This is a genomic window from Myxococcaceae bacterium JPH2 (genome assembly GCA_016458225.1).
In the GTDB taxonomy this organism is placed as follows: Bacteria; Myxococcota; Myxococcia; order Myxococcales; family Myxococcaceae; genus Citreicoccus.
Genome location: JAEMGR010000009.1, coordinates 172,276 through 402,961, shown reverse-complemented (window position 1 = coordinate 402,961; position 230,686 = coordinate 172,276). Strand labels below are relative to the sequence as shown.

190 protein-coding genes and 2 pseudogenes (1 of these 192 cut by a window edge) are annotated in these 230,686 nt (G+C 69.5%); 114 read left to right on the top strand and 78 right to left on the bottom strand.

Annotation, left to right across the window (positions count from 1 at the left end; genetic code table 11):
* Nucleotides 1–12: 12 nt before the first annotated feature.
* From JGU66_16955 to nadD, 4 genes are read left to right on the top strand one after another with little or no spacing between them, the layout of a single operon-like run.
* Nucleotides 13–1,317 carry an adenylate/guanylate cyclase domain-containing protein gene (locus tag JGU66_16955; GenBank protein MBJ6762462.1) on the top strand — a complete coding sequence of 435 codons (1,305 nt, stop codon included), beginning with the start codon at nt 13–15 and terminating at the stop codon, nt 1,315–1,317.
* 40 nt (nt 1,318–1,357) lie between these two features.
* Nucleotides 1,358–2,539 (top strand): DUF1343 domain-containing protein, encoded by a 1,182-nt coding sequence (locus JGU66_16950; GenBank protein ID MBJ6762461.1) that lies wholly within the window; start codon nt 1,358–1,360, stop codon nt 2,537–2,539.
* A gap of 16 nt (nt 2,540–2,555) precedes the next feature.
* Nucleotides 2,556–3,230, top strand: a complete 675-nt coding sequence (locus JGU66_16945; GenBank protein MBJ6762460.1) for a hypothetical protein — start codon at nt 2,556–2,558, stop codon at nt 3,228–3,230.
* Nucleotides 3,231–3,237: 7 nt separating this feature from the next.
* Nucleotides 3,238–3,801 carry a nicotinate (nicotinamide) nucleotide adenylyltransferase gene (gene nadD, locus JGU66_16940; protein MBJ6762459.1) on the top strand — a complete coding sequence of 188 codons (564 nt, stop codon included), beginning with the start codon at nt 3,238–3,240 and terminating at the stop codon, nt 3,799–3,801.
* A 9-nt stretch (nt 3,802–3,810) separates the two neighbouring features.
* On the opposite strand, the gene JGU66_16935 is transcribed toward nadD, so the two are convergent.
* Nucleotides 3,811–7,014 (bottom strand): hypothetical protein, encoded by a 3,204-nt coding sequence (locus tag JGU66_16935; protein MBJ6762458.1) that lies wholly within the window; start codon nt 7,012–7,014, stop codon nt 3,811–3,813.
* Between the two features lie 69 nt (nt 7,015–7,083).
* Here JGU66_16935 and JGU66_16930 point away from each other — a divergent pair, with 69 nt between their 5' ends.
* Entirely contained in the window at nt 7,084–8,388 is a 1,305-nt protein-coding gene (locus tag JGU66_16930; GenBank protein MBJ6762457.1) for a hypothetical protein, read from the top strand.
* Here the strand turns inward: JGU66_16930 and JGU66_16925 are convergent, their stop codons facing one another.
* On the bottom strand, nt 8,389–9,264 hold the full coding sequence (locus JGU66_16925; protein MBJ6762456.1) for a DUF2520 domain-containing protein: 876 nt from the start codon (nt 9,262–9,264) through the stop codon (nt 8,389–8,391). It lies immediately after the preceding gene.
* Nucleotides 9,265–9,486: 222 nt separating this feature from the next.
* Between JGU66_16925 and JGU66_16920 the strand changes: the two genes are divergently transcribed.
* Nucleotides 9,487–10,275, top strand: a complete 789-nt coding sequence (locus JGU66_16920; GenBank protein ID MBJ6762455.1) for a hypothetical protein — start codon at nt 9,487–9,489, stop codon at nt 10,273–10,275.
* Between the two features lie 75 nt (nt 10,276–10,350).
* Here JGU66_16920 and JGU66_16915 read toward each other — a convergent pair whose 3' ends face one another.
* Nucleotides 10,351–12,894: an ATP-dependent Clp protease ATP-binding subunit gene (locus JGU66_16915; GenBank protein MBJ6762454.1), complete on the bottom strand. Its 2,544-nt coding sequence runs from the start codon at nt 12,892–12,894 to the stop codon at nt 10,351–10,353.
* Nucleotides 12,895–13,108: 214 nt separating this feature from the next.
* Between JGU66_16915 and JGU66_16910 the strand changes: the two genes are divergently transcribed.
* The 7 genes from JGU66_16910 to JGU66_16880 all read left to right on the top strand — a co-directional run bounded on the left by JGU66_16910 (nt 13,109) and on the right by JGU66_16880 (nt 20,336).
* On the top strand, nt 13,109–13,813 hold the full coding sequence (locus tag JGU66_16910; GenBank protein ID MBJ6762453.1) for a YIP1 family protein: 705 nt from the start codon (nt 13,109–13,111) through the stop codon (nt 13,811–13,813).
* The gene (locus JGU66_16905) at nt 13,810–15,144 is read left to right on the top strand and encodes a TolC family protein (protein MBJ6762452.1); all 1,335 of its coding nucleotides are present in this window, start codon (nt 13,810–13,812) and stop codon (nt 15,142–15,144) included. Before JGU66_16910 ends, JGU66_16905 begins: the two co-directional genes overlap by 4 nt.
* Nucleotides 15,141–16,409, top strand: coding sequence for an efflux RND transporter periplasmic adaptor subunit (locus JGU66_16900; GenBank protein MBJ6762451.1), 1,269 nt, complete (start codon nt 15,141–15,143; stop codon nt 16,407–16,409). The genes JGU66_16905 and JGU66_16900 overlap by 4 nt, the downstream gene beginning before the upstream one ends.
* Nucleotides 16,406–17,167 (top strand): ABC transporter ATP-binding protein, encoded by a 762-nt coding sequence (locus JGU66_16895; protein MBJ6762450.1) that lies wholly within the window; start codon nt 16,406–16,408, stop codon nt 17,165–17,167. Before JGU66_16900 ends, JGU66_16895 begins: the two co-directional genes overlap by 4 nt.
* Nucleotides 17,164–18,402 carry an ABC transporter permease gene (locus JGU66_16890; GenBank protein MBJ6762449.1) on the top strand — a complete coding sequence of 413 codons (1,239 nt, stop codon included), beginning with the start codon at nt 17,164–17,166 and terminating at the stop codon, nt 18,400–18,402. The genes JGU66_16895 and JGU66_16890 overlap by 4 nt, the downstream gene beginning before the upstream one ends.
* A 5-nt stretch (nt 18,403–18,407) precedes the next feature.
* The gene (locus tag JGU66_16885; protein MBJ6762448.1) at nt 18,408–19,637 is read left to right on the top strand and encodes an ABC transporter permease; all 1,230 of its coding nucleotides are present in this window, start codon (nt 18,408–18,410) and stop codon (nt 19,635–19,637) included.
* Between the two features lie 120 nt (nt 19,638–19,757).
* Nucleotides 19,758–20,336 carry a GNAT family N-acetyltransferase gene (locus tag JGU66_16880; protein MBJ6762447.1) on the top strand — a complete coding sequence of 193 codons (579 nt, stop codon included), beginning with the start codon at nt 19,758–19,760 and terminating at the stop codon, nt 20,334–20,336.
* Nucleotides 20,337–20,401: 65 nt separating this feature from the next.
* Here JGU66_16880 and JGU66_16875 read toward each other — a convergent pair whose 3' ends face one another.
* The gene (locus JGU66_16875) at nt 20,402–20,815 is read right to left on the bottom strand and encodes a hypothetical protein (protein MBJ6762446.1); all 414 of its coding nucleotides are present in this window, start codon (nt 20,813–20,815) and stop codon (nt 20,402–20,404) included.
* Between the two features lie 314 nt (nt 20,816–21,129).
* On the opposite strand from JGU66_16875, the gene JGU66_16870 reads away from it, so the two are divergent.
* Both JGU66_16870 and JGU66_16865 read left to right on the top strand, forming a co-directional pair.
* Nucleotides 21,130–23,049, top strand: coding sequence for a thiamine pyrophosphate-binding protein (locus tag JGU66_16870; GenBank protein MBJ6762445.1), 1,920 nt, complete (start codon nt 21,130–21,132; stop codon nt 23,047–23,049).
* 13 nt (nt 23,050–23,062) lie between these two features.
* Nucleotides 23,063–24,025: a 3-oxoacyl-ACP synthase gene (locus tag JGU66_16865; GenBank protein MBJ6762444.1), complete on the top strand. Its 963-nt coding sequence runs from the start codon at nt 23,063–23,065 to the stop codon at nt 24,023–24,025.
* Between the two features lie 13 nt (nt 24,026–24,038).
* Here JGU66_16865 and JGU66_16860 read toward each other — a convergent pair whose 3' ends face one another.
* The 4 genes from JGU66_16860 to JGU66_16845 form a co-directional block, all read right to left on the bottom strand.
* A complete protein-coding gene (locus JGU66_16860; protein MBJ6762443.1) occupies nt 24,039–24,860 on the bottom strand; it encodes a hypothetical protein in 822 nt (273 codons plus the stop codon).
* A 14-nt stretch (nt 24,861–24,874) separates the two neighbouring features.
* Nucleotides 24,875–25,690, bottom strand: a complete 816-nt coding sequence (locus tag JGU66_16855) for a hypothetical protein (GenBank protein MBJ6762442.1) — start codon at nt 25,688–25,690, stop codon at nt 24,875–24,877.
* A 70-nt stretch (nt 25,691–25,760) separates the two neighbouring features.
* Complete coding sequence (locus JGU66_16850) at nt 25,761–27,614, bottom strand: protein kinase (protein MBJ6762441.1); 1,854 nt, start codon at nt 27,612–27,614, stop codon at nt 25,761–25,763.
* Between the two features lie 405 nt (nt 27,615–28,019).
* On the bottom strand, nt 28,020–29,483 hold the full coding sequence (locus tag JGU66_16845) for a DEAD/DEAH box helicase (protein ID MBJ6762440.1): 1,464 nt from the start codon (nt 29,481–29,483) through the stop codon (nt 28,020–28,022).
* A gap of 579 nt (nt 29,484–30,062) precedes the next feature.
* Here JGU66_16845 and JGU66_16840 point away from each other — a divergent pair.
* From JGU66_16840 to JGU66_16815, 6 genes are all read left to right on the top strand, one after another.
* On the top strand, nt 30,063–31,601 hold the full coding sequence (locus JGU66_16840; protein MBJ6762439.1) for a glucan biosynthesis protein: 1,539 nt from the start codon (nt 30,063–30,065) through the stop codon (nt 31,599–31,601).
* Nucleotides 31,589–32,095, top strand: coding sequence for a hypothetical protein (locus JGU66_16835; protein MBJ6762438.1), 507 nt, complete (start codon nt 31,589–31,591; stop codon nt 32,093–32,095). The genes JGU66_16840 and JGU66_16835 overlap by 13 nt, the downstream gene beginning before the upstream one ends.
* 16 nt (nt 32,096–32,111) lie before the next feature.
* A complete protein-coding gene (mdoH, locus tag JGU66_16830; GenBank protein ID MBJ6762437.1) occupies nt 32,112–34,139 on the top strand; it encodes a glucans biosynthesis glucosyltransferase MdoH in 2,028 nt (675 codons plus the stop codon).
* An 80-nt stretch (nt 34,140–34,219) separates the two neighbouring features.
* Complete coding sequence (locus tag JGU66_16825; protein ID MBJ6762436.1) at nt 34,220–35,845, top strand: M20/M25/M40 family metallo-hydrolase; 1,626 nt, start codon at nt 34,220–34,222, stop codon at nt 35,843–35,845.
* 146 nt (nt 35,846–35,991) lie between these two features.
* The gene (locus JGU66_16820; GenBank protein MBJ6762435.1) at nt 35,992–36,813 is read left to right on the top strand and encodes a hypothetical protein; all 822 of its coding nucleotides are present in this window, start codon (nt 35,992–35,994) and stop codon (nt 36,811–36,813) included.
* A gap of 15 nt (nt 36,814–36,828) precedes the next feature.
* Complete coding sequence (locus JGU66_16815) at nt 36,829–37,641, top strand: TIGR02452 family protein (protein ID MBJ6762434.1); 813 nt, start codon at nt 36,829–36,831, stop codon at nt 37,639–37,641.
* Nucleotides 37,642–37,647: 6 nt separating this feature from the next.
* On the opposite strand, the gene JGU66_16810 is transcribed toward JGU66_16815, so the two are convergent.
* The 6 genes from JGU66_16810 to JGU66_16785 form a co-directional block, all read right to left on the bottom strand.
* Entirely contained in the window at nt 37,648–37,890 is a 243-nt protein-coding gene (locus tag JGU66_16810; protein MBJ6762433.1) for a hypothetical protein, read from the bottom strand.
* A gap of 140 nt (nt 37,891–38,030) precedes the next feature.
* Entirely contained in the window at nt 38,031–39,497 is a 1,467-nt protein-coding gene (locus JGU66_16805; GenBank protein MBJ6762432.1) for a PAS domain S-box protein, read from the bottom strand.
* A gap of 283 nt (nt 39,498–39,780) precedes the next feature.
* Entirely contained in the window at nt 39,781–41,004 is a 1,224-nt protein-coding gene (locus JGU66_16800) for a hypothetical protein (GenBank protein ID MBJ6762431.1), read from the bottom strand.
* A gap of 193 nt (nt 41,005–41,197) precedes the next feature.
* Nucleotides 41,198–43,546, bottom strand: a complete 2,349-nt coding sequence (locus tag JGU66_16795) for a YfhO family protein (protein ID MBJ6762430.1) — start codon at nt 43,544–43,546, stop codon at nt 41,198–41,200.
* A 115-nt stretch (nt 43,547–43,661) separates the two neighbouring features.
* Entirely contained in the window at nt 43,662–44,465 is an 804-nt protein-coding gene (locus JGU66_16790; protein MBJ6762429.1) for a GNAT family N-acetyltransferase, read from the bottom strand.
* Between the two features lie 72 nt (nt 44,466–44,537).
* Nucleotides 44,538–46,037, bottom strand: a complete 1,500-nt coding sequence (locus JGU66_16785; protein MBJ6762428.1) for a von Willebrand factor type A domain-containing protein — start codon at nt 46,035–46,037, stop codon at nt 44,538–44,540.
* A gap of 464 nt (nt 46,038–46,501) precedes the next feature.
* Between JGU66_16785 and JGU66_16780 the strand changes: the two genes are divergently transcribed.
* A complete protein-coding gene (locus tag JGU66_16780) occupies nt 46,502–48,151 on the top strand; it encodes a DUF692 family protein (protein MBJ6762427.1) in 1,650 nt (549 codons plus the stop codon).
* A 63-nt stretch (nt 48,152–48,214) separates the two neighbouring features.
* Nucleotides 48,215–48,853, top strand: coding sequence for a uridine kinase (gene udk / locus JGU66_16775; protein ID MBJ6762426.1), 639 nt, complete (start codon nt 48,215–48,217; stop codon nt 48,851–48,853).
* A 1-nt stretch (nt 48,854) separates the two neighbouring features.
* Here udk and JGU66_16770 read toward each other — a convergent pair whose 3' ends face one another.
* A complete protein-coding gene (locus JGU66_16770) occupies nt 48,855–49,886 on the bottom strand; it encodes an alpha/beta fold hydrolase (GenBank protein ID MBJ6762425.1) in 1,032 nt (343 codons plus the stop codon).
* Nucleotides 49,887–49,937: 51 nt separating this feature from the next.
* On the opposite strand from JGU66_16770, the gene JGU66_16765 reads away from it, so the two are divergent.
* Nucleotides 49,938–50,864: a hypothetical protein gene (locus JGU66_16765; GenBank protein ID MBJ6762424.1), complete on the top strand. Its 927-nt coding sequence runs from the start codon at nt 49,938–49,940 to the stop codon at nt 50,862–50,864.
* A 7-nt stretch (nt 50,865–50,871) separates the two neighbouring features.
* Here the strand turns inward: JGU66_16765 and JGU66_16760 are convergent, their stop codons facing one another.
* Nucleotides 50,872–53,064 carry a PQQ-binding-like beta-propeller repeat protein gene (locus tag JGU66_16760; GenBank protein ID MBJ6762423.1) on the bottom strand — a complete coding sequence of 731 codons (2,193 nt, stop codon included), beginning with the start codon at nt 53,062–53,064 and terminating at the stop codon, nt 50,872–50,874.
* A 98-nt stretch (nt 53,065–53,162) separates the two neighbouring features.
* Between JGU66_16760 and JGU66_16755 the strand changes: the two genes are divergently transcribed.
* From JGU66_16755 to JGU66_16730, 6 genes are all read left to right on the top strand, one after another.
* A complete protein-coding gene (locus JGU66_16755; GenBank protein MBJ6762422.1) occupies nt 53,163–55,268 on the top strand; it encodes a restriction endonuclease in 2,106 nt (701 codons plus the stop codon).
* Between the two features lie 563 nt (nt 55,269–55,831).
* Complete coding sequence (locus JGU66_16750; GenBank protein ID MBJ6762421.1) at nt 55,832–56,749, top strand: HEAT repeat domain-containing protein; 918 nt, start codon at nt 55,832–55,834, stop codon at nt 56,747–56,749.
* Entirely contained in the window at nt 56,724–57,374 is a 651-nt protein-coding gene (locus tag JGU66_16745) for a hypothetical protein (protein ID MBJ6762420.1), read from the top strand. The genes JGU66_16750 and JGU66_16745 overlap by 26 nt, the downstream gene beginning before the upstream one ends.
* Before the next feature lie 90 nt (nt 57,375–57,464).
* Complete coding sequence (locus tag JGU66_16740; GenBank protein MBJ6762419.1) at nt 57,465–58,484, top strand: biotin--[acetyl-CoA-carboxylase] ligase; 1,020 nt, start codon at nt 57,465–57,467, stop codon at nt 58,482–58,484.
* 56 nt (nt 58,485–58,540) lie between these two features.
* Nucleotides 58,541–59,311: a type III pantothenate kinase gene (locus JGU66_16735; protein ID MBJ6762418.1), complete on the top strand. Its 771-nt coding sequence runs from the start codon at nt 58,541–58,543 to the stop codon at nt 59,309–59,311.
* Nucleotides 59,308–60,450: a hypothetical protein gene (locus JGU66_16730; GenBank protein ID MBJ6762417.1), complete on the top strand. Its 1,143-nt coding sequence runs from the start codon at nt 59,308–59,310 to the stop codon at nt 60,448–60,450. The genes JGU66_16735 and JGU66_16730 overlap by 4 nt, the downstream gene beginning before the upstream one ends.
* 49 nt (nt 60,451–60,499) lie before the next feature.
* Here JGU66_16730 and JGU66_16725 read toward each other — a convergent pair whose 3' ends face one another.
* The 4 genes from JGU66_16725 to ald all read right to left on the bottom strand — a co-directional run bounded on the left by JGU66_16725 (nt 60,500) and on the right by ald (nt 65,372).
* On the bottom strand, nt 60,500–62,299 hold the full coding sequence (locus JGU66_16725; GenBank protein ID MBJ6762416.1) for a response regulator: 1,800 nt from the start codon (nt 62,297–62,299) through the stop codon (nt 60,500–60,502).
* 202 nt (nt 62,300–62,501) lie between these two features.
* The gene (locus JGU66_16720) at nt 62,502–63,344 is read right to left on the bottom strand and encodes a zf-HC2 domain-containing protein (GenBank protein MBJ6762415.1); all 843 of its coding nucleotides are present in this window, start codon (nt 63,342–63,344) and stop codon (nt 62,502–62,504) included.
* Between the two features lie 23 nt (nt 63,345–63,367).
* Entirely contained in the window at nt 63,368–64,009 is a 642-nt protein-coding gene (locus JGU66_16715; GenBank protein ID MBJ6762414.1) for a sigma-70 family RNA polymerase sigma factor, read from the bottom strand.
* A gap of 235 nt (nt 64,010–64,244) precedes the next feature.
* Complete coding sequence (gene ald, locus JGU66_16710) at nt 64,245–65,372, bottom strand: alanine dehydrogenase (GenBank protein MBJ6762413.1); 1,128 nt, start codon at nt 65,370–65,372, stop codon at nt 64,245–64,247.
* A gap of 207 nt (nt 65,373–65,579) precedes the next feature.
* Between ald and JGU66_16705 the strand changes: the two genes are divergently transcribed.
* Nucleotides 65,580–66,905, top strand: coding sequence for a radical SAM protein (locus JGU66_16705; protein ID MBJ6762412.1), 1,326 nt, complete (start codon nt 65,580–65,582; stop codon nt 66,903–66,905).
* A 10-nt stretch (nt 66,906–66,915) separates the two neighbouring features.
* On the top strand, nt 66,916–67,587 hold the full coding sequence (locus tag JGU66_16700; GenBank protein ID MBJ6762411.1) for a hypothetical protein: 672 nt from the start codon (nt 66,916–66,918) through the stop codon (nt 67,585–67,587).
* Nucleotides 67,588–67,617: 30 nt separating this feature from the next.
* Here the strand turns inward: JGU66_16700 and JGU66_16695 are convergent, their stop codons facing one another.
* A complete protein-coding gene (locus tag JGU66_16695) occupies nt 67,618–68,475 on the bottom strand; it encodes a response regulator (protein MBJ6762410.1) in 858 nt (285 codons plus the stop codon).
* Nucleotides 68,476–68,645: 170 nt separating this feature from the next.
* On the opposite strand from JGU66_16695, the gene JGU66_16690 reads away from it, so the two are divergent.
* The 6 genes from JGU66_16690 (at nt 68,646) to JGU66_16665 (ending at nt 75,896) form a co-directional block, all read left to right on the top strand.
* Complete coding sequence (locus JGU66_16690) at nt 68,646–69,128, top strand: chemotaxis protein CheW (GenBank protein MBJ6762409.1); 483 nt, start codon at nt 68,646–68,648, stop codon at nt 69,126–69,128.
* Nucleotides 69,125–69,508: a Frizzy aggregation protein FrzB gene (locus JGU66_16685; protein ID MBJ6762408.1), complete on the top strand. Its 384-nt coding sequence runs from the start codon at nt 69,125–69,127 to the stop codon at nt 69,506–69,508. Before JGU66_16690 ends, JGU66_16685 begins: the two co-directional genes overlap by 4 nt.
* Nucleotides 69,509–69,513: 5 nt before the next feature.
* Complete coding sequence (locus tag JGU66_16680) at nt 69,514–70,767, top strand: methyl-accepting chemotaxis protein (protein ID MBJ6762407.1); 1,254 nt, start codon at nt 69,514–69,516, stop codon at nt 70,765–70,767.
* Between the two features lie 62 nt (nt 70,768–70,829).
* Nucleotides 70,830–73,118: a response regulator gene (locus tag JGU66_16675; GenBank protein ID MBJ6762406.1), complete on the top strand. Its 2,289-nt coding sequence runs from the start codon at nt 70,830–70,832 to the stop codon at nt 73,116–73,118.
* Between the two features lie 37 nt (nt 73,119–73,155).
* Nucleotides 73,156–74,160 carry a chemotaxis protein CheB gene (locus JGU66_16670; GenBank protein MBJ6762405.1) on the top strand — a complete coding sequence of 335 codons (1,005 nt, stop codon included), beginning with the start codon at nt 73,156–73,158 and terminating at the stop codon, nt 74,158–74,160.
* Nucleotides 74,154–75,896 carry a tetratricopeptide repeat protein gene (locus JGU66_16665; protein ID MBJ6762404.1) on the top strand — a complete coding sequence of 581 codons (1,743 nt, stop codon included), beginning with the start codon at nt 74,154–74,156 and terminating at the stop codon, nt 75,894–75,896. The genes JGU66_16670 and JGU66_16665 overlap by 7 nt, the downstream gene beginning before the upstream one ends.
* A gap of 4 nt (nt 75,897–75,900) precedes the next feature.
* Here the strand turns inward: JGU66_16665 and JGU66_16660 are convergent, their stop codons facing one another.
* Both JGU66_16660 and JGU66_16655 read right to left on the bottom strand, forming a co-directional pair.
* Nucleotides 75,901–76,221, bottom strand: coding sequence for a polyhydroxyalkanoic acid system family protein (locus JGU66_16660; GenBank protein MBJ6762403.1), 321 nt, complete (start codon nt 76,219–76,221; stop codon nt 75,901–75,903).
* A 106-nt stretch (nt 76,222–76,327) separates the two neighbouring features.
* Complete coding sequence (locus JGU66_16655; GenBank protein MBJ6762402.1) at nt 76,328–77,788, bottom strand: deoxyribodipyrimidine photo-lyase; 1,461 nt, start codon at nt 77,786–77,788, stop codon at nt 76,328–76,330.
* A 225-nt stretch (nt 77,789–78,013) separates the two neighbouring features.
* Between JGU66_16655 and JGU66_16650 the strand changes: the two genes are divergently transcribed.
* From JGU66_16650 to JGU66_16640, 3 genes are all read left to right on the top strand, one after another.
* On the top strand, nt 78,014–79,297 hold the full coding sequence (locus JGU66_16650; protein MBJ6762401.1) for a hypothetical protein: 1,284 nt from the start codon (nt 78,014–78,016) through the stop codon (nt 79,295–79,297).
* A gap of 69 nt (nt 79,298–79,366) precedes the next feature.
* Complete coding sequence (locus tag JGU66_16645; protein MBJ6762400.1) at nt 79,367–80,527, top strand: DUF1015 family protein; 1,161 nt, start codon at nt 79,367–79,369, stop codon at nt 80,525–80,527.
* A 207-nt stretch (nt 80,528–80,734) separates the two neighbouring features.
* Nucleotides 80,735–81,751: a nitronate monooxygenase gene (locus JGU66_16640; GenBank protein MBJ6762399.1), complete on the top strand. Its 1,017-nt coding sequence runs from the start codon at nt 80,735–80,737 to the stop codon at nt 81,749–81,751.
* Nucleotides 81,752–81,754: 3 nt separating this feature from the next.
* Here the strand turns inward: JGU66_16640 and JGU66_16635 are convergent, their stop codons facing one another.
* The 4 genes from JGU66_16635 to JGU66_16620 all read right to left on the bottom strand — a co-directional run bounded on the left by JGU66_16635 (nt 81,755) and on the right by JGU66_16620 (nt 87,970).
* Nucleotides 81,755–84,931 carry a fused MFS/spermidine synthase gene (locus JGU66_16635; GenBank protein ID MBJ6762398.1) on the bottom strand — a complete coding sequence of 1,059 codons (3,177 nt, stop codon included), beginning with the start codon at nt 84,929–84,931 and terminating at the stop codon, nt 81,755–81,757.
* A 138-nt stretch (nt 84,932–85,069) separates the two neighbouring features.
* Nucleotides 85,070–86,182 (bottom strand): hypothetical protein, encoded by a 1,113-nt coding sequence (locus tag JGU66_16630; protein ID MBJ6762397.1) that lies wholly within the window; start codon nt 86,180–86,182, stop codon nt 85,070–85,072.
* A gap of 1 nt (nt 86,183) precedes the next feature.
* Complete coding sequence (locus JGU66_16625; protein ID MBJ6762396.1) at nt 86,184–87,020, bottom strand: hypothetical protein; 837 nt, start codon at nt 87,018–87,020, stop codon at nt 86,184–86,186.
* A complete protein-coding gene (locus tag JGU66_16620; GenBank protein ID MBJ6762395.1) occupies nt 87,017–87,970 on the bottom strand; it encodes an ABC transporter ATP-binding protein in 954 nt (317 codons plus the stop codon). Before JGU66_16620 ends, JGU66_16625 begins: the two co-directional genes overlap by 4 nt.
* A 203-nt stretch (nt 87,971–88,173) precedes the next feature.
* Here JGU66_16620 and JGU66_16615 point away from each other — a divergent pair, with 203 nt between their 5' ends.
* From JGU66_16615 to JGU66_16595, 5 genes and pseudogenes are all read left to right on the top strand, one after another.
* Nucleotides 88,174–88,383 carry a hypothetical protein gene (locus JGU66_16615; GenBank protein MBJ6762394.1) on the top strand — a complete coding sequence of 70 codons (210 nt, stop codon included), beginning with the start codon at nt 88,174–88,176 and terminating at the stop codon, nt 88,381–88,383.
* Between the two features lie 63 nt (nt 88,384–88,446).
* On the top strand, nt 88,447–89,415 hold the full coding sequence (gene hemB / locus JGU66_16610) for a porphobilinogen synthase (GenBank protein ID MBJ6762393.1): 969 nt from the start codon (nt 88,447–88,449) through the stop codon (nt 89,413–89,415).
* A 75-nt stretch (nt 89,416–89,490) separates the two neighbouring features.
* A complete protein-coding gene (locus JGU66_16605) occupies nt 89,491–90,024 on the top strand; it encodes a hypothetical protein (GenBank protein ID MBJ6762392.1) in 534 nt (177 codons plus the stop codon).
* Between the two features lie 23 nt (nt 90,025–90,047).
* Nucleotides 90,048–90,662 carry an RDD family protein gene (locus JGU66_16600; protein ID MBJ6762391.1) on the top strand — a complete coding sequence of 205 codons (615 nt, stop codon included), beginning with the start codon at nt 90,048–90,050 and terminating at the stop codon, nt 90,660–90,662.
* Nucleotides 90,647–92,701, top strand: a pseudogene (locus JGU66_16595) (ATP-grasp domain-containing protein). Before JGU66_16600 ends, JGU66_16595 begins: the two are co-directional and overlap by 16 nt.
* Nucleotides 92,702–92,858: 157 nt before the next feature.
* Here the strand turns inward: JGU66_16595 and JGU66_16590 are convergent.
* Nucleotides 92,859–94,286, bottom strand: coding sequence for a carotenoid oxygenase family protein (locus JGU66_16590; GenBank protein MBJ6762390.1), 1,428 nt, complete (start codon nt 94,284–94,286; stop codon nt 92,859–92,861).
* A 173-nt stretch (nt 94,287–94,459) separates the two neighbouring features.
* On the opposite strand from JGU66_16590, the gene JGU66_16585 reads away from it, so the two are divergent.
* Genes JGU66_16585 through JGU66_16575 form a run of 3 tightly spaced genes read left to right on the top strand, consistent with a single transcriptional unit; the run spans nt 94,460 to nt 96,701 of the window.
* A complete protein-coding gene (locus JGU66_16585; GenBank protein MBJ6762389.1) occupies nt 94,460–95,122 on the top strand; it encodes a TetR/AcrR family transcriptional regulator in 663 nt (220 codons plus the stop codon).
* A gap of 30 nt (nt 95,123–95,152) precedes the next feature.
* Nucleotides 95,153–96,541: a P1 family peptidase gene (locus JGU66_16580; protein MBJ6762388.1), complete on the top strand. Its 1,389-nt coding sequence runs from the start codon at nt 95,153–95,155 to the stop codon at nt 96,539–96,541.
* Nucleotides 96,542–96,581: 40 nt separating this feature from the next.
* Complete coding sequence (locus tag JGU66_16575; protein MBJ6762387.1) at nt 96,582–96,701, top strand: aminopeptidase; 120 nt, start codon at nt 96,582–96,584, stop codon at nt 96,699–96,701.
* Between the two features lie 32 nt (nt 96,702–96,733).
* On the opposite strand, the gene JGU66_16570 is transcribed toward JGU66_16575, so the two are convergent.
* Nucleotides 96,734–97,222, bottom strand: coding sequence for a hypothetical protein (locus JGU66_16570; GenBank protein ID MBJ6762386.1), 489 nt, complete (start codon nt 97,220–97,222; stop codon nt 96,734–96,736).
* 108 nt (nt 97,223–97,330) lie between these two features.
* Between JGU66_16570 and JGU66_16565 the strand changes: the two genes are divergently transcribed.
* The 3 genes from JGU66_16565 to JGU66_16555 all read left to right on the top strand — a co-directional run bounded on the left by JGU66_16565 (nt 97,331) and on the right by JGU66_16555 (nt 101,393).
* A complete protein-coding gene (locus JGU66_16565) occupies nt 97,331–98,440 on the top strand; it encodes an AI-2E family transporter (protein MBJ6762385.1) in 1,110 nt (369 codons plus the stop codon).
* Nucleotides 98,441–98,488: 48 nt separating this feature from the next.
* Complete coding sequence (locus JGU66_16560; protein MBJ6762384.1) at nt 98,489–99,547, top strand: hypothetical protein; 1,059 nt, start codon at nt 98,489–98,491, stop codon at nt 99,545–99,547.
* A 115-nt stretch (nt 99,548–99,662) separates the two neighbouring features.
* Nucleotides 99,663–101,393 carry a CotH kinase family protein gene (locus JGU66_16555; GenBank protein MBJ6762383.1) on the top strand — a complete coding sequence of 577 codons (1,731 nt, stop codon included), beginning with the start codon at nt 99,663–99,665 and terminating at the stop codon, nt 101,391–101,393.
* A gap of 21 nt (nt 101,394–101,414) precedes the next feature.
* Here the strand turns inward: JGU66_16555 and JGU66_16550 are convergent, their stop codons facing one another.
* Nucleotides 101,415–101,639, bottom strand: coding sequence for a hypothetical protein (locus tag JGU66_16550; protein ID MBJ6762382.1), 225 nt, complete (start codon nt 101,637–101,639; stop codon nt 101,415–101,417).
* Nucleotides 101,640–101,784: 145 nt separating this feature from the next.
* Nucleotides 101,785–102,429 (bottom strand): EF-hand domain-containing protein, encoded by a 645-nt coding sequence (locus JGU66_16545; GenBank protein ID MBJ6762381.1) that lies wholly within the window; start codon nt 102,427–102,429, stop codon nt 101,785–101,787.
* A 491-nt stretch (nt 102,430–102,920) separates the two neighbouring features.
* Between JGU66_16545 and fusA the strand changes: the two genes are divergently transcribed.
* Nucleotides 102,921–105,026, top strand: coding sequence for an elongation factor G (gene fusA / locus JGU66_16540; GenBank protein ID MBJ6762380.1), 2,106 nt, complete (start codon nt 102,921–102,923; stop codon nt 105,024–105,026).
* Nucleotides 105,027–105,221: 195 nt separating this feature from the next.
* Nucleotides 105,222–105,542: a hypothetical protein gene (locus tag JGU66_16535; GenBank protein MBJ6762379.1), complete on the top strand. Its 321-nt coding sequence runs from the start codon at nt 105,222–105,224 to the stop codon at nt 105,540–105,542.
* Between the two features lie 14 nt (nt 105,543–105,556).
* On the opposite strand, the gene JGU66_16530 is transcribed toward JGU66_16535, so the two are convergent.
* The 5 genes from JGU66_16530 to JGU66_16510 all read right to left on the bottom strand — a co-directional run bounded on the left by JGU66_16530 (nt 105,557) and on the right by JGU66_16510 (nt 110,753).
* On the bottom strand, nt 105,557–105,892 hold the full coding sequence (locus JGU66_16530; protein ID MBJ6762378.1) for a Carotenogenesis protein CarS: 336 nt from the start codon (nt 105,890–105,892) through the stop codon (nt 105,557–105,559).
* A complete protein-coding gene (locus JGU66_16525; protein ID MBJ6762377.1) occupies nt 105,889–106,551 on the bottom strand; it encodes a DUF1109 domain-containing protein in 663 nt (220 codons plus the stop codon). The genes JGU66_16530 and JGU66_16525 overlap by 4 nt, the downstream gene beginning before the upstream one ends.
* A complete protein-coding gene (locus JGU66_16520; protein ID MBJ6762376.1) occupies nt 106,551–107,090 on the bottom strand; it encodes a sigma-70 family RNA polymerase sigma factor in 540 nt (179 codons plus the stop codon). Before JGU66_16520 ends, JGU66_16525 begins: the two co-directional genes overlap by 1 nt.
* A 67-nt stretch (nt 107,091–107,157) precedes the next feature.
* Nucleotides 107,158–108,642 (bottom strand): M48 family metalloprotease, encoded by a 1,485-nt coding sequence (locus JGU66_16515; protein MBJ6762375.1) that lies wholly within the window; start codon nt 108,640–108,642, stop codon nt 107,158–107,160.
* On the bottom strand, nt 108,630–110,753 hold the full coding sequence (locus tag JGU66_16510; protein ID MBJ6762374.1) for a hypothetical protein: 2,124 nt from the start codon (nt 110,751–110,753) through the stop codon (nt 108,630–108,632). The genes JGU66_16515 and JGU66_16510 overlap by 13 nt, the downstream gene beginning before the upstream one ends.
* Nucleotides 110,754–110,885: 132 nt before the next feature.
* Between JGU66_16510 and JGU66_16505 the strand changes: the two genes are divergently transcribed.
* On the top strand, nt 110,886–111,416 hold the full coding sequence (locus tag JGU66_16505) for a DUF2378 family protein (GenBank protein ID MBJ6762373.1): 531 nt from the start codon (nt 110,886–110,888) through the stop codon (nt 111,414–111,416).
* 67 nt (nt 111,417–111,483) lie between these two features.
* Nucleotides 111,484–111,972 (top strand): peptidylprolyl isomerase, encoded by a 489-nt coding sequence (locus JGU66_16500; protein ID MBJ6762372.1) that lies wholly within the window; start codon nt 111,484–111,486, stop codon nt 111,970–111,972.
* Nucleotides 111,973–111,984: 12 nt separating this feature from the next.
* On the opposite strand, the gene JGU66_16495 is transcribed toward JGU66_16500, so the two are convergent.
* The 4 genes from JGU66_16495 to JGU66_16480 form a co-directional block, all read right to left on the bottom strand.
* Complete coding sequence (locus tag JGU66_16495; GenBank protein MBJ6762371.1) at nt 111,985–113,259, bottom strand: DEAD/DEAH box helicase; 1,275 nt, start codon at nt 113,257–113,259, stop codon at nt 111,985–111,987.
* A 94-nt stretch (nt 113,260–113,353) separates the two neighbouring features.
* The gene (locus tag JGU66_16490) at nt 113,354–114,121 is read right to left on the bottom strand and encodes a response regulator transcription factor (GenBank protein ID MBJ6762370.1); all 768 of its coding nucleotides are present in this window, start codon (nt 114,119–114,121) and stop codon (nt 113,354–113,356) included.
* 14 nt (nt 114,122–114,135) lie between these two features.
* On the bottom strand, nt 114,136–115,419 hold the full coding sequence (locus JGU66_16485) for a sensor histidine kinase (GenBank protein MBJ6762369.1): 1,284 nt from the start codon (nt 115,417–115,419) through the stop codon (nt 114,136–114,138).
* 77 nt (nt 115,420–115,496) lie between these two features.
* Entirely contained in the window at nt 115,497–115,874 is a 378-nt protein-coding gene (locus JGU66_16480) for a hypothetical protein (protein MBJ6762368.1), read from the bottom strand.
* Nucleotides 115,875–115,993: 119 nt separating this feature from the next.
* Here JGU66_16480 and JGU66_16475 point away from each other — a divergent pair, with 119 nt between their 5' ends.
* The 9 genes from JGU66_16475 to JGU66_16435 all read left to right on the top strand — a co-directional run bounded on the left by JGU66_16475 (nt 115,994) and on the right by JGU66_16435 (nt 121,030).
* On the top strand, nt 115,994–116,767 hold the full coding sequence (locus JGU66_16475; protein ID MBJ6762367.1) for a HesA/MoeB/ThiF family protein: 774 nt from the start codon (nt 115,994–115,996) through the stop codon (nt 116,765–116,767).
* A complete protein-coding gene (locus tag JGU66_16470; protein MBJ6762366.1) occupies nt 116,755–116,994 on the top strand; it encodes a sulfurtransferase TusA family protein in 240 nt (79 codons plus the stop codon). Before JGU66_16475 ends, JGU66_16470 begins: the two co-directional genes overlap by 13 nt.
* 3 nt (nt 116,995–116,997) lie before the next feature.
* Nucleotides 116,998–117,270: a MoaD/ThiS family protein gene (locus JGU66_16465; protein MBJ6762365.1), complete on the top strand. Its 273-nt coding sequence runs from the start codon at nt 116,998–117,000 to the stop codon at nt 117,268–117,270.
* 7 nt (nt 117,271–117,277) lie between these two features.
* Nucleotides 117,278–117,916: a ThiF family adenylyltransferase gene (locus JGU66_16460; GenBank protein ID MBJ6762364.1), complete on the top strand. Its 639-nt coding sequence runs from the start codon at nt 117,278–117,280 to the stop codon at nt 117,914–117,916.
* Nucleotides 117,917–117,934: 18 nt separating this feature from the next.
* Nucleotides 117,935–118,405 carry a Mov34/MPN/PAD-1 family protein gene (locus tag JGU66_16455; protein ID MBJ6762363.1) on the top strand — a complete coding sequence of 157 codons (471 nt, stop codon included), beginning with the start codon at nt 117,935–117,937 and terminating at the stop codon, nt 118,403–118,405.
* Between the two features lie 157 nt (nt 118,406–118,562).
* The gene (gene cysC / locus JGU66_16450) at nt 118,563–119,318 is read left to right on the top strand and encodes an adenylyl-sulfate kinase (protein MBJ6762362.1); all 756 of its coding nucleotides are present in this window, start codon (nt 118,563–118,565) and stop codon (nt 119,316–119,318) included.
* Between the two features lie 94 nt (nt 119,319–119,412).
* Nucleotides 119,413–120,309, top strand: a complete 897-nt coding sequence (larE, locus tag JGU66_16445; GenBank protein MBJ6762361.1) for an ATP-dependent sacrificial sulfur transferase LarE — start codon at nt 119,413–119,415, stop codon at nt 120,307–120,309.
* Nucleotides 120,310–120,419: 110 nt separating this feature from the next.
* On the top strand, nt 120,420–120,806 hold the full coding sequence (locus tag JGU66_16440) for a hypothetical protein (GenBank protein ID MBJ6762360.1): 387 nt from the start codon (nt 120,420–120,422) through the stop codon (nt 120,804–120,806).
* Between the two features lie 59 nt (nt 120,807–120,865).
* Complete coding sequence (locus tag JGU66_16435) at nt 120,866–121,030, top strand: ribbon-helix-helix domain-containing protein (GenBank protein MBJ6762359.1); 165 nt, start codon at nt 120,866–120,868, stop codon at nt 121,028–121,030.
* Nucleotides 121,031–121,040: 10 nt separating this feature from the next.
* Here the strand turns inward: JGU66_16435 and JGU66_16430 are convergent, their stop codons facing one another.
* Nucleotides 121,041–122,042: a tRNA pseudouridine(38-40) synthase TruA gene (locus JGU66_16430; protein ID MBJ6762358.1), complete on the bottom strand. Its 1,002-nt coding sequence runs from the start codon at nt 122,040–122,042 to the stop codon at nt 121,041–121,043.
* On the opposite strand from JGU66_16430, the gene JGU66_16425 reads away from it, so the two are divergent.
* The 3 genes from JGU66_16425 to clpX all read left to right on the top strand — a co-directional run bounded on the left by JGU66_16425 (nt 121,942) and on the right by clpX (nt 125,050).
* Nucleotides 121,942–122,865, top strand: a complete 924-nt coding sequence (locus JGU66_16425; protein ID MBJ6762357.1) for an AgmX/PglI C-terminal domain-containing protein — start codon at nt 121,942–121,944, stop codon at nt 122,863–122,865. The two genes, JGU66_16430 and JGU66_16425, sit on opposite strands and share 101 nt — an antisense overlap.
* A 45-nt stretch (nt 122,866–122,910) precedes the next feature.
* A complete protein-coding gene (locus JGU66_16420; GenBank protein MBJ6762356.1) occupies nt 122,911–123,549 on the top strand; it encodes a hypothetical protein in 639 nt (212 codons plus the stop codon).
* A gap of 223 nt (nt 123,550–123,772) precedes the next feature.
* Nucleotides 123,773–125,050 carry an ATP-dependent Clp protease ATP-binding subunit ClpX gene (gene clpX, locus JGU66_16415; GenBank protein ID MBJ6762355.1) on the top strand — a complete coding sequence of 426 codons (1,278 nt, stop codon included), beginning with the start codon at nt 123,773–123,775 and terminating at the stop codon, nt 125,048–125,050.
* A gap of 93 nt (nt 125,051–125,143) precedes the next feature.
* On the opposite strand, the gene JGU66_16410 is transcribed toward clpX, so the two are convergent.
* Complete coding sequence (locus JGU66_16410) at nt 125,144–126,664, bottom strand: Hsp70 family protein (GenBank protein ID MBJ6762354.1); 1,521 nt, start codon at nt 126,662–126,664, stop codon at nt 125,144–125,146.
* Between the two features lie 378 nt (nt 126,665–127,042).
* On the opposite strand from JGU66_16410, the gene JGU66_16405 reads away from it, so the two are divergent.
* The 6 genes from JGU66_16405 to JGU66_16380 all read left to right on the top strand — a co-directional run bounded on the left by JGU66_16405 (nt 127,043) and on the right by JGU66_16380 (nt 135,455).
* A complete protein-coding gene (locus JGU66_16405; protein ID MBJ6762353.1) occupies nt 127,043–129,289 on the top strand; it encodes a serine protein kinase PrkA in 2,247 nt (748 codons plus the stop codon).
* A 131-nt stretch (nt 129,290–129,420) separates the two neighbouring features.
* Nucleotides 129,421–130,269 (top strand): trypsin-like peptidase domain-containing protein, encoded by an 849-nt coding sequence (locus JGU66_16400; protein ID MBJ6762352.1) that lies wholly within the window; start codon nt 129,421–129,423, stop codon nt 130,267–130,269.
* Between the two features lie 66 nt (nt 130,270–130,335).
* Nucleotides 130,336–130,800 carry a cytidine/deoxycytidylate deaminase family protein gene (locus JGU66_16395; GenBank protein MBJ6762351.1) on the top strand — a complete coding sequence of 155 codons (465 nt, stop codon included), beginning with the start codon at nt 130,336–130,338 and terminating at the stop codon, nt 130,798–130,800.
* A 221-nt stretch (nt 130,801–131,021) separates the two neighbouring features.
* Complete coding sequence (locus JGU66_16390; GenBank protein MBJ6762350.1) at nt 131,022–131,696, top strand: HAMP domain-containing histidine kinase; 675 nt, start codon at nt 131,022–131,024, stop codon at nt 131,694–131,696.
* Nucleotides 131,697–131,757: 61 nt separating this feature from the next.
* The gene (locus JGU66_16385) at nt 131,758–133,200 is read left to right on the top strand and encodes a sigma-54-dependent Fis family transcriptional regulator (GenBank protein ID MBJ6762349.1); all 1,443 of its coding nucleotides are present in this window, start codon (nt 131,758–131,760) and stop codon (nt 133,198–133,200) included.
* Between the two features lie 287 nt (nt 133,201–133,487).
* Nucleotides 133,488–135,455 carry an ArsA family ATPase gene (locus JGU66_16380; GenBank protein MBJ6762348.1) on the top strand — a complete coding sequence of 656 codons (1,968 nt, stop codon included), beginning with the start codon at nt 133,488–133,490 and terminating at the stop codon, nt 135,453–135,455.
* Between the two features lie 21 nt (nt 135,456–135,476).
* Here JGU66_16380 and JGU66_16375 read toward each other — a convergent pair whose 3' ends face one another.
* A complete protein-coding gene (locus tag JGU66_16375; protein ID MBJ6762347.1) occupies nt 135,477–135,944 on the bottom strand; it encodes a hypothetical protein in 468 nt (155 codons plus the stop codon).
* A 226-nt stretch (nt 135,945–136,170) separates the two neighbouring features.
* On the opposite strand from JGU66_16375, the gene JGU66_16370 reads away from it, so the two are divergent.
* From JGU66_16370 to JGU66_16360, 3 genes are read left to right on the top strand one after another with little or no spacing between them, the layout of a single operon-like run.
* Nucleotides 136,171–137,139: an acetyl-CoA carboxylase carboxyltransferase subunit alpha gene (locus JGU66_16370; protein MBJ6762346.1), complete on the top strand. Its 969-nt coding sequence runs from the start codon at nt 136,171–136,173 to the stop codon at nt 137,137–137,139.
* A gap of 10 nt (nt 137,140–137,149) precedes the next feature.
* On the top strand, nt 137,150–138,241 hold the full coding sequence (locus tag JGU66_16365) for a histidinol-phosphate transaminase (protein ID MBJ6762345.1): 1,092 nt from the start codon (nt 137,150–137,152) through the stop codon (nt 138,239–138,241).
* Nucleotides 138,238–138,939 carry a (d)CMP kinase gene (locus JGU66_16360; GenBank protein MBJ6762344.1) on the top strand — a complete coding sequence of 234 codons (702 nt, stop codon included), beginning with the start codon at nt 138,238–138,240 and terminating at the stop codon, nt 138,937–138,939. The genes JGU66_16365 and JGU66_16360 overlap by 4 nt, the downstream gene beginning before the upstream one ends.
* A gap of 4 nt (nt 138,940–138,943) precedes the next feature.
* Here JGU66_16360 and JGU66_16355 read toward each other — a convergent pair whose 3' ends face one another.
* The gene (locus JGU66_16355; protein MBJ6762343.1) at nt 138,944–141,082 is read right to left on the bottom strand and encodes a transglycosylase SLT domain-containing protein; all 2,139 of its coding nucleotides are present in this window, start codon (nt 141,080–141,082) and stop codon (nt 138,944–138,946) included.
* Between the two features lie 353 nt (nt 141,083–141,435).
* Here JGU66_16355 and JGU66_16350 point away from each other — a divergent pair, with 353 nt between their 5' ends.
* A complete protein-coding gene (locus JGU66_16350) occupies nt 141,436–141,669 on the top strand; it encodes a hypothetical protein (protein ID MBJ6762342.1) in 234 nt (77 codons plus the stop codon).
* A 92-nt stretch (nt 141,670–141,761) separates the two neighbouring features.
* On the opposite strand, the gene JGU66_16345 is transcribed toward JGU66_16350, so the two are convergent.
* Both JGU66_16345 and JGU66_16340 read right to left on the bottom strand, forming a co-directional pair.
* On the bottom strand, nt 141,762–143,279 hold the full coding sequence (locus JGU66_16345; protein MBJ6762341.1) for a CAP domain-containing protein: 1,518 nt from the start codon (nt 143,277–143,279) through the stop codon (nt 141,762–141,764).
* On the bottom strand, nt 143,276–143,575 hold the full coding sequence (locus JGU66_16340) for a DUF721 domain-containing protein (protein ID MBJ6762340.1): 300 nt from the start codon (nt 143,573–143,575) through the stop codon (nt 143,276–143,278). Before JGU66_16340 ends, JGU66_16345 begins: the two co-directional genes overlap by 4 nt.
* Nucleotides 143,576–143,712: 137 nt before the next feature.
* On the opposite strand from JGU66_16340, the gene JGU66_16335 reads away from it, so the two are divergent.
* Nucleotides 143,713–146,076 carry a carboxypeptidase regulatory-like domain-containing protein gene (locus JGU66_16335; protein MBJ6762339.1) on the top strand — a complete coding sequence of 788 codons (2,364 nt, stop codon included), beginning with the start codon at nt 143,713–143,715 and terminating at the stop codon, nt 146,074–146,076.
* 101 nt (nt 146,077–146,177) lie between these two features.
* Nucleotides 146,178–147,053, top strand: coding sequence for a GGDEF domain-containing protein (locus JGU66_16330; GenBank protein MBJ6762338.1), 876 nt, complete (start codon nt 146,178–146,180; stop codon nt 147,051–147,053).
* 5 nt (nt 147,054–147,058) lie between these two features.
* On the opposite strand, the gene JGU66_16325 is transcribed toward JGU66_16330, so the two are convergent.
* The gene (locus JGU66_16325; GenBank protein ID MBJ6762337.1) at nt 147,059–148,939 is read right to left on the bottom strand and encodes an acyltransferase family protein; all 1,881 of its coding nucleotides are present in this window, start codon (nt 148,937–148,939) and stop codon (nt 147,059–147,061) included.
* 3 nt (nt 148,940–148,942) lie between these two features.
* Nucleotides 148,943–149,905: an SDR family oxidoreductase gene (locus tag JGU66_16320; protein MBJ6762336.1), complete on the bottom strand. Its 963-nt coding sequence runs from the start codon at nt 149,903–149,905 to the stop codon at nt 148,943–148,945.
* A 102-nt stretch (nt 149,906–150,007) separates the two neighbouring features.
* Here JGU66_16320 and mutL point away from each other — a divergent pair, with 102 nt between their 5' ends.
* The 5 genes from mutL to JGU66_16295 all read left to right on the top strand — a co-directional run bounded on the left by mutL (nt 150,008) and on the right by JGU66_16295 (nt 154,657).
* Nucleotides 150,008–151,843, top strand: coding sequence for a DNA mismatch repair endonuclease MutL (gene mutL / locus JGU66_16315; GenBank protein MBJ6762335.1), 1,836 nt, complete (start codon nt 150,008–150,010; stop codon nt 151,841–151,843).
* Between the two features lie 146 nt (nt 151,844–151,989).
* On the top strand, nt 151,990–152,148 hold the full coding sequence (locus tag JGU66_16310; protein ID MBJ6762334.1) for a hypothetical protein: 159 nt from the start codon (nt 151,990–151,992) through the stop codon (nt 152,146–152,148).
* Nucleotides 152,149–152,168: 20 nt separating this feature from the next.
* On the top strand, nt 152,169–152,906 hold the full coding sequence (locus JGU66_16305; GenBank protein ID MBJ6762333.1) for a hypothetical protein: 738 nt from the start codon (nt 152,169–152,171) through the stop codon (nt 152,904–152,906).
* A 110-nt stretch (nt 152,907–153,016) separates the two neighbouring features.
* Nucleotides 153,017–154,054 carry a tetratricopeptide repeat protein gene (locus JGU66_16300; protein ID MBJ6762332.1) on the top strand — a complete coding sequence of 346 codons (1,038 nt, stop codon included), beginning with the start codon at nt 153,017–153,019 and terminating at the stop codon, nt 154,052–154,054.
* 84 nt (nt 154,055–154,138) lie between these two features.
* Nucleotides 154,139–154,657: a hypothetical protein gene (locus JGU66_16295; protein MBJ6762331.1), complete on the top strand. Its 519-nt coding sequence runs from the start codon at nt 154,139–154,141 to the stop codon at nt 154,655–154,657.
* 4 nt (nt 154,658–154,661) lie between these two features.
* On the opposite strand, the gene JGU66_16290 is transcribed toward JGU66_16295, so the two are convergent.
* The 7 genes from JGU66_16290 to JGU66_16260 form a co-directional block, all read right to left on the bottom strand.
* The gene (locus JGU66_16290) at nt 154,662–156,299 is read right to left on the bottom strand and encodes a carboxypeptidase regulatory-like domain-containing protein (GenBank protein MBJ6762330.1); all 1,638 of its coding nucleotides are present in this window, start codon (nt 156,297–156,299) and stop codon (nt 154,662–154,664) included.
* The gene (locus tag JGU66_16285) at nt 156,296–156,826 is read right to left on the bottom strand and encodes a hypothetical protein (GenBank protein MBJ6762329.1); all 531 of its coding nucleotides are present in this window, start codon (nt 156,824–156,826) and stop codon (nt 156,296–156,298) included. The genes JGU66_16290 and JGU66_16285 overlap by 4 nt, the downstream gene beginning before the upstream one ends.
* A 77-nt stretch (nt 156,827–156,903) precedes the next feature.
* Nucleotides 156,904–158,796, bottom strand: coding sequence for a sigma 54-interacting transcriptional regulator (locus JGU66_16280; protein MBJ6762328.1), 1,893 nt, complete (start codon nt 158,794–158,796; stop codon nt 156,904–156,906).
* A gap of 21 nt (nt 158,797–158,817) precedes the next feature.
* A complete protein-coding gene (locus JGU66_16275) occupies nt 158,818–159,807 on the bottom strand; it encodes a hypothetical protein (protein MBJ6762327.1) in 990 nt (329 codons plus the stop codon).
* A complete protein-coding gene (locus JGU66_16270) occupies nt 159,804–161,630 on the bottom strand; it encodes a serine/threonine protein kinase (GenBank protein MBJ6762326.1) in 1,827 nt (608 codons plus the stop codon). The genes JGU66_16275 and JGU66_16270 overlap by 4 nt, the downstream gene beginning before the upstream one ends.
* Nucleotides 161,631–161,657: 27 nt before the next feature.
* Nucleotides 161,658–162,755, bottom strand: coding sequence for a 6-phosphofructokinase (locus JGU66_16265; GenBank protein MBJ6762325.1), 1,098 nt, complete (start codon nt 162,753–162,755; stop codon nt 161,658–161,660).
* A gap of 151 nt (nt 162,756–162,906) precedes the next feature.
* On the bottom strand, nt 162,907–163,389 hold the full coding sequence (locus JGU66_16260) for a hypothetical protein (GenBank protein MBJ6762324.1): 483 nt from the start codon (nt 163,387–163,389) through the stop codon (nt 162,907–162,909).
* 131 nt (nt 163,390–163,520) lie between these two features.
* Here JGU66_16260 and JGU66_16255 point away from each other — a divergent pair, with 131 nt between their 5' ends.
* The 4 genes from JGU66_16255 to JGU66_16240 all read left to right on the top strand — a co-directional run bounded on the left by JGU66_16255 (nt 163,521) and on the right by JGU66_16240 (nt 167,853).
* Nucleotides 163,521–164,171: a hypothetical protein gene (locus tag JGU66_16255; protein ID MBJ6762323.1), complete on the top strand. Its 651-nt coding sequence runs from the start codon at nt 163,521–163,523 to the stop codon at nt 164,169–164,171.
* Nucleotides 164,172–164,255: 84 nt separating this feature from the next.
* Complete coding sequence (locus tag JGU66_16250) at nt 164,256–165,575, top strand: trypsin-like peptidase domain-containing protein (GenBank protein ID MBJ6762322.1); 1,320 nt, start codon at nt 164,256–164,258, stop codon at nt 165,573–165,575.
* A complete protein-coding gene (locus tag JGU66_16245; GenBank protein MBJ6762321.1) occupies nt 165,563–166,531 on the top strand; it encodes an FHA domain-containing protein in 969 nt (322 codons plus the stop codon). Before JGU66_16250 ends, JGU66_16245 begins: the two co-directional genes overlap by 13 nt.
* A 47-nt stretch (nt 166,532–166,578) precedes the next feature.
* Complete coding sequence (locus tag JGU66_16240; GenBank protein ID MBJ6762320.1) at nt 166,579–167,853, top strand: DUF4130 domain-containing protein; 1,275 nt, start codon at nt 166,579–166,581, stop codon at nt 167,851–167,853.
* Here JGU66_16240 and JGU66_16235 read toward each other — a convergent pair.
* Together JGU66_16235 and lon are read right to left on the bottom strand one after the other, a co-directional pair.
* Complete coding sequence (locus JGU66_16235) at nt 167,823–168,803, bottom strand: aldo/keto reductase (protein ID MBJ6762319.1); 981 nt, start codon at nt 168,801–168,803, stop codon at nt 167,823–167,825. The two genes, JGU66_16240 and JGU66_16235, sit on opposite strands and share 31 nt — an antisense overlap.
* A 163-nt stretch (nt 168,804–168,966) precedes the next feature.
* On the bottom strand, nt 168,967–171,459 hold the full coding sequence (gene lon / locus JGU66_16230) for an endopeptidase La (GenBank protein ID MBJ6762318.1): 2,493 nt from the start codon (nt 171,457–171,459) through the stop codon (nt 168,967–168,969).
* Between the two features lie 255 nt (nt 171,460–171,714).
* Between lon and JGU66_16225 the strand changes: the two genes are divergently transcribed.
* The 8 genes from JGU66_16225 to JGU66_16190 all read left to right on the top strand — a co-directional run bounded on the left by JGU66_16225 (nt 171,715) and on the right by JGU66_16190 (nt 180,813).
* On the top strand, nt 171,715–172,932 hold the full coding sequence (locus JGU66_16225; GenBank protein MBJ6762317.1) for a VWA domain-containing protein: 1,218 nt from the start codon (nt 171,715–171,717) through the stop codon (nt 172,930–172,932).
* 142 nt (nt 172,933–173,074) lie between these two features.
* Nucleotides 173,075–173,968 carry a recombinase RecA gene (locus JGU66_16220; GenBank protein ID MBJ6762316.1) on the top strand — a complete coding sequence of 298 codons (894 nt, stop codon included), beginning with the start codon at nt 173,075–173,077 and terminating at the stop codon, nt 173,966–173,968.
* 3 nt (nt 173,969–173,971) lie between these two features.
* On the top strand, nt 173,972–175,492 hold the full coding sequence (locus JGU66_16215; GenBank protein ID MBJ6762315.1) for a DNA polymerase Y family protein: 1,521 nt from the start codon (nt 173,972–173,974) through the stop codon (nt 175,490–175,492).
* A gap of 85 nt (nt 175,493–175,577) precedes the next feature.
* Nucleotides 175,578–176,114, top strand: coding sequence for a hypothetical protein (locus JGU66_16210; protein ID MBJ6762314.1), 537 nt, complete (start codon nt 175,578–175,580; stop codon nt 176,112–176,114).
* A 4-nt stretch (nt 176,115–176,118) separates the two neighbouring features.
* On the top strand, nt 176,119–177,081 hold the full coding sequence (locus tag JGU66_16205; protein MBJ6762313.1) for an NAD-dependent epimerase/dehydratase family protein: 963 nt from the start codon (nt 176,119–176,121) through the stop codon (nt 177,079–177,081).
* A 179-nt stretch (nt 177,082–177,260) separates the two neighbouring features.
* Nucleotides 177,261–178,460, top strand: coding sequence for a tetratricopeptide repeat protein (locus JGU66_16200; GenBank protein MBJ6762312.1), 1,200 nt, complete (start codon nt 177,261–177,263; stop codon nt 178,458–178,460).
* A gap of 17 nt (nt 178,461–178,477) precedes the next feature.
* Nucleotides 178,478–179,617: a polysaccharide deacetylase family protein gene (locus JGU66_16195; GenBank protein MBJ6762311.1), complete on the top strand. Its 1,140-nt coding sequence runs from the start codon at nt 178,478–178,480 to the stop codon at nt 179,615–179,617.
* A 32-nt stretch (nt 179,618–179,649) separates the two neighbouring features.
* Entirely contained in the window at nt 179,650–180,813 is a 1,164-nt protein-coding gene (locus JGU66_16190; GenBank protein MBJ6762310.1) for an AlkZ family DNA glycosylase, read from the top strand.
* On the opposite strand, the gene JGU66_16185 is transcribed toward JGU66_16190, so the two are convergent.
* The 7 genes from JGU66_16185 to JGU66_16155 form a co-directional block, all read right to left on the bottom strand.
* Nucleotides 180,761–182,008, bottom strand: coding sequence for a beta-1,3-galactosyltransferase (locus tag JGU66_16185; protein MBJ6762309.1), 1,248 nt, complete (start codon nt 182,006–182,008; stop codon nt 180,761–180,763). The genes JGU66_16190 and JGU66_16185 overlap by 53 nt on opposite strands.
* A gap of 127 nt (nt 182,009–182,135) precedes the next feature.
* Nucleotides 182,136–185,480: a hypothetical protein gene (locus JGU66_16180; protein ID MBJ6762308.1), complete on the bottom strand. Its 3,345-nt coding sequence runs from the start codon at nt 185,478–185,480 to the stop codon at nt 182,136–182,138.
* Nucleotides 185,481–185,632: 152 nt separating this feature from the next.
* Nucleotides 185,633–187,147, bottom strand: coding sequence for an ABC-F family ATP-binding cassette domain-containing protein (locus JGU66_16175; GenBank protein ID MBJ6762307.1), 1,515 nt, complete (start codon nt 187,145–187,147; stop codon nt 185,633–185,635).
* A 235-nt stretch (nt 187,148–187,382) separates the two neighbouring features.
* Nucleotides 187,383–188,318, bottom strand: coding sequence for an aldo/keto reductase (locus JGU66_16170; protein MBJ6762306.1), 936 nt, complete (start codon nt 188,316–188,318; stop codon nt 187,383–187,385).
* A 98-nt stretch (nt 188,319–188,416) separates the two neighbouring features.
* Nucleotides 188,417–189,514 (bottom strand): SPFH/Band 7/PHB domain protein, encoded by a 1,098-nt coding sequence (locus tag JGU66_16165; protein ID MBJ6762305.1) that lies wholly within the window; start codon nt 189,512–189,514, stop codon nt 188,417–188,419.
* Nucleotides 189,502–189,993 (bottom strand): NfeD family protein, encoded by a 492-nt coding sequence (locus JGU66_16160; protein MBJ6762304.1) that lies wholly within the window; start codon nt 189,991–189,993, stop codon nt 189,502–189,504. Before JGU66_16160 ends, JGU66_16165 begins: the two co-directional genes overlap by 13 nt.
* Before the next feature lie 124 nt (nt 189,994–190,117).
* The gene (locus JGU66_16155) at nt 190,118–190,426 is read right to left on the bottom strand and encodes a hypothetical protein (protein ID MBJ6762303.1); all 309 of its coding nucleotides are present in this window, start codon (nt 190,424–190,426) and stop codon (nt 190,118–190,120) included.
* Between the two features lie 235 nt (nt 190,427–190,661).
* On the opposite strand from JGU66_16155, the gene JGU66_16150 reads away from it, so the two are divergent.
* The 6 genes from JGU66_16150 (at nt 190,662) to JGU66_16125 (ending at nt 198,797) form a co-directional block, all read left to right on the top strand.
* A complete protein-coding gene (locus JGU66_16150; GenBank protein MBJ6762302.1) occupies nt 190,662–193,679 on the top strand; it encodes an error-prone DNA polymerase in 3,018 nt (1,005 codons plus the stop codon).
* 91 nt (nt 193,680–193,770) lie between these two features.
* Nucleotides 193,771–194,457 (top strand): hypothetical protein, encoded by a 687-nt coding sequence (locus JGU66_16145; protein MBJ6762301.1) that lies wholly within the window; start codon nt 193,771–193,773, stop codon nt 194,455–194,457.
* A 1,135-nt stretch (nt 194,458–195,592) separates the two neighbouring features.
* Complete coding sequence (locus JGU66_16140; protein ID MBJ6762300.1) at nt 195,593–195,865, top strand: hypothetical protein; 273 nt, start codon at nt 195,593–195,595, stop codon at nt 195,863–195,865.
* 435 nt (nt 195,866–196,300) lie between these two features.
* Nucleotides 196,301–197,299 carry an ATP-binding cassette domain-containing protein gene (locus JGU66_16135; GenBank protein ID MBJ6762299.1) on the top strand — a complete coding sequence of 333 codons (999 nt, stop codon included), beginning with the start codon at nt 196,301–196,303 and terminating at the stop codon, nt 197,297–197,299.
* Nucleotides 197,292–197,951 carry an ABC transporter permease gene (locus JGU66_16130; GenBank protein ID MBJ6762298.1) on the top strand — a complete coding sequence of 220 codons (660 nt, stop codon included), beginning with the start codon at nt 197,292–197,294 and terminating at the stop codon, nt 197,949–197,951. The genes JGU66_16135 and JGU66_16130 overlap by 8 nt, the downstream gene beginning before the upstream one ends.
* Before the next feature lie 21 nt (nt 197,952–197,972).
* Nucleotides 197,973–198,797 (top strand): MetQ/NlpA family ABC transporter substrate-binding protein, encoded by an 825-nt coding sequence (locus JGU66_16125; GenBank protein ID MBJ6762297.1) that lies wholly within the window; start codon nt 197,973–197,975, stop codon nt 198,795–198,797.
* Nucleotides 198,798–198,935: 138 nt separating this feature from the next.
* Here JGU66_16125 and JGU66_16120 read toward each other — a convergent pair whose 3' ends face one another.
* The 4 genes from JGU66_16120 to JGU66_16105 form a co-directional block, all read right to left on the bottom strand.
* On the bottom strand, nt 198,936–201,431 hold the full coding sequence (locus JGU66_16120; GenBank protein ID MBJ6762296.1) for a TonB-dependent receptor: 2,496 nt from the start codon (nt 201,429–201,431) through the stop codon (nt 198,936–198,938).
* Nucleotides 201,432–201,810: 379 nt separating this feature from the next.
* Entirely contained in the window at nt 201,811–204,219 is a 2,409-nt protein-coding gene (locus JGU66_16115; protein MBJ6762295.1) for a TonB-dependent receptor, read from the bottom strand.
* 200 nt (nt 204,220–204,419) lie between these two features.
* Nucleotides 204,420–205,166 (bottom strand): phytanoyl-CoA dioxygenase family protein, encoded by a 747-nt coding sequence (locus tag JGU66_16110; GenBank protein MBJ6762294.1) that lies wholly within the window; start codon nt 205,164–205,166, stop codon nt 204,420–204,422.
* Between the two features lie 106 nt (nt 205,167–205,272).
* Nucleotides 205,273–206,934 carry an acyl-CoA dehydrogenase family protein gene (locus tag JGU66_16105; protein MBJ6762293.1) on the bottom strand — a complete coding sequence of 554 codons (1,662 nt, stop codon included), beginning with the start codon at nt 206,932–206,934 and terminating at the stop codon, nt 205,273–205,275.
* Between the two features lie 128 nt (nt 206,935–207,062).
* On the opposite strand from JGU66_16105, the gene JGU66_16100 reads away from it, so the two are divergent.
* Nucleotides 207,063–208,832, top strand: coding sequence for an ATPase (locus JGU66_16100; protein ID MBJ6762292.1), 1,770 nt, complete (start codon nt 207,063–207,065; stop codon nt 208,830–208,832).
* On the opposite strand, the gene JGU66_16095 is transcribed toward JGU66_16100, so the two are convergent.
* Entirely contained in the window at nt 208,821–209,612 is a 792-nt protein-coding gene (locus tag JGU66_16095; protein ID MBJ6762291.1) for a WbqC family protein, read from the bottom strand. The genes JGU66_16100 and JGU66_16095 overlap by 12 nt on opposite strands.
* 95 nt (nt 209,613–209,707) lie before the next feature.
* On the opposite strand from JGU66_16095, the gene JGU66_16090 reads away from it, so the two are divergent.
* Nucleotides 209,708–211,810 (top strand): PAS domain S-box protein, encoded by a 2,103-nt coding sequence (locus JGU66_16090; protein MBJ6762290.1) that lies wholly within the window; start codon nt 209,708–209,710, stop codon nt 211,808–211,810.
* A 7-nt stretch (nt 211,811–211,817) separates the two neighbouring features.
* Here JGU66_16090 and JGU66_16085 read toward each other — a convergent pair whose 3' ends face one another.
* The gene (locus JGU66_16085) at nt 211,818–212,600 is read right to left on the bottom strand and encodes a phytanoyl-CoA dioxygenase family protein (GenBank protein ID MBJ6762289.1); all 783 of its coding nucleotides are present in this window, start codon (nt 212,598–212,600) and stop codon (nt 211,818–211,820) included.
* A 144-nt stretch (nt 212,601–212,744) separates the two neighbouring features.
* Between JGU66_16085 and JGU66_16080 the strand changes: the two genes are divergently transcribed.
* Entirely contained in the window at nt 212,745–213,692 is a 948-nt protein-coding gene (locus JGU66_16080; protein MBJ6762288.1) for an alpha/beta hydrolase, read from the top strand.
* 462 nt (nt 213,693–214,154) lie between these two features.
* Nucleotides 214,155–214,562, top strand: a complete 408-nt coding sequence (locus JGU66_16075; protein ID MBJ6762287.1) for a DUF1877 family protein — start codon at nt 214,155–214,157, stop codon at nt 214,560–214,562.
* 912 nt (nt 214,563–215,474) lie between these two features.
* On the opposite strand, the gene JGU66_16070 is transcribed toward JGU66_16075, so the two are convergent.
* The 4 genes from JGU66_16070 to JGU66_16055 form a co-directional block, all read right to left on the bottom strand.
* Nucleotides 215,475–216,668 carry a gamma-glutamyl-gamma-aminobutyrate hydrolase family protein gene (locus JGU66_16070; GenBank protein MBJ6762286.1) on the bottom strand — a complete coding sequence of 398 codons (1,194 nt, stop codon included), beginning with the start codon at nt 216,666–216,668 and terminating at the stop codon, nt 215,475–215,477.
* Nucleotides 216,669–216,823: 155 nt separating this feature from the next.
* Nucleotides 216,824–218,707 carry a hypothetical protein gene (locus tag JGU66_16065; protein MBJ6762285.1) on the bottom strand — a complete coding sequence of 628 codons (1,884 nt, stop codon included), beginning with the start codon at nt 218,705–218,707 and terminating at the stop codon, nt 216,824–216,826.
* A gap of 570 nt (nt 218,708–219,277) precedes the next feature.
* Nucleotides 219,278–220,258 (bottom strand): hypothetical protein, encoded by a 981-nt coding sequence (locus JGU66_16060; GenBank protein MBJ6762284.1) that lies wholly within the window; start codon nt 220,256–220,258, stop codon nt 219,278–219,280.
* Between the two features lie 277 nt (nt 220,259–220,535).
* Complete coding sequence (locus JGU66_16055; GenBank protein MBJ6762283.1) at nt 220,536–221,552, bottom strand: AraC family transcriptional regulator; 1,017 nt, start codon at nt 221,550–221,552, stop codon at nt 220,536–220,538.
* Between the two features lie 132 nt (nt 221,553–221,684).
* Here JGU66_16055 and JGU66_16050 point away from each other — a divergent pair, with 132 nt between their 5' ends.
* The 3 genes from JGU66_16050 (at nt 221,685) to JGU66_16040 (ending at nt 225,278) form a co-directional block, all read left to right on the top strand.
* Nucleotides 221,685–222,569, top strand: a complete 885-nt coding sequence (locus JGU66_16050) for an alpha/beta hydrolase (protein MBJ6762282.1) — start codon at nt 221,685–221,687, stop codon at nt 222,567–222,569.
* A 188-nt stretch (nt 222,570–222,757) separates the two neighbouring features.
* Entirely contained in the window at nt 222,758–224,707 is a 1,950-nt protein-coding gene (locus JGU66_16045; protein ID MBJ6762281.1) for a nodulation protein V, read from the top strand.
* On the top strand, nt 224,664–225,278 hold the full coding sequence (locus tag JGU66_16040; GenBank protein ID MBJ6762280.1) for a response regulator transcription factor: 615 nt from the start codon (nt 224,664–224,666) through the stop codon (nt 225,276–225,278). Before JGU66_16045 ends, JGU66_16040 begins: the two co-directional genes overlap by 44 nt.
* 72 nt (nt 225,279–225,350) lie before the next feature.
* Here the strand turns inward: JGU66_16040 and JGU66_16035 are convergent, their stop codons facing one another.
* Nucleotides 225,351–226,253, bottom strand: a complete 903-nt coding sequence (locus JGU66_16035; protein MBJ6762279.1) for an SDR family oxidoreductase — start codon at nt 226,251–226,253, stop codon at nt 225,351–225,353.
* A 255-nt stretch (nt 226,254–226,508) separates the two neighbouring features.
* Between JGU66_16035 and JGU66_16030 the strand changes: the two genes are divergently transcribed.
* From JGU66_16030 to JGU66_16020, 3 genes and pseudogenes are all read left to right on the top strand, one after another.
* On the top strand, nt 226,509–227,312 hold the full coding sequence (locus JGU66_16030; GenBank protein MBJ6762278.1) for a helix-turn-helix domain-containing protein: 804 nt from the start codon (nt 226,509–226,511) through the stop codon (nt 227,310–227,312).
* 97 nt (nt 227,313–227,409) lie between these two features.
* Nucleotides 227,410–227,699 (top strand): annotated as a pseudogene (locus JGU66_16025) (nuclear transport factor 2 family protein).
* 159 nt (nt 227,700–227,858) lie between these two features.
* Nucleotides 227,859–228,290 (top strand): YciI family protein, encoded by a 432-nt coding sequence (locus JGU66_16020; protein MBJ6762277.1) that lies wholly within the window; start codon nt 227,859–227,861, stop codon nt 228,288–228,290.
* An 82-nt stretch (nt 228,291–228,372) separates the two neighbouring features.
* On the opposite strand, the gene JGU66_16015 is transcribed toward JGU66_16020, so the two are convergent.
* From JGU66_16015 to JGU66_16005, 3 genes are all read right to left on the bottom strand, one after another.
* On the bottom strand, nt 228,373–228,765 hold the full coding sequence (locus tag JGU66_16015) for a hypothetical protein (GenBank protein MBJ6762276.1): 393 nt from the start codon (nt 228,763–228,765) through the stop codon (nt 228,373–228,375).
* Nucleotides 228,766–228,859: 94 nt separating this feature from the next.
* Nucleotides 228,860–229,261 carry a hypothetical protein gene (locus JGU66_16010; GenBank protein MBJ6762275.1) on the bottom strand — a complete coding sequence of 134 codons (402 nt, stop codon included), beginning with the start codon at nt 229,259–229,261 and terminating at the stop codon, nt 228,860–228,862.
* Nucleotides 229,262–229,269: 8 nt separating this feature from the next.
* Nucleotides 229,270–230,211: a LysR family transcriptional regulator gene (locus JGU66_16005; protein ID MBJ6762274.1), complete on the bottom strand. Its 942-nt coding sequence runs from the start codon at nt 230,209–230,211 to the stop codon at nt 229,270–229,272.
* A gap of 122 nt (nt 230,212–230,333) precedes the next feature.
* Here JGU66_16005 and JGU66_16000 point away from each other — a divergent pair, with 122 nt between their 5' ends.
* A protein-coding gene (locus JGU66_16000; protein ID MBJ6762273.1) for an MFS transporter crosses the window boundary here: on the top strand, nt 230,334–230,686 show its 5' portion. 832 nt of this gene lie beyond the right edge of the window; the window shows 353 of its 1,185 coding nt (coding positions 1–353); it begins with the start codon at nt 230,334–230,336; its stop codon lies beyond the right edge, outside the window.

Here is a 230,686-nt window from a genome sequence, read left to right as displayed (position 1 = left end):
ACTGCGCGCGCCTTGAAGACCGCCAACCTCGCCATCGTGTTCACCGACATCAAGGGGTTCACCGAGCGCACCAGCCGGCAGACCCTGGAGGAGAATCAGCGCCTCCTGCAGGTGCACCAGGCGCTCCTGGCGCCGCTGTTCAAGGCCTTCGGTGGGCGCATCGTCAAGTCCATCGGCGATGCCTTCCTCGTCACCTTCGAGTCGCCCACGCAGGCGGTGCTCAGCGGCATCGCCATCCAGGATCGCCTCTGGCAGCACAACCGGGGACTCAGCGACTCCGAGCAGCTCCACGTGCGCGTGGCCGTCAACGTGGGCGAGGTCCGCCTGGAGGCGAACGACGTCTTCGGCGAGCCCGTCAACATCGCCGCCCGCGTGGAGGGCATCACCGAGGCGGGCGAGGTCTTCTTCACCGAGGCTGTGTACCTCGCGATGAACAAGGCCGAGGTGCCCTCGCAGGAAGTGGGCGCCTTCGAGCTGAAGGGCATCCCCGGAAAGATTCGCGTCTTCCGCGTGCCGCGCGCGCCCTATCGGGTCGAGGCGCCGTCCCCGGGCGCGGTGGTGCCAGCGGATGCCGAGGCCTCGATGCCGCCCTATGGAAACCTCGCCCTGTCGCGCGTGTCGGAGAGCGCGCTGAGCGGCGCGGTGGACCTGGGGGCGCTGGGCCAGCGCGCGGCCGTGTTGGGGCAGCGCGCAGCTGATGGCGCGGTCGTGCTGGGGCGACAGGCTCGGACGGCCAGCGGCGTGTTGATGTCCCGTCTGTCGCAGGTGCTGCCTCCGACGCTCGTCGCGCGACTCCAGTTGCAGGGGAACGGCCGCAAGGTGGCGCTGGGCGCGGGTGGCGTGGCGTTGGCGTTGGGGCTGGCGGTGGTGGCCTGGGGCGGAGGCGCCACGATGCGGGCCATCCACTCCGTGGAGGGCACGTCGGGCGCGGAGAAGGAGACCCGCGTTCGCGAGGCCCGGCGGCTCATCGGTGACGAGCGCGACGTGGGCCGGCGGCACTACTTGTTCGGCCAGCTGGAGGAGGCCCAGGGCAACGTGAAGAGTTCCCTGGACAGCTACGAGCGGGCGGCGCGAGCGGGAGACCGGACGTCCGAGTCCCGCATCATCGCCTTGCTGGACCATGCGCAGTGCGGCGTGCGCGCGGCAGCGGCCAGCGCCGTGGCGGATCTGAAGCTCAAGCGAGCGCGTGGCGCGCTCGAGGACCTGGCCGACGACGGCGGCTCTGACGACGGTCAGACGGGCGGCCTGTTTGGACTGGGCACGTGCGACTCGAAGAAGGCGGCGCAGAACGCGCTGCGGCGCATGGGCGAGGATTGATCGCCGGCGGCGTCGCCAACCGAGGCGCGAAGGGGTGACCGTGACGAAGGTGAAGACGGGGCTGGATGTGTGGGTGGAGCAGGGCTTCGCGGCGCTGAAGGGGCGTCGCGTGGGCGCCATCGTCAACCCCACCAGCGTGGACTCGCGCTTCCGCCACCTGGCGGACCTGCTGGCCGAGACGCCCGGGGTCACGCTCGCGGCCCTCTTCGGTCCCGAGCACGGCATCCGTGGCGAGGCCCAGTACATGGTGGCCGTGGACGACGCGCGCGACCGCCGCACCGGTGCGCCCGTGCACAGCCTCTACGGCTCCACGTTCGAGTCGCTGTCGCCGCGCCAGGAGTGGCTCCAGGGCCTGGACGCGCTCGTGTTCGACATCCAGGACGTGGGCTCGCGCTACTACACCTACGTCTACACCATGGCCCTGGCGATGAAGGCCGCGGCCCAGGCGCGCGTTCCGTTCTTCGTGTTGGATCGCCCCAACCCGCTGGGGGGCGTCCACCTGGAGGGGAACCTGGTGGGGCAGGGGTTCCGCTCGTTCGTGGGCCTCTACGCGCTACCCAACCGCCACGGCATGACGGCGGGCGAGTTGGCCCGGCTCTTCAACGCCCAGGAAGGCTTCGGCTGCGACCTGACGGTCATCCCCTGCGAGGGGCTGCGCCGGGAGATGTCCTGGAGCGACACGGGGCTGCCGTTCATCTCGCCCTCGCCCAACATGCCCACCGCGGACACCGCGCTCGTGTATCCGGGCATGTGCCTGGGAGAGGGGACCACCGTGTCGGAAGGACGCGGCACGTGTCGCCCGTTCGAGCAGTTCGGCGCCCCGTGGGTGGACACGGACGCGTTGCTGGCGCGGCTGGCCCGCGAGCAACTGCCGGGCGTGGCCTTCCGGCCCGTGGGCTTCACGCCCACCTTCGACAAGTACCGAGGCCAGTCGTGCAGCGGCGCGTTCATCCACGTCACGGACCGCCAGACGTTCCAACCCCTGCGGACGGGCATCGCCATCTTCCAGGCGCTGCATGACATTGGGCCCGGGCACTTCGGCTGGCGCGCGGATGCCTATGAGTTCGTCGAGGACGTGCCCGCGTTTGACCTGCTGTGCGGCACGGACCAGGTGCGCCGCGGCATCGAGGGGGGCTGGCCCCTGGACCGGCTGATGGAGGGCTTCTCCGCCCAGGCCGAGGCGTTCCGCCGGCAAAGGGAGCCCTTCCTGCTGTACGCTTGAGCGTGGGGACTTCCACGTGATCGGCGTCTTTTCCGACAGCCATGGCGATCTCGCGGCCTTTGATGCCGCGTACGAACTGTTGCGTGCGCGCGGGGCGCGACGCTTCATCTTCACAGGTGCGCGCTTCACGGACCTGGACGAGTGGGTGCTGTGGCGCCGCCAGAAGAGCCGAGGCGGGCGCGAGTACTCGGACGCGGACTTCCTGGCGGACGTCACGAACTGGCTGACGAACACGCAGGAGGCTCGGCCTCGGACGCCTGCGTTCGGCGCGGCGCCCGCGGACGTTGCCTCGGAGGACGATCGGCGTCTGGTGATGGAGCGCTTCGTGCGCGTGCCCGAGCGCGAGTCGCTGCACTACCGGGATCCGTCCACGCCCAACAAGATGCTCGAGTTGATGGGGGACACGCTCTGCTGTGTCGTCCATGACAAGAACGACCTGAGCCGGGATGATCTCCTCAACGCGATGGTCTTCATCCACGGCAAGGAGCCGGAGCCTCGCGTGGTGCAGATTGGCCCGCGCTACTTCGTCACCCCCGGTCGTCTCGTCGGCGTGGCCGAGCAGACCTGTGGCTTGCTGGAGAAGGTGGACCGCAACCTCCAGTTCTCGGCCTTCCGGTTGGATGGGCACCCGGTGCTGGAGCCGCAGGTGCTGCAGCTGGACAAGCGCGGCACGAAGCTGACCGTCAAGTGAGGCATCCGTGAAGGTCGCGTTGCTCGGAGGCTCGTTCAATCCGCCGCACGTGGGGCACCTGATGGCCGCGCACTATGTGCACGCCACGCAGGGCGTGGACGAGGTGTGGTTCATGCCCGCCTTCCATCACCCGTTCGGCAAGCAGCTGGAGAGCTACGAGCACCGCGTGCGCATGTGCGAGGCGCTCTGTGAGGACGCCTCGGGCTGGCTGAAGACGAGCCTCGTGGAGCGCGAGGTGGGCGGCAGCGGACGGACGGTGGACACGCTGTCGTTCCTCGTCGAGCGGTACCCGCACATTCGCTGGTCGCTCATCATCGGCAGCGACATCCTGCGCGACCTGCCGAACTGGAAGGACTTCCACCGCATCCAGCAGATGTCTCGCGTGGTGGTGCTGTATCGCGCGGGGTACCCGGCTCCGGAGACAGTGGGGCCGCCGCTCGCGGAGGTCTCCTCCACGCAGATTCGCGACATGCTCTCGCGCGGCGTCGAGCCCGACGAGCTGGTGCCCTCGCGCGTGCTGACCTATGCGCGACACGAGGGGCTGTATGGACTGGCCGCCCGACGCGCCTGAGCGCCGGGGCTAGAAGGTCAGGCCGATGAGGTGCGCGTTGCCCAGCTTGTCCTGGAAGCGGTACGCGTATTGGTAATAGATGGCGAAGGGCACGAACTGGCCGATGGTGAAGCGCAGCGTCGCCGCGCCGCCCACCGCGCTCAGGTTCCGGCGATTGTCCAAGCGCGCCGCGGTGCCGAAGCCCTCCAGCTCGAACTGGCGGAGGAAGAACGAGGGCAAGACGAAGAGCGTGGACGCCCAGCCATGGTCGAGGATGAAGCGGTAGCGGTACACCGCCGAGCCGATGGCCACGTTGCGGGCGCGGAACGTGCGGTCCTCGAAGCCGCGCAGGTATTCGCCAAACTCGATGCCGGGCTGCAGGTCGAGCGGCAGCGGGCTTTCATCCGTGGAGCGGCGGTTCTTGTAGAAGACCTGTCCCGGGAGGATGCCGCCCACTTCGAGCAGGCCCTCGGGTGCGCCGGGCAGGGCTCGGCCCACGGCGGAGAGCTGGAGGTTGTCCTTGCCCGTGAAGGGCAGTCCGCCGAGGAAGCCATCCAGGCCGACGCGCACGTCGCCCATCGTCTGGGTGTGGAAGAACGCGTTCGGGTAGAGGCCACCGGACAGTGACATGCCCAGGCCTCGCTGCGTGCCGCCGTAGGCCGTGCCCGAGCCCGCGAAGTAGGCGACGGCGACCTCGGGGCCGATGAGCTTGGTGTCGAGGGCGGGCTCGCTGTCCGTCGCGTCGAACTGCCGACGCAGGGCGAGCAGGCCGAACGTCACGGGGGTCGTCCAGAACGTGCGCGTGGCGAAGGCCGTGGCCTGCGTATCGATGTGTGCGTTGGTGCGGATCCGCGAGGCCGACAGCTGGATGTAGAGCGGAGCCAGCTGCGCGTTGCCATACGCGAGCGAGATGCCCGGCTCGTTCTGCTCCGTGTCGAACGTGAGCTGGAGGGCATAGGCATGGAACCCCAGGCGGTCCTGCCCCGCGAGCGCCAGCCCTCCCAACAGACGGGATTGGTCTGTCTTTCCCTCGCTCGGCTGCGTGTAGAGGTACGGCAGCCGATAGTCGGGGATGAAGAAGTCCTCCAGGAGCGAGTACGGCTGATCGGAGACGACCTCCAGGATGTGGCCGGCCTCGGGCGGTGGCTGCACGGGTTCGTCGAGCACGGACACCGAGACCGCCGATGTGGCCGGAGCGAGCGGCTCAGGCGCGGGAGTCTGTTGAGGTGCGTCTGTTGGGAGCGCGGGCGGCGCGGTGTTTTCCGTCGGGCCACTGGCGACGCCATCCGTCGTGGCAGGTGCATCTCCCCGCGGTGCCGTGGACTCACCGGGAAGCGGTGGCGGCGTCAGCACCGTCACCGCAGGTGGCTCGGTGCGCTCAGGAAGGATGGGTGTCGCGGACTGGGGCGGAGTCGCGCTGGGGCTCGGAGGTGTCGCCGCGAGTGGCTCCGCGATGGCCGTCACCGGCGCGTGGTCCACGGTGAAGTGGGTGCCGTCGCGGTTGAGGAAGACCACGGTGTCCTGTCCCATCGGCGCGACGTCCATCACCAGGAACGGCGCATCGGTGATGCGCGAGACCGCCCGCGTGGCCACCGTCATGACGTGCGCCTGGAGGCGCTGCTCGTGCTCGCGCAGGAAGACCACGCGCTCCGCGTCCAACCACTTCGGCGAATAGTTGAACTGACCATCCCGCGTGAGCCAGTGCAGCGCGCCATCCGCCTCCCTCAACACCAGGTCCCATCCGGCCTCGCCGCCCATCGGGAAGACCATCCGCTGGCCATCGGGGGAGAGGGCCGGTGGGCCCATGGCCACGTGTGACGTGAAGTCCGTGAGCGCGTCCTGCCGCCCCGTCTCCAGGTCCAGCCGCACGAGGTTCGCGATGTCGCCGTGCACTCGGACGAACACATAGCCGAGGCCATCCGGAGTGACGGCGCCACCCATTCCCTCCAGCCCACCCCACAGGCGAACGACGTCACCCGTGCGGGCATCCACCTTCCAGAGCTTCGAGACGGAGCTGCCCTCGTTGTCCAGGTCCGAGCCGACCATGAACAGCCAGGCTCCGTCCGCGCTGAACGACATGCCGCTCACCAAGGTGGCGCTGGCCTGCACCCAGCGGCGCCCCGGGAGGAGCTGCACCAACGCACGCTCGAAGCGCACCCGTCCGTCGCGCTCATAGACAGACAGATGGGGGATGGACTCGCGACCCTCGCTCACCACGGCCGTGGCTCCGTCACCCGCGTGGGTGGCGAGCCGCGCGAAGTAGCCCACGCCCGGCACGAGGACCTGCTGCGAGTCGGGGCGCTCGCGGACATGGAGGGACTCACGCAGGCTCCGCGCGTAGTCCGAGAACAGTGAGCCGATGTCCTTGCCGAAGACCTTCTTGAACCGCAGCGTCACCGCCAGCGGCGGCACCACCGAGCTGCCTTGCTCGTCGACCAGCTCCCACAGCTTGCGCTCGCCGTAGGTGCGGGCCAGGTACTCCACGAAGTGCATGCCCGTGAGGTAGTTGCCGCCGAACGGCTCCATCGCCCGATGCTCGACGGACAGGTAGCCGGGGTTGAGATGGCCCCCTGTCTCCTGGACCATGGACTCGAACCAGCCGCGCCAGATGGGGCTGGAGGGGCGGCCCGTGTCCTTGCCCAGCCGACCCTCGAAGTAGGTCGCGAGCCCCTCCAGGAACCAGGACTCGGTGAAGATGTTGGGCTGGAGCACGCCGCCCGTCACGCGGTTGATGAAGCCCCACACGCCGTCCACCTGCTGCATCTGGACGTAGTGGACGGCCTCGTGACACGCGACGTCGCCGATGTCCGTCTCACCCAGCCCGAACAGGTTGAACAGCTCCAGCGACATGTGCTGGGGCAGCACCATCTGCTGGGGAATGCTGGGCAGGTTCGGGACGACGTAGGCGTTATTGAAGTCGGCGCTGGTCAGGTAGATGAGCGCGCGCTGCCGAGGCGTCTGGCTCCAGGCGTCTCCCCGCAGCCGCTCGACACAGCCTTCCAGGCGCGCGGCCACTCGCAGCGCGGAGGCCCGCAGCGGCTCTGGGTAATAGAGCTCGAGCGAGCGCGTGGTGAGCTTCCGCATCTCCTCGCGCGCGAACGAGGCCTGGATGTTTTGCGGGAAACGGGGTGTGACGTACGCACACCCGGTGGCGAACATCAGGAGGCAAGCGAGGAGAACAGACCCGCGAAACCGCCGGCAAGAAGCTGGCATGCGGATCATCCTAGCGGGCACAAATCGTGGCCACGACCGCGTTTTTCACGGTAAGGGTGGCCGCCGCTTCTCTTCTCTCAGGAACCGCCCATGTCCGAACCCGCCGCCCAGGCGCACCCCGTTCCCCAGCACGTCCACAACGCACAACTCCAGGTCTCCGCCGCCCTCGAGAAGTCCGAGGGCAAGCCCGTGGATCTGCTCAAGGCGCCCTGGGCCGAGGTGGAGACGGCTGTCACGAAGCTGGTGGGTCCGTTCCAGCCGAACAGCCCGGATCACCAGGGTCTGGCGCTGGGGCTGGCGGGCGCGTTCGCCATGCGGCTCATCACCGAGCACCAGGGCTTCTGGTTCCCCAACCGCGACTCTCCCGAGGGCGCCACGCTGGGCTTCCCCGACGCCATCATCATGCTGTCCCCGTTCGGGGCGGTGATGGACTCGCTGGTGCAGGGCAAGTTGTCGCGGCTGGATGACCTGTCGCAGGACATCCGCCGCTCGCTCGGGCAGGTGCGGCTGAGCGTCAATCCCTCACAGGCCCCGCGCCTGGGGCCGGCGGACTACCAGCGCCTGTTCGACCCGGGCTTCCTCCAGTTCATCGTGGTGGATCCGGCCAAGGCGAAGACCGCCGTGGAGACCCGCCCGGATGCGCTGGCGCGCGATGTTCGTGACGCGCTCGGTCGGACCCAGCCGCCGCTTCCTCCCGAGGCGCGGCAGCAGTTCGAGGGGCAGATCGTCCAGTCCCTGCAGCGCCTGGATGCGACCAAGACGCTGGCGGACCAGGCGGATCGCGCGCCTCGGCTCGCGGAGCTGATGACGCACCTGTTCGCCACCGTGGGCGGGACGGGCTCGGCGCCCGAGGAGTTCTGGCACGACATCGTCCTCCCGCTGCTCTTCATCGGCGCGCCGGCGAGCTTCCCGCCGCTGGATGAGGACGAGCTGGAGGCCTTCCGCCAGGGCGCGGATCCGCTGGCGCTCTTCGTGGACGTGGTGCCGCACGCGCACCCGGCGCCGGACGAGGGCCTGCTGGGCGCGTTCGACATGTCGGAGATCGGCCTCATCCACCCGGCGTTCCAGAAGGTGGGTGCGCTTCGCCTCATCCGCATCAACGCCGCGCGCATCAAGCCGCTGCTGGAGAAGTTCGACGCGAACGCGACGGTGGACGTGCTCAACCGCTTCACGGCGCACGTCTCGCAGGCGGCCGGCAAGCCTGCCACCCAGTCGCCACAGAGCCAGGAGATGCTCCAGGCCGCGATGACCCTGCTCATGGACCTGAAGCGCTCCGTGACGCAGGCGCAGGGCGAGCTGTGCCTGCGCCGGCTCACCGAGGCCGAGGCCGCCTCCGAGCAGGCCCTGGCCATCGTGCGCAAGGCCCTGCAGGGCCCGCGCATCATCCTGACCTAGTCAGTCGTCGCCGAGCAGTCGTGCCAGCGCGGCGCGCGACTCGGGGCTGAGTCTCTCGGAGGCCAGCCCCAGCGCGCGCCGCGACAGCAGTCGATGCAGCTGCGCCACGTCCGGTGGCAGTGCCGCGAGGTGCGCGGCCACCACGGCCGTGTCGCCTCGGACGACGGGGCCCGTGAGTCCGCCCGAGAGCCCACGCGCCTCCACGCCACGCAGCGCCGAGCGCATCAGGGGAAGCAGCGCCGCGAGCGCCTCCTCGTGTTCGATTCCCGCCGCGCCCAGGGCCGCGACCGCCGCATCCGCCAGCGCCACGAGTCCGCCCGCGCTCAGCACCGCGCCCGCGTGATAGGCGGCGCGCCGCGACTCGGGCACGTCGAGCGCGTGAAGCTCCACGTCCTCGGCCATCCGCCGCAGCACGGAGCGCAGCGCGGGAGAGCGCGTGCTGAGGGCCACCGCGTGGCCCGCGAGCGAATCTCGAGGCGAGGACACCGCGCACAGCGGATGGAACGAGCCGACCGCGCGGCCTCGTGACGCATCGACAGCGGTGAGGGGCAGGGCGCCCGCGGTGTGCACCAACGCCACGCTGCGTGGCAGGCGCGTCGCCAGCTCGCGCGATACCGAGGGCACCGCCGCGTCGGGGACGCACAGCAGACACACGCGCGCTTTCTTCACGTCATCTTCCGTCGCGGAGACGAGTCCCAGCGCGCGCGTGCGGCGCTGTCCTTCCGCGTCACGCGAGGCCACGCGCACGGGCCAGCCACGGGCCTGGAGCGCGAGGCCCAGGGCACCGCCGAGTCGGCCGGAACCCACGATGACGACGGGAGGACGCGGCGGATCCGAAGGGGCGCGGCGCCGCGCGCGAGGTGAACGGGAACGCATGTCCGCACGGTAGCAGCGCGTCATGCGCGCGGCTGTGGCATCCGACGCCACACGCGAGGCTCCTGTTGTGGCCCGACATGTCACGCGTGCGGGCGCGCGAACTCTCTCCGGCACTCGAAGGCGCACGGATGGCATTGCGACTGCACTGGTGACAGCTACCCGCACTCCCCGATGGACGCACCCCCGCGTCCCTCTCGCGTGGCGTGGGAAGGACACAGTGTCATGAAGAGCTTGGGCATGAAGCTGTCCGGTCTGGCATTCCTCCTGGCCGCACAGGGCGCGGCTGCGTACGACTACAACGTAGACCTCCGCAACACCGGAACGACCACGGCGTATGACGTGGCGGTGGTTCTGGATGGCAATGAGGGCGTCACCAGCACGTTCGATGGCTACGGCTCCGGAGCTTGGGACGGCTACTTCTACGAAGTGAGCAATCAGCCGACGGCGGACGGCAACACCGTCATCCACTGGCAGAACATGTGGGGCAACAACTCGCCCATCCCGCCGGGAGATCAGATCCACGTCGGCTGGAGCACGTCGGATTGCCACAGCACCATCAAGGACATGTACTGGACGAACAAGTCCGGTGGGCGCATCCGCGGCAGCGTCATCCTGAACGTGTCCACGGGTGTTTCGTATCCGTCGCCCACGAAGCCCGTGATCCGCTTCGATCACCTCTTCTCCACCGAGGTCGCGGTGCGCATGGAGCTGACCAACGTGCGCTTCGCGGTGGTGAACCAGGGCCTGTCGCTGGAGGGCCTGACGAGCGCCAACCAGGAGCTGATGGCGCAGCTGCGCCCACTGGGCCAGGGCCGCTTCACGCTGGATCCGGGCAAGTCCATCTCCGTGGATGTGCCGGCGACCGTGAATGAGGGCCAGGCCCTCGTGGTCGTCTACGACACGGGCGCGCCGGCCGGCAAGGCGAGCCTCGCGGCCGCGGCCGCGGTGTCCAGCGGGCTCGCGACCCACTTCACGCAGGTCGTCAACCGCCCGAACAACCCCTGCCCCTGATTCGCTGAGCAGTTGAGTCCATAGGACTCTCGAGGCCGGATGCCGCGTGAACCCGCGGCGTCCGGCCTTCGTGTTTCAGGCGCGTAGGAACTGGAGCTGACCGGAGCGCACCTGCACGTGCACGCGGTCGCCCGCGCCGAACTCACCCGCGAGGATGCGCTCGGCGAGGGGGCCCTCCACCAACCGCTGCACCATCTGCCGCATGGGCCGCGCGCCGAGCTGCGGATCGAACCCGCCCGACTTCAAGAGGTGGCCCACCACGTCGTCGCCCGCGACGTACTCGATGCCGCGCTCGGTGGACAGGCGCTTGCTGCTCTCTGCCAGCAGCAGCGTGGCGATGCGCGCCACTTCCACCTCCGCGAGGGGACGGAACGGCAGCCGCTCATCGATGCGATTCCACAGCTCCGGGGGCAGGGCCTTGCGCGCCGCCGAGGCCGCCGCCTCCAGCGCATCCGTCGAGCCCTGCGCCGCGTCCGCGCCGAAGCCCACGGGCCGGCTGGTGCGCGAGAACGCCTCGGCGCCCAGGTTCGTCGTCATCACGATGACGGTGTTCGAGAAGTCGATGTGGCGGCCCTTGCCGTCCGTGAGGCGACCTTCCTCCAGGACCTGGAGGAGGAGCAGCTGCACCTCGCGGTGCGCCTTCTCAATCTCATCCAGCACCACCACGGACGAGGGACGGCGACGCACGGGCTCGGTGAGCTGGCCACCCTCGCCAAAGCCCACGTAGCCCGCGGGCGCGCCGATGAGGCGAGAGACGCCGTGCGCCTCGGCCAGCTCGCTCATGTCCACGCGGACGAGCGAGTCACGGCTGCCGAAGAGCACCTCGGCCAGCGCGCGGGCCATCTCCGTCTTGCCCACACCCGTGGGGCCCAGGAACAGGAAGCTGCCCATGGGGCGGCGCGAGGCGAAGCCCGCGTAGTTGCGCCGGATGACCCGGGAGATGCGCCCGATGGCGTCCTCGTGCCCGATGACGCGCTCGGCGAGATCATGCTCCAGGAGGAGCAGCCGCGCCGAGTCGTTCATCAGGAGCCGCTCCTCGGGAACCCCCGCGAGCTTCGCCACCACGCGCGCCACGTCGGATGGCTCCACGCGCGTCTTGCCCTCGCGGTGCGCCCGGCTGCCGGCCAGGTCCACCACGCTGATGGCCTTGTCCGGCATGAAGCGGTCCGTCACGTACCGGCTCGCCAGGGACGCGGCTGCCTCCAGCGACTCGGGCAGGTAGCGCAGCGCGTGGTGCTCCTCGTAGCGGCTGATGATGCCCTGGAGGATCTGCACCGTCTCCGGGACGGAGGGCTCGTTCACCACCACGGCGGTGAAGCGGCGCTCCAGGGCCGGGTCGGCGGAGATGAACTTGCGGTACTCGTCGTGGGTGGTGGCCCCGATGCACGGGAACTCACCGCGCGCCATGGCGGTCTTGAGCTCGTTGGCCGCGTCCTGGGGGCCATCGCCCGTGGAGCCGGCGCCCACCAGGGTGTGGATCTCGTCGATGAAGACGACCACGCGGCCCTCGGCCTTGCGGACCTCGTCCTTCAGCGCGTTGAGCTTCTCGGAGAACGAGCCGCGCAGCTGCGTGCCCGCCACCAGCGTGGCCATGTCCAGCTCCACGAGGATCTTCTCCGCGAGCGTGCCGCGCAGCTCCAAGAGCCGCTGCGCCACGCCCTCCACCACCGCCGTCTTGCCCACGCCGGGCTCGCCCAGCAGGCACGGGTTGTTGGTGCGCCGCTTGCCGAGGACGTCGATGACCTCCTCGACCTCCCGTGCGCGGCCCACCACGGGGTCGAGCTTTCCCTCGCGGGCGGCCTGGCTCAGGTTGCGCCCCAGCGACGTGAGCATGGGGAACGTCTTGGGGTCGAGCGCCAGTCCGGAGGCCAACCCGCGCGCCGGCGTGGGGGCCAGCGCGGGAGCCGGCGGCGGCGTGGGACGCGCGGCCGGAGCCGGGGGCGCGACGGGCTGGACCCGGGCGACGGGCGCGGCGGGTTTGACCGGCTCGGGGGCGGGAGGATGGACGTCCTCGTCCGTGTCGATGAGGTCACGCGGCGACAGGGCCGGCGTGGAGCGCGAAGGCGTGGCGACCGGGGCCGGCGGCGGAGCGACCGGCATGGCGCGGGGCAGGCTCACCGCGACGGCGGAGGCGGGGAGGGGAGACGGAGGCGCTCCGAGGGGGCGCGCGGGAGGGGCGCGCGTGGCCACTGTCTGGACCCGGCCGGGCTGGAGCCGCCGGGGCATGCGCCCGCTGACGAAGTAGGAGAGGGCCGTGTTGCCCAGGTTCCGCAGGTCGATGCCCGCTCGCACGAGCAGGTCATTGGCCACGCAGCGCACGCGGGTGACGGCGATGAGCAGGTGCAGGCAGTCCGCCTCGGACGAGCGCGAGCTGGTGGCCAGCTCCCGCGCCTTGGCGCACAGCTCGCGCACCAGGCCGTCCGACTCGCTCGGGGCCTCCGTGAGCAGTTGGAGGAGGGAGTCTTCGTCCACCCCCCAGTCCTTCAGCAGCAACTGCGCCCGGTTCTCCACCGTGTAGAGCGCGAGCATGACGTGCGCCGACGTGAGCCGCTGGGCCACGCTCTGGGCGATGTCATTCGCTTCGTGGAGTACTTGGGCGAGATCCGTGCTGTCGACCATTCGAGCTCCGGCAAGCGTGCAGCCGAGCGGAATACACCCTTCGGATCGCCGCGGCAAAATTTCCGCTACAGGTCGCTACAGGCCGGCTGAAACGACCTGGAACGTCTCCAAATGCGCGGAATTCGGTTGGCTGGCTGCCTGTTTCGCGCGTCAACTCGGCTGGCTAGGCAATTGCCTAAGGGCGGACGTCGTATATCGCTCCGAGACCCCTACCATGACCTCTCTTGCACAACCGGCGCGCGTTTTTGTCGACCCCTTCGAGGGAACGCGCGTCGCCGTCGAGGCCCGCCGCTGGGTGTGGCCCCTCCTGATCCTCGCCCTTTGCGTGTCCGTCTCCGGGACGGCGTTTTCCCTGCGGTGGGACGCCACCCCCTCCGTGCTGGCGGAGGCCGCTTCGTCGGGGGACCTCTCGGGTCTGTCCGAGTCGGAGCTGGCGGACAAGGTCCAGACGGCTTCCCGCAAGGCGCTGGTGGGTGGCATCGCCAAGGGCGTCTTCGTGATGCCGCTGTCGGTGGTGCTGCTGGCCGCGGTGCTGTGGCTGTGCACCTGGCTCTTCGAGAAGCCGGCCCCGTTCGAGCAACTCGTGTCCGCGGCGGCGCTCGCGCTGCTGCCCATCGCCCTCTACCACCTCATCTTCGCCGTCTGCGCCTTCTTCCAGTTCGGATTGACCGAGGCGCGCGCCGAGCGGCTCGTGCCCTCGAGCCTCGCGTTCCTCCAGGGCCTCTCGCCCCGCGTGCAGGGCCTCCTCAAGGGCGCTGACTTCTTCAACCTCTGGAGCGCCGCCTTGTTGGGACTGGGCTTCTCCGCGGCCACGGGCATGACCAAGAGCCGCGCGGTGCTGCTCTCCGGCGTGCTCTACGCGATGTACGTGGGCGTCTTCTTCGTCGGCCTCCCGGCGATGGGCGGAGGTGCCAAGTGAGCGCGCTCCTCGTCGCGGCCCTCCTCGCCGCCACCCCGATTACCCTCGAGGAAGCCCGCACCCAGGGCCGGCAGAACACGCAGGCGCTCCAGACGCTCCTGGATCTCACCTCCGCCGAGCAGGACGTGCGCTTCTCGCGCTCGGCGCTGCTCCCCCAGGTGGGGCTCAACGCGTCGGCGTCGTTGGACTACGTCGGCCGCCGCAAGGTGGTGCAGACCGCGCCGACCATCGGGCCGGACGGCTCGCTGACCTTCTCGGTCCGGGAGATCGAGACGCCGTCCAACACCAGCGACAGCTACAGCCTGGGGTTTGGCCTCACGCAGCTCATCTATGACCGGGCCCGCTGGAAGCAGGTGGAGCAGTCGGGCGCCAACCGCGAGGCCGCGCGGGGCCAGGCGGAGGAGCAGGCGGACACCTCGGAGATGGAGGCCATCCGGCGCTTCTTCACCCTGTACCTGTCCCAGGCCACCCTCGACGTGCTCCAGGCGAACGTGCAGCGCAGCGAGGAGCAGCTCGAGCGCGCCCGCGCCCTGTTCCAGGCGGGCCGCGTGGGCAAGAGCGAGGAGATCGCCGCGCGGGTGAACCTGGGCAACGACCGCATCAGCGTCGTCCAGCGCCAGACGCAGCTCGTGTCGGACCAGGCGCAGCTCTCCGTGTGGCTGGCCCAGCCGGGCACCACGGACTTGCAGGCGGTGGCCCCGGGCGTGCTCACGCAGGAGCCCACCCCCGCGCCCCCGCTCGAGTCCTCGATCGAGGCGGCGCGTCAGCACCGCGCGCTCCTTCGGGTGCTCCAGCAGCAGGTCCGCTCGGCGGAGCTCCAGCGCTCCATCGCGAGTTCGGGGTATCTGCCCCGGCTGTCCCTGGACGGGCGGTTCAATCACGGCAACCCGGATCCGGGTCCGTTCGTGAGCGACCCGGGCCTGGGCAACACATTCACGGGCAGCGTCATCCTCTCGTGGGACCTGTTCAACGGCTTCGCCACGGATGCCCAGTCCAAGCGGGCTGACGCGCAGCTGCGCCGGGTGGAGCTGGGGCAGGCGCAGACCATCCGCGAGCTGGAGGCCGAGGTCCGCCGCGCCCATCAGGCGCTCGATGGGCAGATCGCCTCGTCGAAGCTGGCCGCGGAGAACCGTGAGGCCGCTTCCCAGGGCCTGTCCCTGGCGAACGAGCGGTTCCGCGCGGGCGCGGGTTCGACCTTGGATGTTCGGGACGCTCAGCTCAAGCTCACGCAGGCCGAGCTGTCCATGTTGCAGAGTCGCATCGATGTGGAAATCGCTCGCTATGCCCTGCTTCGGGCGACGGGCCTGTTGAACTCGGGAGACGCACGATGAAGTGGTGGAAGGCAGTAATCGCCGGCGGGCTCGCGCTCGGGGCGGCGGCCATCACGGCGGGGGGCTTGCGTGAGCGGCCTCCTCCGACCCAGGAGGTCCAGTTGTCGCGAGTCCGCAAGGGCTCCATCACCCGGACCATCACAGGCGCGGGCAAGGTGCAGGCGGCCACGACGGTGAAGATCTCCTCCAACCTGTCCGGCGACCTGGTCGAGCTGGCGGTGAAGGCAGGGGACATCGTCAAGAAGGGCCAGGTGCTGGGCCGCATCGACAAGCGTCGCTACGAGGCCTCGGTGAAGCAGGCCCAGGCGTCGGTGAACGCCTCGAAGGCGGAGGTCCAGGTGTCCGAGGTGGACGCGGCTCGCACGCGCGCCGAACTCGGGCGCGTGCAGGGCCTGACCGACAAGGGCCTGGCGTCCGGGGCGGAGCTGGAGACGGCGCGCGCCACGCTGGACACGGCCGAGGCGAAGGTGGCCGCGGCCAAGCAGCGGCTCGCGCAGAACGCGGCGTTCCTGGAGCAGTCCGCCACGGACCTCGCCAAGACGACGCTGGAGTCCCCCATCGACGGCACGGTCATCGAGATGTCGCGCGAGGTGGGTGAGCGCGTGCGTGGCTCGGACTTCTCCGAGGACGTGGTGATGACCATCGCCGCGCTCAACGTGATGGAGGTCAAGTTCGAGGTGGGCGAGCACGAGGTGGTGCACCTCAAGACGGGCCAGCCCGCCGAGGTGACCATGGACGCGCTGGAGGGGCAGACCTTCCAGGGCTCGGTGGTGGAGATTGCCCAGAAGGCGCTCATCAAGAACGCGGGCACGGAGGCGGAGGTGACGAGCTTCCCCGTCACGGTGGCGCTGGACTCGCGGCCGCCGAGCGTGCTCCCGGGCATGAGCGCCGAGGCGCGCATCAGCGCCGAGACGCATGCGGACACCCTCCTGGTGCCCATCCAGGCCGTCACGGTGCGCGCCGAGCGCAGCCTGCCGGACTACAAGCCGCCCGTGGAGGGAGACACCCTCACGGCCAAGCGCCGCACGGAGGCGCTCGCCAAGGTCGTCTTCGTGGTGGACGGGGACAACAAGGCGCAGGTGCGGCGCGTGCGCACGGGCATCGCGTCCGACACGGAGCTGGAGGTCGTGGAGGGACTTCACGACGGCGACCGCGTGGTGGAGGGCCCCTACCGCACGCTGTCCAAGGAGCTGAACCCGGGGGACTCGGTGCGCGAGCCTGAGCTGGGCGCCGGTGGCGGCATGAAGGGCGGTAGCAAGTCGTGAGCGAAGCCAGCGGCACCCGTCAGTCCGCGCTCATCCAGGTGGAGCAGCTCACCCGCGTCTTCTTCGTGGGTGGCGAGGAGGTCCGCGCCCTGCGCGGCATCTCGTTCGGCGTGGCGCGAGGGGAGTGGGTGGCCATCATCGGCCAGTCAGGTTCTGGCAAGAGCACGCTCATGAACGTGCTGGGCTGCCTGGACACTCCCACCAGTGGCCGCTACCTGCTCAACGGCAAGGACGTGTCGCGCATGGATGACGACGACCTCGCCGTCATCCGCAACGTCGAGATCGGCTTCATCTTCCAGACGTTCCAGCTGCTGCCCCGCGAGACGGCGCTCGCCAACGTGGAGCTGCCGCTGGTGTACCGGGGCGTGCCGGCCCGGGAGCGGCGCGAGCGAGCCAAGGCGGCGCTGGACAAGGTGCAGCTCACGCACCGCATGCACCACAGGCCCAACGAGCTGTCCGGCGGTCAGCGCCAGCGCGTGGCCATCGCCCGCGCGCTGGTGTCCGAGCCGTCCATGCTCCTGGCGGACGAGCCCACGGGCAACCTGGACTCGGCCACGGGCGAGGAGATCGTTCGTCTCTTCGAGCAGCTCCACAAGGCGGGCCACACGCTGGTGCTCGTCACGCACGAGCCCAAGCTGGCGGCGCGGTGTCCACGCGCCATTCGCCTGAGTGACGGCGAGGTGGTCGCGGACGGTCCGGGCCGCGAGGTGGCGCTGGGCACGGGGGCGGCGGTGGCGGCGGTGACGGGAGGCGCATGAGCTTTCGCCAAGGCTTCCGGGTGGACGTGCTGGAAGGCGGGCGCATCGCGCTGTTCTCGCTGCGCGCGAACCGCATGCGCACGGTGCTGACCACCCTGGGCATTGGCATCGGGGTGGCCACGCTGTTGGCCATCGTCGGGATCATCCAGGGGCTCAACACGTCGTTCCACAACCAGCTGGCCACGCTGGGGGCCAACACCCTCTACGTGTCCAAGTTCCCCTGGGTCTTCCGAGGGGACTGGTGGCTCTTCCGCAACCGGAAGAACTTCACGCTGGAGCAGGTGGCGCGAATTCGCGCGCAGGCACCGTTCATCAGCGCCATCTCGCCCGCGGTGCAGCGGGTGTCGGACGTCGCGCGCGGCGATGCGCAGGTGTCCAGCGTGCGCATCACTGGCGTGATGGAGGAGTACCTCTCGGTGTCGGGCTACGAGGTGGCCACGGGCCGCTTCCTCACGAGTTCGGACGACGAGGTGACGCGGCCGGTGGCGGTGCTGGGCGCGGAGGTCGCCAGTTCGCTCTTCCCGGGCATCAGCCCCCTGGGGCAGACCGTGCGCGTGGACGGCCGGCCGTTCCAGGTGGTGGGGACGCTGGCCAAGAAGGGGAAGGTGGTGGAGGAGAACCTGGACCTGGTCGTCCTGGTGCCCTTCCGGACCTTCTACGCGAGCTTCGGCAAGGGCCGGCCCATGCAGATCGCCATCGCGGTGGAGGACGCGGGCAAGGTGAAGCAGTACGAGGATCAGCTGGTGGGGATCGTGCGTCGCGTGCGGGGCACGCCCGCGGATCAGCCCGACGACTTCTCCATCAACAAGCCGGACACGCTCGCGCAGACGTATGAGCAGCTCACGCGCGCGCTCTACGGCGTGGCGGTGGGCGTGGGCCTCATCACGCTCTTGGTGGGCGGCATCGGCATCATGAACATCATGCTGGTGTCCGTGCGGGAGCGGACCCGCGAGATAGGCGTGCGGCGCGCGCTGGGGGCTCGGCGGCGCACCATCGTGCTCCAGTTCCTCATGGAGGCCGCGAGCGTGTCCGCGGTGGGCGGACTGCTCGGGACGGTGGTGGGGCTGGGCACGGCGAAGATCATCTCGCTCATCACCCCCCTGGCGGCGGACGTGCGCCCGGAGACGGTCTTCAGCGGGGTGGCGTTCGCGGCGGTGGTGGGGCTCTTGTTCGGCATCTGGCCGGCGGCCCGCGCGGCGAACCTGGACCCGGTGGAAGCGCTCCGCTACGAGTAGGCCTCATGCGCGCGTTCTGGGACAACCTTCGGCTGGCGCTCGGCACGTTCCTGGGGAACCCGCTGCGCTCCCTGCTGACGCTGGTGGGCATCGTCATCGGGGTGGCCACGGTCATCACGATGATGGCCCTCATCGAGGGGCTCAGCGTCAAGGTGAACCGGGACCTCGGCGGGCTGGGGGCCCACACCTTCGAGGTGACGAAGTGGCCCTCCGGGTTCGGGCGCTTCAACTGGGCCAAGTACGCCAAGCGCAAGGACCTGCGGATGGAGGAGGTGCGCGCCATCCAGGAGGGCTGCCCGTCCGTGCTCGCGGCCACGCCCATGGATGATCAGGGCGGGCAGAAGGTCGCCACCTCGGCGCGCGAGACGCGGCCGTCCGTGCGCGTGGTGGGGACGGAGCCCTCGTATCCGCTGACGAGCGGGGTGTCCGTCGCGGAGGGTCGCTTCTTCAACGAGACGGAGTCGTTGGACGGGCGCCCGGTCGTGGTGCTGGGGCTCGATGTCGCGGACGCGCTGTTCCCGGGGGTGGACCCGGTGGGCTACGAGGTGCGCATCCAGGGGCGGCCCTTCCTCGTCATTGGCATCCTGCAGAAGCGCGGCAGCTTCATGGGGATGATGAGCCTGGACAACCAGGTGACGGTCCCGATGAAGGTCTTCCAGCAGCTCTACGGGAAGAACCGCTCGCTCGACATCGACATCCAGGCTCGGGATGGCCAGGTGTTCCAGAAGGCGCAGGACGAGGTGACGCACCTGCTGCGCCGTCGCCGCGACCTGACGCCGCGCGACGCGAACGACTTCGAGATTCACACCAACGAGTCGATGACCGCGTCCTTCAACCAGCTCTCGAAGGTCATCGCGCTGGCGGGCGTGGGCGTGTGCCTGTTGTCGCTGGTGGTGGGCGGCATCGGCATCCTCAACATCATGCTGGTGTCGGTGACCGAGCGGACGCGGGAGATTGGCATCCGCAAGGCCCTGGGCGCCAAGCGCCGCCGCATCCTCGGGCAGTTCGCCACCGAGGCCATCCTGCTGTCCCTGATTGGCGGCACGCTGGGGGTGGCGCTCGGCTTCGGGCTGACGTTCCTGGGGCAGTGGGTGCTGCTGTTCCCCATGCAGGTGCCGGTCTGGGCCGTGGTCCTCTCGCTGGTCATGAGCTGCGGCGTGGGGCTGGTGTTCGGCATCTATCCGGCGGCCCGGGCCGCGAAGCTCGATCCCGTCGAGGCGATGCGCTCGGAGTGAGGTGTCCTGGGGTCGACGTGCCCGGGCGTTGAGCACTGGGCGCCCGGTTTCCAGGGACACCTTCCTGCGCGTGCGCGGGGGCTACATTGGCGGGTCGTCTTCCGTGCCGCCGAGGCCCCCATGCCGCCGCGTCCCCTGGAGCCCATTCCCGAGCTTCGAACCGAGCGCCTGCGCCTGCGCGCGCCAGAGCTGGCGGACGCCGAGGCCCTCGCGGCCATCTACGGCGACCCCGAGGTGGGGCGCTACCTGGGCTTTCGCCTCATCCACCGGATTGAGCAGATGCGCGAGAAGCTCGCGCGCGACCTGGAAGCGGTGCGCAGAGGGGAGGGGATGCGCTGGGTCTTGTGCGAGCACGCCGATGCGGCTCCAGCCGGCTATGTCGGCATCTTCTCGTGGAGCCAGCGAGACCGGCGCGCCGAGGTGGGCTACGTCGTGGCCCGGCAACTGTGGGGGCAGGGCGTGATGAAGGAGCTGTTCCCCGCGCTGCTGCACTTTGGATTTGGACGGATGGGGCTGCACCGCCTGGAGGCGCGCGTCGACTCACGCAATGGCGCCTCGCTGAGGGTGCTGCTGCGAGCTGGCTTTCAGGTGGAGGGAGTTCTCAGGGAGCATCACGTGGCGGAACCCGAAGGGTTCGGGGACACCACCTTGCTCGCGCTACTCGAGGGGGAGTGGCGACGGGGCCACTCCCTCACGTGATGCTCGGCCCTCCACCTCGCGTCCGCTGCCCCGCGCGTGAGCGGGGCAGTGTTGGAGGAGTGCGCCTACGCCGCGGCGTCCTCTTCCTTGCTGGGCTCGTGGCCGTGGACGATCCAATCAATCGCCTTGGCCTCCCACTCCGTGTCCTTGGACGCGTCGAGGTAGCGCTCCCACTGGTAGACGCCGGTTTGCTTCGCCATCCGCACCATCATCAGGCGAGCCACGGCGCTGTCGAGCACGACCGTCGAGCGGACCATGCCGTTCTGCCGCAGCCAACCCATGGCCTGCTTGATGATCTCCTGGGTCTCCGGCGGATTCGCCTTCTGCCCGCGGATATCCACCATCAGCCCGAACGGACGCCCCTTCTTGATCGCCACCTTGGCGCGAAGATCATCGAACCAGGCGTTCGCTTCGGCCGGGGTGATGTAGCCCGACGCGTTTGCTCGAAACCCGTACTCCGTTCGCAGATTTTCAGCCATCTCCAACCCCCACGTGATGTGACCCTCGACGCCTCATGTCTCGTACTCGAGGGCGTACGAGTGTCTCGAATGCTAACCCAGCAGGATGGGATGGGATCAACGCCGGTACAGCCCTGCTCTGCGGCTCCAATCGGATTTCCAAGTTTTTTACTTCCCAATCCGGGGCTGTTCGGCTACTAAGCGACTGAAACTTTCCAGTATCCACGCAACGCCGATTCAAACAACCGGGTTTTCCCGACCCGGGTGACGCACTCCCGACCCCAGAATCCACAGGGAGTGAATCGCCCAAGCTGGATGAACGGAGACGCAGGCCGATGTCCACTCGCTCGCTCGTTGAATTCCACGCCCCGACCTCCGCATCGAGCCTCACTCACGATGGAGCGATGGAGGTCCTGCGAGGCGAGGTGGGGGTTCCGGTGGTGAGCGAAGCGCGTCCTGTGCAGCCGCCCGAGCCGCTGCCGATGTACGGCGAGCAGCACGCGCGCGGCTATCAGACGGTGGAGGACCTCACCGTCGCGGACTGCGTGCTGGCCCACCTCGAGAGCGAGGAAGTGGACGCGGTGTTCGGCATTCCGGGCGGCAACATCGCGCCGTTCCAGCAGGGGATGCGCAAGCACCCGTCCATCCGTTTCATCATCGCGTCGCACGAGGGTGGCGCGGCGTTCATGGCGGATGGCTACGCGCGCGCCACGGGCAAGCTGGGCGTGTGCATGGTGACGGCGGGGCCGGGGGCGACCAACGCGCTGACCGGCGTGGCGTCCGCGAACCTGGATCAGGTTCCCCTGCTGGCCATCTCCGGTCAGGTGGCGACGGATCGCTTCGGCATGTCCGCCATCCAGGAGAGCAACGGCACGCACGGCGTGAACACGGTGGAGGTGTTCCGCAACTCGTGCGCCGCGTCCACGGGCATCGTGGATGCGCAGAGCTTCCCTCGGCTGCTGGCGCGCGCGCTGCGCACCGCGCAGGGACTTCCGGGCGGCGCCGCGCACCTGAGCATCCCGTCGAACATCGCGCGTCAGCGCATCGAGCGCGTGACGCTGCCCACCACCCGAGGCACCTTCCGCGCTCGGCCGCCCGCGGCGCCCTTCGAGGACCTGCGCGCCGCCTTCTCCATGCTGCGCACCGCGCGCCGCCCCCTCATCTTCCTGGGCTCGGGCGCGCGTGAGGCCATGGCCACCCAGGGCGAGGCCTTCTGCGCCTTCGTCACCCAGCACGGCATCCCGGTGGCCACGAGCCTGCGCGGCAAGGGCCTGTTCTCCGAGCGGGATCCGCTGTCGTTGGGCGTGCTGGGGCTGTGCGGCAGCAAGCGCGCCGAGGCCTACCTGCGCGAGGGCGTGGATGTGCTGGTGGTGCTGGGCAGCCGCTTGGGCGAGTGGGCCACGCGCAGCTTCCACAAGCACTTCCAGGCCGTGCGCAACGTCATCCAGGTGGACGTGAACGCGGCGAACATCGGCCAGTTCCTCCCGGTGCGCCTGCCCATCGTCGCGGACGTGGGCTCGGTGATGGCGGGCCTCAGCGAGCTGGGGCAGATGATCGGTCCGTCCAGCGGCGCGCGGGTTCGCGAGCGGTGGGCGCAGGTGATGTCGCTGATGGATCAGCCCTTGGTGCCGCGCGCGCCCCAGTCCGAGGGCATGGTGAAGCCGCAGCACCTCATGGCCGAGCTGGACGCGCAGCTGCGCCCGGACATGGACCTGTACATCGACATGGGCAACTGCACGGGCTGGGCGGCGCACTGCCTGCACGTGTCCGCGCCCACGCGCATCTTCTTCCCGTGTGGCCTGTCGTCCATGGGCTGGTCCTGCGGCGCCGTCATCGGCGGCAAGGTGGGGCGGCCGGAGCGCGCGGCGGTGGCGTTCACCGGCGACGGCGCGTTCCTGATGAACGGCACCGAGCTGTTGACCGCGGCCCGCCACCGGGTGGGCACCGTGACGCTGGTGCTCAACGACAACTTCCTCGGCATGGTGAACCATGGCGAGCGCGCCCAGGACAGCAGCTACCCGCTGGAGGATGAGTTCTACGGTCTGGGCAATCCGGACCTGGAGGCCTTCTCCATGTCGCTCGGCGCCCGTGCGCACACGGTGAAGGGCCCCGGCCAGCTCAGCGCGCTGATGCCCGAGGTCCTGCGTCGCGCGGACGCGGACCGCCAGCCGCAGGTCATCATCGCCCACGTCGACTACCGCGAGGTTCCTCCGTTCGGAGAGCGCTTCGCCGCCGTCGCCGCCGACGGACGCTAGGCAAGGCGCGCCCATGGACGCGCCCTCCATCGCGCTGATCGGAACGGGCGCCGCGCTGCCGGCGCACGTTCGCCTCAACGACGACCCTGTCTTCGAGCCCCTTCGCAAGGCCGCGGGCGCGGGCGAGCAGGCCCTCTTCTACGGCAACCGTGAGCGGCGGGTGCTCGCGCCCGGCGAGTCGCTGAGCGCGCTCACCGCGGAGGCGGGGCGCGCGGCGCTCCAGGACGCGGGGCTGGGCACGCAGGACGTGGAGCGGCTGTATGGCTACGTGTCCGTCTCCGACTTCATCACGCCCAACGCGCTGTACGAGGTGCATCGCGACCTGGGGCTCGGCCAGGACGTGATGGTCGTCCCGGTGCAGGCGGACTTCGGCAACTTCCTCATGGGCGTGGTGCTGGCCTGGGAAGGCATTCGCGCGGGGGCGCTGCAGCGCGCGCTGGTGGTGGCCGGGGCAGGGTGGACGCGCAACGTGGACTACAGCCAGGGCCACGCCATCGGCATCGGGGATGCGGCGGGCGCGGCCGTGGTCGGTCCAGGCGAGCGACTCGTGCTGGTGGACTACGCCGCGGACACCTTCAGCAACGAGTACGGCGCCATGACGATGCGCCGCCGCGCCGAAAATGGGCTGGAGCAGCCCACCTACGGCATCGACCCGGTGGCGGGCATCCAGGCCTTCTTGAAGTCGGGCATGGACGGTCCTCCGCGGCTGGTGGCGCGACTGCTGGCCAAACACGGCCTGCGGGGCGAGGACGTGACGCTCATCGCGCACCAGGCCACGCGCAAGCTGATGGACCACTGGGCCCAGGAGCTCCGCCCGCGCGAGTACCTGGATACCTACGAGGACTACGGCAACATGGTGATTGCCTCCATCCCCGTGACGCTGGCGCGCTTCCAGAAGGCGCTGCGCACGCGCTGGCTGGTGATGGTGGGGCTGGGCATCGGCGCGCACCAGCTCGCGTTGCTGGTGCGCGTCTGAGCGAAGGCCGGCACTACTGGTCGTCGCAGGGCGTGCCCAAGCGCGCCCCCGTGTAGACACCCAGCTCGTTGTAGACGAGCGGGAGGTTCTCCTCGACGGGGACCACGCGCAGCTCGAGCGTCTTCTTCGAGCTGGCGATCCACACGGGCGACTTCTGCTTGTCCAGCACGAGCCGCAGCTCGCCCTTCTTCGTGGAGAAGATCTCTCCCTCGGAGTCGGACACCACGTTGGTCATCTTCTGCTGCTTGAGGTCGCCTCGGGGGCCGATGAAGACGCGGAAGCTCTTGGCCTCGGAGGGCAGGAAGCCGCGGTCCACGAAGTAGTAGTTGCCCTGCGTGTCGCGCAGCAGCGCGTAGGGCACGTACTTCTGCGGGTTCGGCGCGAAGGCCGCCTTGCGCAGCAGCTCACGCGCCTGCTCTCCGGCCACCCACTTCAGGGGCACCTCGTGGTCGCCGCAGCGCAGGGAGCACTTCTGCTCCTTCGCCTTCAGCTCCACGGACGAGTACACGCGCATGTCCATGCCGCGGAAGTTCGGGTTGGCGCCCTTGTTGAAGAAGCGCGGCTCCAGGAAGCTCGTGGCGGAGGTGTAGCCCTCGGGCGGGGCCACCTCGACGAACTGCTTGCCGTCGCCGTAGTACATCTGGAAGTCGTACTTGCCCTCCTCGGGCATGGGCGCGATGGCGACGTAGTGGCCCTTGCCATCGGTGCAGACGGACGTGGCCTCGAGGGCCATGCGCTGCCCCAGGTTCTCTTCCTTGCCCCAAGGGGGCTCCACGGCCTGGGAGGTGCCGGTGACGACGAGGGCCGCCGCGGTGAGGAATCGCTTGAAGGTCATGGGGTGGCTCCGGCTCACAGGTTCTGCTTGAAGTAGCGGGTGGCGAACTCTTCCTGGTTCGAGGCGTCCTTGGCCGTCGTCCAGATGAGGCGATCCGCCTCAAGCTTCGGATCCACGCTGGCGCCGAACCGGCAGTCGACCTGCTTCACCTTCGCCTTCACCGTGCGCCGCGCCTCCTCGGAGATGTCGCAGAGGGCGCGCAGCGAGGCCAGCGGCGCCTCGCAGAAGCCGGAGATGCTGTACTCCTTGATGAGGTCGTCGGACACCGAGCTCCAGTCGAGCGTGCCCGCCACCTGCGTGCCGCACGACGCGTTCATCGCCTTGAGCTTCTCGGCGTACTCGCCATCGTGGCGCGTCATCTCCGCCTTGCGATCGAACGCCATCAGCTTGGCGAGCGTGCCGGCCTTCTCCAGCTTCTGGAACTGCGAGTAGACGTCGTCGGACTTGAGCGACTCGGTGCGCTTGGCGTCGTACCGGACGCCGATGCCGTTGCTGCGGCGGCCCGGCACGTACAGCTCGGTGCTGGAGCCGGACACGACGACGACCGCGTAGTCACGGCCGTGGTACTGCGTGACGTAGTTCATCCGCACCGAGGAACTGCTGCTCCAGTCGTTGACGGTGGCGGGCAGCACCAGCCCATCGAACTCCGAGCCCGTGCCCTCCACGCGCACGAGGTACTTCTTGCCCTCGCGCGGGGTGAGCGGAACCACCGTGACGGCGGCGCCCTCCGAACCGACATACACCTTGCCCGCTTCAACAGGCGCACCCGCGAGCGCGGGCACCGCACCCAGCGTGGCCAGGGTGACAATGATTGCCAGGATGTTTCTCAAGCGCGTCTCCTTCCCATGGGTCGTTGTCTCGCGCGGAGAGTCTCTCCTCTCGGACTGACGACCCGGCATGTCAGAACTCAATCCCATGCTGCTTGCAGTAGCGATCTACTCGGTCCGCCTCGGCCGGCGCGACCTTCTTTCGATTGGGCTTGGCTCCCGCGAGATCCATTCCCTTGCAGTATGCACGCGTGAGCAACGAATACGATGCGGCGGTGATTTTCGTGCGCTGGCTCAATTGCGCCTGTCGTATGGCTTCGCGCGCGTCTCCCTTTTCCAGCGCCTGCTCACCTTCTTGGAGAATGGTTCGGACCTCGTCTGGAATCTTCTCGGCGACGACGGGGCGGGTGATGACAGGCTTTACCTGCGACGGTGGGGGCTTCACGTCGCTCGGGATGACCTCCGGAGGCGGGGCGGGCGTCGGGTTCGCGGTCGGCGCGGGCTCGACATGCGAGGGCGGAGGCTCGACGTGGGGGGGCGCCTGCGCGGCGGATGGGCGCTCCGCCACGGTGGGCGGCTGCTCGGGCGGCGCGACCTGGGACGGCGGGGGGGGGCGAAGCCACCAGCCGATCCCCGCTGCGCCCACGAGGAGGGCGGCCGCGGCGGCCACGACCGGGAGCTTCGACTTCGCCGGAGGCGGCGCGCTCACTCCGGGCACAGCCAGCGCGGGCTGCGCGTGCACGGAGGCCGGGCCTGTCGCGAGTGGGACGGGGCTGGCCGCGAGTGAGGCGGGGTGGGCGGCCGGCGCGACGGGGACCGGCACCGGGGCCTGCGCGGAGGCCATGGTGGCCCCCAGCCCGAAGGTGTCATTCGGGGAGGGCGCGGCCTGGGCGGCTGGCGCCGCGCCAAAGCCCATCGTTCCGGAGCTGACGGGCGCGGAGGGCTGAGGGCCGAACCGCGCCGTATTGGGCGGCGGGCGAGCGGAGGGCTGGCTCCCGGGGGCGATCGTCCCCGACAGGGAGGGCGGATCATCCGAAGGGAGGGCGATGCCCGAGGGGCTGGCGCGCGCCGCGCTCATCGCCTCCAGGGCCGCGGCGGACGGCGGCAGGGACTGGAGCGCGGTGCCGGTGAGGGCGGACACGAACGCGCCGATGTCCTGGAATCGCTCGTCCGGATTCTTGGCCAGCGCGCGCTCCACCGCGGCGACGACGCTGGGCGGCGTGCCAGGGACGAGCGTGGCCAGCGAGAGCGGCGGCTCATGGACGATGCGGTAGATGATCTCCGCGAGCGAGCCACCGCCGAAGGGCGTCATGCCCGCGAGCATCTCGAAGACGATGCCGCCGAGCGCGAACAGGTCGGTGCGCGCGTCGATCTGCCGATTGCGCCCCTGGGCCTGCTCCGGAGACATGTACTGCGGTGTCCCGATGAGCACCGCCTCCTGGGTCTGGAGGGTGTCCGAGGACATGACCTTCGAGATGCCGAAGTCGAGCAGCTTCACGCGCTCGCCCACCACGCCACCGGAGTCCGTGGGGACGAGGAACACGTTGGCGGGCTTGAGGTCGCGGTGGACGACGCCCGCGCGATGCGCGGTCTGCAGCGCCGAGCCCATCTGCCGGACGAAGGAGAAGGTCTCGTCGAGCGACAAGCGGCCTCGGCGCAGTCGATCCGCGAGGCTCTCGCCGCGCAGGAACTCGAGCACCAGGAACGGGCTGCCGTCCTCGAGGGCGTCGAAGTCGAGCACCTCGACGATGTTGGGGTGCCCGAGTCGCGAGGCGATCTCCGCTTCGCGGCGGAAGCGGGCGTGGATCTCCGGGCTCAAGTTCTCGTGGGTCCGCAGGACCTTGACGGCCACCTGTTTGCCAGGGAGCCGCAGGTGCTGCGCCAGGAACACCGAGCCCATGCCCCCGCGCCCCAGCACGGAGATGACTTTGTAGGTGTTCCGGAGGACCGAGTCGATCTGGAGGTCGCCGTCAGTCGTGCGCGTCATGGGCCGAGGGCAATCCTGGAGCGTGGAAAGTGAGCATCCGTGGCGGACCGTAGTCGGGGTCGGGCGGACCTCACAAGGTCGGCCAGGCGCTTCGCGAGGCGCGTGCGGTCGAGCAGGCGAGCGTCCCGTGCGATGCGCCGCGCCTCCTCACGGACAGCCCTTCACGCGCGCACTGCTGGATGCGCGGAGCCCCAGGGTTCGGGCTCGCGTCGATTCGCTCGGCTCTCGGTGAGAGGCCGTGCGTCCCGTGGGTACGGGCCTCGCCACGCAATAGAGGCAAGGCCCGACTCGGGACATCACGGATGGCGATGCTCGCGCGCGTCTCGTTCGTGGGCGCGCGCGCTGAAACTCAGTCCCGAAGCGGGCGTCAGCTGGCTTCGGGACCGAGTCTGGATGCCGTGTGGCTCAGCCCCACTTGGGGGCGGTGCGCCGCGCGGGCGGAGGCGGTGCACTCGGGTTCGCGGCGGGCGCGGAGCCCGCGGAGGCGGGCCGTGCCTGTGCGGCCGGCCGACCGGAGTCGCTCCGAGGCGCCATCGCGTTGCCACCACCGGGTCCACCCGACGGACGGCCCTGGCCGCGACCGCCACCCCCACCACGACCTCCGCCACCCCCCCGACGCCGACGCGAGGCGTTGTCGCCACGCCCGCCGCCGTTGTTCTGGGGACGGCCCGAAGACTGCGGACGACCCGAGCTGTGGCGCACCGGCTCATCGACCTCGGCCGTCGCCGGAACGCTGGAGCGGAAGGAAGGATCCGCCACCGCCACGGGAACGCTGCGGCGAATGGTGCGCTCGATGTCGCGCAGGTACTCGCGCTCCTCGCGATCGCAGAACGAGACCGCCATGCCACTGGCGCCCGCGCGGCCGGTGCGGCCGATGCGGTGCACGTACTGCTCGGGCACGTTGGGCAGATCGAAGTTGATGACGTGGCTGAGCCCGTCGATGTCGATGCCGCGCGCCGCGATGTCGGTCGCGACGAGGACCCGGAGCGCACCCGAGCGGAACTCATCCAGCGCACGCTCACGCGCGTTCTGGCTCTTGTTTCCGTGGATGGCATCCGCGCGCACGCCTGAGGACGTGAGCTGCTTGGCCACGCGGTTGGCGCCGTGCTTCGTGCGCGTGAAGACGAGCGCGCGCGGAATGGCGCCGTCCTTGAGCAGGTGCGTGAGCAGCGCGCGCTTCTGCTCGCGCTCCACGAAGTAGACCTGCTGGCTCACGGTCTCCGCCGTGCTGGACGCGGGCGTCACTTCCACGCGCACCGGGTCGCGCAGGATGTTGCGCGCCAGGTCCATGATGTCCGGGGGCAGCGTGGCGCTGAAGAACAGCGTCTGGCGCACCGGCGGCAGGGCCTTGATGACCTTGCGCACGTCGTGGATGAACCCCATGTCGAGCATGCGGTCCGCCTCGTCGAGCACGAACACCTCGAGCGAGCGCAGCGACACGAAGCCCTGATCCATCAGGTCCAGAAGACGGCCCGGCGTGGCGACCAGGATGTCCATGCCCTGACGCAGCGCCTGCACCTGCGGCGTCTGTCCCACGCCACCGAACACGACGGTGTGGCGCAAGGGAAGGTTCTTGCCGTACGTGGCGAAGCTGTCACCCACCTGGCTGGCCAGCTCGCGCGTGGGCGTGAGCACCAGGCACCGGATGGGGCGCGTGCCGCCCGGAGGCGCCTTCGCTCCCAGGCGCTGGAGGATGGGCAGCGCGAACGCCGCCGTCTTGCCCGTGCCCGTCTGCGCCACACCCAGCACGTCCTTGCCCGCGAGCGCGTGGGGGATCGCCTTGGTCTGGATGGGGGTAGGGGTGGTGTAGCCCTCGGCCTTGACCGCACGGAGCAAGGCGTCGTGGAGCTGGAGATCGTCGAAAGTCATGAGGTCCTGAAGCGAGTGAGGGTGGCGCGGTCCCTCCCGGGTGGAGGGCCGCCCGCGCAGCGCGCTCGCTCGGAAATCGAGGGCGCCTGGGCGGTGCGCGGTCGGACCCGATGGCCCGAAGCGCCTGAGAACTGGTGGAACAAGCAGCCCGCCCCGGAGCATTCCGGGGCGCTGACGGCGGCGCACACTGCCCGCTTCGCGCTGCCTTGTCGCGGGAAATCCTTTCGGCCGGGCGCCCTGCGGCTCGCTCCCTCGCTCCCCGCGTCAGGGGGGCTGACACGCGTGGAATGGCGTGCCGCCTAATGGGATGCAGCAGCTACGCCCTGTCCTGCTGTGGAGGAATCGGACAGCAAGCCTGGAGGTGTTGCCCCTCTCCTCCACAGCTCGTTCACTTCGCGAGCTGGCGTTGTTCGCTTTGAGTGCGTGTCTGGGGCGAAAGCGCTTGGGGGCGCAAGGAGGTGGCGAGGTCTTCCCCCGGGACTCGCCGGGGCATGGGGCGGTCCTGACGCATGGCACGTGTGTTGCGAGGGGCCTGCCGCATTGCGCCGCGTTCCCGCGGCCGCCTGGAGGAGTGCCTTCTTGAAGCAGTGGCAGCCATCGTCGCGTCGCTCGTGGGTGCTCGGGGGATGCCTCGTGGTGCTGCTTGCCTGCTTTGGCGGGGAGGCCGCGACTCCGGGGGCGCGAGCGAGCGGGACGGTGGCGTTCTCCGCCGAGGTGGTCCGTGAGCGTGCCCGGGCCCTGGCCGCGCGGCCCTACCGCGAGCCGCCCGTGGGGGTTCCCCCCGAGTACGCGAACCTGTCCTACGACGCCTATCGCGACATCCGCTATCGCGCGGACCAGGCGCTGTGGCGCTCCGCGGGGCTGCCCTTCCAGGCACAGTTCTTCCACCCGGGTCTCTTCTTTCCGCGCCCGGTGGCGATGAACGTGGTGGACGGCGGCCGCTCGCGGCCCGTTCCCTTCTCGCCTTCGCTCTTCACCTACGGGCCGCTCGTGAAGGTGCCGCCGCTCGCGAAGTCCGAGGGGTTCGCGGGCTTCCGGCTGGCGTATCCGCTCAACCGGCCCGACGTCATGGACGAGCTGGTGGCGTTCCTGGGGGCCAGCTACTTCCGCGGGCTGGGGCAGGGCAACCGCTACGGGCTGTCCGCGCGTGGCCTTTCCATCGACACCGGGCTGCCGGGCGGTGAGGAGTTCCCGTCGTTCCGTGAGTTCTGGCTGGAGACGCCGGTGCCGGGCGAGTCGCGCGTGGTCGTCCATGCGCTCCTGGACAGTCCGAGCGTGGCCGGCGCGTACCGCTTCGTCATCCATCCGGGCGAGCGGACGGTCATGGAGGTGGAGGTGTCGCTCTTCGCGCGCAAGGGCGTGCGGCAGCTCGGCATGGCGCCTCTCACCAGCATGTACCAGTTCGGCGAGAACGACCGGGGCACGTTCGATGACTTCCGCCCCGAGGTGCACGACTCGGACGGGCTCGCCATCTGGATGAAGGAGGGCGAGAAGCTGTGGCGCCCCCTGGAGAACCCCGCTCACCTGAGCGTCGCCAGCTTCCGGGCGGACAACCCGCGCGGCTTCGGGCTCTTGCAGCGGGACCAGTCCTTCGCGAGCTACGAGGACCTGGAGGCGCGCTACGAGCTGCGCCCGAGCGCTTGGGTGGAGCCGGTGGGGGATTGGGGGCCTGGCTCGGTGCGGCTGGTGGAGATCCCGACCGCGAGCGAGATGGACGACAACATCGTCGCGTTCTGGGTTCCGGACGCGCCCGTCGTCCCGGGCACCGCGCTGCGCTTCGCCTACCGCCTGTCCTGGGGCGCGTCGCCGCAGGGTGTCCCGACTCCGGGCGGCGTGTCCGCCACGCGCGTCGCGGCGGGCAGCGTGAAGGGCGCCCGGCGCTTCGTCATCGACTTCACCCGCGCGGCTTCGAGCGCGGAGGGTCCCGTGGAGGCTGTCGTCACCGCCTCGCGGGGCCAGGTGTTGCATCCCATCGCGCAGCCCCACGCCGTGACGGGCGGCTGGCGCGCCACTTTTGAGCTGGTGCCTGACGGGGACGCCCCCGTCGAGCTCCGCTGCTTCCTGAAACGCGGTTCCGAGACTCTCACCGAGACCTGGAGCGACCTGTGGATTCCGTGACGCTGCTGCCCTCCCGCCTGTCCGCGCCCATCCTGTTCGCGGATCGCCAGGACACTCGCAACGCGCTCGACGCCTTCTTCCGCGACTTCGGCTTCACCGCTCGCGCTGACCTGGAGCGGCTGGCGGGTTGGGTGCTGTCGGCGCGCGGCGCGGGTGTCTCGCCGGACATGGCCCTGGCGCTGGCCCGCGAGCGCGTGGAGGCGTGGCTGGGCGAGCTGCTCGGACCAGCGCACGCGAGCGGCAAGCTGCTCTCCCGTGGCCGCGCGGCCTTCGTTCTCGTCGATGGCGCTCGCCTGGGCGCAGACGTCCTCGTGCGTGAGCCGCGCCATCTGCCTGAGGCCTGGCGCCGGACGTTCCGCGCCGCGGTGCCCGTGCCCGTGCCGCTCTCCGCGCCCTCCGTGATGCCCGAGCAGGTGTTGGTGCTCAACCCGCTGGCGGAGATGCTGCGGCGGTGGCTGCGGCTCGGCCAGCCGGGCGTCTCCACCTCGCCCTGATATCGACAAGGTCCCCATGCAGGCCCATTCGTTCTCGCCCGGCTCGACCGGGCTCCGCCGCGCGTGGGTGCTCGGCCTCGCGGGAGCCTCCACGCTGGGCGCGGCGGTGGAGATGTCCCGATTGTTGAGCGCGGGAGGGACCACCGCGCCCGAGTGGGTCGTCCTGGCGCTGTTCACCCCGTGCTTCGCGTGGATCGCGCTGTCCTTCTGGGCGGCGGTCGCGGGCTTCGTGCAGTTGGCCTCGGGGCGGCGCGTGCCGGGCTTGCGTTGGCCAGACGCCGAGCGGGAGGCGGCTCCGCTGCAGAGCCGCACCGCGGTGGTGATGCCCATCCACAACGAGGACCCGGCGGCCGTCTTCGCGCACGTGCAGGCCACGTACGAGTCCATCGCGGCGACGGGCCATATCGACGCCTTCGACTTCTATGTGCTGAGCGACTCGACGCGGGCCGAAGCCTGGGTGGCCGAGGAGCTGGCCTGGTCCGAGCTGTGCCGGCGCGTGGGCGGGCAGGGGCGCATCTTCTATCGCCGCCGGACGGACAACACCGGCAAGAAGGCCGGCAACCTGACCGAGTTCTGCGAGCGCTGGGGGCGCCGCCACGACTTCCTGTTCGTCCTCGACGCGGACAGCTTGATGGACGGCGCCACCGTGGTGCGCATGGCGCGGCTGATGGAGCTGAACCCGGGCGCGGGCATCCTGCAGGCGCCGCCCCTGTGCGTGGGGCGCTCCACGTTGTTCGCGCGGCTCCAGCAGTTCGCGGGTCGCGTGTATGGCCCCGTGGTGGCCGCGGGCGCGGCGGCGTGGCAGCTCGGCGAGTCCAACTACTGGGGCCACAACGCCATCCTGCGCATGGCGGCGTTCATCGAGCACTGCGGCCTGCCGGTGCTGCCCGGGCAGCAGCCCTTCGGTGGCCACATCCTGAGCCATGACTTCGTCGAGGCCGCGCTGATGCGCCGCGCGGGCTACACCGTCTGGTTGCTCGCGGACATGGGCGGCAGCTACGAGCAGCCCCCACCCAACCTGCTGACGTACGCGCAGCGAGATCGGCGCTGGTGCCAGGGCAACCTCCAGCACTTGAGCCTGGTGCTCGCGGGCGGACTGCACCCGATGAGTCGGGCGCACTTCCTGATGGGCGTGATGTCCTATGTGGCCTCGCCCTTGTGGCTGCTCTTCCTCGTGGCGGGGCTCGTGTCCGCGGCGCACGCGTGGCTCACGCAGCCCTCGCGGTTCGGGAGCGTGGACGCGGTCCTGGCCAGCGGCGCGACCTTCGACTCACCGGCCGCGCTGCGCTTGATGGCCGTGTCGCTGGCGATGTTGTGGCTGCCTCGGCTGCTCGGGGTCGCGCTGGTGTTCGCGCGCTCGGACGTGGCGGCGAACATGGGCGGGCGGGCACGACTGCTGCTCAGCGTGCTCATCGAAGGCGTGCTGTCCACGCTGCTTGCGCCCGTGATGATGCTGTTCCAGTCGCACTTCGTGTTCGGCACCATCCTGGGCTACCGCGTGTCGTGGTCGAGCCAGCAGCGGGATGACGCGGACCTGCCCTGGGCCGAGGCTGCCCGGCGCCACGCGGTGCACACCGCCGTGGGCGTGGGGCTCGGGGTGCTGCTCTGGGTGTTCTCTCCGGGCTTGCTGGCGTGGGCCGCGCCGGTGGTGGCGGGGCTCCTGCTGTCCATCCCGCTGTCTGTCTTCACCGCGCGCGCGTCGCTGGGGCTGTGGGCCGAGCAGCACGGGCTCTTCCTCATCCCCGAGGAAGTGGCGCCTCCGGCCGTGCTGGCGCGCGCGCAGGTGCTGACCGAGGACGGCGCCGCGACGGTGGAGGATGCCGTGGACCACGTCCTGTCGGACGCTCGGGCCCATACGCTCCACCTGGCCCTCTTGGACGAGCAGCCCGCGTTGTCGGGAGTGGCCGGCGCGCTCGCCTCCGGTCGACGCAAGCTGCTGGCCCCGGTGCCCGAGCCCCTCTCCGCGCAGGAGAAGGTGGCCGTGCTGCTCGATGCGCGTACGCTCGCCGAGGCCCGAGGGCGTAGGCTGGGCCAGCCCTCCTGAAGGCCCGCGGAGGGGACTTGGAATGTCCCCCCACTGTGAGGGTTGTCAGCCCCGGTTCCCTCCACGAAAGCGAGCCCTCCATGCGCCGTGCCGCCGTCCTCGCCGTTCTCGGGCTGTTGGTGGCGTCTGGGGCGGGGGCTGAATCCCCACCGCCGTCCGACGCGGCGCGCTGGTGGTCGCACGTGGAGTTCCTCGCGAGCGATGCGCTGGAGGGCCGCGCCACTGGCAGCGAGGGCCACCGGAAGGCCGCGGCCTATGTGGCGGACACGCTGGCGTCGCTCGGCGTGAAGCCCGCGTTCCCGAGTGGCTACTACCAGGAGGTCGCGCTGCGCTCGCGGCGGCTCGTGGAGGAGAAGTCGCGGCTGTCGCTCGCGCGGGATGGGCGGGAGAAGGCGTTGACGCTGGGCCTGGATGCCATCCTGGTGTCGCGCACGGGGGCGACGGGCTCGGTGGATGCGCCGCTCGTCTTCGTGGGGCAGGGGCTGTCCATGCCCGAGGCGGGGCATGACGACTTCGCCGGCCTGGACCTCCGGGGCAAGGTGGCGGTCATCCTCGTGGGTGGGGGACCGCGGGACGTGTCGGGCGTGCAGCGCGCGCACCATGGCTCGTGGACGGAGCGCGCGGCGGTGCTCGAGCGGCTGGGGGCCGTGGGCGTGGTGATGCTCCAGAACCCGAAGTACATCGAGGTCCCCTGGGAGCGCACCGCGGCGGCCCGAAAGAATCCCGCGATGACCTTCGCCGAGCCCGCGCTGCAGGAGGGGACTCGCCTGAAGGTGCAGGTCAGCGTGAATGCCACGCGGGCCGGCGTGTGGTTCGAGGGGGCGCCACACTCCTACAACGAGTTGGTGGCGCTCGCGAATGATGGCAAGCCGCTGCCGAAGTTCGAGCTGCCCTGGCGCCTGCGAGCCACGCTCGACATTGCGACCGAGCCCGTGACGTCCGTCAACGTGGTGGGCGTGCTGCCCGGCACGGATCCGGTGCTGTCGCGCGAGTACGTCATCGTCTCCGCGCATCTGGATCACCTGGGCGTGGGCGAGCCCGTGCGAGGGGACCGCATCTATAACGGCGCCATGGACAACGCCTCGGGCGTGGCCGCGGTGCTGGAGGTGGCGCGTGCCCTGGCTCAGGCGCCCGTGAGGCCCCGGCGCTCCGTGCTGTTCGCCCTGGTGACGGGTGAGGAGAAGGGGCTCCTTGGGTCGCGCTACCTCGCGCAGCATCCTCCGGCGCCTGGGACGTCGTGCGTAGCGGACTTGAACCTGGACATGTTCCTGCCGCTGGTGCCCTTCACGCATGTGGTGGCGCTGGGCATGAACGAGTCCTCCCTCATCGAGCCGCTGCGTCGGGTGGCCGCGGAGCGGGGCGTGAAGGTGCTCGCGGATCCCGAGCCGGATCGCCTCTTGTTCGTCCGCAGCGATCAGTACTCGTTTGTTCGCGAGGGCATCCCCGCGCTCGCGTTCAAGTTCGGCTACGAGCCGGGCTCGACCGCCGAACGATTGATGAAGCAGTGGTTCCCCGAGCGCTATCACGCGCCCTCGGATGACGTGCGACAGCCGGTGGACCAGGAGGGTGCGGCGCGATTCGTTCAGTTCCTCTCGGTGCTGACGCGCGCCGTAGCGGATGGGGCCGAGCGTCCGCGCTGGAACGACGACAGCTTCTTCCGCCGCTTCGCCACGTCCGTGTCACCGGCGGATGCCGGAGTGCGGTGACGCCTCCTGACCCTCGAGGGCAGGGTCGTGGTGACCCCGTTCGTCGCTCCAAGGGCCCGTGTTAGACAGACCGGATGCGGGTGGCCCGCCTTCGACATTTCGCGAGGGCTTGCGTGCGTCCAGGCCGCCCGGCTCTGGAAGAGTGAATGCGCTCCACATCGGTAGTGGCGGTGATTGTCGCCGGACTCGCCATGGGCGGGATGCTGGCCTGCGGTGACTCGAAGCCTCAGGGCGAGACGCCTGACAGTGGCACTCCGGGGTCGGAGGTGGACTCGGGCACGCCGCAGCAGTCCGCTGGGTGTCCCGCGAACGCCATCCTCTGCGAGGACTTCGAGAAGGGGCAGAACGGCTGGAAGGAGCCCGACGAGAAGCAGCACGCCACCGTCGCGGTGGACGGCACGCGGGCGCACGGCGGCAAGGGCGCGTTGCACGTGACGACGGAGGACAACCTGCACGAGGACGCGCCGGATCATCCCCAGGCCATCGCGCACTACCGCAAGGACATGCCCGCGTTCGGCACCACGCTGTACACGCGCGCGTGGGTGTACCTGGCGCGCGTGCCGCAAGAGGGCGTGATGGGGACGTTCTTCATCCTCTTCTCGCCCAAGGACAATGACTGGGGCGGAATCGAGCTCCAGGCGATGAAGAACGGCGGCTTCGCGCTGGATGACTGGAGCGGCATCCTGGGCACGGGATGGAACCTGGAGGACCCCGCGGTGGTGGTGATGCAGGCGGGCCGCTGGACGTGCATCGAGTGGGGCGTGAGCCGCGCCAAGCCCACGGACACCACGGGCCACGCGCAGGTCTGGGTGGATGGCACGCAGGCCTTTGACTTCCCCAAGGTGGGCATGCGCCCCTTCACCAACTTCGCGGTGGGCTGGGGCTTCGTGCATCCGCACGGCGACTCGGACTCCGAGACGTGGATCGACGATCTCGCGGTCGCGCCCACGCGCATCGGCTGCAACTGAGAGACACGCGGGCGCATGGGACTCGAGGACATCGGCGAAGAGACGGTGCGCATCGCCAAGCGGGGCTCCTACGTGGCGCTGTCCGGCCAGGAGGTGTCCATCCGCGACGCCGTGTCGCACGCCGTCGAGGGGACGCGGCTGTACCGGCCCGGTGACTTCGAGTCCCTCGCGCTGCCCGATGCGCCCGGCGGAGGAATGCGCATCGAGGTGACGCCCGAGAAGACGGGCGAGGCGGCGCGGCGCTTGGTGGAGATGGAGGGCGCGCGAGTGCTCGCGCTCAACTTCGCGTCCGCGCGCAACCCGGGAGGGGGCTTCCTCGGCGGGGCGAAGGCGCAGGAGGAGGACCTGGCGCGCTGCTCGGCCCTCTACGCGTGCCTCGTCACGCAGCCCGAGTACTACGACGCGAACCGCGAGGCGCGCACGCTGCTGTACACGGACCACGTCATCTACTCACCCGACGTGCCGTTCTTCCGCAACGAGTCGCTGGAGCTGTTGGAGCGGCCCTTCTCCGTCTCGCTCATGACCGCGCCCGCGCCCAATGCGGGGCAGGCGCTGCGCGCGGACGCAGGCGTGGGCCCGAGGCTGCGCGAGGTGCTGTTCGCGCGCGCGCTCAAGGTGCTCCAGGTCGCGGCGCATCAAGGGCACCGCACGCTCGTGCTGGGGGCGTGGGGCTGTGGCGTGTTCCGCAACAACCCGCGCGACGTGGCCGAGGCCTTCGCCCAGGGCCTGCGCGCGCTGCCGGGCCGCTTCGAGCGCGTCGTCTTCGCCGTTTATGAGCGGGGCTCGGGAGGGCCCAATCAGCGGGCCTTCCGCGAGCGGTTCGGCTGAGGTGCTTCAGCCGTGCAGGTCCAGCGGCATGCCGGTGCCCACCGTGAACTGCCCGGCCTTGCGCAGACGCTCCTGCGCCTGAGGCGTGCAGTGCATCGTCACGAGCGGCAACTGTCCGGGTTCACTCATCCAGCGAACACCGTCGAGCAGCTCGTGCTTCGTGAGGTAGTCCAGCAGTGAGTCGCGCAGTTGGCGGCCCTCGTCCCGGACAGGTTTCGCTCGCGCGGGACCGGACTTTGGCGCGGACATGACAATGGTCTCGAGCCACGGCATCGGATACCCCCCACTTGAATCACAGGACACGGACGAAGCGGGGCGGCGGCCCCCTCATCACGCGTGGAGAGAGAATGCACGCAACGCGCGCCGCGTGTTTCCATCCGCGCGCCAAATCATTCTCGGGCGGCGCCAGGCGGCAGCTCCACCATGAACGCCGCGCCCCCACCGGGTGCGTCTTCGACCCAGACGCGCCCACCGTGCGCTTCGACGATCTGCCGCACGATGTAGAGCCCCAGGCCCAAGCCGCCAGCGCGCTGCGAGTCTCGGCCTTGTGCGAAGCGCTGGAAGACGCGCTCGCGCTCTGAAGGAGGAACGCCCGGACCATGGTCGCGCACCATCAATCGCAACGTGCTGTCGCAGGAGGTGAGTGACACGTGCACGGGGCTCCCCTTGCCGTGCCGGAAGGCGTTGGTCATCAGGTTGTTGACCACCTGCTCCAGTCGTAGGCGATCAAAATGTCCTGGGGCAGGGGACTCGATGTTCGCCTCCAGCACCACGCCGGCCTGTCGCGACTCGTCCGCGAACCGCGCCGCCAGGTCGGACACCACGGCGGCCAGGTCTCCATCCGCGAAGTGGAAGTCGAGCTTGCCCGTGCGCATGCGGCTGACATCCAGCAGGTTGTCCACCAGCGCACCGAGCCTTCGCAGTTGTCGCTCGGCCGCCTCCAGCTTCGCCACCACCTTGGGAGACGCGAGCGGCTCGCCGGGGCTGCCCGTGGACTGTCGCCGCAGCATGTCCACCTGCAGGCGCAGCGAGGTGAGCGGCGTGCGCAGTTCATGACTCGCCAGGGAGAGGAAGTCGTCGCGCGTGCGCACGGCGTCCTGGAGCGCGGCCTCCGTTTCCTTGAGCGCGGTGATGTCCAGCACCGCGCCTCGCACCACCATCACCCGGCCCGTCGCGTCGCGAATCACCTTGGCGCGACTGTTGAGCCAGTGCCACGAGCCGTCCGGCCAGTGGGTGCGAAAGGTGGACGAGTAGGAGTCCACGTCGCTGTCGAAGATGCCCGTCACCTGGGCCTCCACCTCGGAGCGGTCATCCGGGTGCAGCGACGCCAGGAATTTCTCGTGCGTCCATTCCTCGAGCGGCTGGGGGAAGCCGTAGAGGCGATCATGCCCCTCGGAACGAAACACCTGTCCGGTGGCGAGGTTCGTCTCCCAGACCGCCATCTCGGCGGACTCGAGCGCGACCTGGAAGCGATCGCCCAGCTGCCGCAGCCGCTCGTCGTTGTGTGTGGCCTCGGACTCGGCTTGCTGGCGGCGGGTGATGTCGCTGGCGAGCACCCACGTTTCCCCGCCCACGGGACGAACACTGACCTCCAGCCACGTTCCGGGCGGTAGCTCGCACAAGAAGCGAGTGGGCTCCCGCGTGGCGAGCACACTCATCAATCGCTCGTGAAGCAGGGTGCCCGCGAGGGCGGGCTGAGCGACCCAGGGCTCTTGTCCCACGCTGGCATCGGGATGCAGCCCCAGCAGCGTGGCGGCGCGGTGGTTCAGCTCTCCCAGGCGGCCGTGGGCGTCGAGCACCGCGAAGGCCTCGCCCATCATCTCGCGCAGGAGCTGAAGCCGCGTATCGGCCGACATGCTGGCCTCATCGGCCGGGACTGGCATCGCGGCGTCCAGGGGCCGCCAGGCGGCGGGATTCGTCGCGGAGGAAGCATCACCCGAGGCGCGGGAGCCGGGCTTCGTCGTGCGACCCGAGGCGGGACTCATGACAGAACGCTCTCCCACGTCCCCCATGTCGTCAAGCAGACCGCCGTGGATCTGCCGCGACGGCCCGGGAGGACGGATGGCTGGTGGCGCGGAGAAGGCTCCTCGCGCCATGCGCACGCACCGTCGCCGTCCCTCCCGCCCGGGCGCGGGTCGCTCAGGTCCCGTTGAACGGGGTCAGCGGATCCTCCAGGGGCGTGGGCATGACCCACGCGTCACGCGGTCGGGAATACGTCAGGTCGAACGCGTACAGGATGCCGTGCCACCGGTCGAGGAACACGGCCCAGTTGTACTCCGTGGGCTTCGACGTGAAGGGATTGCCGTCGCGATCCGGCTGGGTGTTGGCGTAGTCGGCGTACGTCCAGTGCACCTTGCCGAAGTCCGTCTGCAACAGCGGCGTCAGCGCCTGAAGGAGCGCGGGGCGGGAGACTTCGTCCGGAGCGCCCGAGGGGTTGAACACCGGCTGAGCCATGTCGTGCTGCTCGCGCCACGCCACGTAGTTGTTGCCCATGGCGATGAGCGCATCGCGGCGTGCCGGCGATGAAGCCAGTCGCGACTCCTCGTACACGGCGAACGCGGCGACGAGCAGGCTCTTCCAGTGCATGCCCGGGAACAGCGCGTCGAACTGGTTGGGGCGCGGCGTGTCGTTGGCGTGCGCGAGCGCGAAGTCGTAGGCCACGCGAGCCTCGGCGGGCACCGCCTCGGGAAGGACGAACTCCGTCAGCACGCGTCCGGGCGTCACGACCCCCGCGCCCGCCCGCCAGTCCAGGTAGGCGCGCCCCGCGCCACCAATGTCCGAGTAGATGGCGAGGTTGCCCTCGTGCAGCGCGCGCTCCAGCGTGCGGACCACGGCCTCGGCCTTGTCGAGCGGCAGGATGCCGGGGGCGGTCCAGTACAGCGACACGAAGCGCCCGGTCGTCGTCGCGAGCGTGCGCGGATCCAGCAGGGCCTTGGCGTTGAGGGAGGACGTCAGCACGGCGAAGATGGTGGACACATCCAAGGGGAGGCCGGCGGTGAGGAACTCCGCGGCGCGCTGCTCGGCGCTGGCCTTCAGGACGTCATCGAGGTCCACACGGCCGAGCGCCTCGAGCACCGTGAGGATGGGCCTGCCGCGCAGCGCGTTGATCAGCTTGGTGGCGACCGCCGTGCTGTACATGCCCATGCCGCCAGTCTGTGACGCATGGGGCGCGAACGTGTACCAGTTGGGCCGCACCGCGCTGCTGCCACCGGGTTGCAGCGTGGGGTCCAACACCGCGCCGACCTCGTACGCGAGCTCGATGTAGCCCCGGGTGATGCGGCGGTTGTCCTCCAGCGGCGTGGGCGCGGCGCGTGCGGCGCTGGCACCGAGCAGGAGGCACAGTCCCAGGGCGAGTGAAGACAGTCGTGCGAGCGCGTCGCGTGTCCTGGTGTGACGAACGGAAGAGGTGCGCATGGTGTGGCTCCCGAGGTCTATCCGGCGGAACGGAGGCTCCGCGGAAGTCAAGCTAGGCATCAGGTGACCAACACCTCACGTGGCCTGGAGTGCGTGAGCCGTGATCCCGTTGACGAGTGGACGTTTCCGCCATCGCGTTCGCTCAGGCGCGCACGCGATGTCGCATGTGAGGGCGCACCCGAAGCCAACCCGTCCACACCAGCAAGGACATCAGCGTCATGAGCGACACCGCGAGGCCCTCGCGCAGGCCGGGTGCGCGATAGCGCAGGACGACGTGGTGGGCTCCCGCTGAGACCGGAATCGCGCGCACGGCGACATTCGCCGGCAGGATGGGAACGGGCACTCCGTCCTGTCGCGCCTCCCAGCCGCGCTGCCACGCGTCGTTGACGAGCACCACCGCGTCGGTGGTGGCCGAGACGTCGAGCGCGATGTGCTCGGGCTCGAAGCGCTCGATGCGGACGGTTCCCTCTGCGCCTTCTGGGTGGGCCAGCGGAGCGTCGCCGCACTCGACCGCCGCCTCGCGGGTGATGGGGAAGCGCGGATCCATGAGCAGGTGCAAGGCCGCGTCGGCATCGAGCACGCAGCGAGGACGCACGAGCGCGACGCGGGGGAGCGCGTTGGGATGCGCGACCAACCAGAGCCCAAAGGCTTCATCCCGGGCGACGACGGGACCGGGCTTCGTCGCGAGGCGCTGGTACTGCTCGGGCGCGTAGACGCTGTAGCCCACGCCGTACACCGGCAGGAGCGCGGTGAAGCTCGCGGGGAGGTCCTCCTCCAGATGTTGAAGGCGTGCGCTCGCCGCGGGCAGATAGCTCTCCGCGCTCTCGATTTCCCACAGCGCCGGCGTGTTGGGGGTGAACGACGCGCGGGACATCAGCGCGACGCTGTCTTGGAACTCGAAGGCGTCGAAGCGGGGCAGGTTGAGGCGATCCACGCGCGAGGCCACGCGGTGATGGGGCGCGCCGTCCTTCGCGGGAATCGCGCGCAGCACGTCCGCGAAGGCGGGAGGTGTCTCCAACAGCGAGGGCGGACCGACGATGTAGAGCGGCTCGTTCGCGACGAAGACCGAGGCGCCTTGCACCAGCGCGAGCGCCAGCCGATGGACCCTCGACTCCGCGAGGCCGCGCACGAGCAGCGCGGTGACCCCGGCGATTGCACAGGCCACCCACGCTGCGTTCGTGAACGCGCTCGAGACGTGGGTGAGTTGCTCGGGCGCGACGGTGGGCCAGCGCGCGCGGACGCAGAGCGTGGTCCATGCTCCCGCCCACTGTTCCGCGCCGGCCATGAGCGCGCCGAGGAGCGCCATCGCTCCGCTTGCCCATGCAGCCCAACGTGCGCGCGCGGGATTCTCCAGCACGGCCTTCCAGCCGAGTCCCGCCAAGAGGGCCGCACCGAGGGAGACGTGGACCATCAGCTTCTCGGGGTAGCGGAACGGACGCCACAGCGGGAGCACGCCGTAGAGCAGCCGATAGAGCGGCAGCGCCGAACCCATCGCGAGGAGGAGCAGCACGATGCCCGCCGCGACGAAGAGCCAGGCACGCCGAGGCAGCGACCGCAGTCCCGTGAGCGCGAGCACGAGCGCGGGCACGCCGAGGAACACCGAGTCCACCCAGAGGCTGGAGAACCCTCCCGTGCGCAGCAGCCCCTTCACCAACTCCTCGGGCACGCCGCGCTCTTGAGCGGGATTGGCGAGGAAGGGACCCAACCCCAGCTCGAGGAGTCGCCATGGATCGAGCGACCAGCGCTGAGCGTCTTCGAGCGAACTGGCCCCAGGTGCCCCCGCCGCGAGGACCGCGCTCCCCGCGAGGAGCTGCGGCGCGGCGATCAGCGCGCCCACGAGGACGAGCATCATGCTTCGGCGCGCCCGCACGGAGACCGCGATGGAGTCATCTCCCAGGCTCGCGAGCAGCAGCACGAACGCATTCGCGAGCGCGTACGTCCAGGTGTCGCCCGCCAGCAGCACGCTGGCGAGCAATGCCCCCGCGAGCACCGCGCGGCCCGGGCCTCCTGCTCGGATGAATCGCAGCGCGGCCCACAGCGCGAGGGGCAGGGTGGCCCCCGCCAGCAGATACCCCAGGTTGTTGGTGATGCAGACGAGGTAGCCGCTGAACGCGAACACTCCCGCGCCCATCCCGGCGCCTGCTCGCGGAACCTGGGCTTCGCGCAGCAACAGGTACGTCCCAAGGAGCGCGAGCGGGAAGCAGCCCAGGACGGTGAGCTTCATGGCGTCGCCCGTGGAGAACACCAACCCGAGGAGCTGCGATGGGTGGAGCACTCCGGACAGCACCATGCCCGGGAAGGACTGCCCGAGCCCGTCGAACGGATACCACTCAGGGAACTCGCCCCGCGACACGCGCTCGGCCCAGTAGCGGCGCACGGGGGCGTAGACGAGCAGCATGTCCCGCGCGGTGAAGACGTCTCGCGTGAACACCGCGCGATAGAAGAAGAGGCACGTCAACCCGAGAGCGCCCCCCACCACCGCGAGCCCCATCGCCCAACGCGACGAGGGGGCACTGGAAGGGTCCGTCCTGCGAGGGGGCTGCATGGGGCCGCGGATTGTTTCCGGAGGACGCCCCGGCGTCCAGCCCGTGCAAGGCCCGGGCGGTCTACCCGCTGGGCGGGGGGCTGAAGAACAACTGGAACGGGGTGACGTCGTGGAAGCCCATGCGCTGGTAGACGGGGCGTCCGGCGGGTGTCGCATGCAGCACCGCGCGCTCGATGCCCCAGTCCTGTCTCGCGGCCATCAGCGCCTGCCGCATGACGGACTCCGCGGCGCCCGTGCGACGGTGCTCGGGGAGCGTGGCCACGAGCGCGACATAGGCGATGTCATTGACCTTCAACACCGACGTGGTCGTGACGGGCTTGTCCTCCAGGCATCCGACGAAGGCTCGGCAGGCAGGGCCGTAGAGGTCGGGAGACGCGAGGGCCTCGCGCCCCACCTCGCGCGGCACGTCGTAGCAAGTGGCGTTGATGTCGGCGACGGCGTTGTAGCCCCACGTGTCTTTCACCCGCAGCAGGTCCAGCGGCGGGGGGGGCCGCACGGGGGTCTGCAGTCGCTCCGCGGCCATCCCCATGATGCTCATGCCCGGCGACAGGCCATGCTCCTGAAGGAGCGAGGTGGCCCGAGGGCGCAACGTGGGTGACAGCCAGTCCTCGCTGAAGGCGAAGGACCATCCATTCCGACCCTGCGCGAAGTAGCGCGCGGCGGACTCGATGGCCCATGCCAGGTCCTGCTCGCGCTCCACCGGCGCGGTCAGGAACGCGGCGTTCATCAGGGCCCACGTCACATGGCTCGCGGCGATGAACACCTCACGCCGCTCCACCACCTCTCCTTGGGGACTGCTCAACGCGAACAATCTCCAGGCACCGCGGAACTGCGCGTGGGACTCGTCAATCTCAGAGGCGGACATGAGCGGACGCTCCAGCAGGAGGGAACAGTCATTGTCCGCAAGGTGTCGAGACGGAGTCCACACCGCGACCCGTCAACGCGCGGCCACTCCGTGCAGCAGCGGACGGGTGCGCTCCATCCAGGTGATGAACTCCTCGCGCTCGACATCTCCCGGGGGGGTCGCCGCACGCGCGATGGACAGCACACCCTCCAAGCTCCAGCGCTCCGCATGGGGACTGCGCCGCAGCACTTCCGCCGCGCCCATGACGGCTGTGGCGAAGCGGAAGTCCTGGCTCGCGTTGGCGAAGCGAGGGGCCAGGGCCGTGGCCTCGAAGGCATAGGCGTGCTCCGTCGCCGTCTCTCCGCGCGGTCGCTTCGCGCGCACGCGCACCGTGGCGAGCCCCGCTCCCGCGCCCGGCCGCAGGACCAGCTCGTACAGCGCGGTGACGGTGTGGCCCGCGCCCAGCTCTCCCGCGTCCACGCGGTCGTTGCGGAAGTCACGGTCCGCGATGTCTCGGTTCTCGTAGCCCACGAGCCGGTAGCGCTCGACCTGCTTGGGATCGAACTCGACCTGCAGCTTCACGTCCTGGGCGATGACCTCCAGCGTGGAGCCAAGCTGCTCTTGGAAGATGCGACGCGCGGCCATGAGCGAGTCCACGTAGTAGTGGTTCCCATTCCCTCGGTCCGCGAGCTGCTCCATGGTCGTGTCCCGGTAGTTGCCCAGGCCAAAGCCCACGGTCGTCAGCGTGATGCCTTCCTTGACGTGGCCCCGGATGAGCGCCAGCAGCGCGTCGTGATGCGTGGGGCCCACGTTGGCGTCGCCGTCAGACAGGATGATGACACGCGAGATCGATTGCCCGTCGAGCGTGCGCATCGCCTGCTGATAGGCGAGCTCGATGCCCGAGGCCATCGCGGTGGAGCCCCCCGCGGTCAGGTCCTCGATGGCGGCGTGGATGGTGGCCTTGTGCTCCATGCCCGTCGGTGGAAGCACGAGCCGCACGGCGCCCGCATAGGTGACGAGCGCCACGGTGTCGCCGTCGCGCAGCTGATCCACCAACAGGCGCAGCGCGCGCTTCGCCAGCGGCAGGCGATCCGGTGAGGACATGGAGCCCGACACGTCCACGAGGAACGTGAGGTGCGCGGGCTTCCGCTCGGTCACGCTCAAGCGGCGGCCCTGAACGCCCACGCGCAACAGGTGACGGCCCGGCGTGAAGGGCGAGGGCGCTGCGTCCATCTGGACCGTCAGCGCATCGTCGGTGGGTGCGGGGTAGCGATAGTGGAAGTAGTTGAGGAACTCCTCCACGCGGACTGTTTCCGGAGCGGGCAGGGCGCCTTCGTTCACCTGTCGGCGGGCGAGTGTGTAGGACGCGGTGTCGACGTCCACCGCGAAGGTGGACAGGGCATCGCTCGTCGTCTCGACGTAGCCGTGGATTCTTGAAGGCGCGGTGTCGGGTGGATCCGTTGTCACGACGCGTGGTCTCGGGGCGTCCGGGTTCGGCTTGCCCCCGAGAACCCCATTGATGTCGCCGCCTCGGAACGAACCGGAGCTGAGGCCCGCGCCTCCCGCGCCTTTGCCTATCATCCCGAGTCCCATGCCTCGGCCCTCCACGCCCACGCCATGTCCCGCGCTGAAGGCACGCCGGACCATTGCTTCCGTGACCACGGGCGCGGCGGGCGTCGCGGAAGGCTCGGCGACGGGATTCATGTCCACACGCCCAGGCGCCTGTTTCGATGCGAGCAGTGCCTCCAGCTTCGAGGGCTCATGGGGTGCGGCTGTCGCGGGGGGCGGCGTGGGCTCCGGCGGACTGCGCTGAGCGCAGGCGAGGACCATCAGCGTGCTCGCCGCGACGAGTGCGCACACGACTCCACCGCTGCCAGCCATTGCGGCTCGCTTCATCGACGCTCGCTCCTGTCCTGGGTTCGCGGAGTCCTTCGACAATGCGGCGCGAGAAAGGTTCCCGTCGGGGCGCCGGGGGCCCGTTCGGCTCGCTGGTCATCGTTCCGAAGAGAACATCCAGATGCTGCGGGCCGGAGCGGCTGGGTCTATAGGGAGCGGACATGACACCCGCCGCCGACACCTGGTCGCTGCCCTGGCTTGGGCTGGGGCTGAGCAGCAACCTGAGCGCCTCGGACGTGCCGCAGCCCTATCGGCTGTGGGATGCGTCGCCCGGCCTGTTCGACTTCGTGGAGTACAGCGCGCCGCTCTCCCTGGAGGAGGCCCGCGCGCAGGCCACGCTCTTCCCCGAGATGTGGCGGCGGCTGTCGGACGTGCCCGTCCTCTTCCATCCGGTCCACCTCAACCTGTGGGGGCCGAGCCTCGAGCCTACCTCGGCGCTGACCGCGCTGGCCGAGCATGCCCGCGCCGTGAAGAGTCCCTGGGTGGGCAACGACGTGGGCTGGTGGCACGAGGAAGGCGAGCCCTTCCCGGGCTACCTCTACTTCACTCCGCCGTTCACCGAGGAAGGGCTGCGTGATTGCGCGGCCCATGCGCTCCACGTGCAGTCGCATCTCGACGTGCCCCTCGTGCTGGAGAATCCAGCGGTGCTCGCGCGGCGCGGGAGCTGGCACGTGCTGGACTTCATGGCGAAGCTCCATGCGCGCACGGGGCTGCCGCTGCTGCTCGACCTGGGGCACCTGCTGAGCCACCAGCTCTCCGCGGGGCTGCCGCTGGACGCTGGGCTGGATGGGTTCCCGTTGGACAAGGTCGTGGAGATCCACATCGCGGGCGGCGTGGTGACGCGTCGCGGTTCGCGCCGGTTCTACGTGGATGATCACACCCAGCCCGTGCGCGAGGAGCTGTTCCAACTCCTGGAGACCCTCCTGCCGCGCTGCTCGCGTCTGCGCGCGGTGACCTTCGAGGGCGATGGCCATCCTCCCGAAGTGGCGCTCTTGGAGCTTCGCCGGCTGAGGCGCATGGTCCCCGCGGGTGCCCGTGAGCCGCTCTCCTGGCCCGCGGTGCGCGCGCCGGTGCCCGTGCTCACGGGCGAGAGCAAGCCGTGGGAGCTGTTCGACGCGGGCCACGGCGTCACTCCCGTGGAGGCATCCGAGGACGCCGAGGGCGTTCGCGCGGACCGCGACTTCCGCCTGGCGGTGGTGGCCGAGCAGCTCGACCAGACGTGGCCCCTCACGCGGCTTCTGCTCGCGCCGACGCCCGAGGCGCTCCGAGGCTTCACGTCCTCGCGCGAGTACCGCTCGATGTTCGATGGCCTGGGGCGCTCACTGGGGCAGGTGTTCGCGTCGTGGGCGCGGCGCCATTTGCTCCAGGCCCCCGGTGAGGCGCTTGCCTCCGTGGTCGCCCTGGAGACGCTCCTGCCCAATGCCTTCCTGTGGCCCGCTTCGACGCCAGGGCCCGGACAGGTGGGACTCGCCGAGGAGGTGCGGTTGGGGGCCTTCCCGGTAGACCTGACGGAGTGCGTCTTTGCCGCGCGGGCCTTGCGACGCCACCTCACCGGGCGTGCGTGGGCCGGCGGAGAGGTGGAACTCTCAGGCTTGGAGGGACTCCAGCAGGTGGCGGCTCGGCCCGGTCCGGGGCCCTGGCACTTCGCCATCCACCGTCATGGGCGACGTCACGAAATCGTGCCGGTCTCCTCGGAGCTGGTGGCCCTTCTGCGCGCGTTGGCCGAGTCCCCCAAGGCGCCAGCGGAGCTGTCCCCGGCGGTGCTCGCGGAGGCCCGGGCGCGTGGCCTCGTCCGGTGGGGACCGGGATAGGAACCTGTCCGATTTTCGACGGAGTCTTGCGCCAGCCCGTCGGGTGGGATAGGTGCGGCCGCCATGTCGTCACCTCTCGTCGTTGGCATCGCGGGTGGTACCGCGTCAGGCAAGACGACGGTCGCCCGCAAGGTCCGCGAGGCACTCGCGGACTGCCGGGTCGCCTTCATCGACCAGGACTCGTACTACCGGGACCTCAAGGACATCTCCCTGGCGGATCGGCGGGAGGTGAACTTCGATCACCCCGACGCCTTCGACACGGACCTGCTCGTCAGTCATCTGCGTGAGCTGAAGGCGGGCCGCGCGGTGCAGAAGCCCGTCTACGACTTCGTCACGTCCTCGCGTCAGCCGCACACCCAGCGGTTGGATCCGGGCGACATCATCCTCATCGAGGGCATCCTCGTCCTGCACATGAAGGAAGTGCGCGACGAGATGGACGTGAAGATCTACGTGGACGCGGACGACGACCTGCGGATCCTCCGGCGCCTCACGCGCGACATCAAGGACCGCGGCCGCGACTTCGACCACGTGGTGGCCCAGTACCTGCGCCACGTGCGCCCCATGCACATGGGCTTCGTCGAGCCGTCCAAGCACCACGCGGACATCATCATCCCGCACGGCGGCAACAACGACATCGCCATCGGGATGCTGGTGGGCGCGCTCCGAGCCCGGCTCGCGGCGCAGGCGCAGGAGCGCGACTAGCTCACCGGCGCCGGAGGAAGTCGTGGAGGGGCCCTCGCAGTGGCCGAGGGTCCGCCAGCAGCGTGCCGTGATCCGCTACATCCTGCAGTTCGTGGAAGCGCGCGGGTGCGCCCGCGGCGCTCAGCAGGTGGTACGTGTCTCGGACTCGGGCGGCGGGTGCCAGCGCATCCGTGGCGGCCGCCAGCAGCAGCACGCGTGAGCGGATGCGCGGCAGGCAGTCCGCGAGATCGCACCCCGCATAGGCCGAGCACAGCAGCGCCCAGGCCAGCGGATCGAACGTCTCCGCGAAGGACTCCGCCTCCGCCTCCAAGGCCGCTTGGGCCGAGTCTCGCTCCGGATGGCGCTGGCGCAGGGAATCACGTCCATGGACGAGCTTGAGGAAGTCCAGGCGCAGCTTGCGCATCGTCTTGCGCGGCCCATTCCCCGGCTCGTACCAGCCGCCATGGAAGTCGGGATCCATCCGCAACACTTGCGCCGTGAGGCCCAGCTTCTCGCGCAGGCCCTCGGGCAGGGAGCGGCCCGCGCCAATGGCGACGACGGCGCCCGCAAGCTCAGGGAACAGGGCCGCGAGCCGCAGCGCCACCATCCCGCCCAACCCCACGCCCACGAGCGCGCGAACGTGCTGGAGCCCGTGCGCACGCAGCCCCGCTGACACCGCTCGCGCCATGTCCAGCACCGTGAGCCCCGGCATCGCGGGCCCCAGTCGCTCGCCCGTCGCGCCATCCACCGTCACGGGCGACGTCGAGCCGAAGGGGCTCCCGAGCAGGTTGAGCACGAGCAGCGGCGTCTCGGCCGGATCCAGCACCTTGCCCGGTCCAATGAACTCCCGCGCCCAGCCCGAGGCCTGGTACGCGCCGGCCTCCACGGGGCCTAGCGCCTGGTGCGAATGCGAGAGGTCGTGCAGCAACACCACCGCTTTGCCGTCCGACGGTTCTCCATGGGCTTCCCACGCCACTTGGGGATTGCCGAGCAGCTCTCCCTCTTCCAAGGGGAGCGGCACGGACAACAGGTGTGTTCCCCCGACCTGGATCACAGTGATGGAATCTCATATCACTGCCCGCCCGAACGCATAGGAGACTGCCGCTTGAAGCGCTACTTCGGAGTTCTCGTTCTCGTCGCAGGAGTGCTGCTCGCGGCCGTGATGTCGTACCGGAGCGCGAGCGCCAAGGCGAAGGAGGCGCAGCGGGATGCGGACTTCCAGCGCATCCAGACGGAGTACCTGGAGCGGGTGGGCTGGATGCGCGCCAACCCGGATGAAGCCAAGTACCGCGAGGAGGTGAAGCCCTTCTTCAAGGCCTACTTCGAGCAGGTGGACGAGCACCTCACGCGCTACGGCGGCAACAAGCAGTTCGACGCGTACCTGGCGGAGCTGGAGAAGCGCTCCGCCGAGGGCGGCAAGGAGAAGAAGGACGACCGCGCGGGGGACCGCAAGGCGTTCTACGACTACACGCGCAAGGTGTTCGACCTGCTGCGCGAGGGCCGCTACCAGCCGGTGTGGACCGCGACGGACCGGGGCATGCGCCTGGATGTCGTCAGCTCGGATGTGGTGATGGTGCTGGGCAAGCCGCAGATCCGGCTCCAGCTGGCGCTCTGGGGTGCGCAGCGCTCGGTGAAGGACGAGGGCAAGGTGAAGAAGATGGTCACCAGCGCCTCCTTCGACACGGTCTGGAAGCTCACCGACGCGAAGGGCAAGTTGCTGGGGGAGATGCGCGGCGCGGATCCCTCGATGAAGATCGACTACCCCGAGCGCTTCATCGCCGAGTTCCCGCCGCAGATGCTCCTGGGCCACTACGACCTGGACCTGATGCCGGCCGAGGTGGCGAAGATCGAGATGACCATCCACGTCTCGTCGCACGCCTCCACGGGCGGCGACGCGGCCGCCAGCTACGTGTGGAAGCTGGATGTGCCGTCCGACTGGAAGCTCGGCGCGGGCGAGAAGTGGGAGGGCGCCACCCAGGAGGAGCGCCCCGAGGAGGAGATCGACCCGGCCAAGGCGGCCAAGCAGAACTGAGTGCGACTCACTCCACGACGGTGAAGTGCGACCCGAGCTGGTACGCGGACAGCGTGCCAGCCTCGTCGAGGAAGTAGAGGTTGAGGTGCACGTCGGCCTGGAGCGCGACGAGCCCCTCGCCCGCGCGGACCTCCGCGAGCACCTGTCCACCGCGTGGCTCCACCGCGCGCACGTGCTCCCCCGGAAGCAGGGTCACGCCCCGCGCCGTTCGAGCAGGGAGGGCCGCGAGCAGGGGCTCGCCGGTGGCGCCTACGCGCCAGTCCACCTGTCCAGAGGCCGTCACGCGAGCGGCCGCGCCCGAGGCGCTCGTCACGATGACGGCGCGTTGGAGCGGAGCCAGCGCGAAGGGCCCTGGCCCCAGGTGCAGCGCGCGCTCCCAGAGCTTCTTGCCGCGAGCGTCCAGGCACACCAGCAGCCCCTCCCGGTCCCGCTCTCCCGCCAGGTACACGCGAGCCCCGAGCGGCAGCGGCGGCGAGGGATGGGTGAGGTCCAGCTCGTGGGTCCACACCGCCTGGCCCGTGTGCGCGTCCGCGAGCAGCACCGCCCAGTGTGAGCCACGTCCGAGCATGGCCAGCGCCCGCCGTCCCCAGGGCACCGGTGCACCGTGGAAGGGGAGGGGCGCGCGCAGCCGGTAGCGCACCTGACCGTCCGCGAGATCGAGGCCGTAGAGATAGCCTGAGTCGGTGGCGAGCAGCGCCCGGTGCCCCTGCGGCGTGAGCCAGCTGCGCTGCGCGCGCGGAGGGGCCAGTCGCCACATCTCGCGCCCGGTGGCCTCGGCGAAGGCCACCACCGTGCGCTCCTCGGACAGCGTCAGCAGCAGCCGATCCTTGCGCAGCAGGAGGGGGCCGAGCGGGATGCCGTCATGGTCGTGCAGCCAGCGCGCGCCGGCGCCTCGGCCCGTGAAGCCATAGACGCGCGCCGTGTCCGCCGCCACCGCGTGCCCGTCCGCCGCGGCCGCCACGCCCAGGGACGCGGCCCGCCGCCACAGCAGCGCGCCATCCCGGCGGGAGAACGCGCAGGCCAGTCGGGGCGCGCAATAGACGGGGCCATGGCGACCCGACAACAAGCGGGCCTCCTCCGCGTCCTCCAGTCCGCGCTGCTCCCACAGCTTCTCGAACCGCAGGCGCCGCAGGCGTCCAGGGACCTTGAGGGGCTTGGACTCACCTCGGCCTGGGGCGCTGCGAGGCTCGCGCGCGGCCCCCTCCGACTCGGGAGGCTTCGCCGGGTCCCTCAAGTGGGACAGGCCTTCGCGACACCGCTCGGCCAACTCCACGAGGTACGGGTTGTTCACCTGCGCCCGGTCCTCCTCGGCGAACGCGAGCACGAGCGCCTCGCCCAGATGGAACATGGCCGCCACCAGCTCGCGGGCGTCCAGCGCGAAGGGCGCGCCCGTGGGCCCAAGCCGGGCCTTTCCGCCCCGGAGGTCGAGCGAGAGCGCGGGCCGCGAGCCGCCCAGCTCCAGCGCGTGGCGAGGCTCGCCCAGCTCCACCGCCCTTGCCAGCTCGGCCGCCTGCCGGGACAGCTCCAGGACCGTGAGGAACGGCGGTCCCTGGGCGCGCCAGGCCTGGGGGCGTCCCGGAACCGCCAGCCACACTTCGCCAGGGCCCAGGAGGGGCGCCAGCGCGCCGTGAGGGCCTCGTGTGGCACGGGTGGCGGGGAGGGGAGGCTCACGCAGCTCGAAGCCGAATCCGGGCGCCCCAGGCGGCTCCACGCGGCGAGGCTCGGGCCGGGACGCGCCCTCCGACGGAGCAGGCGAGGCCTTGCCCAGCTGCTTGAGGGAGTCAGCGAGCTTGCGGGCCACGGCCGGCGCCAGGGCTCGGGGCGCGACCACCGACACGTCCGCCAGGAAGCGCTGGCTGGCCATCCGCACCGCGCTCGCCAGCTCCTCCGTTTCCACGCGAACCGGGGGCCGCAGCAGCCGGGCCGGTCGGGCGAGGCTGGCCACCGACAGCTCGATTTCCGTTCCCACCCGGCGCAGCACCAGCTCCAGGTGTGCCTCTGGGAGTGAGACCTGGGCCAGCCTCCGAGTCCCACCGTGGAGCGCCGCGACGGCCTCCGCCAGGGCGGGGACGACCTCTGCCAAGGGCTCCTCCACTGCTCCGGAAAGCAGGTTCACCCCGTCGAGTTCCAGGGCGATGGAATCCAACGGGGGGGCTGAGGGTTCGCGCTTCCAGCGCTGTCCGATGCGTATGCGGGTCATCTTACGTTCGTTGACAAGCCAGTTTAGCGGTGGCTAGCATCCGCCACCTATACGGACCTACATTTTTGTAACCGTTCGGAATTCTTGGGGAATACTCGATGACATTTTACGAGGCCGCGCTCCGCGTCCTGGAGAGCGAAGGGCGCCCCCTGCATTTCCTCGAAATCACGGAGAAATCCATCCAGCAGAACCTGCTGTCCCACGTCGGCAAGACGCCCGAGGTGACGATGCTGTCGCGCCTCGCTGCCATGGCGCGCCGCACGCGGGATCGCAAGGTCATTGTCACGGCGAAGGACACCTTCGCGCTGACGGATTGGTCGCTCCCAGAGGATGCCGAGGCGCTGGCGCAGACCGGAGTGCTTGAGCCGCACGTGGAGGAAGATCTCCCGCCGCTGCGTCCGGTGGAACGACACCCCGAGCCGCGCACGGACAACGTGCGAGTGGCGGGGCGTGGCAGCGAGCGCAAGCGTCGCCGCGACGAGGAAGAGGAGCGGGGTGGACGTCGCAAGCGCTTCCCGCCGCTGCCCGAGGTGGTGTTCGAGATCCTCAGCGAGGCCGAGGTCGCGCTGCGCACGGATCAGATCATCGAGCGGGCTCGCGGCAAGGAGCTGTGTGCGGAGGAGACCACGGTGGAGGCGGTGCTCACCGCCCTGCTGGAGGACAACCAGCGCCGCATCGATGCGGGTCGCCGGCCCCAGTACTCGCTGAACAAGGAGACGGGCGAGGTGACGTTGGAGCGCGCGGGCATGCCCAGCGAGGCGCCGCCCCTGGAGCTCCAGGCCGCGTTTGCGCAGGCGCTCGGGATTCCGCTCGAGGGTGGCCGTCCGGTGCTGAGCAAGCCGTCGGCTGCGGCCACGGGCGAGGCGGCGGTGGATGCCGCGCTCATCACCACGGTGCGCACGGCGCTCAAGGACGCGCGGCGCGCGGTGGCTCGGGCGCTGCGCAAGCGCCTGGGCGACCTCGAGGTCGGTACCTTCGAGAAGTCCGTGGTGAAGATGATGCACGGGCTGGGCTTCCGCGAGCTGAAGGTCGCCAAGCGCTCGAAGGAAGGCCCCTTGCTCACGGCTCGCAAGCGCGAGGGCAGCGTGGAGCTGCGCTACGCGGTGCGCATGCTGAAGGGCACGCCGGCCATCGATCGCAAGACGGTGCAGGAGCTGCGGCGCGACCTGGGCCACTACTCGGCGCAGGTCGGCCTGCTGGTCAGCGCGGGGGACGTGCGCGGCGACGCGCGCTCCGAGGCGCAGGCCAGCGGCGCGCTGGTGATGCTCTGGTGCGGCGATGCGCTCGGGGAGAAGTTCCTCGAGGCGAAGACGGCCGTCACCGTCACGCAGGTGGAGCTGTACGACATCGACGATCGATTCTTCGAGACCGCCAAGGTCGATGCCGACGAGGCGCAGCGCCGCCGCGAAGAGCGCAAGCACGAGAAGCAGGCGCGCGAGGAAGGCGCGGAGGGCGAGACCGCCGAGGCCACGCCCGCCGAGTCGACGGAGCGTTCCGAACGCTCGGAGCGCTCGGAGCGCCGCCGCGAGAAGCGCCGCGCGCGTGAAGAGCGTGAGGCGGCCCGCGAGGCGTCCAAGGGCGGCGGTGAGGGCGAGGCCAAGGGGGGGGAGGCCTCGGCCGAGGCGCCGCGCGAGGCACCCGCCAAGGTCGCCGCGCCGCCCGCGGGAGCCGGCTTCACGCCGTCCTCCGAGGACGATGACAGCGAAGAGGGCGACGAGGAGGGCGATGACGAGGACCTCGAGGCCGCCAGCGCGTTCGTCGCGGGAGGCCGCGTGGAGGGCTCGCCGGAGGGCGCCGCCGAGGGCACTCCGTCCGAGCGCAAGCGCCGTCGTCGTCGCCGTCGTGGGCGCCGGGGGCGTGGCAACCGCGGCGCCGAGGGCGCTCCGGGCGAGGCCGCCGCGCCGACAAGTGAGGCCACCGCACCCGCAGAGGCTGCGCCTGGATCCGGAGAGACCACGGCATCGACGGAAGCCACTTCTGCGCCGACGAGCGAGTCCATCGCCTCGGCCCCGAGCGAGTCCGCTGGCGAGATGCCGGCGGTCGCGACGCCGAGCGAGGGAAGCCCTCTCGCCGCGGCCGTGACGGCGGCAGCGGAGGCCGCGAGCGCGCCGGTCGCCGAGGAATCCGAGCCAGAGCGCAAGGAGTCCGCGGAGGCTGCGGCGCCTTCGCCGAGCGCGGGCCCGACGGAAGGCGGAGAGGGCTGAGTCTCGCGCGCTCGTGGTCGCGGTCGAGTCCACGAGCGCGTGTCGGGAGTCGGGGAGGTCGAAGCCTCCCCGCTTCTGTCGCAGCGCACGGGATCCATGGAGGGCAGTGAGCGCTGAACCTCACGCCCCCGAGGATCCTGTTCAGTCCACGAGCGCATGTCGGGAGAGGTCGAAGCCTCCCCGCTTCTTGCGCAGTGCACAGAATCCGCGGAGGCCAGTGAGGGCTCAACCTCGCGCACGCGGATCCAACTCCGCTCACGAGCGCAGTGACCACTGAACGTCGTGTCCTCGTGGCGCGTAGGCCTTGCTCGCGGCGCGTTGGCGTCGGGAGGGTCTCAGTCGCTCCGGCTCGGTACAGACCTGGTCAACGGTGGCGCTGGCTGCACTCCATCGCGACGCGAAGCAGGCGCCTCCTGTGAAGGCTCCGTGCGTGTTGCGAGGGGCGGTGGCCCCTTGCTTCCTCCTCCTCCGAGCATGGGCCTGTCGGAAGGTGGAGAGGGCTGAACTTCGTCCTCACGCGAATCGGGTGCGGCCCACGCGGGAGTGTTAGCGTAGGGGGGCTCATGAAGCCGGCCCTGCTGCTCGCCACCTGCCTCGTGCTCCTCAGCGCCTGCCGCTCGCAGGCGCCGCGCCATCCCGTGGCGCCGGTGGAGCTGTCGGGGGCCACGGTGCGTGACAACGCGCTGCTCGGCATGGGGCCAGAGGGGGTTCGTATCCTCTTCAGCGAAGCGCTCACCGCCTCCGGACGGTTCGAGCAGCTCGGCGAGGAGGTCCCTCGCAAGGCCAGGCCTTGGCGGCTGACGCTGGAGGTCCCGTTCACCCGCGAGGTCCTGAAGGACGGCAACCCGCACAGCTACGCCGAGGTGGGCGCGAGCCTCTCGCTGGAGCGCTTCGGTGGGGACCTGCCCCAGCGCTACGAAGTGGTGGGGCTGGGCGAGGCGGTCGTCGACCCGGACACGGTGGAGGGCCGCCGCGCCGCCATGCGGTCCGCCTTGGAGTCCGCGCTCCGGCAGCTGACGGAGTCCGCGGTGCTCCAGCTCGCGGCGCTGGAGCGCGGGGACGATCAGCTCGTGGCGGACCTGCGCGCCAGTGACTCCCGCATCCGCGAGTTCGCGTTGCGCACCCTGGCGGAGCGCAAGCATCCCGCCGCCGCACCGCTCCTCATCGAGCGCCTGACGGACACGAGCGACGCGGATGTGGTGCGTCGCACCATCGGCTCGCTCGCCGAGATGAAGGCCCGAGGCGCGGTGCCCGCGCTCATCGACCTGGCGCGTGGCCGAGACACAGGCTTCGTGCAGGAGATCGTCTTCGCGGTGGGGGAGATTGGCGGTCCCGAGGCCGAGGCCTACCTCTACACGGTCGCTCAGGGCCACGACACGCCGTCGGTGCAGGCCGCCGCGCAGCAGGCCCTCGACACGCTCTACGCATCACGCAAGCACGCCAACGCGGAGGCGCGTGGCTCGGACCACGCGGAGCCCTGACATGAAGCACTCGCTGTTCTCGGTGGGAAGCGCGGCCCTGGTGTCCCTGGCGCTCGCGGGCTCTGGCTGCGCGAAGCACGTGGAGGCCGAGGCCTCCGCGTCCTCGGTCGCCTCGCTGTCGGAGTACTACCCCCTCGCGGTGGGCAACCGCTGGACGTACCGGGTCAACGGGCGCGACGACAAGGCCGTCACGGTGGAGATCGTCAAGGAAGAGGCCGGCTTCTTCCTCGACAGCCAGGGCGGTCAGCTCGCGGTGGACGGCTTCGGCCTGCGCGACCCCAAGCGCTACCTCCTGCGCGGCCCGCTCGAGACGGGGCGCTCGTGGACGAACGTGGTGTCGGTGTCCTCCACGGAGCGCTATCAGATCCTCCAGGCGGGAGCCTCCTGCGAGGCCCCTGCCGGCACCTTCCAGAACTGCGTCCAGGTGGAAGGCCGCAACCGCGTGGATACCCGCACCACGCTGATCAACACCATGACCTTCGCGCCGGGCGTGGGCATGGTGCGCGTGGAGGTGGCGGCCGAGCACGACGGCCAGCGCGTCCCGCAGACCTCGCTGTCGCTCGAGTCCTTCCAGCTTCGGCCCGCGGCGAGCCCCCCGGCGCCCACCTCGCCGACGGCGGGCTGACGGGCGAGCGACGCCGCGTCCCGCGCTCGGAGGTTGTAAGGCGCGTCCGCGCTCCCTAGCCTGCGGGCTTCTTCGAGAGGCAGGGCAGACGTGGCCGCTGACACGAGTGAGCAGACGCAGGAGGAACTCATCCTGGGCTTCCTCTCCGAGGGCGGGGACGCATACCTGTCCGGGGAGGTGCTCTCCAGCAAGTTGGGCCTGTCGCGCACCGCCGTGTGGAAGCGCGTGGAGGCCCTGCGGCTCAAGGGCTACGTCATCGAGGCGGTGCCCGCCCGGGGCTACCGCCTGGTCGAGGTTCCGGATCGGCTGAGCGCGCTGGAGCTGGGCCCACTGCTCGGCACGCGGGACCTCGGTCGTGTCATCCACCACCACGAGACCATCGGCTCGACCAACGAGGCCGCCTTCCGCCGCGCCCAGGACGGCGCCGAGCACGGCGAGGTGGTGGTGGCCGAGCAGCAGACCGCGGGCAAGGGCCGTCGAGGCCGCGCCTGGGCGTCTCCGGCCGGGCTCAATCTCTACTTCTCCGCCATCCTCCGCCCCGAGCTGCCGCCACAGCGCGCGCCGGAGCTGACGCTCGTGGCGGCCGTGGCCCTGGCCGAGGCGCTGCGCGAGGCCGGCAGCGACGCGGCCATCAAGTGGCCCAACGATGTGCAGATCGGCGGCCGCAAGGTGGCGGGCATCCTCACGGAGCTGTCAGCCGAGCCCGAGCGGGTCCACTTCGTCGTCGTCGGCGTGGGCGTCAACCTCAACTCCACCCTGGAGCACTTCCCGGAGGAGCTGCGCGAGTCGGCGACGTCGCTCTCCATCGCGCTGGGCAAGCGGGTGGCGCGCGCCGCGTTCACCGCCGCCCTGTGGACGTGCCTGGAGGAGTGGTTGGATCGCTATCTGGAGTCGGGGTTCGAGCCCGTGCGGGCGCGCTGGAAGGCGCTGTCCAGCACCCTGGGGCAGGACGTCCTGGTCCGCACGGACCGCAGCGAGCTGCGCGGGCGGGCCGAGGACATCGACCCTTCGGGCGCGCTGCTGGTCCGCACCGAGGCGGGGGTCCTGGAGCGGGTGTTGGCCGGCGACGTGGAGCGGCTGCGACCGCGCCAGGATGTTCGGTCGCCTTGAGGTTCGCGGCATGGCGACGGTCGCCAGGCCCGCCTTCAAGGTAGAATGGGGCGGCAATGCTCCTGGTCATTGATGTCGGCAACACCAACACCGTCCTGGGCGTGTACGAGGGCAAGCGGCTGCTGGACCACTGGCGCTTGGAGACGAGCGCCCGCCGCACCTCGGACGAGTACGGCATCCTCGTGCGCCAGCTCTTCACCTGGCGGGGCATCGACGCGACCAAGGTGGACGCGGTCGCCGTCTCGAGCGTGGTGCCGCCGCTCCAGTTCAGCCTGGAGAAAATGAGCGAGCGCTACTTCAAGACGCGCCCCATGTTCGTCGGGCCCGGCGTGAAGACAGGGATGCCCATCCTCTACGACAACCCGCGCGAAGTGGGCGCGGACCGCATCGTCAACGCGGTGGCCGCCTACGAGAAGCACCACCGCGGCGTCGTCGTGGTGGACTTCGGCACGGCCACCACCTTCGACGCGGTGACGCCCAAGGGCGAGTACCTGGGCGGCGCCATCTGTCCAGGCATCAACATCTCCATGGAGGCGCTGTTCCAGAACGCCTCCAAGCTGCCGCGGGTGGAGTTCGCCCGTCCGCCCCACGTGGTGGGACGCAACACCGTTCACTCGATGCAGTCCGGACTCGTCTTCGGGTACGTGGGCATGGTGGACGGCATCTGCGCGCGCATGGAAGCCGAGATGGGCTTCCCCGTGAAAGTGGTGGCCACCGGGGGGCTCGCCCCGTTGGTGGCCAGCGAGTCCAAGGCCATCCAGGAGGTCGACGAGTTCCTCACCCTGGAGGGACTGCGCATCATCTACGGAAGGAATCACGCCTCATGAGCACCGCGACCCCCGCCGACAACATCCCGGCTCCGCCCCCCGGCTGTCCCTTCAACGCGGAGTTCCTCCCGCCCAACCTGCGCAAGCATGTCGACCCGGCCGCGCCCGTGCCGCTGCGGATGATGGCCGCCAAGTCGCTGGTGCCGCTGAATCCCTCGGACATGGTGGGCGCGCTCTTCATGCTCACGTTCGATCCCGACGCGGGCGTGCGTGAGACGGCGGCGAAGACGTGCGTCGGCCTGCCGGACCGCATCCTCGGCTCGGCGCTGCGCGATGAAGGCGTGCAGCCGCAGGTGCTGGGCTTCTTCCTGGGCCAGCTGAAGGACAAGGAAGCCTACGCGGAGATGCTCATCCTCAACCCCGAGACCCCGGACGACGCGGTGGCCGGAGTGGCGGGGAACTGCAGTGCGAAGCTGGCGGAAATCATCAGCCAGAACCAGCTCCGCCTGCTGCGCCACGAGGACATCCTGCGCAACCTCTGCGGGAACCCGAACGCGACGGCGTCGCTCATCGACGGCGTCTGTGACTTCGCGGTGCGCAGCGGGTTGATGCTGGTGGACGTGCCGCAGATGAAGGCCGCGCGCGTGCGCCTCTTCGGTCCCGAGGCCGCCGAGGCGCCGCCGCCGGACGCGGGCCCCACCGCCGAGCAAATCCTCCAGGAGTTCCAGGACGTGGCGCAGGAGGAGGCCGCGCCCATGGACGAGGGCAAGCGGCTGACGCTCTCTCAGCGCATCCTGAAGATGTCCATCTCGGAGAAGATCAAGCTGGCGACGCTGGGCAACAAGGAGGCTCGCACCGCGCTCATCCGAGACACCAACAAGCTGGTGAGCGTGGCCGCCATTCGCAGTCCGCGCATCACGGATGGCGAGGTGCTGTCCGCCGCCGCCAACCGCGCGATGACCGACGACGTGCTGCGCGTCATCTACAACAACCGCGAGTGGACCAAGAACCAGAAGGTGAAGCTCGCGCTCCTGAAGAACCCCAAGGTGCCCCTCACGGTCACCATGAAGTTCCTCAACATGGTGCGGGAGACGGAGCTGAAGGACCTGTCGCGCGACAAGAATGTGCCGTCCGCGGTGCAGGCCTTCGCGAAGAAGCTGCTCGAGAAGAAGACCGCGCCCAAGAAGGACGGTCATTGAAGCGGAAGCAGGGGAGGGGCGGTGAACACCGCGCCTCCCCCCGCTGACTTCAGGCCGCGGCCTCGTCGCCGTCCTCACCGACGGCCGAGCCCGGCTCCTCCAACAACTGCTGCGCGATGGCCAAGGCCTTCTTGGTCTTCTCGCGGAGCTTCTCGTCGCCCTTGATGCGCGCGTAGAGCTTCGTGACGCGCTCCTCGCTGCGCACCGCGGCCTGCTCCAGCTCGGCGATGCGAGCGCGGAGGCCATCGGCTTCCTCGGCCGCCCGAGTGCCCTGGGCCTCCAGGTCCGCCTGGGCCTGCTCGAGCTGTCCGCGGATCGCCTCGGACTCCTGCTGCGCCGCCTCCAGCTGAGGGCGGAGGCCGTCGGCCTCGTCGCGCGCGGCCTGGACGTCCGCCTCCAGGGCTCCGGTGCGCCCGCGCAGCTCCTCAATCTCTCCATGGAGCGCCTGGCTCTGGGCCTGGTGCTGATCCAGCTCGGTCTGCAGCGCGGTCAGCTTCGCGCTCGCGCCCCGGGCCTCGTCCTTGGCGGCGGCGAGCTGCTGATCCACGCGCTTGCGCTCCGTGGTGAGCTGCTCCGTCTTGGTGGTGAGCGTCTTGATCTGCGCGTCGCGGCGGGACATCTCCCCGTCGGCGGTGCTCGCCTTCTGCTCCAGCTCCAGGTGCTGATCCTTCAGCTCGACGATCTCCTGGTCCTTCTGGTTCAGCTCCGTCTTGAGGCGGAGGATCTCCTTGTCGCGCTTGTTGACCGCGTCGCGGAGGGCGAAGGTGTCCTTGTCGTTCTTCCCCGCGCTGGAGCGCGCGGTCTCCAGCTCGGTGGACTTGGTCTCGAGCTCGGACTCCAGCTCGCGCACGCGATCCTCGGCCTGCGTGGCTTGCGCGCGTGAGTCCTCCAGCGCGCCCTGAAGCTCCGCGACCCGAGCGCGCAGGGTGCGCAGCTCGGCCGCGTCCGCGGCGGACATGGCCGGAGCGGCGGGCGCGAGCGGCGTCACCGTGGCGGCGCGGGTAGGAGGCGCGGCGGGCACCGGCGTGCGCGCGGGCGCGGGAGTCGGAGCGCGGGCCGGCTCGGGGGCGGCGCGAACGGGGAGGGGAGGCGGCGCGGCGGGCGGCGGGGCCAGCTCCGTCGGCATGAAGCCGATCACCGTCTTCTCGGAGTCCGCGTCCTCGTCCAGGTCGCCCAGCGAGTCGAGGGCGGAGTCGTCGTCCGTGCCGAGCGTGTCCAGCGCGGACAGCTCCTCATCGGCGGACTCGGTCTCCGGCGGTGCGACCACCGGCTCTTCTTCGACGGTGCCGGTGACGGGCTCGGAGATGTCTCCGAACGCCTCGTCGAGCATGTCCAGCTCTTCGCCGGCCACGGTGGGCTCCTCGCCCGCCTCGACGGCGATCTCCTCGCCGAAGTCCGCCGTCAGCGGCTCATCGCCCTCGCCGAGCGCGTCCAGCGTGAGGCTCTCGTCCACGACCTCGTCGACGGAGGCGGGGGGCTCCGGGAAGCCGATCAGCCCACCCGCGCGCTCCACGAGGACGTGGGTGTCCACGGGCTTGGCGACGTATTCGTCGGCGCGGGCCTTCAGCTTGCTGTGCGCCGCGAAGCCATCCGGGTTGCCGATGATGACGATGGGGACGTTCTTGAGTTCGTCGTCCTTCTTCAGCTTGCCGCAGATGAGGTAGCCGTTCTGGCCCGCGGACAGGTCCACCGCCAGGACCACCAGCTCCGGCCGCTCGCGCCGGATCAGCTCCACGCTGCCCTTTCCGTCCGTCGTCTCCGTCACCGAGAAGCCGCGGCCCTCCAGGGCCTGGCGCAAGGAGGCAGAGAGCGTGGCGTCGCTTTCGACAATCAGGATTCGCTTGGACATGGAGGGACGGCCCGTCCTGGAGTTCGGCGCGCGGAGCACGCCATGAGCGGGCAGCGGCGCGCGAGAAGAAAGACGCCTTCGAGGCTATCGGCCACGCATGGGACCGTCAATCTTCGCACCGGCTGAAATGCCCGGTATTCAGGTCAGCGGGCAAGCAGCCCTGACAGGGGGGCGCGAGCACGCGCCACGCCCCAATCGCGGACTACGGCAGTGATACAGGCTGATACGTGGCTTCGGAGGACATCGCCGCGGGACGCGGCGGCCCCGAGGCCTTCTGCTCCTGGTCGCGCAGGAGCCGGCGGATGTCCGCCTCGTTCATGTCGGTGACGAGTTCGTAGGTGATCTCGTTCTCGCGCAGGGTGACGACGTTGTATCCCGCGCTCGAGTCCAGCCCGACCATCTCCACCGTGGGCGCCTCTTCGACCTTCACCTTGCGCCCATCCGCCGGGTAGACGAACACGCCCACGCGCCGCTGGGGCTCGGTGGTGCGATCCGGCAGCGTCTCGTAGCTCACGTAGACGACTTCCTGCCCGTTGAGCGTCGAGAAGCGCGCGCCCACCGGGCGCATCCGGGGCAGATGGGGCAGGGTGACGCGGTGGTCGACCTTGTCGTTGAACCACCCTTCGATCATCTCCGGCGTGCCGGCGACGAACTCCAGCGGGCGGTTGCGCATGTGGCGCTGGACGGCCTCTTCCACCGAGGCCCGCTGGCGCAGGCCGGACTGGAACGCCATCCACCCGCCGCCCGTCGTCACCATCACCAGGGCCACCGCGCCCACGCGCAGCCATTGCCCCACCTGCGCGCGGCGCTGCTCACGCTGGAGCCCGAGCTGGATGCCCGAGCGCAGCGACGCGGGCGCCTGCATCCGCGGCACGGAGTGCCGTGCCGCGCGGCGGAGCATCTGCCGCATCCCCCGCTCCTCGGCCACGCGCCGTTGGCACGGCGCGCAGCCGGAGAGGTGCGCTTCGAAGTCGAGCCGCTCCTCGGGCTGAAACTCGCCGTCGAGGTACGGGTACAGAAGTCGATCCAGTTCCTGGCAGGTCATGGGCGCCCGAGGCCAACCGCTCACTACCCAGTCTTCTTCCGACGTCGATATTCTTCCATATCGGCTGGGATGGAAGGGGGCAGACCTTCTTGCCGGAAGACACCCTGGCCCTCGGCGTACTCCCGCAGCGTCTTCTGGAGCAGCTTCCGCCCGCGGAACAGCCGGCTCATCACCGTGCCCACCGGGCACTCGAGGATCTCGGCGATCTCCTTGTAGGAGAACTCCTGCAGGTCCGCGAGGATGACCACCAGCCGGAAGTCGATGGGCAGCGAGTCGATGGCCCGCAACACGTCGTCCGACAGCAGTCGATCAAAGAAGTACTGCTCCGGGTTCGCGGCGAAGTCCGTCGCGTCCCGGCTCACGAAGCGCTCGTGGACAGCCTCGCGCTCCACGCCTTCCACCACCGTGCGCTCCTTCACCTTGCGCCGGTAGCGGTTGATGAAGGTGTTGGTGAGGATCTTGAAGAGCCAGGCCTTGATGTTGGTGCCCCGCTCGAACTTGTCGAAGAAGCGGTAGGCCCGCATGCAGGTGTCCTGCACCAGGTCCTCCGCGTCCCGCTCATTCTTCGTCAGACGGAGCGCGGCCGAGTAGAGCGGGTCCAGATGGGCCAGCGCCAGCTCCTCGAACTCTTGCTTCGTCCGGTTGGGTTGCCTGAAGTCCAACATGCTCCCGCCTTCCAAGAGCCCGAAACCATTGGGGAATGAGTCGTTGTCTACCCGTCAATGTATGCACGGGAACAGAAGGGTCAACAACGCCATCCCCACCACGTCGCCCGCACGCCCGCTTCCGAAATCGGGATACGTCTGACGGAGGACTCTATTCCCAGAAGATGCAAAGGGGAGGAGGAAGTCGCGCGGACTTCCACCTCCCCTCGTTCACTGGCCCGGCGAGCGGGCGGGCTTACTTCCGGCCGGCGAACGCGTCCGCGATGGTCACGTACTCGTAGCCCAGGTCCTTGGCGACCGCCTCGTAGGTGACGTGGCCGTTGTAGGTGTTCATGGCGCGGGCCAGGGCGGGGTCCGCCTTGACGGCCGCCACCAGGCCCATGTCCGCGATCTTCCGGGCGTAGGGGCGCGTGGTGTTGGTCAGGGCGAACGTGGACGTCTGGGGAACGGCGCCCGGCATGTTGGCGACGCAGTAGTGGACGACGTCGCTCACCATGAAGGTGGGGTTGTCGTGCGTGGTGGGCTTGCAGGTCTCGATGCAGCCGCCCTGATCCACGGCCACGTCGACGACGACGGAGCCCGGCTCCATCTCCGCGATGAGCTCCTTGGAGACGAGCTTGGGCGCCTTGCCACCGGGGATGAGCACGCCGCCGATGACGAGGTCGGCCTCGCGCACGGAGCGCGCGACGGACTCGGAGTCCGAGGCCAGCGTCTGGGCGCGGCCGAGGAACACGTCGTCCAGGTAGGTGAGGCGCTCCAGGTTCACGTCGAGGATGGTGACCTCGGCGCCCATGCCCACCGCGACCTTGGCGGCGCAGAGTCCGACCACGCCGCCGCCGATGACGGCCACGCGACCGCGGCGAACGCCCGGCACGCCGCCGAGCAGGATGCCCTTGCCACCGTGGGCCTTCTCCAGGCACGCGGCGCCCACCTGGATGGCCATCTTGCCGGCCACCTCGGACATGGGCTTGAGCAGCGGGAGGCTGCCGTCATCGAGCTGCAGCGTCTCGTAGGCCACCGCGGCGGCCTTCTTCTTGACGAGCGTCTTGGTGAGCTCGGGATCCACGCCCGCCAGGTGGAAGTACGTGTAGATGATCTGGCCCGGCTGAATGCGCTCGTACTCGGGCGCGATGGGCTCCTTCACCTTCACGATCATCTCCGCGCTCTTCCAGACCTCGTCCGCGGTGTTGATGATCTTCGCACCCACGCGCTGGTACTCGGAATCGGGGATGCCCGAGCCCACTCCCGCGTTCGTCTCGACCAGCACCGTGTGGCCCGCGCTCGTGAGCGCGCGCACGCCCGCTGGCACCATGCCCACGCGGTACTCACGGGTTTTGATCTCCTTGGGAACTCCGACGATCACGACCTGCCTCCGGTGAAGAGGGGAAAGAAAGTGCGCGGACCCATAGACCAGCGCCCCCTGGGTTTCAAGGAGTGCACAGCCCTCGTGCGCAATGCTTCATCACGTGTCGTATTCGTGGCGCACATGACGCGAGGCGTTGGACGCGCTGCGCCTGACCTGGAGATTCCTTCATCGAAGGGAAACGGGCGCGATGGTAGTTAGCGAGTCATGACGCGCGAACCCAAGCTCCTCTTCGCAGACCCCAAGGGCCGGGTGATGGAGCATCCCTACCTCGTGGCCACGCTGCGCAGCGGCGAAGAGCTCGTTCCTCCGCAGGACAAGCCCATTCCTCTGCCGTCCGATGGGCGGCTCGTCCATCTGCCAGGTCGGCTGCCAGTCGGGCTCCATCCGGAGACGGGCGAGCTGGAGCTGGTGCGCGAGATGAAAGTGGGAGGGAAGCCCTTCGTGCCCTCCGCCGTGGGCGCGCTCTTGCCACCGGGCTACACGCGCACGTTCCTTCCGGGCGAGGTGAAGGGGGAGGGGCCCGTGCTGCCGCAGTGGGCGTATACGGCGGCGGCGTGGGGCGATGACGGGCCGGTGGCGTGGGCCATCCACACGGATCGCCGCTCGCATTGGGATCCCGCGCGCTACTCCACGCCGGACATGAAGGAGCTGGTGACGGAGCACCTGGAGCGCTTCCCGGGCAATCGCGTGCTCAAGCAGCTCAAGACGTGCGCGCTGCTGTACCGGTGCTTCACGTCCCAGAACATCTTCTACGCGCGGGACGAGGGCGCCATCCCCGCGTCGGTGATGTGCAACGCGCGCTGCGTGGGCTGCATCTCGGATCAGCCCGCGGATGGTCCGCCCGCGTCGCACGAGCGCATGGATGACGGGCCCACCGCGGAGGAGATGGGCCAGATTGGCCTGTACCACCTGGAGCGCGCGCCGGGCCGGACCATGGTGAGCTTCGGGCAGGGCTGCGAGGGCGAGCCGCTGACGCGCTGGAAGTTCATCGCGGAGGCCATTCGCTACATGCGCGAGCGCACCGACAAGGGCTCCATCAACATCAACACCAACGCCAGCCTCACCCACGGCTTGGAGGCGCTGTTGGACGCGGGCCTCGATGCCGTGCGCGTGTCGCTCAACTCGGCGTCGAAGGAGCTCTACGAGGCCTACTACAAGCCGGTGAAGTACGGCTGGGAGGACGTGGAGGCCTCCATCGCCCTCGCGCGTCAGCGAGGGGCCTACCTGGCGCTGAACCTGTTGCTCTTCCCCGGCGTCACCGACCGCGAGGGCGAGGTGAAGGCGCTGGAGCGGCTGGTGAAGAAGTACAAGGTGGATCAGGTCCAGACGCGCTCGCTGTGCATCGATCCGCTCCAGTATCTGGAGGTCGCGCGGGACAAGGGACCGGGCGGTGAGCCGGTGGGCATCCGCGAGCTGCTCCAGCGGCTGAAGGCTGCTCGGCCGGGGCTCGTCATCGGCAACTTCGCGCGCGGTCTCGAGGAGCGCGACAACGCGGCGGGGAGATTGCCCTCGCGTCGAGCCGCACGTTAGAAGCCGAGGCGTGACTGCCTCTTCCATGATGCGTGGCCGAGGGCTGTTGACCCTCGGCTTGACCTCGGGCCTCCTCGCGGTGGGCTGTGAGAAGACGCCCGACGAGCCCGCCTTCGACTACGGCGCGAAGGCGCCCATGGTGCGCCGCCTGCGCGAGGAGCTGGCCCAGGCGCCGTGCGACAAGGCCAAGGCACTCGCCTACGCCCAGCTCATCTTCTCGCTGAAGAACCTGCCGCAGACGGGCCGCGTGGCCGACGCGTTCTTCGCCCAGTGCGGTGAGCACGTGGCGTTGCGTCAGCTTTCGTACACGGCGCATTCCCAGCTGGAAGAGCACGAGCTGGCGCTGCGCGACGCGACCGCGCTGGTGGATGCCCAGCCGAAGAACGCGAACTACCGCGTGTGGCGCGGCATGTCCCACTCGGCGCGAGGCGAGAACGGTCCCGCCGCGGAGGACTTCCAGGAGGCGTTCCTGCTCCAGCCCGCGGCCGCGCAGGTCCTCAACCAGCTCATCACGGCCTACGTGAAGGTGGATCAGCCCTGCGTGAAGCTGGCCGCGTTCCGCCGGGCCGTCGCCGCGCGCCCCGAGGCAGCGCAGTCCACCGAGGTGCAGGACGGACTCAAGCGGCTCGGGGACGATCTGTCGTGTCCCCCGGAGACCGCCGCGCCCCCAGCGAAGCAGTGACGCCACCGGGCGGCGGTGAGCCGGTTCCGGCTACTCGCCGCCCGCGGGCATCAGCTCCTTGGCGACCAGGTTGCTCATCACCGCGTCCTTGGGGATGTAGCCGTCGGCGCCCGCCTCGCGGCAGATGCGCTGCAGCTCCTCGACGTTCTCGCCGGAGCACAGCAGCACCTTGATGCCCTTGAAGAGGCTGTTGCTCTTGATGAAGCGGCAGAACTGCTCGCCGTTCACGTTGGGCATGCGCACGTCCAGGAGGACCAGGTCCGGGCGCGTCTGCTTCTTCAGGATGATCTTCGTGGCCTTGTCGGCGGTGTCCGCGACGTGGACCTCGAAGCCCTTGGTCACCAGGTCGGCCTCGATGATCCGCGCGGTCATCTCGCTGTCATCCACGATGAGGATGCGCGGCTTGCGCGCCCCGCCTGCCACCGTCTTGGGCGCGGCCGGAGCCGCCGCCGGGGTGGGGGAGGGGGCCGAGGGCGTCGTGGGGGAGGCCATCGAGGCAGGCACCGCCGCCGGAACGCCCAGCGCGGGGGCCCCGATGAGCTGCATCACCCCGCCGAGCACTGCCTCCAGGCCGCCGCTCTTGAGGATGTAGCCGTCCGCGCCGGAGGCCTTCGTCTTGGCGGCCAGCTCGGCCTCGGGGATGTCCGAGTACAGCACGAGGGTCGCGGTGACCTTCTTGTGCCGGCGCAGGTACTCGACGACGTCGTCGCCGAACATCTCCGGCATGTTGACGTCCATGATGATGAGCGAGAACGGGCCCTCGGCGAGCTTCTGGTCGAGCGTGGCCAGGTCCTGGGCGCCTACCGCTTGATAGCCGGCGGCGGTCAGGGCCCGGACGGTGAGTTCCACCAGCATCGGGCTGTCATCAATGACCAGTACGCGCGACATCGTCCTCCTCAATGGAATGCCGCCACAACCCTACACCTTTGATGGAGCGCGAACCATCGAAACGGCGACCAGGCGGGCAGACGTGGATGCGCCCTTGACCGGTTTTCGTCGCATCCGGATACTTTGCTGCCTTGATCTCGACTCCCACCCCTCTCCAGCGTGCACTCCGGATGGCTCCGGAACGGGCTGTGGCCACCCAGGCCCGCCCGGAGCAGGAGTTCTTCTGCTTCCGCGTGGGTGACCTGCGGCTCGGTGTCCCCAGCGAGAACGTGCTGGAGGTGCTGCGCGCCGGGTTGCTCACCCCTCTGCCGCGCACCCCGTCCTTCGTCATGGGCGTCACCGGGCACCGCGGCGTGGTGCTCCCCGTGGTGGACCTGCTGCGTTTCCTCAGCAAGGGCGAGGCTCGCATCGGGCCGCGCACGCGCCTGTTCGTCGGCGTCAGCGGCAGCTTCGTGGCCGGTGTGGTGGCCGACACGGTGCTGGGCCTGCGGCGCATTCCGGTGTCGGAGATCCTCCCGCCGCCGCTCGGAGGAGACGCCGCCGCCGAGCACCTGCTGGGCGTGGTACAGGCCTCGGGCACCCAGGAGGCCATCAACCTCCTGAACTTCACCAAGCTTTTGCAGACCGCCAGACAGCGGGCGGTGGCGCGATGAACGACGTGCTGGCGCCAGAGCGGGGGACCGAGGATGTGGACATCCTCTTCTTCCTCATCGGCGAGTCGCTCTACGGCACCGACGCGTCCCAGGTGCTGCGCATCGATCGTTCTCTGCCCGAAGACATCACCCTGCCCGAGCTGGGGCTGCCGCACCGGGGCCTGCGCGCCCTCGTGTTCGACACGCCCGAGGGCGAGGGCCACCTCAAGGTGGACGCCGTGAACGGGGTCCGCTCGATTCCCGTCGCCGCCCTGCGGCGAATGCCCGCTGCGGTCGCGGCGGCTCCGTATGCCGTGGGCGTGTGCCTGGATGAGCAGGCGCCGCGCCCCGTGCTCCTCATCGATTTGGTCGAAACCGCGAAGACTCAAGGAAGGCACTGAGCGCAATGTCACTGGAGACCCCGAACGAGAAGCCCGCGGGTAAGCCCCGCGCTGGCAAGAAGCCCGCGGCCAGCAAGACCGGCACTTCCGCCGCCCCTGCTGTCTCTCCATACAAGCCCGTGACGGACGCGCTGCTGTCGGTGCTCGCCGGCAACCTTCAGACGCGCGTGCCGCGAGACATCCTGTCCGGCGACGCCGCCGAGCTGGGACACCTGCTCAACCAGGTGCTCGAGCAGTTCGCGGCCGCCGAGCACCGCAAGCAGGTGGCGGCGCAGGAAATTGATCAGGCGCTCGACTCGCTCATCGCGCTGGTGCGCGAGGGTGACCTCTCCCGCTGGAACACCACCACCGAAGACCCCCAGCTTGGGCCCTTGCTCGAGGGCTTCGGCAAGGTCATCGAGACGCTGCGCACCTTCGTCCGGGAGATCAACGAGGCGGCGCTGCGGCTCTCGTCCTCCGCGAACCAGGTGCTGGCGGCGTCCACGCAGCACGAGACGTCCTCCACGGAGCAGGCCGCGGCCATCCATGAGACGACCGCGACCATGGAGGAGCTGAAGCACGCGTCCGCGCAGATCGCGGAGAACGCGGGCAGCGTGGCGCGCGTCGCCGAGGAGACGCTCGGTGCGGCCCGCGCGGGTCGCGGCGCCATCGGCGAGTTCATCCAGGCCATGCAGCAGATCCGCAGCGACGGCGTGGCGGTGGCGGACTCCATCGCCAAGCTGTCCAAGCGCGTGGAGCGCATCGGCACGGTGGTGGAGGTCATCGACGAGATCGCCGACCGCTCCGACCTGCTGGCGCTCAACGCCGCGCTCGAGGGCAGCCGCGCGGGCGAGGCGGGCAAGGGCTTCTCCATCGTCGCGGCCGAGATGCGCCGCCTGGCGGAGAACGTCCTGGACTCCACCAAGGAGATCAAGAACCTCATCACCGAGATCCGCGAGGCCACGGCCGCCGCGGCCGGCGCGGCGGATGCGTCCAAGTCCGCCACCGAGTCCGGCGAGAAGCTGGGCGCGGTCGCGGCCCAGGCGGTGGAGGGCATCCTCTCCGGTGTCCAGGAGACGAGCGACGCGGCCCGCGTCATCAACCTGGCCACGCAGCAGCAGCGCACGGCCACCGAGCAGGTGGTGGCGTCCATGGCGGAGATCGAGGATGTGACGCGCCAGACGACGCAGGCGTCGAAGCAGGCCACCGGGGCCGCCGCCGAGCTCACGCAACTGGCGGGACGGCTCGCCGAGCTCATCAAGCGTTTCAAGGCCGACTAGAACTTCCCGAGGGGAGATGAGGGCTGCGGGGCTTGCTGAGCGAGCCCCAACGCCTGCCGGCCATGGACACCGAGGCCCTCAAGAAATCACTCCTGAAGAAGTTCCAGGAGGTCACCACCGACCGTCTCCAGAAGATTCAGCTGGGGGTGATCGACCTGGAGAAGGAAACCGCGGATCAGGCCGCGGAGGACGTCGCGCGCGAGTTGCACACGATGAAGGGCGAGGCCCGCATGTTGGGGCTCGCCGCCATCGGGCAGCTGGCGCACGCCGCCGAGGACGTCTTGCGCGCCGAGCGCGAGGGCAAGACGGCCACGGAGATCGCCACGGACGTCATGCTGCGCGCATGCGACGTCGTGTCGGATCTTCTGGAGGACCTCGACGCTGGCAACACCGGCAACGCGGCCAGCGAGGAGATGGTCCGCGCCCTCTCCGCGGTGTCGGGGATGTCGCCGCCCGCCATTGGCGGAGCCAAGCCGAAGCCGGCCGCGCCGCCGCCCGTCGCGCCGCCGCCCGCCCGGGTGGCCGTTCCGGTGCCGGTGCAGGCGCCCGTGGTCGCGCCGCCCGCGGCGACGACTGCCTTGGCGCCTCGGTCCGCGGAGGCCATCGCGCCGCGCGCCGAGGAGGACGCGCCGAGCGCGGCCAAGGCGTCCATCGCGGACCGCTCCATCCGGGTCAACGTGGAGGTGCTGGACTCGTTGGGGTTGCTCGCCGGTGACCTGCTCGTGGAGAGCGCGCGCGGCCGACTGCGCAGCTCGGAGACGGCGGGGCTGTTCGAGCGCTTCAGCCGGCTGGGAGATCGCTTCCTGCGCCTGGCTGACCGCGTGGAGATCCCGAACGAGGTGCGCACCGAGCTGGAGCGCGTGGAGGCCGACCTCCACATGCTGCGCGACGATGCGTTCCGCTTCGTGCGCCGCAACGGTGACGGCATCAACACGCTGCACGGCAACCTGGCCCAGCTGGCGGACCATGTCGCCGAGGCGCGGCTCGTGCCGCTCTCCACCGTCTTCGATGCGTTCCCTCGCGCCGTGCGCGACATCGCGAAGACGCAGAACAAGGAGGTCGACCTCGTCATCGAGAACGCGGACATCGGCGTGGATCGTTCCATGCTCGCCGATGTCCGCGATGCGCTGGTCCATCTGCTGCGCAACGCCGTGGACCACGGTTTGGAGTCCCCGGACTTCCGCCAGCAGCTCGGCAAGCCCGCCACGGGGCGCGTGCGCATCCGCGTGCGCGTGGATGGCGACATGCTCCACATCGAGGTGGAGGACGACGGGCGCGGCATCGACCCGGAGCGCCTGAAGCAGGTGGCGGTGGGCAAGAAGCTGATCTCCGCCGTACAGGCCGCCGCCATGTCCGAGCGCGAGGCCGTCGAACTCATCTTCCGTCCAGGCTTCTCCACGCGGGAGCAGGTCAGCGAGCTGTCCGGCCGCGGCGTGGGCATGGACGTGGTGAAGCGCAAGGTGGAGACGCTCGGTGGATCCGTGGCGGTCTCCAGCCGTCAGGGGCGCGGCACGTCCGTCACCCTGCGGCTGCCTCAGTCGCTGGCGTTGATGAAGGTGCTGCTCGTGCGCCTGGGCGACGACGTCTACGGCATGCCCGCCGCGGACGTGGAAGCCGTGATGCGCGTGAAGCCCGAGGACCGGCTGGAGGTCTTCGGAACGCTGGCGGTTCGTCATCGCGGCAAGCCCACGGCGCTCGTCGCGCTGGGGCCGCTGCTGGGTCTCAATGGTGGCAACCGGTTCGACCGTCCTCCGGCCGTGGTGGTCCGCCACGGCGAGGACCACGCGGCCCTGGTGGTGGACGGCTTCGTGGATGAGCGCGAGGTGGCGGTGAAGCCCTGCGGCGGCGAGTTCCTCAAGGGCGCGCCGTTCATCGCGGGCACGGCGGCGCTGGAGGATGGGCGCATCGCCGTGCTGCTGCACGTGCCGGACATCATGACGGAGGTGCGCCGCATGGCGCGGCCCGTCACCCAGGCCCCCACGACGCGGCGGCTGCGCGTGCTCTTGGTGGATGACTCGCCCATCGCTCGCGCCACCGAGGGCGCGCTCGTGAAGGCGCTGGGCCACGTCGTGGAAGAGGCCCAGGACGGCGAGGAGGCCTACGCGAAGGTCCAGACCAACTCGTACGACCTCATCCTCACCGACGTGCAGATGCCCAAGCTGGATGGCTTCTCGTTGACACGGCGCCTGAAGTCCACGCCTTCCGTGGCCCGGATTCCGGTCATCATCCTCTCGTCGCTCGCCTCGCCCGAGGACAAGCGTCGAGGACTGGACGCGGGCGCGGATGCGTACCTGGTCAAGGGCGAGCTGGGCGTGGAGAGCCTCGCGCAGTCCATCGACAGACTGACTTGAGGAGCGACGTTTGGCGGGCGGCACGGCGGCAACAGGGCTGGCGTATCGGGTGCTCATGGTCGGCAGGGGAGTGCGCCCGTTGGCGCGCGGCCTCTTCGACAGCGAGTCACTCGTCCAGGTAGGCCCCCCGGAGAGCGACTTCGGGGCGGCCGCGGCCGCCGTGCAGCGCCACTTCCCGGACGTGGTGGTGGTGGACCTGAGCGTGCGGGACGCGCTGGGCGCCATCGAGCGCATCATGGCCGAGCGCCCCGTGCCCATCCTCGCGCTGCATCCCGGGGCGCTCTCGGGGCAGGACGCGTTCCAGGCCCTGGCCCTGGGGGCCCTCGACGTGGTGGAGCGCCCGGTCCAGCCCGCGGTGGAGTTCTGGGGCTCGGTGGGGCGCAAGCTCGTCATGCTGGCGCAGGTGAAGGTGCCTCGCGCCACGCATGGGCTGTCCGTGCGCCGCGCCTCGGGCGTGGTGGAGGGACCCTCCGCGCCGTTTCCGGTGGTCGCGCTCGCCGCGTCGCTGGGGGGGCCCAAGGCGGTGGCGCAGGTGCTGCGGATGATTCCGCGCGGCTTCCCCGCGCCCATCGCCTACTGCCAGCACATCAGCGAAGGCTTCACGGAGGGGCTGGCGCACTGGTTGGCCTCGGAGACGGCACTGCGGGTCCGAGAGGCCACGCATGAGGCGATGATGGAGCCGGGGACGGTCTACATCGCGCCCTCGGGTGGGCACCTGCTGGTGCGTCCGGACGGACGGCTGGAGCTGGACGCCGGGCCGCCGCTGCGGGGTTTCCGTCCGTCGTGCGACATGTTGCTCACCTCCGCCGCCGAGGCCTTCGGGCCTCGGTGTATTGGCGTCATCATGACCGGCATGGGGCGCGACGGCGCCCGGGGCCTCAAGGAGATTCGCGAGCGCGGCGGGCGTACCATTGCCCAAGACGAGTCCACCTGTGTCGTGTATGGCATGCCCCGAGAGGCTGTGCAGCTCGGGGCGGCGGAGGAGGTGCTTCCGCTCGACCGAATTGGACCGACGCTGGTGCAGTGGGTGGATGCGTGCTGACCTTCAGCAACAAGGTGCTCCAGCAGCTTGCTGCGCTCCTCTTGGAGCGGGCCGGCCTGAAGATCACCTTGGATGGCTTCCACAGCCTCCGGTTGGCGATGTCCACGCGCATGCCCGTGGTGGGGCTGGAGGATCCGGACAAGTACATCCGGCTGCTCACGGGGACGCACGGCGAAGAGGAGCTGCGCGCGCTGTTGCCGCTGGTGACGGTGGGGCACACCGAGTTCTTCCGCGACGCCAAGCAGTTCCGCGCGCTGGAGAAGAGCGTGCTGCCGGAGCTGCTGGCCCGGGCGCGCCGAGAGATGCGCCGGGTGTCTGTCTGGTCCGCGGGCTGCGCCACGGGTGAGGAGCCCTACAGCGTGGCGATGGTGCTGGCGGAGCTGGGCGCGCTGGCGGTGGAGGTGGACCTGTGGGCCACCGACCTGAACCTCGCGGCGGTCGAGGCCGCGCAACAGGGCCGCTTCTCGCAGCGCCGCGCCATCAGCATCAGCGCCGAGCGCCTCCAGCGCTTCTTCCGTCCCGTGGATGACGGTGTCGAGGCCCTGGCCACCCTGCGTGAGTACATCCGCTTCGATGGTCAGAACCTGGCCGTGCCCGTGTTCGACAAGGTGGCGCCCGGCTCGTTGGACCTCATCCTCTGCCGCAACGTCATCATCTACTTCGACCTGCCCACCATCCGCGCGCTGATGGACCGCTTCCTCAGCGCGCTGCGACCCGGTGGACTGCTCTTCCTCGGGTACTCGGAGAGCCTGTTCAAGGTCTACGACCGCTTCGACATGATCGAGGTCGAGGGCTCGTTCGTCTACCGACGCCCGCTGCAGGATCGCCCGCGTCCGCCTCCGTTGACGACCGCGGCGTACGGCCGTCCTGATGAGCCGGGTGCTCGCCGGGCCCCCAGCCCCGAGTCCTTCGCGGCCGAGCTGCGCGAGCGGCTTCAAGCCAACGCCGCGGCCGCGGCGAAGATTCGCGCGGATGTCCGCAGTGCCCGCGCGAGCTGGGACCGCCCGCGCACGACGTCGGAGATCCCCACGGTGGGGAACTCTCCGAAGTCCGCTTCGGGGTTGCCCGCGGTGGGCGTCGACACGTCTCGGCCACGTTCCGCGGGCGCGGATCCAGTCCCTGTCCGCGTCAGTGGCGAGTTCCCGGCCATCGGCGCCGCGAAGCCCGAGGGTGTTCAGCGGCCGTCGAGCGAGGTGCCGGCCTGGCCGAGCTTGATGCCTCCCGCGGAGCGGCTCGCCGTCGCGGTGCGGAAGATGGCGCAGGGAGACTTCGCGGCGGCCATCGCGGGCGTGCAGCGCCTCCTGGTGGATGAGCCCAGCGACCTGGATGCGCTGTTGACCTTGGGCAACCTGTTCTCGCTCACCGGGCGCATCCCCGAGGCGCGCGAGGCCTTCGGTCAGGCGCTCCAGCGCGAGCCGCTCTGCGTGGAGGCACGCGTCTTCGGCGGCGTGGCGGCGATGCAGGCGGGGAACCTCGGGGAGGCGCGCTCGGAGCTGAGCAAGGCGCTCTTCCTGGAGCCCACGCTGGCGATTGGCCATTACCTGCTCGCGCAGGTGCAGGAGCGCACGAAGGACTTCGAGGGCTCGCGGCGCAGCTACCGCAACGCGATTGCCCAGCTGAAGTATCCGCAGCGCCCGCTGGCCGGGCACTACCCGGAGATGCCTGACTCGGCGGACGCCATCTCCCGCGCGGCCCGCTATGCGCTGGCCGCGCTGGAGGAACAGCCGCCGAACTGAAGCGTCAGCCCAGCGTGCGCTTCACCTGATCCAACGACTGCTTCGGATCCAGCACGGAGGCGAACTTCTCCTGCAGGTACGACTTGGCCTTGCTGCGCAGCAGCATGCCCGGGTCCGTGCCCTCGCCCTGCACGGCGTTGTCGGTGATGACGAAGCTGGCGTCCAGCTGGATGCCCATCACCTTGCCGGCCAGCTTGGCCCCTTCGCCCTGCCAGTCCGCCTTCACGCCGTACTTGGTGCCCCAGTACTGGAGCAGCTGCTCGACGCGCTTGCGAACCTCGTCCTTCGGGAGGGTGTGGGGGACCTCGAACTTCATCGTGCCCATGGCATGGCTCCTGATTCCGGATGGCTTGCCCCGCGCATGACTGCGCCTTCGCGCGGGAAGGGATCCGCCGTCTCGCTGGTGGAGGGGCGGAAGTCAACAGCCCAGCTCAGTCCGCTGCCATCCTGCGGACGCGCTTGATTTTCACGGGCGCATCCTCCGGGCGCGCCCATCGCGCCAGATAGGGCCCCAGGTCGTACTTGTCCGCCGTGCGCAGCGAGCTCATGGGCCGCACCTTGCCCAGCACCTTGCGCTCCTGGAAGGGGCGATCATGGAGCCCGAGCACCCACATGAAGTTGGCCACGCTCGCGGGATCTCTCCCGTCCACCGCGTACTTGTCGTTCAGCCAGGCGATGTGCTCCAGCGCCTGCTGCGGAGTGGGGCTCCACTCGAGGATCTTCTTGCCCCAGAGCATGCGCAGGTAGTTGTGGATGCGTCCGCGCTCGCGCAGCTCACGTTGGGCCGCGTTCCACAGGCCGTCCGCGGTGCGCGCCGCATCCAGGTCCTCCCGGGTGTAGAGGTGCTCGCGGCGATCCTGCTGGTGCACGGTGAGCGTGTCGCGCGCCCAGGCGGGCAGGGACTCCACGGAGAGCTGCCGTTTCACGGGCGTGTGCAGGCAGTAGTTGAAGCCCAGCTCCCGACGCACGAGCAGCTCCTCCAGGAAGCTGCGCACCGCGGGATGATCCGTGCCGCGCGCTCGGATGGCGGCCCGCGCGGCCTCGCCCGCGAACAGGTTGCCCCAGTGGAAGAAGGGCGAGAGGTTGGACTGGTGGGAGTGGCCCGGATCATTGCGTTGCGTGTCGTAGCCCTCCAAGCGGGACTGGAGGAACGTGCGCAGCGCATCGAGTCCCGCCTTGCGTCCGCCGCGCTCGGCGAGCGGCTTCACGTCGTGGTCGATGTCGAACGTGCCCAGGGCTTCTCGCGCCTCGCGCGCATCGTCTGGCTCGAACTCGGGATGCAGGCGATGCCCGGAGACCTTGGGCTTGCGCGCGGGGAGGATGCGGCCCAGGTACTCAGGCCAGAGCTTCTGGAGCTTGGGGCGCAGGGTGTACGCGCCCGCCTGGAGCGTGGCCACGCGCTGCATGGGCACCACGCATGACGCATCCACCGCGATGATTGGCACCTGCACCGCGCGCGCGGCGCCGTGCAGGTGCCCGGGGATGATGAAGGTGGGGAAGAGATCCGACACGATGATGGCCGCGCGCCGCCCCAGCTCCGCCAGCCGAGCGACGTGCGCATCGGTCGTGCGCGGCAGCTCTGTCCAGCAGGGCACGCCACGCGACGCGCAGCCGGCCGCGACGTCGCTCATTCCCTCCAGGGCCCAGGCATGCAGCCGCTCCGAGGCATGGGGGTAGTCCGGTCGCAGCGCGAGATAGACGACCACGGGCAGGCCCAGGTGATTGCCCAGCGCGAGCGCCGCATCGAGCGCGTGGTTCTCCTCCGCGCGGTGGTTCACCATGCACCAGTACAAGACGAACTCTCGGCGGCCGGAGGGCAGCTCCGCTTCCTTGATGACGTGAATGCGAGCGGAGTCCACACCCAGTTCGGACCATGAGAAGCCAGAGGGCATTGCGCCCGAAGATGCCGGCGAGCCAACCGCGTTGCGGAAGAAGTCGCGCCGAGTTGAACAACGTGTCAGGTCCGTTGGCTCGCGGACAGGCATCTCGGGCGGATGGGCGTGACGCCGCCCGTCGGGCCCCGGCGAACCGCGTCCTTCGCGACATGCACAGAAAACCAGCGGACATTGCTGGGTTGTGGTCTTCTCGGCCGCGGTCGGACCCAAGGAGTCCATCGCGTGTCACTTCTGAGAACCTGGAGCCTCCCCACCGCCGTCCTCATGGTGGCGCTGACCCTGCCGGGGCTCGCCCGTGGACAGTCGCCGTACCCACCCGTGTCGCCCGCGTCACCGCCGGTGTACGCGGCCCCGCAGTCGACCGCGCAGTCGCCCGAGTCGGACCCGCGCACCCAGCCTCTGCCGGGTGATGCCGCCGCGCCGCAGCCCGAGGTGGGTGCGCCCGCGCCAGACTCGGCCACGGAGCCTCGTTCCGGCTTCGCGCAGCCCTCGGAGCCCGCGCCGACGACGCCCGATGCGCCCACCCGCGCGGCCGAGCCGGACTCGGGGCGCCCGCAGTCAGGGTCGCTGACGCAGCCGGACACTCGCGCGCCGTCAGGGTCGCTGACGCAGCCGGACACTCGCGCGCCGTCGACGCTGAGCGCGGCCGATGTGTCTCCGCCCGAGGACTCGGGGATGATGCTGGATGGCCGTCCGCGTCAGGGCCCGTTCCTCTCCGGCCCGGGCAGCATGACGTTTGTCCTGCACCACACGACCATGGGGGCGCTGGGCGGGTTCTTCACGCAGGCGTTCGCGAAGGACTTCAACTTCGATCGCAGCTCGCGCGAGGCGATGTTGGCGGGCACGTTGATCGGCGCCGGCCTGGGCTTTGGTGCGTCAGCCTGGTGGCAGTTCAACCACTGGGTGGACAAGCCGATGGCGGACTTCGGCATCGCCAATTCGTTCGTGGGCGCCATGTTCGCCGCGGGCTTCATGGACCTGGTGACGCAGGACGCGGGAGTCCTGACGTGGTCGTCGTTCATCGGCGCAGAGCTGGGGGCGTGGCTCACCGCGGGACTCGGCGGCGGGCAGATGCCGCTGGATGACGGCCTGCTCGTGGCGTCCGGTGCGGGCTGGGGCCTGGCGTACAGCGCGCTGCTGTTGGCCATCATCAACTTCTCTGGCACGCGGGTGTCCGGCAAGACGTGGAAGGACACCTTGCTGATTGCCCCGGGCATCGGTGCTGGCGCGCTGGCGTTGGCGACCATGCGTTATGACCCGACGCCATCGCAGATATTGCGCGCCGACATGTTCGGAGCGGGCGTGGGCGCCGCGGTGCTGCTCATCTCCGGACTGGTGCTGGGTGGGTTCGATCAGTCCACGCCGTATGTCCTGTCGTTCCTCGGTTCCGCGGGGGCCATCACCACGGTGAGCCTGTTGTGGGAGGAGAGCGTGGACCACTCGTCGCTTGGGCGCGGTGGGCATTCCTCCAGCAAGGAGCGGCGCTACACCAGCGTCTGGTGGTAGACGGGCCACGAAGCGGCCGGGCGGGCGCCGTGGCGCGAGCGGTGGGGCGGTATCACTCTTCCCGCTGACATGGCACGCGTCCTGCCCTTCACGGCCCTCGTCGCCCCGCTGGAGCACTCCCTCGAATCCGGAGGCGGGGTGCCCCGGGACAACGCGGCGCCAGTCCCCACGCGCGTCAGGCCGCTGGTGGACGCCGCCAACCCCACGAGCGAGCTGAAGCGCCTGCGCGACTCCGGCGCGGTGCTGCGCGATTCGCGCCCCTCGCTCTACGTGGTGGAGCTGCATGGGCTGGCCGGCAAGCTGGGCGGGCCACCCGTGCGCTACCTGCTCGGAGGGCTGAAGCCCGACGCGGCCATGCCCCTGGAGTACGAGCCGTATCGTCCGCGCGCCTGGGAGGTCGAGCCGGCGCTCACGCTGGTGGCGGATGACCACGGCGTGCTGCGCGACTTGCTCGCCGAGGCCGCCGAGCGCGGCATCATCGTCTGGCAGGGCCAGTACGACGGCGCGCCGGTGACGCTGCGGCGCATCGAGCCCTCGCCGGTATCCAAGCGCTTGCAGGATGTGTTGGACGGTGCGCCGCTGAGGCCCTTGGCCGCGCTCAATGAGCAAGGCCTCTCGCTGGCGGCCGTGGTGTCGCTGTCGGAGCCAGGGCTGGAGCTGCGCCCCGTTCATCGCGCGCTGAAGGGACTGTCCACGTTCGATGAAGACACGTTCCTCAAGCTGGTGTCCGCGTACGCGCGCGTGACCGAACTGGAGGAGTCGTTGACCACCGCGCAAGGGCTCAACTCCGCGCGAGAGCGATTGGCCACGCTCGTCCGAGGACAGCACGCGGTGGTGTTGGTGCTGCCCGGCGGGCGCGGGCACATCTTGCGATTCAGACAGGGGCTGGACCTGGCGCATCTGAAGGGCGCGCCGCGCAGTCCCACGCTGCGCAGTCTGGACCTGGCGCTGCTCAACGCGCTGGTGCTCCGCACGGTGCTCGGGATTCGTGATCCGGAGGCCGCGGGGCATCCACAGGTGTTCCCGGTGCAGGGGCTGGAGTCGCTCGTGCAAGGGGTGGAGTCCGGTACGTTCCAAGCGGGCTTCGCGCTCAATCCTCCACCGCTGTGGGAAGTGCGCGCGGTGATGGAGGCGCAGGACACGCTGCCTCCGCGAACGCTCTCGGTGGAGCCCCGCGTCCCCGCGGGCCTGCTGTTCCTGGAGCCAGGGTCGTCTCCCTACGGGGGATGAGGCCGACTTCTCGGGCGGAATCGTCGGGTTGACGCAAGGCGTGCGAGCCCACGGCGCGGCGGGGTGGTGCTGGCTAGTGTCACGTGTGCTCGGACTGCCGAGTGGCACGGCGCGTCCGGACCGAGGAGAGGGAACGTGACGGATGCAAGCGGCTGGCATCGGCTCGCGGTACGGCTCGGCGTGGAGCAATCACTCCTCCTGGCGCCCATGTCGGGAGGCCCGGGCACTCCCGAATTGGCGGCGGCGGTCTCGAACGCGGGGGGGCTGGGCTCGCTCGCCGTGGCGTATCAATCGCCCGATGAGATTGTTCAGCAGGCGCGCGCCTTGCGAGCGCTGACCTCGCGACCCTTCGCCATCAACTTGTTCGCGCCCGTGGCCGCGCCGCCGCCGCCCTCGAATGCGGCGCCCATGCTGGAGCAGCTGGCGCGGTACCACGCGCAGCTCGGGCTGCCTCCACCTGTTGCGCCAACGGCCTCGCCGTTGCCGGACTTCGAAGCTCAAGCCGAGGCCGTGCTCGCATGCGCGCCCACGGTCTTCAGCTTCACGTTCGGCATTCCGTCCGCGCGGGTGCTGGAGTCCTTTCGCGCTCGCGGTGTCTTGCTGGCGGGCACCGCGACGAACGTGGAGGAGGGGCGCTTGTTGGAGGCCGCGGGCGTGGATCTCATCGTGGCCCAGGGCGCCGAGGCCGGCGGTCACCGAGGCACGTTCTCAGGACCTTTCGAGGGTGGGGTGATCGGCACGATGGCGCTTGTCCCACAACTCGTCGATGCGGTGCGACTGCCGATCATCGCGAGCGGAGGCATCATGGATGGACGCGGGATCGTCGCGGCGCGCTGGCTCGGCGCGAGCGGCGTGCAGCTAGGAACCGCGTTCATGCTGTGCCCCGAGGCGGGGACGAGCGCGACACATCGTGCGGCGCTTCGCACGGCCTCCGCGGGAGCCACCCGAATCACACGGGCGTTCTCGGGTCGCCCGGCCCGTGGCATTGTCAACGACTTCTCCGCCGCGCTCGAAGGCAGCGAAGCGGTGTTGCCCTTTCCGTATCAACACGGGCTCACGACTCCGCTGCGTCGTGCGGCCGCTCGCGTGGGCGATGCGCGCTTCCTGGCGCTGTGGGCGGGGCAGGGCGTCACGCTCGTGCGAGAAGGCACTGCCGCCGAGCGCATGCGCTCCTTGCTGGATGAGACCGCCTCGCTGCTGAGTGGCACTCCGGGCTCGGTCTGAGTCCTAGCGCACGGGCGTGCCCGCCACGTCGGAACGTGCCGGTGGGGCAGGCGGGGAGAACTCACCGCCGAGGAACGGCATGGGAGCCTGTGCCACGAACTCCTCCAGCTCCTGCGCCGCGCGCGTGGCGAGCGGGTGGCTCGCTGCGGTGTAGCACTGGCGTCGGCCCTCCAGTGTCTCCGCATCCCACGGCACATGCGGCTCCATCGCGGAGAGCGCATCGACGCAGAGCCCCGGCCAGTCCACCACGCGGGCCAGCGCGAGGCGCGTGTCCTCGCGGGCCTGCGACAAGGACGCCGCCGCGAAGGGCTTGCGGAGCACCTCGTACAGCCGTCGTCCGAGGACTCGGTCCTGCCTGGCGATGCTCGGGACTGCATCCAGCAACAGCGAGGTCAGCTCTCGCGGAGGCCACGGCGTGGCGTGAAGCCCCGTGAAGGCGCGCTCCAGCAGCGCGGCGGCATCTTCGGCACGGTGCTGGCGGATCCGCAGCAGCCCTTCGAGGAGGTCCGCTTCGACGGGAAGCGTGGCGCGCAGGGTGGCGATGAATGGCATCGCCTGCTCATCTCCGGATGCGGCCAGCGCCTGCGCCACGGCGACCTGTTCGCGCGGGCCATGGGGAGCCCACCCCCCCTGGATCCACAGCTGTCGAGCCCGCGCGAAGTCTCGGGTCTCCACGGCGCGCACGAAGGCCTCGCGAAGCCGCAGTGCGGAGGCCTCGGCAGCCTCACCGCCCGGCGCAGGCACGTCGTTCCACAGGCGGAGCTGTTCCACGCGGCCCCAGTCCGCCTCGCCTCCCGCGAGCCCGGGGCGGTCCGTGCCGAGCCTTCGTGACGCCTCCCAGAGCGAGCCCGCCGAGAACCCCGTCTCCCGCCCCAGGCTCCGTGCGAGCGCGAACTCCATGGACGACAGGTCGTCCGTGTTGGTGAGCGAGGCGTTGTCCTCCGCCACGTGGCGGGTGAACTCGGGCGAGGCGATGAAGTGCGCGAGCACGCCCTCGACTTCGTCCGTGCGCCAGATGGAGCGCGTGGCCGTGAGATAGGGCTCCTCGGCGAGCCGCGCGCGCAATCGAGCCACGTCATGCGTCACGGGCTTGCGTGTGGCCACGAGCAGCAGATCTCCGTGGTGGAGCTGCCACGTCTCCACGGACTCGAACTCGGAGCTGAGCGTGGCGTAGACACTCTGCACGGTGAGCGCGTCCACCTCGTAGGCCTGCAGCCACTGGAGGAAGTAGCCGCCCTCCGCGAGCCGCTCCTTCACCACCCGGTAGAAGTCGCGGGTGAAGAGGCTGGAGATGCCGGCGCGGTAGGGATTGGAGGGCTCGGAGAAGATGATGTCGTAGCGCTGACGTGAGGTCAACAGCACCTCGCGCGCGTCGGCGATGGAGACGTGCACCTTCGGATCATCCATCACCGCGTGGTTGACGTCGTGGCACTGGCGCGCGACGTCGAGGATGGCGGGTTCGATCTCCACCGCGTCCACGCGCTCGATGCTGGGCACGGCGCCGAGCCAGCCCGCCGTGCTCCCGGTGCCCAGCCCAATGACGAGCGCCGCGCGCGGATCCGGATGCAACAGCGCCCCGAGCAAGCCGCTCATCACCTGCGTGGGCGCGTCGCCAATGCTGTTGCCGTCGGCCTTGCCGTTGATGATGAAGCTCAGGCCGTTGGAGCCATCCAGCGCGACGCTGCTCTCCACGCCCTCGCGCTCCCAGACGGTGCCGCGCGCGTTGTAGCGGAGCCACGCTTGGATTTCATTGAGGTGCGGCTCATGCAGTCCCGAGCGGCCCGCGCCCACTCCCCCATGCCGCCACGCCGCGGTGGGGCCCTGCGCGGACAGCAGCATCACCGTGAGGACGCCCGTGGCCAAGGGCATCAGGAGTGCGCCGCGCGCGCGATCCGTACGGAACGCGAGCAGCGATGAACCCAGCCCGAGCGCCGTGAGGATCCCGGCCACGAGCTGCCACGTCACCGGCGCGGTGATCAGCGGCAGGATGCCGAACCCGCCGCCCAGTGAGCCGACGATGGCGCCCGCGGTGTTCCACGCGTAGACGCGTCCCACCTGCTGACCGACCTCGTGCCCGCCGCGCCCCATGAGCGCGAGCAGGAGCGGAAACTGCACGCCCGCCACGAAGGCCGCGGGCAGCACCACCACGGCCGTGACGAGCGTCCATCCCAACACCATGCCGCCAAAGCCCATGCCGCCCAGGGGCCGCAGCAGCGCGGCGATGACCGCGAGCCTGTCGCCCAGCGCGAAGGGGAGGGCGATGAGCGCCGCCTCGGCCGCGCACGTCAGCGCGAAGCCGGACAGCGTGGCGCTTCGATGGCGGAAGCCCCAGGCGTAGGCCGCGCCGCCCAGCCCCATGCCCAGCAGGGCGAGCGCCAGGATGAGGCCGAAGGTGAACGTCGTGCCGCCGAGCAGCGGCCCCAACATGCGGTACCAGACCAGCTCCATCAGCAGGAACGCGAAGCCAGTCACTGCCGCGGCCACCAGGACGAAGCCGCGGGAGGGCAGGGGCGCCACGGCGGTCGTCGATGCGGGGGCCGGAGTCGCCGCGTCCGCGGGCCCGAGCGTGCGACTCACCGAGCGCGCGATGACCGCGACGAGCGCGTTGACCAGACACGCGAGCCAGAGCGTGGTCCGATTGCCGAAGATCTCCAGCAGCGCGAAGGTCGCGAGCGCCGCGCCCGTCACCGCGCCCAGCGTGTTGACGCCGTACAGGATGGCGAGGTGTCGGCGCTGAGGATCCGCGTCCGAGCCGACCGCGCGCGCGGCGGCGGGCAGCGTGCCCCCCATCAACACGGTGGGCGCGGCGAGCACCAGCGCGGACAGCACCAACCGCACGACGGTGCCCAGTCCCATGCCCAGGTTCGGCGTGCCCCCCATGCCGACATACGCGGCGCGGGCGAGCATGACGAGGAACGGGCTGACCGCCGCGGTCGCGGCGACGAGCAGCTCCAGGTTCGCGTAGAACGTCAGCGGGCGCTCATGGCGATCCGCGCGCGCCCCCAGCAGGGCACCGCCCAGGCCGAGCCCGCCCATGAAGATGGCGAGCACCGCGGCCGAGGCCGCCGTGGAGGCTCCGAAGATGAGCCGGAACTCGCGCAGCCACACCGTCTGGTAGACGAGCGAACACAGTCCCGACCCGAATAGGAGCGGCGCAATCCGTTCCACCCGTCCTGCCATCGATGACGCTCCTTGCGAAAGCGAGCCATCGAAGCGGGCACGCAGAGGCGAGCCCGAGTGTGTCAGAGCGGACTCATCCCGACGAGGAGAATGCGAGGGGCCAGCGGCTGGCCCGTTCAGTTTCCAGGCGGACGAGGGCTACTTGCCAGCATCCGAGGTGTCCGGTGCCTGACGGCACCAGGCGAGCCGATCGCGAATCACGTCAATTGGCACCGCCATCTCCAGCTTGAACGAGTTGCCGTCCGGCTCCACGCGGGCGAAGTCCATGAGCTGGGCCAGTGTCTTGTCGTCCTGGGCTTGTGCCTTGAGCCGCGCCACGGACAGGGCCGCGCCCAGGGACTTGCCCAGGTCCGTCACCTTCTCGGCGTCCGGGCCTCGGATCTCCGCCACCAGCGCCACATCCGAGCGCGTGTCCATGTGCAGCTCCACGTTCTGCGCGACGTCACGCAGGCGCTGCGCCAGCTCGGGCTGATCCGCGGCCAGGATCTTCGCCATCTGATCCACGCCCAGCACGCCGTACATCTCGCCGTACGTGCTGCTCTCCGAGATGGCGGGAGGCTCGTCCGAGCCGCGTCCCTCCATCCGGTCGATGACGGCCTTCACCGAGTCCGACGAGCGGCCCACCACCATCATCTGGTCATTCCAGGTTCCCACCGACGAGCCCATCTGCCCGCGCATCGTCCCGCCGTCCGCGAGCGGCACGCTCATCTCGCCCGGCTCGTACACCCGCGCGCCCTGGCCGTAGTCCGCCGAGGTTCGCTCACCCAGCAGTTCCTTGAAGCGCGCCTTGGCGAAGTTGCCTGACAGGATGAGCCCCTCGTCGGTGATGACCACGCGATCCAGATCCTGGAGCGGATCCAGGCCGCTCACCCGGCGGAACTCTTCCAAGGGCTTGCCGCCATCGCGCATCAAGCAGTCCATCAGCAGCTCACCCAGCGGCGAGTTGCGCACGGCGTTCGCCTCGATGACCACCGCGGTGTGGCCTTCTCCTCGCGGCAGCGCGGCGAGGACCGGATCCCTCGGGCGCTGCGGCGCCTCCGCGCGCGTGCCCGCGTCCACCGGCATGATGTACGTGCGCCGCTGATCCGCGCGCAGCCGATCCTCGGAGCGCATCCGGCGCGGGAACTCCACGTTCGGCTCTCGGGCGATCGCAGCATCGTCACCCTGGCCGGTGAACATGAGGACCGCGGCCAGGATGAACAGCAACGCCGCGAGGCCCACCCAGATCCAACGCCGACGATGGTTTTCCATCTCAGTAATCCTTTCCCTCGAAGCGCCAGAACCCCACCACCAGGGCACCCAGCCCGAACACGAACACTCCCACCAGGAGCAGCCCCAGCGAGCGGATCTGCGGAGGCGTGGACGCCGCCAGGTCCGCTGCCGCCATCGCGAGCGCGGAGAACCGAGGCAAGAGCAGCGTCACGGCCTCGAACGCGTTGCGCCCGATGCCCGCCTCGAAGAAGCGCGACATCTGCTGGCGGAAGCCCGCGATGATGCCTCCCACGAGGAACAGCCCGCCCGCCGCCGCGCACAAGGCCGCGCTGCGCACGAACGTCGCGGTGGTGAGCATCACCGCGTACACCGCCGCGAAGCCCACGCACGCGAGCAACCCCGCGATGAGCGGCCCGAGCGTCCAGTATCCTGTCTTCACGCCGAAGATGAGCGTCAGCCCGCCCGCGCCATACAGTGTTCCACCCAGCGCGAGCGTCATCACCCCGAGGAAGGTCCCCGCCAGCAGGTGCCAGCGGCGCAAGGGCAGGGCGAGCAGGTGCTCGATGCGGCCCGGCGACAGCAGCCCCGGCGCGAAGTCCGAGCACGCGACGATGCCGAAGACGATGCCCCCGTAGAACACGATGAACGCCGCGGCCTTGAAGACGGGCCTGAGCGCCACGTCCACCGCGCGGATGCTCGTGGGAATCACGTCCCCAAACAGCCGCGTGGCCGCGAGCGCACCATCGATGACCTCGATGCGCAGGCTCAGCGCCACCACCGCGAGCACCAGGGTGATGCCCACCAGGAACGCGAGGATGAACTTCCGCGACGCCGCCTCGCGCAGCACATAGGCCGCGATCCCCAGGACGGGCTTCATGCCGCCACCCCCACCGTACCCACCAGCACCGCCTCCAGATCCGCGCCCTCTCGCTTCAGCTCCACCAGGAATGCCCCTGTCGCGCGGGCCTTGTCCAGCACCGCGTTGAGTGTCGCCGGCCCCTCCGCGTCGATGCGGAACAGGCCCTCTGTCTCCGCGCGCTGAAGCCCCGCTGCCTCCAGTGCTCCCGCGTCGGCGCCGGGTGCGAAGCGCGCTTGCCACCGCGCCGCGCCGCGCGCCAGGTCCTCCAAGCGCCCCTCGCGCACCACGCGCCCCTGCGCGAGGATGGCCACGCGATCACAGACCCGCTCCGTCTCCGCCAGCAGGTGCGAGTTCAAGAAGAGGGTGGTGCCGCGCTGCACCTCTTCCTGAAGGATGCGGCGCACCTCCACGCGACCCATGGGGTCGATGCCGTCCGTGGGCTCGTCGAGGATCAGCAGCGCCGGCGAACCGAGCAGCGCGGTCGCCAGGCCCAGCCGCTGCCGCATGCCCTTCGAGTAGCCGCCAATCTTGCGTCCCGCCGCCTCGGCCAGTCCCACGCGCTCGAGGAGCTTCAGGTGCGCGGCTGCGTCCGGCTGAAGGCCCTTCAATCGAGACACCGTCGCGAGGAACGCCGTCGCGGTCCAGCTCCCCGGCAGGTGCAGCCGCTCCGGGAGGTAGCCGATGCGCGCGCGGATCCGCGGATCCTCGGGCGAGCCTCCCAGCACGCGGATCGTGCCCGCGGTCGGCTGCACGATGCCCAGGATGCTCTTGATGAAGGTCGTCTTGCCGGCGCCGTTCGGTCCGATGAGCCCGAAGGCGCTCCCTTCGGGAACGGTGAGATCCACGCCGCGAAGGGCGTCACTGCCCTGGCGGCGGAAGGCTCGGCGGTAGGTCTTGCACAGCCCTGTCACTTCGATGGCGGGGGGGCGGGTTGTCACGGTCGCACTGTAGACGACCGAGTGCGGCATTGATTGCGGCCCGCGGGCTGCGAAGGCGTCTGCGCGCGGACGGATTCGCGCCCGTGGGAAGTCTTTTGCGCACACCCTTCGTGCCTGCCGCAGCGCGAAAGCCCGTCGTTTCAGGGGATTGGCGTGATGACTGGGGACTGAAACTGTTGGTCCGCGCCCTGCATTGGCTCGCTCCACACCTGTTGCACGGAGGAGACCCGGAGATGACGTGGGAACAGCGGACCGAACAGCAGCTCCAGGAAGCTCGTGGTGAGTTGAAGGATGCGGAGCGGGAGCTGTCGGCCGGCACCGAGGCGGCGCGCGTGCGCTACGCCCGAGCCCTCTACGAAGCGGACATCGCCGAGCGGCGCGCCGAGCGCATGGTTCGCGATCACCGCCGCCATCAGCAGAGCTGGAAGCCCGTCGCGGGGTGAGGGGGCGGGCGGCCCCACGGAAACCGTGAAGCGCGGACGCCAGCGGTTTATACCGCGTCCGCCATGGCCTATCCCGTCCACCGTCCCCGTCGGCTCCGCCGCTCCGCCGCGCTCCGAGACATGGTTCGCGAGACGCGTCTCGCTCCCTCGGACTTCATCTACCCGCTCTTCGTCGTGGAAGGTCGGGACGTGCGGCGCCCCATCGCCTCCATGCCAGGGGTGTTCAACCTCTCCGTGGAGCACGTCGTCGCGGAGGCGAAGCGGGCGCACGCGCTCGGGATTCCCTCCGTGCTGCTCTTCGGCATCCCGGACCACAAGGACGCCCAGGGCTCCCAGGCCTACGCGCGCGACGGCATCGTCCAGCGCGCCATCCGGGAAATCAAAGCGGCCGTCCCCGAGCTGCAGGTCATCGCGGACGTGTGCCTCTGTGAGTACACGGACCATGGCCACTGCGGGGTGCTGGAGGGCGGGCACGTGGCCAACGACGCCACGCTTCCGCTGCTGGCGCAGATGTCCGTCACGTGCGCCCAGGCCGGCGCGGACATCATCGCGCCCTCGGACATGATGGACGGGCGCATCGGCGCCATTCGCAAGGCCCTGGACGAAGTCAAGCTGACGGAGGTGCCCATCATGGCCTACTCCGCCAAGTACGCCTCGGGCTTCTACGGTCCGTTCCGCGAGGCCGCCCAGAGCGCGCCCCAGTTCGGTGACCGCCGGGGCTACCAGATGGACCCGGGCAACGTGCGCGAGGCCCTCAAGGAGACCGCGCTGGACGTGGAGGAGGGCGCCGACCTCATCATGGTCAAGCCGGCCCTGTCCTACATGGACGTCATCCGCGCCGTGCGCGAGCGCTTCGACCTGCCGGTGGTCGCCTACAACGTGTCCGGCGAGTACTCGATGGTGAAGGCCGCCGCGCAGAACGGCTGGGTGGACGGCGAGCGCCTCATGATGGAGATCCTCACCTCCATCCGCCGCGCGGGCGCGGACCTCATCATCACCTACCACGCGCTGGAAGCCGCGAAGCTCTTGTAGGCAACACACGGCATGCGCGCCGTGGCGGGATGCTTGATCCGCCGCGGCGCTTGCGGCCAAATGGCGCGAAGCACGATGCCCACCAAGAAGAAGCGCCCTCGCCGCAAGCCGGCGAAGCCCCCGCCCAGACGCCCTCGCAGCGCGCCGAAGCGCCGAGGCCGCGCCCCAGTCGTCTCCATCCCCAGAGAGTTGCAGTACAAAGTGGTTGAACTCTCCACGGTGGAGGAGGGCACCCTCGAGCGCACCCTCAACGAGTGGACCGCGAAGGGCTGGAACCTGGACGGAGTCCAGTTCGCCATGCGAGAGGCCTCCAAGCGGCCCGCCATGGCCTTCGTCTTCTTCACCCGCGAAGGTGCCGCCGCGACGCACGACGAGGACGCCGCGCGCGCCCGGCTGATGCGCCTGTCGGAGACGGGTGGCCCCACGGCCCTCCTGGCGACCGACCCCTTGGCGACCCACCGCCTGGCAAACGAGCCTTCTGGGGAATCGGAAGACGTGGCCATGCCGCGGATTCATCCGCTGAGCGCGCGCGAGCGACTGGCGCGGCTGGCGGGGCTGGACGAACCGGACCCCGTCGAGGAGGGCCTCATGCTGGAGCCCGAAGAGTGAGCACCGTTCCGGAGCGCGCCCTGATGACGTCCAACCGCGGGGCTCGCGCGCTGCGACTCGTCCAGGAAGACTCCATCCCCGGCTCGCCGTATCCGAAGGCCTCGGTGTGGCTGCGGGTCTGCGCGCGCGTGGTGGACGTGGGCGTGGCGTGGGGCCTGTACGTCGTGTGCGGCGCCGCGGGCGCGGTGGTCGCGCTGCTCTTCCTCCTGCTCGCGGACGGGATGCTCCAGGGGCAGAGCGTGGGCAAGCGCATCTTCGGCGTGAAGGTGATGCACCTGCCCACGCGCTCGGCTGCCAGGCATCGGGACAGCACGCTTCGCAACGCGCCGCTCGCGCTCGTCGTGCTGCTTGGAATGATGCCGGCGCCGCAAGGCGTGGTGGCCGCGGCGGCGGGCTTCGTGGTGATGGGCGGCGTGGAGGCGTGGCGCGTGTTGAGGGATCCGCTCGGTTGGCGGCTCGGCGACACGTGGGCGCAGACGCAGGTGGTGGATGGGAAGGTTGTCGCGGGCGCAACCGTTGCTGCCCGCACCCCGGTGGCGCATCAGCGCGCCCCGGGACGACTCATGTCGGCGGCCAAGGTTCGCCGCGGCCGCTCGGTCAGGAAAGTGGGAAGGGAGAAGCCTTGCGCATCGCGCTGACGTACAACCTCCGGTTGTCGGATTCGGAAGAGGAAGCGGAGTTCGACACGCAGGAGACGGTGAACGCGCTCGCCGCCGCCATCGAGCGGCTCGGCCACCGCCTGGAGCGCTTCGAGGTCAGCGGACCCGCTTCGCGCACCGTCGCGCGGCTGGAGGCCTACAGCCCCGACCTCATCTTCAACACCGCCGAGGGCCGCCGCGGTCGCTTCCGCGAGGCCTTCTATCCCGCCCTCTTCGACGAGCTGGGCTTCGCGTACACGGGCTCGGACGCGTACGCGCTGGCGCTCACGCTCGACAAGCAGCTCACCAAGCTCATCCTCTCCAAGCACGGCATCCGCACGCCGGGCTGGCAGTACGTGGAGAAGCTCAGTGAGTTGACGGCGGAGAACCTGCGCTTCCCCGTCATCGTGAAGCCCAACTTCGAGGGCTCCTCCAAGGGCATCACCCAGGACTCCGTCGCGGAGACGCTGGAGGCGGTGCGCGAGAAGGTGGCCCGCGCGCTGGAGAAGTATCCAGCTGGCGTGCTCGTCGAGGAGTACATCAGCGGGCGCGACCTCACGGTGCCGTTCCTCGCCGCGGTGGACAACGACTACGACGGCGTGTTGTCGCCCGTGGAGTACGTCATCGACTCCGAGGCCGCCTCGGGGCGCAAGTACGCCATCTACGACTACGACCTGAAGACGAAGCGCGAGAAGGCCGTCACGGTGCGCGCGCCCGCGAACATCTCCGCGAAGATCTCCGAGGACGTTCGCAAGATGGCGCAGAAGATCTTCCAGGTGCTGGACTGCCGCGACCTGGGGCGCCTGGACTTCCGCCTGTCCGACGCGGGCGTGCCGTACTTCCTCGAAATCAACGCGCTGCCCAGCCTGGAGCCGGGCGCCGGCATCTACTCGGCGGCGGCGCTCGAGGGCCTGCACCTGGACGGGGTGATCAACTCGATCATCCAGAGCGCGGCCAAGCGGAACAAGATCCGCGACTCGGCGCGGCGCCAGGGCAAGCCCGCGCGCAAGTCGGGGCCTCTGCGCGTGGGGTTCAGCTTCAACGTCAAGCGCGTGAAGCCGAGCGCCACGGCGGAGACCGTGGAGGACAGCGAGGCCGAGTACGACTCGCCCAACACGCTCCAGGCCATCCGCGAGGCCATCGCGTCGTGGGGCCACGAGGTCATCGACCTGGAGGCCACGGCGGAGCTGCCCACGGTGCTCTCCAGCACGCCGCTGGACATCGTCTTCAACATCGCCGAGGGCTTCAAGGGCCGCAATCGCGAGAGCCAGGTGCCCGCGATGCTGGAGCTGTTGGACATCCCCTACACGGGCTCGGACCCCGCGACGCTGTCGCTCGCGCTGGACAAGGCGCTGGCGAAGAAGATTGTCCGGCAGGCGGGCATCCTCACGCCCAACTTCCAGCTCATGGTCACCGGCAAGGAGCGGCTGAACAAGGAGTTCACCAGCTTCCCGCTCATCGTGAAGCCGGTGGCGGAGGGCAGCTCCAAGGGCGTCGTCACCAAGAGCGTCTGCCACAGCGAGGCGGAGCTGCGCGACGTGGTGAAGGAGATCGCCGGCAAGTACCAGCAGCCCGCGCTCATCGAGGAGTACATCGGCGGGCGTGAGTTCACGGTGGGCTTGTTGGGCGAGCGGCGCCCGCGCGTGCTGCCGCCCATGGAGATCGTCTTCCTGGACAAGGAAGAGAAGAACCCCGTCTACAGCTTCCAGCACAAGCTCGATTGGACGGACCGCATCCGCTACGACGCGCCCGCGAAGCTGGAGCCCGCGCTGCTGGAGAAGCTGCGCACGGCGGCGCGCAACTCGTTCATGGCGCTGGGCTGCCGCGATGTGGCCCGCATCGACTTCCGCATGGACGACAAGGGGCGCATCTACTTCATCGAGTGCAACCCGCTGCCGGGCCTCACGCCTGGCTGGAGCGACCTGGTGCTCATCGCGGCGGGCGCGGGCATGGACTACCGCACGCTCATCGGGGAGATCATGGCCCCGGCCATCCGCCGCTACAAAGAGCGGGAGGCGCGGCGTGCCCAGACCGAGCACCCGGGAACGCCGGCGCCGCCTCTCAACAAGATGGCGCAGCGCATCGAGGAGCACGGTTCGCACTCCAGCGTGTCGAACCACGGCGGCACGACCAACGGCGAGCCGCTCGTCGCGCGGCCCGAGCTGAAGGCCTGAGTCACCCGAGCGGCTTTGCGCCTCACGCGGGCGCGAAGCCGCCGTGGAAGGTGAAGGGGAGGGCGTGGTCGAAGTGGCACCGCGCCACCGGGCCCTCCTCGAGCCGCTGCGCATCCAGCACCGCGACGTGCGAGGTGTCGCTTCGCGCGTCGTACACCTGGGTGAGGACCCAGCCTTCGTCCTCCGCGCGTGAGCCCGCGCGCGGCACGAAGACGGGCTCGGAGGGATACTGCTCCGGGCCCAACGCGGCCACGGTGGTGCGCCCGGACGTAACGTCCACGCTCGCCACGCCGTCGAAGTGTCCATGCCTCGCTTCGGCCGTCGTGTGGATGCTGACGTAGGCCTTCTGGTAGGGCCGGCCCACCGCGCTCGGCGCGACGCGGGGGAACTCGCAGCTCATGTCCGCGCGCTGTTCGGTGAGGAAGCGGCGGCCCTTCAGGTCCACGACCGCTCGATGGAACTGGCCTTGGGCCGGGGTGGTGGCGGGGCCCTTCGCCAGCTCGCCCAGCCACTGGTTCGTCGTGAAGTCGGGGTAGTGCACGTAGTCCACCACCAGCCGCTCACCCTCTTCGTACGCGTTGGCGAAGTGCCACTGGTAGAAGGCGTCGGTGGGGATGCGCACGGGGTGCGCCACGTCATCGATGGGCACCACGAGGATTTCCGAGCCCACGCCGGGCTTCCATCGGAGGTTGCCCCCGAACGAGCCCACGCGGAGCACCATCCGGAGCACGTCGAGGCGCAGCGCCGGCAAGAAGAAGATGAGGTAGCGGTCCGTGGCGATGAAGTCGTGGACCATGGTGGCGCCCGGCAGCTTCACCGTGCCCATGAGTCGCGCGGGCCCCTGGTCGGGCAGGGCGAAGAGGTCCAGCGTCGTCTCTCGGCCGTAGCGCACGCCGAAGTTGTACGTCGTCCGCCGTGAGGGCACCCGGTGGGGATGCGCGGAGAAGCTCTCCGCCACCACGCCGCCCAGGTCCGTCTCGCCCAGGCTGGTGAGATCCTCGGGGGACACTTCGACCGGACGGCACGGCTCGAACAGCGCATAGAGCCGCCCGTTCCACGCCATGACCGACGTGTTCGCTGAGTTCTTCCGCGCGTTGCGCAGCTTGTGCAGCAGGGGCGTGGGCGTGCCATAGGCGCCGTAGCGCCGCCGACCGGATCGCCGCTCCGCCAGCATGGTGGGGGTGTCCATCAGCCTCGCCGCGCCCGTCACGCCCTCCGGTCCGAAGCGCACGCCCAGCATGCCGCCGTCTCCGTCGAACCAGTGCTGGAACGGGCGCCCTTGCACGTCGAACGTCCAAGGGCCCACGCGATACAGCGTGCCTCGCAGATCCTCGGGCACGCGTCCCTCTACCCGCAGTGGCTCGAAGCCGTGCGCGCGAGGCAGCGCACGGAAGGCCCGGTGCCAACCCAGGGACTGCGCGGTCGGTTGCAAGGATGTCGCGGTCGTCATGTGGCGCGCCTCTCGTGTGAGGCAAGGCACCCGAGCGGTGCCTCGCGGAAGTTGTAGACACCGTAAACATTGCATGTTGTCGGTGTCAACATTGATGTTGACGATGGTAACTTCAAGGGGACAGTGATTAGGTCCCATACGTCGAGCAGTGGCATGCGCGGGAGGCGCGGACGTTGGCGACGCGAAGCGGACGGACACAGGCGGCGGGGCGGCCCGAGAAGTCTCGCTATCACCATGGGGACCTGCGCCAGGCGCTGGTGGACGCGGCGGTGGCGCTCATCGCCGAGGAGGGGTTCGCGGCGCTGACCCTGCGAGAGGTGGCGCGGCGGGCGGGCGTCACCCACGCGGCGCCCTACCGTCACTTCGCGGACAAAGAGGCGCTGCTGGAGGCGGTGGCGGCGGAAGGGTACCGCGCGATGGCGCGCGAGATGCGCGAGCGAATGGCGCGCGCGTCAGGGCCGCTGGAGCAGCTCGCCGCGGCGGGCGAGGCCTATGTGCTCTTCGCGGTCCGCCACCCGCCGCACTTCCGGGTGATGTTCGGGCCGCACTTCACCCGGCCACACGAGCCCGTGGCCTCCGAGACAGGGGAGGATGCATTCTGCCTGCTGGTGCGGTGCATCGAGGCCGGGCAGGCCGCGGGGCTGCTGCGGGCCGGAGATCAGACATCGCTGGCGCTCACCGCGTGGTCGCAGGTGCATGGGCTCGCCTCGCTGCTCGTGGACCGGCAGCTCGACACCGCCCACCAAGGCCCCGAGTCCGCGGAGACGCTGGCTCGCACGCAGACGCGCCGCCTGCTGGAGGGGCTGGCCGTGCCCGTCGGGCAAGGACGGGGTTGACCCTCGGGGGCGGTCGATTACGGTCGGCGCATGGTGCGCATACCGGAAGAGAACGGCCCGCGGGTTCGCGCGCGGGAGCTGGGGCTGCCGCTGGGGCGCTTCAAGCCCGGGAAGTACAACGCCATCACGGATGTGGAAGGCGTGCTCGTGGGGCACTGCACGCTCATCCAGGGGGATGGGCCGCTGCGTCCCGGCTACGGGCCCGTGCGCACGGGCGTCACCGCCATCCTGCCCAACCTGGGCAACATCTTCATGGAGCGGATGAGCGGAGGCGGCTTCGTGCTCAACGGCGCGGGCGAGGTCTCCGGCATGACGCAGCTCATGGAGTGGGGCCTCATCGAGACGCCCATCCTGCTCACCAACACCATGGCGGTGGGCGCCGTGTCCGACGGCGTGGCGCGCTACCTGGTGGAGCGCTACCCCGGCATCGGTGACGAGCACGACGTCATCATCCCCGTGGTCGGCGAGTGCGACGACTCGTGGCTCAACGACATCTCCGGGCGCCACGTGCGCGAGGAGCACGTCTTCGAGGCCATCAACAAGGCGGCGTCCGGCCCGGTGGAGGAGGGCAACGTCGGCGGCGGCACCGGCATGGTGACGTGCGACTTCAAGGGCGGCATCGGCACCGCGTCACGCAAGCTGCCGGAGGTGCTCGGGGGCTACACGCTGGGCGTGCTCGTCATGTCCAACTTCGGGAAGATGCACAACCTGCGCGTGGGCGGCCTGCCGGTGGGCGAGGTGCTGGTGGAGAAGTTCAAGGGCACGCCCCACCGGGGCAAGTCCTACGGCTCCATCATCGCGGTGGTGGCCACGGACGCGCCGCTGCTGAGCCATCAAATCAACCGCCTGTGCAAGCGCGTGGGCCTGGGCATCGGGCGCGTGGGCAGCTACGCGGCGCACGGCTCCGGAGAGATTGTCGTGGGCTTCTCCACCGCGAACATCATCCCCAGGCGCACCCAGAAGATGGTCTACAAGATGAAGATCCTCCTCGATCAGCGCCTGGACCCCCTCTACGAGGCGGTCATGGAGGCCACCGAGGAGGCCATCCTCAACGCCATGTGCATGGCCACGCCCATGACGGGGGCCAACGGCAACTACTCGCCCGCGCTCCCCTTGGACGAGGTGCGCCGCTTCGTGGACGCCTGCCGCCCCATCTTCGCCTCGGTGAAGAAGCGCCCCCACCAGACGAGCGTCCCGGCCTCCCGGGAGCGCCCCAGCGACGAGGATCGCGAGGGCGAAGTGACGGTGTCCGCGGCGCGTCCCACCAACGTCCGGGGGGCCGAGGGCATCCCATTCCCGACCCGTCCCGCGCCCGAGGAGGCCACCCGGGCAGGGGATGCGCCAGCCGACGCCGCCCCCCCCTCCGGGGACGAGTCAGAGGGTTCCTCTTCCGGGAGGCCTCCGGGTTCTGATAGGTAAGCCCCCCTTTGCTCCATTTCGGAGACCAGGAGCCACCCACATGGCCAACAGCAAGAGCAAGCACCGCCGCGTGCAGATGAAGATCCGCCAGCACTGGAAGAAGCGGATCAAGAAGCAGAAGGAGGCCGCGAAGGCCGCCGCCGAGGGGAAGAAGAAGTAATTCGCCCTGGCGCCGCTCCCGGCGGCCCTGGCTCACCGCCGGGTCGCCGTGAAGGGGCTGTTGAGGGCGCAGGTCCGCTGCCCTCCGGTCCCCGAGTTCGAGTAGTTGGCGGTGAACGTTCCCTCCAAGCCCACCATGCCGCCGTCCGCGCCCAGCGGCTGGGTCCGGCCCGCGAGGTTGAGCGTGTCAGTGCGGCCGGCATCCACGTTGGCGTGGGTTCCCCCGAGCGCGAAGCCCCCGGACGTCGTGACGCTGCCCAGGAGCGACACGCCCTCCAGCGTCCCCGTGAGGCTGTTGCCGTTGCGGTTCACCTCCAGGTTCGCGCCCTGCGGCAGCCCGGTGATGCCCAGGCTGGTGCAGTCGCTGGAGACGCCCGCGTCGGGGAACGAGAGCTGGTAGCGCCCCTCCACCGCGGGGCAGTCCGAGCAGGGGGCCTCATTGCCGCAGCCCGCGCCAGAGAGCAGGGCGCCCAGCGCGCTGAGCGCGACGGTGGTGGCGAGAACGAAACGTCCAGAAGTCATGGTGCTTCCTCCAAGTGACAGGCGGTGGGCTTCCAGGGGCCCGCGGCCATCCCTAGTTCTGTGGCGGGTGGTCAGCGGTGCGCGGGCTTCGGGATGGGGTGGGCGCGGATGCAGGGTGCATCGAAGCAGTGGTCAAACATCATCTTCGCGGGTCTCTTCGCACTCGCGCTGTTTCTGTTCTCGCGAATTCTGCTGCCATTCTTGATGCCCGTGTTGTTGGGCGGCTTCCTGGTCGTCCTCTTCATGCCGGTCCAAGACGGCCTCTGCGCGCGGCTGTTGGGTCGCAAACCCCTGGCGGCGGCCTTGTCCACGCTGACGGTGTTCCTGCTCATCCTCGTGCCCCTGCTGCTGGTGGGCTGGATGGTGGCGCGCGAGCTGTTCCACGTCGTGGGGCAGGCGCGCGAGCTGCTGGAGCGGGTGGATCTGCGCCACCAGTTCATCGACAGCCTCCCTCCCGGATGGGGGCGCTATCTGCGCATGGAGCCAGAGGGCGCGGAGACCGAGCGCCTGCTCATGTCCGTGGTGACCGGCGGCGCCGCGCTGTTCGCGGACGTGGTGAGCGCGGGCACGGAACTCGTCATCGACCTCTTCTTGATGACGGTGGCCATGTACTACTTCTTCCTCGATGGGCGGCGGCTCGTCGCGGAGGTGTCGCGGCTCTTGCCCATGGAGGCGCGCTACTTCGAGGCCTTCTCGCGCGAGTTCAGCGACGTGGCCTACGCCATCATCTACGGCAACACGGTGACGGCCCTGGTGCAGGGGGCCTGTGGCTTCATCGGGCTGATGGTCGCGGGGGTGCCGCATGCGGGCGTGTGGGGCGCGGCCATGGTCTTCATGGCGCTGCTCCCCGTGGGAGGCACCGCGCTCGTGTGGGGCCCCATTGGCGTGGTGCTCCTGCTCTGTCACCGGGTGACCGAGGGGGTCTTCCTGCTCGCGTGGGGAACCTTCCTCGTGGGTGGCATCGACAACTTCGTCCGACCGAAGCTGTGTGGCGCGCGCATGGCGCTGCATCCGCTGCTCGTCTTCCTCTCCATGTTCGGGGGGCTGGCGGTGTTCGGGATGATGGGGGTGCTGGTGGGGCCCCTCATCGCGTCGCTCTTCATGGCCATGGTGCGCATCTACCGTCGTGACTTCCTCGCGCCGGCGCTGGCGCAGCGCCCCGCGCTGGAGTCGAAATCGCCTCCTGCCGTCTCGGTCACGACGGTCGCCAACGCCTGAGCCCCGCGCCTGGACATCGGCCATGGGGTGGGTGAACCTCCCCGGGCGATGAAGAACTCCAGACTCGGGTGGGCTCGGACGGGCGTGGTGCTCGCGCTGATGGGGGTGGGAGGTTCAGCCGCGGCGCAGTCGGTGGCCGTTCCCGATGGGGCGCTGCCCATCGCGTCGGTCAGCGCGCCTCACCTGGATGCGCATGTGGCGGAGGCCTCGGCCTGGCTGGCCGCCAGGCACGCACTGACGCAGGATTCGGGCTCGGGCGGGATGGTGTCCGCGCGGCGTGTCCGGCCGCCGATGCTGCGCCTCTTCGTAGCGGGAACGACGACGTGGCGGCGGTACTGCGCGCGCCCCGGCGTGAAGTCCTGTGGCGAGTACGATCGCAAGCCCCTCGAAGAGCAGACGGGCGACACCGAGACGTTCTCCTCGTCGGTGCCGTACCTCGGGTTCGATGTCGAGCTGGAGGTCCTCCCGCTGGCGCATTGGGACTCGGCGCTGCGCGGGCTGGGCGTGGTGCTGGCGTACCAGCGCGGCTTCTCGTCCACGAGCGTGACGCTGCGAGGCGAGGCAGGTCAGACGCCCAAGCGCGAGGTGGACGCGACCGATACGGCCGTCACCGCGCAGGCGATGTATCGCTACTCCTTCAACTTTGGCTCCAACGCGCAGCCGGGCTACGTGGGTACGCGCTTCGGTTTGCATTCGCGCGCCTTCAGCGTGGACGCGAGCAGTGAGACGCCGCTCCTGGGGACGCATCGCGTGTTCCCGACCCTCGGCGTGGACGTCTCGGTTCCGCTCTTCCGCTCCATCCGGCTCGAGGCCGCGGGTGGCCTCTTCCTCGGTGCGCAGCCGGGAAAGCGGCTGGGCGGGGACGACGACGGACGGATCCACCTGGAGGTGAGCGACCATGGCGAGTCCGTGTCCAGCTTCGGCTGGAACGCGGTGCTGGGGATCGCGGGCGACATCTGGGGACCGCTGGGCTACGCGGTCCACTATCGCCTGTCGCACTTCCAAGACACGTTCAAGGGCGAGGGGACGCGCACGGGCTGGTCGCAAGGCGGCGTCGCGGAAGAGACCTACTCCAGTCTGAACTGGGGCTTGACCGTGTCGTACTGAGCCGCGCCGTCGCGGACTCCACGCGAGGCGCGTGCGCGCGACCGGTGCGCGTCCACGGGTGGACAGCGCTCGGGCCCGGCGACCTTGGCCCCAAGGCCGCGGATGCTTAGTGCTGATGCCGTGCGTCCGGAGCGGGCGCCAGGGGGCGGGGCGGGTGGACGGATGGGCATGGCGGTGTCTGGGCGTGGCATGTCTGTGTTGGGTGGCCTGCGGGTCGCCGCACGCGACGAACCCGCCCGGTGACGAGTCCCTGCCGGGTCCGCCCGCTGGCGTCTCCGACGGAGGCGGCGAGCAGCCCGACGCAGGAGACACTCCTGGGCAAGCCGATGGCGGGCTCACCGACGCCGGCACCCCGTCCAGTTGCACGCTCATCGTGGGGCCTCCTCGCTGGCTCCTGGAGGGCGAATCGCTCACGACGCAGGTGTCGTGCGCTGCCGGCGCGGACGGTGTGCCCACGTTCTCGGTGGAGAACCTTCCCCCCGGCGCGACGTTCGACGGCGCGAGCGGCACGCTGCACTGGACCCCGGGTCGGGATCAGGCCGCGGTGTGGCTGCTGCGGGTGCACGAGGTTCACTCGGGCGCGACGGACACGCTGAAGATCGGCGTGGCGGAGAACGAGTCCGCTCCGGGCAACGTGCGCATCGTCGACCCCCAGGCATACACGGAGGAGTACGGCCTGCCGGTCATCCACCTCTCGTACGGTCCCGCGGGCCTGACCGCGGGCGGATACCGCACGGCGCAGGTCGTCTACCGAGGCAAGCGGTATGACATCGAGGCAAAGTACCGAGGCGCCAGCTCCAGTGCGTTCCCCAAGCGCAGCCTCACGCTCAAGTTCGCGGACGAGCAGCTCTTCACCGAGCCGGTGATGGGGGATGACTTCACGGACCGCAAGCGGATCGTCCTGGTCTCCACCTTCAATGACAACTCATACCTGCGCACGCGCCTGGCCTTCGACTTGTGGGCGCGGATGTCGCCGAGGCACCTGCGCCTGCATGCGTTCAGCGCGATTGTCTATGCGAACAATCGCTACGTGGGGCTCTACACGGTGGCGGACCACGCGGACAAACGGCTGCTGGCGCGGCAGGGGCTCTCCTCGAAGGCAGAGCTGTTCAAGGCCGTGGACGCCAACGCGAACTTCTCTCGCCTCCGGCGGGATGGCCTGGCCAAGTCCTGGCTCGGCGAGGGACTGGCCAAGGAAGAGGGCCTCCCCGCCGCGGGGCAGCCTCATTCCTTCGACACCCTCGCGTCGCTCATCGCCTTCACGTCGGACGCGCCCCCTGGGGGCTTCCGGGATGGGCTGGCAGGGCGCGCCGACCTGCACGACTACATGGATTGGTGGATCTTCAACACGCTCATCCTGGGCACGGACTCCCACTCGAAGAATGCGTACCACGCGAGAGACCCTTCGCCCGGGAAGGTCTGGCGCTTCCTGCCGTGGGACCTGGATGCTTCGTTTGGCCAGAACTTCGACACCACCCGGACGAGTCCCCAGGAATGGAAGACGTTTGCGAGCAACAACCTGCTGTTCTCCCGCATGCTGGCGGAGCCGACGTTCTCCAGCGCGATGCATGCGCGCTACCGGGCGTTCTTGTCCAACGAACTGAACGTGCACGCGGTCCAGGAACTCGTGGAGGGTTACGTCCGAGAGATTGCCCCGTCCGCGCGGCGCGATTGGGCCCGGTGGCGCTCGAGCTACGTCGTCTTCGGCTCACCCGGTACGAATGGTGAGACCAACTTCCCGAACTGGCAGTCGCGCGACCACTTCAACTCCTACGACGAGGAAATGGAGTTCCTGCGCGCATGGATCGACGCCCGCTGGAAGATGCTGGAGGCCGGCGTGCCGTGAGAGGAATTGCCGGCGGTCGCGCTACCAGGAGTCGTCGCCGTCGCAGTGGCTGCAACGATTGAGGCAGTTGCCGACGAAGTCGCCGTACTCCTTGACGCACTCCTGATTGTCCGCGCAGTTCTCGTCGCTGGTGCAACCGGGCTCGCAGGTGTTGAACGTCGCGTCCACGCAGTACTGGCCGGGCTGACAGGGTTCGTCGCTCACGAAGTCTCCGCACTCGGTATAGCCATGTTCGAGCGGAGAGATGATGCAGCCCGTGCTCGCGAGCAGGGTGCTCGCGAGCAAGACGACCCAGGTCGATGCGCGCATGAAGGGAGCCTCGTGGAGTCAGGAGAACGACTCCTCGGGGCCTCATGACGCGGGCGGCCTGATTCTATTCAGCGCCCTGTCGCTACCGGCTGGTCCACCACGTCTTGAACTGCATCCAGGAGATCGTCCCCGTGCGGTCGGGGTCGACCACGTCCAGCGCGATCATCAGCTCGTCGTCGGTGATGTTCTGACCGAGCGCCTCCAGGAGCCGAGCGAAACCACTGTGCTCGATGTGTCCGGTGCGCAGGCGATCGTATCGCTGGAAGATGTCGAGCAGCTCGTTGCCGGAGCTGGTCAGCTCGTCCACCGCGGCGTGCTCGGGAGCCAGCGGCTGGATGCCGGCGGACGTCGTCTCCACCATCTCGACGACGGGCGCGACGAAGGGCGTGGGCTCGGGCTCCTCCCTGAAGATGGAGGTGACGGGCGGGGCGGCGGCCTTGCGAGGCTTCGCGGGCGCCTTGCGCGCCTTCGCGGGCGGGGCCTTGCGCGCAGGGGCCTTGGCCGCGCGGGCGGACACCTTGACCTTTCGGGCCGAGGCCTTGCGCGCCGCGACCTTGCGAGGCTTCTTCGCCGCGGCTTTGCGCGCCGATGTCTTCCGGGGCGCGGCCTTGCGTGGCCTCGAGGACTTCTTCGCCGCGGCCCGCTTCTTCGCGGGCGCCTTGCGCGCCGAGGTGGTGCGACGCGCCGTCTTCTTCCGTGCCGTCTTGCCAGCCTTCTTCATCGCCATCGTGGAGCCTCCCCAGATGGACGCTCATCGTAGCGCCTTGTCACGGTTTGCTTGCAATACCCGCTTCGCTTTCGTTTCCGCCGCGAGATGGAGATCGTCCATGAGCGGTCAGGTATCGCGGCTCACGGAGTCCGGGGGCGGCTCGCATTGACAGGTGCCGTTGGGCGCCTTACTTGATACCGGCCATGACACCCGCTGCCCTTCAGAAGAAGCTGTCCGCGCGCCTGCTGGCGCCGACGGCGGGCGTGTGTGTGGGTCCCCGTCACGAGGTTCTGCTCGACATTTGAGTGGGCGGACCGGGCTTTCCGGCGCGCGGGTTGGCTGGTTGCCGCGTGCTGGGAGGGCAGGTTCCGCCTGACTCCTCTGTCTCGTCGTGTGTCCGAAGGCCGGGCGTCGTGCGCCCAGGCTCCGGCGACACGGCCCTCCATTCCAACCAGTGACGCGGCATCCCCCGCGGGCGCGCTCGTGCCCGACGGGAACGGGGAACCTCCATGTCCCGCAGCACTCGAATCGATCGCTATCGCAACATTGGCATCATGGCCCACATCGACGCGGGCAAGACGACGCTCACCGAGCGCGTCCTCTACTTCACCGGACGCATCCGCTCCACGGGCGAGGTGCACGACGGCTCCACCGAGATGGATTGGATGGACCAGGAGAAGAAGCGCGGCATCACCATCACCTCCGCGGCGACCACGGCGTTCTGGAAGCCTCGGCACGGCGCGGGCGCGGGCATCCCTCACCGCATCAACATCCTCGACACGCCGGGGCACGTGGACTTCACCATCGAGGTGGAGCGCTCCTTGCGAGTGCTCGACGGCGCGGTGGCGGTGTTCGACGCGAGCCAGGGCGTGGAGCCTCAATCGGAGACAGTGTGGAGACAGGCGGACCGGCACGGCGTGCCTCGCATCGCGTTCATCAACAAGATGGACAAGGTGGGCGCCGACTTCGCCATGAGCCTGGGCTCGCTGCGTGAGCGCCTGGGGGCGAACGCCGTGGCCGTGCAGCTCCCCATGGGCGAGGGCGCGGACTTCCAGGGCGTCATCGACCTCATGCGCATGCAGGCCATCTCCTTCACGGACGAGGAGGGTGGCTTCGTGGATGCGCAGCCCATCCCCGACGCCCTGCGCACGCAGGCGGAGGTGCTGCGGGCACGCCTCGTCGAGGCGTGCGCGGAGCTGGACGAGTCGCTGGTGGAGCGGTTCGTGGAAGGACGGCTGGCGGACATCTCTGCCAGCGAGCTGGAGCACGCGCTCCGCCTGGGCACGCTGCGGCGTCAGGTGGTGCCGGTGCTCTGTGGCGCGGCGTTCAAGAAGAAGGGTGTGCAGATGCTGCTGGATGCGGTCGTCAACTACCTGCCCGCGCCGTCGGATCTCCCGGCGGTGGAGGGAGTCGTCCCGGGCTCGGGCGAGCGCGTCGTGCGCGGTCCGGACGACGCGGAGCCTCCCGTGGCCCTCGTCTTCAAGCTCATGCACGACAAGGTCGTGGGGAACATCGCTTTTCTTCGCATCTACTCCGGTTCGCTCGGCGCGGGGACGTCCCTGCTCAACGGGCGGACCCAACGCCGCGAGCGCGTGGGACGCCTCATGTTCATGCATGCCAATCAGCGCGAGGAAGTGAGCGAGGTCCACGCGGGTGACCTCTGCGCGGTGCTCGGCCTGCGCGACGTGCGCACGGGCGACACGCTGTCGGACGCGCGCGCGCCCGTGGTGCTGGAGTCGTTGGAGGTTCCCGAGCCCGTGGTCCAACTCGCGGTGGAGGCACGCTCGCGAGCGGAGCAACAGAAGCTGGAGGAAGGACTGCATCGACTGGCGATGGAGGACCCCTCGCTGCGCGTGGGCGTGGATCCGGAGAGCGGGCAGGTGCTCCTGTCCGGCATGGGAGAGCTGCACCTGGAGGTGGTGGTGGACCGACTGAGGACCGAGCACGGCGTGGAAGCCAAGGTGGGCAACCCTCGGGTGGCCTGGCGAGAGACCCTGCGCGAGCCTGTTCGCCAGGAGTATCGCTACGTCCGTCAGACCGGCGGGCCGGGGCAGTTCGCGCACGTGGTGCTGGATGTGGGGCCGGCGCCCCGAGGGGCGGGACTCGTCTTCGTGGATGACACGCGCAACGGCGCGGTCCCTCGCGAGTTCGTTCCCGCCATCGAGAAGGGCGTGCGAGGCGCGATGGAGCGGGGCCTTCGAGAGGGCTTCCCGCTGGTGGACCTGGAGGTGAGGCTCGTGGATGGCTCGACGCATTTGAAGGACTCGACACCGCAGGCGTTCACGATGGCGGGCTCCCTGGCGCTCCAGGAGGCCGCGCGTCGAGCGGGCGTGCGCGTGCTGGAGCCCATCATGGCGGTGGAGGTCACCACCCCCGAGGAGTACCTGGGCGACGTGCTGGGCGACATGGGGGCTCGGCGCGGGCGCGTCACGGGCACGGAGTCCCGAGGCCCCGTGCGCGTGGTCTCCGCGCGCATCCCGATGGCCAGTCTGTTCGGGTACGTGAATGGCCTGCGTGGGCGGACGCAGGGGCGGGCCCAGGCGAGCATGCACCCGGGCAGCTATGACGTGGTGCCCGAGGCACTCCAGGCCTCGCTGATCGCGGCTCAGGCCTGAGCGTGAAGCGTGGCCCCCGGGAGCATGTGGCTCCCGGGGGCGACTCTTTGGCGAGTGCTGCAATCCGGGATTGAGTGGGGCCTGTCTCGGGGTTATCTCTGCGGCTGTCCGGCACACCCATGAGGGGGCCGGGCCCGGACGAGGTGCGCCGTACCCGGTTAGGACAAGACGACGCATGCACGGGAGTCATGCGCCATGTCGTGGATCCTTCTCGTCGTCGCGGGTCTTCTTGAGGTGTGCTGGGCCGTGGGGCTCAAGTACACCGAGGGCTTCACCCGTCCCTTGCCCAGCCTGCTGACGGGCATCGCCATCGTCTCCAGCATGCTGCTGCTGTCCATCGCGGCCCGAACGCTTCCCATCGGGACGGCCTATGCCGTCTGGGTGGGGATTGGCGCGTTGGGCGCGGCGGCGCTGGGCGTGGTGCTCTTCCATGAGCCCATCACGCTGCCTCGGATGCTCTTCCTGGGGATGCTGCTGGTCTCCATCATTGGTCTGAAGGCCACCTCGGGACACTGAGGCGGCGCGCGAGTTCAGGGCACGCGGGCCTGCCGCTCTCGGCGGGCTCCGCGTGTGGACTCGCGCAGCTCGGTCAGGTTGCGGCGCACCCACTCGGGTGCCAGCTCCAGCTCCTCGGCGAAGAACAGGTCGTCACCGAGTCCTCGCACGCGGACCTGGATGAGTGGATCCGCTGGGAATTGTCGGGCCGGATCGTCGTAGACGAGGCCCGTCACGATTCCCAGCCGCCCCAGGAAGCGCTGGGCGATGGGGTCATCCGGAGTCGCTCCGACAATCTTCACCGTCGCGCCCAGGTGCACGGGGGCGCCGTCCACGTCCTCGTTCAGGATGAGGGAGCCATTGTGTTTCATGGTGCGTAGGACCTGGGTTTGAGCAGGGAAGACAGCGCGACCGAGGCGAGCGCCACGAGGCCCCAGGCGAGCAGGTGCCAGACGGCCACGTGATGCCAGTCTTGCTGACACGCAAGCTCGCCCACGCAGGCACCTGTCGTGCCCACGGCGAGTCCGGCGGCGAGCGCGCGACGTGGGTCGAACGCCGTGCCGCGAAGCGCGATGAGCATCCACGCAAGCGGCCCCATCGCGGCGGCCACATGGCTCGCGGTGCAGACCCAGCCGGGTAGCTCGGACGCCTCGGGGGGCGTCCCTCGCGCCAGCACGAGCACGGTGGCGGTGACCCAGGCCAGGCCCAGGCTCCAGCGCCGCACGCTCCGACCTCGCGGCACCAGCGCGCTCCAGGCGCACAGGGCACAGGTGAGCAGCAGCAACCCGAGCAGGGGCGCACGGCCGAGCATCACGCCCACCGAGGACTGACCCACGGCGAGGAGCACGGCCGCGACCGCGAACACCAGGCCGACACTGATTCCGACCGCGACCCAGGCCTGCTTGCGCCAGCTCGTGGCGCGCGGCGCGACGGCGAGTTCGTGGCGCGCGGAGTCGAGCGCGCGCTGCAACGCCTCGGGGCTCGGGCTGGCCGGGTCACGAGAGAGGAGGGTGTCGAGAGACGGTCGCATCAGACGGTCTCCATTTCACCGAGCAGCGATCGCAGGCGCTCGTAACCCCGATGCGCCCGCAGGCGGGCCGCGCCAGCGCTGATGCCGCGCAGCTCGGCGATCTCCTCGAAGGACCAGCCTTCGATCTTGCTAAGGACCACGGCCTCGCGCTGCTCGGGAGGAAGCTGCTGGAGGGCGTCCTCAAGCTGATGCCGTACCTCCCATGCGTCCGAGCTGTCCGCGGGGGTTCCGGGGCCCCGGGGCCGCTCCTGCACGTACGCGTGGACGTGCCGCTGATGCTTCAGTGCGTCCCGGGCCGCGTTCGCCGCGATGGTCAACAGCCACGGAGCGAAGCGCGTGCCCGGCTCGAAGCGGCCTCGGGCTCGGATGACCGACAGGAACGTCGTCTGGAGCAGGTCCTCCGCGAGCGGCCCGTCCCGCACCATGCGGGCCAGGAAGCCGTGCACGCGGCGCGAGTGCCGCGCGAACAGCACCTCGAACGCATCGAGCTGGCCGGCGCGGAACTCTTCCATGAGTGCTTCGTCCGAGGGGCTCCCCATCACCTCTCACCCGGACGACTCACGCCGGATTCTGTTTCCACCCAACACGAATTTCCCGTCGATTCCCTCAACCCGTGGGAATGACTGGCTTCTCCTCCTCGGGGTTGGGCGGACCCAGGCTCTGGCACCAGGCCATATAGTCATCCACCGGAAACTGGCCCGTGGCGACGCCCTCCACCATGTCCAGTGGCTCCACCTCCTCGTTCTCGCGAAAGAAGCGCAGGTGTGTGCCAGGCCGCAGCTCGGGGCGAAAGCCGCGCAGCTCCAGGCTCGTAGCCAACCAGTCTCCGAGCAGCACCTTCGCCCGCTGACGCTTGGCCTCGGGGGACAGCAAGTCCAGGCCCGTGGGGCGCAGGCGGTCCCACAGCTTGCCGCCTTCCGCGAGCAACTGAGGGAGCGCCTCCGGCGGTGTGGCGCGGGGATTCAGCGAGGTCTCCGCGAGCTGCCGCGTCATGCGGGGCAACAGGACCTTCGGCGCGATGTCTTCCCAGGGCATCGTGTGCAGCTCGCCTCGGGTGAAGCGCGCGAACCACGCGTCCTCTGCCTGCTGCTCTCCGCCGAGCAACTCCAGGCATCCAGGTCCCGGTTGGATGTCCGCGCTGCCCTTCGCGCCGAGGGCTTGCAGCCGCGCGTCGAGTGGCGGATGCGAGTCCCAGGGCGAGGGCTCCTGCTGCTCTGCCTCCGCCAAGGCCTTCTCGGTGGACTCCCGTCGCCGCGCCTCCTGGAGGAAGCGACGGAAGCCCTCCAGCACGGGCATGCGGACGCTCTTCTCGATGAGCGGGACGACGTCCTCGTCCAGATAGACGCGCCACGCGGGGCCATACGCATGCACCTTGCGGAGCGCGCGCGCGCTGGAGGCGGAGCCACAGGTGGCCGAGGACAGCGCGTCCGCGGCCAGTTCCTGTTGACGCGACACCGAAGCGGACACGCGCAGGAAGAGCTTGCCGTAGGCGCGGAAGGGCACGTCGAGGAAGAAGGCCGAGTCGTCCAGCGACTCCACCGCCGAGCCGATGGCCAGACGCGTGCGATACACCCACGGACCCAATCGCAGGTCGCCGCCCACGTGGTGCCCGTACTCGTGGGCGAGCACCGCCGCCAGCTCATCGCGCGACAGCAGGGCGAACAGGGGCAGGCCAATGCCCACCACCGGCTCGCGCCTCAGGCTCATCCACTTGCGCTCCATGAAGATGAACGCCGTGGCCGAGTCAGATAGCAGCACTCGAGCGGGGGCTCGCGTGCCCACCTTGCGCGCCACTTCGTTCAGCAGCGCGTGCAACTGAGGGAACTCCTCGGGTCCAAGCGGTTCGCTGCGCTGCTTCGCCGAGTCCTTGACCCAGTACCAGTCCCGGGGGCGCAGCGCCCAGAGCACCACCAGGGCGCCAACCCCCGCGAGGAATCCTCCGAGGTCCAGGCCCCGGCCATAGTTCATCTGCATCAGCGGGATGGACGCGAGCCCTCCCGCCAGCCCGAGGGCGAGGACCCAGAACCCCGCCCAGAGCGCCACGGTGAGCATCGCGCGGCGGGTGGTGCTCGGCGGACTCACAGCTCCCATGTGGCCACGGCCTCGCTCACCGGCCCCTCGAGCACGTCATCGTGCCGGGCCTGTTCGAGGAGCTGCTTGCGCTCCGCGCTCGAGATGTTCTTGGCGCGCGAGCGCACGACGCACGCCGCGGCTCGCACCTCCGGCTCCACGGACAGCGTGTCCATGGGAACGTCCTCGCCCAGCATGAACCGTCGCAGCGTGGCGACTTCCGTGATTCGCGCACGCAGCACCGTGCCCAGGGTCTTCTCCAGGGGCTCGGCGCCCGTGCGGGCGGACTCGCCATACGCGAGCGCCAAGGGGCCGGGGCCGAGCAAGAACATCTTCGCGGTCGTCAGCTTCGCCATGTGCTGGAGCGCCTTCTCGGGGTCCTTGCCAATCATGCGCGCCACATCGATGTCCGCGGTGCTGGGGGCACCGCTCAAGGACAAGCCCGCTCGGGCCCGCAGGGGCCAGAGCTTCGCTCCGTCGTTGGTCTCCGCCTCGAGGCGCAGGATGAGCTTGTCGGGCTGCTGCAGGCGCTCCGACTTCGTCAGCCGGCCATACAGCTCCGCCATGCGCATCTGCTCGTGGGTGTCCTTGCTGGCCTCGAAGGCGTCGTTGACCATGGCGATCGCCTGCTTCTTGCGCCCAGTCGCGGCGAGCGCCATCACCTCGGCGGACAGCACCTCGTTGGCGCTCTCTGCATCCAGGCTCCGCAGGTGCTCCCAGGCCTGGTGCGTGCCTTCCCAGTCGGTGCTGTCCCAGCGCGAGTGGAGGACGGACCGGGCAATCTGGATGTCCGAGGGGAAGCGCGCCGCCAGCTTCTCCATGATGGGGCGATCCGCAGGGGCCTTCACCAACCGCGCGGAGAGGTATTGCGCGAGGGGCGAGTCTGGCTCGGCCTGGGCACGCTGCTGATACTCCGCTTGGAGCTCCGCGTCCTTGCCCAAGGCGCGCGCCGTCCACTGGTACGCGCGATGAAGGTCAGCGCTGTCCGGATTCGCGACGAGGGCGAGCTTCGCCATCCGGTAGCCCTCCGCGGGCTGGGCGACGCCAGCCACTGAGATGGCATCCAGCGCGGGCTCCAGGGCCCATCCCGCCAGCCGCGCTTGGGCCTCCAGGAAGGGCAGGGTGTCTTGCATCCGATCCTTGCTCACGAGCCAGCTACGGCAGGCCGTGAGGGGCGGCGTGTCGGACGTGGATGGGGGCACGCCGATGAACGTGCGGTACACCACGACCTGCGAGGACGACATGCTGACGCTCGAAGGTGGGTCCTGGAACAGGTCGTCCACGTCTCCCACCTCAAAGGTCTTCTTGCCGCAGTAGACCTCGGCGGGTTCCTTGTCGGTGGGGCTGCCCGAGTCCTTTCGGTACTCGACCCGCTCTCGGAACACGGGGAACGCCCCCGCGATGTTCCAGACCACCAGGTCCACGTTCGAGTGGATGTCGAACGCGACGGTGTCCACCTCGATGCCCTTCGTGCTGGCCGCGCGTCCTTCCTGGTGCCCGGTCCGCACGGTGAGCTTGGCCTTGGTGTGCTCGGGGATCTCCGCCGTCACACCTCCGAGCGTGACGGAAAGGGGCTCGTTGAAGGCATTGAAGACATACACGTCCTGGTAGCGCGAGTCGTGCAGGGCCTTGAACGCGCCCATCGCCACGAGCGCGATGACGCCCAGCGCCACGGTCCGCGAGTACAGCCACGACAGCGTCCCGAGTGGAACGCGCGCGAAGATGCTCCAGGAGCGGCCTCGGAATCCGCCCGAGTCATTGCTGCGCACGACATAGGCGCCCAGCGGGAGGAGCGGGATGATGAAGAAGAACACCAGCGCGTGCACCGCGATGGAGGTCCCATCGCTGTCATCCTTGTCCGAGTCACCCACGAAGCTGGTGCCAAAGCCATTCATGGTGAACAGCGAGGGCGTGCCGCTCAAAGGCTTCGCGAACAGGCGACGGCGGTCGAGCAAGGCATTGATCGTGTCGCGATGGGAGCGCAGCTTCCCCAGCCACTTCGCCCAGCGCAGGGCGCGATAGACTTTGAAGGGATCTCCACCCTCCACCGCTCGGCGGATGCGCTCGTCCTCGCACAACTCTCGCAGCTCGGGGATGCGCTCCAACAACCCCGCCGGATCCGAAATCACCATGTGTCCTCCAAAAACTCCCGGCGAAAGCATAGGAGCAATCCCGCGCATCTGGGGAGAGGGCCCTGTCCACTGGCCGCCGCGCCTGCAATGTGAGGCTTGCCCAAGGGATTCCTGTTTCCCTAGGTTCGCGGCATGCCGAGTGAAGTCATCGTCCAGTCCACGCTCTTCGAGGCCCTGGTGCGCAGCACGCGGGTCGATGCGCTCATGAAGTCCCGATTGAACGAGGCGGGCTACGACGTGGACCGTCCCCGCGCCAGCTACCCGGCCTCGGTGTTCCTCGCCTGCCAGGAGGTGGTGCTGAGCGTGTCGTATGCGGGGCGTCCCCGGAACGAGGCGCTCCGGCAGATGGGGCGGGACCTGGTCCGGAGCTACTTCGACACCCTGGTGGGCAAGGTGGTGGGCGTGGCGTTGTCGGTGGCGGGCCCGGAGCGCGCGATGAAGCGCGTGGCCCTGAGCTTTCGCTCGGTGTTCGAGCCGGTCAACATCCGCTCGGAGCCGTTGGGGCCGCAGGACTGGCGGGTGGAGTTCCGCGCGTACCCGTTCCCCGCCGAGAGCGCGGCGGGTACGTGCGAGGAAGCACTGCGCAAGGCGGGAGCGGCCCAGCCTCGGGTGACGCTGGAGCGCGAGGACTCGGCGGGCTTCGACCTGCGCATCCGTTGGTGAGGCCACGTTTCGAACAGCGCCGCGCATCATTCGAGCGTGCGTGGGCGTCTTGCGCTATGAGGGCCGCATGAAAATCGCCAAGGACTGTGTTGTCTCCATCGAGTATCGGATGCACCTGGGAGACGGAAACGTGGTGGACGAGAGCGAGCCGGGTGAGCCGCTCGAGTACCTCCAGGGCTACGAGGAGATCGTCCCGGGTCTGGAGAAGGTTCTGGAGGGGAAGCAGGCTGGAGAGTCCCTGAAAGTTGTCGTCGGTCCCGACGAGGGCTACGGCGACTACGATCCCGAGGGCGTCGAGGAGGTTCCGCGCTCCGAGTTCCCCGAGGACCTGGAGATTCAGGCGGGCGGCGTGCTGAGCGCCACGGACCCGGACGGGGACGAAGTGGACTTCCTGGTGAAGGAGGTTCGCAAGGACTCGGTGCTGGTGGACTTCAACCACCCGCTCGCGGGCAAGACGCTGCACTTCGAGGTCACGGTCAAGGGCGTGCGCGCCGCGACGGCCGAGGAGCTGGAGCACGGCCATGCCCACGGTGAGGACGGGCACGGCCACGACTGATGGGGCGGGCGCTCAGCGCCCGTGAGGAGTGCCCGGGCCGCCCTTGCGATGGGAACGCGCATGGCGCCCGGGCTCCTGGTTCTGGGGCCGGTTGGAGACCCCATGGGACGCCTGCGGCGGGCCCGGGTCTCGCTGCCGCGCGTGGTACTGGGCCAGCTCCGCCACGAAGATGGGGTCCTCCCGGGGCACGTCGGCGCGGGGGATGGCCTGCCGGATGATGCGCTCGATGTCCCGCACCCCATGCGCGTCGCGCGGGGTGGCGAACATCGAGGCCTTGCCACTGGCGCCAGCGCGAGCGGTTCGCCCGATGCGGTGGACGTAGTCCTCGGGCGCGTGCGGCACGTCCATGCTGATGACGTGGCCAATGTCATCCACGTCCAGGCCGCGCGCGGCGATGTCCGTGGCGACGAGCGCGCGGTACTGCCCTCGGCGGAAGCCCTCCAGCGCCTGCTTGCGCTGGGCCTGGGTGCGGCCCGCGTGGAGCGCCGCGGACTTGATGCCGGCGCGGGCCAGCCCCTCGCGCACCTTGTCCGCGCGCATCTGCGTGCGCACGAAGACGAGCGCGCTCAACTGATCCTCGGCGAGCAGCGAGATGAGCAGGGGGAGCTTCTCCTCGGGCTCCAGCGTGTAGAGGGCCTGGGCGGCGAGGGGCGCGGGCGTGCCGCTCCGAGTCACCTCCACGCGCACGGGCTTGTGCATGTGCTGCTGCGCGAAGCGGGTGACGTCCGCGCCGAGCGTGGCGGAGAACAACAGCGTCTGTCGCTCGCGGTGGAGCGCGCCGAGCAGCTCGTTGATCTGCGGCAGGAAGCCCATGTCGAGCATCCGGTCCGCCTCATCCAGCACGAGCGCCCTCACGTGGGAGAGGTTGACGGCGCGCACGCGCAGCAGGTCCACGAGCCGACCCGGCGTCGCGATGATGAGGATGGGCTTGGCGCGCAGGGCCTCGACCTGGGCATTCATGTCCTCGCCGCCCACGATGAGGGCGTGCGTGACACCTCGGGGCTCACCGAAGAAGCGCGCCTCTTCGGCCACCTGCTGGGCCAGCTCGCGGGTGGGGGCCAGCACGAGGCCGAGCGTATTGCGAGCCCCAGCGAGTCGCTCCGCGAGCGGCAGCAGATACGCGGCCGTCTTGCCGGTGCCAGTGGCCGCGCAGCCGATGACGTCGCGGCCGGCGAGCGCGGGCGGAATGGCCTGGGCCTGGATGGGCGTGGGCGTGTGGTAGCGCGCACGCTTCACCGCGCCGAGGGATTCAGGGGACAGGCCAAGGGACTCGAACGGGGCGCTCACGCCCCCACGCCTCCCACGTCCCGGGCAGCGTGGGAAGCGAGAAACTCCATGGCGGTGTCCCGGGGGACGGCCCCGGGCCACCAGGCGTCGCGCGCTACACGGAGATGAGGCCCTTGCGGATGCCCTCGGTGACCGCCTCCACGCGGTTGGTGACCTCGAGCTTGCGGTAGATGTGCTCCAGGTGAGTGCGGATGGTCGCCTTGGACAGGCTGAGCAGCCGCGCGGCCTCGCTGTTGGAGACCCCCTTGGCGATGAGCTGGAGGATCTCCCGCTCGCGGTCCGACAGGGGCTTGAGCGGCGGCTCGACGTCCGAGGGGGCTCCGTTGTCGGAGGCCGGGGCTCCCGCGGGCGGCTCGCTGGCGACGGTGGGCGCGGCTCCGGGCTCGGTGGGCACGGGGCTGGCGTCCGGATCCACGCGGAAGTGACGCAGCAGGCGGCGCGCGAGGCTGGGCTGGATGACGGTGCCTCCGGCGCGCACCTCCTTGATGGCCTCGATGATCTTGTCCACCGGCGAGCCCTTCAGCAGGTAGCCCGAGGCCCCCGCCTTCACTGCCTCGAGGACTTTGTCCTCCTCGTCGAAGATGGTGAAGATGAGGATCTCGATGTGCGGGAAGCGAGCCTTCACCTCCCGCGTCACGTCGATGCCGCTCATGCGCGGCAGTCCCAGGTCGAGCAGCAGGACATCCGGCTGCAGGCGGGGGACATCCTCCAGCGCGGCCTCACCGGACAACGCGGTGCCGATGATGTCCAGCTCCGGGTGGCCCTCGAAGAGGCGGAGCTGGTTCTTGAGGATCTTCGTCTGATCCTCGACCACGAAGACGCGGATGGGCGGTGCAGGGGCGGGCGTCTGGGGGGCGTCCACGGGAACTCCGTCTTTCAGTCGAGGGTGCAGGGCAGAGAGAAGGCCACCTGCGCACCAGCGCCCGGGGCCGAGTCCACGATGAGCGAGCCGCCGAGCTTCATGGCTCGCTCGCGCATGTTCAACAATCCGTAGTGTCCGCGCGGCGTGCGGCTCGGGTCGAAGCCCTTGCCGTCATCGCGGACGATGAGGTCCACGCGCGCTTCGCCGAAGTCCAACCGCACCAGCACCTTGCGGGCCTCGGCGTGCTTCACGGCGTTGGAGAGGCACTCCTGGAGGATGCGGAAGAGCGCGAGCTGCGCGTCGGGGGGCAGCTTGCGCGTCGCGCCCGTGCGCTCGAAGCGGATGTCCAGGCCGGTGCGCTCGGTGAACGTGGTGACGTAGTCGCCCAGGCCTTGGTCCAGCTCGAAGTCCTCGCGCATCATCCGCAGGTTGCGGCGCAGCTCCTCGATGGACTCCTCGGCGGTGGCCTTCAGCTCGCGAATCTCCGAGCGCATGCCCTCGTCACCCGCGAGGTTCAGGATGTACTCGGCCTGGATGATCATCGACGAGAGCGACGCGCCCAGGCCGTCGTGAATCTCGCGCGCCAGCCGGTTGCGCTCCTCGACGACCGCCAGCTCCTTGAGGTCCCCTTGGAGCGAGACGACCTCGCGGTGCGCGGTGGCCTCGCGCTCGTTCAGGTACACGAGCACGTAGACGATGATGAAGTTGAGCGCGAGGTACCAGAGGAGCGTGAGCAGCTCCACGGCCGTCACGGAGCGGTTGAGCAGCAGATCCAGCCGGGTGGTGATGGGCAGCGCCAACAGGGGCGGCAGGATGGCCAGCGGCTTGGGGAAGAGGATGGCGAACAGCGTGGTGAAGAGGAGCTGGGTCGCCAGGAGGGGACTCTGCAAGCCGCCGCCGACCTGGGGTTTGGCGATGAGCACGACCGTGATGACCAGGTCGAAGCAGAGCGTGAGGTACGTCACCCAGCGGCCGGCGCGTGGGTGGTCGATGACGAGCAGGTTCGCGACGCTGTAGAGCAGCATCGTGAAGTAGCCCACGAAGGACAGGGGGCCGGTCAGGTCGAAGTATCCGCTCCACGCGGGCACGGCGAGGATGAGCAGGCCCAGGGTGAGGAACATCATTCGCGCGTAGAAGAGCGCGCGGGCCCTCGCCACGAAGCGGTCCTGTTCCCAGGAGGCCGCGGCCTGCTCGGCGGAGACGCTGTCGGTGAGCTTGCGCCGGTCCAGCACCTCGCGCACGCGGGCGCGCAGGTCATTGGCCGGGTTCTCCTCGCCCAGGGCGAGTTCGGGTTCCATTCGGCCTGGAGCTTACGGGAGCCAGCGGGCCTCGGGAATCCCGGGCCCGCCGCGCCGACGCTCAAAAGGGGAGGGGGCTACTTCCCGGCGTCGCCGGACGCGCAGGCCTTCTTGGCCTCGGGCTGGCGCTCGAAGACGAAGGTCAGACGGTCGCGGGACTCGCCCGTGCGCTCGTCGAACAGGGGAGTTCCCCCGGTGTACATAGTGCCGGACGGGCTGCCGAAGCGGTCCAGGTCATGGGCCGTCAGCCAGCGATCCACGCAGCTCTCCACCGCGCTGGAGCCCGAGCCCGCCTGGGTGGCGTCCGGGGAGGCGGCGTCCTTGCCGCCATGGAGCGCCTCGCGGCTTGCGCCTACGTCGGTGGCGGCGTCGGGGCTCTCGCCGGTGTTCTTGTGGCAGCCGACAGCGAGCAGCAGGGTGGTGGAAAACACGAGCGCGCCGGTCAGGTTTCTCATATGTCCTGGCTGGTGAGGGCCGCCGAGGCGGCGGTGGGAATCCGAGGCTTGCCCCGTCACGGGTCGGGACGAGGGGCCCACGCACCTTATTCGCTCGGCCCTCGCGGAGCAGCAGTCCGATGCACGGCCACGATACCGATCACCACCCCCGCATCCCCCAAGCCAGTCGCATTGAGCGCGCGCGGGTCCTGCTGATCGGCGCGGGAGGTCTGGGGTGCCCCGCCTCGCTGGCATTGGCCCAGGCGGGTGTCGGGCATCTGACGCTGGTGGATCCGGACCGGGTCGACGTGACGAACCTGCATCGCCAGCTCTGGCACCGCGCCTCGGACGTGGGGCGGCCCAAGGCCGAGTCCGCCGCGGCGGGACTCCAGCGGGCCTTCCCGAGCCTGAGCACCGAGGCCCTCGTCGAGCGCGTGGACGCGAACAGCGCCGAGGCCCTCTTCCGCGCGCACGACCTCGTCATCGACGGCACGGATGGGGTGGCGACCAAGTTCTTTCTCTCGGACGTGGCGGTGCTGACGGGCGTGCCCCTCGTCTACGGCGGCGTGCTGCGCATGCAGGGCCAGGCGATGCGCGTGGATCCAGGCGGCCCGTGCCTGCGGTGCCTCTACGAGGCGCCCCCTCCGCCAGACGCGGTGCCCACCTGCGCGCAGGCTGGCGTGCTGGGTTCGCTGGCGGGACTGGTCGGCGCCGCGCAGGCCCTGCTCGCCCTGGAGTTGCTGGCCGGGGTGGGGAGGACGCCGCGCGGGGAGGCGACGCTGCATGTCCTGGATGGCGTGCGCCTGCTGGGCCGCACGGTCCGGGTGGAGCGGGCGCCGGAGTGTCCCGGGTGCCAGGTCACGTCCGTGCCTCCTTCGCCGGACGAGCGCGAGGAGGCGGCATGTCCCCGGTGATGGCGACGTTGGACATCACGCGCGAGGTGTGCCCGATGACCTACGTGCGCACCAAGCTGAAGCTGGAATCGCTCGGAGCCGGCGCGCTGCTGGAGGTCCTGCTCCGGGGCGACGAGCCCCTGAAGAACGTGCCTCGCAACGCGCGGGACGAGGGGCACGAGGTGGTGTCCCTGACGCCTCGCGGGGACGGGACGCACGTGCTGGTGCTGCGCAAGCAGGGAAGGTGAGTCATGGCGACCGTTCGGATTCCCACGCCCATGCGCGCGCTGACGCGCAACCAGGCCGAGGTGCTCGCCCCCGGGGCCACGGTGCGCGAGGTGCTGCGCGAACTGGACGCGCGCTATCCCGGGCTCGGGGCGCGGGTGCTCGACGAGCGCGGCGCGATGCGGCGCTATGTGAACGTCTTCCTCAACGAGGAGGACATCCGGTTCATGCAGTCGCTGGACACGCCCGTGGCGGACTCGGACCGGCTCACGCTCGTGCCGGCGATGGCAGGCGGGTGAGGGCGTCATGACGTTGCGAGAGGATCAGATCCTGCGCTACTCGCGGCAGATTCTCCTGCGCGAGGTCGGCGGGCGCGGCCAGGAAGCCTTGCTGGCCGAGCGCGCTCGCCTGGATGGCGTGGGGGCCTCGGGGCTCACGGCGGCGGCGTACCTGGCGGGCGGCGGCACTCCGGTCGCGGGCGTGGGCTCGCTGCCCCTGGGGCCGTGGGCTCCTGGCTTCCTGGCGTCGGCGGAGGATGTGGGGCGGCCCGCCACGGAGGTCTTGGCCCGAGCGCTGCCCGAAGTGAATCCGGACGCGGTGGGAGACGGCGCGGGCGGTGGGCTGATCGCGGAGCTGCCGGCGGCCTGGAGCGGCGCTGCCCCATGGGTCGCGCTGGGCGGCGACGGCGCGCGAGCCGCCGTGGTGTTCCGAGGGCCCGAGGGCTGCGTGTGGTGCTTCGGCGAGACCGTCCGTCACCTCACGCCGCCCCCCGACGGTGCCTTGGGCGTGGCCCTGGGCGCACTAGGCGCGCTGGTGTTCCAGCGGCTGCGGCTCGGGATGAGTGAGCCGCTCGGGGGGCGCTGGCTCGCGGCGCCCGGAGAAGTGTCGGAGCTGGAACCAAGGCGCTGCGCGCGATGCGCCAGTCGGGAGACCCAGAGTCCCTAGCACCCCGGAGGCGTGCGGATGGCCCCAGCCCTGGCGCCGGACACTCGAGTCCCTCCACGCGCGGTGATCGCGGAGGTCGTCCGTCACCTGCAGTCCGCATGGCCCGCGGAGGGGTGCGGCGTGATCCTCCAGGGCGAGGCTCCGGAGACGTGGCGGGTGCGGCCGCTTCGCAACGCGTCGCCCACGCCCCGCACCCACTTCGAGTTCGACTTGAGCGAGTGGCTCCAGGTCTGCCGAGGGGCGGACGCGTGTGCGGAGCGCGTCGCGTGCGTCTTCCATTCCCACGTGAATGCCCCCGCGCATTTCTCCGTCGAGGACCGGGAACGCGCCGCTCCTTCAGGAACCCCTTTGCTTCCGGGCGTGTCCCACCTTGTCGTGGCCATACATGGCGGCTGTGTCACGCACCTGTCGCTTTTTGCTTGGGAATCCGAGGATTTCCTGCGTGTTTCGCTGTCCCTGGCCGATTTCAGGATTGAAAAACCCGTGTAAGGGCAGGCACTTGCCTGCCCGTCACCCCCACCTGCGGAAAGGTGCGTGTGGATTGTCAAGTCACCGGGTTTTCGTCTATAAAGCGCTCGTCTACTGGATCTGCCGCGTCCCACGCCATGTGCAAGAAGCGCTCCGGACGCAGGGAGTTTGAACCCTTATGGCCCCCAACACTGGTTTCACGCTTTGGTTGACCGGCATGTCCGGAACCGGGAAGAGCACCACCGCGGCGTACATCGCGGCTCGGTTGCGCCAGGTCGGTCGCAACGTGGAGATCCTCGACGAGGGAGAACTCTCCGAGTCGCTCTGGGCGGGGCTCGGTGACACCAAGGAAGAGCGTTCCGTGGTGGTGAAGCGCCTGGGCTTCGTGGCGAATCTGCTGACCCGCAACGGGGTCGCGGCGCTGGTGCCCTGCGTCAGCCCGTACAAGGTGGGCCGCGAGGAGAACCGCCGGGCGATCGGCCGGTACGTCGAGGTCTACGTCGACTGCCCCACCGAGAAGCTCATCGAGCGGGACAGCACTGGCCGCTACAAGAAGGCCCTGGCGGGGGAGATCCCCAACTTCATCGGCATCACCGAGCCGTACGAGCCGCCCAACTCGCCCGAGGTCACCATCCACTCGGACACCGAGTCGGTGGAGGACGGCGCCGCCAAGATCTTCCAGGCGCTTCTCGACCTCGGCTACATGAGCACGGACGAACTGAAGACGATCACGGGCAAGAAGATGAAGGCCAACCCGCTGCCCAAGAAGGCTCGCCGCGGGGATGAGCCGGCGCCCATCATCGCGGCCAAGCCGGCGGCCAAGGCCCCGAAGGCGGACAAGGGCGCGAAGGCCCGTCCCGCGACCCGCGCCGCGCGTGTGGCCAAGCCGGCCCCAGCCCCGAAGAAGGCAGCGGCGAAGCGCAAGGCGCGCTAGCGTCGCCTGTCGTTCACCTGCGCTGTCCAAGGGCTCCAGGTTGCATGCGCGATGCGCGTGCAATCCGGGGCCCTTCCGTTTTAGGAGTCCCCCCATGCTGAGCCCCGAGCGGATCCAAGCCCTGTGTGAGTCGTCCCGTCCCAAGCTGGAGGCGATGCGCGAAGCGCTCCGCGCCCAGGGCAGCGCGCTGGTGGCGTTCTCGGGCGGAGTCGACTCGACCTTCGTCCTCAAGGTGGCGGTGGAGGTGCTCGGAGACCGGGCCCTGGCGCTGACGGCGCTGTCCGCCTCGGTGGCGCCAGAGGAGGAGAAGGAGGCGAGGGATCTGGCGGCTCGCCTGGGCGCCCGCCACGTGGTGGTGTCGAGCAACGAGTTGGCGAACCCCAGCTACGCGGCCAACCCCACGAACCGGTGCTACTTCTGCAAGACGGAGCTGTACGACCTCTGCGAGGCGAAGCGGAGCGAGCTGGATCTCGCGGTCGTGCTGGACGGCTTCAACGCGGATGACTTCAAGGATCACCGGCCGGGGCACAAGGCCGCGAAGGAGCACCGGGTGGTGTCGCCCCTGGCGCTCGCGGGCCTGACGAAGGAGGAGATCCGCGCGTGGAGCCACGCGATGGGCCTGCCGACCTGGGACAAGCCGCAGATGGCGTGCCTCGCCTCGCGCATCCCGTACGGCACGTCGGTGACGCGCGACCGGCTCCTGCAGATCGCCGGGGCGGAGTCCGAGCTGCGCGCGCTGGGCTTCCGCCAGTTCCGGGTCCGCTACCACCAGGACGTGGCCCGCGTGGAGCTGGCCGCCGAGGAGTACGAGCGCTTCCTCGCCGCGGACATGCGGAACCGGGTGAACGCCGCGCTCAAGGCGCTGGGCTTCAAGTTCGTGGCGCTGGATCTGGAGCCGTTCCGCTCAGGCCGGATGAACGAGGCCGCCGGGGTGGCTCCCGCGGCGGGGCAGGGCCGGACCGAGGCGTTCGCGCTCCCGGTGGTCGGCTGATGTTCGCCGGACTCGTCCCGCTGATCCTCGGCGCCGAGTTCATCCAGCCCTACGAACACCACCGCACGCTGTCGCTGTTCGCGGGGCCTGGGGCCACCTACACGGAGCGGATCAGCGGGAACACGGCGGTGTCCGGGCTGGCCGCGCAGTTGGATCTCGGGGCGAGCGTCTCGGTGGGGTACGCCCATGACGAGGTCTTCCTCCTGGCGCGCGGCAGCACGGGCGCCCCAGGCGAGGAGGTGTCGCTGGTGGGCGGCTACCGGAGCGTCTTCGGCGAGGAGTCCTGGCAGACCTTCGTGGATCTCGGGGTGACCGTGCGGCCGTTTTCTGGGCCGTGGGTGGGCCCTCGCATAGGGTTGGGCGTGCGGCACCTGATCTCGGATCAGCTCGCGCTGTTCGGCGGACTCGGCTTCACGTTCGGGTTCGGATCCGGCCTGCGGGGCGACGTCGAGGCCTTCACCGGGGTGCAGTGGATGTTCCCGGTGGGCTCACAGTGATTTTCTTGCGATCACCCAAGCCTGTGAGATGGTGTGCGCATCTGTAGGAGGTTGCGCACTTGGACATGAATCCCCGCCTCACCTCAGTGGTCTTCCGCCTCAACCGAGAGAAGCTCGACGCGCTGAAGGAGCTGTCGCGCGCCACGCGGATCCGGCAGAGCGAGTACCTGCGCGAGGCCATCTCGGACCTGCTGTCGAAGTACGAAGAGCGCGTCGTCGACTGAGTCGAGCGGCTCAGCCCGGCGCTTCGTTCCCAAATGGGGGAGTGCCAGGCAGTCCGGGAGGGTGGAGGCGCTCTCCCGGCGTGAAGGGATCCACCTGGGAAGGGTAGTGCACCTCCCACAACACCAGTCCCTGCGCGGGCGCCTTGAGCCCCTCCAGGGGAGTGGCCGCCTCCAGCGCCGCGTGCCAGTGCTCCTCGGGAAGGAGCCCCGCGGCCACCTTCAGGGCGCTCCCCACCAGGTATCTCACCTGGTAGCGCGCGAAGCCTTCGCCCTCGAGCCGCACCTCGTAGAGGCCCGAGCCCATCGCGTGCAGCGTGGCGGACTCCAGTCGCCGAGGCTTGCGCGGGCTGGACTTCTCATGGAACGCGATGAAGTCGCGGGTGCCCGTGGCGTGGCCCAGCAGCTCCGCCAGCCGCTCGGGACGCACCTCGCGCGAGGCCAGCAGTGGCTCGTGGGCGACATCGAGCGCGTAGGGGCGCCACGCCTCGGAGACAGCTCCCTCCAACTGGAGGCGGTAGCGGTACGACTTCCCGCTCGCCACCCACTGCGCATGGAAGGAGGGCGCAGGGCGCCTCGCCACGCAGAAGCCGAGATCCGGAGGCAGGTGCCGCGCGACGCGTCCGAGCATCTCCTCCAGGGACGGCTCTTCCGGTAGGCGGAGGCTCAGCACCTGCATGCGCGCGTGCACGCCCCGGTCCGTGCGCCCCGAGGGCATGACCCCCGCGGGCACTCCGGCCTCGCGCAGCGCCGCCTCCACGCTGTCCTGGATGGTGGGGCCTTCCACCTGGCGCTGGAAGCCGCGGAAGTTTCCGCCGCGGTACCAGATCCACAGTGCTGCGGGAATTCGTCGAGGAGAGGAAGTGGGCACGGCGTTGCGAGCGTGTGGGCAGACGCACGATACTCCCGCGCGAATGGTGGCTGGACAAGAGCTGGCGACGGACGTGGATGACGGGCTGTGGCTCTTCCGACAGGGAGACCTGGTGCTGGGGCCGGTGGGCTCCGCGCAGATCATCGAGAAGCTGTATGCCGGCGAGCTGGCGCCGGACAGCCCGGTGGCGCCCGCGGGTGAGCGGCACTTCCTGCGGATGAGCGAGGTCGCCGCCTTCCAAGTGCATGTGGCGCGCTTCGAGGCGCAAGCCCGCGTGGCCGCGGCCATGGCCGTGGAGGCGCAGAAGACGCGCAAGCGCATGCTCGTGCTGGGGGGCGCCGCTGCGGTGGTGGCGCTGCTGCTGGGCGGCGTGGGGCTGATGCTCGCGCGCAATGCCGCGGTGCACGGCTGGTTCGGCGAGGACGATGCCTTCGAGGGCATCACCATGGAGCCGCCCACCATCAAGCTCGCGCAGTCGCGCCGCGACGACGAGGAGCTGCTCGCGTACCCCACGGGGGACTCGCGGCGCCCCGACAAGTCCTCCGAGACCCGGCCCATGCCGACCAATCCCGGAGGAGGGGCCGCCAAGCCCACCGCCGTGGCCCGCGCCGAGGAGCGCAAGCCGCCGCGCACGGGCAGCGTCGGCACGGATCCAGACGGCCTGGAGATGGGACAGCAGTTCGATCAAGCGGCCATCAACCGCGTGGTGGCCGGCAACAAGTCCACGCTCTTCCGGTGCTTCAAGGAAGAGGCCGAGCGCAGCCCGGGCCTGGCCGCTCGCATCCCGCTCGAGTTCGTCATCGGCAACGACGGCCACGTCAACAAGCTCTGGGTGGACAACCCCCAGTTCAAGCAGGGGCCACTCTTCGAGTGCCTCTTCACCGAGCTGAAGAAGTGGCCCTTCAAGGCCTACGAAGGGGAGCGCGCGACGGTGGGCCTGTCGTTCAACATCGGCAAGCGCGGGTAGGGCCACTTTCTTGCCCAGCTGACGGACGTAGTCGATACCGGAGGTATGTCCGCCGCATCCGTCGCTGAAGTCGAAATCGCCAAGAAGGCCTTGAGCATCCCCCCGGGGACGTTCCGGCACACCGTGCTGCAGGCCGCCAAGCGCTTCAAGTCCACCTGGGCCGAGCTGGGCAAGCTGCTCGTGCAGGTCCGGGATGGCGCCCAGTTCGAGGAGTGGGGCTACCCCACCTTCGAGGCCTACTGCCTCAAGGAACTCCACATCAAGAAGCAGACGGCGCTCAAGCTGACGCGCTCGTTCAGCTTCCTGGCCAAGCACGAGCCCGCCGAGGAGCTGGAGCAGCAGGAGTTCCCCCAGAAGGCTCCCGCGTTCGAGGTCATCGAGGTGCTCGCCGATGCCGAGGAGCGCGGTCAGCTGTCGCCCACCGAGTACAAGTCGCTGCGCGACAGCATCTGGAGCCCGGAGAAGTCTCCCACCGAGCTGAAGAAGGAGTTCACCGAGCGGTTCCCTCGCCCGCCCCCCGAGCCGCCGCCCGAGAGCGCGCAGGTTCGCAAGCTGGCGCAGATGGCGCGCAAGCTGGCCAGTGAGCTGGCGGGGTGCCGTCGGGTGCCGAACGCTGTTGCCGAGCGAGCGGCCGCCCTGGCGGATGACGTCGAGGACCTCGCCTCGGGCGTGACGGACGCCTGAGGCGCTGTTATCGAACGCGAACCCCGTTGACCGCGGCTGAACGCTCGGCGGCGGGGTGGCACCGCTGGGCTTCCTGCCCGGGGGGGAGGGCCCTATAGTGGGTTCAGAGCCCGTGTGAGCGGGCTCGCGGGCTGTTCGAGACGTGGGCGGCCTGGGGCGAGGGGCGCGGTGGTCGGTGGAGTAGGCTCCGGGGAACCCGGGGTCGGCGAACTCGGAGGCGGCAGTGAAGAAGGAGCACCACGTCAACCTGTCCTGCTCGTTCTGCGGCAAGTCGCAGCGCGAGGTCCGCAAGCTGATTGCAGGGCCTACGGTCTACATCTGCGACGAGTGCATCAAGCTCTGCAACGACATCATCGCGGATGAGAACGAGCGCGAGGAGGGCAAGCCGCAGGTCAGTCTGCCCACGCCCGCTGAGATCAAGGCCTTCCTTGACGACTACGTCATTGGCCAGGATCAGGCGAAGAAGGTCCTCGCGGTCGCGGTGTACAACCACTACAAGCGCATCTACCAGAAGAAGCCGGCCAGCCGGCCGCGCCCGGGCGTCAAGAGTCCGACGGGCGAGGACGTGGAGCTGAGCAAGAGCAACATCCTGCTCATCGGCCCCACGGGCAGCGGCAAGACGCTGCTGGCCCAGTCCCTGGCGCGCTTCCTCAACGTCCCGTTCACCATCGCGGATGCCACCAGCCTCACCGAGGCCGGCTACGTGGGTGAGGACGTCGAGAACATCATCCAGAACCTCCTCCATAGCGCGGACTACGACGTGGAGAAGGCGGCGCGCGGCATCGTCTACATCGACGAGATCGACAAGATCGCGCGCAAGGGCGACATGCCCAGCGCCACCCGCGACGTGGGCGGCGAGGGCGTGCAGCAGGCGCTCTTGAAGATCATCGAGGGCACGCGCGCCAACGTCACCCCGCGCGGCGGCAAGAAGTACAACCAGCAGGAGTACGTGCAGGTCGACACGACGAACATCCTGTTCATCTGCGGCGGCGCGTTCCACGGCATCGACGGCATCATCAAGCGCCGCGTGGGTGAGAAGGGGCTCGGCTTCGGCGCGCGCATCACCCACCGCGAGGAGCGCAGCGTGGGCGAGCTGCTGGCGCTGTCGGAGCCGGAGGACTTGATGAAGTTCGGGATGATCCCCGAGTTCATCGGCCGTCTGCCGGTCATCGCCACGCTCAACGACCTCAAGGAGGATGACCTCGTCACCATCCTCATGACGCCGAAGAACGCGCTGGTGAAGCAGTACCAGAAGATGTTCGAGATGGAGAAGGTGAAGCTGACCTTCACCAAGGAGGCCCTGCGCGCCATCGCCCGCGAGGCGATGCGCCGTCACTCCGGAGCGCGCGGCCTGCGCGCCATCATGGAGGACGCCATGCTGGAGATCATGTACGACGTGCCGTTCCGAGAGGGCGTCAAGGAGTGCAAGATCACCGAGCAGGTCATCACCAAGCACGAGCCTCCGCAGCTCGTGTTGGAGAAGGAAAAGAAGACCGCCTAGGTCGGTGGCCTCCGCCACTCGGTGGATGCACGAAGGCCCCTCTCCCAGCCGCTGGGACGAGGGGCCTTCCTACGTCCGGAGACGCAGGCGCGCTCAGCTCTGCGTCACGCGCACGGTGGTGCGCATCTCGCGGCCCGTGCTCGGGTCGCGCGCCTTCATGGTGAGGATGCCCTCCACGTTGACGTCGAAGGTGATCTCCACCTGCACGCCGCCCGCGCGGGCCTGCTGGATGCCAGAGAAGGTGAACTCGCCGAGCAGGTCGTTGCGCGCCACCTGCTCGTGGTCGCCCTGGAAGATGCGCATGGCCAGCTCCGTCTGGTTGTCCATGCTCGTCGTCGCCAGGAGCTGCTTGGCGTTGGGGATGGGCGCGTTGCGCGGGAAGACGGTGTGGAAGGCGCCGCCCGCCTTCTCCAGGCCGATGGCCATGGGAATCACATCCAACAATTGGATGCGCAGGTTGGTGTCGTCCTGGAGCGAGTGCGCGTAGAGCGCGGCGCCGATGGCCACGGCCTCGTCCGGGTGGACGCCCTTGCTGGGCGGCTTGCCGAAGAACTTGGTCAGGCGGTCCTGCACCACGGGCATGCGCGTCTGCCCGCCCACCAACATCACCTCGTCCACGTCCTTGGTGGACAGCCCCGAGTCCACCAACACCCGCGCCACCATCTGGAGGGTGCGGTCCACGAGGTGGTTGGTGAGCTGCTCCAACATCTTCCGGGTGAACTTCATCTCGATGTTCAGCGGCTGGCCCTGCGCCGTCATCGTGATGAAGGGGATGTTGAAGGGGACTTCCTCGCGCGCGGACAGGTCGATCTTCGTGCGCTCGGCCAGGTCCTTGATGCGCTGCATGGCCACCGGGTCCGTGGCCAGGTCGATGCCCGTCTTGGCCGCGAAGTCCTTCAGGACGTGGTGGATGATGGCGTTGTCGAAGTCGATGCCACCCAGGAAGACATCGCCGCCGGTGGCCTTCACCTCGAAGACGCGATCGCGGATCTCGATGATGGAGACGTCGAAGGTGCCGCCGCCCAGGTCATAGATGATGACCTTTTCCTTGAGCCCCTTGCCCACGCCGTACGCGAGCGCCGCCGCGGTGGGCTCGTTGATGATGCGCACGACGTCCAGGTCGATGAGCTTGCCGGCGTCCTTCACCGACTGGCGCTGCCGATCGTTGAAGTACGCGGGCACCGTCACCACGGCCCGCTTGATCGGCATCTTCAGGTAGTTGGACGCGACCTCGCGAATCTTCCCGAGGATCTTCGCGCTGACTTCCTGGAGGGTGAACTCCTTCTTGCCCACGTCCAGGGTGACGTCGTTCTTCTTGCCGGGGCGCATGTTGTACGCCACGACCTTCTTCATCGTATCGACGACGTCGCTCTGGAAGGGCCGCCCCACCAGCCGCTTGGCACCGTAGACGGTGTTGCGCGGGTTGAGCTGCCATTGACGCTTGGCCTCGTAGCCGATGAGCTCGTTGCCCTTGTCATCGATGGCGAAGATGGAGGGGATGGTGTACTCGCCGCCCTTGTAAGGGATCAGCTTGACGTTCCCGCTGTCCTCGACGATCGCCGCGCACGAGTTCGTCGTGCCGAGGTCGATGCCGATGATGGGCTCCTTGTGCATCGCGCTTGGGCTCCGGAAGTGACTGGCTGCGAAAGAGGGCCCGAACGTAGCTCACCCGACCCGGTCGCGCGAGTCGGCTGCGCGGTGTCATGCCCGCGAGGTGGGGAACTTTCCGCTCGGGGCGATGGGCTGGTGGCCGGGCGGGTTCGAAGGCGAGGCCCGCTCTGGGAGTGCTGCCTGGAGCCCCGGCGGGTAGGGTCGGTCTGCGGGTGGCCCGTTGGGTATGAGGCGGGGGAGCGACCGCCGCCTGCGAACACAAGCGGCTGGGGGCGCTGGACATCCAGCGCACCCAGAGGAAAGTTGGACCCTCGGGCGGGACTCGCGAGCGTGATGTGTTCCGACTCGAACGGACTGACCCGAGCACAGAGGGGAGCCGCCGTGGAAGCGAAGGGCTATCTGCAGGAGGTGGGCACGCAGGTGAGTGCCGACTTCGTCAAGAACCGGTCCATCCTGTCCTTCGAGGAGTACCTCACGCTCTTCTTCAGCGACCCGCGCAGCCAGGCGCGCAACGCGGCGCAGTTCCTGCGGGACGTGATGGACCACTTCGGCACCGAACAGGTGCCACATCCCACCGGCACCATCCGTCGCTTCAAGGTCTTTGACGCGCCGGGCAGCGAGCGCGACGTGCGGGTCGCCGGCCAGGAGGAGGTCCAGAACGCCATCTACCGCGTGCTGGGCAACTTCGTGCGCGCCGGGCGCATCAACAAGCTCATCCTCCTGCACGGCCCCAACGGCAGCGCCAAGTCCACCCTCGTCAACGCGCTGAAGGATGGGATGGAGGTGTACTCGCGGCTGCCGCAGGGCGCGCTCTATCGCATCGCGTGGGTGTTCCCCTCGGAGAAGCTGATCAAGGGCTCCATCGGGTTCGGCGAGCGCGCGGCCGCCGCGTCCGAAAGCGACGTGTCCTCCTTTGCCCACCTGGATGCCGAGTCCATCGAGCTGCGCATGCCCTGCGAGCTCAAGGACCACCCCCTCTTCGCCGTGCCGCCCACCGAGCGGCGCCGCATGTTGGAGGGCGCCCTCAAGAAGAAGGGCATGGGCGACGGCCAGAACGGCGACTTCATCCTCTCCGACTACGTGCGCGACGGAGAGCTGTGCGCCAAGTGCCGGCGCATCTACACCGCGCTGCTCAACTCCTACAACGGCGACTGGCTCAAGGTGATGCGCCACGTCCAGGTGGAGCGCTTCTATGTCTCGCGGCGCTACCAGCTCGGCACCGTGACGGTGGAGCCGCAGATGAGCGTGGACGCCATGGTGCAGCAGATCACCGCGGACCGCACGCAGCTCAACGTCCCCTCGGCCCTGCACAGCACCGTGCTGTTCGAGCCCCATGGCCCGCTCGTGCACGCCAACCGGGGGCTCATCGAGTACTCCGACCTGCTCAAGCGACCCTTGGAGGCCTTCAAGTATCTGCTCGGCTTCAGCGAGACGGGCGAGGTGCCGCTGGAGCCGTTCGTCCTCCAACTCGACGAGGTGCTCATCGCCTCGTCCAACGAGAAGCACCTGGGCGCCTTCAAGGAGCTGCCGGACTTCGCCTCGTTCAAGGGCCGCATCGAGCTGGTGCGCGTGCCGTACCTGCGCCGCTACAAGGTCGAGCAGGAGATCTACGACGCGCAGATCACCTCCACCACGGTGGGCAAGCACGTGGCCCCGCACGCCACCGAGGTGGCCGCGATGTGGGCCACGCTCACGCGCCTCAAGAAGCCCATCCCGGACCGCTACCCCCAGGACGTCAAGGAGCTCATCGACCACCTGACGCCCCCGGAGAAGCTGCACATCTACCAGGAGGGCGCGGCGCCGGACCGGCTCAGCTCCGCGAACACGAAGGAGCTGCGCAAGCTGCGCGCGGACCTCTACGAAGAGTCGGAGGCCTATCCCAACTACGAGGGGCGCGCGGGCGCGAGCGCGAGAGAGATCAAGACGGCGCTCTTCAACGCCGCGCAGAGCCCTGACTACAAGTGCCTCAACGCGCTGGCGGTGCTCGAGGAGCTGCACGCCATCTGCAAGGACAAGAGCGTCTACGAGTACCTCCTCCAGGAGGTCGTCGACAGCTACCACGACCACGAGGCCTTCGTGCGCGTGGTGGAGACCGAGTACCTGGACCGCGTGGACGCCGAGGTCCGCGACTCAATGGGGCTCGTGTCCGAGGGGCAGTACCGCGAGCTGGTCGAGCGCTACATCCAGCAGGTGAGTCACTGGGTGCGCAACGAGAAGATGCGCAACCGGGTGACAGGTGCCATGGAGCAACCGGACGAGCAGCGCATGGCCGAGCTCGAGGCCATCGTGATGCCTCGGGGCGAGGACCCGCACGAGTTCCGGCGCGGGCTCATCGCGTCCATCGGCGCGCACCGCCTGGACAATCCGGATGCGCTCATGGACTACCCGCGCATCTTCCCGGACATGTTCAAGCGCCTGCGCGACCACTACTTCGAGGAGCGCAAGCGCGTGCTGCGCAAGAACAAGGAGAACGTCCTCAAGTACCTCTCCGAGGACCGAGGACAGCTCTCCGGGCGCGAGCAGTCTCAGGTCCAGGAGACGCTCAAGACGATGGGCGAGCGCTACGGGTACTGCGAGCACTGCGCCAAGGACGCCATCCTGTTCCTCATGCGCAAGCGCTACGGCTGAGCCGCGCCCCCCAGGCGGGCGGGTGGGGGCCCGGTGCCCGCCTGCTGTTCATTCCAGACGCGGTCGGGATGATGGGAGGTCCCACGGATGTCGAGGGAAGGTTCCTCGGCTTTCTCCCTTCCGGAGTCTCGATGAAGCGGTTCGTGCTGGGCGGCAGCGTGCTGGTGTTCTCCGTGTCGTGTGCCTCGGCCTCGCGCGTCGCGCGCTTGCCCGTGGAGGAGGCGGGGCCGCCCTCGACGCTCGTGAGTGCCCGGCCCTCGCGCAAGGAGATGGTGCGGAGAATCCTTCCCCACAACGTGCGGCTCATTGCGACGGACGGGGGCGAGGCTCGGCGCACCGCCTCGGGCGTCGTGGTGGGCACCGAGCGCACGGAGAAGGGCGTGGCCAGCTTCGTGCTGACGAACGCACATGCGGTGGTGACGAGCGACCTGAAGGCCCCCGCGCTGAAGATCGTCATCGATGGTCGCGGTGATGCCACCGAGTATCCGGCCGAGGTCGTGGCCTCGGGTGAGGTGCCCGCGTTGGACCTCGCGCTCTTGCGCGTGTCGGGTGTGGCGCTGCCCGCGGTGGCGCTGGCGGACGACGACGAGTTGGAGCCCGGTGAGGACGTGGTGGTGGCGGCCTCGCCCTATGGCCGCGCGCTGTCCATCTCGGGCGGCATGGTGTCGCAGGTGGAGTGGGACGCGGAGACGAAGCGCCCTCGCATGCTGAAGACGGACGCGCCCATTGGCTATGGCGCCTCGGGCGGCGGCATCTTCAGCCTGGAGACAGGGCGGCTGTTGGCCATCGTCGAGGGCTACCGCACCGCGCAGGTGGGCTTCGAGGTCGCCGAGCAGGCCTACAGCTTCGATGTGCCCATGCCGGGCGAGACGTTCGCCGCGCCCACCGCCAAGGTGCGCGGCTTCCTGGAGGCCAAGGGCTTCGGTCGCTTGCTCGCTCCAGGTGAGGGCTCCGGCTCGCAGCCCACCGCGCATCGCTGAGGCGCGGGGAGAACTGGACACTCCCGCACGGCGGGGTACATCCGAGGCCTTTCAGGAGGGCAGGGCATGTCCGGACGCGGCTCGTGGGATCAGTACTTCATGGACATCGCCCGGCAGGTGGCCACTCGCGCCACGTGCGATCGCAAGCACGTGGGCGCGGTCATCGTGCGGGACAAGACCATCCTGTCCACGGGCTACAACGGCTCCATCCGCGGGCTGCCTCACTGCGATGACGTGGGGCACATGATGGAGAACGGCCACTGCGTGGCCACCGTCCATGCCGAGGCCAACGCCATCATCCAGGCCGCGAAGAACGGCGTGGGCATCGACGGCGCGACCATCTACACGACGGCGAGCCCCTGCTGGCCGTGCTTCAAGCTCATCGCCAACAGCGGCTGCTCGCGCATCGTGTACGCGGAGTTCTACCGGGACCCCCGCATCTTCGAGCACGCGGCGCGCATCGGCTTGGAGCTGGTGGGCCTGGGCGAGGCCGCCCGACCCCCGTCCGCCGCTACCGCGTCCACTGGGTGACAGTTCGGCGCGGGATGATCCGCTCGGACCGCGGTAGCGTTGGCTGAGCGACACTCGGGAACCCACGCAAGTGGCTGTTCCAACACGGGAATTTGCCGTTTCCGGCAAGAATTACCGCCCCAGGGTTGACGTTGCGGATCCCGCTCCCTAAATCCACGCTCCGCAGGGGTGTGGGTGCAGGGAAGACGGAAAAACCCGAGGAGTTCCCGTTGGTTACACCGATGGTCGCGACCAGCAGTGCGCCCTCCGTTCAGGAGTCCGCGGACCCGGTGGTGGGGGCGGCCCGCTACGCGGCGGTGCCCGCGCTGATGGACAGCCTGCTGCACGACGTTCGCAATCCGCTGAACGCGCTGGCCATCCATCTGGAGGTCCTCACCGAGAAGCTCAAGGGGGACTCGGGCCAGGTGCCTCCGTCGCAGGACAAGAACCTGCGGGCCATGCGCGAGCAGATCCAGCGCGTGGATGGGATGTTGAAGATGTTCTCGGACTTCATCGTGTTCCGAGGCGCCGGTCCGTCCGGGGAGGCGCCGCTGTCCGAGGCCGCGCAGCGCGCGCTCGACGTGCTGGGACACGAGAGCCGCCGGCGCCGCTTGCAGGTGCAGGTGTCCATCGAGGCGGACGTTCGCGTGCGCCTGGCGGACACGAGCGAGCTGGGCTTCTTCCTGATTCAAATGCTGACCCGCGCCATTCACCGCTCGGCGCCGGGCAGCGGGCTGCGCATGGGTGTGCGCTCGGAGGATGCGCGGGCGGTGCTGGAGGTGGAGGACACCGGAGGAGCGGCGGCGGGGAGCGTGGCGGCGGATACGGAAGCCGCGCTGCGACTGCGCGCGGCCCAGCTGGGCCTGGAGCTGGAGCTGCGGGCCGGCTTGTGCCGGCTGTTCTTTCCGCGCGCCTGAGTCTTCCGGGCACTGGCCGCGGGTTGGCGTCATCACGTCTCACGCTGTGGAGGTCTTCATCTTGGGCAGCGCACGAATCCTGGCGGTGGATGACGAACGCGACACCTGTGAGGCGCTGGCGGAGATGCTGGGCACCTGGGGCCACAAGGTCGAGACGGCCTTCGACGGCCACGATGCCTTGCGCAAGGCGGGTGAGTTCCGGCCGGACGTCGTCCTGTCGGATCTCTTCATGCCCGAGACGGATGGCCTCTGGCTCTTGCGCAACCTCAAGGAAGAGCTGCCCGACTGTCCGGTGGTGTTCCTCACGGGACGCGGGACCATCGACGCGGCCGTCGAGGCCATCCGCGAGGGCGCGTATGACTTCATCGTCAAGCCGCTGGACACCGCGCGGCTGAAGGTCTGCATCGATCGCGCGCTGGAGAAGAAGGAGACCATGCGCGAGGTGCAGACGCTGCGGCGGCGCCTCAAGCAGCTCGGCTCGTCGGACCTCATTGCCCAGTCGGCGGGCATGCGCAAGGTCATCGAGCTGGTGGAGAAGGTGGCGCCCTCCAAGGCGAGCGTGTCCATCAGCGGCGAGTCCGGCACGGGCAAGGAGGTGGTGGCCCGCGCGGTCCACAACCTGTCGCTGCGACGCGACAAGCCTTTCATCGCCATCAACTGCGCCTCCATCCCCGCCACGCTGATCGAATCGGAAATCTTCGGCCACGAGCGCGGCGCCTTCACCGGCGCGGATCAGCGCCGGCCCGGCGTGTTCGAGCTGGCCCACGGTGGCACGCTCTTCCTCGACGAGCTGGGCGAGATCCCCATCGACCTGCAGGCCAAGCTCCTGCGCGTGCTGGAGGAAGGGCGGCTGCGGCGCCTGGGGGGCAAGGTGGAGATTGAAGTGGACGTGCGCGTGCTGTGCGCCACCAACCGCGACCTCAAGCAGGAGATCAAGAACCAGCGCTTCCGCGAGGACCTCTACTTCCGTCTCAACGTGTTTCAGATCCACCTGCCGCCGCTGAGGGATCGCCGCGACGACGTGCCCATCCTCGTGCAGCACTTCGTGGACAAGTTCCGCGGGGACTCGGCCAAGCGCGTCACGGGCATGCACCCGGAGGCCATGGAGGTCCTGAAGAACTACGACTGGCCGGGCAACATCCGCGAGCTGCGCAACGCCGTGGAGCGCGCGGTCATCCTCTGCGACGGGGAGCTCATCACCCGCGAGCACCTGCCTCCCGACATGGCGGGCAAGAGCCCGGAGCGCCACACCTTCCGCCTGCCCTACGGACTGTCTTTGGACGCCGTGGAGCGCGAGTACATCCTCGGCAGCTTGCAACGGAACGGGAACAACAAGGCTCGCACCGCCGAGGTGCTCGGCGTCAGTGAGAAGACGCTCTACAACAAGCTCAATCGCTATGCGGCCGAGGCCCGCGCCCAGTCCACTCCGGGTGGCGGAGGCGGGGGGCTGGGAGGGCAGGGTGGCGATGGCCCGATCGGCGCCAGCAGCCTGCTCGCCCGCTGACCTCATGGGTAGGAAAAGGGGCCCGGATTCCGCGCCCTTGGTGCGGTTGCCCGGGGGGCACTGAAGCGCGGGCGCAAAGCCTGTCGCAACCCGCCGAGCGGGCCCGAAACCCGCGTCAATTCTTGACTTTTGCCCTCTGGACGGGGGATCCTCCGCCTCTCTCCCACCCGTTGGGGAGGGCCCGGCCGGACAGGTTCACACCGGGCGACTCCGCCGCAGTGTTCGCGGCCGTCCAGGAGTGAGCATCTGGGGTGCCGCCGGGGGGGCACAAGGAAGGCCACAACGCAATGAGCGACGCGCGAGTTCTTCACTTCTTCGGAGGCAAGGGCGGGGTGGGTAAGACCACGCTCGCGGCAGCGTACGCGTTGAGGCTCTCCGAAGGCGCGCCCAAGCAGAAGGTGCTGGTCGTCTCGATGGATCCGGTGCAGTCGCTCTCGGATCTCGTGAAGAAGAAGTTGCCGGCCAAGCCCACGAAGCTCCAGGCGGGCAAGGGCGAAGGCGGGCTGTGGGGGATGGAGATCAACCCGCCCGCGCTGCTCAAGCCCTTCCTGGCGGATTACCTGCCCGCGCTGCAGAAGGCCGCGGTCAAGGGCACGCACCTGAGCGACGAGGAGATGGCCAAGCTGTACCAGCAGGCGGTGCCGGGGCTGGAGGAACTGGTGGCCTTCTTCCAGGTGCTGGAGCTGGTGGAGGCGGAGGAGTTCGACCGCATCGTCGTGGACACGGCGCCCACCAGCCACACGCTGCGGCTGCTCGACCTGCCGGGTCACGTTCGCAAGTTCCTGGGCCTCGTGAAGGTGGGCACGGATCGCGCGCAGACGGCCTCCGGAGGCAAGGGCAAGAAGGACAAGGACGCCGCCGCGGGTGGCTTCCTGGAGCAGGTGGGCGCGCGGGTGGAGAAGCTGCTGGCGCTGGTGAAGGATCCGGCCCGCACCGCCTTCCACCTGGTCGCGCTGGCGGAGCCGGTGCCCGAGGCGCAGACGCGGATGTACTTCACGCAGCTGCGCGAGCGGGGCCTGCCGCTGACGGAGATCCTGGTCAACCAGGTGGAGGACCACGTGGGCTGCCCCGCATGTCAGGGGCGCCGTGGGCTCCAGGCGCCGCACGTGCGCAAGTACCAGGCGCTGGACAAGCTGGTGCCGGTGAACCTGCTGGGCCGGCGTGAAGTGGCTCCGCGCGGGCTGGATGGGCTGAAGGAGTTCGCCGGCGTGTGGGCGACGGGCAAGGAGACCAAGGCGCTGGAGTTCTCGGCCGCCGAGGGGCCGCCCGCGCTCGTGCGCGCGCCGTCCATGCCGCCCATCGCGGCGCCGCCGCTGCCGCCCACGCGGCTCATCTTCTTCGTGGGGCAGGGAGGCGTGGGCAAGAGCTCGTGCGCCGCCGCCGCCGCCGTGACGCTGACGGAGAAGGAGGGGCCGGTGCTCCTCATCTCCACGGACCCCGCGCACTCGCTGTCGGACGTGCTGCAGAGCCGGCTGACCGACACCGAGACGCAGGTGAAGGGCACCAAGGGCCTGTACGCGCGCGAGCTGGACATGGCGGGCTGGTTCAATGCCTTGCGCAAGCGCGTGAAGGAGAAGGCGGAGAAGGCCTTCGAGGGCGCGCCCAAGGCCGGCAATGACGTGCCGGCGGATCTGCTCTACCTGCGCAACCTGCTGGAGTGCGCGCCGCCGAACATCGACGAGCTGGCGGCGCTCTCGTGCCTGACGGACGCGCTGGTGCAGGAGCGCTTCAAGCGCATCGTGGTGGACTCGGCGCCGGTGGTGAGCGTGGTGCGGGTGGTGGAGCTGGCGGACACCCTCAAGTCGTGGCTGGGGGCGCTGCACGGCATTCTCCACAAGCACCGGGCCAAGGGGCTCGGGGAGCTGGCCGAGGACGTCGCGGCCATGCTCAAGCACGTCAAGCGCTTCGAGGACGCCCTGGCGTCGCCCAGCGAGTCGCGCTTCGTGGTCGTCACGCGTGGCGAGGACCTGGCTGCGTCGCGGACCGAGCGGCTGGTGGAGTACCTCAAGGAGCGCAAACTCCAGGTCGAGCGGGTGCTCGTCAACCGCGTGGGCCCCAAGTCCACGTGCGACAAGTGCGAGAACCGGCGCAAGCTGGAGCTGAACGCGGCCAAGGCCATGGAGAAGAAGATTGGCCTGCCGGTGACCATGGCTCCGGCGCTCGGCCGTCATCCGGCGGGCCTTCGCGAGCTGAAGGCCTTCCGCACCGCGTGGTACGCGCTGTCCGCGCCCGCGGCGAAGATCAAGGCCGCCTGATCCGTCTCCTAGGGCTCGCGCTCACCACGCGGGGCGAGGGCCCATTGGGAGCGATGGCAGGCCCGGGGGCATCCGCTCCCGCGCCTGGATGAGCAGCTCCGAGGCCACCGCCGAGAGCGGTCCCCACGCCGAGGCCGTGCGCCGCTGCCCCAGGACCGTGGCGCAGGTGGGCCCGCCCAGGAGGATCGCCACGGCCGGGACAATGCACAGCGCGACGGGCGCGAGCGCGCCAACGACGGTGCCCACCACGCGGCGCGCGGGCGGGAGGAGCGCGGCGGCGGGCTGCATCGCCCCGAGGATGACGGCGAAGAGCGCGCCGCCCACGAGCCCGAGCAGCTCGGCGAGGACCCAGCTCAGCCCCCCGACCGTCGTGCGCAGGACGGGCCCCAGGAGCGCGGGCTCGCTGGCGCCCAGCAGGAAGGCGAGGACGAGCGGGCTCGCCGCGAGGATTCCCACGAGTCCCCAGTGGTGTCTCGAGAGTCTTTCCACCGCCGATGCCTCCCGATGCGCAGGGTGGGCACCCCGCTCCTGAGCGCCAAGGGGCTCGCACGGGAGGGCCGCTTGAAGCGTGCGCGTCCCGTCATCCAGCGGGCGCCCGGGGGCCGCGGGCCGTTGGCGGCTGGACCTTCCCCGGGGCTTTCCCGGCGGGAAACTACGCGGTGCGTAACGGCTTGCGCGTTGTCATGGCCCTGACGGGGGTGCTAGTTCCGCGCGCATGGCAACCGGTACAGGCTACGCGCTCGACTTCGAACGCCCTCTCATCGAACTCGAGAAGAAGATCGATGAGCTGAAGGCCCTCTCCACCAGCGGCTCCGTGGACTTCTCTTCGGAGATCTCGAAGCTGGAGAAGAAGGCGAAGAAGCTGCAGACGGAAATCTTCAGTGACTTGTCTCGCTGGCAGGTGGTGCAGCTGGCCCGCCACAGCGCGCGGCCGTTCTTCCTGGACTACGTCCAGCACCTGTTCACCGACTACTTCGAGCTGAGCGGTGACCGTCGCTTCGGAGAGGACTCGTCGCTCATCGGCGGGTTCGCGCGCTTCGACGGCAAGCCGGTCATGGTCATCGGTCACCAGAAGGGGCGCACGACGAAGGAGAACATGTCGCGCAACTTCGGCATGCCCCGTCCCGAGGGCTACCGCAAGGCGCTGCGGCTGATGGAGCTGGCGGAGCGCTTCGAGAAGCCCATCTTCACCTTCGTGGACACGATGGGTGCCTATCCGGGCATCGGCGCGGAGGAGCGCGGCCAGGCCGAGGCCATCGCCGTGAACCTGGAGGTGATGAGCCGGCTGAAGGTGCCCATCATCTCGACCGTGCTGGGCGAGGGTGGCTCGGGTGGAGCGCTGGCCATCGGCGTGGGCAACCGCGTGCTGATGATGCAGAACAGCATCTACTCCGTCATCAGCCCCGAGGGCTGCGCCTCCATCCTCTTCCGCGACGCGAGCAAGGCCTCCAAGGCCGCGGACGCGCTGAAGCTGACGGCGAAGGACCTGCTGGAGCTGAAGGTCATCGACGAGGTCATCCAGGAGCCGGCGGGCGGCGCGCATCGCGATCCCCCCAAGGCCGCGGAGGCGCTGGGCAAGGCGCTGCGCAAGCACCTGGGCCAGCTGTCTGGCATGTCGCCCGATGAGCTCGTGCGCGATCGCTACAACAAGTTCCGCGCGTTCGGCGTGTTCTCGGGCCGTTGAAGGGAGCCGCATGCGACCGCTGGTTCCTCCGTACGTCGAGACGCTCAAGCCCTATGTGCCCGGCAAGCCCATCGAGGAGACGGAGCGCGAGTACGGCCTGAAGGGCGTCATCAAGCTGGCCTCCAACGAGAATCCGCTGGGGCCCTCGCCTCGCGCCGTGGAGGCCATGCGGGCGGCCTCGCAGGCCGTGCACCTGTACCCGGATGCCACCAGCTTCCACCTCGTGCGCCAGCTGGCCGCGCACGTGGGCGTGAAGCCCGAGGAGGTCGTCCTGGGGTGTGGCTCCAACGAGCTCATCGAGCTGCTGCTGCGCACCTTCACCACGCCGGAGGACGAGGTCCTCCTGTGCCAGAGCTCGTTCCCCGCGTACCGCATCTCCGCGCAGGCGCACGGTCGCCCGTTCGTCGAGGTGCCGATGCGCGCGGGCTACGCGTATGACCTGGAGGCCATGGCGCGCGCGATTACGCCGCGCACGCGCATGGTGTTCCTGGCCAACCCGGACAACCCCACGGGCACCGCCTTCGGGCGCAAGGCCCTGGAGGACTTCCTGGCCGCGGTGCCGCCGGAGGTGCTCGTCATCCATGACGAGGCCTACGCCGAGTTCGTGGATTGGCCCGACTATGTGAGCGCGGTGGAGTTGTTCCCGCGCCATCGCAACCTCGTGGCGCTGCGGACCTTCAGCAAGATCTACGGGCTCGCGGGGGTGCGGCTGGGCTTCGGCGTGATGGACGCGGGGCTGGCCACGTACGTCCAGCGCACGCGCATGCCGTTCAACCTCACGGTGGTGGCGCAGGCGGGCGGCATCGCCGCGCTGGGCGACACCGAGCACGTGCGGCGCACGCGCGAGAACAACCTCGCGGGCCTGCGCTACTTCGAGAAGGAGCTGCCGCCGCTGGGCATCACCCTGACGCGCAGCCACGCCAACTTCGTGTTCGCGGACTTCCACCGGCCGGCGCTCGAGCTGTACGAGCAGCTCCTGCGCCGGGGCGTCATCGTGCGCCCCATGGCGGGCAACGGCTTCCCCACGTGTCTGCGGATCAGCGTGGGCACGCCAGCGGAGAACGAGCGGTGCGTGAAGGCGCTGCGGGAGAGCCTGTCTTGAGCGGGCGGCCATTCATCGTCGCCATCGATGGGCCCGCGGGCGCGGGCAAGTCGACGGTGTCGAAGATCCTGGCGCGTCGGCTGGGCTTCGCGCTCGTCGACACAGGGGCCATCTATCGCTGCGTGGCGCTGATGGCCCGTCGCGAGGGGCTGGCGTTCGACGACGACGCGGGCCTGGAGGCCCTGCTCTCACGCGTGCGCATCCACTTCCAGGTGCAGGGCGAAGAGAACCACGTGTTCCTGGGTGGCCAGGACGTCTCCGGGGAGATCCGCACGCCGGAGGTCTCCATGGGGGCGTCGCAGGTGTCCAGCCGGCCCGTGGTGCGCGCGGGGCTCTTGCAGCTCCAGCGTCGCCTGGCGCTGGAGGCCCAGGTGGGCGCCATCCTCGAGGGGCGCGACATCGGGACGGTGGTGTTCCCGGACGCTGACGCCAAGTTCTTCCTGGAAGCCAACCCGGATGTGCGCGCGCGTCGCCGCTTCGAGGAACTCTTCGAGAAGGGCGTGGAGAGCAGCCTGGAGGATGTGCTGTCGGATCAGACGCGGCGCGATGCCGCGGACTCCGCGCGCACGGTGGCGCCGCTGAAGGCCGCGGACGACGCGGTGCGCGTGGACTCCAGCGCGCTGCCTCTCTCCGAGGTCGTGCAGACGCTGGAGGAGGAGATCCGCCAGCGCATGGGCTCGCGCGCTCCGGCGCGCTGAGCGCTCAGAAGCTCACGCCTTCCGCGGACGCCGCGGGCACCGCGAGCGACAGTCGCGTGGTGCCCGCCGCATCCGAGCCGTAGAACGCGTGGTAGAGGAACAGGTCCGCCATCACCTGCTTCACGTAGCCGCGCGTCTCCCGGAACGGGATGGACTCGACGAAGAGATCCAACGGCAGCGAGCCCTTCTCCTGCACCCACTTCGCGGCGGCCTTGGGGCCCGCGTTGTACGCGGCGGCGGCCAGGGCCGGGTGCGCGAAGCGCTTCATGAGCTGCGCCAGGTACCACGCGCCGTAGCGGATGTTGCGCTCGGGAGCGAAGAGGTCGGCGGGCGCGGGCGCGGGCTCCGCCATCTTCAGGGCGATGGCGGTGGCGGTGGGCGGGATGATCTGCATCAGCCCGCGCGCATCCGCCGCGCTCATGACTTCCGGACGGAACGTGCTCTCGCGCCGCATGATGGCCCACACGAGGAACGGATCCAGCGACTGCCGCGTCGCCTCCGCCTCCACCGCCGAAGCGAACGCGCGGGGATAGAAGGCCGCGAGCGCATCGGGCTCGCGCGCACCGAAGGCGCGGCCCCACAGGTAGCGAGCGGCCACCGTGTGCGCGTGGCCGAACTCGCCGAGTTGGAGCAAGGCGTGGACGAAGGGCAGGGCCTCGTCCGCCGTGCGAAGTCCCGCCGCGCGCACGCGCACCTCGTCCGCCGCATCTCGGAAGAGTCCCGCCTCCGTCAGCGCCACGGCCAGCTCCAGCTCCGGAGGGCGGGGCACGGTGAGCTGGCGCGGTGGCTCGGGGAAGGCCGCTGGGGGCGTGCGACCGAGCGCGCGCAGGCGCTCGGTGGCGAGCAGCGCGTAGAACGACGCGGGCGCCGCCGCGATGACGGACTCGTAGGCCGGGCCGACCACCGCCGCGTTCGCGCCGGCGAGCTCCTGCGTGCGCGCCAGCCAGTAGCGCGCCTGCGGCATCAGCGCGGACTTGGGGTAGGCCGCGACGAGCGCCTCCAGCGCCTTGCGCGCCTCCGCGTGCTGCTCCTGGCGGATGTGCGCGAAGGCGCGGAACCACATGCCTTCGTCGCGTCGGCGCGAACGCGGGTAGCGCTTCTCGTAGGCCGCGAAGGACTTCGCCGCGTCGGCGAAGCGCCCGCCTTGCAAGTCCAACCAGCCGGTGAAGAAGCCGCCTTCTTCTCCCGCGGGCAGGGTGGGCCAGCCCTTGTCCAGCGCGGCCATGAGCGCGCGCGCCTGCACGTTGTCATCTGTGCGCAGCATGCGGCGGGCGACGACCAGCGCGGCCTCGGCGGCCACCGTGGGCGGGCCCTTGCGCGCCACCGCGAGCGCCTGCTCCGCGTCCGCGGGCTTGCCCAGCGCGAAGCTGGCCTGGGCGCGCAGCAGCGCGGCCTGGGCGCGCGCTGGTGCGGCGGTCAGCAGGTGCGCGGTCTCGGCGGCGGTCAGCTCGTCCAGGGCCCGCGCCGGCGCTCCGGCGTCCAGGAGCCCCTTCGCGCGCTGCATGTGCTCCGCGAGGTTGAGGGGCGTGGCGGGCTTGAACTCCGCCAGGCGAACGAGGGCCTGGTCCGCGTAGGGGTGATTGGGATAGCGCAGCGCCACGGACTTCAGGTCCGCGCGCTCGCCCGCGGTGTTGCCGATGGCGCGGCGGGCCTGGGCGCGCTCGTAGAGCAGCTCCGGGCCGGGCTCCGCCGCGGCGGCGGACTCCAGCACCGGCGCGGCGCGCGCGGCCTGTCCGGCATCCAGCAGGGCCTCGCCCAGGCGGGCACGGGCGCGGGCCGCCAGGGCGGGCGGGGCGACCTTCAGCGCGCGCTCGAAGTCCTTCGCGGCGCCGGCGGGGTCCCCCGAATAGAAGCGCGCCTGACCCAGGTAGAAGGCATGGAAGGGGGCCAGGAGGGCGGGCGGGGACCGGGCCGCGAGCAGGTCCCGTGCTTCCGCCGCGCGGCCGTCCGAGAGGGCGAGCGTGCCGGCCAGCAAGGCCATCCGGCCCGCGTCCGGGCAGCGGGCGGTCACACAGGCGTCCAGTTCAGCCCGGGCCACAGCCGCCGCGTCAGGTCGGTGCAGGCGAACTGCCTCCAAGGTGGCAGGGGATTGCCCCAGGGCCGTAGTCGCCACCAGCCCCGCCACCAACCCGCTCCAACGCATGTAAGTCTTCCTTTCACAACGCGGCTTTGCGGCCACCCAACGAGAGGTTTTCGATGGACATTCCCCGCCGCCCATGGGCGGGGTGGTTTGACAGTCGGCTCGACAAGACCTAGATCCCCGCGCCGGCAGGTCGAGCTTGCTGTCGGAAACGCGTCCCATTCGCTGAAGACGTTCGGACGATTACCTGCACTTGGGATGGACAGCTCGACCCGTTGCGTCACCTAGGGTGAATCAATACGTTGCGTGGCTGTTGCGCGCCACTCCGGACCGCCGGTGTCCCCGGCGGGTAAGTCGTCGGTAGCACTGCTCGTTCACAGCGCTCGGGGGGGGAAACTGCTCATAGGGAGGGCTCCATGAAGCCGTGTCCATCCGATCTGCCGCAGACCATCAATCCCGAAGCCGGCCCGAAGCGCGCCGGTGTCGAGACGCATCGCAATCTCAATTGCAATCAGTATGACAACTGTCTGGATGAAGCTGTCCGACGGGGTTGGCAGTCCTTCACGTGTGTGAAGTGCCCGCTCAACCAGCAGGTGGCGCCGCCGCAGATGGGCATTGAAGCCTACGCGACGCAGCGTCGCGGCATCTAGCCACGTCGTCCTGACGGTGCCGGGGCACACCCTTGCTGACGAAGGGGTGCCCCCGCCGTCGCCGTGCGGGATGTGCCGCGCCGCGTGTCGCCTCATGGCACCGCGGCGTAGATGACGGCCACCCAGTACTGACCTCGCCCGAAGCGCTTCGAGTCTCCTCGCACCACTCCCACGCCGACCCGGTTGTTGGTCGCGTCCGCGAGGCTTCGCGAGTCTGGAATCGCGCTCGGATCTCCCACCACGTAGAAGTCCACCGCCGCTGTTCCCGCGTCGGGGAGCACCGCGAAGACGCGCTCGTGCAGGGGCGCCTCGCCTGGCTGGGCCGAGGGCTGGTCCAGCTCCAGCGCGCGCTGGGCATGCTGCCGTGCGAGTCGCTCCAGCACCTCGCTGCGCGCCATCGGGGGCAGCTTCAGCGCGCTGCGGTGGCGCATGAGCGTGTCGTAGGCGTCCGCGAGCGGATCCACCGGCTCCGGCGCGCCGGGCGAAGCCGTGGTGAAGACCTCCGTCACGATGGCCTGCTTCCGCCCACCGAGGTCTTGGAACGTCACGCCCACGCCCATGAAGTGGAAAGAGGGGTCCAGCAGGTTCTTGCGGTGACCCGGGCTGTGCTCGATGCCGAAGTGCGCCGCGAGAGGTCCCGAGGCCTGGCCCAGGTTCTCTCCCGCGCGGACGTAGCGCGAGCCCTGCAATCGCGACGTGAGCGAGGAGCCGTCCGGCGCCACGTGCGCGAAGAAGCCCTCGTGGCCCATGCGCGCGCTGTAGCGCTGCGCCACCTGCTCCAGCGCCGGGTCCGGGGTCAGCTCCGACAGTCGGAACGCGCGGCGCAGGGCGTTCACCCGCTCGTACAGGACTCGGCGAGCGTCCTCGACGGTGGTGGGCTCGCGGGTGGGCTCGCGGTCGTCGCGCTGCTTGCGAGGCCCCAGGTCGGTGAGGAACAGCGCCGCCACCTCGGGGCCGGCGTCGCCGTTGCCCACCACCTCCACGGTGTAGGTGCCGGGTGAGTCGAACGTGAGGCGCGAGCAGAACGTGGGGCCGCTGCTCGCGCGGGGCATGAGGCTCGCGCGCTCCACCTCTCCGTCGGGGCGGGTGATGTAGATCTCGGGCGTGCGCATCGGCACGCTCCAGCGAGCGCACAGCGTGCGCGCGGCCTTGTCCGCCGCGATGATTCGCGGGAAGGGCTGCAGCTCCACCTTGCGGTCCACCAGCAGCAGGACGATGACGGCGCGCGCGTCGTCGAAGGCCACGCCCAGGCCGTAGTGAGAGGCGTGCTCCTCGTTGAAGTCCTGCCGCGCCTCGAAGGTCTCGATGGCGTGGGCGTGTGCCCAGGCTCGGATGACGAGCGTGCGCGGTGATGGGTCCGCCGCGCCCGAGTCGCTGACCGCGTCCGTGAGGGTGAACAGGTCCGGCGCGCCCGACGGGTAGAGGGTGAGGGCCTCGCGCGCGAGCCGGCGGGCCGCGGCGCCCAGGCTCGAGTCGGGAACGGGGGCCCGGCGACCGATGCGCTCGAACTCGGTCACCACGTGCGCGGAGGCGCGTGCCTCCATCGCCTGCGGCGTGTCCGGCGCGGGCGCCGCGGTGAGCACCGCGCTCAAGAGCGCCAGTGCGATCATCGCGGCTCCAGCCGGAATGCCAGCGCCGTCACCGTGCCCTCGCCCAGCCGCTCATTCAGGCGCTCGCACAGGGACGCTGCCTCGCGGGTGAGTGCCTGGGCCCACTCCGCGCTCGCCACGGTCAGCACCAGGGTGGTGCCCTCCAGCACATGCGGGGTGCAGTGGCGGGCGATGTGGGGGCCCGCCGCCGCGGTCCAGACGGGGGTCAACGGACGGGCGCGTCCGGACTCTCCGGCAAGGCGCGCCAGGACTCGGGGAAGAAGGCTCTCGATGGACTTCGGCTCGCTGCTGGCCATGCCGGCGCGATCATGGGACGGGAAGTCCCGAAAGCCAACCGACAACCGCAGGAGGCGCGTGTGCCACCTCCCAGGGTCGTCGCGCGCGGGCCGTTCCAGCGGTAATGTCGCAACTGGTGTCCCCCTCCACCTCGTCCATGTCTCCGCTCCGCCTGCTGGCGCCCGTCACGGGTGTCGCCCTCGTCGTCCTGTGCCTCTCACTCGGCTGTGCGTCGGGGGAGGAGGGGTCGCCCAAGGTTCCCGGGGGCTCTCCGGTCGGGGGCCCGTGCTCGGTGGATCAGGACTGTGGCGATCCCGCGCTCTTCATCTGCAACACGGCGGTGTCCCGCTGCGAGGCGGCGTGCCGCGTGGACGCGGACTGTGGCGCGAAGCGCCGAGGCCAGGCGGTCCTGCCCCAGTGCGAGGCGAATCGCCTGGGGTGTCGCTGCGACGCGAGCCGCTGTGTCGCCGCGCTGTGCTCGGTGGATGCCGACTGTCCGCTGCCGTCCGAGGTGTGCCGCGATGGTCAGTGCGGCTCGGCGCCGGCCCTCTCGCTGGCGACCACGTGCCAGGTCGTGCCCGACGTGGTGGTGGGCCGGCCGGGCACGCCCGTGCGCTTCTCGGTCTGGGTGTTGGACGCGGCGGGGCAGCCGGTGGTGCCGCGAGAGCCGCCCACCTGGGTGGCTCGCTCCGAGCGGGTGCAGGGCGGAGGGCAGGGGCTGACCGCGACCTTCGTGCTGGGCACGCCGGGCGCCGAGTCCGAGGCGGTGGGCGTCTCGCTGGGCTCGGCCTCCTGCTCCGCGCGCGTCACGGTGCTGACGTCGAAGATTCCGACCGGTGGGATTCGCGTGCGCGTGGCCGACGAGCTGACGGGGCGCGCCATCCCCGGCGCCGTGGTGTCCGTGTCGAACGGGCAGGGCGGTGAGCTGGATCGGGCGACGACGGACGCGGCGGGCCTGACGTGGGTGGCGGCCACGGGCGAGGTGACGGTGTCCGCGTTCCATCCGGATTTTGGCTACCTGACCGTCGCGGGCTACGACACGCAGGGGCTGCGCGACCTGGTGCTCCCGCTGCGACGCAACCCCCGCGACACCTATGGCGGGGCCCGGGGCGTGGTCCGCGACGTGGTGTTCCCCTTCGCGGAGGCGACGCCGCTGCTGGCGCTGGGGCTGACGGGGCTGTCCGCGCCGGGGCTGCCCGCGGAGGTGGATCCGGTGCAGCTCCTGGGGCCCGCGCGAGGCGCCAGCACGAGCAGCGCGCTCGAATCGTTGCCTCAGGGTGGCTTCGTCATGTCCGCCGCGGGTGAGTCCCCCGAGCTGAGCGCGCCAGGTGTCGCGGGCGTGTGCGACGCATCCCTCGCCGGCGTGCTGTTCCCCGAGGAGGCGGTCCGCGCGGGGGCCTGTGGCACGCGCACCGGCTGGGCGCTGACGGGGCAGGTGCCGCGTTCCGAGGTGCTGGGGAGCATGCTGAGCCCGGTGGCGGATCCGCTCGCGCTGCTCATCCGCGCGCTGCCTGCGCCCTCGCGCTTCCACTCCACCGTGGTGCGCGACGTGCAGTTCCGGGTCGTGCCCACGCCCGGGGCAGGCACGGCGACTCCCAACATGAGCGATGTGTCGCACTTCGCTCGGGTGTCGTACGCCTTCCAGCAGGTGCCCCTGGCCTTCCCCTTCGTGGTGCGCTTCCCGCCGCTGCCTCGCGTGCGCGGCGCCTATCTGGACCGCGCGTTCGCGCTCGCCACGGTGACGGCGCCGGGGCGGGGCGTGGTGCCAATGGGAATGGGCGCGGCGCTGAACCGCGCGCCGGCGGACCCGAACACCGATACCCAGGATGGACTGTCTGGCCCTGGTCTGGTGCGCCTGCGCATGGCGCCCGCGCACCACGGTTTGGAGGGACAGCCGTACCGGCTCGTGGCCATGGCCTCGTCCGGAGGCGTGCTGGGAGAGAGCACGGTCGGATCCGCCACCAGCACGGTGGTGGCTTCGCTGGATGCGCCCCGGTTCGATCCCTCGGGGGCTCGCCCGGTGGCGCTGGGGATGGACTTCCTCGCTCCACCCGAGGGCGCGCTCTACAACGGCACCCTCGACACGATCGGCGGCCTGGAAGCGCGCGAGCTGCGACTGGGCACGCCCGTGGTCGGGGCCACGTTGCTCCGAGCCGTCTTCACCAATCGCGCGGGCCATCGGTGGACGGTGCTGATGGATCCGCGGCGCGCGGCCCAGGGCGTCCGACTGCCTCGCCCGCCCGCCGAGTTCGAGGACCGCACGTTCTGGGGGGACTTGCCCGCCAGTTCCGCGAACTTCGCCCTGCATGCCCTGGTCGTGCGTGGACCGGACGGTGCGCCGCTGGGTGCGTCCTCGCTGGCCGAGGCGGATGGCTCCGACCTGGAGCGCCTCTCTGAACTCACCCAGGCCCTCTCGACGCTCGACTATGGAATCACCGCGACCGTGGTGAGAGTCGCCCCGGCGGGGACTCCTTCCGAGGACCTCGTCCCCGTCGCCTCGAGCCCGGAGGCACGGCCATGACGTGGCGGGTCGTCCGTCCAGTGCCTCCTCCTCCTTTCCCCGACGCGCGGGGTGAGGCTCGCTTTCAAGATTTGCTGGGTGATAGCGTCAATCCCGGTATGGTGCAGAAGGAGACGGTGATCACCGTCATCTCCAAGATCTCCGAGCGGCCCGTCAATCTGGACGCGGCGCTGGTGGTCATCTACGGCCTGGACCTGGGTCGCAAGCACGACCTGGCGCGCGAGGAGACGCTCATCGGGCGCTCGTCGAAGGCGGACATCCAGATCGATCAGGAGTCAGTGAGCCGCAACCACGCGAGCATCCGCAACACGCGCGACGGCGTGCGCATCCAGGACCTGGGCTCGACGAACGGGACGTTCATCAACGACGAGCCGGCGGCCACGCCGCGAGAGCTGCGGAACGGCGACCTGGTGAAGATTGGCCGCACCATCTTCAAGTACATCGCGGGCGGCAACATCGAGGCGGCGTACCACGACGAGATCTACCGGCTGACCACGATGGACGGCCTCACGCAGATCTACAACCGCCGCTACTTCGACGAGCAGCTGGAGCGCGAGCTGTCACGCAGCCGGCGCTACGAGCGCGTGCTGTCCCTGGTGTTGATGGACATCGACCACTTCAAGGCGGTGAACGACACGTTCGGCCACCTGGCGGGGGACTCGGTGCTCAAGCAGCTGGCCTCCACGGTGCGCACGAAGATTCGCCGCGAGGACGTCTTCGCGCGCTACGGCGGCGAGGAGTTCGGAATCCTCCTGCCGGAGGTGTCGCTGAGCGGCGCGTGCCAGCTCGCCGAGAAGGTGCGGTTGCTGGTGGAGCATCAGCGCTTCGAGTTCGACAAGCAGCCCATCCCCGTCACGGTGTCGCTGGGCGTGTCCGTGCTGGAGCCGCACCACCGCGAGCCCACGGACCTGGTGCGCGCGGCGGATGAGCGGCTCTACGAGGCGAAGCAGGGCGGCCGTAACCGCTCCTGCGGCTGAAGCGTTCACCCCGCGAACACGGAGCGGCGCTCGCGCAGCAGGGCTTGGATCATCCCCTGGATGGACTCGCGCGTGCGCTCGGTGAGGCGCTGTACCTCGCCCAGGTCCTCGGCGGATTCGGGCGCCAGGTCTCCCAGGTCGATGGGCTCGCCGAACCGGATGCTCCACTTGGCGGGCAGCGGCAGCGGGCCGGGCATGAGCGGCAGGTAGGGCAGGCCCAGGAAGCTGGCGGGGATGCGGCCCAGCAGCGGTGAGGTCTCCTCCGCGCCCACGATGGCCACCGGGACGATGGGCGCCCCCGTGCGCAGCGCCAGCTTCACGAAGCCGCCGCGCCCGAAGCGCTTGAGGCGGTAGCGCTCCGCGAAGGGCTTGCTCAGGCCCTGGTAGCCCTCGGGGAAGACGACCACGGGGCGCTGCTCATCGAGCAAGCGCAGCGCGTTCTCCGGGCAGGCGCGCACGGCGCCCAGCCGGTTGAACAGGGTGCCCAGCATCGGCGCGTGGAAGACCTGATCCTCGACGAGCCAGCGCGGCTCGCGCAGATCCGGGCGCTCCCGGGTGATGGCCTGCGCCAACACGAGCCCGTCATAGGGCAGGGCGCCGGAGTGATTGGCCACCAGGATGGCCGCGCCCGAGGGCACCATCTCCGCGCCCTGCACGGACACGCGCCAGTACGGGCCGTAGAGGAAGTCGAGCACCGGCTGGAGGTTCTCCACCAGCGCGGCGTCCTTGCCGTACTCGTCCACGCGCGTGCCACCGCTGGAGCCCAGCCCGGTGCGCACCGCTTCCACGAGGCCCTGCATGGCGCCCATGGCGCGGCCCAGTCCCTCGCTCGCGAGCGCCTGTCCGGCGATCTCCCGGGCCAGCGCGAACATTCCTCCCGCGCGGGAGGTGTGCGGACGCTCCGGCTCGGTGCCGAACTCGCCCTCGGAGAAGGACTCCGTCTGCGCGCCCTCCACGGGGGGCACGAGGGACAGGCCCGCGCGGTGCTGCGATGGGAACTCGTCCCGCGTGACGCTGGCCGCCAGCTCCAGCTCCTCCTCCATCGCCGCGACTTCCTCCGACGTGGGGAGCAGCTCTTCTTCGTCCGCGTCGGCGTCCTGACCCCAGGCGTCGTGACCCCACGCGCCCTCGTCCTCGTCGTCTTCGTCCTCGAGGTGGCCCTCGTAGTCATCCGACGCCAGCGGCGCGCGGCTGTCGGCGCCACGCTCCAGGGGGCCTCGGCCGGCGTGCTGCTCCAGCACCTCGTCCACCGCCGGCCCGCCCGCCGCGCCCGCGACCTGGGCGGCGACGGTGGCCGCCAGCTCCCGGGCCCGGTTCGGGCTCGTGCCGGAGTCCTGGTCCAACACCTCGCGCACGGCGGCCTCGGCCATGCCCGCCGCCAGCTCCGTGGCCAGCACGCGGTCCACGTCCTGATTGGCTTCCTTGCGACCCTGGAGCGCTTCGTCCACGGCGGCGGCCGCGGCGGCCTCGGCCACCTCGGCGGCGAGCGCCTCCGTCAGCGCGCGGTCCACCCGGCGATTCTCCTCGGTGCGCTGGGCCGCGTCGTCCGCCAGCACGGGGGGACGGGCGGGCGGGGCGCTGCGAGGCGTGACGGGCGCCGCGGGCTCGCGCAGGGGCAGGGCCTCGTCGGCGACGGGCTCCGGAGTGACGGGCGGGGCGGACTGCTCACGCGCCTTCGCGCTGGCCTTCTTCGCGGAGGCCGCGGGGGGCTGACGGGACTTCGTCGCCTTGGCGGCCGCGACCTGCTTCGTTGGCTTGCCCGAGGCCTTGGCCTTCTTCGCCGCGGGCTTCTTCTCCTCGGCGGGCTTGCGTGCGTCCGTGGCCTCCGGCTGGCGGGAGGCCGCGCCGCGCTGGAACGGATCATTCCCGAGGACACCCTTCGCCATGACTCAGCTCCTCTTCAACGCCGCAGCGGCATCCCTGACGTGGTGGACGGGGACGAAGCCCAGCGCCGACTCGGCGCGCTCTCCATCCGCGACCCAGGAGTAATGCATGTAGTCGAGCAGGGCCACCGGCAACGTCGCCGCGCCTGCCATGTCCAGTGCGTGAAGCGCGGCCCGGAACATCGGGCCGGGCAGGGGGAGCGGGCGGGCACCCGCCTGACGGATGAGGCCGGACAGCGGCAGCACGCCTCGCCCCACGATGTTGAACGCGCCCGACGCGTTCGCCCGCAGCGCCAGGTGCAGCGCCCGCGCGGCGTCCTCCGCGTGCAGGGCCTGCCACAGCGGATCGTACCCCAGCAGGGTGGGCACCACCGCGCGCGACAGCAAGCGCGTGACGGGGTTGTCCACGTCGCGCCCCAGCAGCGGCGCGAAGCGCAGCACCAGCGTGCGCGTGTCGGGGTGCCGCTCGCGGAAGGCCATGACCTGGCCCTCCACTTCGACCTTGTCGTTGATGAATCGACTGTGCGGGCAGCCCTGGAGCGGGGCTTCCTCGCGCAGCAGGGCGGGGTTGTTGCCCCGCGCGCCATACGCGGCCGTCAGCGAGGGCACCACCAGCCGAGGCAGCCGCGCGCGCCCGGCCGCCGTGAGCACGTTCATGGTGCCCACGACCTCCAACTCGTGCGCCATCGAGCCGCTGCGGATGGGGCCGAAGAGGAACGCCAGGTGGTAGAGCGCGTCCACCGCGTGCTCGTTGAGGGCGTCCGTCAGCTCGCCCTCCGCGTCGTGCCGGGTGAGGTCCACGCGGTGGAACTCGACCTTGTCGCCCGCGGGCTTCGCCACATCGAGCACGACGATGCGCTCGACGCTCGGGTCGCGCTCCAGCAACGGGAGCAGCAGCTTGCCGAATTCGCCGCTGGCGCCCGTCACGGCGACGCGCATCGGGCCCTTGTCTGCTCGTGTCACGTCCATACGCGGGTCCAGGTGTTAGCCCAGACGCCCGGGAATGTCAGCCCACTGCGTCATGGATGCGCTGGACAACGTCGCCCGGGTGGCGGAGGGTGGCCAGTTGCCATGTCCCGCATCGCGCGCCTGAGCGACGTGCTCATCAACAAGATTGCCGCCGGCGAGGTGGTCGAGCGACCCGCCTCGGTGGTGAAGGAGCTGTGCGAGAACTCCATCGACGCGGGGGCTCGGACCATCCGCGTGGAGCTGGAGGGCGGGGGGTTGGGGCGCATCACCGTCTCGGATGACGGCCACGGCATGGGTCGCGAGGACGCCATGCTCTGTCTGGAGCGCCACGCCACCAGCAAGCTGCGCGAGCTGGACGACCTGTTCCGCATCGACTCCATGGGCTTCCGCGGCGAGGCGGTGCCGGCCATCGCCTCCGTGTCCCGCTTCACGCTGCACACCGCGGAGCCGGGCGCGCTGGTGGGCACGCGCGTGACGGTGGAAGGCGGCGGGCCGGCGGTGGTGGAGGACGCGCCGCCTCGGGTGGGCACGGTCATCAGCGTGGAGGACCTGTTCTTCAACGTGCCCGCGCGCCGCAAGTTCATGCGCAAGGGCGACACCGAGCTGAAGCACGCCGAGGAAGCGGCCATGCGGCTGGCGCTCGCCTACCCGGACGTGGCCATCTTCGTCACGCACGAGGGCAACGCGCTGTTCACCAGCGCCGCGTCCGGCAGCGACCCGCGCGACCGCATCGCCGAGGTGCTGGGCCCCGCGTCGCATCCCCACTTGTTCCCCGTGGAGGAGCGGCGACTGGGTGTGACTGTCACGGGCTACATCGCCTCGCCCGAGTACACGCTGCCCAACGCGCGAGGTCTCTACACCTTCGTGAACCGGCGCTATGTGCGCGACCGGGGCCTCATCAGCTGCGTGCAGCGGCCCTACCAGGACTTCCTGCCCGCGGGGCGGCAGCCCGTGGTGGTGCTGCAGATCGACGTGGATCCGCGCGCGGTGGACGTCAACGTGCATCCGCAGAAGCAGGAGGTTCGCTTCTCGGATGCGCGCGGCGTGCAGGACACCATCGGCGCGGCCCTCACGCGGGTGCTGCGCGCGGCTCCTTGGTTGGGCGCGGCGGGGCAGGAAGGCGCCGCGCAGCCGCAGGACGCCGCGCACTATGCGCTCGCGGTGGAGCGCTTCCTCACCCGAGCCCAGGAGGCCACGTGGGGCGCGCCGCTGCCCACGGTGATGGATGCGCCCTCGGGGACGCCGGGGTCATCGCCCCCGCAGCCGAGTCCCTTCGTGGGCGGGCTGGGAGGACTGCCGCTGGGGCGCGTGCCCGCGTTCGGCGAGGCCCAGCCGCAGCTCAATGAGGCGCCGCCTCCAGGTTACTTCGGCGCGCTGCGACCCCTGGGACTGCTGGGCGGGCGCTTCCACGTGTGCGAGGGTTCGGGCGGCACGCTCGTGGTGCTCGATCCGCACGCGGCGCTGGAGCGCGCGCGGCTGACGTCCTACCTGCGCCTGCTGGACACGGCGAAGCCACCCGCGCCTTCGTTGTTCGGCACCACGGTGGACCTCTCGCTGGCGGCGGCTCGGTCGCTCGTGGAGGGGCGCGAGGCGCTCGCGCGGTTGGGTGTGGAGGTGGAGCCCTTTGGGGGCACGGCGGTGGCGCTGAAGACAGTGCCGCCGGGCTTGGAGGGAACGGATCCGCGCGCGCTGTTGGAGGCGCTCGCGCGAGCCCTGCCACCTCCGGGCGCCGAGCTGGACGCGGTCTCGCTGGCCGAGGCCGTGCGGGTGATGGCGTGCCACGCCGCGCGCCGCGCCACCACCACGCCGCTGACGGACGCGCAGCTGCGCGCGCTGTTGGGCGAGCTGGACAAGGCGGACTTCACGCCCCCGTGCACGCACGGCACGGTGGTGGTGCTGGAGATGCCGCTCTTGGAGCTGGAGCGCCGCGCCCGCTGAGCGCCCCTGGGGCAATCCAGGCGGAAACCCAGGCGTGTCGCGCCCTTGCGCGCCCGGAAAGTTGACGCGTGGGAGGTCGCTGTTACGGTCCGCCACACGCCTGTAGCACGGGGCGGACTCACGGTTCCCACGCGAGGAGCGAGCGCATGCGCGGTGTCATCACCTTGCGTGACGTGCTGGCCAACCTGGGCGTCGTCTTCCGAGAGTTCGGCCCGCTCTGCGTGGCCCGCTGCGTGGTCGCGTCGCTGTGTCGGCGGCGCACCACGTTCCTCGAAATCGCCGTGCGCCCGCCCCGGTCGCGGTGAGTCCGTCCAGAGCCCGCCCGATGCCCCGCCGACTCCTGCCCCTGCTCGTCCTCCTCGCCACGCCTGCGCTCGCCCAACCGGAGGACGCCGCGCCCAACTCGCTGGACGGAGTGGGGCGCATCACCATCAGCGGGGGCTGGCGGCTGACCTCGAACGACACCCTCTTCGATTCCTGGTACCGCCCCGGCAAGGTCGGCAGCGCGTGGCTGCCCCCACCGGAGCGGGGCGTGGATCCGCGCGGTGATGGCCCCGTGCTGGCGGGCACCTTCGCTTACGCGGTGACGGACCTGGTGGAGCTGGGGATCGATCTCTTCGTCAGCGGCAGCAACTCGCTGCGGCTCGCCGAGCCCGTGGGCGACGGCACCTTCGAGCGCCGCAAGCTGACGACGCTCACGTACGGCGCGCTGGTGGGCCTGCGCTTCCAGGGCGTGCTGGAGGGGATTGGCCCGCAGGGGCTCGTGCCCTTCGCGGGCATCCTCACCGGGCCCGCCGTGGCGGCGTCCAAGCGGCAGGGTTCTTCCATGATGGAGAACGTCACGCAGGCGTGGATGGGCTCGCTCGGCGCCACGCTCCGCTTGTCCTCGCACTGGGGCGTCACGGCCGAGTACCGGCTCGCCTTCCTGCGCGGGCCCGTGGAGACACCCGACCCCGAGGGACACCCCGGTCCGTTCAGCTTCAACGGCGGCGGCAACTGGTTCACGCTCGGCCTGACGTATGCCTTCTCGCCCGAGCCTTCCAGGAGCGTTGGAAGCTTCTAGTCGCGGGCAGCGACCGAGCGTGCGCGTGGGCGCGGCAACTGGAATGTGAAGGCACCCGAGTCCTGTTCCGGTGCGGAAAAGTCGCTGCACCACCCTCGGAGTTCCCTACCATGCGCGAGTCGGCCGAAGTCGTCTCCGGGCCCAGGAAGATGTCCATGCCAAGCGAACAGCCGAAGTCCGATGTCGAGAAGGAACTTTCCGAACTCCGCAGGGAAGTCATCGAGTCGCGCAACCTGGTCATCAAGACCGACAACCTGTTGAAGAACCTCCATGCGGAGGTGAAGGCGGTGGGCAAGCGCCACGAGGACTTCCAGAAGCGCCAGTGGCTGTCCTCCGCCGTGGCCTACGCGCTGTTCGCCATCCTGGCCACCGGCGCCGCGGTGATGGTGACCAGCGCGCGCAGCTCCAGCGCCACGGGGGAGCGTGAGCGGTTGGAGAAGCAGGTGGCGGACTTGAGCTCGCAGCAGGAGAAGCAGCGCGGCGAGCTGTCCTCGCACCAGACCGCGCAGCGCGCGGCGGCCGAGGTCTACAAGATGATGACCACGCTGCCGGGTGACGAGCGCCTCAAGGGCATTGATGCGCTGGTGAAGCTGGACACGTCGCGGCTCAGCTCGCTGGAGCGCCAGGCGCTGAACGATCGCGCCGCCATCCTCCGCCGCGAGACGGGTGACGCGGCGCTGGAGCGTGGCAAGGCCGCGTTCCGCCGCAATGAGATGAGCGCCGTGGTGGAGGACCTCTCGCGCTTCCTGGCCATGAACCCCTCGGAGGCGGATGCGCTGGATGCGTCCTTCTTCCTGGGCACGGCCTACAACCAGCTGCGTCAGCACGAGAAGGCGGTGCCGCTCCTGGTGCGCTTCGTGGAGAACGACAAGAAGTCCAAGACGCGCGACTACGCCATGCTGCTGCTGGCCCAGTCGTACCAGGAGACCAACCAGCTCGAGAAGGCGGCGGAGACGGTGCGCTCGGCGCTGGCCACGTACCCGGCCACCCAGTACCTGTCGCAGTTCCGCGGGCGCCTCTCCACGGTGAAGCGCCTGATGAGCGGTGACACCGCCGCGCCGGGCCCGGTGCCCACCCCGGCCGCCGCCGCGCCTGCTCCGGCCGCCGCGCCGGCCCAGGCTCCCGCGGCCACCCCAGCGCCGCAGTAGGTCCGTCCCGCCTCCCTGGAAGCGGACGCAGTCCATGACAGGGGCGTTGCCACGCGGGGTCCACGGTCGTAAGACCTGGACCCCGTGTCCGCTCCCGACCCTGGCAAAGATCCCCGCTACCGCCGCTTCCGCGGTGGCGCCTATGGGATCCACATCGCGCTCTCGACGCTGTTCTGCCTCTGGCTCATCTGGAACGTGGGGCGCTCGGTGGCGGCGATGACGCCCGCCCGGCCGCCACCGTCCACGCCGCCGCTCACCTTCCGCGAGTGCTTGGACACCGCGCGCTCGCTCTGGGCAGACCTGGAGACGGAGCGCGAGAAGCTCGTGCGCGTGGTGCCGGCGCAGAAGGTGGATCAGGAGTGGATGCGGTTTCGCGCGGACTGGCTCACGCGCACGCGCCAGGAAGAGTCACGCTGCGCGCTGGATTCGAGGGACCCCTCGCGCGTGCAGCTGCGCACGCTGTTCCGCAGCCTGGAGCACGTGCAGGACCTCTACACCATCCACGCCGTGCAGTACGCGGGCGAGGTGGGCGGCGCGGTGGATGCGCTGCACGCCGCGTTCGACGCAGCGCAGGCCAACGCCGCGGCCGGATCGCTGCCCTGACGCTTCAGCGGGTGGGCAGCACCACCGTGTAGTGACCGGAGCTGTCGGAGAGCGCCTGCGCCAGCAGCACGGCGGAGGGCTTGCCCGCCACGGTGACGACGCGGAAGAAGCGGATGGAGGCGTTGGGGACCAGGTCTCCCGGCGTGTGCAGCACGCCTCCCGGCATCGTGACGAGCCCGGTGATGCTGCGTCCCTTGTAGAGCGTGAAGGGCTCCAGCCGCGTGGTCCCGAGATCGCCGGAGCCCAAGGGCTGCACGGTGACGAAGCGGCTGACGCGCGGCAGGTTCTCCCCTGGGGTGAAGTCCAGCCGGTAGGTGGCGGGGTCCACTCGGAACTCGAAGTGGCCGTCCGCGTCCGTGATGCCCCGAGGCTGCGTGCCCGAGGAGGGCAGGGGCCATCCGGCCACCTCGGCCATCGGCTCGGCGACGATGCGCACGCCCGGGGCGGGATTCCCGTCCGGCGTCAGCATCGTGCCGCTGATGAGGAGGCGATCCTGGCAGGTGGTGTCCGGCAGGACGGTGAGCGCGGCGGGCACCGTCACGGCCTGCCGGGTGATGCGCGCGGTGGACGCGGGCGGCGGCACCGTCACCAGCGCGAGCGCGCCGTCCGCGCCGCTCGGCAGCGACAGCAACTCGAAGCGCCCGTCCGTGCCGGTGAGCACGGGGCGGCTCACGTAGCTGCCGCCTCCGCCGACCTTGCCCTCCATCGACACGGTGGCGCCCGAGATGGGCTGCCCTCGCGCGTCGAGCACGCGGCCTCCCACGCGCACCAGGGTTCCGAAGGCGCCCAGCTCCAGCGGCTTGGGGAGCTTCACGCGCGGATCCACCACGAACGTCTTGCGGGGCACGCCGTCGTCGTTGTTCACCGACGTCGCGGCCAGGAGCACGGTGGCGAGTCGAGCCGCCTCGGGGACCAGGTTGAGCACGAAGCGCCCCGTCCCGCGCTCCACCCGCACGCGCTGGGACAGCGGACGCAGGCTGGCATCCAGCGCCTGCACCTCCATGTCCGTGGCCACCGCCTGCGTGCCTTGCTCCACGAGCACGCCCTCCAGGCGCACCAGCGCCTCCGGAGCGGCGAGGGTGAAGTCCAGCGACGTGCGGAGGCCGGGATCCACCGCGCCGGTTTTCGTGACGGGGGGCACCGTCACGTCACCGGGGACCACCGTCACGGAGTAGTCCCCAGTGCCCACCGGCAGCGCGTACGCGCCGTCCGTGGGCACGAGCGTCGCCTCGTAGTGGCGCGAGACGCCGGGGATGAGCCGGCTGGTGCCCGTGGCCCGCACGGTGATGCTGTCGCGGTACGCGGTGGCGACCATGCCGCCGTCGGAGGCCGCGCTCAGGTTGCGCGTCACCTGCCCCTGGAGCGACGCCGGGCCGAAGAGCTGGAGGTCCTGCTGCGGGCGGAGGTTGTCCACCGGGAAGTCCTGGGCGTGCACGCCCTGGCTCGGCGCGGCAGTCACCTCGACGACGATGTCCCGGCCCGGGTCTCCGCAGCCATCCGCGAAGCACACCTGCTTGGGGCCGCATTCGGCGTCCGAGGCGCACACGAGCTGGGAGGCCGGGGGCGGCTCGTCGATGAGTCCGCACGCGGGGGCGCCCAGCGCCAGCGCCACCCACGCGGTGATGCGAAGCGGAGCGTTCATCGGCAGTTCCCCTGCACGGTGTTCACCACCCAGGCGTAGCTGGTGGCGAAGCCCGGATTGACCACGGTGCCGCCGTCCGCGAGATCGAGCTGCCCGCGCGGCCGGGGCTCGCGGTGGATGAGCCGGGTGTCCGTCACGATGGCCTCCACGACGTGCAGGCCCGGGCTCGCCAGCAGGCTGTTGGCCGCGCGCAGGTCCACGTGGAGCTGCGCGCCACCCGCGCGGTCAGGTCGCCCGGTGTTGGTGAACTCGTCCACCTGTTGGATGCGACCGTCGGTGGGGTAGTCCACGTACCACTCGACGCTGAGCGTGTCGTCCACGTCGGGATCCTGCACCTCCACGCTGAAGTCGAGCGCGCACGTGGTGGCGCCGAAGTCGCGAATGAGACGCTCCGGGGGCCGCACCTGGTTCTCGATGATGCGCGGCGGCCGGTTGAGCATCACCGGCAAGGAGTCCAGGAAGGACGCGCTGTCCTGCGGGACGAGGCAGCCGGCCGCCACGCCCAGGCACAGGGCGAGCCCGAACAGCCCCCACGCCGTGAGGGTCCGTCGTTCGCGCGGGGCTGGGATCGAGGAGCGTCGCATCGTGCGGGGACCCGGTGCCGTCAGAGCAGCTCCTCGCCCTCCTCGGGGGGCAGGGGCCGGCCCGTCTTCTCCGCCTCCAGCTTCTCCAGGTGCCGGAAGATGGTGCGGGGATCCACGCCCAGGTCCTTGGCCGTCTTGGTGCGGTTGCCGTTGTTCCGCGCGAGGACTTCGTTGATGTAGCGCTTCTGGAACTCTTCCTTGGCCTGGAGCAGCGGCATGATGGGCTCCAGGTTCTCCGGCTTGAGGTCCAGGTCGTCCGCGCCCAGGAGCGGCTTGTCCGCGAGCACCACGGCCTTCTTGATGCGGTTCTCCAGCTCGCGGATGTTGCCCGGCCAGCTGTACTTCTTCATCGAGACGCTGGCGGAGGGCGTGAACCCACGCGCCCGCGAGTTGAACTCGCGCGAGTACTTCTGCAGGAAGAAGCGACCCAGGACGATGATGTCCTCTCCGCGCTCGCGCAGCGGCGGCAGCTTCAGCGTGACGACGTTGAGGCGGTAGTAGAGGTCCTCGCGGAAGGTGTTCCGCTTCACTTCCTCCTCGAGGACCTTGTTGGTGGCGGCCACCACGCGGATGTCCACCGCCTCGCCGCGGTTGTCGCCGACCTTGTAGACGACCTTCTCCTGGAGCGCGCGCAAGAGCTTCACCTGCAGCTGCAGGGGCATCTCGCCAATCTCATCCAGGAACAGCGTGCCGCCGATGGCCGCCTGGAACTTGCCGGGGCGCGTGGCCACCGCGCCGGTGAAGGAGCCCTTGGTGTGGCCGAACAGCTCGCTCTCCAGCAGGTTCTCCGGGATGGCGCCGCAGTTGATGGTGATGAACGGGCCCTTGGTGCGCGGCGAGCGGCGGTGGATCTCCCGGGCAATCAGCTCCTTGCCCGTGCCCGTCTCGCCGGTGATGAGGACGGAGATGTCCGTGGGGGCAATCTTGTCGATGCGCTTGTACACGTCGCGCATGCCCTGACACGCGCCCACGATGTCGCCGTAGCGCTGGTCCTCCAGCTTCTTGCGCAGCTCGGTGTTGTCCAGCTTGAGGTCGTTCACCAGCAGCGCGTTGTGCAGGATGAGGGACGCCTGCGCCGCGAAGACGGTGAGCATGTCCAGGCTCTTGGGCTCGAAGCGGTTCACCAGCCGGTCGTTGCCCACGTAGAGCACGCCGAACAGGTCGCCCTTGTGCATGAGCGGCACGCACATGACCGAGTGGACCTTCAGGTTGACCACCGACTCGCTGGCCTTGAACTCGGGGGCGTCCACCGCGTCCGCGAGGATGAGGGCGCGCTGATCCTTCACCACCTTGGCGATGATGGAGTCGGACAGCTTCTCCACCGCGTCCTCGATGTTCTCGCGCGAGATGTTGCGCGCCACCTTCACGCGCGGCTCGCCGCTCTCCATGAGGATGAGGAAGCCCTTGTCGGCGCGCGTCACCTCGATGGCCTCGTCCATGAGGCTCTCGAGGATGCGCTCCACGTCGTAGCTGCCCAGCAGCCGCTCGCTGAAGGCGGTCAGCCGGCGCAGGAGCACCAGCTCGCGGCCGGGGACACCGGGCACCTCGGCGGTGTGCGAGTCCGAGCTGTTGGAGGACAGTGAGACCTCCACCTCGGCCGTGGGCGTGCGCGGGAGCGGGGCGCGGGGCGCGTCGTCGCGGGTGAAGACGAGTTCGGTGCCGCCCACGCGGACCACGTCGCCGGTGGCCAGCGCGTGGGTGTCTCGCTTGCGGCCGTTGACCTGGAAGGTGGCGCCCAGGGTGCCCACCTCGTAGCGGCTGCCGTCGAAGGTGACGTGCAGGGCGTTGTCGGGGACAGCAGGGTCCTCCAGGCGCACGTCGTTGTCAGGGCCCCGGCCGAGGCTGGTGATGCGCTTGCGCAGGGAGACCGTGAGGACCTTGCCATCGGGAGAGCGGACGGTGAGGCTGGCCATAAGAGAGCGCGTACCTGGGTTCTAGAACTTGAGGGTGAGGCCCGCGCCCACGCCATCCGGGGAGGCATGCAGCCGCAGTCGCAGGGGCGGGGGGGCAGGAGAGCGGAGGGACTCGGAGGGCGAGGGTTCCGGGCGAGCCTCCATGGTGGTGCGCACGACTTGATCCTCGTGGTGGTAGATGGCGTCCACCACGCCCAGCGCATAGACGGTGTAGAAGCCCGTCGCCGACGCCAGCTTCAGCAACTGCCACGTGTCCGCTTGCCGCGCGCGGTCCGTGGGGATGTATCGCACCGGGATGGAGGCCTGGCCGTCCTCGTCATAGACGTTGTCGAGGCGGATGAAGCCTTCCTTGTAGAGCGAGCCGTACGCGAAGAAGGAGATGATGCTCGTCACCGCGAGCGCGCCCTCGGTCGCGGCGAAGACGATGCCCAGGCTGTTGCGGCCTTGTTGGAACTGGCCCGCGCCGAAGGGGACGAAGTTGACCAGGAAGTTGCGCTTCTCCACCGTGCGCACGACGACCTGTCGCGAGAGTTCCTCGGCGCGGCGGCGCTGCGTCTCGGCGGCCAGGCGCTCCTGCTCGCGGCGCTCCGCCTCGGACTTCTCGCGCTCCACGCGAAGCCGCTGCTCCTGACGCAGGAACTCCAGCTCGCTGGCCATCTGGTTCTTCAGGTCCTCGAAGAAGGCCACGGCCGGGGGCGGGACGACGAACGGATCCAGGTTGAAGTCGGGATCCAACCGCAGGAGCGCGCGCAGGTGCCGCGCGGCCTCTTCGGTGCGCCCCAGGTTGAAGGCCGCCAGGCCCGCCAGCTTGTGCAGCTCTTGAAGGTCCTCGGGGCCGAGGTTGCCGCGGTCGATGCGCAGGCCGGCGCGATCCAACACCTCGGCGTACTTGCCGTACTCGAAGGCGGCGCGGAGCGCGGAGACCTCGGGATCGGTCAGGTCCTGCGCGCGCGCGGGCAGGGCGAGCACGAGCGTCAGGCAGAAGAGGAGGAGCGACAGGGCGCGGCTCATTCGGGATGCAGGCTTCCGCGCAGGGTGGTGGGTTTCCCCGGCTCCAAGAGGACGACGCGCTTCTCCGCGCGGAAGCCGGGGCGGCTGATCTCCACCTCGACGCGGTGCTGGAAGCTGGCGGGGCCGCGGGGGGAGCGAATGTCGAAGGGCTGGGACAGGCTGTCGTGCGCGGTGCGGCGCGTGTCACCCACCTGCACGAGCGCGTCCGCGGGCTGATAGTCGAACGAGAGCTGCGAGGGCTTGAGCAGCGCGCGCAGCCGGAAGACGTTGTCGCCCTCGGCGCTCACGTCGATGGTCTCCGTGGTGTCCTCGCAGTAGTCGCAGGTGATGGTGACGGTGTGGCGTCCCGGAGTCGTCTGCACGTTGTGCTGCGCGAGCGGTTGGGCGCTGGCCGGGGCGTCATCCACCTGCACGAAGCCATAGGGCCGCACCAGGATGGACACCGGCATCGTCCGCGCGGGGGCGGTGCTCTTCCGGATGGCCGAGCGCGGCTCCTCCAGGGACTCCGGCGGCGGTGGGTGCGGAACCGTCGGCCGCTCCAGGGCGGTGCGCACGAGGGGCGGCGCGGGGGGCGTGACGTGCGGCGGGGGCGGCGTCACCCGAGCGGTGGGCTCGGGCGGCGCCTTCGGTGAGGTCGCCGAGGGCGCGGTGGGCACGGGCGCCGGGGGCGCGCGCAGGGCGTGGACCTTCCAGCCCACCGCGCCGAGCCCCCCCGCGACGACGGCGGCGATGCCCAGTTTCAGGCCCCGGCGGCGCCACGTGCGAAGTCGCTGGGCGCGCTGGACGGTCTTGAGCAGCGCGAGCGCGCGGGCGTTGTCGGCATCCAGCGCGAGCACCTGGTTCAGGTGGGCGAGGGCGCGAGGCGTGCGCTTCTCCGCGAGCAGTCGCTCACCGCGCTCCAGCAGCGCCGCGACGATGCGCTGGCGCGCGAGCTTCTTGTACGAGGGCGGGTCGGCGAAGAACGACACCAGCTCTTCGCCCACGCGCGGGAAGCCCAGGCCGGTGAGGTAGTCCGCGAGCGCGTCGCGGAGCTGTCCCGCGTCCGAGTACCGGCGGCGAGGGTCGCGCTGAAGACAGAGGGCGCAGATCTCCGCCAGCTCGTCGGACAGCGAGGGCACGCGCCGCCGCGGATCCTCGTAGGCGCCGTCGAGGATGCGCTTGAGGGTGGCGGTGGTGTTGGGCGCGCTGAAGGGCAGGCGGCCGGTGAGCAGGGCATAGAACATGATGCCCAGGCTGAAGACGTCGGCCTCGGGGCCCGCCTCCAGGCCCTCGATGATCTCCGGGGACATGTGCGCGGGCGAGCCCACGAGCGTGCCCGTGACGGTCATCCGCTCCTCGATGTCGAGCAGCCGCGCGATGCCGAAGTCCATCAGCTTGAGGACGCCGTCCTCGCGCACCATGACGTTGTCGGGCTTGAGGTCGCGGTGGATGACGCCGGACTCGTGCGCGTGGGCGAGCGCCGCGGCCAGCTCGTGGATGATCATCGCCGCCAGCTCGGGCGGCTCCAGCGCGCCTTCGTCCAGGTACGTCTTGAGCGTGCGGCCCCGGATGTACTCGGTGACGATGAAGGCGTCGTTCGCCTCGGCGGGGGAGAAGTCGAACACCTCGAGGATGTTGGGGTGGTGCAGCTTGGCCACCGCGCGGGCCTCGCGCGCCAGGCGCTTGCGCGACTCGTCCTTGCCGGCCAGGTGCGGGTGCAGCACCTTCACGGCGACTTCGCGATCGAGCGCGGTGTCGAGCCCCTTGTACACGACGCTCATGCCCCCGGAGCCCAGCTCCTCCAGGATGCGATAGCGACCGATATGGCGGCCGATGAGCGTCATGGTTCGCGTTACCCCTCCTCCCTCGACTCAGTCCCCGAATCCGATTCCCATGCTCTTGGCGAACCGCACCAGCTCCCCGTGCGGATCCACCCGGCGCTCCTTGCGCGACTCACTCAGCGGCACCGCGACGATGTCGTTGTTGCGCAGCGCCACCATGTGGCCCCACTGCCCGTCGCGCACCAGGTCCAACACCTTGCAGCCGTAGCGCGTGGCCAGCACGCGGTCCGCCGCGCTGGGACTGCCACCGCGTTGCAGGTGGCCCAGCACCGTGACGCGGATCTCCGCGTCGATGTGCTTCGCCAGCAAGTCCGCGCACACCTTGCCCGCGCCACCCAGCCGCACCACGCCGCGTCCCGGAATGTCCTCGGCCTTCTCCTGCACGGCGAGCGTGCCGCCCTCGGGGAAGGCGCCCTCGGAGATGGCGATGATGGAGAAGCTGCGCCGGCGCGTGGCCCGGCGGTGGATCTTCTCCACGATGGACTCCACGCGGTACGGAATCTCCGGAAGCAGGATGACGTCCGCGCCGCCCGCGATGCCGCTGTCCAGCGTGAGGAAGCCGGCGTGCCGGCCCATGATCTCCACGACCATCACCCGGTCATGCGACTCGGCGGTGGAGTGCAGGCGATCCAACGCCTCGGTGACGATGAGCCGCGCGGTGTCGAAGCCGAACGTCTGGTCCGTGCCGGACAAGTCGTTGTCGATGGTCTTCGGACACCCGACGACCTTCAGCCCCTTCTCCGCCAGGCGGTGCCCGATGGACAGCGTGCCGTCTCCGCCGATGGCGACGAGCCCATCCAGGCCCAGCTCCTCGCAGCGGCGCAGCACCCGGTCCGACACGTCCCGCTCCACCCAGTGGTCGCCCTCGCGCAGGGCGTAGGCGAAGGGGTTGGCCCGGTTGGACGTGCCCAGGATGGTGCCGCCCTTGGGCAGGATGCCGCGCGTGTCCTCCACGCCGAGCGGGCGGATGAGCTCCGGCTCGCACAGCCCCATGAAGCCGTTCTCGATGCCCACGAACTCGTGGCCGAACTCGTGCGCGCCGCGGCGGACGAGGCCCCGGATGAGGGCGTTGAGCCCCGGGCAGTCACCACCACCGGTGAGGACTCCGAGTCGCAGGGGTCGGGTCATGGTCACGAGTCAAGTCGGACGTGGGTGTCACAAGGTTGGGGCCGCGCTATGACAGCGACGTCGGGGGCGGATTGTAGGAGCGCGCTCCGGGGGGCGCAACGCGTGAATACGCACCACGTCGGATCTCCCGGTGCCAGGGAGATGGGGCACTTCAGTCGCGCTTGAGGCGGCGCCGGGAGGCCAGCCGATCCAGCAGGGCCTGGAGCTTGTCCTCGGGCTCCGGCGGGAGGGCCTTGTCCGTGGGCGACTGGACGGGCAGGGCGCGGGCAAGCTCGTACAACTCCAGGAGGCGCTCCTGGAGCAGCTCGTTGCCGGGGCGCTCCTGGAGCGCGCGGCGGTAGGCGGCGGCCGCGCCCACATAGTCCCCCAGCGCGAAGAGGCGCTCGCCTTCCTGCATGGGTGAGGAGGGGCCGAGCGAGGGCAGCTCATGCGGCTCGCGCGGGCGATTCTGGAGGTGCTGCAGCTCGTGCGGCTGGAGCGACTCGCGCACCAGCACGAGCTTGTGGGCGAGCCCCTCCTCCGAGGGGAACGCACGAGCGAGCTGCTCGAACAGGCCGAGGGCCTCGGCGAGTTCGCCACGGCGCAGGGCGCGGTCGGCGCGCGCCTCCAATTCGGCCCTGGCGGCTGGAGTCATCGGGGCGCGAACGTTAGCCGCGCCCGACGGGGATGTCACACGAGGAAGCAGGCGCGCGGGACTTCCTGGAATACGGGCGGGAAGGCGACGCGGGCTATGCTCGCCGCGTGGTGTTGCCGCTTCTGACGCTGATGGTGGTGGTGCAGCCGGGGGCGCTCGGCGCCGAGCTGCGCCGGGATGGTTACAGCTTCCGGCCCCCGGCGTCCTTCCGGATGACGGGCTGGGAGCGCTACGCCGGCTCGCGCGTGGGCGCGGTGTCGCTCGAGCCCGGGGAGGCGCGCAGCCTGTCCGCGGTGCTGACGGATGGCGAGGGCGCGGAGGCCGCCACGCTGCTGGTGTCGGTGGTAGAGCAGGGCTTCTCCGCCAGCCCTTCCGAGCGGGACGCGTTCGCCTCGGCCGTGCCGGGACATTTCCTCCGGGAGCTGGGCCTGACGTTGTCGCCCGAGCGGGTGGACCGGGTGGGGGGGCCGGTGCCTCGGGTGGAGGTGCTGGGCACGCTGCGCGAGTCGGGGCAGGTGCGCGCGGTGCTGGTGACGGCGCTGGCCTCGGAGGGGCGCCACGCGGTGGTGACGGTGAGCGCTCCCGCGGAGCGCTGGGAGACGCTGGCGCCTCAAGTGCGCGCCTCGTTGGAGACCTTCCGGATGGAGCCTCCTGTCGCGGGCGTGGTGCCCCGGCGGGTCGCTGGCGCGCTGGCGGGGACACTGGCGGGCGCGCTGGTGGCCTCCTATGCCGCCTGGCGAAGGCGACAGCGGGGGCGCGCCGTGCTCGAGCCGCGTGGCTGAGCGCGGACGGGCGCTTCCGTGGCGGCCCGCCCTGCTTCGTCCTGTCCCTGTGTGGGGCCCCCTGGGGTACTGTGCGCCGTGCCCATGATCGTCCTCTTCGCCGTCGCCGTGCTCGCGCAGACGCCCGTGGTGGCCCCCGTGGAGCCGGGCATTGCTCCCGGATCGTCCGAGGCCGCGCGTCCCGAGGCACCGCCTCCCGTGCTGCCGCCCGCCACCCACGAGCTGTTCCGCAAGATTCAAGGGCGGGTCGCGCAGGTGCGCATCATCGAGCGGCGCTCGGGGACGAAGTCGTCCATCGGCTCGGCCTTCTTCGTGAGCGCGCAGGGACACGCCATCACGAACTACCACGTGGTCTCGGACCTGGTGCTCCACCCGGAGGACTACACCGCCGAGCTGGAGCGCGGCGCTGGCACCGTGCTGGTGCGGCTCTTGGACGTAGACGTGGTGCACGACCTGGCCCTCATCCAGACGGATGTGCCGGCCCCCGACTTCTTCCCCTTGGATGATCATGAGCCGGCGCAGGGCACACGCCTGTTCGCCATGGGCAACCCGCGTGACCTGGGCACCACCATCGTCGAGGGCACGTACAACGGACTCGTCCAGGATGCGCTGTACGAGCGCATCCACTTCACGGGCGCCATCAACCCGGGCATGAGCGGTGGGCCCACGCTCACCGGCGAGGGCCGCGTGGTGGGCATCAACGTCTCCACGATGGGCAATCAAGTCGGGTTCCTGGTGCCCGTGTCTCATGCGCGCGCGTTGCTGGCCCGTGGGCTCCAGACCCCGCGAAAGCAGGTGGACGAGTCCCTGCTGCCGGTGGTCCATCAACAGCTCCTGGAGAACCAGCAGCGGCTGACGGAGCGGCTGCTCGCCTCGCCTCTGCCGCAGCAGCCGCTGGACGACTACCGCGTGCCGGGGCGGTGGAACAACTTCCTCAAGTGCTGGGGCGACACGGCCCACGAGCCGGATACGCCCTACACGGTGACGAACTACCAGTGCTCATCCGAGGAGGACATCTACCTGTCCTCCAGTCACAGCACGGGCGTGGTGTCCTATCTCCACCAGCACGTGAGCAGCCGAGAGTTGGGAGCGCTGCGCTTCGCGTCGCTGTACAGCTCGCTGTACTCGCAGGACCCGGACTCCGTTTCCGCCACGCGCGAGGACGTGACCAACTTCCGCTGTCAGTCGGAGTTCGTGGATGTGGGCGGGCTGCCCGTGCGCGCGTCGATGTGCCTGCGTGCGTACCGGCGCTTCCCGGGCCTCTATGACCTGGTGCTGCGCGCCGCCACGCTCAACGCGAGCACGAGCGGCGTGGACTCCAGCCTCACCCTGGCTGGCTTCAGCGCGGACAACGCCCGCAAGCTGGCGCGGCGCTACCTGGAGGCCCTCTCGTGGACGAAGTGATCTTCCTGGAGGTGCTGGAGGGAGACGGCGTCCAGGCCCGGCATCGGCTGGAGCGCTTCCCCGTCAGCGTGGGCCGCGGCTACGACAACGACATCATCCTGGATGACCCGAAGGTGTCCGCGTCGCACCTGCGCGTCGAGCGCCGCGAGGACGGCGCGCTGGTGTTGCGCGACCTGGGCAGCCAGAACGGCACCTTCCGCGTGGAGCCGTGGGCCCCGCTGGCCGAGGTGGTGCTGACGCCCGACGCGCGCGTGGCGCTGGGCGACACGGTGCTGCGCTTCCGCCCGCGGAGCCACAAGGTGGAGGACACCGTCATCGCGCGGACGGCCGAGTCTCCTCGCGCCCGCCTCTTCGAGCAGCCGCGTGCCTTCTCGGCGACCATCCTGGTGTTGGTGTTCGCCTGCCTCGTCTCCGGCTACGTCACCAACTACCAGCGCACGGATTGGGGAGACCTGATCACCTCAGGGTTGATTCCCCTGGGCGTGGCGCTCCTCTGGGCGGGGGGCTGGTCGCTGGCGAGTCGCATCTCGCGCCGGAGCTTCCAGTTCCGCACCCACGCCACCATCGGTGGGTTGATGCTGTTGGGCGTGACGCTGGTCCCGCCCGCGACGGCGACGCTGGGCTTCAGCCTGTCGGTGCACTGGGGCCTGGGCTTCCTGACGAAGGTGGCCTACCTGGGCCTGTTGGTGTGGGGGCTGTTCTGGCACTTGCGCTACGTGACGCGCTGGGAGCCCAGGCGGCTGCTGCGCGTGCTGGTGGTGGGCTCGGGCGTGTTCCTGGCGCTCACGCACATCCCCACGCTGCTCGCCAATGAGGAGTTCAGCCCGGAGCTGGACTTCTCCCGCTCGATGCTGCCGCCCTCGTTCCGCATGGCTCGGACCCAGTCCCTCGACTCGTTCTTCCAGGACAGCAGTCAGCTCCAGAAGGACGTGGACTCGCTGGCTCAGGAGGAATGAACGAGGTCGCGCGTGTCGGACGGGTGAGGTAGGACGCAGGGCTGCCCATGTCTGGAGTCCTGCCCGAGTCCCTCACGCGCGTCCACGTCGCGCCCGAGCTGACGTCCTTCCGCGAGGTCGCGCGCGGACTGCTTGCGCGCGGCGTGCCTCCGGAGCGGGTTCTCTTCGTGGAGTCCGCGGAGGGAGCTCGCAGCTCGGAGTTCTCGGCGGGCGCTCGTGGCCCGGAGTTCTCGGCGGGTGCTCGCGGTTCGGAGTTCTCGATGGGCGCTCGCGTGTCGGCGTCGTCCTCAGCGGGGGCAACTGGCTCGGAGCCCGCTGATCTGGATGCGGCTCGAACACCTGGGACGATCGCTTCGGGGATGGTGCCACCACCCGTCACGGCGAGCGTGCCTCGGGACTTCCTCGCGCTGGCGGAGGCGGTGGCATGTCATCGCTCCCCAGAGCGTTGGGGACTGCTCTATCGCGTCCTCTGGCGACTCACGCGTGGGGAGCGAGGCTTGTTGGAACGCTCGCGCGATGAGGCCGTGGCGCGCCTGCGCGAGATGGAGCGCGCGGTGGGGCGTGATGCCCATGTGCTGCTGGAGGGCGCGCGGTTCCGCCGCGTGGCTTCGGACGAGGGCGAGCGGTTCGTCGCGTGGTTCCGGCCGGAGCACCGCATCGTCCGGTACGTCGCCCCGCGCGTCGCACGGCGATTCGCCTTCGCGCGCTGGAGCCTCCTCACTCCGGACGCGAGCGCGCACTGGGACGCGGGGCAGCTGCGCTTTGAAGCCGGGGTCTCGGACCCTGGGCTGCCCGAGCCTCGCGCCAGAGGCGCCGAGGAGCAGGCGGCGGGGGAGGGCGACGGAAAGGTTTCACTGATGCTGGTGCGCGAGCGGCCCGGAGATGAGGACGCGAACGCAGCCACTGCGCTCCACGGATCCGAGGAGCCCCTGCTCGGCGAGGTCCTCGCGCGGGCGCGGCTGCGGCGCTCGGCGCTTCATGTGACGTGGGTGCCACGGCACGCCGAGGAAGCGGAGTGCCGGACGTGGCTGGAGTCCGAGGTGGCGACGGTGCGGCCCCGGATGGTGGTCGCGCTGGGCGAGGGCGCCGCGCGGGCCTTCCTGGGGCCGAGCTTCCGCTTCCACCTGGACCGAGGCCGGTTGCTGCGCACGCCCTGGGCGGAAGCCTGGATGGCCACGTTCGACCCCGCCGAGGTGCTCCGGCTCGCCGAGCCGCGAGCCCGGGCCGAGGCGCGGATCCACTTCGAGGCGGATCTGCGCTCGGCGGCGGAGTGGATGCGGGGCGCGGGGCGCTACATGCCCTTGACGGAGTGGGGCCGGTAGGGCGCCTCCAGCATCTGAACCTCCGCGGGCTCCAGCTTGAGGTCCACCGCGCGCGCGGCGTCCTCCAGGTGCGTGAGCTTGGTGGCGCCGATGATGGGCGCGGTCACCACGGGCTTGGACAGCAGCCACGCGAGTGACACCTGAGCGGCCGGAACACCGCGCGTCTCCGCCACCTGTCGCACCGCCTCCACCACGTCCCAGTCGCTGGGTTGATCGTAGAGGATGGGGGAGAGCGAGTCGGTGCCCGCGCGCTTGGTGGACTCCCGATCGTCCAGGGACTTTCGCGAGCCCGCCAGCAGCCCGCGCGCCAGCGGAGACCAGGGGATGACGCCCACGCCTTCGGCTTCGCACAGGGGGAGCATCTCTCGCTCCTCCTCGCGGTAGACGAGGTTGTAGTGGTTCTGCATGGAGACGAAGCGACTCCACCCGCGGCGCTCGGAGACGCCGAGCGCGCGCGCGAACTGCCACGCGAACGCGGTGCTCGCGCCGATGTACCGGACCTTGCCCTGCTGCACGAGCAGCTCCAGCGCGGCGAGCGTCTCCTCCACGGGCGTCATCGGATCCATGCGGTGCAGCTGGTACAGGTCGATGGTGTCCACGCCGAGCCGCTTGAGGCTCGCCTCGCACGCCTGGACGACGTGCTTGCGCGACAGGCCGCGCATGTTCTGGCCATCGCCGGTGGGGAAGAAGACCTTGGTGGCCACCACCACCTCTTCCATGCGCGCGTAGCGGCGCAGCGCGCGGCCGGTGATCTCCTCGCTGACGCCCAGCGAGTACATGTTCGCGGTGTCGAAGAAGTTGATGCCCAGCTCCACGGCGCGGCGGAAGAACGGCTGGGCGGCCTCCTCGTCCAGCACCCAGGGGCGCCACTTGGGCGTGCCGTAGCTCATGCACCCCAGGCAGAGGCGAGACACCCGCAGGCCCGTGCGGCCCAGGTTCACGTACTTCATCGGTGCGCTCCTTTCGCGCGTCATGCGCGTGGCGCGCGGCATCTTCGTGGGTCGCGCCCGGTCCGCCCAGCGCGACTTTCGTCCGACGTGGCCAAAAAGACGACGGGCAGGCCCCCGAGGAGGGAGCCTGCCCGCGTGACTTCATGACGGAGGACCGCTGGAACTACGCGCGGACCTCGGGAGCGCTCTCGGCCGAGGGCGGGATGGCAGGAGCCTCCTTGCCCGGCTCACCGCCGCCCGAGGCGGACGCGGCGCCCTTGAACGGCGAGGTCTCCAGCGCCGCCTTGAGCACCTCGTCCATCTCCTTGACGAAGATGAACTCCAGCTCGTTCTTGGCCTGATCCGGCACGTCCACCAGGTCCTTGCGGCACCGCTCGGGCAGGATGACCCGCTTGATGCCCGCCCGGTGCGCCGCCAGCACCTTCTCCTTGATGCCGCCCACCGGCAGCACCAGGCCACGCAGGGTGGCCTCGCCCGTCATCGCCGTGTCGTGCCGCACCCGGATGCCCGTCAGGAGGCTGGTGAGCGCGGTGAGGATGGTGACGCCGGCCGAGGGACCATCCTTGGGGATGGAGCCCGCGGGGAAGTGCAGGTGCAGGTCCGTCTTCTCGAGGAAGTTCGGGCTGATGCCCAGCGACTCCGCCTTGCTGCGCAGGTAGCTGAGCGCCGCCGTCGCGCTCTCCTTCATCACGTCGCCCAGCTGGCCGGTGAGCGTCATGCCGCCCTTGCCCGCCATCTTCGTCGCCTCGATGAAGAGCAGATCGCCGCCCGCCGCCGTCCAGGCGAGGCCCGTGGCCACACCGGGGACTTCCGTGCGCTCCGCGACCTCCGAGTAGAACATCTCGGGCCCGAGGATCTCCTTCACGCGGTCGGAGTTGATGATCTGCTTCTCCGTCTTGCCGCCCGCGACCTCCACCGCGATGGCGCGGCAGATGTCCGCGATGCGCCGCTCGAGGTTACGCACGCCGGCCTCTCGCGTGTACGAGGTGGTCAGCACGAGCAACGAGTCGTCGGTGATCTCGATGTGGTCCGGAGACAGCCCGTGCTCCTTGAGCTGCTTGGGCACCAGGTGGATGCGGGCGATCTGCTGCTTCTCCTCGAACGTGTAGCCGGACAGCTCGATGATCTCCATGCGGTCGCGGAGCGGCCCGGGGATGGGGTCGAGCTGGTTCGCCGTGGCGACGAACATCACCTTGGACAGGTCGAACGGCACGTCCAGGTAGTGGTCGCTGAACGAGTTGTTCTGCTCCGGATCCAGCACCTCGAGGAGCGCCGCGCTGGGGTCGCCGCGGAAGTCCGCGCCCAGCTTGTCGATCTCATCGAGCATCATCACCGGGTTCTTGGTGCCGGCCTTCTTCATGCTCTGGATGAAGCGGCCGGGCAGCGCGCCCACGTAGGTGCGCCGGTGCCCGCGGATCTCGGCCTCGTCCCGCACGCCGCCCAGGCTCAGGCGCACGAACTTGCGCCCCGTGGCCTTGGCCACGCTCTGGCCGAGCGACGTCTTGCCCACGCCCGGAGGACCGACCAGGCACAGGATGGGGCCGCGCATGTCGTTCTTCAGCTTGCGCACGGCCAGGTACTCCAGGATGCGCTTCTTCACCTTCTTGATGCCGAAGTGATCCTTGTCGAGCTGCTGGCGCGCGTTCTCGATGTCGAGGTTGTCCTCGGACAGCTTGGCCCACGGCAGATCCGCGATCCAATCCAGGTAGGTGCGCGCGACGGTGTACTCGCTGGAGGCCGCCGGAATCGTCTTCAGGCGGTTGAGCTCCTTCTGCGCCACCTTCTCCACGTCGGGCGGCAGGCCCGCCTTCTTCAGGCGCTCCTGCAGCTCGTCGAGCTCCTCCTCCTCCTCGCCCATCTCGCCGAGCTCTTCCTTGATCGCCTTGAGCTGCTGGCGCAGGTAGTACTCGCGCTGGGTCTTCGACATCTCGCCCTTCACGGCGGAGTCGATCTTGTTGGAGAGCTTGAGGATCTCGCGCTTGCGGTTGAGCAGCTCCAGCACCAGCTTCATCCGCGCCTTGAGGTCCACCGTCTCCAGGACGGCCTGCTTCTCCTCGATGGGCACGTCCACGTTGGCGGCGATGAGGTCCGCCAGGTGGCCGGGGTGCGTGATGCTCTCCACGAGCTCCGTGGCCGCCGCGGGCAGCTCGGGCATCAGCTCGATGACCTCGCGCGCGAGCTTCTTCAGGTTGATGCCCAGGGCCTCCACCTCGACGTTCTCCGCCGAGGTCTTGTCCTCGACCGCGTCGATGCGGGCCTTGAGGTAGGGGGCCTCCTGGACCAGCTCCAGCACGCGGAAGCGCGCCAGACCCTGGACGACGAGCGAGTAGTTGTCCTCGCCCATCTTCAGGAGCTTCACGATGCGGGCAACCGTGCCCATGGTGTAGAGGTCGGAGGCGCCCGGGTCCTCTTCCTCGGCGCGGCGCTGGGTGACGACGCCAATCACCTGGTCGTCACGGACCGCGTCCTTGATGAGTGCAATCGTCTTCTGGCGGCCGACGGCCAGCGGGAGCACGCCGCCCGGGAAGAAGACACTGTTCCGCAGCGGCAGGATGGGCAGCACCTGCGGGATGTCTTCCTTGTTGATCAGCCCTGGAGGAGCCATCGCGGTGGGCATGGCGCTGGCCGCGGTGCCCTTCTTCTTCTCGTCAGACATGAAGTTCGGCCTCTTCCTTCTTGATCCCGGTCAGCAAGCAACCGAGCCGGTGAACCATCTGTCGTTTTTCTGCGGCAGATGAAGCAAGGTAACAACCAAAACGGATGTGGCAAACGCGGTGTGCGTTTTTTCCGTGCCTCGTCGGATGCGCGACGCTCCTCTCGCGTCTCGCGTCCAGGAGCGGGGTGGGGCATGCTCGCCCCCTCTGTCCGAGGCGGTGCGTCGCTGGTGCGTGCCGCGTGCAGGAGGCCCCCCGTGACGCGCCCTTTCCGAGCCCCCCTCGTCCTGCTGTCCGCCCTGCTGGCGGCGGCCTGTCATTCTCCCGTGGATGACCCGGGTTCCACCGTGCCTGGGACTTGCGAATCCGCTCCGCCGCTCGTCGCGCCGCAGAAGACGGACATCCTCTTCGTCATCGACAACTCCGGCTCCATGGCCGAGGAGCAGGCGGGCATCGCCACGGAGCTGCCCGCCTTCCTGGAGGCCATCAAGGAGGGCAGCGGGGTGGCGCAGGACTTTCGCGTGGGGGTCATCACGACGTCGGTGTATCAGCGGCACATCCTGAACACGGGCCAGGACGTCACCCGGCAGTACCCGGATCAAGCCGGCCGTCTCCAGGCGGTGCCGGATGCCGTCGGGAACCCCACGGACGAGCGCTTCATCGACGGCACGGACGGCTTCCTCGTGGAGAAGTTCCGCCGGCTGGTGAAGCAGGGCACGGAGGGCAGTGGCCAGGAGACGCCCTTCGAGGCGGTGCGCCTGGCCGTCTCCAGCCCGCTGAGCACCACGGCCATCGCCCAGGGGGGCAACGGAGGCTTCCTCCGGGATGGCGCGCGCCTGCTGGTGGTGGTGGTGACGGACGAGGAGGACTGCAGCTCCACGGTGCGGCCGCCTCCGGTGGCGCTGCGCGACGACGCCTCGCGCGACTTCTGCCACGAGCAGGAGAACCTGCTGACGTCGGTGGATGACTACTACGCCATCTTCCAGGGCCTGCATGACGGGACGGGCGCCTCGCGCGAGGTGCTCTGGGCCACCATCGGGCCGGTGGCGCTGAGCGACAAGCGGGCGGAGTTGGTGCAGGACAGCACGCCGCAGGGGCCTGTCGTGCGCAACGCGGATTGCCCGACGTCCTACGGCCCGGGCTACCGCCAGCGCGCCATGGCGGAGAAGTTCGACCGCAAGCTGGTGAACCTGGACTCCGTCTGCAAGAGCAACTACCGGGACACGCTCATCGGCATCGCGGCGCTGGCCACGGTGGGCCAGAGCGTGGACGTGATGAACCTGCCGGATGCGCGGCTGGCGCGCGTGGAGCTGACGCGCGCGGATGGCTCGGTGCAGGTGTGCTCGGTGGCGGGAGGCGAGCTGCGCTACGAGCCGTCCGCGGAGGGACGCTCGGCGCGGCTGTACTTCCTGGGTGGGTGTCTGCGTCGCGTGGGCGATACCCGGGTGGATGTGAAGCTGCTCTGCGCGGGCTAGCTCGCGCGGCTTTTCGTCACCAGACCTGACACGTCATCCGCCACCATCCACCACCCTGTGTCCACAGCGGTTGGTGTCAGACCTCCTAGCATACTGAACGACCGTCCAGCCGAGGGGCTGGCGGACGTGTGCGGGAGGCGAGATGAGCGCGGCGGTGGATCAGCAGGCGATGCGCGCGGAACCAGCGGCCTCGGCGACAGGCTCGGCGACGGGCTCGGTGGTCGAGCAGCTCCGCGAGCGCATCCGGAAGCTCCAGGCGGCGCCGCGCCAGTACCTGGCGGTGCTGCGCACGGGCGTGGCGGCGGTGGACGCGCTGCTGCCCGCGGGAGGCTTCCCCCTGGGACAGGCCGTGGAGCTGTGCGGCGAGGCGGCCTCGGGGCGCACCAGCCTGGCCCTGCGCGCGGTGGCAGCGGCGCACCGGGAGCAGCGGCTGTGCGCGTGGGTGGATGGGCCGAAAGAGCTTTACCCCCCGGCGGCGGCGGCCCTGGGCGTGGACCTGGAGCGCCTCCTGGTGGTGCGGCCTCCGCTGCCGGAGCAGCGCGTGTGGGCCGCGGTGCAGCTGGCTCGCAGCGGCGCCTTCGCCTGCGTGGTGTTGGACCTGACGCGCGGGGTGGGCGCGGCGGGGCGGCCGACGCGGTTGTCTTTGCCGGAGACGCGCAAGCTGGCGGATGCGGCGGGGCGCGGTGGCGGGCTGCTGCTGCTCACCACGCCGGACGCGCCCGCGGATGGGATGACGCGGCTGCGGCTGGAGGCCCGGGGCGTGGAGGGCTGGTCCGTGGAGCTGGTGCGCAGCCGGCAGGGCGGCACGGGCAGCCGCGTGGTGCGCCCGTGGAGTGAGCTGTATCCGGAGCTGGGGCTGGACGGCGGCGGGCACCTGCTGGACGTGGCGGTGGGAGCCGCGGACGCCACGGCGGACTTCCAGCGGGAGCAGCGGAGCGCCCTGCGCAACGGCGCTGGAGTCCAAGGCCAGGCGCGGTCTGTCCGCCTGCCCTCGATGTCGCGTGCCGAGGGGGCGCGCGGCGCGGGGCGGTGCTGATCCATGCGGCGAGGCTATCTGCACCTCGTGCGCTTCCCGGTGCAGCGCAAGGTGGTCGAGTCGCCGGAGCTGGCGGGGCGGCCCTTCGTGCTCGTGGAGGAGTCGCGTGGCCAGCGCCGGGTGGCGTTCGCGTCCACGAGCGCGCTGCGGGCCGGTGCGCGGCCGGGGCTGACGCTGACGGCGGCGTGCGCGCTGGAGCCCTCGCTGGGGAACTTCCCCTATCGGCCGGAGGCGGAGACGGCCGCGCTCGTCGCCTTGGGGGAGGCGTTGCTGGGGTTGTGTCCGGGCTTCCAGCTCAGCGCGCCGGAAGGCCTGTGGTTCGACGCGAGCGCGGCGCATCTGGTGGGCGGCGAGGAGGCCCTGGGGAACCGGGTGCTGGAGGTCTGCGCCGAGCAGGGTTACCGGGGGCACGTGGCGGTGGCCTCGGAGTCGTTTACCGCGCGGGCGCTGGCTCGGCATGGGGCGCGGCGCGTGGAGGTGGTGGCCGAGGGCGAGAGTGGCCGGGCGCTCTCGCCGCTGTCGCTGTCCGCCTTGGAGTCTCGCGAGGCCGAGGCGTTCTCGGCGCTCGGGCTGTCCACGCTGGGGCAGGTGGCGGCGCTGCCTCCCGCGGCGGTGACGGCGCGCGGAGGCGCGGCGGGCGCACGCATCCAAGCGCGCTGTCGAGGCGCGGATGACACGCCCTTCGTGCCCGCCGTGCTGGAGGAAGTGCTGGAGGAGCGGGTGGTGCTGGAGGGGCCTGTCGAGTCCTTCGAGCCGCTCCAGTTCGCGCTGAAGACGCTGCTGGATCGCCTGGGCGCGCGGCTGTCCGGCCGAGGCCTGGCGGCGGTGAAGCTCACCTTCCGGCTGAAGTTGGATCCCACGGGGTGTCTGGAGCTGCCGCTGACGCTGGCGCGCCCCACGGCCCGCGCGAAGCTCCTGTTGGATCTGGCCCGGCACCGGCTGAGCGAGCAGCGCGTGGAGCACCCCGTGGTGGAGGTGGCCGCGCGGGTGGACGAGCACGGAGAGGACTCGGGTCAGCAGCTCTCGCTGGGCGAAGTGCCGGAAGGGGACGCGGCGCTGGAGGTGGTGCTGTCCCGGTTGGTGACCACGATGGGGGACGAGTCGCTGTTCTCCTCGGCGCTGGAGGCGGCGTTCCGGCCCGAGGCCGCGCACCAGCCTCGGCGCTTCCAACCTCCGGAGGCGCGGCGGGGACTGGGGATGGAGTTGCTGGGGCGGCCCGCGGAGCCTGGGCGCGCGGTGGGGCGGGACTCGGTGGCGTGGGAGCGACCGCCCCGGTTGTTGGCGCAGCCCGCCTGCCTGGAGGCAGAGCTGTCGTCATCCGGCGGGATGCAGGCGGCCTGGCTGAACGGGCGTCGTCATGGGGTGACGATGATGGAAGGGCCGGAGCGACTGGCCGGTGAGTGGTGGTCCGAGTCGGCCTTCTCGCGCGATTACTACCGCGTGTTCTTCGAGGGACTGGGGCCCGCGTGGGTGTTCCGCGATGCGCGCGACGGCCGCTACTACCTGCAAGGATTGTTTGACTGAGCAGGGAGACACGCGGTGTCTGGCCTCGCGCAGTTGCGTCACATGTCGGTGGAGGGCGGCCGCGAGGTGGCCTAGCGTCGGGGGCATGCGCGCCCTCCGAGTCGTCCCCGTCCTGCTGCTGTGCCTCGTCGCCGCGTCCTGCGCGGGCCAGCGCGAGGTGCGTCCGCCGGGCGCCATCCGCAAGGTGGTGGTGGTGTCCGGCTCGCGCGTGGAGCGGCTGCCCACGGGCACCTATCGCCAGGACATGCTCGATGAGAGCAACCCTCGGCAGGTGCTCGCGAGGCAGGCGGAGGCGGTGCTGAGCGAGCGCGGCTTCGAGGTGGTGGCGACGCGCGCCTCCGAGGCGCCGCTGCCGCAGACCAACGAGGTGATGTCCTTCATCCAGCAGAACCAGGCCGAGGCCGCGGTGGTCATCATCCTGGACTGGCTGGATGTGTCCGGCGCCGCGGTGATGGGCCGGGCGGACGTGGTGCTGCGCATGGGCGTGGTGGGCCCCGATGGACAGGTGAAGTGGACGGACACCTTCCGCTCCCAGCCCGTCATCAGCGTGTACGCCGCGCAGTCGGATTGGCAGTCGTACCTGCGGCGCGCGGCGGTGGACGCCGTGCGGGCCGTGCCCTGAGCGCATGCGGGTTCTGGTAACAGGCGCGGCGGGCTTCATCGGGTTTCATGTCTGTGAGCGATTGCTCGGGCGCGGCGACACCGTGGTGGGTGTGGATCACCTGCCGGCCTCCACCGATGTGAACGCGGGGCGGGCGCGGCTGGCGCGGCTCCTGGGCACGCGGGGCTTCCTCTACCAGCCGGTGGACATCACGGACGGGCCCGCGCTGTGTGAGCTGTTCGCGCACGAGCGACCCCAGGCCGTGGTGCACCTGGCCGCGCGCGTGGGCGTACGCGACGCGAGCAGCGAGCCCCGGCGCTACACGGACACCAACGTCACGGGCTTCCTCCAGGTGCTGGAGGCTTGCCGCGAGGCGCGGGTCGGGCACCTCGTCTACGCCTCCTCCAGCTCTGTCTATGGCGCGGGGACGCCGCCGTTTCGCGAGGACGCCGCGGCGGATCGCCCGCTCAATCTCTACGGCGCCACCAAGCGCGCCAATGAGCTGATGGCGCACGCGGCCAGCTATCAGCACGGGCTGCCCACCACGGGCCTGCGCTTCTTCACCGTGTACGGACCCTGGGGCCGGCCGGACATGGCGCCCTTGCTGTTCCTGCGCGCGATGGAGGAGGGGCGACCGCTCGCGCTGCACGGCGACGGGTGGATGCGGCGCGACTTCACCTTCGTGGACGACGTGGCCGAGGCGGTGCTGCGCGTGCTCGACAGGCCCCCGGCCTCGGCTCCGCCGCACCGCGTCCTCAACGTGGGCTTTGGCCGCGCGGTGGCGCTGCGAGACTTCGTGGCGCTGCTCGAGCGGAACCTCGGTGTGACGGCCCGGCTGGAGTCGCGGCCCGCCCAGGTGGGCGAGATGGAGGCCACCTGGGCGGACACCGCCGCGCTGGAGCGCGAGACGGGCTTTCGTCCCCAGGTCCCGGTGGAGGAGGGCGTGGCGCGATTGGTGGCGTGGCACCGGGCGTCGCGCGCGGGCTGAGCCCTCTCGCGGGCCCGGTGCGTCCCTTTGGCCACACGGGCGCGCCGCGAGCGCGGTCCCGCTCCCACATTTCGGTGTGCGCATGGGGGGCTATGGCTGGCGAGCGCCTTGCAGTATCACTTCGTCCGGGCGGCCCGTGCGGCGCACCTTCCATCTCAATGATTCGACGGAGTGACACGATGAAGCGGGTTCTGGCGCTGGCGGTCTCCCTGGGTTTGGGACTGCCGATGAGCGCGTTGGGGGCAGAGTCGGTTCGGGTGCAGATCCTCAGCGCGACGGTGAAGGATCAGACCATCGCCGGCGCGGAGGTCATCCTTCAGAAGAACGGTGAGGCCTCCGTCCAGGGCAGCACGGCGGCGGATGGCACGGTGCGCTTCGAGAAGCCCTTTGGCGGCCTGGACGACAGCGGCGTCAGCCTCATCGTGAAGAAGGATGGCTATTCCAACCTCGTGGCGCGCTGCCCGTGCAACGGCCTGACGTATGCCGTCAGCCCCGTGATGACCCAGAACCTGGACGGCATGCGCATCGTGCTGAACTGGGGCGCCAAGCCGGCGGACCTCGACTCGCACCTGGTGCACCCGTCCACCCACGTCTTCTTCTCCAAGAAGAAGGGGGACCTGGCCAACCTCGACGTGGACGACACCACGAGCTACGGGCCGGAGACCATCACCCTGGAGAAGAAGAAGCCGGGCGTGAAGTACCTCTACGCCGTGCACAACTACACCGAGGGCGACGCGCAGGGCTCCACCACGCTGTCCAACGCGAGCCAGGCCAAGGTGTTTGTCTATGTGGGCTCCTCGCTCGTCCGCACCTTCACGCCGCCCCAGGGCAAGGCAGGCAATGTCTGGGTGGTGTTTGGCATTGGCGACAACGGCGAGTTCTATGACATCAACAAGTTCACCGACGTGAGCGACCGCTCGAAGGTCGGCGACTTCATGCAGGGCCTCATCTCCGGCGAGGGCTTCAAGTCCGTTCCCGAGGTGTCGTCGGATCAGGTCAAGCTCGCGGACAAGCTCAACCGCCAGGGCGAGCAGGCCTACCACGCGAAGAAGCTGGACGAGGCCGTGGCGCTCTACCTGGAGGCCATCGCCAACAACCCCGAGCACGGGCAGGCGTACAGCAACCTGGGCCTCGCGTACCAGAAGCTCGACCGGAGCGCCGAGGCGCTGTGGGCCAACCGCAAGGCCATCGCGCTGGCCTCGGGCCCGAACGCCAACACCATCCAGGCCAGCTCCTTCTACAACATCGCCCGCGTCTACGAGAGCCAGAGCCAGTGGAGTGACGCGCTGGAGAACTACCAGGCCGCGCTGGGCAAGAAGGAGCACCCCGCCTACCGCAGTGGCATCGAGAAGATGAAGCAGAAGCTCGGTCAGCCGTAAGTCAGGACGACTCCGCCATGCGCCCATCCATTCCATTCCTTGTCGCGTCGCTCCTCGTACTCGGGCCGGTGGCCCAGGCCGCGGGTCCCAAGGAGGTGGCCTCGGCGGATCGCTCGCTGTGGCCCGAGCCCATCCGCTCCCCGAAGGATTTCGATCGGGCGTCCCGCGCGGAGAACCTCGCCTTCGCCAACGCGCTGGGCGAGCTGGAAGGGAGCGACGTGGCCACCCTGAGCACGCTGCTCGGGGTGAAGCAGGTGCACGAGGACTCCGTGCGCCGCTGGCTGGGCGAGGTGAAGGGGCGCGTGGCGGAGAACCTGAAGGCGGCGCGCGTGGCGTGTGCCGCCCCGAGCGAGCTGGGCTGCGAGGGCGCGGCCCCCACCGCCGCGAACGTCGTCGCGCAGGGACAGTCGTTCGCGGCGGGCGTGCCGGCCAGCCATCAGGCGTGGCTGGAGATGGCCACGCGCTTCTATGGCCTCTATGCGAAGGAGCAGCTGCGGCTTGCGGCGCTGTTCCCCGGGCCCACCAGTGAGATCCTCACGCTGGCGCCGGGCGAGGTGACGGGCTCGGACTGGCCGGACCGGCAGTTCCTGCTCACGTTCGATGACGGGCCCACGCCCGCGGGCGGCGGGACGGACCGCCTCATGGCGATGCTGAAGGCCCGCAAGGCGAACGGCATCTTCTTCGTGCTCGGGGACTCGCTGAAGACGCGGCAGACGAAGACGAGCGCGGAGAGCCTCCAGGCGCTGTACCAGGGGCAGTGCGTGGGATCGCACGGGCAGACGCACACGTCGCACCAGAAGCTCGCCACCTGGAAGGACTCGCTGGAGGGCTCGCGCGGCCTCATCGCGTCGCTCGGCATCCAGGGCAACGCGAAGGTGCTGTTCCGGCCGCCGTATGGCCAGCGCTCGGCGGAGCTGACGACGTTCCTGAAGGGCGAGGGCGCGTCGGTGGTGCTGTGGAACATCGACTCGCAGGACTGGAACGCGAAGATTGGCCCGGCGCCCATGACGGACCGGCTCGTCAGCCTGATGCTGCTGTGGCGGCGAGGCATCGTGTTGTTCCACGACGTGCACGACAAGGTGCACGTGGCGCTGCCGCAGTTGCTAGATTTCGCCTCCACGGCGGGGCTCCAGTGGCGTGACTGCAAGTCGATGTGACGCGAGTCCATCGGCTCCACTAGCGTGGGGGAATGTCCGTCTCCCCCACGCTGACTCGGCGCCAAATCAACCGGGCCACGCTCGCGCGACAGATGCTGCTGTCTCGCGAGAAGGTCTCCACGCTCGATGCGGTCGAGCGCCTCGCGGGACTCCAGGCGCAATTGGCCCGTCCGCCCTTCCTGGGCTTGTGGTCTCGCGTGCGCGACTTCCAGCGCGAGGACCTCTCGAAGCTGCTGCTGTCGCGCAAGGTGGTCCGGGGCACGCTGATGCGCGGCACGCTGCACCTGGCGAGCGCGAGGGACTACCGCGCGCAGCGGGCCGTGTTCCAGGAGCTGTTCACGCAGTCGGCGAAGTCCATCCTGCGCGAGCGCGCGGAGAACCTGGACGTGCCGGCGCTGGTGGCGGAGGCGCGGGCCTTCTTCGACGAGCAGCCGCGCCCCTTCGAGGCCCTGCGGGACTTCCTCGTCGCGCGCCATCCGAAGTTCGACGAGCGGGCCATGGGCTTCACCGTGCGGATGTCGCTGCCCGTGCTCCAGGTGCCCACCGAGGACGACGCGTGGGCATTCCCGGGCACCACGGACTTCGCGGTGGCGGAGACGTGGCTGGGCGCTCCGCTGAGCACTGACGTGTCGCCCCGGGAACTCGTGCTGCGCTACCTCGCGGCGTTCGGCCCGGCTTCGGTCACCGATGCGCAGGAGTGGTCCGGCCTCTCTCGACTGAAAGACACCTTCGAGTCACTGCGTCCCCAACTGGTGACGTTCCGCGATGAGCGGGGCCGTGAACTCTTCGATCTGCCGAAGGCGCCGCGGCCGTCCGAGGACGTGGAGGCGCCCGTGCGCTTCCTCCCCGACTTCGACAACTTGATCCTGGGCCACGATGACCGCACGCGCGTGGTGGCGGATGCGCATCGCAAGCTCATCTCCAAGGCGAACCTGCGCATCCTGCCCACGTTCCTGGTGGACGGCTTCGCGGCGGGCACCTGGTCCTGCGAACTCAAGCGCTCGGTGGCGGCGCTGGAGCTGGAGCCCTTCGGTGCGTTGACGAAGCCGGTGCGAACGGCGCTCACGGAGGAGGGCGAGGCCCTCCTGCGCTTCATGGAGCCGGAGGCTCGGGACTTCGAGGTCCGCGTCGCGGGCGAGGCGGCTAAGCCGGCTCGAGCAGCCGCCAGAACGCGCGCGCGGCCTCCGCGTCGGTGAGCTTGCCCAGGCCCTCGCCGATCTGAATCTCTGTCTGCGCGATGCCGGGCACGCGGGTGCGGCCGAAGCCATCCGCCACCCAGATGCCGCTCTCCTTCGCGATGCGGTCGCGCTGGCGCATCAAGTCCATGGGGTCGCCGCGCAGGAAGACGTGGAACATGTTCGTCTGCACGGGGCGGGGCAGCACGGTGATGCGCGCGTCCGCGGCCAGGGCCTCGGTGAGCGTGCGCGCGCGCTGGACGTAGGCGGGGATGCGCGCGAGCGCGGCGTCCAGGCGCATGGCCGCCGAGGCCACGTAGGGCGTCATCTGGAACAGGTTGCCACCGTGCCGGTGACGCCAGAGGCGCGCGGAGCGCATCAGCTCCTTGCTGCCCACCACCATGGCGCCGCTGAGCGCGCCCACCATCTTGTAGAGGGAGACGTAGACGGAGTCGAAGCCTCGGCAGATGTCCGCGTAGGAGCGGCCATAGAAGGGCTGGCTCTCCCACAGCCGCGCGCCATCCATGTGCAGCTTCACGCCGCGCTCCTGGCACGCGTGCTTCAGGTCCTCCAACTGCTCCCACGTCTGGAGCTGTCCGCCCAGCCAGCGCACGGGCAGCTCCACGCTCACCGAGCCGAGCGGCTCGCGGGCCTCGCGCACGTCGTTGCCCAGCAGCGGGCGGCTCCACGGCCCGAGCAGCACGGGTTGCAATCCATGCAGCTCGGACTCTGCATCGTCCTCATGCATCACGTGGTGCGAGGACGGGTGGACGCCGAAGCTGCGCTTGCCCGTGGTGTCCGCGTGGATGCGCAGGAGGATGAGTTGGCCCATGGTGCCGGTGGGCATGTAGCAGCCGTCCTCGAAGCCGAGCATCTCCGCGATGCGCTTCTCGAAGGCCTGGATGAACTCGCTGTTGCCGTAGAAGTCCCCGCGGATGCCCTGGCGCTTCATCCACTCGCCCACGCGGATGAGTTCGGATCCGTCGTCGCTGGGAATCTCATGCGGGATGGCGGCGCGGCAGGCGTGACGCAGCCGCTCCCACTCGTCCGGCGAGGGCGGCGGTGACGTCGGGCGAGCCGGGGCAGCGCCGCCCGTGCTCGCGGGAGCGGCGGGCTTGCCAGGGGCCGCGTTCGCGGAGGTCGGCAGGAGCGAGGTGCCCGCGAGCAGGCCCGTGAGGGCGAGGAACTCACTCCGACTGAAGTTTCGATGGGACATGCGCGCTTCCTTCCGGCGAGGACTCAGCGGCTCCACGCTAGTCGCTCATCCGAAAGGGCGCAGGGGATATCGCGCCTCGCCCGGCGCATGCAGCACCGAGCGAGGACGCGTCCCAGTTTCGCGACGACTACGGCAACACGAACAACGAGGAGAGCGCCGAGATGTTGTTGTCCTCGCGCAGCTCCAGCTCCTGGCGGTACGAGTCAACGATCACGCCCAGGGAATACACCCCGGCGAGGCCACCCGCGTCGGAGGGGAGGTACGCGTTGGGGTTCATCGTGCGCGTGGTGCACTGCCCCGCGTCGAGCGGCGAGATGACGAGGTAGCTCAACATGAGCTGGCTCGTGGGCGCGGGCCCCGAGGGCGGCGACGGAGGCGGGGTGATGCGGGGCACGGTGGAGATGTACAGCTCCACGGCGATGTTGTTGTTCATGACCATGGCCGTGCCTCGGTTGCACACGGTGACGGTGGCGGTGAACGGAGCGCCGATGCGCACGCTCGTCGGAGCGGTCACCTGGGTGACGACGAGGTCCGAGCGATTGCCCACGCCGATGAGGCCCGCGACGAAGGTGTTGTTGTCCTCGCGCAGCTCCGGCTCGGAGCGGTTCGGATCCACGATGGCGCCCAGGTAGTAGGCCCCGTCGCCGGTGTTCGAGGGCGGGAGGTCCGCGTAGGCCTGCACCGTCTGGGTGGTGCACTGACCGGGCGCGAGCTGCGGCAGGGTGAGGATGCCCACCCGCATCTGATTGGGGTTCATCGGGCCCGGGCCGGACGGGGACGGAAGGGCGAGCGTGGAGGTGGTGGACAGGTACAGCTCCGCCGGGAGCGCGGTGTAGCTCATCGGGTACGTGCCCTGGTTGCACACGGTGACGACGGCCGTGAACGAGGTGCCCGAGCGCACGCTGGCGGGGCCCGTCACCTGCGTGACGACGAGGTCGGGACTGGTGCCCACCCCGACGAGTCCGCCGATGAAGGTGTTGTTGTCCTCGCGCAGCTCCAGCTCACTGCCGAACGAATCCACGATGGCGCCCAGGTAGTAGGCCCGGTCCGCCAAAGGCGAAGTCGGCGGAGGCGGGTAGGCGTTCACCGTCAGGGTGCGCGTGGTGCACTGCCCCACGTCGAGGGGCGTGAGCGCGAGCGCGCCCAGCAGGCTCTGCGTGCTGGGCGGAGGCCCGGACATGGGCGACGGCGCGGTGAGCGTGGGGAGGGTGGACAGGTACAGCTCCACGGGGATGTTGCTGGCGCTCGTCATCGTGGTGCCCTGGTTGCAGACGGTGACGGTGGCGGTGAACGCCGCGCCAGGCATCACGCTGGGGGGACCGCTCACCTGGGTGACGACGAGGTCGGAGCGGTTGCCCACGCCGATGAGGCCGCTGATGAAGACGTTGTTGTCCTCGCGCAGCTCCTGCTCGGAGCGGTACGGATCCACGATGGCGCCCAGCGTATAGGCGCCGTCACCCGTGCTGTCCGGAGGCAGGTAGGCGTTCACCGTGAGGCTGCGAGTCACGCACTGCCCCGGCGCGAGCGAGGACAGCGAGACGGAGCCCAGCACCGTCTGCGTGGACGGCGGCGGGGCGCCCATGCCCGGCAGCGCGAGGCTGGGGACGGTGGACAGGTACAGCTCCACGGGGATGTTGCTGCTGCTCGTCGTGGACGTGCCCTGGTTGCAGACGGTGACGGATGCGGTGAAAGGGGCGCTCATCCGCACGCTGGGCGGCGCGCTCAGCTGGGTGATGACGAGGTCCGAGCGATTGCCCACGCCGATGAGCCCGCCGACGAAGGTGTTGTTGTCCTCGCGCAGCTCCATCTCATAGCCGTACGGATCGACGATGGCGCCGACGAAGAGCGCGGTGTCGGGGGTGGCCTCGGGAGGCAGGTACGCGTTCACCTGCAGGTCTCTCGTGGTGCACTGCCCCTGCGCGAGGTACGACAGGGAGAACGAGCTGAGCATGATCTGGCTCGGCGGAGGCGCATAGGGGCCGCCCGAGACGGGCGCGGCGAGGCTGGCCACGGTGGACAGGTACACCTCCACGGGGATGTTGCTGGCGCCCGTGGTCGACGTGCCCTGGTTGCAGACGGTGACGGAGGCGATGAACGGACCTCCCTGCGTCACGCTGGCTGGCGCGCTCACGCGGGTGACGACGAGGTCCGAGCGATAGCCCACGCCCACGAGCCCGCTGATGAAGACGTTGTTGTCCTCGCGCAGCTCCTGCTCATAGCCATACGGATCGACGATGGCGCCCAGCGTGTAGGCCCCGTCGCCCGTGGCCGCCGGAGGAAGCTGGGCGGAGACGGACACGTCGACGGTGAGGCACTGGCCCGGCGGAACCATGGGCAGTTGCGTGGAGCCGATCATCCGCTGCGTCGCCGGGGGCGGCGTGGGCGGCGAGGTGAGGCTGGCCACGGTGGACAGGTACAGCTCCACCGGGATGTTGCTGGTGTTCGTGGGGTTGGTGCCCTGGTTGCAGACGGTGAGGGACGCGGTGAAGGGGTTGCCCGGCGTCACGCTGGGCGGCGCGCTCAGCCGGGTGATGACGAGGTCGGAGCGGTTGCCCACGCCGATGAGGCCGCTGATGAAGACGTTGTTGTCCTCACGCAGCTCCTGCTCGGAGCGGTACGAATCCACGATGGCGCCCAGCGTATAGGCGCCGTCCCCCGTCGCGGCGGGGGGCAGGTAGGCGTTCACGGTCAGCGAGCGCGTGGTGCACTGTCCCTGGGCGAGCCAGCTCACGGTCGTGGCGCCCAGCATCATCTGCGTGGGCGGCGGGGGCACGCCCATGCCGGGCATCGTGAGGCTGGGGACGGTGGACAGGTACAGCTCCACGGGGATGTTGCTGGCGTTCGTCGAGGACGTGCCCTGGTTGCAGACGGTGACGGAAGCGGTGAAGGCGTTCCCCGGGCGCACGCTCGCGGGCGCGCTCACGCGGGTGACGACGAGGTCCAAGCGGTTGCCCACGCCCATCAACCCCGCGACGAACGTGTTGTTGTCCTCACGCAGCTCCGACTGGGCCTGGTTCGCGTCGATGACCGCGCCCAGGGAGTAGGCGGAGTCCGGCGACCCACCCGGAGGGATTGAGGCATAGGCGGGGACCGTGCGCGTCGCGCACTGGCCATTCATCAGGCCCGGCACATCCAGCGAGCCGATGAGCATCTGGCCCGAGGCCGGGGGCGCGGGCGGATAGACCAAGGTCGCGGTGGTGGAGAGATACAGCTCCAGTCGCGCGTTGGAGGAGCCCGCCGTGCCGATGTTGCACACCTTCACGGTCGCCGTGAAGGCGCCGCCCGGGGTGGCGCTGGGGGGACCACTCAGAGACGTGATGACGAGATCCGGCGCGGAGACGAGCGCCTGCCCTTTCTTGCCCAAGGTGTCTGTCGCGTTGGAATCACCTGCGCCACCACAGCCCACTGCCGCAAGCATCCCCGCGAGCCAAAGCAGGCGGGTGATGCTCGACGTCGGTTGTTGCCGTTTCATGGACTCCCCTTCCTGTGAGGGGTTCTGGAGCGGCGCTGCCGGCCCTTCGTCCACTCCAGAACAGGTCGGGGAGTTACCAGAAACTTGTAATTCTGGAGAAGCACCGGAAAGGTAGGGTTCCGGGGGCGCGACAGGGATTGGTGTCTCGCGTCTCAGGTGGGGGCGGGCTCGGTGCTCACCGTCACGCTTCCGTGACCCACGCGCCAGGCTTCCTCGGTGCAGGCCTGCGCGAAGGGGCCGTCGTGACTGACGAGCACGAGGGCGCCGGGGTACTCGCGCAGGGCGGTCTCCAGCCGCTCGATGGACGGCAGGTCCAGGTGGTTGGTGGGCTCGTCCAGCACGAGCCCCCACGCATGCTGTCCCAGCCCCTGGGCGATGAGCAGCTTGCGCGCCTCGCCAGGGGAGGGCTGCTCGGAGGCGAGCAGTCGCTGTGGATCCACGCCGAGCGCCGCGACGAGCGAGAGCACGCGGCCGCGTTCCTCCGGTGGCAGCTCGCGCACGGCGTCGAGCGTGTCGCGGGCCTCTTGAACGCTCACGTCCTGGGGCAGGTAGAGCACGCGCTCGCGAGGCACGCGCAGGTGGTCCATGAGCGCGCGCAAGAGCGTCGTCTTGCCCGCGCCATTGGGGCCTTCGATGCGCACCCGTGACTCGCGGCCCACCGACAGCTTCACGGGGCCGAGCACCTCCACGTCCCCTGCGCGCAGCGACGGCACGTCCAAGGTGCACAGCCACGGATTGGGCGAGCGCACGTAGTCCACGAAGAGCGAGCGGCCCACGGTCTTGTCCGGGACGAACTCACCCACCGCCTTCTCGGCGCGCTCCAGCTCGCGTCGGCGCGTGCCCACCTGGGCGCCCAGCCGAGCGTCCGCCCAACTCGCGACCGTGGAGGCCGCGAGCGTGCGCGCGTCGCTGTCGTACTTGTTCTTCATCCGCTTGCCCGTGCTGCGCGAGGCGGAGGAGGCCTGCTGTTCACGGCGGGCCTTGTCCAGCAATTGCGCGGCGCGATCCCGCTCGCTGCGCGCCTGCTGGTGCGCTGCCACCTCGGCGTCGCGCGCGGCCTCCCAGTGTCCTCGCGCGGTGGCGTAGGCGCCGGGCCACAGGTGCACCTCGCCCGCGTGCACGCGCAGCGTCGAGGTCGTGAGGGCCTCGAGCAGCGCGCGATCATGTGACACGACGACGCCCACGCCCTTGAAGCGACGCAGCGCGGACACCAGCCATGCGCGGCCCTCCACGTCCAGGTGGTTGGTGGGCTCGTCGAGCAGCAGCACGGTCGGCTCGGCGGCCAGCGCCGCGCCAATCTGCCAGCGCTTGCGCTCGCCAGGAGACAGCGAGGACCAGCGCTCCAGCGCGGTGACATCCAACCCGAGCTGCCCATGGAGCCGGCGCGCCAGCGCGTCATACGCGTCCGCGAAGGCGGCGATCTCGGGCGTGAGCGCCTCCACGCTCTGCGGACACAGCCGAATGAGGGGCGAGGGCGGCTCGAACTGGAGGTGTCCGTCGGTGGGCGTCAGCTCTCCGGACAGCAGCCGGAGCAAGGTGGACTTGCCCGCGCCGTTGGAGCCCACGAGCCCCGTCCAGCCCGAGGGCAGGTGGAACTCGACATCGGTGAGAACAGGAACAGCGTCAGTAAAGGCGAACGACACGCCATGCGCGCGAAGGGATGACAAGCAGCGACTCCTGAATCCGGATCACGCCCCGAAGAGCGCGAAGGGGTACGTCAACGGCAACCGGGGATTCAGGAGTGCAGGCGCAAGGGTGTGACGACCTCGTGTGGCGGAGGGCGGGTCCCTCCAGAGCGACAAGAGGGCGGCGGCCCTCGGGATGACGCGTCGAACAGCGCAGCTAGCTATAAACGGCGCGCGCAGATGATGCAACTGCTCGCTCCCCGCGCGGCCGGCGGACTCACGGCTCGGCGGAGGCTTCGGTCAGCAGGCGGACCTGTTCCGCGCTCAACTGAAGCTGGAGCATGGGCAGCAGGTCCTGGAGCTGCTCGACGGTGCGCGCGCTGGCGATGGGGGACGCGACCGAGGGCTGGGCACGCAGCCAGGCGAGCGCCACGGCGGACACGGTGGTGCGCTGCGCGGAAGCCACCTCATCGAGCGCGGCGAGGACGCGCAGGCCGCGCGGATTCAGATAGGCACGGGCGCGCTCGGCGCGGGCGCTCTCCACGCGCTGGCCGGGCCGGTACTTGCCGGTGAGGAAGCCCGCCGCGAGCGCGAAGTAGGGCAGGGTGCCGAGCTTCTCGCGCTCACACAGCGATTGGAGCGAGCCCTCGAAGCCCGCGCGCTCCATCAGGTTGTAGTGGGGCTGCAGGGCCACGTAGCGCGCCAGGCCATTGCGGCGCGAGACCTCGAGCGCCTGGGCCAGCCGCTCGGCCGAGTAGTTGGAGGCGCCCAGGGCTCGCACCTTGCCCTCGCGCACGAGCGCGTCGAACGCGCCCAGCGTCTCCTCGAGCGGTGAGCCGTCGTCGATGTGTGCGTAATACAGGTCGATGTAATCGGTCTTCAGCCGGCGCAGGGAGTCCTCGGCGGCGGCGCGGATGTTGGCGGCGGACAATCCCTTGCGTCCGGAGAGCTGGCCCACCTTGGTGGCCACAATCACGTTCGCGCGGTTGTGGCGCGAGGCCATCCACTTTCCCAGGAGGGTCTCGGACTCGCCGCCTGAGTTGCCGGGGATCCACGCGGAATACACGTCGGCGGTGTCGACGAAGTTGCCCCCGGCCGCCGCGTAGGCATCCAGGACCGCGAAGGTCTGCGGCTCGGTGGCTGTCCATCCGAAGACATTGCCACCCAGACAGAGGGGGGAGACGTTCAGCGCGCTCGTGCCGAGCTGGACCATGGTGCGTGCTCCTCGCGTTGAGGAGGCCGCAGTAATCCAAAGAAAAGCGCCTCGCCATGCAATCATGGGAGGCGCTCAGGACTGCTCAAAGACAGTGTTCAGTCGTCCTTGTTTTCAGTGGGCGGCAGCGGCCGGCGCACCGGGACGGGCGCGGGCTCGTTCAGGTTGCGGGCGATGGTCTGTGCACTCGTCGCCGAGGCGGTGGGCCGGCCCGTGGGCGCGGCGGCGCGCTTCTGGGCGGCAGGCTCCGAGTTCACGTTGGTGAACAGGTCCTTGAGCACGCCAATCGAGCCCAGGGCCGCGGTGGCCTCGTAGGGGATGAACATCTTGTTGGGGCCCTTGCCCAGCTCCTGGAGCGTCTCCAGGTAGCGCAGCGCGAGCACCTCGGGCGTGGCGCGGCCGTTGTGGATGGACTCGAAGAGCAGGCGCGTGGCCTCGGCCTTGCCCTCGGCCTCCAGCATGGTGGCGCGCTTGTTACCCTCGGCGCGGGCGATCTCCGCGTCGCGTTCGGCCTCGGCGCGGAGGATGCGGGAGATCTTCTCGCCCTCGGCCTGGAGGATGGCGGCGGCCTTGTCGCCCTCGGCCTTGGTGACCTCGGCGCGGCGCTCGCGCTCGGCGGTCATCTGCTTGGCCATGGCGGCCTTGATGGCCTGGGGCGGCTCGATTTCGCGCAGCTCCACGCGCGTCACCTTCACGCCCCACTTCTCCGTGGCCTCGTCCAGGACCATACGCAGCTTGGTGTTCACCGTCTCGCGGCTGGTGAGCGTCTGATCCAGCGTCAGCCCGCCCATGACGTTGCGCAGGTTGGTCATGGTGAGCTGCTCGATGGCCAGCGCCAGGTTCTCCACCTGGTAGAGCGCCTTGGCCGGGTCGATGATCTGGTAGTAGATGACCGAGCCGACCTCCATGTTCACGTTGTCGTGGGTGATGACCTGCACGGTCTCGAAGCCCATGACCTGCTCACGCAAGTCCACCATGGTGGTGCGCAGGAAGCGGTTGCCCGTGCGCATCTCCATGGCCCGGGGGCTGTCCAGGAACGGGATGAGGATGTTCAACCCGCTGGTGGCCACGTTGTGGAACTTGCCGAGCCGCTCCACCACCATGACCTTGGCTTGCGGCACGATGCGGATGCCCGTGATGAGCGCGAAGCCCACCACCAGCGCCGCGATGATGAAGACGACAGTCAGGAAGTCCATCCGGCCTTCTCCTTCTTTTCCTGTGCGGAAATCTCGTGCGACGCGGAGGCGCGTCGCACCCATAGCTTGAGGCCCTCGACCTGCTCGACGGTGACGCGCTCGCCCTCGGGCACGGGCCCTGACAGCGACCGAGCCGTCCACTGCTCCCCGTTGATGCGCACCGCGCCCCCGTGCCCCTCGGTGAGCGCCTCCACCACGACCGCCTCCTGGCCCACCATGGCCTCCACGCCCGTCTTTAAGTGCGCCGCGCGGCGCATGAAAGCGTGCTTGAAGATGGTGCGCGAGGCGCTGAAGAGCGCCGCGGAGACCAGGGTGAAGAGGAACAGCTGGCCGTTGATGCCCAGGCCCACGCTGGCGGCCAGCGCGGCCGCCAGAGAGCCCACGGCGAACCACAGCATGACGAAGCCGGAGAGCTTGATTTCCAGGGCGCCAGCGAGCAGCGCGGCGATGATCCAAAGCTGCCAGGCGGAGGGGTCCATGTTCCGCTCTTTGGCAGCCGGGTCGCCCTCCTGTCAAACCCGCGAGTCTCCGAGGAGGGTGGGTTGCAGTCCGGGCAAGGGACGCCGCCGGCCCGAGTGGGGGACCGGCGGCGGCCCGAGGGCCTCAGCCCTTGGCGGGCGGAGACGAGGACTCTGGGGCCTTCTCACCGCAGACCTGCTGCGAGGCGCGGTCGGCCGCATCGGACTTGGGGGCCTCGTTCTGGGACGTCTGCGGCCCCGTCCGGCACGTCCCGTTGCAGACGCCGTAGGTGCCGCAGTTCGTCCGCGCCGTCCCGTCGGAACACAGCCAGTTGCACGAGCCCGAGCAGGAACAGACCACATCGCACTGATTGGGCGCGGCCATCGCGGGAGCCCCCATCGCCAGGACTGCGAACAGCGCGACGCGGGCCAGGGACTTCAATCGCTCACTCATGATGCCTCCGTGAAGAGTTTCACAAGCACTGTCGTGGATGACAGCGATTGAAGCCTAGCGAAGTGGAATGAAATGGCAAACATTATCCTGCCAGGGAATGCCAGACACCGTGACGCGGCGGGTTCGATTTGGCCGCCCGACGTCCCGGGGTGTTCCATCAACCCACGAGGTTCTCCACCCACCGAGCGAAGATCCAATCTAGCGCCTGAACGCCCGCTCAGTGTTTGGATCCGGTGTGACCTACGCCGAGCTCGTGTGCCGCTCCAACTTCTCGTTTCTTCGCGGGGCCTCCCACCCCGAGGAGCTCATCTCCACGGCGGCGCGCCTCGGTCTGTCCGCGCTGGCCCTCACCGACGTGGACGGCCTGTACGGCGTGGTGAAGGCCCACCTGGCGGCGAAGGAGCACGGGGTGAAGCTGCTGCTCGGCGCCGAGCTGACCCTCGAGGACGGCCCGCCCGTGGCGGTGTACGCGCAGAACGCGCGGGGATACTCGAACCTGTGCGGGCTCGTCTCGCAGAGCCGCATGTCGCATCCCAAGGGCGAGTCCGGGCTGCCGTGGCGCGCGGTGGCCGAGCGCTCCGAGGGACTGCTTGCGCTCTTGCCCGCGCCCGCGCCGCCTGCGGTGGTGGCGCCCCTGGCCGAGGCCTTCGCGGATCGCTTCCACGTGGGGCTGTGCCGCTCGCTGTCCGCGGGGGACGCGGGGCGCGAGGTTCGCTCGGAGGCGCTCGCCCGTGCCCTGGGCGTCCCGCTGGTGGCCCACAACGACGTGCACACGCACCACCGTCGCCGCCAGCCCCTGCAGGACATGCTGGTGTCCATCCGCCACGGGGTGCCTCTGGACGCGGCCGGCACGCGCCTCATGCCCAACGGCGAGCGCACGCTGAAGTCCCCGGAGGACATGGCGCGGCTGTTCGCGGATCGGCCCGAGGCGCTGGAGCACAGCCTCGCGCTGGCCTCGCGGTGTCAGGCCTCGCTGGATGACTTGCACTACCGCTTCCCCGAGGAGGACCTGCCGCCCGGGATGAGCGCGAACGAACACCTCCGGGACCTCACCTCCCGGGGGCTCCAGGTTCGCTACCCAGGCGGCGTGCCCGCGGACGTGGTGAAGCAGATTGAACACGAGCTGCGCCTCATCGCGGCCCTGGACTTCGCGGGGTACTTCCTGGCGCTGTGGGACATCGTCCGGTTCGCGCGTGAGCAGGGCATCCTGTGTCAGGGGCGAGGGAGCGCGGCGAACTCGGCGGTCTGCTACGCGCTTCAAATCACCTCCATCGATCCGGTGCGCATGGGGCTGCTCTTCGAGCGCTTCCTCAGCATGGAGCGCAAGGAGCCGCCCGACATCGACGTGGACTTCGAGCACGAGCGCCGCGAGGAGGTGCTCCAGTACGTCTACGCGAAGCACGGACGTCAGCGCGCGGGCATGGTGTGCGAGGTCATCTGCTTCCGGGGCCGGCTGGCCCTGCGCGAGGCGGGCAAGTCGCTCGGGCTGTCGTTGGATCAGGTGGACCGGCTGTCGAAGGTCTCGGCGGCGCACGGCTTCGAGGTGACCCCCGACGTCTTGGCCGAGGCCGGCCTGTCCGGGGGAGACGCGCGCGTGAGGCAGACCTTGGCGCTGGCCGCGGAGCTGGAAGGCTTTCCGCGCCACCTGTCCATCCACGTGGGCGGCTTCGTCCTGACGCGCGAGCCGTTGGTGGAGCTGGTGCCGGTGGAGAACGCGGCCATGCCAGGCCGCACCGTCATCCAGTGGGAGAAGGATGACATCAGCACCATGGGCTTGCTGAAGGTGGACCTCTTGTCCCTGGGCATGCTCACGGCGCTGTCGAAGTGCTTCGCGTTGATCCGCGAGCACCACGGCAAGGAGCTGTCCCTGGCGACCATCCCGCCCGAGGACCCGAAGGTCTACGACATGCTGTGCGCGGCGGACACCGTGGGCGTGTTCCAGGTGGAGAGCCGCGCCCAGATGAACATGCTGCCGCGCCTCAAGCCGCGGACCTTCTATGACCTGGTGGTGGAGATTGCCCTCATCCGCCCGGGGCCCATCGTGGGGAAGATGGTGCATCCCTTCCTGCGGCGCCGCGATGGATTGGAGCCGGTGCACTATCCCAGCGAGGCGGTGCGAGACATCCTGGGCAAGACGCTGGGCGTGCCGCTGTTTCAAGAGCAGGCGATGAAGCTCGCCATGGCGGCGGCGGGGTTCTCCGCGGCGGAGGCGGATGGGTTGCGACGGGCGCTCAGCCACAAGCAGGCCGAGTCGCGCATGCTGTCCTATCGCGAGCGCTTCGTGGAGGGCTGTGTGGCTCGCGGGTACGCGCGCGCCCTGGCGGAGGAGTGGTTCGGGAACTTCCGAGGGTTCGCCGAGTATGGGTTTCCAGAGAGCCACGCGGCGAGCTTCGCGCTCATCGCCTATGCGTCGAGCTGGCTGAAATGTCATTACCCGGCGGCCTTCGCGGCGGCGCTGCTCAACTCACAGCCCATGGGCTTCTATGCGCCACACACCTTGGTGGCGGACGCGCAGCGCCATGGGGTGGAGGTGCGCGAGGTGGACGTGCGGCGCTCGGATTGGGACTGCACGCTGGAGGAGGATGGCGCGCTGCGGCTGGGATTGCGGATGGTGCGGGGGCTGGGCGACGCGGTAGGCCAGCGCGTGGCGGCGTCTCGGGGCGAGGGCTATGCGACGGTGGGCGAGCTGGCGCGGCGGGCGCGGGTGCCTCGGCATGAGCTGACGCGTCTGGCCTTGGCGGGGGCGCTGGGCTCGTTGTGCGGGGCGCGGCGGCAGGCGCTGTGGGACATCCAGGCCTTGGGGCCGTTGGATCCGGACGACCTCTTCTTCGGAATGGCCATGGATGGCTCGGCGGTGGAATTGCCTCCGATGTCCGTGCACGAGCGGGTCTGCGCGGACTACGACACGGTGGGGTTGTCGTTGGAGAAGCACCCGTTGGAGCTGTTGCGGCCGAGCTTGAAACGGCTGGGGGCGGTGACGGCGGAGGGGCTGAAGCAGGTGCCGGCGGGCCGGACGGTCTCGGTGGGCGGATTGTCCATCTGTCGTCAGCGGCCCCCGACGGCCAAGGGCGTGTGCTTCGTGTCGCTGGAGGATGAGACGGGGATCGCCAACCTGGTGGTGCCGCCCGAGGTGTATGCGCGGTGCAGGAGGGAGATCCACGGATCCTTGTTCCTGGTGGGGCAGGGGGTGGTGGAGCGCTCGGGGCAGGTGGTGAACGTGAAGGTGCGGACCGTGATGTCCGTGAGTCGATGATCCGACGAGGGATGATCCGGAATTCCGGGGGCTGTAGTAGCGTCCGGGAACTCTCAAGGAGGGCTCGCAGGTGCTCAACGGTCTCCGGTGGTTGGAATCGCTGTTCGATCGCGTGGGTCTCGGAGGCGTGGTGAACGACGCGCGCGAGATGCTGCGGTACTACGTCCAGGGCCGAGCCCCTGACGTGTCCCGGAGCGCCTCGCCTCGGACGTCGTCGCCTGTACCGGATGGCTCCGTGGAGAGGGTCGAGGTGCCGGAGTTCTCGGGAGCGGCGTTCCTGCCGATGACGGGGCGGATGGAGGTCCGACCGGCGGAGGCTCGGCGCAAGCCAGCGAAGTCAGCGGGGGTTCGAGTGAAGAAGGCAGCGGTGAAGAAGGCGCGTCCGGCGGCGAAGAAGGCAGCGGCGGGGGTCCGCAAGAAGCCCGCGGCGCGCAAGAAGGTCGCGCGGGCGCCCGAGCCGGGGGACGTGGTGGGGCAGTTGGTGGACGCGCTGCGATCGCACCCCAAGGAATCGGTGCTGGTGTCGGCTGGTCGACAGAAGGATCAGCTCCTGCGCTCGCTCATCCCGCTCTATCTGGCGCGCTCGCTGGACGTGGAGGTGACGTCCGGGACCATGTCGCGTTTCTGGGGTGAGTTCGGCGTGACGTACGCGGCGCCCAACGCGGCGAAGGCGCTGCGGCTCCATGCGGGCTACGCGCAGGACACCAAGAAGGGCAAGGCCATCACGTCCAAGGGCGTCAAGTACGTCGAGGAAGCCCTGAGTCAGCTCCGCGCCTAACGAGGTGAACCCATCATGATAGTGGCCGGCAGGTCACTTCGTCATTTGGTATTGCTGGGGAGCTTGGCTTTCTTGGCGTGTTCCAGTGCCAGGCGGTACTACCTGCACAGCGAACTCACCAAGTTGGAGGGAGCTCCCCAGTTGGCCGTGGCGCCGGGGCCATGGCCGGAGGTTCCGAGCGTCGTTGCAGATACGCCGGAAGTTCCAGATGACTTGGTGGTTCCGGCGTTGAGCGCATTGATGGCGCTGCCAGGGGCGACCGACGCTTGTGACCCCATTACAGGTCGTCCTCGGCCTGATGCTTCGGAATACTGCGTCGCGCTCTACCAGACACCAGATGACTGGCGTGTCTCTTGGCCAATCCGTGGTTTGACGGATTCGGCCAACTCGTGTTGGCCACCATTTGGTGGAGTTGCGGATTCCGACTTTGGAAATGAACTCCCCGTGTTTGGCTATGCCCACAATCACCCATGTGGGACAGGGGCGAGTAGTCGAGACCTGGCAAATTGGCCGAGAGCGAAATCCCAAGAGGGAGATTGGATTGTGGTCGCATACGCGACCAGTCCGAGTGGGAGGCTCGCGCGCGACTCGAACGGGCAGCCCATTCCAGCGTTGGGCTGGCTTGCCACAGGACATCGAGATGAGCCGCGCTTCTACAAATGGGATCGTGGCGGTGCGGTCCATAAATGGAGTGCTGGCGCGCGAAGGTGGGTGTTTCAGGCGAAGTGCCAGCCACGATTCTCCGGTGTGCTGACCCCTGCCGGAGCAAGGCCTGAATGCGATCCATCATTTGACTGGTAGGTTGGTTCGTCTTCATCGGCGGCTTCTGGGTGGTGTCGGTATGATTGAATTAGGTGTCGCACTTCTGGTGTTGCTTGGGGGCGCTGACGGGGGCGCTCACGCGCCGACTGGAGTGCGGGCTCGGGATTCCAGCAGCGTGGCCCCGCAACGGGCTACGCCTGCAACGAGTGTCCACGTCGTTGGCGTTGATGCTTCTGTTGACCGACGGGACGGGGACGCGGGTGTGGCGGTTCAGCCAAGCCCCCCCGGTGGGTATGGCACTCAGGGGGCTCCTTCTGGGGCTGATGCCTCCACTGCGTTCGAATGGCCGAGCGACGTTCAGCCCCTGGCGACGCTGGATGGCTCCGCGGTGGTGGCCGCGAACGCGGTGCTCCTGCGTGTGGTGGCCCGTTTCCCCAAGGAGTATGCGGGGACGTGTGCCTTCTCGGCTCAGGCCTTGGAAGTGGTCGTCGGAGAAGCCAAGGGTCTGTACATCGTCCGCGTCAATCGCCGGATGGATCGCTGCAAGGGGATGGGGCCCGGCGGAGACTTCGAAACCGATTGGTTCGAACTCTATGCGGTATCCCGGGAGGGCCGGATCCTCGAGCGCTATCCCTATTCGCCGTGATGCTCGGTCGCTGTCCGTCACTGCTCCCATCAGTTCCTTGCATCCGCGTGGCTTGACACGTCGCGCCTCGCGCCGTACCACTCCGCCCGTGCTCCTAGCCTGCGCTCGCTGTTGTCCCCACGTCGTCGCCACCTGGTGTGGCCACGAGGGAGCCCGCGTGCGCACGTAGTCTTCGAAGAGTGGTCGGCTTCTCGCCGACGCCTTCTCGCGCCGCCCCGGTTCCGCGCCTCGGACCGGGGCGTTGTCGTTTCCGCCTCCCGGTCTCCCTGTGCCCCTCGTGCCCGCTCCCCGAGCGACACGGCGCACGCCAGCCTGCTCGGTGGGGCGCTCCTCTCATTGCCTCCCGCCCCTGAATCATGAACCTGGCCGCTTTGTTCATCGCCATCCCCAGCGCTCGCCGCCCCTCGCGTGCGAGCACCCCCGCCGGAGTGGTCCGTGGTTGAGCTGCACGAAGTCACCAAGCTGTATCGACAAGGAGATCGCGACGTGGCGGCCCTGCGCGAGGTCTCCCTGCGCGTCGCCCCCGGCGAGGTCTTCGGTGTCCTCGGCCAGAGCGGCGCCGGCAAGTCCACGCTCATCCGCTGCGTCAACCTGCTGGAGCGCCCCACCTCGGGCACGGTGCGGGTGGACGGCAAGGACATGCTCTCCCTCGATGACCGTCAGCTCCGCGAGGCGCGGCAGGGCATCGGGATGATCTTCCAGCACTTCAACCTGTTCGCCTCGCGCACCGTGGAGGGCAACGTCGCCTATCCGCTCGAAGTGGCGGGCTGGTCGCGCGCGCTGATTCGTGAGCGCGTGGCGGAGTTGCTGGCCCTCGTGGGCCTGTCTGACCGCGCGCAGGCCTATCCCTCCCAGCTCTCCGGGGGACAGAAGCAGCGCGTGGGCATCGCTCGTGCCCTGGCGCCTCGGCCCCGGTTGCTCCTGTCCGACGAGGCCACCTCCGCGTTGGATCCCGAGACGACGCGCTCCGTGCTCGACCTCCTGCGAGACATCAATCGGAAGCTGGGCCTCACCATCCTCCTCATCACCCACCAGATGGATGTGGTGAAGGAACTCTGCGACTCCGTCGCGGTGCTGGAGCGAGGCCAGTTGCTGGAGCAGGGCAAGGTGCTCGACCTGTTGTCCCGTCCCGGCACGCGACTGCATGGGCTCTGCTACGCGCCGTTCGCCATGCGCGAGTGGCCCGCGAATCCGGGGCGCCGGCTGGTGGAGTTGTTCCTCGTGGGCGCGCATGCGACTCGGCCCGTGCTCACCACCATGGCGCGCCGCTTCGACGTGGACGCGAACTTGATGGAGGGCACGTTGGATCGCGTGGGTGGCGCGCCCGTGGGACGCCTGCTCTTCGAACTCACCGGCGAACCCGAGGCGGTGAGCCGAGCCCTCGACTTCCTGCGAGAGCAGGGCCTGTCCCCCGAGGAGCGTGCCCATGTCTAACGAGCTGCTGAACTCCCTCTGGATTGCCACGGGCGAGACGCTCTACATGACCTCGGTGGCCGCGGTGCTGGTGCTCCTGGCGGGCCTGCCCCTGGGCGTCCTGTTGGCCATCGCCGACGCGGGCGGCCTGTGGCCCCGTCCCGCGCTGCATCGAGCCGTGGGCGTGCTCGTCAACGTGGGGCGCTCGGTGCCCTTCATCATCCTCATGGTGGCCATCGTCCCGCTGACGCGCTTGCTCGCGGGCACCACGATTGGCACCACCGCCGCCATCGTCCCCTTGGTCGTGGCCGCCATCCCCTTCATGGGGCGCGTGGTGGAGCAGGCCCTTCGCGAAGTGGATCCGGGAAAGATTGAGGCCGCGGTCGCGATGGGGTCCACCCATGCGCAGGTCATCCTCCGCGTGCTCATCCCCGAGGCACGCGCGTCTCTCATCCGCGGGCTCGCGCTGATGATTATCAGCCTGCTCGGCTACAGCGCCATGGCGGGCGCCGTGGGGGGCGGTGGTCTGGGCGACCTCGCGGTGAAGTACGGCTACATGCGCTTTCGCACCGACGTGATGCTGGGCTGTCTCGTGGTGCTGTTGGTGCTGGTGCAACTCGTCCAGTGGCTGGGCGATCGGCTCGCCGCCCGATTTGAACGCACGTCTTCTTGAGTCTCCCTGGAGAACACATCCATGAACCGTTGGTCTCGCGCGCTGTTGGCTTCGTTGTTTCTCGTGGGAGTGGGGAGTGTGTCGGGCTGCAAGAAGTCAGACGCGGCCGGGGAGGGCGCGCGCACGCTCAAGGTGGGCGTCAATCCCGTGCCCCATGGAGAAATCCTTCGCGTCGCCGTGCCCGTGGCGGAGCGGGCTGGCACGCATGTCCAGGTCGTCGAGTTCACGGACTACGTGCAGCCGAACCTCGCGCTCGCGGATGGGCAGCTGGACGCGAACTACTTCCAGCACGTGCCCTACCTGGAGCGCTTCAGCGCGGACCGCAAGCTGACGCTCGTGAGCGTGGGGGCGGTGCACCTGGAGCCGCTGGCGCTCTACTCGACAAAGCACGCACAGCTCGCGGAGCTGCCCGAGGGCGCCAAGGTGACCATCCCCGCCGACCCGAGCAACGCGGGCCGAGCACTCCGCCTCCTGGAGCAGCAGGGCCTGCTGCGGCTGCGTGACGGCGTGGGCGCCGCCGCCACGATCCAGGATGTGGTGGGCAACCCGCGCAAGCTGGAGCTGCGAGAGCTTGACGCGGAACAGCAGCCGCGCACGCTGGAGGACGTGGATGCCGCGGTCATCAACGGCAACTACTTCCTGGAGGCGAAGAAGAACCTCCGCCTGAACGCGAAGACGCTGGCGCAGGAGTCCGCGAAGGACAATCCCTACGCCAACGTCCTCGTCGTGCGGAAGGGAGACGAAGCGCGTCCGGAGATCCAGGCGCTCGTGAAGGCCCTGCGCTCGGAAGAGGTGCGCCGCTTCATCGAGAAGACCTACGAGGGTGCGGTGGTTCCAGCGTTCTGACCCCCGCGTCATCCACCTGACGTGTGTTGAATGGGCGCCGTGTGCGGCGGCGTCCGTCAGGAGCCGCTGCCGCGCGCATTCATCGAGAGCATTGACGTCTGGATGCCCCTTGGATGCGCGCTGTTTGGGAAGGATCGCTCAGAAGGCATAGCGGGCCTGGATGCGGATTTGACGGGGTTGCTGGTACTCAGCGGGAGCGCCAAGGACATCAGTCCGGGTGACGGTCTGGAAGTTGAGCAGGTTGAAGACATCCACGCCTCCGGTGAATCGCTCGCGGTCTCCCCAATCCACTGTCGCGAGGGAAACGAAAGCATCCAGGCTGTGATTCCAGTCCAGCCGCTGGGGCGCGCCGCTCATCCAGGCGCCGGATTCACCCAGATAGGAGAGTCCCACTCGAGTGATGAGCTTCGGGCCGAGTCGCTGTGCCCACGCGACACACGCCTTGACGGTGTGTGGGCGATCCACGGGCGCGGAGTCGCCCTTCCCTGCGGGGCCGAACACCGTGGCCACGGAGTCAGGGGTTGGCGAGAGTCGGACTCGCCCCTTGCCCTCCTCCGTCAATCGTGACCACGTATAACTGAGCAGGAGCTTCAGGCCCGTTAGGGATTCGGCATTGTTGTGGCCAAGCACGACCATGAATGCGTTGTAGCTGCGGTCCCGGGGCGGAGTCGCGCTCCATACACTGTCGATGGGGGCACCCAAGGCCCGATGGAGATACTGGAGACTGAGTCGGGTATCAAACCAGGGCTCGGTATCCACGCCGATGACAGCGTCACGAGAAGAGGGCGGAACGAGGGACGCAGTGGTGGAATCGCGGCCAAGGGCGTGGGTCTCTACGAGACGCAAGGGGACTTGGGACATGGCCATCCCGTACTGGGCGAAGACTCGAGTGCGCCCATTCCATAGATAAGTCATGCCCAGGCGCGGCGAGACACGGCTCCCAGTAAAGATGGGAGGGCCGCCATCCGCGGATAGCAGGCGCTGAAGGTCGTAGCGAAGGCCGCTGGTCAATGAGAAATTGCATCCGGGCACGGGTGACCACTCGTCTTGCAGGGATGCGCCGATGACCTGTCCACGTGTCCTCGACGTGAGGGCCAACGGGTAGCGCTCGATTGGATCCGAGAGCGATGGAGTGCTTCCCATGGTGTTGTCACGTTGGTCGTGGACGAGGTACTCGCCGGTCAAACCCATCGCTAGCCAATGAGCGCCGTATCGACCGTTGAGGTCGACACTCGCTTGATAGCGATCCGCGCCGTCCTCGCTGCGCCCCTTCAGCAACGTTGGAGCACTCGGCGTGTCCAGTGATGTCTCCCAATCTCGAGAGGTGATTCGGTGGAGCCACCCGACCTGGACCAGAAGTCCCAGGTGGCGTGTGTCCGTGCGGCGGTGCAGCCAGGACAAACTGGTCCGAGTAACAGTGCTGTTCACGGGCGCTGGATCCACGAGAGCGCCTGTGAAAGGGGAGAGCGCATCGGATGTGATCGGCAGCGTGATGAAGGACAGCGTCAGGTTCTCGTCCCACGAAGGCGAGAAGTCGAGCTTGCCCATCACCTGGACGGCGCGTCTGTCGAGGAAGTTCGAGGTGGATGGCGGACTCGGGAGCGAGTCCTCGCTGGAGGGGGCCGAAGACACCGCCATGCGGCGGAAGGTCGGGATGGCGCCAAGCATGAAGGTCAGCTTGCGGTGTTTGATCAACGGCCCACCGACGATGCCTCCAAGGTCGCCGAGCTGATGAAGGGATTCGTCGCGCGCCTGCCCCGTGGCGAACTGGGGCCGAGAGCGATGCCCTTCCCACATCCCCGGTGTCCAGGTGGTGAAGACGGTGCCATGGAGCCGGGTGCCTCCGGTCGGGGTGGATGCGGCGATGTTCGCGCCCACGGCCCGCGCGCTGTCGGGCAGTGCACCACTGGTGACGAGGATCAGGTCCTCCACGAAGGACTCGGGAAGGGGCAGTGCGTTGCCGCTGTAGGCCGGGTCCATGGTGGAGAGCCCGTCGACCAGGGTGTCGCTCTCGAGAGGGGAGGCTCCGTGAAGTCCGAGGCCGTTCGCCATGACCCGTGTGCCGGCGAAGAGCTCCAGGCTGCTGTCGAACGAGCGCAGCAGGCCGCCAACGTCTCGCGCGGGACGGTGCCGCGCCAGTTCATCCGTGAAGCCTTCTTCAAGGGGTTCGGACGTGGAAGGAGACCCCATATCGAAGGTCGGCCAACTGCGTCCCACTTCAGCAACCGGGAAATCCTCTTCATTGGGGTCGACAAGTGCGATGTCGACACGAAGGACTTGTCCTGGCTGGAGAGGCCCGAGTTCGCGGTCCGCCGAGTTGGGGACTCCCGTGTGGAAGTGGAGGGTGTAGATGCCAGGGGGAAGATCCGTGAAATGATAGTTTCCTTGGGCATCGGTCTCGACCGCGGGCGGTGTGTCGAACGGGTTCTGGGTTGTCAGCCAGACATAGACATGTGGGAAGGGTTGTTTGTCTTCGGTGTCGATGACCGTGCCAAGGATGGATGCGCCGCCCTGTGCCCAGGCGACGGTGCTGGCGGAGACGAGCAGGAGCCACACCCAGCGGGAGTGTCGAGTAGTCATGGTGAGCTTGAAGTCGGGGCGAGCGCAGAACTCGACGGTGGCAGGTTCACGCATCAGCCTCGAAGGCGCGCGGAGGCGACATCGGGGTGGGCGAGGTCACCAGTCGTAGCGACACCCGGGGGCGCTGGTCCGGCGGAGGTGGCGCTCCACGCGGTGCCGGGGCGCCTGGGGCATCTTCACTCAAGACTGCGCGAACGAATGCGCGTGCGAACAGCATCGTCCCGCGCGACAGGTGAAACAGGCGACTGCACCAGCGGGAATGCATGACAGACGCCTCGGAAGAAAGGGACATCCCATCCTGCGCGGAGGCTTCATCCGGGCGCTGCATGGGCGCCTCCTCTCTTCATCATCGTTTCATCATGCGTGGCGGAGCCGCCCACGCCGCGGTGCCGTCGCCTGGCTTCGGGATGCGTTCACCGAGCAGGCGGCTGGGTCAGAACGTGTAGCGTGCCTGGATGCGGAGCTGCCGGGGGGATTGGTACTCGGACGGTGCGCCGAGGGCATCGGTCCGAGTGACACTCTGGAAGTTGAGCAGGTTGAAGACATCCAGTCCGCCGACGAATCGCCCGGAGCCCGTGTTCCAGGTGCCGAGCGTCACGAAGGCATCCAGGCTGTGATGCCAGTCCAGCCGGCGAGGGGCCTCGGTCATCCATGCGCCTGACTCACCCAGATACGAGAGCCCCACCTGGGAGATGAGGTCGCGGCCCATCAAGAGCGTCCACGCGGCAAAGGCCTTCACGGCGTGGGGGCGATCCGCGGGCGACGCGGAGAGCACACCCAAGCCCATCGGGTCAGGACTGGAGGTGGGCGTTGGCGCGAGACGGACGCGCCCCTGGCCTTCTTCCGCGAGTCGCGACCACGTGTAGCTGAGCAGGAATTGCAGGCCGTCCTGGGCCTCGGGGTCGTTGCGACCGAGCACCACCGTGACGGCGTCATAGGTGCGGTCGTTCGATGGATGTGCGCTCCGCACGTCGTCGATGGGGGCGTGCAGCGCACGGCGGAGGTACTGGAGGCTGAGCCTCGTCTCGAACCCACTGCGGGCATCCAGTCCAGCCACGAAGTCCTGCGCCGTGGGCGCGGTGAGCACGGTCTCTCGCGCCAGCGCGTGGGCCTCCACGAGTGCGAGCGGTACTTGCGACATGGCCATCCCGAACTGCGCGAAGTAGCGCACGAAGTGGTCCTGCCCATACGTCACGCCCAGCCGTGGAGACACGCGGCTTCCGGTGAGAAGCGCGGGGCCTCCTGCCTCGGGCAGCACGCGCTGGAGGTCATAGCGAAGCCCCCCGGACACGGAGAGTCCACGCAGAGGGGACCAGGCATCCTGGACGAAGGCCCCAAGGCGTTGTCCTCGCGTTCTCGCCGCGAGCACGTCATGGCGAAGGTCGGTCTCGTCCTGTCCGTGGAAGGTGTTCTCCAGGAGGTGGCCGGAGCGCTCGTGGACGAGGTACTCCGTGTTCACGCCCGCCTTGAGGGCATGGGCATCTTCCGCGTCGCGCTCGAACTGGAAGTTCGCCTGGTAGCGCTCCGCGCTGTCCTCGCGCTGTTCGCCCAGGTCGGTCCGCTCCAGCGACGTCCTCTCCTCGAAGGTGGAGTCCCGGTGAAGCCATCCGACCTGGGCCTGGAGCTTCACGTTCGATTCAACGAGGCGGCGGGCCCAGGCAAGGCTCGTCCGAGTGGAGGTGCTGTTCACGAGCGCCGCTGAAGCGGGGGTGCTCGCCACCGGAGCGAAGCCGTCGGAGAGCGTCGGCAGGGTGATGAAGGACAGGGAAAGCGACTCGGCCCGCGAGGGCGCGAACTCGAGCTTGCCCATCACCTGGACAGCGCGTCGGTCGTGAAAGTTCGAGACGGATTCGGGTGTCGAGTCCTCGTTGGAGGAGGCTGTCGACAGGGCCATTCGGCGGAAGGTGGGCGCGGCTCCGAGGACGAAGGTCCACTTCCGGTGCTTCATCAAGGAGCCACGAATGATGCCGCCGAGATCGCCAAACTGGTGAAGGGACTCCTGGCGCACCAGGCCCGCGGCGAGTTGGGCTCGCGAGCGAGGTCCTTCCCACAGGCCTGGCGTCCAGGTCGCGAAGATGGCCCCATGCGGTCGGGTGTGGCCGGAAGGGGTGGTTGCGATGATGTGGGCGCCCACGGCCCGCGCGTCATCGGGCAGGGCGCCGCGGGTGACGAGGCTCAGGTTCGCGACGAAGGCCTCGGGAAGGGGCAGGGCGTTGACGCCGAAGACGGGGTCCTGAATGGACAGTCCGTCGAGGAGGGTGTCGTTCTCGAACGGAGATGCGCCGTGAAGGCTGAGTCCCCCTGCCATCACCCGGGTCCCCGGAAAGAGCTCCAGGCTGCTGTCGAATGAGCGCAGCAGGCCTCCGAAGTCCATGGCGGGACGGTGACGCGCCAGCTCATCGGTGAAGCCTTCCTCGATGGATTCTCGCGCGGTGGGCACCCGCGCATCGAAGTCCGGCCAGGGGTTCACCCCCGCCACCGGAAGCCGCTCTTCATCGAACTCGATGAACTGCTCGGGGATGAGTTCGACGTTGACGCGAATGGCTCTCCCTGCCCGCAGGCTCACTTCGTTTCGACGCTGGGGAAGGAAGTCATCCGCCTCGAACTGCAGGACATAGAGGCCCGGTGGAAGCTGAGTGAATTGAAACTTCCCCGCGTCATCCGTGACGGTGATCCGCTCCTCATCCAGGGCCGGCGAACTCGCCGTGACGCGCGCATTGGTGACGGGCAGGCGGTCCGCGGCATGGATGACGGTCCCGCCTATGGAGGAGTCTTGTGCCCAGGCGTTGGTGCTGGCGGAGAACAGCAGGAGCCACAGGAGGTGGAGCGTCCTCGGCGCCATCGCCCGCTGGGAGCCGCATGCGCCGAGGCGACGGGGACTCTGCGGGGGTGGGGGCGGCATCTCGGCGCGTGACGGCAAGGAAGTCGGCGGTATTCACGAACAACAAGCCAGATGGTGAACTGGCCAGTCCGTCGTGCGCCGCACGAGAGCCTCCTCACTTCATCATCGTTTCATCACGCTCGGGAGCGCGCACCGCTGACTCAGTCCTGCGCGGCGGAGCGCGACCCAGGCACCGGCGCGTTGTCGAGCGTCCGGTACGTCGCGACCACGGAGTACTTCGTGTCTTGTGTGTGATTGCGGCTGGCGGCGTGGAACAGCCGGGCATGGAACAGCAGCACGTCACCGGGCTCCAGTGACACGTTCACGGCGCGGGCGATGAGGGGCGCGTTCTCCGGGTGCTCGGGGCGCAGGAAGAGGCGCTCGTCGTAGCGCTCGGGAGCGAAGTCCATCCGATGCGTGCCCGGGATGACGAGGAGCCCGCCGTTCCTGGGCGTCTCGCTTCCGAGCGCCAACCAGACGGAGATGAGCTCGGGCTGGGTGAAGGACCAGTAGCGGATGTCCTGATGCCAGCCCGTCTCCGAGGAGTAACGCGGCTGCTTGGTCATCACGCAGTTGTGGTGCGAGCGCGCCTGCTTCACGGGACCGCCCAACAACTCCGCCAGCGCTCCGAGCAACCGGTCCTCGGAGAACCACTGGGCAAAGGACTCGCCGCGCGCGTGGGCCTGGAGGAGGCGTCGGATGGTGCGGCCTCCCTCGGCGGTGCGGCTCTCGGGCGCGCCGGGGTAGCGCAGGTCGGCCTCGTACTCGGCGGGGCCCTGGTCCGCGGCGACCTGTTCCTTCGCGCGCGCGAGCATGCGCTCGGTGCGCTCCCGCGCGACGAAGGCGGGCAGGATGAGAAAGCCTTGGGCGGCGAACTGCTGGCTCTGCGCGGGACTCAGGACGGACATGGCGCCCGTCTCTTAGCGAGAGTGTCTCGCGGACGCAGCCGGAAACGCAGCGGGGGCAGCCACGAAGCCGCCCCCGCGCGTCCTGCTCGCATCGAACGGATGCCGCTCAGCTCAGCAGCCGGGCGTCATCCAGGTCGATGTCGTCCCGGATGAGGTCCACGCCGTGCTTGCTGAAGCGCCGCGCCGCCGCCTTGCTGCGCGGGCCGTGGCCGTTCTCCAGGCACCACTGCCCGTGCTCGCTCAAGAGCGCCAGCTCCAGCGTGCGGCCCAGCGTCAGCGAGAAGCGCCGCGCCCCGGCCTCCAGCGTCGCCGGGTTGCCCAGCGCGCCGGACACCCACGCCCGAGCATGCTCCAGCGCGTCCTGCGCCACCGTCACGCACGGCCGCAGGTCCGCGTCGCGCACCTTGGCCAGTCGGCCCTCGACCTCGTGGAAGAAGGCCTCCAGCGTGCCCTCCTTGGCCAGCGCGCGCAGGGCGTCCAGCGACAGCACGTTGGTGGTGCCCTCCCAGATGGACAGCACCTGCGCGTCCGCCTGCACGCGCGGCAGGCCCGTGTCCTCCACGTAGCCCGCGCCACCGAAGGACTCGGTGACCTCCGACGTGATGTGCACCACCTGCCGGCCCGTGGTCAGCTTCGCCAGCGGCGTCACCAGCCGCTGGAGCAGCAGCTCCGTCTCGGTGGCCGTCTTGGTCTCCAGCTTCCCCAGCAGCTCCACCGCGCGGAAGCTCAGGAGGAAGCCCGCCTGGTACTCGGCCTCCAGGCCCGCCAGCGTGTCCACGTGCAGCGGCTTCTCGGACAGCTTCGCGCCGAACTGCACGCGGCGCTTCGCGTAGTCGCGCGCCAGCGCCATGGCCCGGCGCATGCTCCACGCCGCGCCCACCGCGTTCCAGGTGCGCGTGACGTTGAGCATCATCGACATGTTGCGGATGCCATCCGTCAGGCCCGCCACCGGCAGCGCGAGCGCGCCGTCCAGCGTCAGCTCCGCGGTGGGCACCTTGCGCGTGCCGAACTTGTCCTTCAGGCGGTTGATCTGGATGCCATTGAGCTTGCCCGCCGCGTCGCGCGTCTCCACGTAGAAGAGCGCCAGGCCCTTGCCGCCGGGGCCGTTGCCCTCGGGGCGTCCCAGCGTCAGCGCCATCTGCGCCGTGGTCGCGGAGGTGAACCACTTGGTGCCGTACAGGCGCCAACCCTCGGGGGACTTGCGCGCCTCGGTCAGCGTCAGGCCCACGTCCGAGCCGCCCGTGCGCTCGGTCATCCACTGCCCGGACGTCCAGAAGGTGGCCGGGTCTCGCGAGGTGAGGCGGGGCAGGGCGCGGTCGATGAGGTCCTTGTTCCCCAGCGACAGCAGCGAGCGCGCCGCGCCGTCCGTCATGGCCAGCGGACAGGAGTAGACGTCCAGCGAGGGCTGCACCAGGTAGTTGAGGGTGAACTGGTGCACGCGGCTGAGCGCGCCGTGCTTCTGTTCATACGCGGTCGCCACCAGTCCCTTGCGGGCCGTGAGCGCCTCCGCTTCCTTCCACAGTGGCGTCACCTCGATGTGATCGATGCGGTGCCCCCACGCGTCCCACTGCGTCAGCACGGGCTCGTTCAGCCGGTCGCGGAGCTGGAACTCGTAGAAGTACTTGCCACTCAGCTCCCCCAGCTCGCGGAACTCGTCCGTCAGTGAGCGCCGGACGTCCTCGGGGAGGGTGCGGGCCAGGTAGCCCTGAAGAAAAGCGTCGTCGTCGTACTGGTTCCCCAACTGGGGAGGGGCCTGGAAGAAGCTCATGGGGTGAAGCTAGCACCAGGACGCCCGGCGTGGCCGAGCGAAGACCATGGCAAATCCCTGGATATGCCACATCGTTGAAATCCGGGCGGGTGGAGTAGGCTGCGCCGGCAGTTCCAACCGGAGCCGTCATGCCCGATTTCTTCAGGAGGCCGGGGGCACCCCCCTCCAGCCCATCCCAGCCCGACTCCGCCGAGGACCGCAACCGCACCGTCACCCCGCTGGAGAGCCCCGCCGCGCCCCAACCCGCGCCCGGTCCGGTGCTCTCGGCGCCGCCCCGGCCTCGCGCGGCGCCCGGTGCGCCGCCGCCTTCTGGGCTGCTGGAGGCGCCTCCGCGTCCGCGTGGCACCACGGGACTTGCGCCCGCCCTGACGCCCGCCGCCGAGGCGGCCATGCGGCCCCCGCCGCGTCCCCCCGCGGCGACCCCGGCTCCTTTCGCGGGCTCGCCCGAAGTCCCCACCGAGCGCCGCACGCTGCCGCCCGCCGCCTCGGGCTACGCGGGGCCGGAGCGCCGGGTCTCGGGGATGGCGGGCCCGCCGCCGGGACCGGAGCGCCGCACCGCGCTGCCGCCGCGCCGAGCCGCCGAGGCGCCGCCTCCCGTGGACCGCTTCTGGCCCGCGCAGCCGCGCACCCTGGAGGACACCGGCCTCAACGCTACCTTCATCGAGGAGCTGGTCCTCAAGGCGCTGTTCTTCGCCGGCGAGATGCGCGGCATGGACATCGCCGGCCGACTCCAGCTCCCCACCGCGCTGGTGGACGAGACCATCGAGGGGCTGCGCCGCCAGAAGTACGTGGACATCCGCGGCGGCGGTTCCTCGGGCGTGGGCAAGTCCACGATGATCTACCAGCTCACCACGTTCGTGACGGACGTGATGCGGCAGATCCTGGATCGCAATCGCTACAACGGCCCGGCGCCCGTGCCCTTCCAGGAGTGGGTGGCCGCGGTGCGGCGGCAGACGGTGCGCGGCAATCGCATCACCCGCGCGCGGATGGAGGACAAGTTCGGGGACCTCATCATCCGCGACTACATCTTTGATGGCATTGGCCCGGCGATGAACTCGGGCCGCGCCATCTTCTTCTATGGGCCTCCGGGCAATGGCAAGACAGCCATCTGCCAGGGCATGGTGAACTGCTTCGACGAGGACATCTTCGTCCCGCATGCGCTGCTCATCGATGACTTCGTGGTGAAGATCTTCGACGTCAACCTGCACAAGCCCGTGGCGGATGAGCCCGGCGCGCCCGCGTATGATCGGCGCTGGGTGCGCTGCCGTCGGCCGTTGGTGGTGGTGGGCGGCGAGCTGACGCTGGAGATGCTCGACCTCGTCTACACGCCGGAGGTCAAGTACTACGAGGCCCCGTTCCAGATGAAGGCGAGCAACGGGATGCTCCTCATCGACGACTTCGGCCGTCAGAAGGTGTCGCCCAAGGATTTGCTCAACCGGTGGATCGTCCCGCTGGAGAGCGACGTGGACATCCTCACGCTGCACACGGGCAAGAAGGTGCAGGTGCCCTTCGACGTGTTCGCCGCGTTCTCCACGAACCTCGACCCCAGCGACCTGGTGGATGACGCCTTCCTGCGCCGCGTCCGCTACAAGCTGGAGGTCCAGCGCCCGGACGAGGAGCAGTTCCACGAAATCTTCCAGCTGATGTGTCACAAGCGCGGCGTCCCGTACGACGCGGGCGCGGTGGACTACCTCATCGACAAACACTATCGGCCCTTGGGGCGGCCCTTCGCGGCGTGCCAGCCTCGCGACCTGTTGGATCAGGTCATCGACATGGCGCACTACCAGGGCATCGTCCCGCGCCTGGATCCGGCGCTCCTGGACTCGGCCGTGCACAGCTACTTCGTGCGCTTTGACAAGCGTCCGTCCGCTGGAGGCTCCGCCGCGTCATTCCGCTGAGCGCGGCGCGAACGGTCCCCAGGGCGAGGGCTGAAGCCAGGCTTTCACCTCGTCCAGGGGCACGTTGGCCAGTACATCCACGATGGACAATCCCAGCACGAAGCGTCCCTCGCGTCCCTGCGCATAGGTGGGGTGGCGGAAGCGCTGCCACAACACGCGCACGTCCGCGTCGCGGAAGCGATCCACTCGCAGGTACAGCGACGAGCCCAGTCCCGAGTAATAGGTATGCGCCCCGAGCTGCCGACAGTACTCCACCAACCGCTGACTCTTGTCCTCGCCCGTGCGCTCCATCGAGGACGCCAGGAGGATGCGCGGCGCCAGCCCCAGCGGCGCGTAGAAGAGCGCCATGCTCGCGAGCAGCAGGCGCAGCAGCGAGCCCGGCCCCGCCTCACGCGAGGCCGCGTCGTAGAAAGGCTCCACCTGGGGCAGCACCTGCGTGCGGAAGTACGGCCGCCGGCCATACAGAGTCACCAGCGACTGCAAGTGCTTGCGCGCCCAGGGTTGGCTTGCGTCCACCGCGAGGTCTCGGATTCGGACGTCCCGATGCGGGTCCTCCAAGGGAATGGACAGCCATTGGAAGCCAGGCTCGGAGGGGGGCGGGGTGGGCACGCCCACTGGCAGCGCCACGCGCGTGCGCCGCTGCCACCCTCGCCGCAGCCACTGGACGTCATCCAAGACGAGCAAGGTGCCGGCTCGGGCCACCTGCTCGTAATAGTCCACCCAGGGCAGGTAATGGGGTTGCTCGGCGACCAGCACTCCAGGGTGACCCGACTCCGGCATGAATTGTTTGAGTCCACTGTCCGGAGGGGTGGACCTGGACTGCCTCCCGTCCACAACCATACGATTCCGCGCTTCGCCCGTACAAACGAGCTTTGATGCGACTCCTCGTCATCAACCTGATGGCGCCGCGAGCCCCGACGAGCGCCGGCCCACCTGGTGAGTTGGAGCGGCTGGCCGCCATCATCCAGACCCAGTCGGACGTGGCACTGGCGGGGCTCGACCTGGGCGCGCTGATGCGCCTCATCTGCGAGCGCGCGCGGGTGCTGTGCGGCGCGGAGGGCGCGGCCGTGGGGTTGCCTCGGGTGGGCGGCCGTCAGCTCACGTATCGCGTGGCCACGGGCAGCCTGTCGGGTTTCGTGGGCTTCATCGTGGCGCTGGAGGGCAGCCTCACCGGCGCGTGCTTCACGCGAGGCGAGGTGCTGCGCACGGACGATGCGCCCGCGGATCCCCGCGTGGACCGGCGCGCGGCAAGCGAGGTGGGCGCCCGCTCGATCATCATCGCGCCGCTGTGGCGAGACGCCCGTCCGGTGGGAGTGCTCACCGTCACGGCGCGCTCGCCCGACGCCTTCCAGGACCGGGACGTGCGGACGCTGGAGTTGATGGCGGGGCTGTTGGGCTCGGCCATGGGCAACGCGTCCGAGGCCGCCGCGCGTCAGGCCCTCATCGCCGAGCGCACCGCCGCGCTGGAGGCCCTCCGCGTCTCGCAGGAGCGCTTCGAGTCGTTCATGAATCACAGCCCGGTGCTCGCCACCATCAAGAACGAGCAGGGCCGCCGGGTCTGGGTCAACGAGCGTTACCTGGCGTTCTTTGGCCTGCCTCGCGACACGGACGTGAGCCGGCTGAGCGACACGGACCTGATGCCCCTGTCCGCCGCCGAGGGCGTGCGGGCGGGCGATCGCGAGGTCCTGGAGACGGGGCGGCTCACCGCGGGCGAGGGGATGGTGCCCGCGCGCGACGGCACCGAGCACCACTGGCTCACGTATCGCTTCCTCGCGAAGGACGCCTTGGGGCAGCGCTTCCTCGGGGCGGTGTCGCTGGACATCACCGAGCGCAAGCGCGCGGAGGAGGCGCTGCGGCGCTCGGAGGAGAGCTTTCGCGCGCTCATCGAAGGCTCGCCCGTGGCCATCTTCGTGCATCGCGGGGGGCCGCTGCTCTACGTCAACCCCGCGGCGCTGAGCTTCCTGGGGCTCACGGGGCCGGAGTTGATTGGCGCCGCGCCGTTGGACTTCGTCCATCCCGAGGACCGGCGCGCGGCGGAGGAGATTGTCGCGGCGCCGCCGGGAGGTGCGCGCTCGGAGCGCCGCGAGCTGCGCTTCCTGCGACGCGACGGGCGGGTGATGACCGCCGAGGTGAGCAGCCAGGGCCTGTTGTTCGACGGGCAATTGTCCACCGTCGTCAGCGCGAGCGACCTGACAGACCGCCGCTCGATGCAGGCGCAGCTCGTGGTGTCGGATCGCCTGGCGGCGGTGGGCACGCTGGCCGCGGGCGTGGCGCATGAGATCAACAACCCGCTGGCGTTCGTGCTCTCCAACCTGTCGTTCGTCGCCACCGAGCTGCAGCGACTGGCGCACGAGCTGCCCCCGGGCCGCGTGGCGGAGCTGGAGGAAGTGCTGCGCGAGGCCACGGACGGGGCGCACCGCGTGCGGCACATCGTGCGCGACCTGCGGACCTTTTCGCGCGGGGACGACGACGCGGTGGCGCCGGTGCAACTCCAGGGCGTGTTGGAGTCCGCCATCACCATGGCGCGGGGAGAACTGAGGCACCGCGCGCGCATCGTGCGCGACTATGAGGACGTGCCCCCGGTGGAGGGCAGTGAGGGGCGCTTCGGGCAGGTGTTCCTCAACCTGCTCATCAACGCCGCGCAGGCCATCGTCCCCGGGGCGCCGGAGCGAAACGAGGTGCGCATCACGCTTCGCGGCGTTGAAGACCGCGTCGTCGTCGAGGTGTCGGACACGGGCGCGGGCATGTCCCCCGAGGTCAGCGCGCGCATCTTCGATCCATTCTTCACGACCAAGCCGGTGGGAGAGGGAACGGGCCTGGGGCTGTCCATCTGCCACGGCATCGTCACGGGCTTTGGCGGGGACATCTCCGTCGCGAGCGAGCTGGGGCGCGGCAGCACCTTCCGCGTCTCCCTGCCATGGGTGCAGCCCGCTCGCGCCGAGGGAACACGAAAGGCTCGGTTGGACTTCGCGGGGTGAGGCGGCGCTAACGGCGGAAGACGGGCGGGAAGACGCGGGGCGCCTTCTTCTTGCGCACGCAGGTGGTGTCCGCGCTCATGTAGCAGGCGGAGAACGCGCGGCGGCGCAGACCGGGACGCCCGCGTCCGGAGCGATGCCAGATGTGGTTGTGGATGAGGATCGCCTCGCCGGCCTGGACGGGCAGGGGGACGGTGCGCGACTCGGCCGACTCGGCGAGCACGCGGTCCTCGGGGATGACGCCGCCGAGCTGGGTCACCCGGCCCGCGCGATGGCTTCCGGGCACCACCTCCAGGCAGCCGCCGTCGAGTGGGGCCTCGTCCAGGGCGGTCCAGATCTGCAGCTCGGGATCTCTCGTGAGCCCCCAGAGCTTCCCGCCATCTTGATGCCACGGGAGGTTGCTGCCGCCGGCCTGTCCCTTGTGGAAGAGGATGGCGCGGTACAGGACGATGTCGCCGGGGAGGCGCGCATGGACGATGCGCTCGAACAGGGGGTTCTCGACCCACGCGAGGAAGCGAGGGTCCAGCTCCAGCTTCTCCAGCTTGCGATAGTCCAGGGACGGCCCCTGCCAACCGAGCCCCAGCGGTGCGTCTTCGTAGCGACCCGACGGGGCGTCTGGCTGGAAGAACATGCCGGGGTACGCCACGCGTCCGAGCATCAGGTCATCCGCCCGCTCGCGCAGGGAGTTCAGGCCCTCATCACCGAGCACCCGACCCAGGCGGGCGTAGCCATGCTCGGCGTAGTGCGCGAGCGCCGCCGCCACGTCGAATCGCTCTGGATCCACGCACAGCATGCCCGAGGGTACCTCCCGTCCTGGACTCATGGCTCGGGACACATCGCCCGGCAGGGGGGCCGCCGTCCAGCATTCCCGTGCCGCTCGGTGGGCTGCTTGGAGTCCTTGCGCCAGCGCGCCGACCGCCGCATGGTTGACGCTGGCATGCCCTACCGCCGCTTGACCCGCTTCGTCGTGGCCCCCGATGGAACCCGGGTGGCCAGTCACACGCACCACGGAGACCTGCCGGAGGCGCAGGCGGACGCCCTGCTGGCGCGTCGGCCCTCGGTGCTGTTGACCAATGGCATTGGCAGCTCCGAGAACTTCTGGCGCTACATCGTCGCCGACCTGGAGCAGGACCACCGGGTGGTGCACTGGAACTACCGGGGGCATGGCAGCAGCGAGGAGTCGCGCTCGGACGACTACCGCATCCCGGTGCACGTGGACGACCTGGAGCGCGTCACCGAGGACATGATGGCGCGGGGCGATGGCAAGCCACCGCACCACATCGCGTTCTCCATGGGCGTGCGCGTGCTCTTGGAGCTGTATCGCAAGCGCCCGGAGCTGGTCCCCGCGATGACGCTCATCGCCGGGGCTCCTGGCATGCCTGGCGCGGCGAATGGTCGGCTCAGTTCTCGGCTGATGTTCGGCGCCGCGCGCCAGGCCTTCCGCGCGAGCACGCCGCTGGTTCCGCTGGCGGCGCCCGCGGCGCACGTGATGATGAACAGCCGTATCGCGTATCCGCTGGGCAGGGCCGTGGGCGTGCTCCGCCAGCGGGCGCCGCGTGAGGACATCGACGAGTTCATGCTCGCGCTGCGGCGCATGAGCCCGCGGGCGTACTGGCTCACGTTGCGAGGCTTGATTGAAGGCAGCGCCTGGGACGTGGTCCCGAGCGTGACGGTGCCCACGTTCCTCATCGCCGCGCGCAATGACTTCCTCGTCCCCAGGTTCGAGATGGAGCGCTTCCGCGCCGCGCTCCCGCATGCCCACTGGCTCGAGGTGGACGACGCGGGTCACGCGGGATTGCTGGAAGCGGGGACCGAGATCGCCACCGCGGTCCGAGGCTTCTTGATCAACCACGGACTGCGGACCCCGGTGGCCACGCCGCTCTGAGTCCAGACGCCTGGGGGAAACTACCCCAGGCCGCGCGGATGCGCCTGTGGGCCGGATTCTGTCGGCCTTTGCCATGACAGGCTTCAGGTTGACAGCGAACTGTCTGGCGTTGTCTGGGTCTGCGTGCTGTCGAGACTTCGGTCGGAACGCTTGCTCTCCAGGGAACACGCACGTCGAATCCCAGGCGAGACGCATGACCGCCGTTCCGGAGTCGTCACGATGAGACTACCGCTCATTGCTGAGACACTCGTCGCGAAGGCATCCGTTGAAGCTGTCATGGCGAGCGCAAGGTGCTCGCGCGGTGGATCAACGCTGTCTCACAAGTGGCGCGTGACGCGGAGCAGTTGCGTTCGTGAATGCAGCTGGCGCGCGAGGTCGCGTGTTGGGCGCAAACTCGCAAGGCTGCGCGTTCGAACGGAGCTTCTCACATGGCACTGATCACGTGGATTCATATGCTCACCGATGAAGAGGTCGCCGCGCTCAAGAAGGCCCCCCGACACGATCACATCGATCGACAAGCCCGCGAGCGAGCAGTTCGCGACGCAGCTCTACACTTCGATCAACTACTTCCTCACCGGCGCCGCGTACCCTGCGAAGAAGCACCCGCTCAGCGCAGTGTTGGGCGGAGAGAAGCACGTCAAGGCGAAGTCCGTGGAGAGCGCTGGCTTCGATCTCACCACCACCGCGACCGTCGCCAAGCTGAGCGCCGCTCTCACCAAGGTCGACCTCGCGGTAATCAAGTCCGCGCTCAAGAAGGCCGACTTTGATGAGCTGCGCGACGACGAAGAGGTCGATGAGGAGTGCGTGCTCGAAGGCTCTGGCAACAGCAAGATCGCCGCGGAGATTATCGAGGAAATCAAGGAGTTCTAGAGGTTCTTCGCCGCAGCCACGAAGAAGAAGCGGTCTCTGGTGACCTATACCGACTGACTCGCGGCTCTATCTGTGGGTCGCGAACGAACGTCATCGTCGACCTTTGATGAGAACCCGCACGACGCCCCACGCGAAACGCGCAACCTCGGTCGGGTTCGTGATGGTTGCGAGGTGCTGCGCGAGTAGGCGGCGCGGGTGGAACTCGTGCGACTCCCGACGGGTGCGCTTCAAGACGCCGCTGGATGGGTGATCATCCGCTCCAAGTCGGGGGCCGAAGTCTCGAGACCATGTCTCGGGGGCTGTGACCCCGAGGGCCGCCTCGCTTCGGACAGCGATGGCTTTGTCCTGGCGCGAGTCGTCATGTCATCCTTGTCGACATGTAGGGCGCCCACGGTGGCCGGACAGGGCACGACCTCGGCGCGCAATCCGAGCCCAGCGCTTGGCTCGGCCCCGGTGGCACGTGATTCTTCCGAGGAGCCCAGGGTCGATGACCGGGGGACCTCAGCTCGCCTCGTGTGCCGGGGAGAACGCCGAAACCTTCACGCCTTCGCCACCAAGCTCACCGGTGAGAAGGTGGCGGTCAGTGACTGGAGGGCCTGCGCGATCAGCCAGGGCGGCGCGCTCTTCTGCATGGAGGCCCTCGACGGCAATCCCAAACCCAACCGTCAGTTGATTCGCGCCTCGGGTTCGTTCTCTGCTGTTGACCTTCATGGCTTTTCCTGGACTGTGACGTCGGACGGGGAGGCGGTTCAAAGCGAGATCGGCAGCGACTTCTCTCGAATCGAAGAGCGAGTGCCGGGTCACTTCACGTCCGTGGTCTCCGACGATTCGATCTCATGCGGAATCGACGCCGGCAAGATCCGCTGCCTCTCCAAGTGGGAGTTAGCCCTGCGAAACTACCGCCCACCGGCTTTAGATCCAGGGAATGCTGAAGCTTGCCTGGAGGCCCAGCCATCCGCGCAGGAAGGCGCGGGCCTCCGGGTCCACTTGCGCGACCTTGTGAGGATGGTGCTGGAACGCGTAGACCGACTTGATCTGATACGCCCCCACGATGCCGGGCAGGTCCGTGGGGAGCAGCCCTACCGCGTTCATTCCGCCTGGGGGCGGACACCGCACGAGGGGGTGCGGCTCCAACTCCGCCTGGACCTCGGGAAGGTCGCCAACCATGTACGACGCATGCTGGAAGTCGAACTGGCGGATGTTCTTCATCAGCTGGCGCATCCGGCCCCGAGACTGCACTTCGGGCAAGGTCATGGGCGCCTGGGGGCTGCTCTCACCCTCCACCCATTCATGAGCATTCCTCCGGGTGCGGCCAAGGTTGGGCCCGGTGGGGTTGCGGAAGTAGTGCTGCTTGCTGTTGTTGGGGTTCAGCGTTCGCACGCGCATCATCCCGCCCGAGATGGAGACCGAGGTCCCTCCCGCCCTCCACCCCCGGTTTTGCATCGAGGTGGGGATCCGGTGCAGCCGTCCGCCGAGCATGAACCACATCAACTGGGCTCCATGACAGGTGGCGTAGATAGGCATCCCTCTCCGGTAGGCCGCGGTGATCAGGCACATCTCGATCAGCAGCGAACGGCCATACTGCCCGACGTCGAATTGCAACCAGGGGGAGAGGAACTGCTCGCCAGGCGCGCCCAGGTTCACCTGGTGGAGGTCAGGATTGGGCTGGAGGTTGGGGAAGCGCCGGAGCGCGTGCCTGAGCCTCCTGATGGGCGCGATGGCATAGTCATGCATCGCCATGGGAATCGTTCCCGCGCCCGTGGGTGGCACCGCCACGTGGGTGTAGTCGGCCAGCAGCCGGGTGCAGGCGCTGTACGCCACGGCCAGGGAGCCATCCACGGCTTGGTTGTTCGCGAGGATGCCCGCGAAGCTCGCGAGCAGTGGGGCCGTGGCCTGGGGAGTGGGCGCGAAGGTTTGACCGATCTGGGCAACCTGGGACATGCGGATGATCTGTCCCCGAGGACTGCCTTCGGTGGTGTTGAACTCGTTGGTGGAGAGGATGTCCACGGTGACCTGTCCATCCGTGTCCACCAGCGCTTGCGCGACGTCCGTCGCCCATCCGCCGTCGGCGGAGCCTCGCGAAATCAGCACCCTTGCTTGGGGCATGTGCCTCGTCTCCTGAGGGGGAATCTCTGCTCTGCCGTGGGCTCATGAAAGGACGCAGGAGGTCCTGCGTGCCTGTCGGGAGCGATTGTATGCGTGCGCCAGGAGCGCCCTTCACCGCGCGCCGCCCTGGGCCCGCGGAAGGGCAGGGCGCGGACCTATTCGGACAGCTGCTGCGCGAGCATGAGGAGCTTCTCCAGCAGGGGCGCGTTGCGCCCGCGCAGCAGCCGCAAGAGGAGGATCTTCAACACCGGCGCGAGGACGGTGAGCTGTCGCGCCTGGGAGAATCGCTCCTGCTGGCGCATTGCGACGTGGTTCTTCCGGCCCCAGGAGTCCAGCGTGCTACCCATGGACCTCACCACGGCGTTGGACTTCTTTCGCGTGTCCTTGTTCGGTAGCACACCGTCCCAGCCGAGTGGGACCACCTTGAGTGGCTTGGGCTTCCTTCCCTTTCCGCTCCAGGGCTGCTCTTGCTCATACGACAGATCCTGGGTCGCGTCGGAGATGGGGTCGTACCAGGGAAGCGAGGGGGGCAGGACCGAGCCAATCTCATTCACCCGTCGATACTCGGTCATCTCGTCGACGAGCAGGGGCGTGAGCTGGGCGATGACGTCGAACATGCCGTGTTTGATGAAGAGCTCGGTCACCGGCATGATCAGCTCCTTGAGCTTGCGCGTATGCCGGACGCTCGGGTCCGTATAAGTCGCCGCGGTGTTGTTCGACGAGAGCAGACGCCCGATGGAGCCCTCGTCATCGTGCTGGAGCATCAGCACTCCGCTGGAGGCGTCGAAAATCATCGGACACCCGAAGATGTCGTCGAAGGTCAGCGTCCCCTCCGCGATGCAGCACAGCGCATCGTAGTTGGACGTCCACAGCGGCATGGCGTGCCGGGGCTCGGTCAGGAACAGGATGGACAGCGCGGTCAGGCAGGCCTGATCGATGGTGAGTGTGACGTCCGCGATCCGGAAGGAGCGCGTGTTGAGCAGCTTCTTGACCTTCGCTCTGCGCAGACAAAGGGTGCCATCGAGCCCGGGCTGTCTGCGCAGGACCGTGCCCACATTGCCATTGAGGAAGGAGAGCAGGTAGGTCGCGAGCAGGACGTCTGGGTCGCCGTTGCAGAAGGGGGGCAGGCGGCGCATGAGCCGCAGCATCTGGTAGACCTCCTCGTAGGAAGCATCCAGGATCTCCATGGCGTCGAGGTGGCCGGCGATGAACTTCGGCGTCGTGACAAGCAGGGTCCCTTTTTGGGTGTCGTAGAAGCTCACCACGCGCGTGGCGCCTCCTCCGTCACTGGACTTGTCATTGTGGAACCACACGCAGCTGGGGATCGTGCGGTCCGGCTTGGCTAGGAAGAGCTGGGTGAACGTGTGGTAGCTGGTTCCATCCCGGTTCGCGTGGGAGAGGCCCGCGTTCTCCTGCAGGTTGGTCCAGAACATGCGCTTGCGGTACTGCGTCAGGAGGATGAGGGCATCCACCCAACTGGTGAGGTCCCCGTGCTCGACGAACAACCGCTCCAGCGCGTTGCCCCCGCGAAACGCCGGTCGGTCGCCGCCGCCGCCCGTGGTCTGGAAGGAGCGCGTCACCGTGCCCGACAGCTTCCGGTGCATCTCCCTGCGAGGCAGCCACCGGGCGACAGCCGTCGAGAAGGGCAAGGCCCCGCCCCGCTCGAGTTCCGCCTGCCGGTCCACGCAGAGTCGGTAGAAGCCCGAGAAGGCCATGTGGGCATCGCCCGTGAGCAGTCGGAGTGCCTGCCGAAGCTCCGGAAAGTCCTTCAGGTTCATGAAGCCGGTGCTCAGCCCTCCCAGCAGGAAGTTGATGAAGGCCCCGTCCATCCGCTGCGGGGCTCGGATCCGACGCGCGGGACCAGGGTGGAGGAAGGCTTCAATCCGCTGCTCGTTGTCCTCGTCCTGTGTGCCCTCGATGGCGATGGCGAGGGCCGCGTGTTCTCGAGGAGCCAGATAGGAGAGGATGAGCTGCTGGACTTCGTATGGCAGCTTGAGGATGAGGTCGAACATGGGAGTCCGGGGAAGGGCCTGCATCATACCCTTTCACCTTCAGCGCTGTAGTATTGACTTCCATGGTTGGTCGAATGGGGGCCAAGGCACACGCGTACGGAGCACCCAGCAGATGCCGTCCAGCACCAGGTGGGGGTCCTGATGGCGGCGCAGGCGGGCCCGTGTTTGTCATTGCGCGTCGATGCGCTCTCGCCGGCTCAGGACTGCTCAAGGCCGGGTGCCCTCGCCCCAGGGGGCTGCTGGCGCTCGGGCCAGGGCGCGGCCTGCGTGCGCGACTGGGCCCCGGCACCCTTGGGCACCGCCAGGCCTCGTCGCGCGGTGAGCGGGCAGTCAGTCCTCTCCCCCAGCGAATGAGCCCCCCTGCGGTCACGACTGCGCAGGCCCAGCTGTTTCGCTCCTTGCGGCAGGGCTCGTTTGCTTTCTTCTGGTTCTTGCGCACACAAGGCTGAACGGCGCGGGTTCCTGCCACTTCTCCGCTCGCCTTGTGCCTGCTGACCCTCCGAGCCGATCGAGATTCACGACCCGTCGTTTAGGACAGCTGCGCGCCGCAGCTGTCCTCCTGTTTCCGCTGTCTGCGCCCGCGCATGGGCGATGGCTTCAGGGCAGACGGAGCTTGCGGATCATGTTGTTGCCGTAGTCCGCCACGTAGAGATTTCCGGAGGCATCCACGGTCACGGCTTGGGGCAGATTGAAGCGCGCCTCCGCGCCCGTGCCATCCGCGCTGCCGTTGCTGCCGACTCCGGCCTTGCCCGCGAGGGTCGTGACCACGCCCGCGGAGGTGACCTTGCGGATCAGGTTGTCCGCGATGCTGGAGACAAAGACATTCCCCGAGGCATCCACCGTCACGCCCATCGGATCCGCGAAGCTGGCGGCGGTCCCGGTGCCGTCCGCGCTGCCGACGGCGCCAGTGCCGACCAGGGTGCTGACCACTCCGGCCGCCGTGACCTTGCGGATCAGGTTGCTGGAGGGCTCGGCCACATAGACGTTGCCGGAGGAGTCCACGGCGACCGCTCGGGGGCCCGAGAAGCTGGCGGCTGTGCCGGTGCCATTGGTGCTGCCATATTCGCCGCTGCCGGCCAGGGTGCTGACCACGCCGGCCGGGGTGATCTTGCGAATCAACTTGTTGCCGGAGTCAGCCACGTAGACGTTGCCTGATGCGTCCACGGCCACCCCGAGGGGGCCTCGGAAACTGGCGGCCGTGCCGGTGGCGTTGGTGTTGCCCGGGGTGGTGCTGCCGGCCATGGTGCTGACCATTCCCGCCGGGGTGATCTTGCGGATCATCCCGTTGAACGAGTCGGCCACATAGACGTTGCCCGAGGCGTCGACGGCCACTCCACTGGGGGAATTGAAGCTGGCGGCGGTGCCCATCCCATTCGAGCTGCCGCTGCTGCCGCTGCCGGCCAGCGTGGTGACAACACCCGCCGGGGTGATCTTGCGGATGAGGTGGTTGTTGAACTCGGCCACATAGACGTTGCCCTGGCTGTCCGTGGCGATGCCCATGGGGCCCTTGAAGCTGGCCGCCGCGCCCGTGCCGTTGGCGCTGCCTGCGGTGGTGCTGCCGGCCAAGGTGGTGACCACCGCTGCGCCAGAGGCGCCACCCGGGTCGGGCTCAGGATTGGAGTTGCTTCCGCCTCCGCAGGCAGAGAGGAGCGCCGCGCAGACGGCGGCGGAAATCAAGCGCGCGTACGCACCCAGGAAAGTGGGCACGGCACGAGCCGTCAGGGACGGCGACAGGTGATGACAGGAGGCGTGGGGCATGGAGTTCCAGGGTGTGAGCCGTGCCGGTCTAGCACCAGGAGCACGGCGATAGGGAGTCGCTACTCCCTCGTGACAGTGCGCCCGTACCGCCCCCGCCTCACGCGGTGGAGGTGCTCCGGCGGTAGCGCCCCGGGGTCATCCCAGTCCGGCGCTCGAAGGCGCGGCGCAGGGCCCGTGCATCCGAGTAGCCCACCCGTTGCGCGATCCCTTCAACGTTGAGCGAGTCGTCAGCCAGCAGGCGGCGGGCCTTCTCCAGGCGGGCATCCTCGGTCACTTCGCGGAAGGTCCGCCCCTCGGACTTGAGTCGGCGCTGGAGTCCGCGCGGGCTCATTCCCAGGCGCGCGCAGACGCGGGCGAGCAACGGCTCCCCATGCTCCATGGCTTCTTCGACGTGGGCCTGGAGCTGCTCACGCCAGCCCACGGGGCGCGTTGCCTCGCGCGTCAGCAGGTCCACGTGACGCAGGAGGAGGGCGTGCAGTCCGCTCTCCGCATGGCGCAAGGGGAGGGAGAGGAGGTCTCGGGGCAGCGTGAGCGTGCAGGACTCCTGACGGAAGGCCAGGCGCGTCGTGCCGAAGGCCTCGGCGAGGACATCCTGTCCGCGCGGGGCCGCGTGGGTGAAGCCCACCTGGAAGGGGCTCAACGGCTGGCCCGTGGCCTCGCGCGCGAACGTCAGCACCCGCGCGAGCGTGAACTCCGCCTCGTGCCGCCCAGGCCCGGCAGGGCGATTCGGACAGCGGTAGCGGAGCGTCGCGCGGCTCGCCGTCAAGGTGAGCTGGAGGTCGGCGCCATCGTGCAGCAACCGCAAGTGACGGCTCGCGAGGCTGAGCCCCGCTCCGAGGGTCTCGGCGGTCCGACACAGATAATCGAAGAGGTCGAACTGGCCAGGTTGGAATGTCCTGGCCAGATGCAGTCCGAAGTGCGGGTCGCCGACAGCCGCGGCCGCCTTCTCCCAGAGCAGGTGGCCACGGGGCAGGGTGACTCGCGCGTGCGCGTCCGTCAGTTGTGCTCGATCCACTCCAGCATCGCGAGCCAGGGCATCGGCGTTCACGCCCTTCGCCGCGATCGCGTCGAGGATGAGCCGGGGCAATGTCGTGGAGACAGTGGGGGTGGCCATGGCGATGCCCTCGTCTCTCGGACGCTACGCACAACACGGGTTCGGCTCAAGCGCGCGAGGTGTCGCGAGAAGTCCCTTCTTCGTCGCGAGCGGTCCCTTCCTCCGCATGGGCCCCGACGCTACTCACTCGCCATGCGAACCGCTTCGTCAGTTCCTCTCGACGCGCATCTCCGAGCGACGGCCCCGGGGCAATTCATTGCCCTCAGCGATGGAAACACGCACTACCTGCTGGACGGCCCTGAAGGCGGCACCGTGGTGGTGTTGATTCCGGGGGCGACCCTGCCGCTGTTCGTCTGGGAGCCCCTGGTCGAGCCGCTCGTGCGCGCGGGCCACCAGGTGCTGCGCTACGACCTGTTGGGCCGAGGGCACTCGGACCGACCGAAGCTGAAGTACGGCCCGGAGCTGTATGAACGGCAGCTCACGGAGCTGCTGGCCGCGCTGGGGCTCCACGCGCCGGTGCATCTGGTGGGACTCGCCTTCGGTGGACTGCTGGCCGTGCAGTATGTGGATCGGAATCCCGAGCGCGTCCGGAGCCTGTGCCTCATCGCGCCGGATGGCTTTGGGACGAAGCTGTCGCTCGGGGTTCGGCTCATGCATGTGCCCGTGTTGGGGGAAGCCCTCTTCGCGGTGATGGGCGAGCGGCAACTGAGAGCCCGGCTGCCGGGCTATTCACGTCGCCCCGAGCTGGTTTCAGAACTCGAGGCTCGCTTCCTGCCCTCCACGCGCATCGCGGGATTCGGCCACGCGCTGCTCTCGACATTGAGGCACATGGCCATCCACACCGCGGCGCCGACGTTTCACCGCGTGGCCGGACTCCGCGTCCCCACGCTGCTGTTGTGGGGACGCGACGACCGAATCACGCCACTCCCCATCGCCGAAGAGGTCCGCGCGGCCCTTCCTCATTCGCAATTTCAGGTCATCGACGACGCCGGGCACCTGCCGCACTACGAGCGCCCCGAGGTCGTGGCCCCCATGCTCACGGAGTTCCTCGCGAGGTCTCTCCCCACCGCGGATTGATGCAACATCATGAATGAGGCGTCCAGGTGAGGCAGACGACCGCGCGCGCGTCTCGCTCACGGGCATTGGCGCACTGCTTAACGTGGCATGGACGCCCGGATGACGCCGCGACCGGATTGGGAGTAGACAGGCCTGTCCACTGCGCGCTCGATGGGGGCACGGCGATTCTGAATTTCAAAGTGTCCACCATGTCCTTGCGCATGGTCTTGGTCTGCGGCCTCCTCGCGGGGTGGTCCCCCTCGGCGCTGGCGCAGGAGGCACGTCCGGCCGAAAAGTCCGTGCTCCTGTTCATTCCCGAGGACACGGCGCTGCCCGCCATGGCGACGCTCGTCGCCAGTCTCCGCTCGTCTTTGTGGGAGGCCCAGGGTGGCCCGGTCACTCTGGATGTGGAGAGCCTGGATCTGGGTTGGGCTCGCGGGCCTGCCTACGCACAGGCCCTGCGCACCTGGTATCTGGCCAAGTACCGGGAGCGTCGGCCAGATGCCCTCATTGCCTTTCGCTCCGATGTCATCGAGGTGGCCCTGCAGCTTCGCCGGGAGCTGTGGCCGGATGTCCCGATGGTTGTCCTCTCCGAGGATGCGCAGCTTTGGGAGAAACAGCCGCGTCCAGCGCGGGTGGCTGGCATCTGGCTGCGTTATGACATGCGGGCCACCGCGGAACTGGCCTTGCAGTTGTTGCCCGGCACACGTCGGTTGGCGCTCGTCAACGGATCCAGTTCATGGGAGCGCGCGCAACAGGAGTACCTGGTGCGCGAGCTGCAACCGTTGCTCGCGCAGCGGGGGCTGTCGCTCATCGATTTGAGCAACCTTCCTCTGGCTGAGCTGCTCGAGCGCGCGAGGACCTTGCCGGACGACACCGCGGTCCTCACGTTCACCTATCTGACCGATCCCAGCGGGAGGCCTTTCGTAGGGCGCGAGATCGCGCGCATGTTGCTTTCCGCCAGCAACCGGCCCTGTTTCGCCCTGCACGACACCCTCCTGGGCTTGGGGTTCGTCGGCGGCGCACTCGTCAGCTACGCGGCCGTGGGCCAACACCTGGGCATGCTCACAGCCCGAGTATTGCGTGGGGCGCAGGAGGAGTTTCTCGCGCCACTCAAGCCCGCTCCCGTGGATACGCTGACGATCGACGCCCGCGCACTGCGGCGCTGGGACATCCCCCGCGCACGGGTGCCTCCTGGGGTGCTGCTCGCCTTCGACGCGCCCACGCTCTGGGAGCGCTATCGGTGGTGGGGGCTAGGGGCCCTGACGATCAGCGGCCTGCAGGCGCTGGTGGCTGGGGGGCTCGTGGTGGAGCGTCGCCGGCGCATGCGTGCCCAGGCCGAGAGTCTGGAACGTCAACGCCTGGAGAAGCTGGCTGAACTGGAGGCACGTCGCGCCTTGGACCAATTGGCCCACGTGAGCCGGGTGGCTGCCTTGGGGGAGCTGACCGCCTCGCTGGCGCATGAACTCAACCAGCCCCTGGCTGCGATCCTCAGCAACGCCCAGGCCGCACGCCGCCTGCTGAACGCCACCCCCGCGGCGCTGGGCGAGGTGCGCGAGGCCCTGGGGGACATCATCTCCGACGACCAGCGCGCGGGCGAAGTCATCCACCGCATGCGCGCGCTGCTCAAGCGGGGCGAGCCGCGCCAGGAGCTTCACTCGCTCAATGACCTGGTGGGCGAGGTGGCGCGCCTGTTGGCCAATGACATCCACCTGCGCGGCGCGACGTTGCAACTGGCCCTGGCCCCGTCGCTGCCCGCTGTCCAGGGGGATGGAATCCAGCTTCAACAGGTGGTGCTCAATCTGCTCGTCAACGCCATGGATGCCATGGCCGATGTCCCCACGGGCCAGCGCCACCTGCGAGTCCGCACGGCCGAGCCGAGGCCGGGGCAGGTGGAGCTGAGCGTGCAGGACTCGGGCGGGGGCATCGAGCCGTCGCGGCTGGCCCTCATCTTCGAGCCGTTCTACTCGACGAAGGAGAACGGGCTCGGCATGGGGCTGTCCATCAGTCGCTCCATCGTCGAGGCCCACGGAGGTCGCCTGGAAGCAGAGAGCCCTCCCGGCCAGGGGGCTCTGTTACGGTGCGTATTTCCGACCGTGCATACGGAGTCCGCGCATGACGCAAGCCCCCGCCACCATCTTCCTCGTGGACGACGATGAGTCCGTGTTGCGGGGGCTGGGGCGGCTGCTGAGGGCCGCGGGCCATGACACGAAGCCCTTCGCCTCGCCCGCCGAGTTCCTCGCGCAGCTGTCGGGGGACACGCCGGGCTGCGCCGTGTTGGATCTGCGGATGCCGGGGCTGAATGGGCTGGAGCTGCAGCAGGCGATGGAATCCAAGGGTTGCCACCTGCCCGTCATCTTCATCTCCGGCCACGGGGATGTTCCGGCAAGCGTCAGGGCCATGAAGGCCGGCGCGGTGGACTTCCTCGTCAAACCCTTTGACGAGGAGCAGCTGCTGGGCGCCCTCTCGCAGGCCTTGCTCAAGGACGCGGCGGCGCGCGCTGGCCGCATGGAGACCGCCGCGCTGCATGCGCGCCATGCGGCCCTCACTTCGCGCGAGCGCGAGGTATGCGCGCTGGTGGCACAGGGGCTGACGAACAAGGAAATCGCCCAGCGGCTGGGCACCACCGAAAAGACCATCAAGGTGCACCGCGCCCGCGTCATCCGAAAGCTCGACGTGGACTCCGTGGCGGAGCTGGTGCGCTTCGTGGACCGACTGGGCCTGCGCTGAGCCCGTGTCGTGTCAGCACTCGGTCCCAGTCCACCGCAGCGCGCTGGCCTGACGGCGAGGCATTGGCGGTGCTCAGAAGTAGTGCGCGCGCATGTCATCGAGCAGACCCGCTCGCTCCGGCTTCCAGCCGAGGAGCGCGCGCGTCGCCTGACTCGACACCGGGTTGTCGACGCCGACGACCATCGACATCCATCCGAAGTGAGCACCCGCTTCGCTGGCCGGCACGCGCTGGAGCGGAACCCCCGTGCCTTGGCTGATGGTCTCCGCGACCGCGCGCATCGTGATGCCTGCCTCCGCGGTGCCGTGCAGCACGGTTCCTGGCGGTGCGCTCTCGGCGGCGAGCCGGTACAGCCGTGCCGCATCGTCGCGGTGCACCGCGGGCCAGTGCTGACTGCCATCATCGATGTATCCAGCGCTCTTCTTCTCCCGGGCGATGTTGATCAGCATGGGGATGAAGCCCTTGTCGCCCGCGCCGTGCACCGTGGGAGCCAGCCGGATGACGCTGGCACGCACCCCGCGCTTCGCGGCATCGACCACGATGCGCTCGGCCCGCGCTCGGATCATGAGCGGCGAGGTCTCGGGTGACGTATCCGTCTCGACCGCGACCTTGCCGGGAGCCGCGACCAGCAGCGTTCCGCTCGTGCCGACGAACGCCTTGTCCGTGCCCGCCATGGCATCGAGCATCGCGTGGATCGCGTCGCGATCCATCTGGTTCATCTTCGGAAAGTCAGCGAAGTCCATGTGGAAGGCCAGGTGGATCGTCGCATCGGTTGCGCGGACGCCCTCGACGAGGGAGGTCGGCTCCCGGAGGTCGCCGCGATAGACTTCCACGCCCTGTGCCCGCAACTTCTCCGCGCCTGCATCGTTGTGTGCCATGCCCAGGACAGAGTGGCCGGCCCCACGCAGCTCCTTCAGCACCGCTGTGCCAATCCAGCCTGTCGCGCCCGTGACGAACACTCGCATTGCCTTGGTCATGCGCGCACCGTACGCACCGCGTGCTCGCCTGAAAAGATGAGCCCTCATACGGGTACTGCCACTACCCCCCTCCCGACGTCCCCGAGCGGCCGGTACCTGTTCGAGAAGCCATGCGAGCAGGTTCCCCAGTCGCACGCCTGCAGCCCTCGCCACGCGGCGAACCAGGACTCCAGGATGTTATGCTCGCCGCGTCTTCGTCGTGCGAGGACCAGGGTCTTGGAGTGTCTGTCGAAGAAGGCGCGCACAGAGACTGAAATGGCGACTACCACTCTCCCCACGTTCCTGCGCGACCGTCGCGCGCGCATCCGGCCCGCGACCACCGCTCGCCGACGGACATCCGGATTGCGCCGCGAGGAGGTCGCCGCCCGAGCCGGTGTGAGCGTCACCTGGTACACGTGGCTCGAACAGGGGCGCGGCGGCGTGCCGTCGGGCGAGGTTCTCGAGCGCCTCGCGCTTGCGCTCGAACTCGATGACGCGAATCGCGAGATGCTGTTCCTGCTCGCGCACGATCGTCCGCCGCCTCGCAAGCTCGCTCGGCCCGCTGCGGTGACGCCGTCACTTCAGTGCGTGCTCGACAACCTCTCCGTCCCCGCATTCGTGAAGACGCCGACGTTCCAGATCGTCGCGTGGAATCGCGCGGCGGTCGCCGTGCTGGGCGACTATGGGGCGCTCCCGGAGCGCGACCGCAACTTGCTGCGCCGGATCTTCCAACCGGGCGCGGAAGCCAAGGTGCACCACGTTGAAGACGTTCGCCGGACCTGCCTTGCCTCGTTTCGCGTCGACATCGCGCGGGCCGGCCCGTCTCACGAGGCGACGGCGCTGATCGACGAGCTGATGGAGTTGAGCCCCGACTTTCGTCGCCTGTGGGCGGAAGGCGAGATCCGGTCGCAAGGTGGGTTCCAGAAGCGGATGGTCCGTCCTGACGTGGGCGAGATCGTCCTCGAGTCGTCGGTGTTCCATCTCGAGGGTGGCGACGGCCTCTCGATGCTCGTGCTCTCACCCACGAACGAGGCCAGCGCGCGCGCCATCGCGCAGTTGGTGCAACAGTCCAAGGCCTGATGAAGACAGCCACGTGAGCGCGTTCCCGCGAGGTCGCGGGAGCTCTGCGCGCCGGACTTCATTGCGTTGGAGAGGCGACGGGGTAGGGTCGCGCGACCTGGGAGACAGACACGGAGGTTCGGGCCCTCGGCCCCGTGAAGGGGTGGAACGGTGGGTGGACCGCTTCACCGCCGCGGATGTCGAAGGGCTCGCCGCCCTCTATTGTGAGGACGCGGTGAATCCTCAGGTCGCGAACGCGCCCGTCGAAGGTCGGGCTCGAATCCGGGAGATGTTCCAGCGGGAGTTCGCGGCAGCCGAGTCCAAGTGGAGGACGGGTTGATCCGCTTCCAGCGCGGCTATTGGGACAAGCTCTCCTTCCTGCGCATGCACGGGCTGCGCATCGAGTAGGCATCCGAGCGCGGCGCCCAAGGATTCTCGCCAGGGTGGAATTCACGCGGTGCGTCTTCTCTCGCCGCCGGAATCCGCATCGCGGTTGTCGATCCCTCGGCGCACGGATCGACGCCTTTTTGCCTCGGATTAATCCACCGAGTTTCAAGGAGATGCGCGATGAAGGTCATGTTGATGGTGAAGACGACCCCCCAGGGCGACGCGGGCCAGCAACCTCCGAGCGAAGAGGCGTTGGTCGCGATGCACAACTTCAACGAGGAGATGCGGAAGGCCGGCGTGCTGCTCGATCTCGGCGGCCTCACGCCGATGAACCGTGGCGCGCGTCTGCGGTTCAGCAAGCGCCAGTGCAAGGTGATGGATGGCCCGTTCGCTGAGTCCAAGGAGCTGATCGCCGGCTACAGCCTGATCGAGGTCAAGACGTTCGCCGAGGCCATCGCGTGGGCCAAGCGCGCGCCGTTCGGCGTCCTCTTGCAGGAGGGCCAAGAGGTAGAGGTCGACCTCCGGCCGCTGTTCGACCCGGCGGAGTTCGACGTGCCGGGCGAGGCCGAGGAGCGAGCCCAGCGGCTCAGCGAAAGGCCTGCCAAGGCATAGCCCCGACGCGGCGTGGCGCGCCCTCCATGGCGTGCGCCACGCGCGCATCGGCCGCGCCGAACGGGCGCCGCTCGTGTGTGCTTCAACGGGGCTTGCGGCGCTCCTCGGCCAGGTGTGTGTTGAAGGTGCGCTCGGAGGTCTCCGCGCAGGTCTTGCAGCGCATCGCCTTGGCGCTGGCTGCGTCCTTGGCCGCAGAGTCCCAACCACTGGAACCCGGATGCGGGGTCAGCAGCACATCGCAGGGCAGGGCGCGTACGGTGGCGAAGCTGCGCCGGTCGTCCTCGACGATGTGTGGATAACGCGGGGTGGACAGCAGCTGGTAACCCGGTGCGCTGAGGCTGTCTGCATACGCGATGCGGACCGGCTTGCCTTCGCGGGTGTCGTTCCACGTCCAGCCGATGCTGCCCGGGGTATGCCCTGGCATGAAGTGCGCGGTGAACGCGACGCCGCCTTGTGAGACGACCTCGCCATCCATGACGACGCGATCGGCCACGACAGGCGGGAAGAGGATGTCATCGCCGAAGTGGAGGTCGTCACCTCCCCCTCGCGCGAGCAGGATGAATGTCGCCTCACTTCATTCCAGACATCGCTTGCGCCTCACTGGCTGGGGGCGTCTCTTCGAGAACGTAGCCATATTGGCGAATGGCTTCTTCAACGAGCGGGTCGATGAGGCAGTGGACATACACCGGCCGGTCGGTCACGCGTGCCGTGGTGAGGAAGTCCCAGGTGATGGCCCCCTTGAGTTGCACAATCAGGCGCATTCCCACGGGGCCTGAGGGGGTCTCGACCTTGAGCAACAGCCCCGCCTTGCTGCGCTCGCCCCCCCTCATGGGGTGTACCTCCTTGATGGTGGCGAGATAGCGCTTCCCATCGCGCCGGACCTGCTCGTAGGCGTTCTTCTCGCTGACCATGAGGCGCCAGATGATGAATGGCGGAAGCACCAAGGGCAGGACGATGACCGCGACCAACATGGGGAAACTCATGGGACGAGCCTATAGGGAGCCGAGCGCCCCTCGGAAAGGGCGTCGGCCAGATAGTCGACGAACACCCTGACCCGCGCGGGCAAGTTGGCACCGCCGACAAAGACAGCGTGGACGTTCTCCACGTCGCCTGGATTGTAGCGCTCCAACAGAGGAACCAGGCGGCCCGAGCGAATCTCTTCCGCGACGCTGAAGGCGCCGACCCGCGTCACCCCCACGCCGGCCGCGGCCAACTGGCCCAGGGTCTCTCCGTTATTGGCTTCGATACTGCCCTTCACGGACAGGCTGTATTCGTGCCCGTCGCGCACGAAGGGCCAGACTGCTTCGGCTCGGCGAAAATTGAAGTTCAGGCAGTTGTGGTGGTGCAGGTCTTCTGGAACTGTCGGCGTCCCGCGCCGGACCAAATAGTCGGGCGAAGCCACAATCACGCGCCGATTCTCGCCGAGCTTGCGCGCGGTCAAACCGCTGTCCGCCAGCGGGCCGAAGCGAATGCCGACGTCCGCCTCTCCCGCAGCAATGTCGACCACCCTGTCCGTCAAGTTGATGTCCACCAGGATATGTGGGTATCGCGCTGCGAAGTCGCCCAGCAGAGGGACCACGCACAGTCGCCCATGAGAGTGCGAGGCGCTCACTCTCAGCCGACCGCGCGGCGCTCCCCGGTCGGCGATGGCCTGCTCCGCGTCGTCCAGCTCCGTCAGGATGCGCCGCGCAGCGCTTAGATAGGCTTGCCCCTCGGGCGTCAGGGTCAGGGCCCGGGTCGTGCGCAGCATCAGGCGTACCCCCAGACGTGCCTCGATGCGGTCGATGGTCCGGCTGACGGCCGAGGGGGTCAGGTGCAGATCACGCCCGGCCGCCGAGAAGCTGCCAGTCGCCGCCACCGCCGAAAAGACGGCCATCTCACGCGCCCGATCCGCGCCGCCCGGCTGCACCTTTGCGTTCATCTCAAGAATCCTTGGCTTTGAAGGGCTCTAACGCAGCGGCGACGGCCCAGCCATCTTTGCTCGGTCAGAACAATGCGCCCCGTCGTGAACGGTCACGGCGGGGCAGAGAAAGGTTCCTGCTGATGAAGCCCAACCCTCCTCTTATCGCCCTGGCGGTCGGAGCCTTCGGCATCGGCGTCACCGAGTTCGCGCCGATGGGCATGCTGCCTGTGATCGCCGGTGACCTCGGCGTCTCCATACCGGCGGCCGGCCTGCTGGTGAGCGCCTATGCATTCGGGGTGCTGATCGGCGCGCCGGTGATGACCTTGGCGACCGCCCGCGTGCCGCGCCGGACCCTGCTGGTCGGCCTGATGGGCATCTTCACCCTGGGCAATCTGCTGTCGGCGCTCGCGCCGGAATACTGGACCTTGATGGCGGCCCGGGTGGTGACGTCGTTCAACCATGGCGCCTTCTTTGGTGTGGGAGCCATTGTCGC

Coding starts and splice junctions, on each gene's coding strand:
- JGU66_16930 (MBJ6762457.1), top strand. CDS start 7,084: ATGTCCGAACCCGCCGCCCAGGCGCACCCCGTTCCCCAGCACGTCCAC.
- JGU66_16925 (MBJ6762456.1), bottom strand. CDS start 9,264: ATGCGTTCCCGTTCACCTCGCGCGCGGCGCCGCGCCCCTTCGGATCCG.
- JGU66_16920 (MBJ6762455.1), top strand. CDS start 9,487: ATGAAGAGCTTGGGCATGAAGCTGTCCGGTCTGGCATTCCTCCTGGCC.
- JGU66_16915 (MBJ6762454.1), bottom strand. CDS start 12,894: ATGGTCGACAGCACGGATCTCGCCCAAGTACTCCACGAAGCGAATGAC.
- JGU66_16910 (MBJ6762453.1), top strand. CDS start 13,109: ATGACCTCTCTTGCACAACCGGCGCGCGTTTTTGTCGACCCCTTCGAG.
- JGU66_16900 (MBJ6762451.1), top strand. CDS start 15,141: ATGAAGTGGTGGAAGGCAGTAATCGCCGGCGGGCTCGCGCTCGGGGCG.
- JGU66_16890 (MBJ6762449.1), top strand. CDS start 17,164: ATGAGCTTTCGCCAAGGCTTCCGGGTGGACGTGCTGGAAGGCGGGCGC.
- JGU66_16885 (MBJ6762448.1), top strand. CDS start 18,408: ATGCGCGCGTTCTGGGACAACCTTCGGCTGGCGCTCGGCACGTTCCTG.
- JGU66_16880 (MBJ6762447.1), top strand. CDS start 19,758: ATGCCGCCGCGTCCCCTGGAGCCCATTCCCGAGCTTCGAACCGAGCGC.
- JGU66_16875 (MBJ6762446.1), bottom strand. CDS start 20,815: ATGGCTGAAAATCTGCGAACGGAGTACGGGTTTCGAGCAAACGCGTCG.
- JGU66_16870 (MBJ6762445.1), top strand. CDS start 21,130: ATGTCCACTCGCTCGCTCGTTGAATTCCACGCCCCGACCTCCGCATCG.
- JGU66_16865 (MBJ6762444.1), top strand. CDS start 23,063: ATGGACGCGCCCTCCATCGCGCTGATCGGAACGGGCGCCGCGCTGCCG.
- JGU66_16860 (MBJ6762443.1), bottom strand. CDS start 24,860: ATGACCTTCAAGCGATTCCTCACCGCGGCGGCCCTCGTCGTCACCGGC.
- JGU66_16850 (MBJ6762441.1), bottom strand. CDS start 27,614: ATGACGCGCACGACTGACGGCGACCTCCAGATCGACTCGGTCCTCCGG.
- JGU66_16845 (MBJ6762440.1), bottom strand. CDS start 29,483: ATGACTTTCGACGATCTCCAGCTCCACGACGCCTTGCTCCGTGCGGTC.
- mdoH (MBJ6762437.1), top strand. CDS start 32,112: ATGCAGGCCCATTCGTTCTCGCCCGGCTCGACCGGGCTCCGCCGCGCG.
- JGU66_16825 (MBJ6762436.1), top strand. CDS start 34,220: ATGCGCCGTGCCGCCGTCCTCGCCGTTCTCGGGCTGTTGGTGGCGTCT.
- JGU66_16820 (MBJ6762435.1), top strand. CDS start 35,992: ATGCGCTCCACATCGGTAGTGGCGGTGATTGTCGCCGGACTCGCCATG.
- JGU66_16815 (MBJ6762434.1), top strand. CDS start 36,829: ATGGGACTCGAGGACATCGGCGAAGAGACGGTGCGCATCGCCAAGCGG.
- JGU66_16810 (MBJ6762433.1), bottom strand. CDS start 37,890: ATGTCCGCGCCAAAGTCCGGTCCCGCGCGAGCGAAACCTGTCCGGGAC.
- JGU66_16805 (MBJ6762432.1), bottom strand. CDS start 39,497: ATGTCGGCCGATACGCGGCTTCAGCTCCTGCGCGAGATGATGGGCGAG.
- JGU66_16795 (MBJ6762430.1), bottom strand. CDS start 43,546: ATGGGGCTCGCGGTGGTGGGGGGCGCTCTCGGGTTGACGTGCCTCTTC.
- JGU66_16790 (MBJ6762429.1), bottom strand. CDS start 44,465: ATGTCCGCCTCTGAGATTGACGAGTCCCACGCGCAGTTCCGCGGTGCC.
- JGU66_16785 (MBJ6762428.1), bottom strand. CDS start 46,037: ATGGGACTCGGGATGATAGGCAAAGGCGCGGGAGGCGCGGGCCTCAGC.
- JGU66_16780 (MBJ6762427.1), top strand. CDS start 46,502: ATGACACCCGCCGCCGACACCTGGTCGCTGCCCTGGCTTGGGCTGGGG.
- udk (MBJ6762426.1), top strand. CDS start 48,215: ATGTCGTCACCTCTCGTCGTTGGCATCGCGGGTGGTACCGCGTCAGGC.
- JGU66_16760 (MBJ6762423.1), bottom strand. CDS start 53,064: ATGACCCGCATACGCATCGGACAGCGCTGGAAGCGCGAACCCTCAGCC.
- JGU66_16755 (MBJ6762422.1), top strand. CDS start 53,163: ATGACATTTTACGAGGCCGCGCTCCGCGTCCTGGAGAGCGAAGGGCGC.
- JGU66_16750 (MBJ6762421.1), top strand. CDS start 55,832: ATGAAGCCGGCCCTGCTGCTCGCCACCTGCCTCGTGCTCCTCAGCGCC.
- JGU66_16735 (MBJ6762418.1), top strand. CDS start 58,541: ATGCTCCTGGTCATTGATGTCGGCAACACCAACACCGTCCTGGGCGTG.
- JGU66_16730 (MBJ6762417.1), top strand. CDS start 59,308: ATGAGCACCGCGACCCCCGCCGACAACATCCCGGCTCCGCCCCCCGGC.
- JGU66_16725 (MBJ6762416.1), bottom strand. CDS start 62,299: ATGTCCAAGCGAATCCTGATTGTCGAAAGCGACGCCACGCTCTCTGCC.
- JGU66_16720 (MBJ6762415.1), bottom strand. CDS start 63,344: ATGACCTGCCAGGAACTGGATCGACTTCTGTACCCGTACCTCGACGGC.
- JGU66_16715 (MBJ6762414.1), bottom strand. CDS start 64,009: ATGTTGGACTTCAGGCAACCCAACCGGACGAAGCAAGAGTTCGAGGAG.
- JGU66_16705 (MBJ6762412.1), top strand. CDS start 65,580: ATGACGCGCGAACCCAAGCTCCTCTTCGCAGACCCCAAGGGCCGGGTG.
- JGU66_16695 (MBJ6762410.1), bottom strand. CDS start 68,475: ATGTCGCGCGTACTGGTCATTGATGACAGCCCGATGCTGGTGGAACTC.
- JGU66_16690 (MBJ6762409.1), top strand. CDS start 68,646: ATGGCTCCGGAACGGGCTGTGGCCACCCAGGCCCGCCCGGAGCAGGAG.
- JGU66_16685 (MBJ6762408.1), top strand. CDS start 69,125: ATGAACGACGTGCTGGCGCCAGAGCGGGGGACCGAGGATGTGGACATC.
- JGU66_16680 (MBJ6762407.1), top strand. CDS start 69,514: ATGTCACTGGAGACCCCGAACGAGAAGCCCGCGGGTAAGCCCCGCGCT.
- JGU66_16675 (MBJ6762406.1), top strand. CDS start 70,830: ATGGACACCGAGGCCCTCAAGAAATCACTCCTGAAGAAGTTCCAGGAG.
- JGU66_16660 (MBJ6762403.1), bottom strand. CDS start 76,221: ATGGGCACGATGAAGTTCGAGGTCCCCCACACCCTCCCGAAGGACGAG.
- JGU66_16655 (MBJ6762402.1), bottom strand. CDS start 77,788: ATGCCCTCTGGCTTCTCATGGTCCGAACTGGGTGTGGACTCCGCTCGC.
- JGU66_16645 (MBJ6762400.1), top strand. CDS start 79,367: ATGGCACGCGTCCTGCCCTTCACGGCCCTCGTCGCCCCGCTGGAGCAC.
- JGU66_16640 (MBJ6762399.1), top strand. CDS start 80,735: ATGTCGGGAGGCCCGGGCACTCCCGAATTGGCGGCGGCGGTCTCGAAC.
- JGU66_16635 (MBJ6762398.1), bottom strand. CDS start 84,931: ATGGCAGGACGGGTGGAACGGATTGCGCCGCTCCTATTCGGGTCGGGA.
- JGU66_16630 (MBJ6762397.1), bottom strand. CDS start 86,182: ATGGAAAACCATCGTCGGCGTTGGATCTGGGTGGGCCTCGCGGCGTTG.
- JGU66_16625 (MBJ6762396.1), bottom strand. CDS start 87,020: ATGAAGCCCGTCCTGGGGATCGCGGCCTATGTGCTGCGCGAGGCGGCG.
- JGU66_16620 (MBJ6762395.1), bottom strand. CDS start 87,970: ATGCCGCACTCGGTCGTCTACAGTGCGACCGTGACAACCCGCCCCCCC.
- JGU66_16615 (MBJ6762394.1), top strand. CDS start 88,174: ATGACGTGGGAACAGCGGACCGAACAGCAGCTCCAGGAAGCTCGTGGT.
- hemB (MBJ6762393.1), top strand. CDS start 88,447: ATGGCCTATCCCGTCCACCGTCCCCGTCGGCTCCGCCGCTCCGCCGCG.
- JGU66_16605 (MBJ6762392.1), top strand. CDS start 89,491: ATGCCCACCAAGAAGAAGCGCCCTCGCCGCAAGCCGGCGAAGCCCCCG.
- JGU66_16600 (MBJ6762391.1), top strand. CDS start 90,048: ATGACGTCCAACCGCGGGGCTCGCGCGCTGCGACTCGTCCAGGAAGAC.
- JGU66_16590 (MBJ6762390.1), bottom strand. CDS start 94,286: ATGACGACCGCGACATCCTTGCAACCGACCGCGCAGTCCCTGGGTTGG.
- JGU66_16580 (MBJ6762388.1), top strand. CDS start 95,153: ATGGTGCGCATACCGGAAGAGAACGGCCCGCGGGTTCGCGCGCGGGAG.
- JGU66_16575 (MBJ6762387.1), top strand. CDS start 96,582: ATGGCCAACAGCAAGAGCAAGCACCGCCGCGTGCAGATGAAGATCCGC.
- JGU66_16570 (MBJ6762386.1), bottom strand. CDS start 97,222: ATGACTTCTGGACGTTTCGTTCTCGCCACCACCGTCGCGCTCAGCGCG.
- JGU66_16565 (MBJ6762385.1), top strand. CDS start 97,331: ATGCAGGGTGCATCGAAGCAGTGGTCAAACATCATCTTCGCGGGTCTC.
- JGU66_16560 (MBJ6762384.1), top strand. CDS start 98,489: ATGAAGAACTCCAGACTCGGGTGGGCTCGGACGGGCGTGGTGCTCGCG.
- JGU66_16555 (MBJ6762383.1), top strand. CDS start 99,663: ATGCCGTGCGTCCGGAGCGGGCGCCAGGGGGCGGGGCGGGTGGACGGA.
- JGU66_16545 (MBJ6762381.1), bottom strand. CDS start 102,429: ATGGCGATGAAGAAGGCTGGCAAGACGGCACGGAAGAAGACGGCGCGT.
- fusA (MBJ6762380.1), top strand. CDS start 102,921: ATGTCCCGCAGCACTCGAATCGATCGCTATCGCAACATTGGCATCATG.
- JGU66_16535 (MBJ6762379.1), top strand. CDS start 105,222: ATGTCGTGGATCCTTCTCGTCGTCGCGGGTCTTCTTGAGGTGTGCTGG.
- JGU66_16530 (MBJ6762378.1), bottom strand. CDS start 105,892: ATGAAACACAATGGCTCCCTCATCCTGAACGAGGACGTGGACGGCGCC.
- JGU66_16525 (MBJ6762377.1), bottom strand. CDS start 106,551: ATGCGACCGTCTCTCGACACCCTCCTCTCTCGTGACCCGGCCAGCCCG.
- JGU66_16520 (MBJ6762376.1), bottom strand. CDS start 107,090: ATGGGGAGCCCCTCGGACGAAGCACTCATGGAAGAGTTCCGCGCCGGC.
- JGU66_16515 (MBJ6762375.1), bottom strand. CDS start 108,642: ATGGGAGCTGTGAGTCCGCCGAGCACCACCCGCCGCGCGATGCTCACC.
- JGU66_16510 (MBJ6762374.1), bottom strand. CDS start 110,753: ATGGTGATTTCGGATCCGGCGGGGTTGTTGGAGCGCATCCCCGAGCTG.
- JGU66_16505 (MBJ6762373.1), top strand. CDS start 110,886: ATGCCGAGTGAAGTCATCGTCCAGTCCACGCTCTTCGAGGCCCTGGTG.
- JGU66_16500 (MBJ6762372.1), top strand. CDS start 111,484: ATGAAAATCGCCAAGGACTGTGTTGTCTCCATCGAGTATCGGATGCAC.
- JGU66_16485 (MBJ6762369.1), bottom strand. CDS start 115,419: ATGGAACCCGAACTCGCCCTGGGCGAGGAGAACCCGGCCAATGACCTG.
- JGU66_16480 (MBJ6762368.1), bottom strand. CDS start 115,874: ATGAGAAACCTGACCGGCGCGCTCGTGTTTTCCACCACCCTGCTGCTC.
- JGU66_16475 (MBJ6762367.1), top strand. CDS start 115,994: ATGCACGGCCACGATACCGATCACCACCCCCGCATCCCCCAAGCCAGT.
- JGU66_16470 (MBJ6762366.1), top strand. CDS start 116,755: ATGTCCCCGGTGATGGCGACGTTGGACATCACGCGCGAGGTGTGCCCG.
- JGU66_16465 (MBJ6762365.1), top strand. CDS start 116,998: ATGGCGACCGTTCGGATTCCCACGCCCATGCGCGCGCTGACGCGCAAC.
- JGU66_16460 (MBJ6762364.1), top strand. CDS start 117,278: ATGACGTTGCGAGAGGATCAGATCCTGCGCTACTCGCGGCAGATTCTC.
- JGU66_16455 (MBJ6762363.1), top strand. CDS start 117,935: ATGGCCCCAGCCCTGGCGCCGGACACTCGAGTCCCTCCACGCGCGGTG.
- cysC (MBJ6762362.1), top strand. CDS start 118,563: ATGGCCCCCAACACTGGTTTCACGCTTTGGTTGACCGGCATGTCCGGA.
- larE (MBJ6762361.1), top strand. CDS start 119,413: ATGCTGAGCCCCGAGCGGATCCAAGCCCTGTGTGAGTCGTCCCGTCCC.
- JGU66_16425 (MBJ6762357.1), top strand. CDS start 121,942: ATGGTGGCTGGACAAGAGCTGGCGACGGACGTGGATGACGGGCTGTGG.
- JGU66_16430 (MBJ6762358.1), bottom strand. CDS start 122,042: ATGATCTGCGCGGAGCCCACCGGCCCCAGCACCAGGTCTCCCTGTCGG.
- JGU66_16420 (MBJ6762356.1), top strand. CDS start 122,911: ATGTCCGCCGCATCCGTCGCTGAAGTCGAAATCGCCAAGAAGGCCTTG.
- JGU66_16410 (MBJ6762354.1), bottom strand. CDS start 126,664: ATGCACAAGGAGCCCATCATCGGCATCGACCTCGGCACGACGAACTCG.
- JGU66_16400 (MBJ6762352.1), top strand. CDS start 129,421: ATGAAGCGGTTCGTGCTGGGCGGCAGCGTGCTGGTGTTCTCCGTGTCG.
- JGU66_16395 (MBJ6762351.1), top strand. CDS start 130,336: ATGTCCGGACGCGGCTCGTGGGATCAGTACTTCATGGACATCGCCCGG.
- JGU66_16390 (MBJ6762350.1), top strand. CDS start 131,022: ATGGTCGCGACCAGCAGTGCGCCCTCCGTTCAGGAGTCCGCGGACCCG.
- JGU66_16380 (MBJ6762348.1), top strand. CDS start 133,488: ATGAGCGACGCGCGAGTTCTTCACTTCTTCGGAGGCAAGGGCGGGGTG.
- JGU66_16370 (MBJ6762346.1), top strand. CDS start 136,171: ATGGCAACCGGTACAGGCTACGCGCTCGACTTCGAACGCCCTCTCATC.
- JGU66_16365 (MBJ6762345.1), top strand. CDS start 137,150: ATGCGACCGCTGGTTCCTCCGTACGTCGAGACGCTCAAGCCCTATGTG.
- JGU66_16355 (MBJ6762343.1), bottom strand. CDS start 141,082: ATGCGTTGGAGCGGGTTGGTGGCGGGGCTGGTGGCGACTACGGCCCTG.
- JGU66_16350 (MBJ6762342.1), top strand. CDS start 141,436: ATGAAGCCGTGTCCATCCGATCTGCCGCAGACCATCAATCCCGAAGCC.
- JGU66_16345 (MBJ6762341.1), bottom strand. CDS start 143,279: ATGATCGCACTGGCGCTCTTGAGCGCGGTGCTCACCGCGGCGCCCGCG.
- JGU66_16340 (MBJ6762340.1), bottom strand. CDS start 143,575: ATGGCCAGCAGCGAGCCGAAGTCCATCGAGAGCCTTCTTCCCCGAGTC.
- JGU66_16335 (MBJ6762339.1), top strand. CDS start 143,713: ATGTCTCCGCTCCGCCTGCTGGCGCCCGTCACGGGTGTCGCCCTCGTC.
- JGU66_16325 (MBJ6762337.1), bottom strand. CDS start 148,939: ATGGCGAAGGGTGTCCTCGGGAATGATCCGTTCCAGCGCGGCGCGGCC.
- JGU66_16320 (MBJ6762336.1), bottom strand. CDS start 149,905: ATGGACGTGACACGAGCAGACAAGGGCCCGATGCGCGTCGCCGTGACG.
- mutL (MBJ6762335.1), top strand. CDS start 150,008: ATGTCCCGCATCGCGCGCCTGAGCGACGTGCTCATCAACAAGATTGCC.
- JGU66_16310 (MBJ6762334.1), top strand. CDS start 151,990: ATGCGCGGTGTCATCACCTTGCGTGACGTGCTGGCCAACCTGGGCGTC.
- JGU66_16305 (MBJ6762333.1), top strand. CDS start 152,169: ATGCCCCGCCGACTCCTGCCCCTGCTCGTCCTCCTCGCCACGCCTGCG.
- JGU66_16300 (MBJ6762332.1), top strand. CDS start 153,017: ATGCGCGAGTCGGCCGAAGTCGTCTCCGGGCCCAGGAAGATGTCCATG.
- JGU66_16290 (MBJ6762330.1), bottom strand. CDS start 156,299: ATGAACGCTCCGCTTCGCATCACCGCGTGGGTGGCGCTGGCGCTGGGC.
- JGU66_16280 (MBJ6762328.1), bottom strand. CDS start 158,796: ATGGCCAGCCTCACCGTCCGCTCTCCCGATGGCAAGGTCCTCACGGTC.
- JGU66_16275 (MBJ6762327.1), bottom strand. CDS start 159,807: ATGAGCCGCGCCCTGTCGCTCCTCCTCTTCTGCCTGACGCTCGTGCTC.
- JGU66_16270 (MBJ6762326.1), bottom strand. CDS start 161,630: ATGACGCTCATCGGCCGCCATATCGGTCGCTATCGCATCCTGGAGGAG.
- JGU66_16265 (MBJ6762325.1), bottom strand. CDS start 162,755: ATGACCCGACCCCTGCGACTCGGAGTCCTCACCGGTGGTGGTGACTGC.
- JGU66_16260 (MBJ6762324.1), bottom strand. CDS start 163,389: ATGACTCCAGCCGCCAGGGCCGAATTGGAGGCGCGCGCCGACCGCGCC.
- JGU66_16255 (MBJ6762323.1), top strand. CDS start 163,521: ATGGTGGTGGTGCAGCCGGGGGCGCTCGGCGCCGAGCTGCGCCGGGAT.
- JGU66_16250 (MBJ6762322.1), top strand. CDS start 164,256: ATGATCGTCCTCTTCGCCGTCGCCGTGCTCGCGCAGACGCCCGTGGTG.
- JGU66_16240 (MBJ6762320.1), top strand. CDS start 166,579: ATGTCTGGAGTCCTGCCCGAGTCCCTCACGCGCGTCCACGTCGCGCCC.
- JGU66_16235 (MBJ6762319.1), bottom strand. CDS start 168,803: ATGAAGTACGTGAACCTGGGCCGCACGGGCCTGCGGGTGTCTCGCCTC.
- lon (MBJ6762318.1), bottom strand. CDS start 171,459: ATGTCTGACGAGAAGAAGAAGGGCACCGCGGCCAGCGCCATGCCCACC.
- JGU66_16220 (MBJ6762316.1), top strand. CDS start 173,075: ATGAGCGCGGCGGTGGATCAGCAGGCGATGCGCGCGGAACCAGCGGCC.
- JGU66_16215 (MBJ6762315.1), top strand. CDS start 173,972: ATGCGGCGAGGCTATCTGCACCTCGTGCGCTTCCCGGTGCAGCGCAAG.
- JGU66_16210 (MBJ6762314.1), top strand. CDS start 175,578: ATGCGCGCCCTCCGAGTCGTCCCCGTCCTGCTGCTGTGCCTCGTCGCC.
- JGU66_16205 (MBJ6762313.1), top strand. CDS start 176,119: ATGCGGGTTCTGGTAACAGGCGCGGCGGGCTTCATCGGGTTTCATGTC.
- JGU66_16200 (MBJ6762312.1), top strand. CDS start 177,261: ATGAAGCGGGTTCTGGCGCTGGCGGTCTCCCTGGGTTTGGGACTGCCG.
- JGU66_16195 (MBJ6762311.1), top strand. CDS start 178,478: ATGCGCCCATCCATTCCATTCCTTGTCGCGTCGCTCCTCGTACTCGGG.
- JGU66_16190 (MBJ6762310.1), top strand. CDS start 179,650: ATGTCCGTCTCCCCCACGCTGACTCGGCGCCAAATCAACCGGGCCACG.
- JGU66_16185 (MBJ6762309.1), bottom strand. CDS start 182,008: ATGTCCCATCGAAACTTCAGTCGGAGTGAGTTCCTCGCCCTCACGGGC.
- JGU66_16180 (MBJ6762308.1), bottom strand. CDS start 185,480: ATGAAACGGCAACAACCGACGTCGAGCATCACCCGCCTGCTTTGGCTC.
- JGU66_16170 (MBJ6762306.1), bottom strand. CDS start 188,318: ATGGTCCAGCTCGGCACGAGCGCGCTGAACGTCTCCCCCCTCTGTCTG.
- JGU66_16165 (MBJ6762305.1), bottom strand. CDS start 189,514: ATGGACTTCCTGACTGTCGTCTTCATCATCGCGGCGCTGGTGGTGGGC.
- JGU66_16160 (MBJ6762304.1), bottom strand. CDS start 189,993: ATGGACCCCTCCGCCTGGCAGCTTTGGATCATCGCCGCGCTGCTCGCT.
- JGU66_16155 (MBJ6762303.1), bottom strand. CDS start 190,426: ATGAGTGAGCGATTGAAGTCCCTGGCCCGCGTCGCGCTGTTCGCAGTC.
- JGU66_16130 (MBJ6762298.1), top strand. CDS start 197,292: ATGTCTAACGAGCTGCTGAACTCCCTCTGGATTGCCACGGGCGAGACG.
- JGU66_16125 (MBJ6762297.1), top strand. CDS start 197,973: ATGAACCGTTGGTCTCGCGCGCTGTTGGCTTCGTTGTTTCTCGTGGGA.
- JGU66_16120 (MBJ6762296.1), bottom strand. CDS start 201,431: ATGCGTGAACCTGCCACCGTCGAGTTCTGCGCTCGCCCCGACTTCAAG.
- JGU66_16115 (MBJ6762295.1), bottom strand. CDS start 204,219: ATGGCGCCGAGGACGCTCCACCTCCTGTGGCTCCTGCTGTTCTCCGCC.
- JGU66_16110 (MBJ6762294.1), bottom strand. CDS start 205,166: ATGTCCGTCCTGAGTCCCGCGCAGAGCCAGCAGTTCGCCGCCCAAGGC.
- JGU66_16105 (MBJ6762293.1), bottom strand. CDS start 206,934: ATGAGCTTCTTCCAGGCCCCTCCCCAGTTGGGGAACCAGTACGACGAC.
- JGU66_16100 (MBJ6762292.1), top strand. CDS start 207,063: ATGCCCGATTTCTTCAGGAGGCCGGGGGCACCCCCCTCCAGCCCATCC.
- JGU66_16095 (MBJ6762291.1), bottom strand. CDS start 209,612: ATGCCGGAGTCGGGTCACCCTGGAGTGCTGGTCGCCGAGCAACCCCAT.
- JGU66_16090 (MBJ6762290.1), top strand. CDS start 209,708: ATGCGACTCCTCGTCATCAACCTGATGGCGCCGCGAGCCCCGACGAGC.
- JGU66_16085 (MBJ6762289.1), bottom strand. CDS start 212,600: ATGCTGTGCGTGGATCCAGAGCGATTCGACGTGGCGGCGGCGCTCGCG.
- JGU66_16080 (MBJ6762288.1), top strand. CDS start 212,745: ATGCCCTACCGCCGCTTGACCCGCTTCGTCGTGGCCCCCGATGGAACC.
- JGU66_16075 (MBJ6762287.1), top strand. CDS start 214,155: ATGAAGAGGTCGCCGCGCTCAAGAAGGCCCCCCGACACGATCACATCG.
- JGU66_16070 (MBJ6762286.1), bottom strand. CDS start 216,668: ATGCCCCAAGCAAGGGTGCTGATTTCGCGAGGCTCCGCCGACGGCGGA.
- JGU66_16065 (MBJ6762285.1), bottom strand. CDS start 218,707: ATGATGCAGGCCCTTCCCCGGACTCCCATGTTCGACCTCATCCTCAAG.
- JGU66_16055 (MBJ6762283.1), bottom strand. CDS start 221,552: ATGGCCACCCCCACTGTCTCCACGACATTGCCCCGGCTCATCCTCGAC.
- JGU66_16050 (MBJ6762282.1), top strand. CDS start 221,685: ATGCGAACCGCTTCGTCAGTTCCTCTCGACGCGCATCTCCGAGCGACG.
- JGU66_16045 (MBJ6762281.1), top strand. CDS start 222,758: ATGTCCTTGCGCATGGTCTTGGTCTGCGGCCTCCTCGCGGGGTGGTCC.
- JGU66_16040 (MBJ6762280.1), top strand. CDS start 224,664: ATGACGCAAGCCCCCGCCACCATCTTCCTCGTGGACGACGATGAGTCC.
- JGU66_16035 (MBJ6762279.1), bottom strand. CDS start 226,253: ATGACCAAGGCAATGCGAGTGTTCGTCACGGGCGCGACAGGCTGGATT.
- JGU66_16030 (MBJ6762278.1), top strand. CDS start 226,509: ATGGCGACTACCACTCTCCCCACGTTCCTGCGCGACCGTCGCGCGCGC.
- JGU66_16020 (MBJ6762277.1), top strand. CDS start 227,859: ATGAAGGTCATGTTGATGGTGAAGACGACCCCCCAGGGCGACGCGGGC.
- JGU66_16015 (MBJ6762276.1), bottom strand. CDS start 228,765: ATGGATGGCGAGGTCGTCTCACAAGGCGGCGTCGCGTTCACCGCGCAC.
- JGU66_16010 (MBJ6762275.1), bottom strand. CDS start 229,261: ATGTTGGTCGCGGTCATCGTCCTGCCCTTGGTGCTTCCGCCATTCATC.
- JGU66_16005 (MBJ6762274.1), bottom strand. CDS start 230,211: ATGAACGCAAAGGTGCAGCCGGGCGGCGCGGATCGGGCGCGTGAGATG.